At 71.8% G+C, this 230,686-nt stretch carries 209 protein-coding genes and 1 tRNA gene (2 of these 210 running past the window's edge); 79 read left to right on the top strand and 131 right to left on the bottom strand.

The features are described from left to right. A protein-coding gene (locus H8838_RS08730) for a bifunctional acetate--CoA ligase family protein/GNAT family N-acetyltransferase (protein ID WP_185994847.1) crosses the window boundary here: on the bottom strand, positions 1-2,068 show its 5' portion. 641 nt of this gene lie to the left of the window's left edge; only the first 2,068 of its 2,709 coding nucleotides appear in the window; the start codon lies at positions 2,066-2,068; its stop codon lies off the left edge, out of view. Between the two features lie 77 nt (positions 2,069-2,145). On the opposite strand from H8838_RS08730, the gene H8838_RS08725 reads away from it, so the two are divergent. From H8838_RS08725 to H8838_RS08710, 4 genes are read left to right on the top strand one after another with little or no spacing between them, the layout of a single operon-like run. Beyond that, positions 2,146-4,617, top strand: a complete 2,472-nt coding sequence (locus H8838_RS08725) for a DNA gyrase/topoisomerase IV subunit A (RefSeq protein WP_181310715.1) — start codon at positions 2,146-2,148, stop codon at positions 4,615-4,617. 31 nt (positions 4,618-4,648) lie between these two features. Next, a complete protein-coding gene (locus H8838_RS08720) occupies positions 4,649-5,377 on the top strand; it encodes an LppX_LprAFG lipoprotein (protein ID WP_181310714.1) in 729 nt (242 codons plus the stop codon). Continuing rightward, positions 5,374-7,170 (top strand): MFS transporter, encoded by a 1,797-nt coding sequence (locus H8838_RS08715; RefSeq protein WP_181310713.1) that lies wholly within the window; start codon positions 5,374-5,376, stop codon positions 7,168-7,170. Before H8838_RS08720 ends, H8838_RS08715 begins: the two co-directional genes overlap by 4 nt. Further along, entirely contained in the window at positions 7,163-7,657 is a 495-nt protein-coding gene (locus H8838_RS08710) for a beta-class carbonic anhydrase (RefSeq protein ID WP_185994848.1), read from the top strand. Before H8838_RS08715 ends, H8838_RS08710 begins: the two co-directional genes overlap by 8 nt. 14 nt (positions 7,658-7,671) lie before the next feature. Here the strand turns inward: H8838_RS08710 and H8838_RS08705 are convergent, their stop codons facing one another. Then, a complete protein-coding gene (locus tag H8838_RS08705; RefSeq protein WP_224766485.1) occupies positions 7,672-9,744 on the bottom strand; it encodes a DNA gyrase/topoisomerase IV subunit B in 2,073 nt (690 codons plus the stop codon). Between the two features lie 192 nt (positions 9,745-9,936). Between H8838_RS08705 and H8838_RS08700 the strand changes: the two genes are divergently transcribed. Both H8838_RS08700 and H8838_RS08695 read left to right on the top strand, forming a co-directional pair. Further along, the gene (locus H8838_RS08700) at positions 9,937-10,179 is read left to right on the top strand and encodes a DUF7455 domain-containing protein (protein ID WP_373562881.1); all 243 of its coding nucleotides are present in this window, start codon (positions 9,937-9,939) and stop codon (positions 10,177-10,179) included. Between the two features lie 109 nt (positions 10,180-10,288). Further along, positions 10,289-10,780, top strand: coding sequence for a DUF456 domain-containing protein (locus tag H8838_RS08695; RefSeq protein ID WP_181310709.1), 492 nt, complete (start codon positions 10,289-10,291; stop codon positions 10,778-10,780). Positions 10,781-10,804: 24 nt separating this feature from the next. Here H8838_RS08695 and H8838_RS08690 read toward each other — a convergent pair whose 3' ends face one another. From H8838_RS08690 to H8838_RS08680, 3 genes are all read right to left on the bottom strand, one after another. Further along, positions 10,805-12,040: an SGNH/GDSL hydrolase family protein gene (locus H8838_RS08690; RefSeq protein ID WP_185994850.1), complete on the bottom strand. Its 1,236-nt coding sequence runs from the start codon at positions 12,038-12,040 to the stop codon at positions 10,805-10,807. A gap of 170 nt (positions 12,041-12,210) precedes the next feature. Next, the gene (locus H8838_RS08685) at positions 12,211-12,774 is read right to left on the bottom strand and encodes a hypothetical protein (protein ID WP_185994851.1); all 564 of its coding nucleotides are present in this window, start codon (positions 12,772-12,774) and stop codon (positions 12,211-12,213) included. Positions 12,775-13,045: 271 nt separating this feature from the next. After that, entirely contained in the window at positions 13,046-14,143 is a 1,098-nt protein-coding gene (locus H8838_RS08680) for a phage major capsid protein (protein ID WP_185994852.1), read from the bottom strand. A gap of 332 nt (positions 14,144-14,475) precedes the next feature. Between H8838_RS08680 and H8838_RS08675 the strand changes: the two genes are divergently transcribed. After that, positions 14,476-15,666 (top strand): hypothetical protein, encoded by a 1,191-nt coding sequence (locus tag H8838_RS08675; protein ID WP_185994853.1) that lies wholly within the window; start codon positions 14,476-14,478, stop codon positions 15,664-15,666. A 461-nt stretch (positions 15,667-16,127) separates the two neighbouring features. Here H8838_RS08675 and H8838_RS08670 read toward each other — a convergent pair whose 3' ends face one another. From H8838_RS08670 to H8838_RS08650, 5 genes are all read right to left on the bottom strand, one after another. Continuing rightward, positions 16,128-17,504 (bottom strand): ArsR family transcriptional regulator, encoded by a 1,377-nt coding sequence (locus H8838_RS08670; RefSeq protein ID WP_185994854.1) that lies wholly within the window; start codon positions 17,502-17,504, stop codon positions 16,128-16,130. Between the two features lie 669 nt (positions 17,505-18,173). Further along, positions 18,174-19,082 carry a tyrosine-type recombinase/integrase gene (locus H8838_RS08665; protein WP_185994855.1) on the bottom strand — a complete coding sequence of 303 codons (909 nt, stop codon included), beginning with the start codon at positions 19,080-19,082 and terminating at the stop codon, positions 18,174-18,176. Between the two features lie 116 nt (positions 19,083-19,198). Continuing rightward, complete coding sequence (locus H8838_RS08660; RefSeq protein ID WP_397182170.1) at positions 19,199-20,599, bottom strand: RNA polymerase sigma factor; 1,401 nt, start codon at positions 20,597-20,599, stop codon at positions 19,199-19,201. Positions 20,600-20,787: 188 nt separating this feature from the next. Further along, positions 20,788-21,357 carry an HhH-GPD-type base excision DNA repair protein gene (locus tag H8838_RS08655; RefSeq protein ID WP_181310707.1) on the bottom strand — a complete coding sequence of 190 codons (570 nt, stop codon included), beginning with the start codon at positions 21,355-21,357 and terminating at the stop codon, positions 20,788-20,790. Positions 21,358-21,415: 58 nt separating this feature from the next. Further along, a complete protein-coding gene (locus H8838_RS08650) occupies positions 21,416-21,814 on the bottom strand; it encodes a universal stress protein (protein WP_181310706.1) in 399 nt (132 codons plus the stop codon). 144 nt (positions 21,815-21,958) lie between these two features. Here H8838_RS08650 and H8838_RS08645 point away from each other — a divergent pair, with 144 nt between their 5' ends. Further along, positions 21,959-22,453, top strand: a complete 495-nt coding sequence (locus tag H8838_RS08645; protein WP_185994857.1) for a hypothetical protein — start codon at positions 21,959-21,961, stop codon at positions 22,451-22,453. A gap of 44 nt (positions 22,454-22,497) precedes the next feature. On the opposite strand, the gene H8838_RS08640 is transcribed toward H8838_RS08645, so the two are convergent. Then, positions 22,498-23,961: a glutamate-cysteine ligase family protein gene (locus H8838_RS08640; RefSeq protein WP_185994858.1), complete on the bottom strand. Its 1,464-nt coding sequence runs from the start codon at positions 23,959-23,961 to the stop codon at positions 22,498-22,500. Between the two features lie 36 nt (positions 23,962-23,997). Next, positions 23,998-24,954: a DUF4192 domain-containing protein gene (locus H8838_RS08635; protein WP_185994859.1), complete on the bottom strand. Its 957-nt coding sequence runs from the start codon at positions 24,952-24,954 to the stop codon at positions 23,998-24,000. A gap of 200 nt (positions 24,955-25,154) precedes the next feature. Between H8838_RS08635 and H8838_RS08630 the strand changes: the two genes are divergently transcribed. From H8838_RS08630 to H8838_RS08620, 3 genes are all read left to right on the top strand, one after another. Then, positions 25,155-26,489 carry a DNA polymerase IV gene (locus H8838_RS08630; RefSeq protein ID WP_181310702.1) on the top strand — a complete coding sequence of 445 codons (1,335 nt, stop codon included), beginning with the start codon at positions 25,155-25,157 and terminating at the stop codon, positions 26,487-26,489. Between the two features lie 47 nt (positions 26,490-26,536). Beyond that, positions 26,537-28,711 (top strand): S9 family peptidase, encoded by a 2,175-nt coding sequence (locus H8838_RS08625; protein WP_185994860.1) that lies wholly within the window; start codon positions 26,537-26,539, stop codon positions 28,709-28,711. 252 nt (positions 28,712-28,963) lie between these two features. Then, positions 28,964-29,929 (top strand): sigma-70 family RNA polymerase sigma factor, encoded by a 966-nt coding sequence (locus tag H8838_RS08620; protein ID WP_181310700.1) that lies wholly within the window; start codon positions 28,964-28,966, stop codon positions 29,927-29,929. Between the two features lie 39 nt (positions 29,930-29,968). On the opposite strand, the gene H8838_RS08615 is transcribed toward H8838_RS08620, so the two are convergent. The 4 genes from H8838_RS08615 to rpsA form a co-directional block, all read right to left on the bottom strand. Further along, complete coding sequence (locus H8838_RS08615) at positions 29,969-31,282, bottom strand: glycoside hydrolase family 3 N-terminal domain-containing protein (protein ID WP_224766484.1); 1,314 nt, start codon at positions 31,280-31,282, stop codon at positions 29,969-29,971. After that, complete coding sequence (coaE, locus tag H8838_RS08610; protein WP_185994861.1) at positions 31,279-31,902, bottom strand: dephospho-CoA kinase; 624 nt, start codon at positions 31,900-31,902, stop codon at positions 31,279-31,281. Before coaE ends, H8838_RS08615 begins: the two co-directional genes overlap by 4 nt. 67 nt (positions 31,903-31,969) lie before the next feature. Continuing rightward, positions 31,970-32,863, bottom strand: coding sequence for a sulfotransferase domain-containing protein (locus H8838_RS08605; protein ID WP_185994862.1), 894 nt, complete (start codon positions 32,861-32,863; stop codon positions 31,970-31,972). Between the two features lie 238 nt (positions 32,864-33,101). Further along, entirely contained in the window at positions 33,102-34,577 is a 1,476-nt protein-coding gene (rpsA, locus tag H8838_RS08600; RefSeq protein WP_181310697.1) for a 30S ribosomal protein S1, read from the bottom strand. Between the two features lie 214 nt (positions 34,578-34,791). Here rpsA and H8838_RS08595 point away from each other — a divergent pair, with 214 nt between their 5' ends. After that, entirely contained in the window at positions 34,792-35,631 is an 840-nt protein-coding gene (locus tag H8838_RS08595; RefSeq protein ID WP_224766483.1) for a class I SAM-dependent methyltransferase, read from the top strand. A gap of 83 nt (positions 35,632-35,714) precedes the next feature. Here H8838_RS08595 and H8838_RS08590 read toward each other — a convergent pair whose 3' ends face one another. Together H8838_RS08590 and H8838_RS08585 are read right to left on the bottom strand one after the other, a co-directional pair. Beyond that, positions 35,715-36,695 (bottom strand): DUF3068 domain-containing protein, encoded by a 981-nt coding sequence (locus H8838_RS08590; protein WP_224766482.1) that lies wholly within the window; start codon positions 36,693-36,695, stop codon positions 35,715-35,717. A 138-nt stretch (positions 36,696-36,833) separates the two neighbouring features. Then, the gene (locus H8838_RS08585) at positions 36,834-37,601 is read right to left on the bottom strand and encodes a class I SAM-dependent methyltransferase (RefSeq protein ID WP_224766481.1); all 768 of its coding nucleotides are present in this window, start codon (positions 37,599-37,601) and stop codon (positions 36,834-36,836) included. A gap of 122 nt (positions 37,602-37,723) precedes the next feature. Between H8838_RS08585 and H8838_RS08580 the strand changes: the two genes are divergently transcribed. Next, positions 37,724-38,830, top strand: coding sequence for a glycosyltransferase family 4 protein (locus H8838_RS08580; RefSeq protein WP_224766480.1), 1,107 nt, complete (start codon positions 37,724-37,726; stop codon positions 38,828-38,830). Between the two features lie 158 nt (positions 38,831-38,988). On the opposite strand, the gene H8838_RS08575 is transcribed toward H8838_RS08580, so the two are convergent. Genes H8838_RS08575 through H8838_RS08560 form a run of 4 tightly spaced genes read right to left on the bottom strand, consistent with a single transcriptional unit; the run spans position 38,989 to position 46,681 of the window. Then, complete coding sequence (locus tag H8838_RS08575; RefSeq protein WP_181310694.1) at positions 38,989-39,132, bottom strand: hypothetical protein; 144 nt, start codon at positions 39,130-39,132, stop codon at positions 38,989-38,991. Positions 39,133-39,168: 36 nt separating this feature from the next. Then, positions 39,169-40,893 carry a hypothetical protein gene (locus tag H8838_RS08570; RefSeq protein ID WP_185994865.1) on the bottom strand — a complete coding sequence of 575 codons (1,725 nt, stop codon included), beginning with the start codon at positions 40,891-40,893 and terminating at the stop codon, positions 39,169-39,171. Beyond that, entirely contained in the window at positions 40,890-42,650 is a 1,761-nt protein-coding gene (locus H8838_RS08565; RefSeq protein WP_185994866.1) for a hypothetical protein, read from the bottom strand. The genes H8838_RS08570 and H8838_RS08565 overlap by 4 nt, the downstream gene beginning before the upstream one ends. Further along, on the bottom strand, positions 42,647-46,681 hold the full coding sequence (locus H8838_RS08560; RefSeq protein ID WP_185994867.1) for an alpha-(1->3)-arabinofuranosyltransferase domain-containing protein: 4,035 nt from the start codon (positions 46,679-46,681) through the stop codon (positions 42,647-42,649). Before H8838_RS08560 ends, H8838_RS08565 begins: the two co-directional genes overlap by 4 nt. 151 nt (positions 46,682-46,832) lie before the next feature. Between H8838_RS08560 and H8838_RS08555 the strand changes: the two genes are divergently transcribed. Further along, positions 46,833-47,585 (top strand): class I SAM-dependent methyltransferase, encoded by a 753-nt coding sequence (locus H8838_RS08555; protein ID WP_185994868.1) that lies wholly within the window; start codon positions 46,833-46,835, stop codon positions 47,583-47,585. 26 nt (positions 47,586-47,611) lie between these two features. Here the strand turns inward: H8838_RS08555 and H8838_RS08550 are convergent, their stop codons facing one another. The 3 genes from H8838_RS08550 to H8838_RS08540 all read right to left on the bottom strand — a co-directional run bounded on the left by H8838_RS08550 (position 47,612) and on the right by H8838_RS08540 (position 52,064). After that, entirely contained in the window at positions 47,612-48,700 is a 1,089-nt protein-coding gene (locus tag H8838_RS08550) for a hypothetical protein (protein WP_181310689.1), read from the bottom strand. An 80-nt stretch (positions 48,701-48,780) separates the two neighbouring features. Beyond that, a complete protein-coding gene (locus tag H8838_RS08545) occupies positions 48,781-50,616 on the bottom strand; it encodes a hypothetical protein (RefSeq protein ID WP_181310688.1) in 1,836 nt (611 codons plus the stop codon). 86 nt (positions 50,617-50,702) lie between these two features. Next, positions 50,703-52,064, bottom strand: coding sequence for an acyltransferase family protein (locus H8838_RS08540; RefSeq protein ID WP_181310687.1), 1,362 nt, complete (start codon positions 52,062-52,064; stop codon positions 50,703-50,705). Between the two features lie 142 nt (positions 52,065-52,206). Here H8838_RS08540 and H8838_RS08535 point away from each other — a divergent pair, with 142 nt between their 5' ends. Then, positions 52,207-53,445 (top strand): polysaccharide biosynthesis protein, encoded by a 1,239-nt coding sequence (locus H8838_RS08535; protein WP_185994869.1) that lies wholly within the window; start codon positions 52,207-52,209, stop codon positions 53,443-53,445. 64 nt (positions 53,446-53,509) lie between these two features. On the opposite strand, the gene polA is transcribed toward H8838_RS08535, so the two are convergent. Next, positions 53,510-56,182: a DNA polymerase I gene (polA, locus tag H8838_RS08530; RefSeq protein WP_185994870.1), complete on the bottom strand. Its 2,673-nt coding sequence runs from the start codon at positions 56,180-56,182 to the stop codon at positions 53,510-53,512. A 53-nt stretch (positions 56,183-56,235) separates the two neighbouring features. Between polA and H8838_RS08525 the strand changes: the two genes are divergently transcribed. After that, entirely contained in the window at positions 56,236-56,697 is a 462-nt protein-coding gene (locus tag H8838_RS08525; RefSeq protein WP_181310684.1) for a hotdog fold thioesterase, read from the top strand. A 15-nt stretch (positions 56,698-56,712) separates the two neighbouring features. Here the strand turns inward: H8838_RS08525 and H8838_RS08520 are convergent, their stop codons facing one another. After that, positions 56,713-57,282, bottom strand: coding sequence for a GNAT family N-acetyltransferase (locus H8838_RS08520; RefSeq protein ID WP_181310683.1), 570 nt, complete (start codon positions 57,280-57,282; stop codon positions 56,713-56,715). A gap of 265 nt (positions 57,283-57,547) precedes the next feature. On the opposite strand from H8838_RS08520, the gene H8838_RS08515 reads away from it, so the two are divergent. Next, positions 57,548-58,894 (top strand): ABC transporter substrate-binding protein, encoded by a 1,347-nt coding sequence (locus H8838_RS08515; RefSeq protein WP_219924003.1) that lies wholly within the window; start codon positions 57,548-57,550, stop codon positions 58,892-58,894. A gap of 123 nt (positions 58,895-59,017) precedes the next feature. On the opposite strand, the gene H8838_RS08510 is transcribed toward H8838_RS08515, so the two are convergent. The 5 genes from H8838_RS08510 to H8838_RS08490 form a co-directional block, all read right to left on the bottom strand. Beyond that, positions 59,018-59,842: an ABC transporter ATP-binding protein gene (locus H8838_RS08510; RefSeq protein ID WP_181310682.1), complete on the bottom strand. Its 825-nt coding sequence runs from the start codon at positions 59,840-59,842 to the stop codon at positions 59,018-59,020. Further along, positions 59,839-60,867 (bottom strand): ABC transporter ATP-binding protein, encoded by a 1,029-nt coding sequence (locus tag H8838_RS08505; protein WP_181310681.1) that lies wholly within the window; start codon positions 60,865-60,867, stop codon positions 59,839-59,841. The genes H8838_RS08510 and H8838_RS08505 overlap by 4 nt, the downstream gene beginning before the upstream one ends. Further along, on the bottom strand, positions 60,860-61,987 hold the full coding sequence (locus tag H8838_RS08500) for a branched-chain amino acid ABC transporter permease (RefSeq protein ID WP_219924002.1): 1,128 nt from the start codon (positions 61,985-61,987) through the stop codon (positions 60,860-60,862). The genes H8838_RS08505 and H8838_RS08500 overlap by 8 nt, the downstream gene beginning before the upstream one ends. Before the next feature lie 12 nt (positions 61,988-61,999). Beyond that, complete coding sequence (locus H8838_RS08495; protein WP_219924001.1) at positions 62,000-63,262, bottom strand: branched-chain amino acid ABC transporter permease; 1,263 nt, start codon at positions 63,260-63,262, stop codon at positions 62,000-62,002. A gap of 193 nt (positions 63,263-63,455) precedes the next feature. Continuing rightward, positions 63,456-64,064: an ANTAR domain-containing response regulator gene (locus H8838_RS08490; protein ID WP_224766479.1), complete on the bottom strand. Its 609-nt coding sequence runs from the start codon at positions 64,062-64,064 to the stop codon at positions 63,456-63,458. 68 nt (positions 64,065-64,132) lie between these two features. Between H8838_RS08490 and H8838_RS08485 the strand changes: the two genes are divergently transcribed. Further along, positions 64,133-64,206, top strand: a tRNA-Leu gene (locus H8838_RS08485). A gap of 1 nt (position 64,207) precedes the next feature. Here H8838_RS08485 and pyk read toward each other — a convergent pair. From pyk to H8838_RS08420, 13 genes are all read right to left on the bottom strand, one after another. Next, positions 64,208-65,662, bottom strand: coding sequence for a pyruvate kinase (gene pyk, locus H8838_RS08480; RefSeq protein WP_181310680.1), 1,455 nt, complete (start codon positions 65,660-65,662; stop codon positions 64,208-64,210). A gap of 126 nt (positions 65,663-65,788) precedes the next feature. Beyond that, on the bottom strand, positions 65,789-67,249 hold the full coding sequence (locus H8838_RS08475) for a glutamate synthase subunit beta (protein WP_185994871.1): 1,461 nt from the start codon (positions 67,247-67,249) through the stop codon (positions 65,789-65,791). A gap of 80 nt (positions 67,250-67,329) precedes the next feature. Next, positions 67,330-71,859 carry a glutamate synthase large subunit gene (gene gltB / locus H8838_RS08470; RefSeq protein WP_397182044.1) on the bottom strand — a complete coding sequence of 1,510 codons (4,530 nt, stop codon included), beginning with the start codon at positions 71,857-71,859 and terminating at the stop codon, positions 67,330-67,332. Between the two features lie 130 nt (positions 71,860-71,989). Then, positions 71,990-72,895, bottom strand: a complete 906-nt coding sequence (lgt, locus tag H8838_RS08465; protein ID WP_185994873.1) for a prolipoprotein diacylglyceryl transferase — start codon at positions 72,893-72,895, stop codon at positions 71,990-71,992. A gap of 22 nt (positions 72,896-72,917) precedes the next feature. Then, the gene (locus H8838_RS08460; protein WP_185994874.1) at positions 72,918-73,544 is read right to left on the bottom strand and encodes an SCO family protein; all 627 of its coding nucleotides are present in this window, start codon (positions 73,542-73,544) and stop codon (positions 72,918-72,920) included. Next, a complete protein-coding gene (gene trpA / locus H8838_RS08455; protein ID WP_181310675.1) occupies positions 73,541-74,335 on the bottom strand; it encodes a tryptophan synthase subunit alpha in 795 nt (264 codons plus the stop codon). Before trpA ends, H8838_RS08460 begins: the two co-directional genes overlap by 4 nt. Then, the gene (gene trpB, locus H8838_RS08450; RefSeq protein WP_185994875.1) at positions 74,332-75,564 is read right to left on the bottom strand and encodes a tryptophan synthase subunit beta; all 1,233 of its coding nucleotides are present in this window, start codon (positions 75,562-75,564) and stop codon (positions 74,332-74,334) included. The genes trpA and trpB overlap by 4 nt, the downstream gene beginning before the upstream one ends. Beyond that, a complete protein-coding gene (gene trpC, locus H8838_RS08445; protein ID WP_185994876.1) occupies positions 75,561-76,343 on the bottom strand; it encodes an indole-3-glycerol phosphate synthase TrpC in 783 nt (260 codons plus the stop codon). The genes trpB and trpC overlap by 4 nt, the downstream gene beginning before the upstream one ends. A 101-nt stretch (positions 76,344-76,444) precedes the next feature. Beyond that, positions 76,445-76,645 carry an HGxxPAAW family protein gene (locus tag H8838_RS08440; RefSeq protein ID WP_181310672.1) on the bottom strand — a complete coding sequence of 67 codons (201 nt, stop codon included), beginning with the start codon at positions 76,643-76,645 and terminating at the stop codon, positions 76,445-76,447. Positions 76,646-76,693: 48 nt separating this feature from the next. Further along, entirely contained in the window at positions 76,694-77,296 is a 603-nt protein-coding gene (locus H8838_RS08435; RefSeq protein WP_185994877.1) for a Trp biosynthesis-associated membrane protein, read from the bottom strand. Further along, positions 77,289-77,645 (bottom strand): phosphoribosyl-AMP cyclohydrolase, encoded by a 357-nt coding sequence (hisI, locus tag H8838_RS08430; protein WP_181310670.1) that lies wholly within the window; start codon positions 77,643-77,645, stop codon positions 77,289-77,291. Before hisI ends, H8838_RS08435 begins: the two co-directional genes overlap by 8 nt. Before the next feature lie 34 nt (positions 77,646-77,679). Next, complete coding sequence (locus H8838_RS08425) at positions 77,680-79,494, bottom strand: ABC transporter ATP-binding protein (RefSeq protein WP_181310669.1); 1,815 nt, start codon at positions 79,492-79,494, stop codon at positions 77,680-77,682. Continuing rightward, entirely contained in the window at positions 79,491-81,329 is a 1,839-nt protein-coding gene (locus H8838_RS08420) for an ABC transporter ATP-binding protein (protein ID WP_224766478.1), read from the bottom strand. The genes H8838_RS08425 and H8838_RS08420 overlap by 4 nt, the downstream gene beginning before the upstream one ends. Positions 81,330-81,475: 146 nt before the next feature. Between H8838_RS08420 and H8838_RS08415 the strand changes: the two genes are divergently transcribed. Beyond that, the gene (locus H8838_RS08415) at positions 81,476-82,099 is read left to right on the top strand and encodes a TIGR03085 family metal-binding protein (RefSeq protein WP_185994878.1); all 624 of its coding nucleotides are present in this window, start codon (positions 81,476-81,478) and stop codon (positions 82,097-82,099) included. A 12-nt stretch (positions 82,100-82,111) separates the two neighbouring features. Here the strand turns inward: H8838_RS08415 and hisF are convergent, their stop codons facing one another. The 6 genes from hisF to hisD all read right to left on the bottom strand — a co-directional run bounded on the left by hisF (position 82,112) and on the right by hisD (position 87,497). Next, a complete protein-coding gene (gene hisF / locus H8838_RS08410) occupies positions 82,112-82,891 on the bottom strand; it encodes an imidazole glycerol phosphate synthase subunit HisF (RefSeq protein WP_181310667.1) in 780 nt (259 codons plus the stop codon). After that, positions 82,888-83,658, bottom strand: a complete 771-nt coding sequence (priA, locus tag H8838_RS08405) for a bifunctional 1-(5-phosphoribosyl)-5-((5-phosphoribosylamino)methylideneamino)imidazole-4-carboxamide isomerase/phosphoribosylanthranilate isomerase PriA (RefSeq protein WP_224766477.1) — start codon at positions 83,656-83,658, stop codon at positions 82,888-82,890. Before priA ends, hisF begins: the two co-directional genes overlap by 4 nt. Before the next feature lie 131 nt (positions 83,659-83,789). After that, on the bottom strand, positions 83,790-84,422 hold the full coding sequence (hisH, locus tag H8838_RS08400; protein WP_185995151.1) for an imidazole glycerol phosphate synthase subunit HisH: 633 nt from the start codon (positions 84,420-84,422) through the stop codon (positions 83,790-83,792). A gap of 47 nt (positions 84,423-84,469) precedes the next feature. Continuing rightward, positions 84,470-85,102: an imidazoleglycerol-phosphate dehydratase HisB gene (hisB, locus tag H8838_RS08395; RefSeq protein WP_185994880.1), complete on the bottom strand. Its 633-nt coding sequence runs from the start codon at positions 85,100-85,102 to the stop codon at positions 84,470-84,472. After that, a complete protein-coding gene (locus tag H8838_RS08390) occupies positions 85,099-86,205 on the bottom strand; it encodes a histidinol-phosphate transaminase (RefSeq protein WP_185994881.1) in 1,107 nt (368 codons plus the stop codon). The genes hisB and H8838_RS08390 overlap by 4 nt, the downstream gene beginning before the upstream one ends. Next, entirely contained in the window at positions 86,202-87,497 is a 1,296-nt protein-coding gene (gene hisD / locus H8838_RS08385) for a histidinol dehydrogenase (protein WP_185994882.1), read from the bottom strand. The genes H8838_RS08390 and hisD overlap by 4 nt, the downstream gene beginning before the upstream one ends. 72 nt (positions 87,498-87,569) lie before the next feature. Here hisD and H8838_RS08380 point away from each other — a divergent pair, with 72 nt between their 5' ends. Then, a complete protein-coding gene (locus tag H8838_RS08380) occupies positions 87,570-88,247 on the top strand; it encodes an LON peptidase substrate-binding domain-containing protein (RefSeq protein ID WP_224766476.1) in 678 nt (225 codons plus the stop codon). A gap of 13 nt (positions 88,248-88,260) precedes the next feature. Here H8838_RS08380 and H8838_RS08375 read toward each other — a convergent pair whose 3' ends face one another. From H8838_RS08375 to mraZ, 25 genes are all read right to left on the bottom strand, one after another. Continuing rightward, the gene (locus tag H8838_RS08375; protein ID WP_185994883.1) at positions 88,261-88,866 is read right to left on the bottom strand and encodes a hypothetical protein; all 606 of its coding nucleotides are present in this window, start codon (positions 88,864-88,866) and stop codon (positions 88,261-88,263) included. Further along, complete coding sequence (gene dnaE, locus H8838_RS08370; protein WP_181310661.1) at positions 88,851-92,408, bottom strand: DNA polymerase III subunit alpha; 3,558 nt, start codon at positions 92,406-92,408, stop codon at positions 88,851-88,853. The genes H8838_RS08375 and dnaE overlap by 16 nt, the downstream gene beginning before the upstream one ends. A gap of 257 nt (positions 92,409-92,665) precedes the next feature. Further along, positions 92,666-93,094, bottom strand: a complete 429-nt coding sequence (locus H8838_RS08365; RefSeq protein WP_224766475.1) for a GNAT family N-acetyltransferase — start codon at positions 93,092-93,094, stop codon at positions 92,666-92,668. A 53-nt stretch (positions 93,095-93,147) separates the two neighbouring features. After that, positions 93,148-94,086, bottom strand: a complete 939-nt coding sequence (locus H8838_RS08360; protein ID WP_181310660.1) for an RluA family pseudouridine synthase — start codon at positions 94,084-94,086, stop codon at positions 93,148-93,150. After that, on the bottom strand, positions 94,083-94,649 hold the full coding sequence (gene lspA, locus H8838_RS08355; RefSeq protein WP_185994884.1) for a signal peptidase II: 567 nt from the start codon (positions 94,647-94,649) through the stop codon (positions 94,083-94,085). Before lspA ends, H8838_RS08360 begins: the two co-directional genes overlap by 4 nt. Next, positions 94,622-95,374 (bottom strand): TraR/DksA C4-type zinc finger protein, encoded by a 753-nt coding sequence (locus H8838_RS08350; RefSeq protein ID WP_181310658.1) that lies wholly within the window; start codon positions 95,372-95,374, stop codon positions 94,622-94,624. Before H8838_RS08350 ends, lspA begins: the two co-directional genes overlap by 28 nt. A gap of 183 nt (positions 95,375-95,557) precedes the next feature. Beyond that, positions 95,558-96,316, bottom strand: a complete 759-nt coding sequence (locus H8838_RS08345; protein WP_185994885.1) for a DivIVA domain-containing protein — start codon at positions 96,314-96,316, stop codon at positions 95,558-95,560. A 118-nt stretch (positions 96,317-96,434) separates the two neighbouring features. Further along, entirely contained in the window at positions 96,435-96,728 is a 294-nt protein-coding gene (locus H8838_RS08340) for a YggT family protein (RefSeq protein WP_181310656.1), read from the bottom strand. Positions 96,729-96,738: 10 nt separating this feature from the next. Continuing rightward, on the bottom strand, positions 96,739-97,239 hold the full coding sequence (locus H8838_RS08335; protein WP_181310655.1) for a cell division protein SepF: 501 nt from the start codon (positions 97,237-97,239) through the stop codon (positions 96,739-96,741). A gap of 58 nt (positions 97,240-97,297) precedes the next feature. Further along, on the bottom strand, positions 97,298-97,996 hold the full coding sequence (locus H8838_RS08330; RefSeq protein WP_185994886.1) for a YggS family pyridoxal phosphate-dependent enzyme: 699 nt from the start codon (positions 97,994-97,996) through the stop codon (positions 97,298-97,300). After that, positions 97,993-98,682, bottom strand: a complete 690-nt coding sequence (gene pgeF / locus H8838_RS08325) for a peptidoglycan editing factor PgeF (RefSeq protein WP_185994887.1) — start codon at positions 98,680-98,682, stop codon at positions 97,993-97,995. The genes H8838_RS08330 and pgeF overlap by 4 nt, the downstream gene beginning before the upstream one ends. Before the next feature lie 3 nt (positions 98,683-98,685). Then, entirely contained in the window at positions 98,686-99,939 is a 1,254-nt protein-coding gene (gene ftsZ, locus H8838_RS08320; protein WP_181310652.1) for a cell division protein FtsZ, read from the bottom strand. Positions 99,940-100,168: 229 nt separating this feature from the next. After that, positions 100,169-100,924: a cell division protein FtsQ/DivIB gene (locus H8838_RS08315; protein ID WP_224766474.1), complete on the bottom strand. Its 756-nt coding sequence runs from the start codon at positions 100,922-100,924 to the stop codon at positions 100,169-100,171. Next, positions 100,924-102,342 carry a UDP-N-acetylmuramate--L-alanine ligase gene (murC, locus tag H8838_RS08310; protein WP_181310651.1) on the bottom strand — a complete coding sequence of 473 codons (1,419 nt, stop codon included), beginning with the start codon at positions 102,340-102,342 and terminating at the stop codon, positions 100,924-100,926. The genes H8838_RS08315 and murC overlap by 1 nt, the downstream gene beginning before the upstream one ends. After that, positions 102,339-103,409 carry an undecaprenyldiphospho-muramoylpentapeptide beta-N-acetylglucosaminyltransferase gene (gene murG, locus H8838_RS08305; RefSeq protein ID WP_181310650.1) on the bottom strand — a complete coding sequence of 357 codons (1,071 nt, stop codon included), beginning with the start codon at positions 103,407-103,409 and terminating at the stop codon, positions 102,339-102,341. Before murG ends, murC begins: the two co-directional genes overlap by 4 nt. Positions 103,410-103,422: 13 nt before the next feature. Beyond that, the gene (gene ftsW, locus H8838_RS08300; protein WP_181310649.1) at positions 103,423-104,703 is read right to left on the bottom strand and encodes a putative lipid II flippase FtsW; all 1,281 of its coding nucleotides are present in this window, start codon (positions 104,701-104,703) and stop codon (positions 103,423-103,425) included. Positions 104,704-104,740: 37 nt separating this feature from the next. Further along, entirely contained in the window at positions 104,741-106,201 is a 1,461-nt protein-coding gene (murD, locus tag H8838_RS08295) for a UDP-N-acetylmuramoyl-L-alanine--D-glutamate ligase (RefSeq protein WP_181310648.1), read from the bottom strand. Next, positions 106,198-107,271 (bottom strand): phospho-N-acetylmuramoyl-pentapeptide-transferase, encoded by a 1,074-nt coding sequence (gene mraY / locus H8838_RS08290; RefSeq protein WP_181310647.1) that lies wholly within the window; start codon positions 107,269-107,271, stop codon positions 106,198-106,200. The genes murD and mraY overlap by 4 nt, the downstream gene beginning before the upstream one ends. Beyond that, entirely contained in the window at positions 107,268-108,662 is a 1,395-nt protein-coding gene (locus tag H8838_RS08285) for a UDP-N-acetylmuramoyl-tripeptide--D-alanyl-D-alanine ligase (protein ID WP_224766518.1), read from the bottom strand. Before H8838_RS08285 ends, mraY begins: the two co-directional genes overlap by 4 nt. A gap of 5 nt (positions 108,663-108,667) precedes the next feature. Further along, positions 108,668-110,188, bottom strand: a complete 1,521-nt coding sequence (locus H8838_RS08280; protein ID WP_224766473.1) for a UDP-N-acetylmuramoyl-L-alanyl-D-glutamate--2,6-diaminopimelate ligase — start codon at positions 110,186-110,188, stop codon at positions 108,668-108,670. Between the two features lie 35 nt (positions 110,189-110,223). Next, positions 110,224-111,939: a peptidoglycan D,D-transpeptidase FtsI family protein gene (locus H8838_RS08275; protein ID WP_185994890.1), complete on the bottom strand. Its 1,716-nt coding sequence runs from the start codon at positions 111,937-111,939 to the stop codon at positions 110,224-110,226. 272 nt (positions 111,940-112,211) lie between these two features. Next, complete coding sequence (locus H8838_RS08270; protein ID WP_181310643.1) at positions 112,212-112,697, bottom strand: hypothetical protein; 486 nt, start codon at positions 112,695-112,697, stop codon at positions 112,212-112,214. Further along, positions 112,694-113,659 carry a 16S rRNA (cytosine(1402)-N(4))-methyltransferase RsmH gene (rsmH, locus tag H8838_RS08265; protein ID WP_185994891.1) on the bottom strand — a complete coding sequence of 322 codons (966 nt, stop codon included), beginning with the start codon at positions 113,657-113,659 and terminating at the stop codon, positions 112,694-112,696. The genes H8838_RS08270 and rsmH overlap by 4 nt, the downstream gene beginning before the upstream one ends. A gap of 8 nt (positions 113,660-113,667) precedes the next feature. Further along, positions 113,668-113,826: a hypothetical protein gene (locus tag H8838_RS08260; RefSeq protein ID WP_181310641.1), complete on the bottom strand. Its 159-nt coding sequence runs from the start codon at positions 113,824-113,826 to the stop codon at positions 113,668-113,670. Between the two features lie 226 nt (positions 113,827-114,052). Beyond that, positions 114,053-114,481, bottom strand: coding sequence for a division/cell wall cluster transcriptional repressor MraZ (gene mraZ / locus H8838_RS08255; RefSeq protein ID WP_185994892.1), 429 nt, complete (start codon positions 114,479-114,481; stop codon positions 114,053-114,055). A 392-nt stretch (positions 114,482-114,873) separates the two neighbouring features. Between mraZ and H8838_RS08250 the strand changes: the two genes are divergently transcribed. Genes H8838_RS08250 through H8838_RS08240 form a run of 3 tightly spaced genes read left to right on the top strand, consistent with a single transcriptional unit; the run spans position 114,874 to position 119,484 of the window. Further along, a complete protein-coding gene (locus H8838_RS08250; protein WP_185994893.1) occupies positions 114,874-115,857 on the top strand; it encodes an AAA family ATPase in 984 nt (327 codons plus the stop codon). Next, positions 115,850-117,130, top strand: coding sequence for a DUF58 domain-containing protein (locus H8838_RS08245; RefSeq protein WP_185994894.1), 1,281 nt, complete (start codon positions 115,850-115,852; stop codon positions 117,128-117,130). Before H8838_RS08250 ends, H8838_RS08245 begins: the two co-directional genes overlap by 8 nt. Next, positions 117,127-119,484, top strand: a complete 2,358-nt coding sequence (locus H8838_RS08240; RefSeq protein WP_185994895.1) for a transglutaminase family protein — start codon at positions 117,127-117,129, stop codon at positions 119,482-119,484. The genes H8838_RS08245 and H8838_RS08240 overlap by 4 nt, the downstream gene beginning before the upstream one ends. A gap of 10 nt (positions 119,485-119,494) precedes the next feature. Here H8838_RS08240 and H8838_RS08235 read toward each other — a convergent pair whose 3' ends face one another. The 7 genes from H8838_RS08235 to H8838_RS08205 form a co-directional block, all read right to left on the bottom strand. Next, positions 119,495-119,938, bottom strand: a complete 444-nt coding sequence (locus tag H8838_RS08235; RefSeq protein WP_181310636.1) for a DUF3040 domain-containing protein — start codon at positions 119,936-119,938, stop codon at positions 119,495-119,497. Positions 119,939-120,040: 102 nt separating this feature from the next. Next, positions 120,041-121,222, bottom strand: coding sequence for a DNA polymerase IV (gene dinB, locus H8838_RS08230; protein ID WP_224766472.1), 1,182 nt, complete (start codon positions 121,220-121,222; stop codon positions 120,041-120,043). A 24-nt stretch (positions 121,223-121,246) separates the two neighbouring features. Further along, positions 121,247-121,993, bottom strand: a complete 747-nt coding sequence (locus H8838_RS08225; RefSeq protein WP_181310635.1) for a class I SAM-dependent methyltransferase — start codon at positions 121,991-121,993, stop codon at positions 121,247-121,249. 31 nt (positions 121,994-122,024) lie between these two features. Continuing rightward, on the bottom strand, positions 122,025-125,831 hold the full coding sequence (locus H8838_RS08220) for a DNA polymerase III subunit alpha (protein ID WP_185994896.1): 3,807 nt from the start codon (positions 125,829-125,831) through the stop codon (positions 122,025-122,027). Continuing rightward, positions 125,821-126,294 carry an SAV_6107 family HEPN domain-containing protein gene (locus H8838_RS08215; RefSeq protein WP_181310633.1) on the bottom strand — a complete coding sequence of 158 codons (474 nt, stop codon included), beginning with the start codon at positions 126,292-126,294 and terminating at the stop codon, positions 125,821-125,823. Before H8838_RS08215 ends, H8838_RS08220 begins: the two co-directional genes overlap by 11 nt. Then, on the bottom strand, positions 126,294-126,635 hold the full coding sequence (locus H8838_RS08210; protein WP_181310632.1) for a DUF6504 family protein: 342 nt from the start codon (positions 126,633-126,635) through the stop codon (positions 126,294-126,296). The genes H8838_RS08215 and H8838_RS08210 overlap by 1 nt, the downstream gene beginning before the upstream one ends. 241 nt (positions 126,636-126,876) lie before the next feature. Next, on the bottom strand, positions 126,877-127,341 hold the full coding sequence (locus H8838_RS08205; protein ID WP_185994897.1) for a hypothetical protein: 465 nt from the start codon (positions 127,339-127,341) through the stop codon (positions 126,877-126,879). Between the two features lie 89 nt (positions 127,342-127,430). Between H8838_RS08205 and H8838_RS08200 the strand changes: the two genes are divergently transcribed. The 3 genes from H8838_RS08200 to H8838_RS08190 are packed head-to-tail and all read left to right on the top strand — an operon-like array spanning position 127,431 to position 129,602. Beyond that, a complete protein-coding gene (locus H8838_RS08200) occupies positions 127,431-127,904 on the top strand; it encodes a YbaK/EbsC family protein (protein WP_185994898.1) in 474 nt (157 codons plus the stop codon). Beyond that, positions 127,904-128,293, top strand: coding sequence for an ArsC/Spx/MgsR family protein (locus tag H8838_RS08195; RefSeq protein WP_185994899.1), 390 nt, complete (start codon positions 127,904-127,906; stop codon positions 128,291-128,293). Before H8838_RS08200 ends, H8838_RS08195 begins: the two co-directional genes overlap by 1 nt. Before the next feature lie 10 nt (positions 128,294-128,303). Then, positions 128,304-129,602, top strand: a complete 1,299-nt coding sequence (locus H8838_RS08190; RefSeq protein ID WP_185994900.1) for a phytoene desaturase family protein — start codon at positions 128,304-128,306, stop codon at positions 129,600-129,602. A 41-nt stretch (positions 129,603-129,643) separates the two neighbouring features. Here H8838_RS08190 and metF read toward each other — a convergent pair whose 3' ends face one another. Then, positions 129,644-130,537, bottom strand: coding sequence for a methylenetetrahydrofolate reductase [NAD(P)H] (gene metF, locus H8838_RS08185; RefSeq protein ID WP_181310627.1), 894 nt, complete (start codon positions 130,535-130,537; stop codon positions 129,644-129,646). Positions 130,538-130,600: 63 nt separating this feature from the next. On the opposite strand from metF, the gene H8838_RS08180 reads away from it, so the two are divergent. Further along, positions 130,601-131,704: a polyprenyl synthetase family protein gene (locus tag H8838_RS08180; RefSeq protein ID WP_185994901.1), complete on the top strand. Its 1,104-nt coding sequence runs from the start codon at positions 130,601-130,603 to the stop codon at positions 131,702-131,704. A 51-nt stretch (positions 131,705-131,755) separates the two neighbouring features. Here H8838_RS08180 and H8838_RS08175 read toward each other — a convergent pair whose 3' ends face one another. Beyond that, positions 131,756-132,127 (bottom strand): Rv2175c family DNA-binding protein, encoded by a 372-nt coding sequence (locus H8838_RS08175; RefSeq protein ID WP_181310625.1) that lies wholly within the window; start codon positions 132,125-132,127, stop codon positions 131,756-131,758. A gap of 116 nt (positions 132,128-132,243) precedes the next feature. On the opposite strand from H8838_RS08175, the gene pknB reads away from it, so the two are divergent. The 4 genes from pknB to aroF all read left to right on the top strand — a co-directional run bounded on the left by pknB (position 132,244) and on the right by aroF (position 137,378). After that, positions 132,244-134,343, top strand: a complete 2,100-nt coding sequence (gene pknB / locus H8838_RS08170) for a Stk1 family PASTA domain-containing Ser/Thr kinase (RefSeq protein WP_224766471.1) — start codon at positions 132,244-132,246, stop codon at positions 134,341-134,343. Positions 134,344-134,405: 62 nt separating this feature from the next. After that, positions 134,406-135,308: a deoxyribonuclease IV gene (locus H8838_RS08165; RefSeq protein ID WP_224766470.1), complete on the top strand. Its 903-nt coding sequence runs from the start codon at positions 134,406-134,408 to the stop codon at positions 135,306-135,308. Next, the gene (locus tag H8838_RS08160; RefSeq protein WP_224766469.1) at positions 135,301-136,191 is read left to right on the top strand and encodes a DMT family transporter; all 891 of its coding nucleotides are present in this window, start codon (positions 135,301-135,303) and stop codon (positions 136,189-136,191) included. The genes H8838_RS08165 and H8838_RS08160 overlap by 8 nt, the downstream gene beginning before the upstream one ends. Before the next feature lie 140 nt (positions 136,192-136,331). Continuing rightward, positions 136,332-137,378: a 3-deoxy-7-phosphoheptulonate synthase gene (gene aroF, locus H8838_RS08155; RefSeq protein WP_185994902.1), complete on the top strand. Its 1,047-nt coding sequence runs from the start codon at positions 136,332-136,334 to the stop codon at positions 137,376-137,378. 5 nt (positions 137,379-137,383) lie between these two features. Here aroF and H8838_RS08150 read toward each other — a convergent pair whose 3' ends face one another. The 3 genes from H8838_RS08150 to H8838_RS08140 are packed head-to-tail and all read right to left on the bottom strand — an operon-like array spanning position 137,384 to position 141,246. Continuing rightward, positions 137,384-138,397 (bottom strand): threonine aldolase family protein, encoded by a 1,014-nt coding sequence (locus H8838_RS08150; protein WP_224766468.1) that lies wholly within the window; start codon positions 138,395-138,397, stop codon positions 137,384-137,386. 53 nt (positions 138,398-138,450) lie between these two features. Further along, positions 138,451-139,788 (bottom strand): class II 3-deoxy-7-phosphoheptulonate synthase, encoded by a 1,338-nt coding sequence (locus tag H8838_RS08145; RefSeq protein ID WP_397182015.1) that lies wholly within the window; start codon positions 139,786-139,788, stop codon positions 138,451-138,453. Between the two features lie 60 nt (positions 139,789-139,848). Beyond that, positions 139,849-141,246: an APC family permease gene (locus H8838_RS08140; RefSeq protein WP_224766467.1), complete on the bottom strand. Its 1,398-nt coding sequence runs from the start codon at positions 141,244-141,246 to the stop codon at positions 139,849-139,851. A 229-nt stretch (positions 141,247-141,475) separates the two neighbouring features. Here H8838_RS08140 and H8838_RS08135 point away from each other — a divergent pair, with 229 nt between their 5' ends. From H8838_RS08135 to glpK, 3 genes are all read left to right on the top strand, one after another. Next, complete coding sequence (locus H8838_RS08135) at positions 141,476-142,675, top strand: pyrophosphate--fructose-6-phosphate 1-phosphotransferase (RefSeq protein WP_181310622.1); 1,200 nt, start codon at positions 141,476-141,478, stop codon at positions 142,673-142,675. A 72-nt stretch (positions 142,676-142,747) separates the two neighbouring features. Further along, a complete protein-coding gene (locus tag H8838_RS08130) occupies positions 142,748-143,611 on the top strand; it encodes a DUF1028 domain-containing protein (protein WP_185994904.1) in 864 nt (287 codons plus the stop codon). After that, entirely contained in the window at positions 143,608-145,080 is a 1,473-nt protein-coding gene (gene glpK, locus H8838_RS08125) for a glycerol kinase GlpK (protein WP_185994905.1), read from the top strand. The genes H8838_RS08130 and glpK overlap by 4 nt, the downstream gene beginning before the upstream one ends. Before the next feature lie 33 nt (positions 145,081-145,113). Here the strand turns inward: glpK and H8838_RS08120 are convergent, their stop codons facing one another. After that, entirely contained in the window at positions 145,114-146,046 is a 933-nt protein-coding gene (locus H8838_RS08120; protein ID WP_224766466.1) for a coiled-coil domain-containing protein, read from the bottom strand. Between the two features lie 23 nt (positions 146,047-146,069). Between H8838_RS08120 and H8838_RS08115 the strand changes: the two genes are divergently transcribed. Next, positions 146,070-147,332, top strand: coding sequence for an oxygenase MpaB family protein (locus tag H8838_RS08115; protein ID WP_181310618.1), 1,263 nt, complete (start codon positions 146,070-146,072; stop codon positions 147,330-147,332). Between the two features lie 27 nt (positions 147,333-147,359). On the opposite strand, the gene H8838_RS08110 is transcribed toward H8838_RS08115, so the two are convergent. Genes H8838_RS08110 through H8838_RS08095 form a run of 4 tightly spaced genes read right to left on the bottom strand, consistent with a single transcriptional unit; the run spans position 147,360 to position 150,559 of the window. Beyond that, positions 147,360-147,998 (bottom strand): response regulator, encoded by a 639-nt coding sequence (locus H8838_RS08110; RefSeq protein WP_185995158.1) that lies wholly within the window; start codon positions 147,996-147,998, stop codon positions 147,360-147,362. 34 nt (positions 147,999-148,032) lie between these two features. Next, positions 148,033-148,575 carry a flavin reductase family protein gene (locus H8838_RS08105; protein WP_185994907.1) on the bottom strand — a complete coding sequence of 181 codons (543 nt, stop codon included), beginning with the start codon at positions 148,573-148,575 and terminating at the stop codon, positions 148,033-148,035. Beyond that, the gene (gene macS, locus H8838_RS08100; protein WP_224766465.1) at positions 148,572-149,786 is read right to left on the bottom strand and encodes a MacS family sensor histidine kinase; all 1,215 of its coding nucleotides are present in this window, start codon (positions 149,784-149,786) and stop codon (positions 148,572-148,574) included. Before macS ends, H8838_RS08105 begins: the two co-directional genes overlap by 4 nt. Positions 149,787-149,797: 11 nt before the next feature. Then, positions 149,798-150,559: a lysophospholipid acyltransferase family protein gene (locus tag H8838_RS08095; protein ID WP_185994908.1), complete on the bottom strand. Its 762-nt coding sequence runs from the start codon at positions 150,557-150,559 to the stop codon at positions 149,798-149,800. Positions 150,560-150,604: 45 nt separating this feature from the next. On the opposite strand from H8838_RS08095, the gene H8838_RS08090 reads away from it, so the two are divergent. The 3 genes from H8838_RS08090 to H8838_RS08080 are packed head-to-tail and all read left to right on the top strand — an operon-like array spanning position 150,605 to position 153,149. Then, entirely contained in the window at positions 150,605-151,411 is an 807-nt protein-coding gene (locus H8838_RS08090) for an alpha/beta hydrolase (protein ID WP_185994909.1), read from the top strand. After that, complete coding sequence (locus H8838_RS08085; RefSeq protein WP_185994910.1) at positions 151,408-151,854, top strand: hypothetical protein; 447 nt, start codon at positions 151,408-151,410, stop codon at positions 151,852-151,854. The genes H8838_RS08090 and H8838_RS08085 overlap by 4 nt, the downstream gene beginning before the upstream one ends. 56 nt (positions 151,855-151,910) lie before the next feature. Beyond that, positions 151,911-153,149 (top strand): ornithine cyclodeaminase, encoded by a 1,239-nt coding sequence (locus H8838_RS08080; protein WP_185994911.1) that lies wholly within the window; start codon positions 151,911-151,913, stop codon positions 153,147-153,149. 13 nt (positions 153,150-153,162) lie between these two features. On the opposite strand, the gene H8838_RS08075 is transcribed toward H8838_RS08080, so the two are convergent. The 4 genes from H8838_RS08075 to H8838_RS08060 are packed head-to-tail and all read right to left on the bottom strand — an operon-like array spanning position 153,163 to position 156,177. Then, the gene (locus H8838_RS08075) at positions 153,163-154,122 is read right to left on the bottom strand and encodes an ROK family protein (RefSeq protein WP_185994912.1); all 960 of its coding nucleotides are present in this window, start codon (positions 154,120-154,122) and stop codon (positions 153,163-153,165) included. Beyond that, entirely contained in the window at positions 154,119-154,571 is a 453-nt protein-coding gene (locus tag H8838_RS08070; RefSeq protein WP_185994913.1) for a hypothetical protein, read from the bottom strand. The genes H8838_RS08075 and H8838_RS08070 overlap by 4 nt, the downstream gene beginning before the upstream one ends. Next, positions 154,568-155,737 carry an ArsA family ATPase gene (locus H8838_RS08065; protein WP_185994914.1) on the bottom strand — a complete coding sequence of 390 codons (1,170 nt, stop codon included), beginning with the start codon at positions 155,735-155,737 and terminating at the stop codon, positions 154,568-154,570. Before H8838_RS08065 ends, H8838_RS08070 begins: the two co-directional genes overlap by 4 nt. A gap of 2 nt (positions 155,738-155,739) precedes the next feature. Next, positions 155,740-156,177, bottom strand: a complete 438-nt coding sequence (locus H8838_RS08060; RefSeq protein ID WP_181310609.1) for an SRPBCC family protein — start codon at positions 156,175-156,177, stop codon at positions 155,740-155,742. A gap of 133 nt (positions 156,178-156,310) precedes the next feature. Between H8838_RS08060 and H8838_RS08055 the strand changes: the two genes are divergently transcribed. The 10 genes from H8838_RS08055 to H8838_RS08010 all read left to right on the top strand — a co-directional run bounded on the left by H8838_RS08055 (position 156,311) and on the right by H8838_RS08010 (position 167,536). Further along, complete coding sequence (locus tag H8838_RS08055) at positions 156,311-158,098, top strand: AMP-dependent synthetase/ligase (protein WP_185994915.1); 1,788 nt, start codon at positions 156,311-156,313, stop codon at positions 158,096-158,098. A gap of 156 nt (positions 158,099-158,254) precedes the next feature. Beyond that, positions 158,255-158,983, top strand: coding sequence for a Flp pilus assembly protein CpaB (gene cpaB, locus H8838_RS08050; protein WP_185994916.1), 729 nt, complete (start codon positions 158,255-158,257; stop codon positions 158,981-158,983). Positions 158,984-158,993: 10 nt separating this feature from the next. Further along, a complete protein-coding gene (locus H8838_RS08045; RefSeq protein WP_185994917.1) occupies positions 158,994-160,256 on the top strand; it encodes an AAA family ATPase in 1,263 nt (420 codons plus the stop codon). A 4-nt stretch (positions 160,257-160,260) separates the two neighbouring features. Continuing rightward, entirely contained in the window at positions 160,261-161,781 is a 1,521-nt protein-coding gene (locus H8838_RS08040) for a CpaF family protein (protein ID WP_181310605.1), read from the top strand. Beyond that, a complete protein-coding gene (locus tag H8838_RS08035; protein ID WP_185994918.1) occupies positions 161,781-163,682 on the top strand; it encodes a type II secretion system F family protein in 1,902 nt (633 codons plus the stop codon). Before H8838_RS08040 ends, H8838_RS08035 begins: the two co-directional genes overlap by 1 nt. Continuing rightward, positions 163,682-164,605 carry a type II secretion system F family protein gene (locus H8838_RS08030; protein WP_185994919.1) on the top strand — a complete coding sequence of 308 codons (924 nt, stop codon included), beginning with the start codon at positions 163,682-163,684 and terminating at the stop codon, positions 164,603-164,605. The genes H8838_RS08035 and H8838_RS08030 overlap by 1 nt, the downstream gene beginning before the upstream one ends. Beyond that, complete coding sequence (locus tag H8838_RS08025; RefSeq protein WP_185994920.1) at positions 164,605-166,203, top strand: sensor histidine kinase; 1,599 nt, start codon at positions 164,605-164,607, stop codon at positions 166,201-166,203. Before H8838_RS08030 ends, H8838_RS08025 begins: the two co-directional genes overlap by 1 nt. After that, the gene (locus H8838_RS08020; protein WP_185994921.1) at positions 166,200-166,868 is read left to right on the top strand and encodes a response regulator transcription factor; all 669 of its coding nucleotides are present in this window, start codon (positions 166,200-166,202) and stop codon (positions 166,866-166,868) included. Before H8838_RS08025 ends, H8838_RS08020 begins: the two co-directional genes overlap by 4 nt. Before the next feature lie 164 nt (positions 166,869-167,032). Beyond that, positions 167,033-167,233, top strand: a complete 201-nt coding sequence (locus H8838_RS08015; protein WP_185994922.1) for a Flp family type IVb pilin — start codon at positions 167,033-167,035, stop codon at positions 167,231-167,233. Between the two features lie 96 nt (positions 167,234-167,329). Next, on the top strand, positions 167,330-167,536 hold the full coding sequence (locus tag H8838_RS08010) for a Flp family type IVb pilin (RefSeq protein WP_224766464.1): 207 nt from the start codon (positions 167,330-167,332) through the stop codon (positions 167,534-167,536). Positions 167,537-167,552: 16 nt separating this feature from the next. On the opposite strand, the gene H8838_RS08005 is transcribed toward H8838_RS08010, so the two are convergent. The 3 genes from H8838_RS08005 to H8838_RS07995 form a co-directional block, all read right to left on the bottom strand. After that, positions 167,553-168,770: a M48 family metalloprotease gene (locus H8838_RS08005; protein ID WP_185994923.1), complete on the bottom strand. Its 1,218-nt coding sequence runs from the start codon at positions 168,768-168,770 to the stop codon at positions 167,553-167,555. A gap of 48 nt (positions 168,771-168,818) precedes the next feature. Further along, positions 168,819-169,808 carry a C40 family peptidase gene (locus tag H8838_RS08000; RefSeq protein WP_185994924.1) on the bottom strand — a complete coding sequence of 330 codons (990 nt, stop codon included), beginning with the start codon at positions 169,806-169,808 and terminating at the stop codon, positions 168,819-168,821. A 115-nt stretch (positions 169,809-169,923) separates the two neighbouring features. After that, a complete protein-coding gene (locus H8838_RS07995; protein WP_181310597.1) occupies positions 169,924-170,130 on the bottom strand; it encodes a hypothetical protein in 207 nt (68 codons plus the stop codon). 90 nt (positions 170,131-170,220) lie between these two features. Between H8838_RS07995 and H8838_RS07990 the strand changes: the two genes are divergently transcribed. From H8838_RS07990 to H8838_RS07970, 5 genes are all read left to right on the top strand, one after another. Continuing rightward, positions 170,221-172,002, top strand: coding sequence for a DEDD exonuclease domain-containing protein (locus tag H8838_RS07990; RefSeq protein ID WP_185994925.1), 1,782 nt, complete (start codon positions 170,221-170,223; stop codon positions 172,000-172,002). A 10-nt stretch (positions 172,003-172,012) separates the two neighbouring features. Next, positions 172,013-172,291 carry an Lrp/AsnC family transcriptional regulator gene (locus H8838_RS07985; RefSeq protein WP_185994926.1) on the top strand — a complete coding sequence of 93 codons (279 nt, stop codon included), beginning with the start codon at positions 172,013-172,015 and terminating at the stop codon, positions 172,289-172,291. Between the two features lie 81 nt (positions 172,292-172,372). Then, positions 172,373-173,422, top strand: coding sequence for a glycosyltransferase family 2 protein (locus H8838_RS07980; protein WP_224766463.1), 1,050 nt, complete (start codon positions 172,373-172,375; stop codon positions 173,420-173,422). Then, positions 173,419-174,348 carry an NAD-dependent epimerase/dehydratase family protein gene (locus H8838_RS07975; RefSeq protein WP_185994928.1) on the top strand — a complete coding sequence of 310 codons (930 nt, stop codon included), beginning with the start codon at positions 173,419-173,421 and terminating at the stop codon, positions 174,346-174,348. The genes H8838_RS07980 and H8838_RS07975 overlap by 4 nt, the downstream gene beginning before the upstream one ends. Continuing rightward, the gene (locus H8838_RS07970) at positions 174,345-175,178 is read left to right on the top strand and encodes a glycosyltransferase family 2 protein (RefSeq protein ID WP_185994929.1); all 834 of its coding nucleotides are present in this window, start codon (positions 174,345-174,347) and stop codon (positions 175,176-175,178) included. The genes H8838_RS07975 and H8838_RS07970 overlap by 4 nt, the downstream gene beginning before the upstream one ends. 32 nt (positions 175,179-175,210) lie before the next feature. Here H8838_RS07970 and H8838_RS07965 read toward each other — a convergent pair whose 3' ends face one another. After that, positions 175,211-176,479, bottom strand: coding sequence for a hypothetical protein (locus H8838_RS07965; RefSeq protein WP_185994930.1), 1,269 nt, complete (start codon positions 176,477-176,479; stop codon positions 175,211-175,213). Between the two features lie 158 nt (positions 176,480-176,637). On the opposite strand from H8838_RS07965, the gene H8838_RS07960 reads away from it, so the two are divergent. Continuing rightward, positions 176,638-178,131, top strand: a complete 1,494-nt coding sequence (locus H8838_RS07960) for a hypothetical protein (RefSeq protein ID WP_185994931.1) — start codon at positions 176,638-176,640, stop codon at positions 178,129-178,131. Positions 178,132-178,302: 171 nt separating this feature from the next. After that, a complete protein-coding gene (locus H8838_RS07955) occupies positions 178,303-182,757 on the top strand; it encodes a hypothetical protein (protein WP_185994932.1) in 4,455 nt (1,484 codons plus the stop codon). Between the two features lie 113 nt (positions 182,758-182,870). Here the strand turns inward: H8838_RS07955 and trpD are convergent, their stop codons facing one another. Genes trpD through H8838_RS07940 form a run of 3 tightly spaced genes read right to left on the bottom strand, consistent with a single transcriptional unit; the run spans position 182,871 to position 185,263 of the window. Next, a complete protein-coding gene (gene trpD, locus H8838_RS07950; RefSeq protein ID WP_185994933.1) occupies positions 182,871-183,902 on the bottom strand; it encodes an anthranilate phosphoribosyltransferase in 1,032 nt (343 codons plus the stop codon). Between the two features lie 4 nt (positions 183,903-183,906). Further along, positions 183,907-184,326: an Rv3143 family two-component system response regulator gene (locus tag H8838_RS07945; protein ID WP_181310864.1), complete on the bottom strand. Its 420-nt coding sequence runs from the start codon at positions 184,324-184,326 to the stop codon at positions 183,907-183,909. A 13-nt stretch (positions 184,327-184,339) separates the two neighbouring features. After that, positions 184,340-185,263, bottom strand: coding sequence for a cytochrome c oxidase assembly protein (locus tag H8838_RS07940; RefSeq protein ID WP_181310592.1), 924 nt, complete (start codon positions 185,261-185,263; stop codon positions 184,340-184,342). Positions 185,264-185,391: 128 nt separating this feature from the next. Here H8838_RS07940 and ctaE point away from each other — a divergent pair, with 128 nt between their 5' ends. The 6 genes from ctaE (at position 185,392) to H8838_RS07910 (ending at position 191,400) form a co-directional block, all read left to right on the top strand. Then, the gene (gene ctaE, locus H8838_RS07935; RefSeq protein ID WP_181310591.1) at positions 185,392-186,039 is read left to right on the top strand and encodes an aa3-type cytochrome oxidase subunit III; all 648 of its coding nucleotides are present in this window, start codon (positions 185,392-185,394) and stop codon (positions 186,037-186,039) included. Positions 186,040-186,088: 49 nt separating this feature from the next. Continuing rightward, the gene (gene qcrC, locus H8838_RS07930; protein ID WP_224766462.1) at positions 186,089-186,961 is read left to right on the top strand and encodes a cytochrome bc1 complex diheme cytochrome c subunit; all 873 of its coding nucleotides are present in this window, start codon (positions 186,089-186,091) and stop codon (positions 186,959-186,961) included. Continuing rightward, positions 186,958-188,031 (top strand): cytochrome bc1 complex Rieske iron-sulfur subunit, encoded by a 1,074-nt coding sequence (gene qcrA / locus H8838_RS07925; protein ID WP_181310590.1) that lies wholly within the window; start codon positions 186,958-186,960, stop codon positions 188,029-188,031. The genes qcrC and qcrA overlap by 4 nt, the downstream gene beginning before the upstream one ends. Beyond that, a complete protein-coding gene (qcrB, locus tag H8838_RS07920; protein WP_224766461.1) occupies positions 188,028-189,770 on the top strand; it encodes a cytochrome bc1 complex cytochrome b subunit in 1,743 nt (580 codons plus the stop codon). Before qcrA ends, qcrB begins: the two co-directional genes overlap by 4 nt. Positions 189,771-189,932: 162 nt before the next feature. Beyond that, positions 189,933-190,976 carry an LLM class flavin-dependent oxidoreductase gene (locus H8838_RS07915; RefSeq protein ID WP_224766460.1) on the top strand — a complete coding sequence of 348 codons (1,044 nt, stop codon included), beginning with the start codon at positions 189,933-189,935 and terminating at the stop codon, positions 190,974-190,976. Positions 190,977-191,055: 79 nt separating this feature from the next. Then, complete coding sequence (locus H8838_RS07910) at positions 191,056-191,400, top strand: hypothetical protein (RefSeq protein ID WP_191465656.1); 345 nt, start codon at positions 191,056-191,058, stop codon at positions 191,398-191,400. Between the two features lie 86 nt (positions 191,401-191,486). Here H8838_RS07910 and H8838_RS07905 read toward each other — a convergent pair whose 3' ends face one another. Genes H8838_RS07905 through ctaC form a run of 3 tightly spaced genes read right to left on the bottom strand, consistent with a single transcriptional unit; the run spans position 191,487 to position 194,574 of the window. Continuing rightward, positions 191,487-191,885, bottom strand: coding sequence for a cytochrome c oxidase subunit 4 (locus H8838_RS07905; RefSeq protein ID WP_181310588.1), 399 nt, complete (start codon positions 191,883-191,885; stop codon positions 191,487-191,489). Continuing rightward, positions 191,882-193,657, bottom strand: coding sequence for an aa3-type cytochrome oxidase subunit I (ctaD, locus tag H8838_RS07900; protein ID WP_181310587.1), 1,776 nt, complete (start codon positions 193,655-193,657; stop codon positions 191,882-191,884). Before ctaD ends, H8838_RS07905 begins: the two co-directional genes overlap by 4 nt. Next, on the bottom strand, positions 193,654-194,574 hold the full coding sequence (gene ctaC, locus H8838_RS07895) for an aa3-type cytochrome oxidase subunit II (protein ID WP_224766459.1): 921 nt from the start codon (positions 194,572-194,574) through the stop codon (positions 193,654-193,656). The genes ctaD and ctaC overlap by 4 nt, the downstream gene beginning before the upstream one ends. A gap of 120 nt (positions 194,575-194,694) precedes the next feature. On the opposite strand from ctaC, the gene H8838_RS07890 reads away from it, so the two are divergent. Both H8838_RS07890 and H8838_RS07885 read left to right on the top strand, forming a co-directional pair. Continuing rightward, positions 194,695-195,846 (top strand): cysteine desulfurase family protein, encoded by a 1,152-nt coding sequence (locus tag H8838_RS07890; RefSeq protein WP_185994936.1) that lies wholly within the window; start codon positions 194,695-194,697, stop codon positions 195,844-195,846. Further along, a complete protein-coding gene (locus tag H8838_RS07885; RefSeq protein WP_185994937.1) occupies positions 195,843-196,082 on the top strand; it encodes a sulfurtransferase TusA family protein in 240 nt (79 codons plus the stop codon). The genes H8838_RS07890 and H8838_RS07885 overlap by 4 nt, the downstream gene beginning before the upstream one ends. Before the next feature lie 56 nt (positions 196,083-196,138). Here the strand turns inward: H8838_RS07885 and H8838_RS07880 are convergent, their stop codons facing one another. Further along, complete coding sequence (locus H8838_RS07880; RefSeq protein ID WP_185994938.1) at positions 196,139-197,125, bottom strand: carbohydrate kinase family protein; 987 nt, start codon at positions 197,123-197,125, stop codon at positions 196,139-196,141. Between the two features lie 148 nt (positions 197,126-197,273). Here H8838_RS07880 and H8838_RS07875 point away from each other — a divergent pair, with 148 nt between their 5' ends. Then, on the top strand, positions 197,274-197,429 hold the full coding sequence (locus tag H8838_RS07875) for a hypothetical protein (protein ID WP_224766458.1): 156 nt from the start codon (positions 197,274-197,276) through the stop codon (positions 197,427-197,429). Positions 197,430-197,513: 84 nt separating this feature from the next. Here the strand turns inward: H8838_RS07875 and erpA are convergent, their stop codons facing one another. Together erpA and H8838_RS07865 are read right to left on the bottom strand one after the other, a co-directional pair. Continuing rightward, the gene (gene erpA, locus H8838_RS07870) at positions 197,514-197,876 is read right to left on the bottom strand and encodes an iron-sulfur cluster insertion protein ErpA (protein ID WP_181310584.1); all 363 of its coding nucleotides are present in this window, start codon (positions 197,874-197,876) and stop codon (positions 197,514-197,516) included. 121 nt (positions 197,877-197,997) lie between these two features. After that, positions 197,998-199,086: a glycerate kinase family protein gene (locus tag H8838_RS07865; RefSeq protein ID WP_185994940.1), complete on the bottom strand. Its 1,089-nt coding sequence runs from the start codon at positions 199,084-199,086 to the stop codon at positions 197,998-198,000. A gap of 51 nt (positions 199,087-199,137) precedes the next feature. Here H8838_RS07865 and H8838_RS07860 point away from each other — a divergent pair, with 51 nt between their 5' ends. Beyond that, positions 199,138-200,046 (top strand): GNAT family N-acetyltransferase, encoded by a 909-nt coding sequence (locus tag H8838_RS07860; RefSeq protein WP_224766457.1) that lies wholly within the window; start codon positions 199,138-199,140, stop codon positions 200,044-200,046. 45 nt (positions 200,047-200,091) lie between these two features. On the opposite strand, the gene nadA is transcribed toward H8838_RS07860, so the two are convergent. Genes nadA through H8838_RS07830 form a run of 6 tightly spaced genes read right to left on the bottom strand, consistent with a single transcriptional unit; the run spans position 200,092 to position 204,679 of the window. Then, a complete protein-coding gene (gene nadA, locus H8838_RS07855) occupies positions 200,092-201,273 on the bottom strand; it encodes a quinolinate synthase NadA (protein WP_185994941.1) in 1,182 nt (393 codons plus the stop codon). Positions 201,274-201,303: 30 nt separating this feature from the next. Then, positions 201,304-202,137, bottom strand: a complete 834-nt coding sequence (locus tag H8838_RS07850) for a sensor histidine kinase (RefSeq protein ID WP_185994942.1) — start codon at positions 202,135-202,137, stop codon at positions 201,304-201,306. After that, entirely contained in the window at positions 202,134-202,709 is a 576-nt protein-coding gene (pspAB, locus tag H8838_RS07845) for a PspA-associated protein PspAB (RefSeq protein ID WP_185994943.1), read from the bottom strand. Before pspAB ends, H8838_RS07850 begins: the two co-directional genes overlap by 4 nt. A 4-nt stretch (positions 202,710-202,713) precedes the next feature. Beyond that, complete coding sequence (htpX, locus tag H8838_RS07840) at positions 202,714-203,625, bottom strand: zinc metalloprotease HtpX (protein ID WP_181310578.1); 912 nt, start codon at positions 203,623-203,625, stop codon at positions 202,714-202,716. Positions 203,626-203,627: 2 nt separating this feature from the next. Further along, complete coding sequence (gene pspAA / locus H8838_RS07835) at positions 203,628-203,906, bottom strand: PspA-associated protein PspAA (RefSeq protein WP_181310577.1); 279 nt, start codon at positions 203,904-203,906, stop codon at positions 203,628-203,630. Next, positions 203,903-204,679, bottom strand: coding sequence for a PspA/IM30 family protein (locus H8838_RS07830; RefSeq protein WP_185994944.1), 777 nt, complete (start codon positions 204,677-204,679; stop codon positions 203,903-203,905). The genes pspAA and H8838_RS07830 overlap by 4 nt, the downstream gene beginning before the upstream one ends. A gap of 149 nt (positions 204,680-204,828) precedes the next feature. On the opposite strand from H8838_RS07830, the gene H8838_RS07825 reads away from it, so the two are divergent. Both H8838_RS07825 and H8838_RS07820 read left to right on the top strand, forming a co-directional pair. Continuing rightward, a complete protein-coding gene (locus H8838_RS07825) occupies positions 204,829-205,434 on the top strand; it encodes a DUF3043 domain-containing protein (protein ID WP_224766455.1) in 606 nt (201 codons plus the stop codon). 1 nt (position 205,435) lies between these two features. Beyond that, positions 205,436-206,293 carry a hypothetical protein gene (locus H8838_RS07820; protein WP_185994945.1) on the top strand — a complete coding sequence of 286 codons (858 nt, stop codon included), beginning with the start codon at positions 205,436-205,438 and terminating at the stop codon, positions 206,291-206,293. On the opposite strand, the gene H8838_RS07815 is transcribed toward H8838_RS07820, so the two are convergent. The 5 genes from H8838_RS07815 to paaA are packed head-to-tail and all read right to left on the bottom strand — an operon-like array spanning position 206,281 to position 209,909. After that, positions 206,281-207,402 carry a 2Fe-2S iron-sulfur cluster-binding protein gene (locus H8838_RS07815; protein WP_224766454.1) on the bottom strand — a complete coding sequence of 374 codons (1,122 nt, stop codon included), beginning with the start codon at positions 207,400-207,402 and terminating at the stop codon, positions 206,281-206,283. The genes H8838_RS07820 and H8838_RS07815 overlap by 13 nt on opposite strands. Next, positions 207,399-207,878: a 1,2-phenylacetyl-CoA epoxidase subunit PaaD gene (gene paaD, locus H8838_RS07810; RefSeq protein ID WP_224766453.1), complete on the bottom strand. Its 480-nt coding sequence runs from the start codon at positions 207,876-207,878 to the stop codon at positions 207,399-207,401. Before paaD ends, H8838_RS07815 begins: the two co-directional genes overlap by 4 nt. Before the next feature lie 41 nt (positions 207,879-207,919). Continuing rightward, positions 207,920-208,687 carry a 1,2-phenylacetyl-CoA epoxidase subunit PaaC gene (gene paaC, locus H8838_RS07805; RefSeq protein WP_185994947.1) on the bottom strand — a complete coding sequence of 256 codons (768 nt, stop codon included), beginning with the start codon at positions 208,685-208,687 and terminating at the stop codon, positions 207,920-207,922. Then, complete coding sequence (paaB, locus tag H8838_RS07800; protein WP_181310572.1) at positions 208,684-208,971, bottom strand: 1,2-phenylacetyl-CoA epoxidase subunit PaaB; 288 nt, start codon at positions 208,969-208,971, stop codon at positions 208,684-208,686. The genes paaC and paaB overlap by 4 nt, the downstream gene beginning before the upstream one ends. Next, the gene (gene paaA / locus H8838_RS07795; RefSeq protein WP_185994948.1) at positions 208,968-209,909 is read right to left on the bottom strand and encodes a 1,2-phenylacetyl-CoA epoxidase subunit PaaA; all 942 of its coding nucleotides are present in this window, start codon (positions 209,907-209,909) and stop codon (positions 208,968-208,970) included. The genes paaB and paaA overlap by 4 nt, the downstream gene beginning before the upstream one ends. A gap of 104 nt (positions 209,910-210,013) precedes the next feature. Between paaA and H8838_RS07790 the strand changes: the two genes are divergently transcribed. The 4 genes from H8838_RS07790 to H8838_RS07775 all read left to right on the top strand — a co-directional run bounded on the left by H8838_RS07790 (position 210,014) and on the right by H8838_RS07775 (position 211,938). Continuing rightward, positions 210,014-210,559 (top strand): GNAT family N-acetyltransferase, encoded by a 546-nt coding sequence (locus H8838_RS07790; protein ID WP_181310570.1) that lies wholly within the window; start codon positions 210,014-210,016, stop codon positions 210,557-210,559. Between the two features lie 138 nt (positions 210,560-210,697). After that, entirely contained in the window at positions 210,698-210,889 is a 192-nt protein-coding gene (locus H8838_RS07785) for a hypothetical protein (protein WP_185994949.1), read from the top strand. A gap of 21 nt (positions 210,890-210,910) precedes the next feature. Beyond that, on the top strand, positions 210,911-211,642 hold the full coding sequence (locus H8838_RS07780) for an AzlC family ABC transporter permease (protein ID WP_185994950.1): 732 nt from the start codon (positions 210,911-210,913) through the stop codon (positions 211,640-211,642). Beyond that, entirely contained in the window at positions 211,639-211,938 is a 300-nt protein-coding gene (locus H8838_RS07775; RefSeq protein ID WP_185994951.1) for an AzlD domain-containing protein, read from the top strand. Before H8838_RS07780 ends, H8838_RS07775 begins: the two co-directional genes overlap by 4 nt. Positions 211,939-211,953: 15 nt before the next feature. Here H8838_RS07775 and dapB read toward each other — a convergent pair whose 3' ends face one another. Continuing rightward, the gene (gene dapB / locus H8838_RS07770) at positions 211,954-212,721 is read right to left on the bottom strand and encodes a 4-hydroxy-tetrahydrodipicolinate reductase (protein WP_224766452.1); all 768 of its coding nucleotides are present in this window, start codon (positions 212,719-212,721) and stop codon (positions 211,954-211,956) included. A gap of 137 nt (positions 212,722-212,858) precedes the next feature. Here dapB and H8838_RS07765 point away from each other — a divergent pair, with 137 nt between their 5' ends. From H8838_RS07765 to H8838_RS07755, 3 genes are read left to right on the top strand one after another with little or no spacing between them, the layout of a single operon-like run. Next, positions 212,859-213,374, top strand: a complete 516-nt coding sequence (locus H8838_RS07765) for a class I SAM-dependent methyltransferase (protein WP_181310565.1) — start codon at positions 212,859-212,861, stop codon at positions 213,372-213,374. 52 nt (positions 213,375-213,426) lie between these two features. Then, on the top strand, positions 213,427-214,056 hold the full coding sequence (locus H8838_RS07760; protein ID WP_181310564.1) for a transposase: 630 nt from the start codon (positions 213,427-213,429) through the stop codon (positions 214,054-214,056). 5 nt (positions 214,057-214,061) lie between these two features. Continuing rightward, positions 214,062-214,622 carry a hypothetical protein gene (locus H8838_RS07755; protein WP_397181991.1) on the top strand — a complete coding sequence of 187 codons (561 nt, stop codon included), beginning with the start codon at positions 214,062-214,064 and terminating at the stop codon, positions 214,620-214,622. A 33-nt stretch (positions 214,623-214,655) separates the two neighbouring features. Here H8838_RS07755 and H8838_RS07750 read toward each other — a convergent pair whose 3' ends face one another. The 6 genes from H8838_RS07750 to H8838_RS07725 all read right to left on the bottom strand — a co-directional run bounded on the left by H8838_RS07750 (position 214,656) and on the right by H8838_RS07725 (position 220,843). Then, complete coding sequence (locus tag H8838_RS07750; RefSeq protein ID WP_185994954.1) at positions 214,656-216,047, bottom strand: M16 family metallopeptidase; 1,392 nt, start codon at positions 216,045-216,047, stop codon at positions 214,656-214,658. Beyond that, positions 216,044-218,272, bottom strand: a complete 2,229-nt coding sequence (locus tag H8838_RS07745) for a polyribonucleotide nucleotidyltransferase (protein ID WP_185994955.1) — start codon at positions 218,270-218,272, stop codon at positions 216,044-216,046. Before H8838_RS07745 ends, H8838_RS07750 begins: the two co-directional genes overlap by 4 nt. A gap of 267 nt (positions 218,273-218,539) precedes the next feature. Then, positions 218,540-218,815, bottom strand: a complete 276-nt coding sequence (gene rpsO / locus H8838_RS07740; protein WP_085871618.1) for a 30S ribosomal protein S15 — start codon at positions 218,813-218,815, stop codon at positions 218,540-218,542. Between the two features lie 126 nt (positions 218,816-218,941). Continuing rightward, on the bottom strand, positions 218,942-220,099 hold the full coding sequence (locus tag H8838_RS07735; protein ID WP_185994956.1) for a hypothetical protein: 1,158 nt from the start codon (positions 220,097-220,099) through the stop codon (positions 218,942-218,944). Further along, positions 220,096-220,440 carry a PadR family transcriptional regulator gene (locus H8838_RS07730; RefSeq protein WP_181310559.1) on the bottom strand — a complete coding sequence of 115 codons (345 nt, stop codon included), beginning with the start codon at positions 220,438-220,440 and terminating at the stop codon, positions 220,096-220,098. Before H8838_RS07730 ends, H8838_RS07735 begins: the two co-directional genes overlap by 4 nt. Before the next feature lie 127 nt (positions 220,441-220,567). Further along, the gene (locus H8838_RS07725; RefSeq protein ID WP_181310558.1) at positions 220,568-220,843 is read right to left on the bottom strand and encodes a DUF6458 family protein; all 276 of its coding nucleotides are present in this window, start codon (positions 220,841-220,843) and stop codon (positions 220,568-220,570) included. A 166-nt stretch (positions 220,844-221,009) separates the two neighbouring features. Here H8838_RS07725 and H8838_RS07720 point away from each other — a divergent pair, with 166 nt between their 5' ends. After that, on the top strand, positions 221,010-223,160 hold the full coding sequence (locus H8838_RS07720) for a molybdopterin-dependent oxidoreductase (RefSeq protein ID WP_185994957.1): 2,151 nt from the start codon (positions 221,010-221,012) through the stop codon (positions 223,158-223,160). Between the two features lie 27 nt (positions 223,161-223,187). Here the strand turns inward: H8838_RS07720 and H8838_RS07715 are convergent, their stop codons facing one another. Continuing rightward, positions 223,188-225,194: a PTS mannitol transporter subunit IICBA gene (locus tag H8838_RS07715; protein ID WP_185994958.1), complete on the bottom strand. Its 2,007-nt coding sequence runs from the start codon at positions 225,192-225,194 to the stop codon at positions 223,188-223,190. 180 nt (positions 225,195-225,374) lie between these two features. On the opposite strand from H8838_RS07715, the gene H8838_RS07710 reads away from it, so the two are divergent. Continuing rightward, complete coding sequence (locus H8838_RS07710; protein WP_181310555.1) at positions 225,375-226,433, top strand: zinc-dependent dehydrogenase; 1,059 nt, start codon at positions 225,375-225,377, stop codon at positions 226,431-226,433. A gap of 7 nt (positions 226,434-226,440) precedes the next feature. On the opposite strand, the gene H8838_RS07705 is transcribed toward H8838_RS07710, so the two are convergent. Then, positions 226,441-228,135 carry a phosphoenolpyruvate--protein phosphotransferase gene (locus H8838_RS07705; protein ID WP_185994959.1) on the bottom strand — a complete coding sequence of 565 codons (1,695 nt, stop codon included), beginning with the start codon at positions 228,133-228,135 and terminating at the stop codon, positions 226,441-226,443. A 97-nt stretch (positions 228,136-228,232) separates the two neighbouring features. Here H8838_RS07705 and H8838_RS07700 point away from each other — a divergent pair, with 97 nt between their 5' ends. The 3 genes from H8838_RS07700 to H8838_RS07690 all read left to right on the top strand — a co-directional run bounded on the left by H8838_RS07700 (position 228,233) and on the right by H8838_RS07690 (position 230,254). Beyond that, entirely contained in the window at positions 228,233-229,000 is a 768-nt protein-coding gene (locus H8838_RS07700) for a DeoR/GlpR family DNA-binding transcription regulator (RefSeq protein ID WP_185994960.1), read from the top strand. After that, positions 228,997-229,950, top strand: a complete 954-nt coding sequence (locus H8838_RS07695) for a 1-phosphofructokinase family hexose kinase (RefSeq protein WP_185994961.1) — start codon at positions 228,997-228,999, stop codon at positions 229,948-229,950. Before H8838_RS07700 ends, H8838_RS07695 begins: the two co-directional genes overlap by 4 nt. A gap of 61 nt (positions 229,951-230,011) precedes the next feature. Further along, positions 230,012-230,254, top strand: a complete 243-nt coding sequence (locus H8838_RS07690) for an HPr family phosphocarrier protein (protein ID WP_181310551.1) — start codon at positions 230,012-230,014, stop codon at positions 230,252-230,254. Between the two features lie 11 nt (positions 230,255-230,265). Here the strand turns inward: H8838_RS07690 and H8838_RS07685 are convergent, their stop codons facing one another. Then, positions 230,266-230,686: the 3' portion of a bifunctional riboflavin kinase/FAD synthetase gene (locus H8838_RS07685; protein WP_185994962.1), read on the bottom strand. Its footprint extends 518 nt past the window's final position; 421 of the gene's 939 nt are visible here — the last part of the coding sequence; its start codon lies beyond the right edge, outside the window — the gene reads right to left on this strand; the stop codon is at positions 230,266-230,268.

Genomic DNA, 230,686 nt, shown 5'->3' with positions numbered 1-230,686 from the left:
AGGTGCGCCACAGGTCGATGCCGTACGCCCCCAGCAGGGTGTGCAGGTCCTCGTCCCCGAGGTCGTGGCCGTCGGGGTGCTTGATCAGCAGCTGGCTGACCAGCTTCTTCGCAGCCGGCCGGTCGACCAGCTCGGCGTCCGAGGGCGGGGTGTCGGGGCTGCGCAGCCACATCGCGTACTCCACCACCCGGGCCAGCGCCCGGACCGCGGCCTCCACGGCCGGGTAGGAGGGGACCGAGCCGCGACCGGCGGTGGAGCCGGCGGCGTCGGGCACGCGCAGCAGCTCGGGCACGCCCTCGGCTCCCAGGAAGGTGGTGACCAGGGGCTTGTCCGACTGCTCCCCGATGGCGGCCAGCACGTTGGCCACGTCCTCGCCGGAGACGTTGAGCGGCGGGATGTAGATCGCGGCGACGGCGTCGACGTCGGGGTCGTCGATGGCCGCGTCCAGCGCGTCCTCGAAGTCCTCGGCCCCGGCCTCGGCGCCCAGGGCGACCTGCTTGTTGACCACCAGGCCGGCGCCCGCGGCCGCGTCGGCGGCCAGCAGCCCCAGCGCGTCGGAGTTGCCCACGACCGCGACCCGGCGACCTCGCGGCAACGGCTGGTGGGCCAGCAGCTGGGCGACGTCGAACATCTCCTCCAGGGCGTCGACCTGGATCACGCCCGCCTGCCGGAACATCGCGTCGACCGACTGCGAGGGCGCGGCGATCCGCCGGACCGCGTGCCCCATCGGCACACCCTGGGTGGTGCGGCCGGAGCGGACCGCGATGATCGGCTTGCGCCGGGAGACCCGGCGCGCGATCCGGGAGAACTTGCGGGGGTTTCCGATCGACTCCAGGTAGAGCAGGACCACCTCGGTGGACTCGTCCTCCTCCCAGTACTGGAGCAGGTCGTTGCCCGAGACGTCGGCGCGGTTGCCGGCGCTGACGAAGGTGGTCAGCCCCAGGCCCCGGTTGTTGACCTTCTCCAGGATCGCCGAGCCCAGCGCTCCGGACTGGCAGAAGAACCCGGCGCGGCCGCGCGGCGGCATCACCGAGGAGAGCGAGGCGTTGAGGGAGACCTCCGGGGCGGTGTTGATCACGCCCAGGCAGTTGGGGCCGATCAGCCGCAGGCCGTAGGAGCGCGAGAGCCCCACCAGCTGCCGCTGCCGGATCCGCCCTTCCTCGCCGGTCTCGGCGAAGCCCGAGGAGATCACCACCAGCCCGTGCACGCCCTTGGCGGCGCAGTCCAGGACGACGTCCTGCACGGCTTCGGCGGGGACCGCCACGATCGCGACGTCCACGTCGTCGGGGATCTCGGTGACCGACTTGTACGTCGGCAGTCCGGAGACGGCGTCCGCGGTCGGGTTGACCGCGTAGACCCGCCCGGTGAAGTCGCCCAGGACCAGGTTGCGGACCAGCGCCTGACCGATCGTCTCCTGGCGACGACTGGCACCGATGACCGCGATCGAGCGCGGGTTGAAGAACTTCTCGATGGAGGCGGACTCGGCGCGGTGCTCACGCTGCTCCATCACCCCGATGGCGGTGTCGGTCGGGTCGATCGAGAACTCGAGGCTGACCACGCCGTCGTCGTACTGGCTGGCCACCTGGTAGCCGGCGTCCTTGAAGGTGCGGATCATCGGGTGGTTGTCGGGCAGCACCTCGGCCACGAACCGCTCGATCCCGCACTCGCGGCCGGCCTGGGCCAGGTGCTCCAGCAGCAGCTGGCCGATGCCCCGGCCCTGGTGCTTGTCCTCCACCAGGAAGGCCACCTCCGCCTCACCGGGGGTCACCGAGTCGTAGCGGCCGACCGCGATCATCTGGCCGCCCACCAGGAGCACGAAGGCGACCCGGTCGCGGTAGTCCACCTGGGTGAAGCGCGCCACGTCGCGGTCCGAGAGCTTCGGCATGGGCGCGAAGAACCGGTAGTACTTCGACTCGTCCGAGACCCGGCTGTAGAACTCCACCAGCAGGTCGGCGTCGCTGGCGCGGATCGGCCGGATGTGCGCGGTCCGCCCGTCCCGCAGCAGCACGTCGGCCTCCCAGTGGTGAGGGGGCTCGTGCGTGGTGGCTACGGGCTGCTCGTCGGTCACACGCAGAATCTAACCGGTCGGGGCAGATCGGCGTGCCCTCCCGTCGCGAGCCGGGACCCTGGCGGGAGAATGCCGCCATGGCACGCCGTGGCACCAAGTCCCCACTTCCCGACGACTTCGAGGAGCACATCCTCGACATCGACGTCGGCGACGAGATCAAGACCTCGTTCCTGGAGTACGCCTACTCGGTGATCTACTCCCGCGCGCTGCCCGACGCCCGGGACGGCCTCAAGCCCGTGCAGCGGCGGATCCTCTACACGATGGACGACATGTCCCTGCGCCCCGACCGGGGGCACGTGAAGAGCGCCCGGGTGGTCGGCGAGGTCATGGGCAAGCTGCACCCGCACGGTGACAGCGCCATCTACGACGCGCTGGTGCGGCAGGCCCAGCCGTGGTCGATGCGGCTGCCGATGGTCGACGGGCACGGCAACTTCGGCTCGCCCGACGACTCCCCCGCCGCCATGCGCTACACCGAGTGCCGCATGGCCCCGGCCGCGGTCGCGATGACCGGCTCCCTCGACGAGGACACCGTCGACTTCAAGCCCAACTACGACTCCCGCGAGCTGGAGCCGTCGGTGCTGCCCGCGGCGATCCCGCACCTGCTGGTCAACGGGGCCACGGGCATCGCCGTCGGCATGGCCACCAACATCGCCCCGCACAACCTGGTCGAGGTGGTGCAGGCGCTGCGGCACCTGATCAAGAAGCCCAAGGCCGACCTGGACGACCTGATGCGCTTCATCCCGGGCCCCGACCTGCCCACCGGCGGCAAGATCGTCGGGCTCGACGGGGTGCGCGACGCCTACGCCACCGGGCGCGGGAGCTTCAAGATGCGGGCCACCGCCCGGATCGAGTCGGTCACCCCGCGCAGGAAGGGGATCGTGGTCACCGAGATGCCCTACGGCGTCGGCACCGAGCGGGTCGTGGAGCGGATCAAGGTCCTGGTCCAGTCCAAGAAGATCCAGGGCATCTCCGACATCAAGGACCTCACCGACCGGACCAACGGGCTGCGGCTGGTGATCGAGGTCAAGAACGGCTTCGTCCCCGAGGCCCTGCTCGAGCAGCTCTACAAGCTCACCCCCCTGGAGGAGTCCTTCGGCATCAACGCCGTCGCCCTGGTCGACGGCCAGCCCCGCACGCTGGGGCTCAAGGAGATGCTCGAGGTCTACCTGGCCCACCGGCTCGACGTCGTCCGCCGACGGTCGGCCTACCGGCGCGGCAAGGCCGCCGACCGGCTGCACCTGGTGGAGGGCCTGCTGCTGGCCATCCTCGACATCGACGAGGTGATCCAGCTGATCCGCACCAGCGACAACGCCGCCGCGGCCAAGGAGCGGCTGATGTCGGTCTTCGACCTCACCACCATCCAGGCCGAGTACATCCTGGACATGCCGCTGCGCCGGCTCACGAAGTTCTCCACGCTCGAGCTCGACAAGGAGAAGACCGAGCTGCAGGAGCAGATCGAGGCGCTGGACGCGATCCTCAACGACGAGCAGCGCCTGCGCGAGGTGGTCTCCGACGAGCTGGCCGAGGTCGCCAAGACCTTCGGCACCCCCCGACGGACGGTGCTGCTGGCCTCCGCCGGTACGTCGGTGAGCGCCGCGAGCGCCTCGGTGGAGATCCCCGACGACCCGTGCTTCGCCTTCCTCTCCTCCAGCGGCCTGCTGGCCCGCTCGCAGGACGCCGAGATCCCGGGGCAGGGCGGCGGCCGGGCCAACCACGACGCGGTGGTCTCCGCCGTGCGCACCACCGCGCGCGGTGAGATCGGGGTGCTGACCTCGCGGGGGCGCGTGCTGCGGACCCAGGTGCTGGACATGCCGGTCCTGCCGCCCTCGGCCAACGACCCCAACCTGCAGGGCGGGCTCCCGCTCGCCGAGGTGCTCCAGCTCGAGGCCGACGAGCGCCCGCTCGCGCTCACCACCCTGACCGACGACGGTCCCGGGCTCGCCCTGGGCACCCGGCACGGAGTGGTGAAGCGGGTCAACCCCGAGGTCCTCAACCGCGACGAGTGGGAGGTCATCTCCCTCAAGGACGGCGACGAGGTGGTCGGCGCCCTGCAGCTCGCCACCGGCACCGAGGAGCTGTGCTTCATCACCTCCGACGCCCAGCTGCTGCACTTCGGCGCCGACGGGGTCCGACCCCAGGGACGGGCCGGCGGCGGGATCGCGGGCATCCGGCTGAACGCCGGGGCGGAGGTCGTGTGGTTCGGCGCGCTCGAGGGCGAGGACGCGGTGGTGGTCACCGCCTCCGGCTCCTCGACCGCGCTCCCGGGCACCGAGCCCGGCTCGGTCAAGGTCACCCCGTTCACCGAGTACCCGGCCAAGGGCCGGGCGACCGGCGGGGTGCGCTGCCACCGGTTCCTGAGGGGCGAGGACGCCCTGGTCCTCGCCTGGGCCGGCCCCGCTCCCGCCCGGGCCGCCGCCGCCAGCGGAGCTCCGGTGGAGCTGCCCCCGGCCGACGGCCGACGCGACGGCTCCGGGACGCCCGGGAGCATCCCGGTGGTCGCCGTGGCCGCCCCGGTGGCCCGGCAGCCGGGAGTGGGCGCCGATGCCTGAGCGCGCTTCGGCCGTGTGCCACCCTGACCGCATGCCGACCCCTGCCCCCACCTCCACGACGCGCCGCGCCCAGCTCGCCAAGGGGCTGGGTGCCGCCCTGCTGGGGCTCGGCGTCCTGACCGGCTGCAGCTCCGAGGACGACCTGTCCGACCAGGACGTCGAGGAGGTGCTCGCCCAGGCGAGCGACACCCTGCTGGAGACCTCCGGCCTCCAGCTGCGCCTGGCCACCGACGACCTGCCCGACGGGGTCACCGGGATCACCAGCGCCGAGGGCGTCGCCACCGACGCGCCGGCCTTCGAGGGCGACCTCCGGGTCCGGCTCGCCGGCAACGACTTCACCGTGCCCGTGGTCGCGGTCGACGGGACCGTCTGGGCGCAGATCCCGCTGACTCCAGGCTGGTCCGACGTCGACCCGGCCGAGTACGGCGCCCCGGACCCCGCCCTGCTGATCAGCCCGGACCAGGGCTTCGCCACGCTGCTCCAGGAGGTCCAGGACCCCGAGGCGGTCGAGCAGGAGCGCGGCGGCGTGGACAACGCCGAGGTGCTCACCCGCTACGCGGGCACGGTCGACGGCGCGGTGATGGAGAACGTCATCCCCAGCAGCGCCGGTGACAGCTTCGACGTGGAGTTCCTGGTCACCGAGGACGGCGAGCTCCGGCGCGCTGAGCTCAGCGGCGTCTTCTACGCCGACAGCGACGAGATGACGTACACCGTGGACCTCACCGACTACGGCACGACCCAGCAGATCACCGCTCCGTGACCCGCTCGGCGGACCGCGCGCAGAAGTCGCTGCTCTGGCTCGCGGCGGCCGCGGTCGCCTTCGCCGCAGCGGACACCTACGTGGTCGTCCTCGCCCTGCCCGACATGATGGGCAGCGCCGGGATCCCCATCGACCAGCTCCAGCGGGCCGCGCCGATCGTCTCCGGGTTCCTGCTCGGCTACGTCGCCATGCTCCCGTTGATCGGCCGGATCGCTGACCTGCGCGGACGGGTGCCGGTGCTGGCGCTCTCGCTGGTGCTCTTCGCCGTGGGCTCGCTGGTGACCACGCTGGCCTACGACATGCCCTCGATGGTCGTGGGCCGGTTCCTCCAGGGGGTGGGCGGCGGCGGCCTGGTCCCGGCCACCCTGGCCCTGGTCGCCGACCTCTACCCCGAGGAGCGCCGGGGGGTGCCCCTGGGCGTGGTCTCGGCGGTCCAGGAGATCGGCTCCGTGCTCGGTCCCCTGCTGGGCGCGGTGGTGCTGGCCTTCGCCGACTGGCGGGCGATCTTCGCCCTGAACACCGCCGTCGGCCTGCTCCTGGCGGCCGCCATCCGCGCGCTGGCCCGCCGCTCCCCCGAGCTGCTGGACGAGCGGTCCCGTGTCCTGCTGGAGCGCGGCCGTCAGCAGCTGCCCCGCCCCGACCTGGTGGGCGGGGCCCTGCTGCTGCTCGTCCTGGCCGCGGGCACGCTCACGTTCCTGCGTCCCCCGCCGATCCTGCGCGACGTCACCTGGGGCGAGGCCTTCGTGCCCTTCGTGACCGGCAGCCGGTGGCTGACCCCGGTCGGCGTGCTCACGATGGTCGCGGCGGCGCTGCTGGTGCTGCGGCTGCTGACCGCGGCGCGCCCCCTGGTCGACCTGCGCGCCTGGGGCCGGGCGTTCGCGGAGGCCGACCTCATCGGCTCCCTGCTCCTCGCGGTGGCGCTCGGCGGGGTGGTGCTGGCCTTCGCCACCGCGGACCCGAAGGTCGAGGTCTTCTCCGACCAGGGCCTCTGGTACCTGCTGGGAGCCTTGCTCGGGGCGCTGGGCCTGCTGTGGCACGTACGCCGGGCCGAGGACCCGATCGTGCCCCGCGGCGCGCTGCGCCGTACCCCCGCCTGGGGCGCGCTGGTGGTGAGCTTCTTCGTCGGCGCGGCGCTGATCGCCGCGCTGATCGACATCCCGCTCTTCGCCCGCACCACCGTCTACGGCGACTCCCAGCTGCTGGCCGCCCTGGTGCTGGTGCGCTTCCTGGTCGCGCTCCCGATCGGCGCCGTCGCCGGCGGCTACCTCCTGCGCCGCTGGGGGCCGGGCCCGGTCACCGCGGTCGGGATGGCGCTGGCGGCCGTCGCCTTCGTCTGGCTCTCCACCTGGGGGATCGACGCGCTCGAGCAGTGGCACGCCACTCTTCCGCTGGTCCTGGGCGGCCTCGGCTTCGGCCTCGCGCTGGCACCGGTCAACGCCGCCGTCCTGGCCTTCACCGATGCCGGTGTGCACGGGCTCAGCAGCGCCCTGGTGGTAGTGGCCAGGATGGTCGGGATGCTGGTCGGCATCTCGGCGCTGACCACGGTCGGCCTGCGCCGCTACTACGCCGAGCAGGGCGACGTCCCCCCGGTGCGCGAGGTCTGCGGCGGCAGCTCGCGCTGCCCCGAGTTCACCCTGCTGCTCAAGGAGGCGGGCATCGCCCAGGAGCAGACCGTCTTCCTCGGCGCGGCCGGCTGCGCCCTGGTCGCGGCGGTGCTGGCGCTGGTGCTCTTCCGATCCGCAACCTCCGTGCGGAGCGCCGACCCCACTGCGTTAGGTTTCCCTCATGGCTGACTTCGACGACCTGATCTCCGCCAACCGCGCGTTCGCCGACGAGTTCACCCTGGGTGGCTTCGACGGCAAGGCACACGCGGGCGTGGCCATCGTGACCTGCATGGACTCCCGGATCGACCCGCTGGCGATGCTCGGGCTCAAGCACGGCGACGCCAAGATCTTCCGCAACCCGGGCGGGCGAGTGACCCCGCAGGCCCTGGAGGCGCTGGTGCTCGGCGTCCACCTGCTCGGCGTGGAGCGGGTGCTGGTGGTGCCGCACACCCGCTGCGCGATGACCGCCAACACCGAGACCGAGCTGCGCGAGAAGATCGGCGCCGCCACGGGCACCGACGCGTCCTGGCAGTCCTTCGGCGTGATCGACGACCAGGTGGCCCGGCTGCGCGAGGACGTGCGCAAGGTCCGCTCGCACCCGCTGATCCCGGACACCGTCAAGGTGGGCGGGTTCGTCTACGACGTCGACAGCGGGCTGCTCGAGCAGGTCGACTGACCCAGGGCCCCGACTCAGGCGTCGAGGGTCTCCAGGTCGACCTCGTAGGCGCCCTGGACGATGAACTCCTTGCGCGGTGCCACCTCCGAGCCCATGAGCAGCTCGAAGACCGTGGCAGCGTCCGCCGCGTCGTCGACGGTGAGCCGACGCAGGGTGCGCCGGCGGGGGTCCATCGTGGTCTCCTCGAGCTGGTCGGCGTCCATCTCGCCGAGGCCCTTGTAGCGCTGCACCGGGTCCTTCCAGCGCACGTTCTTCTTCTTCAGCTCCGCCAGCTTCCGCTGCAGCTCGTCGTCGGAGTACGTGTAGACGTACTTCTCCATCCCCTTCTTGGGGTTGGTCAGCTCGATCCGGTGCAGCGGCGGGACCGCCGTGTAGACGCGACCCGCGGTCAGCATGTCCGGCATGTACTTGAAGAACAGGGTCGCCAGCAGGCACCGGATGTGCGCACCGTCGGAGTCGGCGTCGGCCATGAAGATGATCCGCCCGTAGCGCGCGGCGTCGAGGTCGAAGGTCCTCCCCGAGCCGGCGCCCACCACCTGGATGATCGCGGCGCACTCGGTGTTCTTGAGCATGTCGCCCACCGAGGCCTTCTGCACGTTGAGGATCTTGCCCCGGATCGGCAGCAACGCCTGGAACTCGGAGTCGCGGGCCAGCTTGGCCGTGCCCAGCGCCGAGTCGCCCTCGACGATGAAGAGCTCGGATCGCTCGTTGTCGGTGGTGCGGCAGTCCACCAGCTTGGCCGGGAGCGCGGAGGACTCCAGCGCGTTCTTCCGGCGCTGGGTCTCCTTGTGCTGCCGGGCCGCGATCCGGGTCTTGGAGGCGTTGCCCACCTTCTCCATGACCAGCTTGGCCTGGGCCTTCTCCCCGCGCTTGGCGGAGGTGAGGAACTTCTTCAGCTCCGCGGAGACCACCTTGCGGACGATGGAGCGCGCCGCCGGCGTGCCGAGGATCTCCTTGGTCTGCCCCTCGAACTGGGGCTCGGCCAGCCGGACCGTGACGACGGCGGTCAGGCCCTCCAGGACGTCGTCCTTGATCACGTCCTGGTCGCCGACCTTGAGCACCTTGGCCTGACGCATCACGTCGTTGAACGTCTTGGTGACCGCCTGCTCGAAGCCGCTCACGTGGGTGCCGCCCTTGGGGGTGGCGATCACGTTGACGTAGGAGCGCACGGTGGTGTCGTAGTCCATGCTCCAGCGCAGGGCCACGTCGACGCCGAGCTCGCGCTCGATCTCCTGGGGGGTCATGTGGCCCTGCTCGTCGAGCAGCGGCACGGTCTCCTTGAAGCTGCCGGTCCCCTGGAGCCGCAGGACGTCGGTCACCGGCTCGCCCGAGGACAGGAACTCGGTGAACTCGGAGATGCCGCCGTCGTGCTTGAAGGTCTCCGTGCGCGGCTCCTCGCCCCGCAGGTCGGTGATGACCAGCTCGAGGCCGGGGACGATGTAGGAGGTCTGCCGGGCCCGCGTGACCAGCTCGTCGAAGACGAAGCGCGCCTCCTGGGTGAAGATCTGCCGGTCCGGCCAGAACCGGACCCGGGTGCCGCTGCGCCCCTTGGCCACGCGCCGCCCCTTGCGGCTCAGTCCGGACTGGGCGGTGAAGCCGGCATCGGGCGCCTCGGAGTCGAAGACCCCGGGGGTGCCGCGCCGGAAGCTGATGCCCTGCTGGGCCGGAGACCTGTCGACGTCGATGTCCATGCGTGCCGAGAGCGCGTTGACCACCGAGAGCCCGACGCCGTGCAGACCGCCGGTGGCCACGTAGGAGCCGCCGCCGAACTTGCCGCCCGCGTGCAGCTTGGTGGCGACCACCTCGACGCCGGGGAGCCCGGTCTTGGGCTCCTTGTCCGTGGGGATGCCGCGGCCGTCGTCGATCACCTCGGCCGAGCCGTCGGTGTGCAGGGTCACCTCTACCCGCGACGCAGCCCCGGCCAGCGCCTCGTCGACGCCGTTGTCGATCACCTCCCACAGGCAGTGCATCAGGCCCTTGGTGTCGGTGGACCCGATGTACATGCCGGGTCGCTTCCGCACCGCGTCGAGCCCCTCCAGGACCAGGAGGTGCGCTGCGTTGTACGAGGTGTCCGTCGGTGCTGCCACGAGGAGTGAATCTACCCGCGCCGGGCTGCCGGACCGCGCAGGGCTCGCCTGGACACGGCCGGACAAGACCCGACACTCGCCGAGGGTTGGGCATATCCCGAACCGGGTAGGAGGGCGCATGGTTGGATGAAGGACGCTGGTCGAACCGCTGCCACGGAATCTTTTCCCCAGGCGGTACGTTGGGCCTGACACCTGATGGAGAGAAATGAGGCCGATGTGACTACTGCAGTTGCCCCCACAGCCGCCCTCACGGCGGCGGACCGTTGCGACCGTTGTGGAGCACAGGCCTACCTCCGGGTGGAGCTCCAGAACGGCGGTGAGCTGCTCTTCTGCGCTCACCACGCTCGCGAGCACGGCGACAAGCTCCGTGAGGTCGCCGTCACCGTTGTCGACGAGACGCACAAGCTCGGCGCGACCCCGAGGTCCGAGGCCTGAGCCCCTCAGGCACCACGCGGCCCCGGACCACCTGGTCCGGGGCCGCGTCCGTCTCTGCCTGCAGCAAGGCCCACTCCCCCGCTGCCAGGCTCTCCCAGGGCGTGCTCCGGTGATCCTCGCGACGCTGCTCGCCGGCCTGGCGATCGCGGTGGGGCTGGTCGGGATCGTCGTCCCGGTGCTCCCCGGCACCGTCCTGGTCCTGGTCGCCATCGCCGGCTGGGCCTGGTACGTCGGCACCGGCCTGGCCTGGGGCGTGCTGGCGCTCGGGTTCCTGCTGGTCGCCGCGGGCCTGGTGGCCAAGTACGCCGTCCCCGGCCGTCGGCTGCGCACGGCCGGGGTGCCGACCTCCACCCTGTGGGCCGGAGGGGTGCTGGGCGTCGTGGGCTTCTTCGTCATCCCCGTCGTCGGCCTGCTCGTGGGGTTCGTGGCCGGCGTCCTGCTCGCCGAGCTCCGGCGCGTCGGCCCGGGGCGGGCCACGGCCTCGACCGGCCACGCGCTGCGCGCCGTGGCGCTCAGCGTCGGCCTGGAGCTCGCGGCCGCCCTCGCCGCGGCCCTGATCTGGGCGGCCGGCGCCGTGCTCGTGCACACCGGGGTCGGCTGACCCGTCCCTGCCACTGCCGGCAGATCACTCGGGCGGCGTCAGGACCTCGGCCAGCTCCTGGGCCATCCGGGCGTTCCCGGCCTCGGTCAGGTGCAAGGGCCCGGGCGACTCGAGCATCAGCCCCTCGTTGGTGGACCCGTCCTTGGCCAGCACCGGCCAGCGAGAGGCCAGGTCGAGCAGCCCCACCCGGTCCGGATCCAGCGCCACGGCGTCGCGTCGAGCCTGCTTGACCACTGCCCACGCGGCACTGTCCCAGGTGCCCGGCTCGTAGCCGTCGACCACGAGGACGACGGCGTGCGGTGCCGCCGCCAGGGCCAGGCGCACCACCCGCTCCAGGCTCTGCCGGTACGCGGGCTCCGGGTTGCTCCCGAGGTTGACGAGGACCAGCTGCGGGTCCAGCGCCGCGACCTCGGCCCAGTGCCCGTTCTCCATCTCCTCCCGGGCGAAGCTCTCCGCGGTGGCACCGGAGTGCGCCGCGTCGTAGACGTGGATGCCGGAGGTGCCGTCGGGGTCCAGGAACTCCACCCCGGTGTGGATGAACGCCCCCGCCGGCGAGGTGCTGACCACCTGGACCACATGGTCGCCCGGCCCCAGGTCCGCCGACTCCCACCAGAGGCCGGCACGACGCTCGGTCGAGGCCGAGCTGATGGTCGGCCCCGAGGGGGTGCCGTCGCTGAGCCGGCCCGCGGCCGTGACGTCCACGCCGTCGACCAGGACGACGGCCTCGCCCGCCAACGCCTCGATGCCCCCGTAGCCGACCCGGATCCGGCGCCCGGGCTGGGCCGGATAGGTCAGCGAGGAGGTCTGCGGCATCACCAGGGCACGCCCACCCAGGCCCCAGTCGCCGTAGACGACCTCCTGGGGAGGCGTACCGGCCCGGACCGTGTCGTCGGCCGTGAGGGGGTCGGCGTAGAACGCCGGAAAGTACCCGGCACCGCCCTCCGGCGCGTCGAGCCGACGCCGCAGCTCGTCCTCCAGCAGCCCGACCATCCGTCGGGGGTAGACCGGGTTCGGCAGCAGGACCCCCTCGGAGATGGAGTCGCCGACCACCACGGCGCGCACGGGAGCCTGCTCGTGGTCGCGCAGCGCGGCGTACCAGGGCTGCAACAGCTCCCGCACACGCGCGTCCGGGTCGTCGTCCGAGGACGATCCGGCGCCGGACGACCCTTCCCAGAGCATGGCCAGGCAGCCCACGAGCACCAGCAGGCCGGCCGTGAGGGCCACCAGCGCCGCACGCGACGGCCGCCGGGTGCGGATCACCGGGTCGTCCGCGCGCCGTCAGTCCAGGTAGTCGCGCATTAGAGCCGACTGTGCGCTGTGCGACTCCGCGTGGAGGGTGGCAAAGATCTGAGCGCTGTGCATCGCAATATTGTGGACTAATCCACGGTGCTAGTCCAACGTGGCCCGACGGCGTCTCACACCTCGTAGCGTCAGCGCCAGATCCGGCCGATGGTCTCACCGTTGAGGGTCAGATTCGCCTTATTCGGCCAGCGTGCTGGAAGGCCGAGATCCGCGCGAGCCGCCTCCACGAAGTCGTTCTGAAAGTCCGACACCTCTATGTCCAGGTCGTCGTCTTCGACGTCGGGGTTGCGTGTCTCATACACCTGGGTGCGCAGCACGTAGTAGAGGTCGCGCGCCTTCTGGGCGGCGTCAGTGCTGCCGTACAGGTCAACCTCGCTGACGACGCGCCAGAACTCCTCCATTGCGTCCTCAGGTGGCTCGGGCCGCTCACCTGCCCGAACGTCAACCGCGATCGCGCTCCAGCGGTGGAGTTGCTCGATCACTGCGAGGTAGGCGCTGCGGCGGTGATCGAAGAGTCGGGCATCATGCTCGCGCTCGGTGTCGTGAGCCAGGCGCTGCTCTTCGCGGCGCTCCTCGACGGCGAGCCGAATCCGTTCACGCACATCGGCACGCCACTGGGTGAAGACCACGCCGAGCAGAGTGCCGACTACGCCGATACTTCCCGTCAGCACTCCGACTGCGCCAGCGTCCATGCAGGCACCCTAGGGGAGGCGGTCCGGGAATGTGCTTCCAGTTGCGATCCTGCACCCGGTCGTACAACAGACGGCACCCCAGCCGCTGCTCATAGGGGCCGGGGTGCTGGCTGCCACCCGGTGCGGGGTGCATCACTCCCCATCACCTGCGCCTGGACTTGAAGGAGCGTTACCTCCAGGGCGGGCTAGCACCGGGTGACAGTTGGCTGCGTTCAGACGGCGGTGGGGCCTACACCCGGATACCGCCCCTTGGCAGCCGTCACGCTGCTGCCTATGTCAGCGTGAGCCTCGTGATCGAACTGGGGCGTACGACGGCGGTTGCCATGCGCTGCTCCGCGCGCATGGTGCGGGTGTTGTGCTCCCACCCGTCCTTGCCGTGGTCGATTTCCACCGTGATGGGTCCGCGTCGGTAGATCACGACGCCCTGCCCGCCGACGACCCACACAACACCCGTAGCGGTCGCTGGGGTGCTGATGAGCTGGACGCCGTGCAGCGCAGTGGGTGACGCCGACAGCGGGTCCACTGTGTAGCCGCCCGTGGAACCGTCCGCCCTTGCCTTGCGGATCGTCGCAATGGTGGCGGGGTGGGCAATGATCGCGGACGGCGTGACACCGCTGATCGCCTCCTGGCCCGCCACGGCATCGGCCACGAGGTCAACAACATTGCCAGCTGCGCCCGTGCCAGTAAGTAGCCCGGACACGGCGTTGAACGTGTCGAGAATGGCCTGGTTCTCACGGGTCACCACCGCGTTGGACAGTTCCGCCGCGAGATGCGCCACGAGGTACGGCGCGTCCTCGCTCATCTCATCGCTGAACGAGGTGAGCACCGCGATCTTGGCCAGCGCCACATCGACTGGCGTGATGGAAAGACCCGCGTCCGGCTTCAGCGCGCCCTCGGCCACGATGTCTGCTTCGGCACCGTCGAAGCGGTAGTACCGCGTGGTCGGGCCAGCGGCGGGCTCCTGCCGGAACAGGGAGGCAATCGGGAAGATATTGGGCCACAGCCCCGGCTCCACTCCCCTGCCAACTGTCGGCAGCAGGGTTCCCGAGGTCAGGGCCTTGCGATCCACCTCGGTGCGATACGTGGTGCGGGACTTGACCGCGTGGACGATCCCGGCCTTGGCAGTCTCGTTGAAGACACCCCTGGCGTCAGGGTCGTCCTCGGCGGTGCCGAGGCGTAGCACGCTGTCCACGAGGGCCTTGCCCTTGATCTGCTTATCGATGTTGGTGACGCGGCCCATGAGGCCGTCGAGGGTGTCTGCCTCGTGTGTGGTCAGGTCGCGGTTGGCCTTCGTGGCCCTGGCGACGATGGTCTTGGCTTCGGTGAGTACGGCGGCGCGCTGCTCTCGCAGCGGCGAGGAAGTAGACATCAGGATTGCTCCGTCTGCACGGCGCGTAGCGCAGCGTGCTCGAAGGGGAGCAACATCCACCGGGACGGACCCTGCGAACCGCTGAGGGGCAGGGCTGGCCTAGGGCGGCTCACACACGGGCGGGTGCCCGTGGTGCATGGCCTTCGGGTGGAACGTCGGTCGCCTTGCCCACCTCAGCTCCTCGACCTTGGCCCTGACGGGCTCCTCGGTCTTGGCATTGGTGACGGTCCTGGGCGACAAGACCATGATCGGGCTTCTGGCCTTGGTCGATCAAGATCCGGTATGCACCGGACTTCACGGTGGCAATCCGTGTTGGGCCGTAGCCTGCCCATGTGGTTACGCATCTCTCGGGACCTGCCTGGCTCCCCGACCATCAACTGCACGTCGCTTTCACGCTGGCGCATGCGGATGCCCTCGCCGAGGCAATGTGCGACGTGCTCTACCAATACCTGCAACCGCCGGGGCCCTTGACGCTCTCCAGCGTGTTCGAGCAGGACCTGTGCCACGTCACTGTCGCGGATATCGCGCCACTGCCACCCGCTGTGAGCCGGTATGCGGCGGACGTTCTGACACAGTTGCGGGCAGCCGTCGAACATGCTCTCTACGCCGAGGTCCAATTCGCGCTCGGTCGGGATCTGACGCCCGATGAGGCCCCGCGAATCGAAATGCCCGCGACGACGACGGCCAAGGCCTTCACCGAGTGGCTGAACGCTAAGAAACGCAGGCAATTGCCGCCGCTTCGTGATGGCTCGGAGCTCGTGAGACGGATGCGTGCCCTACAGCCGTATCGCCGGAGGGACACTGATGAGCATCCGATGCGGGTGCTTGCCCATCACACGAACCTCGCCAAGCATCGCACTCCTGCCGTCGCGGCCGTGAGACTCGGCCGCGTACACACGTGGCCGCTCGGCGATCCCGACATCGTGGTGGGGGCGGAGAATGCTCCCTTGGACGTAGGAACGGTGTTGGCGACCGGTCCAAAGTACAGACAAGTCCCTCTGAGTATTTGGCCTCAGGTAGCAATTCAGCGACCCCACACAGGTGAATGGAAGGTCATCGCCAAGGAAGTTGGAATGCTCGCCACCTGGGTGCGCACGGTTGCCATCCCCATTCTCGTCACGGGTGAGGCAGAAGCCGAGCCACCGCTGCCCCCGCAAGTGGACCTCAGCAAGGGGACGAAGGATCCTCGTGAGGTTATCCGTGCCGGAGGCGCGGTTCCCGCTCACCAGCGGCACCTGATCCGCATGCAGGCCCACACCGGTAGGGACGACCTAATAGACACGTTGCTCCTGCACCCAGCGAAGCCCGACGCCGCCACGATGCGCCGGTGGGTGTCGGGACTCAGTGACGAAATGGTCGTGACAAGGCTGGAAGAACTAGGCAACGCGGCGAAACGCGGCCCGCTACAAACAGCGGATGCGTGTCTCTCCATGATTCGACTGGCGGAGAAGGCTGGATCACCATCACGGGCGCGCGATGGGGGCGGGTGCCAAGGGGGGTACGGGTCGCTCCCGGGAGACTGACCCGCACGTCGAGGTCTCCCGTGACGCCAACGCCCCTCCGTCGTGCGCTCCAGCATCTCGTGCCGGGAACGGATCCACGTTCACTTCGGACCTCCGTTCCACCGCCGATCGGGCGACTCGCCGTTCCTAGGTGAAGGGTCTGCATAGCCCGGTCGGTTGTCTTCGTTACTCGGGCAGTGGTCCGCGTGGTGCACGTCGAGGCCCCAAGCTGTGCCGGTCATGGGCAGCATGCTCGTGGTGACGGCGCAATGAGGGCACGGCAGCACGGTGCTGTCGGCTGTGAGCCACGCGGTTTCTAGGGCGTTGAGGTAGCTGTGGGGTGTAGTCGTGGTCAGCCACGACGGGGCTTCCTTGCCTGGGCTCGGCTTGGGCTGGCTGCCAAGTGTTGTTGTTCCACGGATGCGTGGGACGAGGTGGAACGGGGCCCGGGGCGGCATCGGACTCGGTTGCGGTTCCAGTTCCTACGGGGCATGGGTGGCCTCCCACCCGCAGTTGGGGTGGGTGGTGTCGCCGGCCGAAGCAAGGGCGGGCCAAAGCGGCTCGGTGCACTCCGTGCACGTCGCCTCAAGGGTTGTCCCAGATTTGTCACTACACGTGCTGTTTGTGTGTGAAAGAGGTGTGTCCTCCTCCTGACATTTCTGGGACATCGTCAAGCGCGTAAGCGCGTCGATGTCCACGTCTCGCGCCAAGGAGTACCGCCACACAGTCCGCGTCGGCCCCTGCTCCAACTCCTGCAGGGTGGCCAGCCCGAGCATGTGGAGCGCCTGCAACGTGCGGTCCACCGTGGCCCGGGGCTTGTCGATCCGCCTCCGCACCTCCTGCGTTGTCGAGCCGGGGTTGGCGTGTAGGTCCACGAGCACGGCTAGCCGCAACGGCGGCATCGAGTCGGCTGCGCAACGGGCCACAATCTTCAGCATGTGCCCCCTGTCGATGCCCAGGGCGATGCCACCGCGCAGCACCTGCGTGAGCTGCTTGGCGAACCTCGTAGGCATCTCCGGAGCGTGGGCGTCAACCACGTCGCCTCGGTAGTCATGCTCAACGCCGGTCCTCGCCAAGGTCACCACGTTGGCCAACGCCAGGATCAGGGTGGCCTCCTCGGAGGTGGGAGCCAGGTCGACGGTGGTGTCCACCCCAGCTAGCACCCCGGCAACGGCCTGGCCCAGTTGCAGTCGCATCCTTTCCTCATCGCCGGTGTTGGCGATGGCCTGCCGACCGGACGCCACTCTGCCCTTGGAGGAGTCGAGCCGGATCAACACGAAACGGTCACCCATGGACGAAACGACTTCGTGGGCGCGGTCCCAGGCCGTGGTTACGGCACCGATGACCACGAGGCGGCCAAGCCATGCCAGTGACTGCCCCCCATCGGAGCCAAGGTTGCGTTCCCACTTGCCGTCGTACACCTCGCGGAGCGCCGCCAGCACCGCACCACGAGCGTCCCGGTTCATGGACAGGATGCTGGTGACGTCCTTGATGACGAGCACGCCACTAGGGCCGATCTTGCGCAGCAAGCCCCCGGTCGCGGTGGCCGTCCGCTCCTTCTTGCTGGTGCCCGACAACAACGCGCCCTCGCTGCTGATGGTGGAGGTGACGTGGGCACCAGCGAGGGCCAGCGGTGCCACCGTCTCGGTCTTCGCAGCACCCGAACCAGACACGACGAGCAGCCACGCGGGGTCGCCGCCGAGCCGTTCCACAGCAGCGCAGGCCAGTACGGCGTCTAGCACGTCAAGGTCGTAGTCCGCACCAAGCCACCGAGTGAAGACCTGATGTGCATGGCCGAGGGTTACGGGCTCGGGGTCATGGGCGCGATCGTCCCCGCCCACCTGACGCAGCGATCTCATCGGACGTGCCTCACAGGGGGAGTTCATTGGCCCGTGCTCGCGTTCCCGTCGCCGAGGGCGCGCAGCTCGGCCTCGGTGGCCTGAGAGACAGCGGTTGCCTCACGGGCACGGCGACGGGCCTGGGCGGACTTCAACGCCAAGCTGGCGAAGTGGGCCTTCCACAGGTGTCGGGCGCGAATCTGATCGCCGTCCACCTCATCGAGGAACTTCTGCCACAGGGCGGCACGGGCCGGTGCCGTGCGTCGGGACCTGTCGCTGGTGTTGGCCCAGGACATCTCGGCGGCGGCACGGGCAGCGATAGCCCTCTCGCTCGCGGGGGTTGGGGGCATGACGGATACCTCGCACGTGTGTGGTTAACGTGCACACATCCGCTGGAAGCGACCCACCCGAATCCGGTCGTCAGCGCGATTGTGCAAGGCATCAGCGCAAGCTGTCTGTCAGTACACCCGGCTGCGCCAGGTGTTCACCACCCCTTGGTCGGGTCCGCCAGCGGGAGTGGTGGTTCTGCGTAAGGACATCCTACGGGCGTTATGCGGCTCACCGGGGCACAGCGCAGCCCCTTGCCGTTCTGATGGAGTCCACGTGTATCCGGGTGGTAACACGTGGTACGGAAACCACGCTAAGACCCGGTATCTACCGGGCCTTGACGGGTCCGAGCCGTCGAACGACTCAGAAGTCCCCGAGGCCGAGGGCCCGGGCCTCCTGGGCAGCACGTGCTGACGCTTGGGCCTTGGTGTAGCGCAGCAGCATGTCTGGCCGGGTCCACCCAGCAACCGCCATGAGGCCACCTTCGGATCCCCCGGCGGCGAGCCATCGATGCGCCGCGGTGTGGCGCAGGAGGTGAGGACGAAAGCCCTCAATCCCAGCCAGCGCGGCACGGTGTGCCAAGGACTTGTGCAGGGCGTCATACGAGAAGCCTTTGCCACGGTCCCCCAGCCACAGCGCGTCCGTACGATCGGACAACGAGTGCCCACGTCTCGTCCGAAGATAGCGATCCAGCGCGAGTCCCGTCTGAGGCCCGAACGGGACGGTCCGGCCCTTACCCCCCTTCCCTCGTCGGATGATGGCGGTGCCGTTCCTCACGTCCACGTCATGAACCGCGAGCCCCACGACCTCCCCCGCTCGCGCACCCGTCTCCGCCATGAACCGGACGATGGCCTCGTCGCGACGCTCCCGGAGGTCCTTACCCGCGCACGCCTTAATCAGCGCCTTGATCTGCTCCTCGACGAGAGGCTCGATGACCTTGGTATCGATCTTGGGAGACTTGACGCCCAGAAGCGGGTCAGCGTCCAGCTCCCCTTCTTCCACCAGCCAAGCGGAGAAGCGGCGCACGCCCAGTTGGCGTGAGGTAGCGGTTGACGCCTGCAACCCCTTCGAGAGCAGGTCGTCAACGAACAGCGCCAACGTGCGGCGGTCCAGCACGGCGGGACGCCCGTGCGCGGCGCAGTAGGCGAGGTACTGCGTCACCCCGGTGGTGTAGGACTTCACCGTCTGTGGGGACTTGCGCTCAGCGCGTAGGCCCACCTCCCAGGAGGAGAGCAGGCTGGGCAAGTCGAGGCGCTTGGGGCTCGGGGGCATGCCCCGAACCTACCTTCAATATCTGGACTAGGAGCGCTGTGCGGCGACAGAATCTCACTCCTCGTCAGGTAAAACCGCCTCTGACCTGCGGTTTCACCTGACGAGCAGGCACACTCTCAGTCCAGGTAGTCGCGCAGGACCTGCGAGCGGCTGGGGTGCCGCAGCTTCGACATGGTCTTCGACTCGATCTGCCGGATCCGCTCACGCGTGACACCGTAGACCTTGCCGATCTCGTCGAGCGTCTTCGGCTGACCGTCGGTGAGACCGAACCGCATGCTCACCACGCCCGCCTCGCGCTCGGAGAGCGTGTCGAGCACGGCGTGCAGCTGCTCCTGCAGCAGGGTGAACGAGACCGCGTCCGCGGGCACGATGGCCTCGGAGTCCTCGATCAGGTCGCCGAACTCCGAGTCGCCGTCCTCACCCAGGGGCGTGTGCAGCGAGATCGGCTCGCGCCCGTACTTCTGGACCTCGATGACCTTCTCCGGGGTCATGTCGAGCTCCTTGGCCAGCTCCTCCGGCGTGGGCTCGCGGCCCAGGTCCTGGAGCATCTGGCGCTGCACCCGGGCGAGCTTGTTGATGACCTCGACCATGTGCACGGGGATGCGGATCGTGCGGGCCTGGTCGGCCATCGCCCGGGTGATCGCCTGGCGGATCCACCAGGTGGCGTAGGTGGAGAACTTGTAGCCCTTGGTGTAGTCGAACTTCTCGACCGCACGGATGAGACCGAGGTTGCCCTCCTGGATCAGGTCCAGGAAGAGCATGCCGCGGCCCGTGTAGCGCTTGGCCAGCGAGACGACGAGGCGGAGGTTGGCCTCCAGCAGGTGGTTCTTGGCGCGCTTACCGTCCTCCGCGATCCACTCGTACTCCTCCTGCGTCTTGGCGCTGAGCTTCCCGCCCTTGGCGAGCTTCTCCTCGGAGAAGAGGCCGGCCTCGATGCGCTTGGCCAGCTCGACCTCCATCTCCGCGTTGAGGAGGGGGACCTTGCCGATCTGCTTGAGGTAGTCCTTGACCGGGTCGGCGGTCGCGCCGGCGACCATGACCTGCTGCTCGGGCTCGTCGGTGTCGTCGGCGGAGGAGACGACGAAGGTGGCCTCCTTCTCGTCCTCCTTGATCGTGGGATCGACCGCGACGTCCTTCTCGAACTGCTCGTCGGGGATGTCCGGCAGGATCTTCTTGCCGTCCGGGCCCAGGGCGGCCTCGACGGAGGGGACCGCCTTCTTCGCCGCGGCCTTCTTCGCGGGAGCCGCTGCCTTCTTGGCCGCGGGCTCGCCGGTGGCCTTCTTGGCCGCGCGGGCGGTCGTGGCCTTGCGCGGGGAGCCCGCCGCTGCTGCGCGGGAGACCGGAGCCGCACTGATGTCCACCGTGATGCCCTGGGCGCTCAGATGGGTCAGCAGGGCCTTGAGGTGGCGTGGCTCGACGGAGGCCGCGTCGCTGGCCTGCCGGACCTGGTCAGGAGTCACCGTTCCACTCGTCGACCCGGAGTCGATGAGGGAGACGACTGCGGGGTGCGACAGCACCTCGGCGGGGAGCAGCTTGCGTGCGTTCGAAGACACGAACACCTCTCGTCACTGAAAAAGGGGCGCGGCAAGGCCCGGTTACGTCAAGGCCGCGAGTCACATTCTGCCACGGCCCTGGTGAAGCTCGTGCCATCCCCCGGACTCGGGCCCGGCGCGGGCCACTGCGACACGTCGCCCAGGACCGGTCATCAGCCCTTGCCGGCCTTCGCGGCAGCCTTGGCGGCCTGCTTGTACTCACGCACCTTCAGCAGGCTGTCGGCGTCGACCACGTCGGCGACCGAGCGATAGCCCTCCAAGGCGTAGTCGCCGGCCACGTCCTGCCACCCCGAGGGGCGCACGCCCATCTGCTTGGCGAGGAGCGCCACGAAGATCTGCGCCTTCTGCTTGCCGAAGCCGGGCAGGGCCATCACCCGCTTGAGCAGGTCCTTGCCGTCCTCCGCCTCGTTCCACAAGCGGGTGACGTCTCCGCCGTACTGCTCCTCCACGATGACCGCGATGCCCTGCAGCTTTCCGGCCATCGAGCCCGGGAACCGGTGGATCGCCGGGGTCTGGGCGCAGATCGCCTTGAACTCCTCGGGGTCCATCGCCGCGATCCGGGCCGGGTCGAGGTCACCGAGCCGGTCCAGCAGCTTCGCACCGCCGCGGAAGGCGTGCTCCATCCCGTACTGCTGGTCCAAGGCCATCCCGACGAGCACCGCGAAGGGGTGCTCGTCCAGCACGCTGTCGGCCTGCGGCTCGTTGGCGATGTGGAATCCCATGGACACATCATCGCGCAGCCCGCTCAGGTCGCGGTGGCGACCCGGGCAGGTGTGCGGTTCAGGCCTTGACCGCCATCACGGGGCAGGGCGCGTCCAGCAGGATCCGCTGCGCGTTGCTGCCCAGGATCAGCTTGCCGACGGGGGTCCGCTTGCGCAGCCCGATCACGATCAGGTCCGCGTCGTTGGCCTCGGCGAGGCTGATCAGGTCCTCCGACGGCTCGAAACCGCGAACCATCTGGCGCACGTCGTACTCGACACCCGACTCGTCGAGGCGCGCCTGGACCGATCCGATCTCGCGGCTGGTGCGCAGGGCAGCCTCCCCGTCGTACTCGGCGCCGCCCCGGTGGGAGTTGACCACGACGAGCTTCGCTCCGCGGAGCTTCGCCTCCTCGATGGCCTTGGCCAGAGCCGCGTCCCCCTCCGGCTTGGCGACGTAACCCACGACCACGGTTGCCATCAGTGTGTCTCCCTCCGCCCTTCCGGGCTTGCCCCGAACGCCGTCCGGCGCCCTTCCAGGTGGCACCGTACCCAATGCCTGCCCGCTTGGGCAGCCTGTGGACGGTCGCGCCGGGCGCGGCGACGGCTGCGGCAGTCTGGTCGGGTGCCACCGCAAGCGCCCTGCCCGCACCCGCTGCCTCCCCCGTCCGTGCCGGCGGCTGCTCCTCCGCGCGTCTCCTCGTCCGCGCCCTCGTCCGAGGTCGAGCAAGGGCTGCGCCGCGCGGTGCTCGCCCTCAAGCAGGCGTCCCCGCGCGGGCGCCTGGCCCCGGTCGTGTGGGCCGGCCTCCCGGGCGCGGAGGAGCCGGGGGCTGTGTGCAGCTTCCAGCCCGAGGAGCATCGCCTGGACCACGACACCCGGCTCGAGGCTGCCGTCGCCCTGGCCCACCGCGTCGTGCCGAAGGTCGAGGCACCGATGCTGTGGCTGACCCGCTCGGGCGACCTCGAACCCACCTCGTCCGACCTCCGGTGGCAGGCCGCCGCCGTGGCGGCGTGGCAGGAGGTGGGCCTGGCCCCCTCGTTCGCGGTGCTCACCCGGCACGGGTGGCGCCACCACCCCAGCGGGGCGGAGCGACGCTGGCGCAGACTGCGCCAGCGCTGACCGTCACCTGCTCCGGTCGGGCGGGCGGGCGGGCGGCGACACCCTCAGGACCAGGTGTGCACCGGCTCGTTGCTGTGCATCCGCTCGACGTACTCCAGCAGGGTGGACCGCAGCGCGTCCTCCCGGTTCCGCTCCCCGCGCGCGCGCACCTGGGTGACGAACCACTCGGCGCCGTTCGTGCGCTTCAGGCACCGCTGCTCGATCATCCCCAGGAAGCGGTCCCGCTCGGCCCGCTCCACCCCGCTCTCGGCCAGGCCCTGGTCTGCGAGCGGCAGCAACCGGCGCAGCACCAGCTCCGAGGCGCTCACCTGTCCCAGCCCCGGCCAGTAGACCTGGGCGGAGATGCCGTGCCGGGCCGCGACGTAGAAGTTCTCCTCCGCAGCGCTGAACGACATCTGGGACCACAGCGGCCGGTCGTCGGTGGCCAGCGCCCGGACCAGGCCGAAGTAGAACGCGGCGTTGGCGATCGTGTCCGCCACCGTGGGGCCGGCGGCCAGCAGCCGGTTCTCCACGCGCAGGTGCGGCCCCTCGGGCGTCACGTCGTAGACCGGCCGGTTCCAGCGGTAGATCGTCCCGTTGTGCAGCCGGAGCTCGTGCAACGAGGGGGTGCCGCCGTCCTCGAGCACCTGCAGCGGGTCCTCGTCCTCGGTCACCGGCAGCAGGGCCGGGAAGTACCGGACGTTCTCCTCGAAGAGGTCGAAGACGGAGGTGATCCAGCGCTCGCCGAACCAGACACGCGGGCGGACCCCCTGGGCCTTGAGCTCCTCGCTGCGGGTGTCGGTGGCCTGCTCGAACAGCGGGATCCGGGTCTCGCGCCACAGCTCGCGCCCCAGCAGGTACGGCGAGTTGGCCCCCACCGCGAGCTGCACGCCCGCGATCACCTGGCTGGCGTTCCAGTACGCGGCGAACTCGTCGGGCGAGGTCTGGACGTGCAGCTGGGTGCTGGTGCACGCCGCCTCGGGGACGATCGAGTCCGTGGTGCTCTCCAGCTGCTCGACCCCGGAGATCTCGACGGTGATGTCCTCCCCGCGCGCGTCGAGGATCTGCTCGCTGAGCAGGTGGTAGCGCGGGTTCGGGCTGAGCGACTCCGGCGTCATGTGCGCGTCGGTCAGGGTGGGCAGGATCCCGATCATCACCAGGTGCGCGCCCACCGTCGAGGACTTGCCCTCGGCGTCGTTGAGGCTGTTGCGCAACCCGGTCTCGAAGGCCTCCAGCCCACGCTCGCGCAGCCGGGCGGGCTGGCAGTTGATCTCCACGTTGAACTGGCCGAGCTCGGTCTGGAACGCGGGGTCGGCGATGGCGGCGAGCGCCTCCATGCTCCGCAGCGCCGGGTCACCCTCGGCGTCGATCAGGTTGAACTCGACCTCGAGGCCGGTCATCGGGTCGTCGGTGTCGAACCGCGACTCGCGCAGCATCCGGGCGAAGACGTCGAGTCCTCGCCGGACCTTCTCCCGGTGCCGCGTGCGGTCCGCCCGAGAGAACTCCTGTGCCTCCACCTCTTCTCCCATGGGCACACGATAGCCACGTGGACCCGTCCCGCTCGCTCATCGCGCCGGGCGTCTTCCCCTCAGGACGCGGACCTCGGAGGACTCCGGAGCCGGAGGCGGCCACGCGTCCGGGGAGATCGCCTGCTCGAGGAGCTCGACGACCAGCTCCGTGAGCGAGCAGGTGCCCGGGCCGCGGTGCGCGACCTCCACCGCGCACCAGGCCAGCGCCCCCTCCCCCGCCCGCCAGGCCAGGAAGGCGAGCACCGCGGCCGGCCCGGCCGCGTGCCCGGGCGGGCAGGAGCGCAGGACGGTGCGCCACACGTCGACGTGCGAGGGCGCCTCGGCCCGCGAGACCTCGCCCCACGCCTCGTCGCGCAACGCAGCCGTCGCCGTCGCGAGGACCAGCGTGGCGGTCTGCGCCGCGTTCGGCGCGGCCTGCTGCCGCACCAGCGCCGCGGTGGTCTCGCGCACCCAGCCCGGCGCAGGTCGTCGGGTCCGGGCCAGCGCCGCGGAGACGGCCGCCACCCGGACAGGCAGCGGGTCGAGGGACCGGGCCAGCTCCTCGCGCGAGGCCATGACCACCCGGCCGGCGACCACCGCCTCGGTGACGAACGGGTGGGTCAGCACCTCGAACGGGTGGCGGGTGGTGCCAGTCACCGGCGGGTCCGCCCAGCACCACACCCGGCCGTCGTAGGCCACCAGCGAGACGACCTCGATCCCTCGCGCACCGAAGGCCCGCAGCAGCCTGCGGGACGGACCGAGTGCCCGGTCCAGGTCGGTGAAGACGAACAGGGAGACCCGGCGCAGCCGGTGCCGGACGGCGGGCCCGACAAGGGCCCGGACGGCCCCGTCGAGCTCGTCGGGACTCCCCAGGTCGACCCGGGCGTGCGGGACGGCACCCGACCCCAGCCCGAGCATCACCACCGACTCCTGGGGGACGAATCCCAGCACCAGGGGGACGCAGGCGAGCAGGTCCTCGGCGGATCGGGCGGTCAGGTTCATCGGTCTCTCCATGCCCCGACCGTGCCGGGTGCGCGGCGTCCACATGGTTGAGCGCCGGCCCGGCCTGGGGAGAACCTCACGCGTCCTGTGCCTGTGCACGCGTCGGGGGCCGGGGCGGCAGGGACCGAGCCCCCCACACGACGCGAGCCCCAGCACGATCCCCAGCCCCAGGGCGACACAATGGGCGCCATGGCCCGACCGGAGGAGAGCTGATGCGCCGCACCGCCTCGGTGCTCCACCTGGACCTGGACGCCTTCTTCGCCTCCGTCGAGCAGCGCGACAAGCCCTCGCTGCGCGGCAAGCCCGTGATCGTCGGCGGGGTCGGCGGCCGCGGCGTGGTCTCCACCGCCTCCTACGAGGCCCGCGTGTTCGGGGTCCGCTCGGCGATGTCGACGCGCGAGGCCCGCGCGCGGTGCCCGCACGCCGCCTTCCTCTCCGGGCGGTTCCACGCCTACCGGCAGGCGAGCGCCGCGGTGATGGGCGTCCTGCGGTCGGTCTCGCCGCTGGTCGAGCCGCTCTCCCTGGACGAGGCGTTCGTCGACCTGGAGGCGGCCGGCCTCGACGACCTCGGGATCGACGCCGTGACGGCGACCGCGGAGCGGCTGCGGGCCGAGGTGCGCGAGGTGACCGGCGGCCTCACCGCCTCGGTGGGGATCGGCTCCTCGAAGTTCATCGCCAAGGTGGCCAGCGAGCTGGACAAGCCGGACGGCCTGACCGTAGTCCCGCCGGGCACCGAGCAGGAGCTGCTGCGCCCCCTGCCGGCCAGCGTCATCCCCGGCGTCGGGCCGGCCACCACCGAGCGGTTGCGCCGGGCCGGGATCCACACGGTGGCGCAGCTGGAGGCCGTGAGCGAGGACGAGCTGGTGCGGCTCCTGGGCCGGGCCCTGGGTACCGGCCTGTACGCGCTCGCGCGCGGCCGCGACGACCGCCCGGTGGTCGCCGAGCGCGAGACCAAGTCGGTGAGCATGGAGGACACCTACGACACCGACCTGACCGACCGCAGGCTGATGGAGGGGCTGATCACCCGCCAGGCCTCCGCGGTGGCGGCTCGGCTGGCCAAGCAGGGCCTGTCGGGACGCACCGTCACCTTGAAGGTGCGGTTGCACGACTTCACCACGCTCAGCCGTTCCACGACCCTCCCAGGGCCCACCGACTCCCCCCAGGTGATCGGCCGGCTGGCCCGCCGCCTGCTGGGCGACCTGGACACCTCCGGCGGCGTCCGCCTGCTCGGGGTGGGGGTCTCCGGCCTGGCGGACTGGATCCAGGACGGTCTCTTCGGTGACGAGCCGGAGGAGCCCGAGACTCCGGTGGAGGACGGCACCGAGTCCACGGAGCCCACCGAGATGGTGGAGCCACCCCGGCGCGGGACCGGCTGGCGCCCGGGCATGGACGTCGTGCACGCCGATCTGGGGCCCGGCTGGGTCTGGGGGTCAGGCCGCGGGGTGGTGACCGTCCGGTTCGAGACGGCGACGACGCCGCCCGGCCCGGTCCGCTCCTTCCGCGAGGACGACCCGCTGCTGACGCCCGGCCCGGTCCCCGCGGAGTGACCCGCCGGGCCGTCGGCCCCGTCGTACCGGCTGGCTACCCTCGGCCCATGACCCAGACCCCCGCCGGCCCCCTCTCCGCTCCCCCGGTGGCGCCCCGCCGCCCCGTCACCCACACGTGGCACGGGGTGGAACGGACCGACGACTACGACTGGCTGCGCGACAAGGAGTCGCCCGAGGTCCTGGCCCACCTGGAGGCCGAGAACGCCTGGACCGAGCAGCGGACCGCGCACCTGGCCCCGCTCCGGGAGCGGATCTTCGAGGAGATCAAGTCCCGCACCCAGGAGACGGACCTCTCGGTGCCCACGCGCAAGCGCGGCTGGTGGTTCTACTCGCGCTCCTTCGAGGGCCGGGAGTACGGCGCGACCTGCCGGGTGCCGGTCCAGGACGAGGACGACTGGACGCCTCCGCAGCCGGACGGCAAGGCCAGCCCCGATCAGCCCGCCCTCCCGGGCGAGGAGGTCCTGCTGGACCTGGACGCCTTGGCGGAGGGTCACGAGTTCTTCTCGCTGGGCGGCTCCGCACTCAGCCTGGACGGCCGCCTCCTCGCCTGGGCCGTCGACACCGAGGGCGACGAGCGCTACACCGTACGGGTCAAGGAGCTCGAGGGCGACCGGCTGCTCGACGACGTGGTCGAGGGGGTTCTCGGCGGGGTGACCTGGGACCCGGACGGCACCGGCTTCTACTACACGACCGTCGACGAGGCTTGGCGCTCCGACAAGGTGTGGCGCCACCGCCTGGGCACTGCGCAGGACGAGGACGAGCTCGTCTTCCACGAGGAGGACGCCCGGTTCTGGGTCGGCGTCGGCCGCAGCCGCGACGACCGGTTCCTCTTCGTGGTCAGCGGCTCGAAGACGACGACCGAGTGGCAGGTGAAGGACGCCCGCAGCCCCGAGCGCGGCTTCGTCGTCTGGTCCCCGCGCCGGGAGGGCCTGGAGTACAGCCTCGAGCCCGCGGTCGTCGGCGGACGCGAGGTCTTCCTGGTGCTGCACAACGGGTCGGGCCCGGACTTCGAGCTGGCGACGGCCGCGCCGACCCCCACGGACCCCGCCGACTGGGAGCCGCTGGTGCCGCACGACCCCGCGGTCCGGCTGGAGGACGTCGACGCGTTCGCCGGGCACCTCGTCGTGCACCAGCGCAGCCAGGGGCTGACCCAGCTGCGCATCATCGAGCTCGGTCCCGAGGGCCCCGGCGAGGACTACCTGGTCGAGTTCGACCAGGAGGTCTACACCATCGGCTCGGGCGCCAACCCGTCCTTCGACCAGCCGGTGGTCCGGCTCGGCTACACCTCGCTGACGGTCCCCTCCTCGGTCTACGACTACGACGTACGCACCCGAGAGCTCACCCTGCTGCGCCGTATGCCGGTGCTCGGCGGCTACGACCCCGAGCAGTACGAGGAGCACCGGATCTGGGCCCCGGCCCGGGACGGCGAGCTGGTCCCGGTCAGCCTGGTCTGCCGCCGCGGGGCCCGGGAGACGGGCCCGCTGCCCACCCTGCTCTACGGGTACGGCGCGTACGAGGCCTCCATCGACCCCTACTTCTCCCCCTCGCGGCTCTCCCTGCTGGACCGGGGCGCCGCGTTCGCCATCGCCCACGTGCGGGGCGGCGGCGAGATGGGGCGCCGGTGGTACGACCTGGGCAAGCTCGAGCACAAGGAGAACTCCTTCCACGACTTCGTCGACGCCGCCCGCCACCTGGTCGAGAGCGGCTGGTCCTCCCCCGACACCCTCGTCGCCGAGGGCGGCAGCGCCGGCGGCCTGCTCGTGGGCGCGGCGCTCAACGAGGCACCCGAGCTCTTCGCCGGTGTGGTCGCGGCCGTCCCGTTCGTCGACACCCTCACCACGATGCTCGACGCGAGCCTGCCGTTGACCGTCGGGGAGTACGACGAGTGGGGCAACCCCGAGGGCGACCCGGAGGCCTACGCCCGGATCGCCGGGTACGCGCCGTACGACAACGTGGCGGCCGTCGACTACCCGCCGGTGCTGGCCGAGACGTCGCTGAACGACACCCGGGTGCTGTTCGTGGAGCCGGCCAAGTGGGTGGCCCGGCTGCGCGCGACCGCGACCGGCCGGCGCGACTTCCTGCTGCGCACCGAGATGTCCGCCGGGCACGGCGGCGTCTCGGGTCGTTACAAGGCCTGGCACGACCGCGCGTTCTCCCTGGCCTGGATCCTGGACCGGATGGGCCTGGCGGAGGTGGCACCGCGTTCCGCGGTCGGTTCCTGACGCCGGGCTCCGCCGTGCATGCGCCTCGGAGGTCGGGGGTACCCGTGCGGCGACGACCCAGCCGGGGCGCGCCACCCCTGAGAAGTCCCTGAGAGTTGGCCTGAGCGGCAACTCTCGCCCGGTCTGGTACGTCGTTGCTTGTGAGAGGCACACAAGTAGGCGGCCCGCAGGGTTCCGGGGAATGAGCGGCTCCCCCGGGTCGTTGACCACGATGTGACCGATGCACGGCGGTCACGGAGCAGGAGGCGTCAGATGACAACTCGTACGGCAGCACGCACCCCCGGCACGACCCGGGAGATCGAGGGGCGGGACAGCGTCGGGCTCTACCTCGACGAGATCGCCCGCACCCCGCTGCTGGACGCCGCCCGCGAGGTCGAGCTCTCCAAGACCATCGAGGCCGGTCTCATGGCCGAGGCGCTCCTGCGCGAGGGGCGCGTCGGCCGCCGTAAGGGCGGCGCCCCGATGCGGGCCACCGAGGAGGAGCTGGAGTGGCTCGCCGAGGAGGGACGCAAGGCGGTGGACACGTTCATCACCGCGAACCTGCGGCTCGTGGTCTCCATCGCCCGCAAGTACGGCCGGGCCCAGATGCCCATGCTGGACCTGATCCAGGAGGGCAACACCGGCCTGATCCGAGCCGTGGAGAAGTTCGACTACACCAAGGGCTACAAGTTCTCGACGTACGCCACCTGGTGGGTCCGTCAGGCGATCACCCGCGGCATCGCCCAGCAGGCCCGCGTCGTGCGGCTGCCGGTGCACGTGGTCGAGGAGCTCAACCAGGTCGGCAGCGCCCGCCGCACGCTCGAGCGCCAACTGGGCCGCGAGCCAGACCCGCAGGAGATCGCCGACGAGCTCGGGATGGAGTTCGAGCGGGTCCTCGACCTGCTTGCCTGGGGCCGCGACCACGTCTCCCTGGACACCCCGATCGACGAGGACGGCGACACCTCCCTGGGCGACCTGATGGCCCAGGAGACCGCCCCCAGCCCCGACCTGAGCGTGCTCGACGTGGAGTCCCGCGACCGGCTGAACAGCCTCGTGGGCCAGCTCGACGAGCGCTCGGCCGACATCGTCCGCGCCCGGTACGGGCTGGTCGACGGTCGCCAGCACAAGCTCGCCGACATCGGCGCACGCCACGGCATCTCGGCCGAGCGGGTGCGTCAGCTCGAGCGGGAGGCGCTGCAGAAGCTGCGCCGGCTCGGCGACCCGGACCTCGCTGCCTGAGCGGCGTAGCACCCCCGCAGGGTCCTCACCCCGGCGTCCTCACCAGGCGGCAGCCTCCAGCTCGGAGGCTGCCGCCTGTGCCTGTTCCGTGGCGTCGATCGGGACCTCGACCTCGCCGGCCGTGCGCTGCTGCCACTGCTGGAGCGCCACCACCCGGCTGGCGGCGTCCTCGACGCGCTCCCGGGAGAGCCGACCCTCCTTGATCGCCTCCACCACGTGCGCGTGGGTCCGGCGGGTGTCCACCGGCATCAGCAGCAGGTCGGCCCCCGCCTCCAGGGCGCGTACGGCGGGCAGCTCCAGCTCGGCGACTGCGCCCATTCCGAGCGAGTCGGTGATGGCGACGCCACCGAAGCCCATCTCGTCGCGCAGGTGGGCATAGACCCGCGGTGCCAGGGTGGCCGGCAGGCCCGCCTCCAGCGCCGTCACCTCCAGGTGGCTCATCATCACCGAGGGTGCGCCCGCCCGGATGCTGGTCTTGAAGGGCAGCAGGTCGCGTGCGGTCAGCTCCGCCAGCGGCGTGTCCAGGGTGGGCAGCTCCAGGTGCGAGTCCGCGGTGGCGCTGCCGTGGCCGGGGTAGTGCTTGGTGGTCGACACGATGCCCGAGGCGTTGTACCCGCGAACCGCGGCCGCCGAGGCGATGCCTGCCGTCCGCGGGTCCGAGGACGGGGAGCGGCTGCCGATGGTCGGATCCGCGGTGCCGATGGTGACGTCGGCGACCGGAGCGAAGACCCAGGTGAAGCCGAAGGAGCGCAGCTCCAGGCCCGAGGCCCGGTAGGCCTTCCGTACCAGGGCGCGCCCCTGGCGGCCCGAGGTCGCCCGGTCCTCGTCGATGACGTCACCGGCCGCCCGGAACGCCGGGAAGGTGCTCGCGATCCCCCGCAGGTGGGCCACCGACCCGCCTTCCTCGTCCACCCCGATCACCGGCGGGAACGTGCGCCCGGACGCCGCGTGCGCCTCGGTGACCGCCCGGGTGGTCGCGCGCACCTGGTCGGCGTCCAGCACGTTGCCGGAGGTGACCGAGACGCCGGCGAGGTGGAGGTCGGAGACCATCTCCGCGGCCACCTGAGGGTCGGTGGAGTGGTAGCGGCCGACGATGACCTGACCGGCCAGCTGCTCGGGCGTCCATCCCCTGACCAGGGCACGCGCCTGCTCCAGCTCTGCCACCGTGGGACCCCAGGGCAGGGGCTCGTCCGTCCGGGCCTCCCCCGGCCCGGACGAGGCGGTGCCCCGGTCCCGGGTCGAGGTCGCGGGGGCTGCGTCGCCCGACCCGCCGCGGTCGCCGACGAGCCCGCACCCGGTCAGGGCCACGGCGAGACCCACCGTGACCGCCATCGATCGCAGGGAGCCGATCACCGCCCGCCTCCCGCAGCCCCCTGCTCGACGCCGGAGGGGTCGCGCAGCTGCGCCAGGACCGCCGTCACCCGCGCACGCAGCGCGTCCAGGTCGCCGGTGTTGTCGATGACGTACGTCGCCGCGGCGAGCCGCTGCTCGCGGGAGGCCTGCGCGTCGATCCGAGCCTGCGCCTCCTCGCGGGTGGCTCCACGCAGCTCGACCATCCGGTCCAGCTGCAGCTCGACCGGGACGTCGACCACGAGGACCGCGTCGAAGGCATCCGCCTGGCCTGTCTCGACCAGCAGCGGGATGTCGTGGACGACCACCGCGTCCGGGGACGCGGCGGCCTCCAGCTCGGCGGCCCGCTGGCGGACCCGGGGGTGGATGATCGCCTCGAGCGCCCGACGCCGCTCGGTGTCGGCGAAGACCAGGGCGCCCAGTGCCGGCCGGTCGAGCTCTCCGTCGGGGGTCAGCACCGCGGGGCCGAACTCCTCGACCACCAGCCGGAGCCCGTCCGACCCGGGGGCGACCACCTCACGAGCGAGCTGGTCGGCGTCGATCACGACGGCCCCGAGCTCGGCGAGAATCGTCGAGACCGTGCTCTTCCCCGACGCCACGCCTCCGGTCAGTCCGACTCGCACCGTGCTCCTCCACCCTCCTGCTGACTGCTGGGACTCGACGAGCGTACGGGGCTCCGCCTGATCCGGCTCAGCGGCGGCCCGAGGGCGTGAGCCCCGCCTTCGCGGCGTACCGGGCCGCCAGCTCGTCGGCGTCCATCCGGCCGTCGAGCAGCCGCACCGTGGTCCAGTGGTCCACGGGCAGGCCGGTGAGCGCTGCGTACTCGGCCACCTCGGGCTGGTAGAGCCGGGCCAGCTCGAGCAGCTCGTCCCCGGTGGGCGGCGTGCCGGAGATCTCGCCCGTCGCCTTCATCAGGTGACGCAGCTCGGGATGGGTCTCGAACCTCGGCAGGCCCAGGAAGTCGGTGCCCTGGTCCAGGTGTCGCCGGTGGTCGGCGAGGAACGAGGTGAAGTCCATGAAGAGCCACTGCTCGCGACCGAAGAGCGACAGTCCTCGTCGCACCTGGCTGCCGTAGTAGCCCCGCAGCACCCCGGAGGCGCGCTGGAAGCGCTCTGGGTCGGCCTTGCCCCGCAGGTCGGCCGGGACCCGGTCCGGCATGCCGTCGGGCCGCCAGGCCGTGAACTCCGCCCAGTCCGGCCCCGCCTCGCCGTGCCGCAGGCGAAGCATCGTCCAGTGCGAGAAGAGCCGGTCCAGCGGGTCACGGAAGATCGCCATCAGGAGCATGCCCGGGTCGTAGCGCTGCATCCGCTCCAGCGCCCCGGGCCATGCCAGGTACCGCGGGGTGGCGTCGCCCATGTGCTGGTGGACCCGGCGACGGCGTGGCACCCCGTAGTCGGCGTGGTCCGTCGCGCTCCAGTCGACGTGGTCCTTGTCGAAGTAGTGGATCTCCTTGCGCGGGGCCTTGGCGATGTTGACGTGCGCGTTGAAGAGCGCCGACAGGGTCGAGGTCCCGGACTTCTGCACACCCACGATGGAGAACGTGTACCGCTGCCAACCGAGCGGGGAGGAGGTCTCGGCGGCCATGGTGCGCGAGATTACCAGGGGCTGCGGCGGCAGGATCCACCCCCGTGGCCACCGTGCCTCTCCATGGGAGGGCCTGGTCATCACCGGCGGCGTCAACCGTCCACCCACGTGCCTTCTGCCGCACTGGGAAGCCCGGGGAACGCAGACAGTCCCGCCCACCCCGAAGGGTGGACGGGACTGTCAACGAGTGACCGGAGCGGCGCCGTCAGGCGCCGCCCGCGCTCAGCGGGAGCCTGACTCAGGCACCGCCACCGGTGAGCTTCTCGCGGAGCGCCTGCAGGGCCTCGTCGGAAGCCAGCGAGCCGCCGGTCTCCTGCGCCGCGGCGACCTCGCCACCGGAGCTGTACGAGGTGGCCTCGCCGGCCTCGGCCTCGGCCTGCTTGGCCTCGGCCTGCTGCTTGACGTGAGCCTCCCAGCGAGCGTGCGCCTTGGCGTACTGCTCCTCCCAGGTCGCGCGCTGCTCGTCGAAGCCCTCGAGCCACTCACCCGTCTCGGGGTCGAAGCCCTCGGGGTAGATGTAGTTGCCCTGCTCGTCGTAGGTGGCAGCCATGCCGTAGAGGGTCGGGTCGAACTCCTCGACGTCCGCCGCGGTCGCGGTCTCGTTGGCCTGCTTGAGCGACAGCGAGATCCGGCGACGCTCCAGGTCGATGTCGATGATCTTGACCATGACGTCGTCGTTGACCTGGACGACCTGCTCCGGGATCTCCACGTGGCGCTCGGCCAGCTCGGAGATGTGGACCAGGCCCTCGATGCCCTCCTCGACGCGGACGAAGGAGCCGAAGGGCACCAGCTTGGTGACCTTGCCCGGCACGATCTGGCCGATCTGGTGGGTCCGGGCGAAGTGCTGCCACGGGTCCTCCTGCGTCGCCTTGAGCGACAGGGAGACACGCTCGCGGTCCATGTCGACGTCCAGGACCTCGACGGTGACCTCGTCGCCCACGGTGACGACCTCGGAGGGGTGGTCGATGTGCTTCCAGGACAGCTCGGAGACGTGCACGAGGCCGTCCACGCCGCCCAGGTCCACGAACGCACCGAAGTTGACGATCGAGGAGACGACGCCCTTGCGGATCTGACCCTTCTGCAGCTGGGTCAGGAAGCCGTGGCGAACCTCGGACTGGGTCTGCTCGAGCCAGGCACGGCGCGACAGGACCACGTTGTTGCGGTTCTTGTCGAGCTCGATGATCTTGGCCTCGAGGGTCTGGCCGACGTAGGGCTGCAGGTCGCGCACGCGACGCATCTCCACCAGCGAGGCGGGCAGGAAGCCGCGCAGACCGATGTCGAGGATCAGGCCGCCCTTGACGACCTCGATGACGGTGCCCTCGACGACGCCGTCCTCCTCCTTGACCTGCTCGATCGTGCCCCAGGCGCGCTCGTACTGTGCGCGCTTCTTGGACAGGATCAGGCGGCCTTCCTTGTCCTCCTTCTGGAGCACCAGGGCCTCGACCTTGTCGCCCACGGCGACGACCTCGGACGGGTCGACGTCGTGCTTGATCGACAGCTCGCGCGAGGGGATGACGCCCTCGGTCTTGTAGCCGATGTCGAGGAGCACCTCGTCACGGTCCACCTTGACGATGGTGCCGTCGACGATGTCGCCGTCGTTGAAGTACTTGATGGTCGCGTCGATCGCGGCGAGGAAGTCCTCTTCGGACCCGATGTCGTTGATCGCCACCTGGGGGGCGTCGTAGTCCGGAAGAGCGGAGATGGTGCTCGTCATAAGGGAGTAGGTTCCTTGGAGTGGATGGGAGTCGTGCGGACACGCCCGAGGCCCTTGATCGCCCTCCGGAGGAGGACGAGCGAGGATCCGCTCCGTACGGGACCCAAGCAGGTCTCCGGCGCAATTGTTCAGTCTACGCGCGGCTCGCGGCCAGCGTCCAACCGACGTCTCCGGCACCGGACACCGGCCCCGGGCGGGGAGGTAGCCTCGGGGCGTGCCCACCTCGACTCCGGCCGCTCCTGACCACGAACCGCAGTCGGTGGCGGTCGAACGCCGCGACGTCGGCGAGCAGGAGTCCCGACGCGCCAACGGCGCGGACTGGGACCGCTACGCCGACGAGTACCAGTCCACCCACGGCAGCTTCCTGGGCGACGCGGGATTCGTCTGGGGACCCGAGGGACTGACCGAGGCGGAGGCCGGGGCGCTCGGCGAGGTCCGGGGCAAGGACGTGCTCGAGGTGGGCAGCGGCGCCGGCCAGTGCTCGCGTTGGGTGCGCACCCAGGGAGGGCGCAGCATCGGTCTCGACCTCTCGCACCGGCAGCTGCAGCACGGCCGACGCCTGGACGCCGAGTCCGGCGTGAGCGTGCCCTCCGTGCTGGGCACCGCCACCGCGCTGCCGTTCGCCGCAGGCTCGTTCGACGTGGTCTTCTCCTCGTTCGGGGCCCTGCAGTTCGTCAGCGAGATCGGGACGGCCCTCGACGAGGTCGTCCGGGTGCTGCGGCCGGGCGGCCGTCTCGCGTTCTCCATCACCCACCCCACGCGGTGGTCCTTCCCGGACGACCCCGGCGAAGGTGGCCTCACCGCGACCCAGTCGTACTGGGACCGCACGCCCTACGTCGAGGTCGACCCCGAGACCGACGAGGTGCGGTACGTCGAGCACCACCGCACCCTTGGCGACTGGGTCGCCCTGCTGGCCGACCGCGGCTTCGCGCTCACCCGTCTCCTGGAGCCCGAGTGGCCCGCCGGCCACGACCGGGTGTGGGGCGGCTGGTCGCGCACCCGGGGCCTGCTCACCCCCGGCACCGCGCTGTTCGTGGCGGACCTGCGCTCCTGACACCGGTCCGCCCACAAGGGCGGAAAAAGCCGACGGCCCGCCCGGATGATCCGGGCGGGCCGTCGTCATGACGGGTCGAGCGGTCAGGCGTTCGCCTTGGCCTTGGCCTGGGCCGGGCTCTCGGTCCGGGACGAGCCCTGCGAGCGGCGGTGCAGCACGAAGCCCAGCACCAGCAGCAGCGCGCCGAGGATGCCCAGCACCAGCGGCAGCGTGCTGCGGATCATCTTGAGCTGGGTCACCTTGGCGCCGTACTCGTCGACGTTGTTCGCGATGGTGTCGTCGGTGAAGGTCGTGGTGACCTCGGTCAGGGTGGCCCGGTCCTCGCCGTCGATCTGCAGGGTCGCGCCCTGCTGCTCCTGGCGCTTGATGACGACGCCGGTCTCCGGCTCCACCCAGAAGGTGCGGGTGTTGGAGTAGGAGCGGTCGGCCTCGATCGAGTCCTCGCCCTCCTCGCCCACGACGTCCGGCGGGACCTCCATCTGGGTCCAGACCTCGGGCTCGATGACCTGCTCGAAGACGTAGGTGTCGAGCCCCTCGAGCTTCTCCTCGCGGACGTACTCCGCGGGGAACGCACGCAGCAGCGTGCTGTCCCACCACTGGTAGGTCTTCTTCTCGGTCTGGAAGGGGAACTTGAAGATCTGACCCTCGAAGTCCACCGCCTCCGGCTGCCCCTGGACGGTCTCGGAGTAGGTGCCGCACTTCTCGCACTCCACGGCCTCGCCGGTGTGCGCGTCGAAGGCGACCCGCTCGATGCTGCGCGAGCGGACGACGTCGTCGTCGGACTTCGTGGAGGTCGCGTTCTCCCAGACCCGGATGTCGTCACCCGCGTCCTGCGAGGCCTTCACGTCTCCGGTGGTCTTGGCCGTGGTGGTCAGGTCGACCTGGATCTCGGAGAGGCTCGGGATGTCGAAGACCGTGGCCCCGGCTCCGCTCAGCTGCGAGACCGTGTCCTGCTCCACGGGCGCGACCGCCAGGTTCGGGTACGCGTAGAACTTGAGCAGCAGACCCACTACCAGCAGGAATCCGCCCACACCCGACAGGATCGGGCCCAACTTTCCTCGCACTTGCGTGCTCCCTCCACAGACAACAGCTCGATGAGACGTGCGGCACGCTACCAGTGAGTACGGGTTCTAGTGGCCTGCGCCACAAAGTTCCGCATGTCAGGACGCCGACGCGTGCCGCGGTGCGGACCTGCGCCCGCCTCAGGCGGGTTTGCGCAGCACCTGCCACAGGTTCCAGGTCAGCACCTCGCGGGCACCCGGGACCTTGAGCAGGTGCCGACCCGCCGGCGGGAAGTAGCGCGGACGCTCCTCCAGCAGCTCGAGGTCGGGCCGGCTGCGGGCCCAGTCCAGTCCCTGCTTGACCGTGGCGGCGTACATGCTCTCTCCGAAGACGTTCTTGGGAGGCTTGCCGTGGCGACGCTGGTAGCGCCGGGCCGCCCGGTGCCCGCCCAGGTAGTGCCACGGCGAGGTCTCGTGACCACCCCAGGGGCCGTACCACGCGGTGTAGGAGAGCACCACCAGGCCGCCGGGGCGCACCACCCGGACGATCTGGTCGGCCACTGCGGCCAGGTCCGGGACGTGCTCGAGCAGGTTGCTGGAGAAGGCGATGTCCACCGACTCGTCGGCAAGGGGCGCCTGCTCCGCGCGGGCCGCGACGGACCACGGGTGGCGGTCCCCGTGGGCCGTGATCTCACTCAGGTCGAGGTCGATCACCACCGAGCGCGCTCCCCGCTCGGCGAACGCACGGGAGTAGAACCCCCCGCCGCCGCCGAAGTCGGCGATCGTCCGGCCCGCCAGGTCGGTGTGCTGCTCCATCAGCGCCACCGTGTCCCCCGCGATGAGCCCGTAGAACCCCTCGGGGTCCGTCTGCTCGGTCAGGAAGGACCGGAACAGCCGCACGGAGCGCCGCCAGTCGTCCTTCTCCCGCTGGGTGGTTTTCGTGCTCGGCGAAGGTGTGGAGTGGGTCACATCGCGGATGCTACCCTCCGGTAATCAGCAACGGGGAGGGAGACCAGGTGGTGTACACGGAACGAACGGCAGAGCGAACGGACGAGGCCATGGCAGCGCGGGAGGGTACGGACACGCACGTCGTGTTCCTGAACTGGCGCGACCAGTGGCACCCGGAGGGCGGCGGTTCCGAGACCTACCTGCGCCAGGTCGCAGAGCGACTCGCCGCGTCGGGCCACCGGGTGACGACGTTCACCGCCCGCTACCCCGGCTCGCGCGCCGAGGAGACCGTCGAGGGCGTGCGCTACGTCCGTCGCGGACTGCACCTGTCGGTCTACCTGTGGGCGGCGCTCTATCTCGCCACCGGGCGACTGGGTCGGGTGGACAGCGTGGTGGAGGTGCAGAACGGAATGCCGTTCCTGGCCCGTCTCTTCACCCGGGCGCGGGTCGTGGTCCTCGTCCACCACGTGCACCGTGAGCAGTGGCCCGTGGTCGGCAAGGTGCTGGCCCGCATCGGCTGGTTCATGGAGTCGCGGGTCGCGCCCTTGGTCAACCGCCGCGCGCCGTACGTCGCGGTGAGCCAGATCACCGCCGCCGAGCTGGTCGAGCTGGGCGTGGACGCGAGCCACATCCGGGTCGCCTACAACGGCATGCCCCCGGTGCCCGAGTTCGTCACCCCACCGAAGGACGAGCACCCCAGCCTGGTCGCGCTGAGCCGCCTGGTCCCGCACAAGCAGCTGGAGCACGCCCTCCGGACGCTGCACGAGCTGCGCGACGAGATCCCGGACGCCACCCTGACCATCATGGGCAGCGGCTGGTGGCACGACGAGCTGACCGCGATGACGGCCGAGCTGGGACTGGTCGACCGAGTCCGGTTCCTCGGGCACGTGGACGACTCGGTGAAGTTCGCCGAGCTCTCCCGCGCCTGGGTGCACCTCCTGCCCTCGCTCAAGGAGGGCTGGGGCCTCTCCATCGTGGAGGCCGCCCACGTGGGCGTCCCGTCGATCGCCTACCGGTCGGCCGGCGGGGTGCAGGAGTCGATCCTCGACGGCGTCACCGGGCTGCTCGCCCAGGACGAGGACGACTTCACGCACTGCACCCGCCGACTCCTCCAGGACCACGAGCTCCGGCAGAGCATGGGCACCAAGGCACGGCTGCGCAGCGAGCAGTTCACCTGGGAGGCCACCACCGCCGTGGTCGAGTCCTGCCTCCACGACCGTGCAACAGTGGGAGCGACCTCAGCGCGCTGACCCGTCCGGCGATGACCCACCCGCGCGGTCCGTGCCGGTGCCACGCCCGTGGCGACTGGACGAGGGCATGACAAAAGGACGGATCCCCTGGGGGATCCGCCCTTCGTCTGGCGTCAGGAGCTCGGCGAGGCGAACCTCACCGAGCTTGCGATCCGGACTCAGCCGTCGGCGTACTGGCCGCTGCCCGGGTCGGTCGGCTCGTCCGAGCCCGCGTCCACTCCGGTCAGGGCAGACACCCCGATGAACACGGCGAGGACCGCGGGGACTACGCCCGCAGCGATCGACAGCAGCCAAGTCAGCATGTGTAAGTCCTCCCAGACCCAGAAGTGCAGTGGCTGTCAACTATACGCATCGGTAGCCTCCTGCGGGCAAGAACACGCCCGCTTTCTGGACACTCTCGCCGCGACGCCCAGCCCGGCCACGGTGGAGAGCAGGACGGCCAGGTCGATCCCGGCGTACCAGGCGGCGCGCGAGGAGTCCCCCACCGTCGTCCCGCCCGTCGCCTCCGCGGCTCCGGGCAGGCGGTACAGGGAGAGCTGCTCGCCCTCCACCACGGGCACGGCGCCGGCCGGCAGGACCACCTCCTCCGGCGTCTCGTGCACCAGCACCCACTCCACGCCGGCCCGGGCCAGCACCTCGGCAAGCTCCTCGGCGCCCTCGGCCGACCGGACCCGGGAGGCCAGGGCGGACTCTCCGCCCACGGTGCCGGACTCCACCGCCAGCGCGTCCTCGGTCACCATGCTGCCGGGGAAGAACCGCGGCGCCGGGTCCAGGATGGTGCGCGGGGTCCAGTCGAACCGGCGGTACGTGGAGAACGGCAGGACCAGCACCCGCTCCTCGTCCACACCCTCGTCCTCCATCACCCCGCGGATCTGCGCCCACTCGTCGGGGAAGTCGCTGGTGGTCAGGAACCCACTGAGGCCGGCGGCCAGGGACGGCAGGGCGACGGCGGGCAGCAGCACCACCGTGCCCAGCCACCAGCGCGCGTGGTCACCGAAGCGCGCCAGCCGTCCGTGCAGGGAGGCGAGCAGCGACGCGAACCCGGTCGCGCCCACCAGCACCCACGGCATGACGAGCTTCTGGGAGTCGCGCAGCAGGCCACCGCCCGGCACGTGCACCACCACCCACTCCAGCAGCGGGCGGGTCGCCTCGAAGGCCGAGAGGGAGGCCAGCAGGACCGGACCCACGCCCAGCAGCAACGCCGCCGGGAGAGGCAGCACGGGCCGTCGCCGGGCCAGCCAGAGTCCCAGCACCGAGAGCAGGACCACCGCCACGCCGACCCCGGCGAGCAGCGGCGTGCCCCGGTCGTCCGGGACGACGGCCTCCTTCCAGATGCCACCGAAGGTGGCCACCGAGACCAGGACTCCCCACGGCGTGTCGGCGCGGGAGGCGAACGCCTCGACCCCGAACGCGTCGGGAGGCAGCTGGTCGGCGCCGTTGAGCAGCGCCGGGAGGATCCACGGCAGGTTGACCCAGGCGCCCAGCAGGCCGACCAGCAGTCGAGTGCGCCACCCCTGGACCAGCGCCAGCGCGACCAGCACGGTGAGCACTCCGCCGGTGGGGCTGGCCCAGCCGGCGACGGCGAGTCCGGCGATCAGGCACACCGCGCCGGAGCGCCACGCGGTCTCGCGCAGGCGGAGCGCACCCGCCGCCACCCACGGCAGCGCTGCGTAGCCGACGAGCAGCGCCCAGTGCCCGATCCCCAGGCGCTCGTGGAGGAAGGGGTTCCAGCAGTAGAGCAGCATCCCCCCGGCGCGGGCCAGCGCCGGCAGGTCACGCAGCAGGTGGGCGACGCCCAGGCCGGCCCCCAGGACGATCCCCACCAGCACCAGCTTCTGGAGCAGGTCTCCCGGCACGACCTGGCCGAGCAGGGAGACCCACGCGTCGCTCGGCACCGCCCGAGGCACTCCCCCGTCCCCGCCCGTCCAGGCGTCCTTCCACGGCTGCTCGGGGACGAAGACCATGTCCCCCACCAGCACGAAGCCCGGAGCCAGCAGCGGACCGAGCACCACCAGCGCCACCAGGCCAGGCACCAGGGCGTCGACCCACCGGGCGTTCCTCACGACGACGGGAGCTGGGCGGGCACGGGCACCCCCGCCGCGAGACCGGTGACGCACAGGGTGTGCTCCCGCGACTCCAGCGCGATGCTCACGCTGGAGTAGCCACGGGTCACGGGAACGTAGAGCGAGTGCAGGCCGCTGCGGACCGGCAGGGTCGTCCGCTCGCCCGCGACGTCGAGGACCGCGTAGGTGTCGCCGTCGAGGAAGTAGTCGACACGGAGCACGTGCGCGCCGTCCTCCACGGGTCGGCGCATCGCGATCTCGCGCCGCTGGGCGGTGACCGGATACCCGCAGTCCCGGTTCGGGCCACGCACGGACCGCACGGGGGCGTAGACGTCGATGCCCCAGACGTATCCCTGCTCGGTGACCAGGGAGAGGAACTCGCTCGCGCTCCCGAACGACGGGCGGTCCCGCAGCGCCGAGGCCACGACCGAGAGCCGGGCCTCCTCCCCCAGGTCAGGCCCCATCACCCCCGCCGGGACCGGTCCATCGAGCAGCACCGCCTGTGGGTTGGAGGCCACGCCCTCGGCCAGGTTGGCCAGGTAGAGCCGGTCGTCGTCGCCGGTCAGGGTGGGGAGCAGCGCCTCGCGGGTGATCGCGGCAGAGGCCAGGACGGCGACCGCGACGGCGACCGCGAGGAACGCGGGGCTCGGCCCGGACCGCCGGACCAGCGCCCGGGGAACCGGCGTACCACGCAGCGCGACCGCCAGCAGCACCACCGCGACCACGGCGGCGTCCGTCAGGAACCGTCCTGATGCGCTCGCCCCGGCGGAGGAGGCGGACAGCACCAGGCCCGAGGCGAGGAGCAGCAGGGCACCCAGGCCCGCGACCACGCCCTGTGGCCTGCCGGAGCGACGCAGAGCATCGAGCAGCAGGAGCAGGAGAAGGCCGCCGACCAGGACGGCCGGACCCGCCGCCGTCAGGTGGGTCTCGACCACCTCGCCGGACCAGGGTCCGCCGGCCACGGCAGGCAGGCCGGACTGCAGCAGGGCGTCCAGGGCGCTCCGCCATGCCTCCGGGGACACCAGGGCGGTGCCGTGCTCACGCACGGAGACGAATGCCCGGACCACGCACGCCACGGCCATCCAGCCCCACAGGGCGGGCGAGGCGCTCCAGGCGGCGCGCACGCGTGCGCGCCAGCCCTCCTGGTCCCCGCCAAGGACCCCGGCCAGCACCAGCAGCACGACCCAGGGAAGGAGCAGGGTGCGGTCGTTGCCGAGCAGCAGCAGCGTCATCGCCGTCCCGGCGATCCAGGGTCCGTGCCGCCACCCCTCCTGGACGCGGAGGAGCAGGGCGAGCACCGCGGCCAGGAAGAGGATCTGCACCGGCAGGTGGAGCAGCGCGAGCGACCACCACACGATCGGGCCCAGGGTCAGTGGCGTGAGGACCGCGGCGACGAAGAGCGGCAACCGCAGCCAGCGCTCCTCGAGCAGCCGGGAGAGCACCAGCCACAGCAGCAGGGCCCCCAGCACGTGGAGCGCCAGCACCGCGTACGTCGGCCCCGCCCAGCTCAGCGGGGCGGCCCGTTCGACGGCCCAGGCCAGCAGCATCCCCACCGGGGAGAGCTCCCCTGCCAGCGGTTCGGTGAGCAGAGCACCGGAGAGGGCCTCGCCGTTCAGCCGGGCCAGGAGGACGAAGTCGTGCTGGGTGAAGTAGCCCTCCACCAGCACGCTTCGGAGCCAGACCGTGTGACCGACCAGCACCAGCATCGCAAGCAGGGCGGGGCGGCTGGCGAATGCCTGCCGGATCCAGTGCGTCACGAGGACCTCCGGGTGCCGGGGGGCCGAAGCAGCCCCAGGGTGAACACGCCGATCGCCGCGGCGGCGACCCAGTCCGCGGCCGCCACGTTGACGGTCCCCTCCTGCCAGGACGAGAACGACTGCATCCCCGCGGCGAGGGCGACCATCCCCGCCGGCACCAGCGACAGGGCCCGGCGACGCCGGCGAAGCAGGAAGCCCAACGCGACGCCGCTGAGCAGGGGGGCGCCGCCGAGGAGGAAGGCGCCCAGGCCCAGAGCCAGGAAGGTGACGGTGTCCATCTGGCCCAACCACCGGCGCTGCGGCACCACGGAGAGCCTGCGGCTCCCCCGGCCTCCTCGGCCACGTCGCAGCTCCAGGCCAATGGCGAGGGCGAGCAGGCCCAGCGCCGTCAGGGCGCCGATCCCGAGCTGGGTGGCGTAGGTGCGATCGGGGATGAACTCGAGCTGCACGAGGCCGCCCTCGCCGGCGTCGAGCTTGAAGCCCTGCTGCCAGCCGTCGAGCCGGAGCGGCTCCAGGACCTCTCCGTCGAGGGTGGCCTGCCAGCCGGCGTTCACGTTCTCCGGGATCCGCAGCACGCTCTCGGGGCCCGGACCCACCGTGACCGCCCGGTGGTTGGCGTCCCACCGCTCGATGCCGACCTCGCGACCGCGCACCTCCTCCTCGACCGGCGACCCGGCCACCGGCTCGAGGGTGAGCGAGGTGACCGCGAACTGGGGCGTGGAGGTGACCGTGAGCTGGTGGGTTCCCTCCCCGATCCGGACCGCTCGGCGGCCGCACAGCTCCAGCTCGAGGTCGGTCCCGCCGGCCACGTCACCCAGGGTGCCGGTCACCCGGGTCGGGTAGCGCCGGCCGTCCAGCACGAGGTCCGGGCCGAATCCGCACACCGCGCCCGTCTGCTGCTGCGGGTTCCACGGGGTCTTGAGCCTCTCCAGGCCTTCGAGGTGGAGCTCCCCGATGCCCAGGGGCGGGAGGTCGGCACCGGTCGGGCTCTTCCTGGGCATGGGGAAGGTGATGGTGACCGCGCTGGCCCGCATCGGCTCGAAGTAGCCCAGGGAGTCCGGGCCCAGCCGCACCTCTCGGCGTTCGCCGTCCTCGCTCTCGATCACCGCGGTCCGAGGCGCGGAGGAGTCGATGTGCGAGCTCTCGACCTGCAGCCGGGAGATGGTCCGCGGCGATCCCCACCGAAGGTCCAGCGAGGGCGACGCGTCCCCGCGGGCGGCGATCCACGGGGTCATCGGGTTGTCGTCGACAGCCCGCTGCCCGGCCACCGACGGATCGAGCGCCAGCGTCGAGGACGCGGACGCCGAGAGCCGGTTCTCGAAGGGGTGCAGGAGGTCGCCGGTGGCCGGAGCGCTCCGGGCGACCACCGTGGCTGAGACGCGGTAGCGGCCGCCGCTGGCCGTGCGGAAGGTGCGGTCGAGGCCGAACTCCTCCTCGCTGGCGCGTCCGGAGCCGGCGTCGCACTGGGGCCCCAGTCCCACGTCCACGCAGGCCCGACGGTGCGGCCGGGCACGGAAGACGAAGGCGGAGCTGCCGCTGGCACCCTGGTCGGGCAGCACGAGGGTGCGGGCGATCTCGACCCCCTCGAACGTGACGTCGCGCAGCGCCACGACGGCGTAGCGGGGCTCCCCCAGGACGTCGGTGACGGTGAGTCGGACGCGATCGACTGGCGTCCCGTCCAGCTGGACCCGCACCTCGCCCGTGATCGGGTCCACCTCGGCCGGGTAGCTCTTGCCCCCGGCGTCCACCCGCAGCCGGCGGATCGGCACGCCGCTCACCCCGTCGACGGAGGCGAGCACCCGCATCTGGGTCAGCGGGCGCTTCTCGAGGAACTCGATCTCCAGCCACTGCCCGACGGGGTCCTCCAGCGCGGCGGAGCGCCAGTAGGTCTCGGGCGACCCGTCGAGCGCGGCGTACGGGGCCATCTGCGCCTGGATGGCGCCCAGGTTGTCGACGTACCCCGAGGAGCTGGAGGCCGTCACCGTGCGCAGCGAGGTGTAGCGGGCGTGCACCCGCTGCTCCTCGGCCACGCCGGGGTAGTCGTGCACGGCACGCGAGGAGCGGTACTCCTCGTCCTGCGTCATCACGTGCCCGGTCGCGTCGACCAGGCGGCCGAACTGGCGCTCCCTGCGCCGGAAGCCGTCCGCGACGACGTCGGGCTCGGCCTCCCAGCCGGGTTCGGCGGAGTTGACCGTGACCTCGCCGGCCCTGAGCAGTCCCGCCTCCATCGCGGTGACCACGTCCTCGGGGCCGCCGGCCAGCGTCTTGACGGAGGTGACGTCGACCGCCTCGAGCAGCGGGATGTTCCGCTTCACCTCGAAGACGTCGATCATCGACTGGGAGCCGAACGAGGTGCTGCCGAACGAGGCGACCTTGTCGATCCCGGGGCTCCGGCTCAGGGCCAGGTCGACGCGGGCCGGGCTCGGGGCCTCGGTCGCCCACAGGTCGAGGTCGCGGCGGACCAGCACGTGCTTGATCCCGGCCCGGGCCAGCGCGTCGGCCAGCACCGGGGAGCCGAGCCCGTCCTGGATCCGCTCCTCGATCGCGTCGAGGTAGCGGATCGTCTGGCCGGGAGCCAGCGGCACCTGGCTGCGCGAGACCCAGGGCGACTCGGCCAGCGCCTGCATGGGCTCGTCGATGGTCCAGCCCCAGGTCTGCTGGCCGAACCCGGCCCCGGGCAGCACCAGGGTGCGCCGTCCGTCGTCATGGCGGCCGAGGTACTGGGCGGCCTCGACCCAGGCGCGCGGGATCTCCTTCCACCCCGGACGACGCAGGTCACCGGTGAAGAGCGGCTGGGCGGAGGCCGCGAGGAGCAGGAGCGCGGCGACGAGCACCACCGGCCGCACCACCCGGCGCGGCACCAGGCCCAGCCGGCCGCCCGACTCCTGGCGCGCCTTGAGCCCTGCCCGAAGGCGCGTCGCGAGCAGCCCCGCGGCGTGCGCGAAGCCGAGCGCCAGCGGCAGCCGGACGACGGGATCGAGCTTGTGGATGTTGCGGAAGGGCGACAGGGCGCCGTCCAGCAGGTCCCGGAACCCCCCGGACAGCGGGCTGCCGAAGCTGTCGACGTGGCCCAGGGTGAGCAGCACGAGCCCGGCCAGTGCGCTGAGGGCGAAGGGCAGCCGGTAGGGCATGTTGCGGTGGAACAGCCCCAGGAGGCTGATCGCGGCCACCATCCCGGTGAGCAGGACCAGCAGCGCGTCGGTCGCCAGCTGGTAGGAGCCCTCCCACCAGGGACGTCCGCCGACCCAGATGAAGGAGAGCCAGTGGTCGGCGCCGCGGGTGACGTTGGCCCAGCCCAACGGCTGGGTGGTGGCGCTCGCGGTCTCGATGTAGTCGAGGAAGGGCGGGATGTACCTGCCCTGGGTCAGGAGCCCGAAGACCCACCACAGGGTGGCTGCGATCACCGCGAGCGGCCACCACACCGCCATCCGCCGTCCCTCGGGAGAGCGCAGGCTGGTGGCGATCACCAGGGCGGGCAGCGGCAGTGCGAGCAGCACCTCGGTGGCGTTGACCCCGCCCATCATCAGCACGGCCACCCCGGACCAGACCGAGCCGTGCAGCGGGGTGAGGCGTCCCTGGAGGACCAGGATCAACGGCAGCACCACCCAGGGCAGCACCGCGGACGGGTGGATCTCGCCGGTCAGGACGCCGGAGAGACCGAGGAGGCGGGGAGAGAAGGCGTACGCCAGCCCCGCGACCATCGGCAGCCAGGGACGGTTGCGCGAGGAGTCGATGGCGCGGAAGAGCTGGCGGGCACCCTCGTAGGCGACCACGAGCAGCAGCCCGGACCACAGGCGCTGGACCACCCAGTCCGGCACCCGGGCGAGCTCGCCCAGCAGGAAGAACGTGCCCTGCGGGAAGAGGTAGCCGTAGGCCTGGTTCTGCAGCTCGCCGAAGGCGCTCATCGGGTTCCAGGCCGTCATCGTGCGCTCAAGGAACGCGCCGGGAGCGACGGTCAGGTCGAGCTTGGTGTCGAAGGTGGTCTCACCCGCGTACTGCCGGAACGAGAACCCGACCAGGACGATCCACACGAGGACGTTGGGCCAACGTCTTTCGTGCGCGTCGTCAAGAAGGTCTCGTCGACTGAACCACACAGTGAACCTCGTTTCGGACCAGCCGACTCTCAAGTAACGTGCGGGGCACTCTATCCGCCGAGCACCACTTCATCGACAGGTCCCGAGAATGTCCTACGCAGAGCGCCCGCCAGCCCCCGGCGACGTCGACACGTCCGCCGACCCCGACTTCGAACGGGCGTGGGGTCGAGCGCAGGACGTCCCTGGCTGGCTCAAGCGGGGACAGGCCCGGATCCTGTGGGACGAGGCCCGTGCCCTGGGTCCCGGCGCCACCGTGCTCGAGATCGGCAGCCACCAGGGTCGATCCACGGTGATCCTGGGCGAGGCGCTGCGCGACAAGGACGGCACCGTGCTGGCGGTCGACCCGTTCGTGGAGGGCAAGCTGTTCGGCGGTCTCTCCACGCGGGAGAAGTTCGAGCGCAACATCGCCGCGAACGACCTCGGACAGGTGGTCGAGCTGGTCGCGGACTACAGCACCTCGCTGCGGCCCACCTGGGACCGGCCGTTCGACCTGCTCTACATCGACGGCAAGCACGACTACTGGACCCTCTCCGACGACCTGCGCTGGAGCACCCACCTCCCCGAGGGGGGTGGCATCGTGATCCACGACTGCTTCTCCTCGATCGGGGTCACGCTCGGCATCCTGCGCCACGTGCTCCTCTCCGACCGGATCGTCTACGAGCGGCGCAGCGACTCCCAGGCGCTCTTCCGGGTGGGCAGGCCCACCCCGGCGGACCGGCTCCGGATCCTCGCCGAGATGCCCTGGTGGATCCGCAACGTCTTCCTCAAGGTGCTGCTGCGGCTGCGGCTGCGGCCGATCGCGCGGGTGCTGGGGCACGACTCCCCGTACGACCCTTACTGAGTCGGGCCCGTACGACCCGTCCTCGTTCAGGACCGCGCCGCGAGCTCTTCGACGATCAGTCGGAGCAGCTCGCGGTGCTGCTCCTCGGTGAACTCCGCCCGGCGGGTGCGCAGGGTGAGCGTGGTCGTCTGCGCGGTGGAGACCACGCCGACGCCCACCGCCTGCGGTCCGCTGAGCGCCGGGAAGATCCCGGCGTGCCGGAGACCCTCGCCGTGCAGGATGCCGAGGTTGCTCAGCGTGGCCGTGTTGCCGAGCCGGTTGCGCAACAGCCGGGTGACGAGCGGCCCCACCCCACCGGCGCGGGTCTCGGGGAAGTCCGGCTCGGGGTGCAGATCGGCCAGCAGCGCGCGGACCTCCTGCTCCGGGGCGCCCGGGGCGAGCGGGACCCGGAGGTAGCCGGTCTGCCGGTTGGCCGCCAGCTCGCCGGCTCGGCGCCGCGACACCCCGAGGACCAGGATGACCCGGCCTCGTCCGACCCGCCCGCGTGGCCGCCAGCGGCCGAAGACGGTCGCCACGACGCTGCACATCCTGGCCGTGTCCGCACGGGTCCGGGTCACCGGGAGCACGTCCATCCGGTCGGGCTCCTCGACGGAGCCGTGCCGCCCAGGGACCCCGGCGAACCGGGCCGGAGGATGCATCAGCGCCTCCCACAGCCGGAGCACGCTCGAGGTGAGGAACGAGCGGGACGACGCCCGGTCCGCGACGCCGCGTGCCTCGGACCGCAGGTCGCGCTGCGCGACGGCCTCGGCGATCGCCAGCATGCCCAGTCCGTCGGTGACCCCGTGGTGCGCGGCGATGAACAGCTCGGTCCGGTCCGGCGACACCAGCAGCCGGACGAGACGTCCGTCCTCCCCGAACTCGCGCGAGGCGGCGTCCTCGCGCCGTGCCGCCCATGCCTCGGCCGCCACCTCGTCGAGGGCCGGTGGAGCGCCCAGCTGGGGGAACTCCGCGCACAGCCGGGTCAGACGCTCCTCGACCCCGACGAGGTCGAGCGGCTCGTCGAAGACCAGCTCCAGGGCGATCCCCCAGGCGGAGTGCGGGTCACCGTAGAGACCCACCACGTCGCGGGCCTGCTGGACCACCGAGGCGTCGGCGGGTGCGTCGTTGCGGGACATGCTGACAGGACCCACCTTTCGTCTCGCGGTCCCAGGGCCGGTCGAGTATGTCACGCGTCGACACGCTGCGGGCGAAGGTCTCAGTCGGCCACCCAGGCAGGGCCGGCGGTCCACTCCAGGACGCAGAGACCCACTCCCCCGTCGAGCTGGGCGAGGAGCGATCCGGCCTCGTCACCCAGTGGGAAGTAGGCGTCGCCGGTCCCTGGCTGGACCGTCAGCGAGCTGCTCGCGTCGCCGTGCTGCAACGTCAGGACCGTCTCCATCGAGGCCTGGTACCGCAGACGGGCCACCCGGACGATGCCGTCCCCGGCCGGCACCGCACCCAACGGCGTCGCCTGGCTGTCGTCGAGGCGCCAGCCGCAGCCCGGCTCGGGGCCGGGCACCACCGGGGCGCCCGGCAGGATCGCGAGGGGACGCAGCTGCCCCAGCGAGTCCACCAGGTGCGGGGCGACCGTCGGCCGCCCAACCTCGACGTCCGCGCCCACCGCGTCCAGGAGCCCCGCCAGGTCGACCCGCGCCCCGATGTCGGTCGGCGCGGGCGTGTTCAGCACGTCCTTGGTCGGATCCTGCTCGAGCTGTCCCAGCAGGCTCTGCACGAACGTCTTCGGGTACTCGTGCTGCACCGCCGGCACCATGCCGCGGGTGGTGACGTAGCAGCTGATCAGGATCACCACGACCACCCTGAGGGTCCCGGCAAGCTCCAGCCGGGGGCGCAGCCTCTGGGCCGCCGGACGCGTCGAGTCGTCGAAGAGCCCGCGGAAGGCGGCCGCGAACCCGATGGCCACCAGGGGCAGCGCGTCGGCGACGTAGCGGGGGTCGCGGGCCAGGAGCGTGAGCCAGTCCGCGCGGCCCAGGGCGAGCAGCGTCAGGTCGGCCACCACGTAGCCGACCGGAAGGGCCCACCCGAGCAAGGCCAGCCGACCGGTCACGGCCACGCTCACCCAGACCAGCGCCAGCAGCGCGATCAGCGCCGCCGTGGCCTCGAACCCGCTGGCCAGCGGATAGAGGGTGAGCTCGGCCCCGTCGGCGTGCCACGGGCCGCCGAACAGACCGGGGATCAGCATCCGGAAGACGGTCTGGTCGGCCAGCAGGCTCAGGTCCGGCTCCGAGTCGCCCTCACCGAGCACCGAGGAGGCGATGGAGGTGTAGATGACCAGGTAGACGGCGAAGACCGCGACGTGCCCGGCCCAGAGCCGCCAGGCGCGGCGCAGGTCCACCAGCCGGTCCCGCAGGCCCCCGCGGGAGATCACCAGCACCTGCACGGCCAGCAGGGTCGGCAGGATGAAGACCGCCTTCTCCCAGAAGACCAGGCCGAGGGCGTGCGCGAGCACCGAGACCACCGCCCAGCGCCGGGAGCCGGACTGCTGGGCCTTCGCCAGTCCAAGGATCGCCAGCAGCATGAAGCTCTGGAGCGGCAGCGTCTGGAGTGCAGCCGCCCACCAGGCCGACCAGCCCAGGCCCAAGGGGGTGAACAGGTAGACCGCGAACGGCACCAGGACGGCGGGAGACGTGCCGAACAACGTGCGCAGCACGACGAGGAGCAGGAGCGAGGCGATCCCCTGGAGCACCAGCACCGAGATGGTCGGCACCAGGAAGGTGTCGTCGACCGCGTGGGAGAGCAGCCAGATCAGGAAGTACTGCCCGACCTCGAGGTGGCCACCGTAGTCGCGGACCAGGTAGTCCCGGCTCAGGCCGAGGCTCCGGGCCAGGTGCAGGTGGTGGAAGTCGTCCTGGAAGTAGTACGACCCGGAGGCCGCCCAGCCGCGGATGACCAGCTGGATCGCGATCATCACCACGCCGATGCGCACGACGACCGGGAAACGCGACCGAGGGACGCCCCGCCGTCCCGGGCCCGGATCACCGGGGGTTGCGCGCTCCTCCCGAGCGGGCGAGAGCGGCTCCTCGAGCTGGACCATGTTCCTTCGTTTCCTCGTCGTTCGTCCCTGACGGCATGCCCAGGGTCAGCGGCGGTCCCGCGGACGCGGTCCTGGTGGGCGGATGACTAGTGTGCGCGGTGCTTGCCGATCCGCGCGGCGGGTGCGGGCACGACCTCGACCGGCTCAGCGTCCGACGGGGCCGGGTCCCGCGGGACGGGATCCAGCGAGGCCGCGTCGACGGGCCCGGCTGGAGCGGCGGCCATGGCTTCGGCGGGGGCTTCGACGAGGGCTTCGGCGGGGGATTCGGAGGCTGTGGCGGGGGCTGTCACGGGGACATCGGAGGCGACGACGGCCTCCGGAGCGGGCGTGGGCAGGGACTGGCTGTGGGACCAGGCGATCGCGGGCTTCTCGACCCACACCCAGGTGGCCGCCCCCAGGGCGCAGGAGACGGAGCCCACGACCACCAGCCAGGTAACCAGGCCCAGCACGCCGGAAGGGAAGGTGACCTCCTGCCACAGCAGCACGATCAGGGGCACGTGCCAGAGGTAGATGCCGTAGGACCAGCGTCCGGTCGCCTGCATCCAGCGCGTGCTCAGCAGCCGCATGAGCAGGGCTCCCGGAGGCGAGAAGAGCCCGGCGGCCAGCAGCACGAGCGCGAGGCCGCAGGCGAAGAGGTTGCGGAGAACCTGCTCCTGGAAGGTGAGCGTCACCAGGCCGGGCGGTCCGGCCAGGGGCGAGCAGGTCAGGACGAGCATCAGCACCGTGGCGGTGAGCAGGAGCCCGGGCATCCCCAGCACCCGGCGGGTCCTGGTCAGGGTGATGATCCCCTCCCGCTCGGCCTCCAGGGCCAGGCCGACCAGCGCGCCGAGACAGAAGCAGTACAGGTAGGACGGCAGCCACATGGGAGCGTCCTGCCACTCCTGCTCCCGGGCGTAGGCCCGGAAGAGGTGGGCGATCGGGAGGGAGGAGACCAGCAGCAGCGCCTGGACCCGGAACGAGGTCCTCCCGCCGCGCTCACCCACCAGCGCGTGGATGAGGAGCGCGATCACCGGGACCGCGACGTACCAGGTCAGCTCGGTGCCCATGCTCCAGGTCTGTTCCAGCCCCGGTGTGAGCCCGAAGAACTCCAGGCTGGAGACGAGGGTCAGGGTCTTGATCCAGTCCGCCGCGCCGGTGGGGACGGCGGGCTCGTGCAGGAGCATCCACACCAGCAGCACCACCCAGAAGGCGGGGAAGATGCGGGCGCCGCGGCGCACCGAGTAGGACCAGAGCTCCGGTTGGGTGCCGCGGCCGAGCAGCCACCGGGCGAACGGGCGGTACAGCAGGAAGCCCGAGAGCACGAACAGGGCGATGGGTCCGAAGGCGTGCACCCCGAACCACTCGTACTCCGTCCTGGCCGCCACGTGGAGCTGGACCACCGAGAGCGCGGCCAGTCCGCGGAGCCCGGTCAGGGCCGACAGGTGCCTGGGCCCTCCCTCGAGGGGCACTGCCTCGGCGCGTGACGGAGGAGGCTCGGGCGCTGGCACCGGCTCATTAAAGCAACAAGCCCGACCCCTGACCAGCAGTTCGGAAGAAGCGCTCCTCCGGGCGGTCCCCCGGCTTTTGCGGCCCACCCTCTACAGTCGCGGGGTGACTGGACTGATGGGGCGGGTCTCGACCCTGATGCGCAGCGGCGCTGGCATCGCGATCGCGATGGGCATCATGAACGTGGGTTCGTTCGGCTTCAACTTCGTGGCGCTCGCGCTGCTCGGCGTCGCCGAGTACAGCGGCGTCGCGGTGATGATGGGCCTGCTGCTCGTGCTCAGTGTCGCCTCCCTGGGGCTGCAGGCGACCGCGGCGAGACGGATCTCCTCAGACCCGGAGCACGTGGCCCAGATCGAGGCCGGGATCCTGCGGATCACCTACCGGATGGCCTTCGGCCTGGGCGCCCTGCTGCTCCTGCTGACCCCCGTGATCAACCGCGTGCTCGCGCTCGACGACATGGCCCTGGCGGCGCTCGCCGGTGTCGCCATCGTGCCGATGACCCTGGTGGGCGGCTACGCCGGCATCCTCCAGGGCGAGCGGCGCTGGCTCCCGCTGGGCATGCTCTACGTGGCCAGCGGCGTGCCCCGGCTGCTCGTGGCCGGAGTGATGCTCGCGGTTGCCCCCAGTGAGTTCGTGGCCATCCTGGCCGTGGCCCTGGCCGCGATCACGCCGGTGCTGGTGGGCGTCTACGCGCTGCGCCACGACCGGGTGCCGCACCAGCACACGGGTACGCACGCAGGCCGCGCGATCGCCCGCGAGACGCTGCACAACTCCCAGGTGCTGCTGGCCTTCCTGGCCCTGTCGAACGTCGACCTGATCGTGGCGCGCAACGTCCTGGGCGCCCACGACTCCGGCCTCTACGCCGGCGGCCTGGTGGTCACCAAGGCGATGATGTTCCTGCCGCAGTTCGTCGTGGTGGTCGCCTTCCCCGCGATGGCCTCGGCCGCCGAGCGGACCCGCGCGCTGGTCCGGAGCCTGAGCCTGATCACGGCGCTCGGGCTCGTCTGCGCCGTCGGCGCCTGGGTCGTCTCCCCGTTGGCCGAGCCGACCAAGTACGCCGAGATCGGCGGCCAGCTGTGGGTCTTCGCCCTGCTGGGCACCACGCTGGCGATGATCCAGCTGCTGGTCTACTCGATCCTGGCCCGCCAGGGTGAGCGCTCGGCCTCGCTGGTCTGGATCGCCCTGGTCGTGCTCGTCGCCGGCGGGCTGACGACGTCGAGCCTGGAGACCCTGCGCAACTGGGTCCTGCTGGTCGACGGCGTCCTGCTCGTCGTGCTGGTCGGTCTGGCCTACCGGCTGCTGCGTCGGGACGCCCGGCAGCCGGAGTCCACCACCGTCGGCTGACCGACCGGCACATCAACCTGCCGCCCGAGCGGCGGACTGAGCCGGACGGGCACACCCCGCGACGTCAGTGCGCCGCCTCGTGCCAGCTGCGACCCGTGCCGACGGAGACGTCGAGCGGCACCGCCAGCTCGGCCGCCCGGCCCATCTCCTCGCGGACCAGCTGCTCGAGCTGCTCGTCCTCTCCGGGCGCCACCTCGAGCACCAGCTCGTCGTGCACCTGCAGGAGCATCCGCGAGCGCAGCCCCCGGTCCGCGAGCGCGGAGTCGACGCCGCGCATGGCGACCTTGACCAGGTCGGCGGCCGAGCCCTGGATCGGGGCGTTCAGCGCCATCCGCTCGGCCATGTCGCGTCGCTGCCGGTTGTCGCTGGTCAGGTCCGGCAGGTAGCGACGCCGACCCATGATCGTCTCGGTGAACCCCGAGCGTCGCGCCTCGTCCACGATCCCGCCCAGGTAGTCGCGCACGCCGCCGAAGGTCTCGAAGTAGTCGTCCATCAGCACCCGCGCCTCCGACGGCTCGATCCGCAGCTGCTGGGCCAGGCCGTAGGCCGAGAGCCCGTAGGCGAGTCCGTAGTTCATCGCCTTGATCTTGGCCCGCATGCCGCCGTCGACCTGCTCGGCCGGGACCCCGAAGACCCGGCTGGCGGTGATGGAGTGGAAGTCCTGGCCCGAACGGAACGCCTCGATCAAGAGCTCGTCCTCGGAGAGGTGGGCCATGATCCGCATCTCGATCTGGCTGTAGTCGGCGGTCATCAGCCGCTCGTAGCCCGGACCGACCACGAACGCCTCCCGGATCCGACGACCCTCCTCGGTGCGCACCGGGATGTTCTGCAGGTTCGGGTCGGTGCTGGAGAGCCGTCCGGTCGCGGCGATGATCTGGTTGAACGTGGTGTGGATGCGACCGTCCGGCTGGACGGTCTTGAGCAGCCCCTCGACGGTCTGGCGCAGCCGGCTCACGTCGCGGTGCCGCAGCAGGGCGAGCAGGAACGGGTGCTCGGTCTTGACGAAGAGCTGCTGGAGCGCGTCGGCGTCGGTGGTGTAGCCCGTCTTGGTCTTCTTGGTCTTGGGCATGTTCAGCTCGTCGAAGAGCACCACCTGCAGCTGCTTGGGCGAGCCGAGGTTGATCTCCTTGCCGATGACCGAGAACGCCTCCTCGGCTGCCTTCTTCACCTCGCCGCCGAACTCCGACTCCAGCTCCTGGAGCCGGTCGAGGTCGACGCCGATGCCGGTGCGCTCCATCCGGGCCAGGATGTGCACCAGGGGCAGCTCGACCTGCGCCAGCAGCTCGGTCCCGCCGTGCTCGTCGACCGCGGAGTCGAGGGCCTCGGCCAGGTCGACCACGGCCCGGGCGCGCAGCATCGCGACCTCCGCGACCGCCTCGTCCTGGTCGAACAGTGCGCCCTGGCCGTCGTCGACCTCTTCGCGCAGCTCGCGGCGCAGGTAGCGCAGGGTCAGGTCGGCCAGGTCGTAGGAGCGCTGGTCGGGGCGGACCAGGTAGGCGGCCAGCGCGGTGTCGCTGAGCAGGCCCGCGAGCTCCCAGCCGTGCGCGGCCAGCGCCAGCATCGGCCCCTTGGCGTCGTGCATCACCTTGGAGCGCGCCGGGTCGGCGAGCCAGGCAGCCAGCGCCTGCTCGTCCTCGGGCGTCAGCTCCTCGACCGAGACGTACGCCGCGTGGTCGCCCTCGGTGGCCAGGGCCAGGCCCTCCACCCGCCCGGTGCCGGCACCCCAGGTGCCCCGGACGTAGAGGCCGACCGTGCCGGCGGCGTGCTGGGTCAGCCAGGGCGCCAGGGCGCCGGGTGCGAGCACCTCGCCGGTGACCTCGAAGCCCGGCCCCTCGACCTCCTCCTCCGAGGTGAGGGACTCGAAGAGCCGGTCGCGCAGCACCCGGAACTCCAGGCCGTCGAAGAGGGTGTGCACCTCCTGGCGGTCCCAGGGTCGGCGCAGCAGGTCGTCGGGCTGGTAGTCGAGGGCGAGGTCGCAGACCAGGGCGTTGAGCCGGCGGTTGCGCAGCACGTCGCCGAGGTGCGCGCGCAGGTTGTCGCCGGCCTTGCCCTTGATCTCGTCCGCCCGGGCGATCACGTTGTCGAGGCCGTCGTACTGGGCGATCCACTTGGCCGCGGTCTTGGGGCCCACGCCCGGGACGCCCGGCAGGTTGTCGGAGTCCTCCCCCACCAGTGCGGCGAGCTCGGGGTAGCGGTGCGGCGGCACGCCGTACTTGGTCTCCACCGCGTCGGGGGTCATCCGGGCCAGCTCGGAGACGCCGCGCATCGGGTAGAGCACCGTGGAGGTCTCCCCCACCAGCTGGAGGGAGTCGCGGTCACCGGTGAGGATCAGCACCTCCATGTCCTGGGCGACCGCCTGGGTGGCCAGCGTGGCGATGATGTCGTCGGCCTCGAAGCCGTCGACCTCGAGGTGGATGATGTGCAGCGCGTCCAGGACCTCCTGGATCAGCGGCAGCTGGCTCTTGAACTCGTCGGGCGTCTTGTTGCGCTTGGCCTTGTACTCCGCGTACTCCGCGAGCCGGAACGTCTGCCGGGAGCGGTCGAAGGCCACCGCCACGTGGGTGGGCTCCTCGTCGCGCAGGACGTTGATGAGCATCGAGGTGAACCCGTAGACCGCGTTGGTCGGCTGGCCGGTGGTGGTGGAGAAGTTCTCCACCGGCAGCGCGAAGAAGGCGCGGTAGGCCAGCGAGTGGCCGTCGAGCAGGAGGAGCCGGGGTCGGGAGGGCGTCGCAGTCACGACTCGACCCTATCCGCCGTCGCCGACGGCGCCGCGTCGGACAGAATGTCGCCATGAGCGACCACACCGAGACCACCTCGCCCGCCCCCTCCCCCACGCCCGCCCCCGACGCCCTGCTGGCGATGATGACCGAGCGCAGGGGCGACCTGGGCGAGAAGATGGGCATCGAGGTGCTGGAGATCTCCGCCGAGCGCGCGGTGGCCACGATGCCGGTCGAGGGCAACACCCAGCCCTTCGGCCTGCTGCACGGCGGCGCCTCGGTGGTGCTCGCCGAGTCCCTCGGCTCGATGGCCTCCGCGGTCCACGCCCACCCCGACCGGATCCCGGTGGGGGTGGACATCAACGCCACCCACCACCGGTCCGCCACCTCCGGGACGGTCACGGGAGTGGCCACCGCGATCCACCTGGGCCGGACCTCGACCTGCTACGAGATCGTGATCACCGACGAGCAGGGGCGCCGGCTGTGCACGTCGCGGATCACCTGCGCGCTGATCCCGGCCGACCGCCGTCCCTGATCCGGGGACGAGGGGTCAGGAGACCCGCTCGGCCCGGCGGACGCGGCGGGCTGCCAGGATCCGGTCCCGCTGACGACTCCCGTGCGGCCCGGCACGCTCCGGGCGCAGCACCGTCAGCCGGTGGCGCACGCTCTGGGTCGAGGCGATCCGCAGCGTCGCCCGGGCGCCCAGGGAGAGCCGGGCGAAGAACCGGTTGGCCTCCCTGGAGGCGGTGACCACGGCGGCGCCCACCAGCGCGACCTGCCGCTCCTCGGCGAAGACCACCGCCGCCTCCATGAGCGCGGTGCCCACCCCGTGGCGGCGGTGCTGCGGGTGCACGTGCGGCGCCACCGCGTAGACGACCGGCTCCCGGTTGACGGGAGAGAGCGTGGTCACCTGCAGGTGCACCACCCCGGCGACCGTGCCGTCCACCTCGGCCACCAGGACACGCTCGTCGGGGGTGGACGCCGCGGCCGCCAGGATCTGCAGCACGTCCGAGCGTCGCTGCTCCGCCGACCCGCGGCGCAACGAGTCGGTCCACAGCACCACGAGCTGCTCGACGTCGTCGGTCTGCGCAGGACGGATCGTCACGTTCACTCGACCCATGTGGGTCACCTCCGGACACGATGACTGCCAGGCGCCTTGTCCCCCGTGCGCCGCAGAGCACCATACCGGCTCGGGTCCGCCACCGGCAGAGGGAACCCGACCCCGGGGCCCGGTCCGCATAGCGGATGCGGACGTAACGGTTCGGCAACGACCCGGGTCGTGCGAGTCACGTCACACTCTCTGAGCCCTACCTTGACAGGGCTGAGCCCTACCCGCGGCCAAGCGCCGGGGGAAGACCACTTCTTTCGAACGAAAGGTTCACGACGTGAATCGATCCACAACAGCCTCCTGGCTCAAGGTGATGGCGGGCGCGGCAACGCTCTCGCTGGCCCTGACGGCCTGCGGCAGTGACAGCGACGACGGCGACACGGACGCGGGCAGCGAGTCCAGCGAGTCCCCCACGTCGGAGACCGTCACGTACACCAACGACGAGTGCTCGGGTGACACCACCAGCGCGGACACGTTCAAGGTGGGTGGGATCCTGCCGCTGACCGGCAACCTGGCCTACCTCGGCCCGCCGGAGATCGCGGGCGTCGGCCTGGCCGTCTCGGAGATCAACGAGGCCGGCGGCGTCGGCGGCGCGGACGCCTGCCACTTCGTCGAGGACTCCGGTGACTCCACCGACATGTCGATCTCGACCGCAGCAGCCCAGACCATGGTGGCCGAGAAGCCGTCCGTGGTCGTCGGCGCCGCGTCCTCGAGCGTGTCCCTCAACTTCGTGGACACCCTGACCGACAACAAGATCGTCCAGATCTCGCCGGCCAACACCGCGCTCGACCTGTCGGGCTACTCCGACTTCTACTTCCGCACCGCCCCGCCGGACACCATCCAGGGCAACGCGCTGGGCAACCTGATCGCTCAGGACGGCCACCAGCGACTGGCCTTCCTGGTGTTCAACGACACCTACGGCACCGGCCTGCGGAACGCGGTCGAGCAGACCTTCACCGACGCGGGCGGCGAGGTCGTCTACGGCGGCAAGGGCGACGGCGACGAGTTCCCCGCCGGCCAGACCACCTTCTCCTCCGAGGTGACGGCTGCACTCAACTCCTCGCCCGACGCGATCGTCATCCTGGCCTTCGACGAGACCAAGGCGATCGTGCCCGAGCTCGCGCAGCAGGGCTGGGACATGTCGAAGATCTACATGACCGACGGCAACACCGCCGACTACACCAAGGACTTCGAGGCGGGCACGCTCGAGGGCGCGCAGGGCACGATCCCCGGTGGCGACACCGCGCAGGAGTTCAAGGACAAGCTCGTCGCCTGGTACGACCAGGCCGAGAACGAGACCCTGACCGACTTCGCCTACGGCGCCGAGTCCTACGACGCCGTGATGCTGGCCGCCCTGGCCGCCGTCAAGGGCGGGGACACCACCCCGACCACCATCCAGAAGAACCTGCCGGCCGTCTCCGGCGCCACCGACGGCGAGGAGTGCACCACGTACGCCGACTGCGTCGAGCTCCTGGACGCCGGCGAGGAGATCAAGTACACCGGTCCTTCGGGCATCGGGCCGATCAACAAGGACAACGACCCGTCGTCCGCGTTCGTCGGGATCTACTCGTTCAACGGTGACAACAAGAACGAGCGCACCGGCACGGTCGAGGGCAAGATCTGACCGTCCTCGGACGCAGCACGACGAGAAGGCCCCGGACAAGCTGGTCCGGGGCCTTCCTCGTGTCACGGTCTTCGTGTTGTTGCAGTCTTCCGCTTGCTGGGTCGGTGCCGCTGTGCGGGTGGCTCAGGCGGGCGACTGGGTGGGGTCGCTCGGCGCCCCGTCCTTCTCCACGTCAGCGGCCAGGGTGCCCAGGTAGAGCTCGATCACCTTGGGATCGTTGGCCAGGTCCCGGCCGGTGCCGGTGTGGGCGTCCCGACCCTGGTCGAGGACGTAGCCGCGGTCGCAGATCTGCAGGCAGCGACGGGCGTTCTGCTCGACCATCACCACGCACACGCCGGTCTTGTTGATCATCCGGGTCCGCAGGAACGTCTCGTCCTGGCGTACCGGGGAGAGACCGGCCGACGGCTCGTCGAGCAGCAGCACCGAGGGCTCCATCATCAGGGCCCGGGCCATCGCCAGGGACTGGCGCTCGCCGCCCGACAGCGCTCCCGCACTCTGGTTGCGTCGGTCGTGCAGCACCGGGAAGAGGTCCCACATGGCCCGCAGACGCTCACCCACCTTCTTGGGGCGCAGGTACAGCCCCATCCGGAGGTTCTCCTCGATGGTCAGGCTGGGGAAGACGTTGTTGGTCTGCGGGACGAACCCGACCCCCATCTCCACCAGGCGGTTGGTCCGCGCGTTGGTGATGTCCTCCCCGTGCAGGCGCACAGTGCCCTCGTGCACGTTGACCAGGCCGAACATCGCCTTGAGGAGCGTCGACTTGCCGGCCCCGTTGGGGCCGATGATGCCGATCATCTCGCCCGGGTAGGCGGTCAGGCTGCAGCCGTTGAGGATGTTGACCCCGGGCAGGTAGCCCGCGACGATGTCCTGGGCCTCGACCACCGGGACCGCGCCCTGCGCCGGACCCTGTGCTGCTCCCTGTGGTGATCCCTGTGCGGACTGGCTCATCGGCCCTCTCCCGTCGTGGTCCCGGAGCCGGGCCGCGGCGCCGTCCCGGGGGCGTTCTCCTGGTCCTGCCGGGTCTCCTCGTGCTCGACCTCCCGGGCGATCTGAGACATGGTCGCGTCCGTGAGCAGCGAGTCGTCACCGAGGTCGGTGTCGTGGTGCGCTCCCAGGTAGGCGTCGATCACGGCCGGGTTGCTCATCACCTCGCCGGCCGCCCCCTCGGCGACGATCCGGCCCTCGGCCATCACCACCACCCAGTCGGAGATGTGCCGGACCATGTGCATGTCGTGCTCGACGAACAGGACCGTCATCCCCTCGTCGCGAAGGCTCTGGATGTGCCCGAGCAGTGACTGGGTCAGGGCCGGGTTCACCCCGGCCATCGGCTCGTCGAGCATGATCATCTTCGGGTCCGTCATCAGCGCCCGAGCCATCTCCAGCAGCTTGCGCTGCCCGCCCGAGAGACTGCCGGCGTAGTCGTCCTTCTTGTCCAGCAGCTTGAACCGCTGGAGGAGGTCCTTGGCCTTGGACTCGACCTCGTTCTCCTGCTTGCGCCACAACGGGGAGAGCCACGCCTTGAGCAGGTTCTCCCCCGCCTGGCCGGTGGCCCCCAGCATCATGTTGTCCAGCACCGTCATCCGGTTCAGGGCCTTGGTGAGCTGGAAGGTCCGCACCATGCCGGCCTGGGCGACCTTGGCCGGCGACGTCTTGTCCAGGGTCGCCCCGTCGAAGGACCAGTGGGCGCCGTTGCGGGCCGAGGAGGGCTTGTCGAACCCGGTGATCAGGTTGAAGAACGTGGTCTTGCCGGCCCCGTTGGGGCCGATCAGGGCGGTGATCACCCCACGCTGCACCTCGAGGTGGTCCACGTCCACGGCGGTCATCCCGCCGAAGCTCCGCACGATCCGGTCGACCTTGAGGATCGGGTCCGGCTTGGCCGACCCCGGCGCGGCCTCGACCTGGGCCATCAGCGCGCGGCGCTGCTCCGGGTCCGCACTGTCGAACCGGGTGGTCCCGGCGGTCGTCTCAGACATTGAACCGCAACTCCCTCTTGTCGCCGAGGATCCCTTGTGGTCGGAAGATCACCAGCAGCATCAGCGCGACGCCGACCACGATCCAGGAGAACTGCTCGGTCTGCTGGCTGTTCATCAGGCTGTTGGGGACCAGCACGTCGGCGGTGCCCTTGATGAAGATGCGGACCACGAAGAACAGGATCGACCCGAGGACGGGCCCGAAGATCGTCGCGGCGCCGCCCAGCAGCAGGGCGGTCCAGGCGAAGAAGGTCAGGGCGCGGCCCATCGAGTCCGGCTGCACCGACGACGGCAGGACGTAGATGATCCCGCCCAGCGCGCCGAGCACGCCGCCGATCACCAGGGCCTGCATCTTCACCGCGAAGGCGTTCTTGCCCAGGCTGAGGATCGCCATCTCGTCCTCACGGATCCCGCGGAGCAGCCTCCCCCAGGGGCTGCGGACCAGCAGGTAGATCGCCAGCACGCACAGCCCCACCAGGGTCCAGGCCACGAACCTGACCCACCACCCGTTGACACCCGTCATCTGGTAGCTCAGGAAGCCGATGCTGGCGTCACCGGAGCCGAAGAACGACAGGTCGGTGAACGGGTCGCGGTAGGTCTTGCCCTGGATCCCCTGGGCGGCGCCGGTGAAGTCCGTCAGCAGCGCCGAGCGACCGACGTAGCGGATGATCTCCGCCGCCGAGATGGTCACGATGGCGAGGTAGTCACCGCGCAGCTTCAGGGTCGGCAGCCCGAGGATCAGGGCGAAGACGACCGCGGCCATCAGGCCGATGAGGACCGCCGGGACCAGAGGCACGTCGTACCGCACCGAGATCGCGAACCCGTAGGCGCCCAGCAGCATGAAGCCGGCCTGGCCGATGTTGAGCAGCCCGGTGAAGCCGAAGTGCACGTTGAGCCCGATGACGGCGATCGCCACCGCGGCGGTCTGCGGCGAGATCGCCTCGCGCATCATCGCCCGGGCGATGGAGCCTGCCTCCCCGGGAACGAACTGCCCGACCAGCCACAGCAGGACCAGCCCGCCGATCATGCCCAGCGCGATGACGACGCCCCGACGGAGCTTGGCGGACCCGGACTCGTCCGGCGGCGCCTCCGCCAGCGTGGCGGCTTCTGCATCCATGGTCATGGGGTTCCCCTTCTACCCGACCCGCTCAGCCTTGCCGAGCAGGCCCTGGGGCCGCACCAGCAGGAGCAGGATGAGGATGAGCATCGCGGTCGCGTACTTGAAGTCGCCCGGCATGCCGAAGACCGGCGAGAGCTCGACGACCATGCCGATGATGAGCGCGCCGAGGAGGGCACCGAAGGCGGTGCCGAGACCGCCCAGGGTGACCGCGGCGAAGAGCAGCAGGAGGATCTGCATCCCGGAGTCCCACTTGATGCCGTTGGTCACCAGCGCGTAGAGGATGCCGGAGAGGCCGGCCAGGCCGGTGGCCACGGTCCAGACCAGGCGCACCACCTTGTCCACGTCGATGCCCGAGGCCGCCGCGAGGGCGGGGTTGTCGGAGACCGCGCGCGTCGCCCGGCCCACCCGGGTGCGGAGCAGCGCGTAGCCCACCGCCGCCAGGACGATGACCGAGATCGCCATCGCGACCAGGGACTGGTAGGTGATGGTGATCGGGCCGAACTCGGCCACGTCCGGGTTGTCCTGCACGACCCGCACCGTGCGCGCCCCGACGAAGTACTGGAAGGCGTACTGAGCGGCGAGGGCCAGACCGATCGTGACGATCATCATCTGGGTGAGCCCGAGGCCGCGGCGGCGCAGGGGCTGCCACATCAGCCGGTCCTGGGTCCAGCCGGTCATCGCACAGATCACCACGGTGATCGCGCCACCGAGCCAGAGGTTCAGCCCCGCGACGTTGACCAGCCCGTAGGCGACCATGCCGCCCAGGGTCACCTGCTCGGCGTGGGAGAAGCTGGAGAGCCGGGTGGTGCCGTAGATCAGCGAGAGGCCGACCGCGGCGAGCGCCAGCAGCAGCCCCAGGCGCAGGCCGTTGACCGCGCTCTGGGCGAGGTACTCGGTGAAGCTGCGCTCGGAGCTGAAGCTGTCGGTCCGGACCGGGATCAGCCCCGGGATGGTGGCGCCGAAGCGGGCCTGGACGGTGACGACCTCCTCACCGGTGGTCGCCACGTCGTCCGGGAGCGTCTCGGGGTCGACCTGGAGCGTCCAGGGACCCTCCTCCTCCGCGGTCAGGTTCCACTTGCCCTGCTCGTTGGTGGTGAGGACGGTCTCCTCGCCCGACGGGCTGGTCACCTTGATGTCCACCTCGGGGACGACGCCCTCCTCGGTGCGCAGCGTCCCGCCGAGGCAGCCGGTGCTCTCGCTCGGCATGCACAGGACCGGCACCGAGGCCTGCACGGCCGGCGCGAGCATCCACATGATGCCCGCGACGAGCGCGACCATCAGCAGTTGCACGCTGCGCGGGGCACGACGGCGTTCCCCTGGCAGTTCTTGGCGAACCTTCACTCGGATCCTCCCACCCGTCTGCACGCCCGCCCGGACGCACACGGCAGTGTAGGTGTGACCTGCGTCGCTGGGGAGGGCGCCCGGTGTCCGAACGCCGAGTGATGCCAAACGGTGACCTTTCGGCCGGGTCTCAGGACCCCTGGGCGATTCCCGGTCCGTGGGTCACCACGCCGTCCGCCACCTGCCGCATGGAGAGCCTCAGGTCCATGGCGGTCTTCTGGATCCAGCGGAAGGCCTCCGGCTCGGTGATCCCGAGCTCGGACTGGAGCACGCCCTTGGCCCGGTCCATCGCCTTGCGGGTGGCCAGCCGTTCCGTCAGGTCCCCGACCTCGGCCTCCAGGCTGCGGACCTCGGCGAACCGGCTGACCGCCATCTCGATCGCCGGCACCAGGTCGGTCTTGCTGAACGGCTTGACCAGGTAGGCCATCGCCCCGGCGTCGCGGGCCCGCTCGACCAGGTCGCGCTGGGAGAAGGCGGTGAGGATGACCACGGGACAGATGCGCTGACCGGCGATCCGCTCGGCCGCCGCGATCCCGTCCAGGACGGGCATCTTCACGTCCAGGATGACCAGGTCGGGGCGCAGCTCCTCGGCCAGCTCGACCGCACGCTCGCCGTCGCCCGCCTGGCCGACCACCTCGTAGCCCTCCTCGGTGAGCATCTCAGCGAGGTCCATGCGGATGAGCGCCTCGTCCTCGGCGATCACGACGCGGGGCGTGGGGCGGGGCTGGGTGGCGTTCACGAGCAGAGATTAACCCCTCCCCCGACCCCCGGTGCGCACCCGTGGGTCCGGTACGTTGTCGCCCTGTCGCCCCGGTATCCCAACCGGTAGAGGAAGCGGTCTCAAACACCGTCCAGTGTGGGTTCGAATCCCACCCGGGGCACTCAGCGGTCGCGCATCCGCCGGTAGGCCGGAGCCACGCCGTTGATCGCGTCGCCGATGCGGTGGATCCGCAGGGCGTTGGTCGACCCGGGGATGCCGGGCGGGCTGCCGCCGATGATCACGACCTGCTCCCCCACCTCGAGGCGGCCGATGTCGAGCAGCGCCTCGTCGACCTGGCGCACCATCTCGTCGGTGTGCTCCACGTCCTCGGTCTTGAACGCCTCCACGCCCCAGGTCAGGGCCAGGCGCGAACGGGTGCTGGCGTGCGGGGTGAAGGCGAGCACCGGGATCTCCCCGCGCAGGCGCGCGAGACGGCGCGCGGAGTCCCCGCTCTGGGTGAAGGCGATCAGGTACGGCGCACCCACGCGCTCGGCGACCTCGGCCGCGGCCTTCGCGATGATCCCGCCCCGGGTGCGGGGGTGCCAGGTCATCGGCGCCATCCGCGCCATGCCGTGCTGCTCGGTGGTCTCCACGATCCTGGCCATGGTGCGCACGGTCTCCACCGCGTACTGCCCCACGCTCGTCTCGCCGGAGAGCATCACCGCGTCCGCGCCGTCCAGGACGGCGTTGGCCACGTCGGAGGCCTCGGCCCGGGTGGGGGCCGGCGCGCTGATCATCGACTCCAGCATCTGGGTGGCCACGATAACCGGCTTGGCGTGCCGTCGCGCACGCTCGACCAGGTCCTTCTGCAGCAGCGGCACCAGCTCCAGCGGGCACTCGACCCCAAGGTCGCCGCGGGCGACCATGAAGCCGTCGAAGGCGTCGACGATCGCCTCGAGGTTCTCGATGGCCTGCGGCTTCTCGATCTTGGCCAGCGTCGGCACGGTGCGACCCACTTCGTCCATCACCGCGCGGACGTCGTCGAAGTCCGCAGCGGAGCGAACGAAGGAGAGGGCGACGAAGTCCACGCCCTGGCGCAGGGCCCAGCGCAGGTCGTCGCGGTCCTTCTCGCTCAGCGCCGGCACCGAGACCGCGACGCCCGGCAGGTTGATCCCCTTGTGGTCCGAGACGCGGCCGCCGACCACGACCCGGGTGTGCACGTCGGGGCCGTCCACCTTCTCCACGACCAGCCGGACCTTGCCGTCGTTGATCAGGATCGGGTCGCCCTCGGCGACGTCCCCGGGCAGTCCCTTGTACGTCGTGCCGCACTCGTGGGCGTCACCCGGGACGTCCCGGGTGGTGATGACCCAGGGCTGCCCCTCCTCCAGCTCCACCGGGCCGCCCGCGAAGCGCTCCAGCCGGATCTTCGGTCCCTGCAGGTCGGCCAGGATGCCGACCCCGCGACCCGAGGCGTCGCTCGCGTCGCGGACCATCCGGTACATCCGCGCGTGGTCCTCGTAGGAGCCGTGACTCATGTTGAGCCGAGCGACGTCCATCCCCGCGTCCACCAGGGCGCGGATCTTCTCGGGAGAGGCCACGGCGGGCCCCAGGGTGCAGACGATCTTCGCTTTTCGCACGTCCCCGAGCCTACCCCTTGAACGATCCAAAACCAGGCCCGCACGCCGCCGCCCTGGTGAAGCGCGACACCCCGGGCGCCAGGGCGTCCGGGGTGTCGCGGGGGTTGCAGGTGCTGCCGGGCAGGCTCAGACCACGAGCGGGCGCGCCGTCGGCGGGATCGGCGACGGCAGAGCCGTCGACCCGGTGAGGTACTCGTCGACCGCCGCAGCGGCCGCCCGGCCCTCCGCGATCGCCCAGACGATCAGGGACTGACCGCGACCGGCGTCACCGGCCGCGAAGACCCCGGGGACGGAGGTGGCGTAGTGCTTGTCCCGCGCCACGTTGCCGCGCTCGTCGAGGTCCAGACCCAGCTGCTCGACCAGTCCCTCGCGCTGGGGGCCGGTGAAGCCCATGGCCAGCAGCACCAGGTCGGCCGGGATCTCCCGCTCCGTGCCCGGCACGGGGGCGAAGGAGGCGTCGACCTCGACCAGGCGCAGGGCCCGGACCCGGCCCTCCTCGTCGCCGACGAACTCCTGGGTGGAGACGGCGTACATCCGCTCCCCGCCCTCCTCGTGCGCCGAGGAGACCCGGAAGGTCATCGGGTACGTCGGCCACGGCTGGTTCTCGGGCCGCTCCACCGGAGGCTGGGCGAGGATCTCCAGCTGGGTGATGCTGGCCGCGCCGTGCCGGATCGAGGTGCCGAGGCAGTCCGCGCCCGTGTCGCCACCGCCGATGATCACCACGTGCTTGCCGTCGGCGCGGATCTGGTCCGGCACCTCGTCGCCGAGCGCCACCCGGTTGGCCTGGGGCAGGAACTCCATCGCCTGGTGGATCCCGGCCAGCTCCCGCCCCGGGACGGGCAGGTCGCGGGGCAGGGTCGACCCGGTGGCGATCACCACCGCGTCGTAGCGCTCGCGCAGCCGGGAGCCGGGCAGCGCGGAGCCGCCCACGTCGACGCCGGTGCGGAAGATGGTGCCCTCGCGGCGCATCTGGTCCAGCCTGCGGTCCAGGTGCTTCTTCTCCATCTTGAACTCGGGGATGCCGTAGCGCAGCAGTCCCCCGGCCCGGTCGTCACGCTCGTAGACCGCGACGGTGTGGCCGGCCCGGGTGAGCTGCTGGGCGGCGGCGAGCCCGGCGGGACCGGACCCGATCACCGCCACCGTGCGGCCCGAGAGCCACTCCGGCGGCTGGGGCCGGACGTAGCCGGACTCCCAGGCCCGGTCGATGATGGAGACCTCGACGTTCTTGATCGTCACCGCGTCCTGGTTGATCCCCAGCACGCAGGCGGTCTCGCACGGCGCCGGGCAGAGCCTCCCGGTGAACTCCGGGAAGTTGTTCGTCGCGTGCAGCCGGTCCATCGCGCCGTCCCAGTCGTCGCGCCAGACCAGGTCGTTCCACTCCGGGATGATGTTGCCCAGCGGGCAGCCCTGGTGGCAGAACGGGATGCCGCAGTCCATGCAGCGCCCGGCCTGGGTGTTGATGATCGGCAGCAGGGCGCGGCCGATGCCGTCGGGGTAGACCTCGTTCCAGTCCTTGACCCTCTCTTCCACGACCCGGCGGGTGGCGACCTGCCGTCCGTGCTTGAGGAATCCCTTGGGGTCAGCCATTGTGCGTCACCTCGTCCGTGGATGAGCGGCGGAGAGCGCCGCGGTCCGACCTGTCTGTGCCCTGCTTGCCGGTGGGGTGCTCAGCCATGGAGGACCTCCATGATCCGTGCCGCGGCCTCGTCGTCGTTCAGGCCTTCCTCGAGGGCCTCGGCCCGGGCCTCCATGACCCGCTTGAAGTCGCTGGGCATGACCTCGGTGAACCGGCCCACGGAGGTGGGCCAGTCGGCGAGCAGCTCCTGGGCCACGGTCGACCCCGTCTCCTCGAGGTGCTCGCGCACGATCGCCTCGAGCTCGCCCACGGCGTCGCCCGTCACCGGGGCCAGCTCCACGAGCTCCCGGTTGACCCGGTTCTCCTGGAGGTCGAGCACGAAGGCGTACCCGCCCGACATGCCGGCAGCGAAGTTGCGCCCGGTCGGCCCGAGCACCACCACGCGACCGCCGGTCATGTACTCGCAGCCGTGGTCACCCACGCCCTCGACCACCGCGGTGGCACCGGAGTTGCGCACGCAGAACCGCTCCCCCGCCTGACCGCGCAGGAAGATCGAGCCCGACGTGGCGCCGTAGCCGATCGTGTTGCCCGCGATGATCTGGGTGGAGGCGTCGAAGGTGGCCGCCCGGTCGGGACGGACCACGATCCGGCCGCCCGAGAGCCCCTTGCCGACGTAGTCGTTGGCGTCGCCCTCGAGCCGCAGGGTCATCCCCCGGGGGACGAAGGCACCGAAGGACTGGCCCGCCGACCCGGTGAACGTCAGGTCGATGGTGCCGTCGGGCAGACCCTCGCCGCGGTAGCGCTTGGTCACCTCGTGGCCGAGCATGGTGCCCACCGTGCGGTTGACGTTGCGCACCTCGACCTGGGCACGGACCGGCTCGCCGGACTCCAGCGCGGGCCGGGCGATCTCGATCAGCTCGTTGTCCAGAGCCTTCGCCAGTCCGTGGTCCTGCGACTTGGTGCACCGCAGGTCCTGGTCGGCGAACTGCTCCTGGGCCTGGACCTGGTGCAGGATCGGCCGCAGGTCGAGCCCGGAGGCCTTCCAGTGGTCGACCGCCTCGGCCACGTCCAGGGCCTGGACCTGGCCCACCGCCTCGTCGAGGGTGCGGAAGCCCAGCTCGGCCAGCAGCTCGCGCACCTCTTCGGCGATGTACTCGAAGAAGTTGACCACGAACTCGGGCTTGCCGCTGTAGCGCTCGCGCAGCACCGGGTTCTGGGTGGCGACCCCGACGGGACAGGTGTCCAGGTGGCACACGCGCATCATGATGCAGCCCGAGACCACCAGCGGGGCCGTCGCGAAGCCGTACTCCTCGGCACCGAGCAGCGCGGCGATCACCACGTCGCGACCGGTCTTGAGCTGCCCGTCGGCCTGCACCACGATGCGGTCCCGCAGCCCGTTGAGCAGCAGGGTCTGCTGGGTCTCGGCCAGGCCGAGCTCCCAGGGACCGCCCGCGTGCTTGAGCGAGGTCAGCGGCGAGGCACCCGTGCCGCCGTCGTGCCCGGAGACCAGCACCACGTCGGCGTGCGCCTTGGAGACACCCGCCGCGACCGTGCCGACCCCGACCTCCGCGACCAGCTTGACGTGCACCCGTGCGGACGGGTTCGCGTTCTTCAGGTCGTGGATCAGCTGGGCCAGGTCCTCGATCGAGTAGATGTCGTGGTGCGGCGGCGGCGAGATCAGGCCGACGCCGGGCGTCGAGTGCCGGGTCTTGGCCACCCACGGGTAGACCTTGTGACCGGGCAGCTGCCCGCCCTCGCCGGGCTTGGCGCCCTGGGCTATCTTGATCTGGATGTCGTCGGCGTTGGTCAGGTACTCCGAGGTGACGCCGAAGCGGCCGGAGGCGACCTGCTTGATCGAGCTGCGCCGCTCCGGGTCGTAGAGGCGGTCGGGGTCCTCCCCGCCCTCCCCGGTGTTGGACTTGCCGCCGAGGCGGTTCATCGCCACCGCCAGGGTCTCGTGCGCCTCCTGGCTGATCGACCCGTAGGACATGGCGCCGGTGGAGAAGCGCTTGACGATCTCGGAGACCGGCTCGACCTCGTCCAGCGGCACCGGTGTCCGGTCGGACTTGAACCGGAACAGCCCGCGCAGGGTCATCAGCCGCTCGGCCTGCTCGTCGACCCGCCGGGTGTACTGCTTGAACAGGTCGTAGCGACCGCTGCGGGTGGCGTGCTGGAGCCGGAAGACGGTCTCCGGGTCGAACAGGTGCGGCTCGCCGTCGCGACGCCACTGGTACTCGCCGCCGGTGCTCAGCTCGCGCCTGCTCGGCACGATCCCGCCCCGGGGGTAGGCCGTCGCGTGGCGCCGGGCGACCTCCTCGGCGATGGTGTCCAGGCCGATCCCGCCCAGCTTGGAGGTGGTGCCGGTGAAGTACTTGTCGACCACCTCCTGGGAGAGGCCGACGGCCTCGAAGATCTGCGCGCCGGTGTAGGAGGCCACGGTGGAGACGCCCATCTTGGACATCACCTTGAGCACGCCCTTGCCGAGCGCCTTGACCAGGTTCTTGACGGCGCGCTCGGGCTCCAGGGTCACGTAGTGACCCTCGCGGGCCAGGTCCTCGACCGACTCCATCGCCAGGTAGGGGTTGACCGCGGCCGCGCCGTATCCCATCAGCAGGGCGACGTGGTGCACCTCGCGGACGTCGGCAGCCTCGATCACCAGGCCGACCTGAGTGCGCGTCTTCTCGCGCACCAGGTGGTGGTGGACCGCGGCGGTCATCAGCAGCGACGGGATCGGCGCGAGCTCGGCGGTGGAGTGCCGGTCGGAGAGCACGATGATCCGCGCGCCCCGGGCGATCGCGTCGGAGACCTCGCGACAGATCTCGTCCAGGCGGCGCGCCAGCGCCTCCCCTCCCCCGTCGACCTCGTAGAGGCCGCGCGAGACGTGGGTGATGAAGCCCGGCATGTCGCCGTCGTGGTTGATGTGCCGCAGCTTGGCCAGGTCGTCGTTGGAGATCACCGGGAAGGGGATCACCACCTGCCGGCAGGAGGCCGGGGTGGGCTGCAGGAGGTTGGCCTCCGGCCCGACGGTGCCGTAGAGCGAGGTCACGAGCTCCTCGCGGATCGCGTCCAGCGGCGGGTTGGTGACCTGCGCGAACAGCTGGGCGAAGTAGTCGAAGAGCAGCCGCGGCTTCTCCGACAGCGCGGCGATGGGGGTGTCGGTGCCCATCGAGCCGATCGGCTCGGCCCCGGTGTTGGCCATCGGGGTGAGCAGGACCCGCAGCTCCTCCTGGGAGTAGCCGAAGACCTGCTGGCGCCGGGTCACCGAGGCGTGGGTGTGCACCACGTGCTCCCGCTCGGGGATGTCGTCGAGGTTGATCAGCCCGGCGTGCAGCCACTCGTCGTACGGCTGCTCCGAGGCGAGCTGGGCCTTGACCTCCTCGTCCTCGATGATCCGGTGCTCCTCGGTGTCGACCAGGAACATCCGCCCGGGCTTGAGCCGGCCCTTGCGGACCACCGTGGCCGGGTCGAGGTCGAGGACGCCGACCTCGGAGGCCAGGACGACCAGGCCGTCCTCGGTCACCCAGTAGCGCGAGGGACGCAGGCCGTTGCGGTCGAGGACCGCGCCGATCTGGGCGCCGTCGGTGAAGACCACGCAGGCCGGGCCGTCCCACGGCTCCATCAGCGTGGAGTGGAACTCGTAGAAGGCGCGCCGGGCCGAGTCCATCTCGGCGTGGTTCTCCCACGCCTCGGGGATCATCATCAGCACCGAGTGCGGCAGCGAGCGCCCGCCCATGTGCAGCAGCTCGAGCACCTCGTCGAACGAGGCGGAGTCCGAGGCGCCCGGTGTGCAGATCGGGAAGAGCCGCTCCAGGTCGCCGGGGATCAGGTCGGAGGAGAGCAGCGCCTCGCGGGCGCGCATCCAGTTCCGGTTGCCCATCACGGTGTTGATCTCGCCGTTGTGGGCGATGAACCGGAACGGGTGGGCCAGCGGCCAGCTCGGGAACGTGTTCGTGGAGAACCGCGAGTGCACGACCGCCATCGCCGAGGCGACCCGCTCGTCACGCAGGTCGGGGAAGAACTCGTCGAGCTGGTCGGTGGTCAGCATGCCCTTGTAGGCCAGCGTGCGGGACGAGAGCGAGGGGAAGTAGACACCCGTCTCGTGCTCGGCGCGCTTGCGCAGGCAGAACGCCAGGCGCTCCAGCGCCATGCCGGTCAGCCGGGCTCCGCTCGCGGCGACGAAGAGCTGGCTGAAGGTGGGCATCACGCTCAGGGCCGTGGCGCCCAGGATGCTGGGCTCGATCGGGACGTCGCGCCAGCCGAGGACGGTCAGCTTCTCCTCGGCGGCGAGCTCCTCGATCCGCTGGCGGGTCTTGGCGACCTCGTCGGCGTCACCGGGGATGAACGCGGTGCCCACGGCGTACCCGTGGCGGATGGGGAGGTCGAAGTCGACCACGTCGCGCAGGAAGGCGTCCGGCACCTGCATGAGGATGCCGGCGCCGTCACCGGAGTTGGTCTCGGCTCCCGCGGCACCGCGGTGGTCCAGGTTGCGCAGCGCGGTGAGCGCCTTGGCAACGATGTCGTGGCTGGCAACGCCGGTCAGGGTCGCCACGAAAGCCACACCGCACGCGTCGTGCTCGTGAGTGGGGTCGTAGAGCCCTTGGGGCGGAGGGAATGCGTGCATGGGCATCCTCCCGTCGTCTGCGTCCGGAGCCCCCCGCGCACGGGGAGACGAACTGGCTGGTCAGAGCATGGTGCAGCACGGGACGACGTTGGCCAGCGCGAGGTCTGACTTTACCATCCGGTCGGGCTGCTCACCCACGCCCTTCCACGCCGGACTCCTCGGACGCGGTCGCGGGGGTCCGGCCGTCGGTGTACACCTCGGTCTCGCGCCCCGGGTGCCGGCGGGCGGAGACGACGAACCAGACCAGGGCGGCGAGGAAGAGCACGATCGAGGTCCACACGTTGAGCCGCAGCCCGGCCACGTCGGCGAGCTGGACGTCGTCGATGCGCAGCATCTCGATCCACCCGCGTCCGACGGTGTAGGCCATCACGTAGAGCGCCACCACCCGTCCGTGACCCAGCCGGAACCGTCGGTCGGCCCAGATCACCACGAAGAACGCGGCCAGGGCCCAGAGGCTCTCGTAGAGGAAGGTCGGGTGGAAGAGCAGGTCGGCGTCCTCGGTGCCGCTGTACTGCGGGACCCGGTGGTCCATGTCGATCTCCAGCCCCCACGGGAGGTCGGTGGGCCGGCCGTAGAGCTCCTGGTTGAACCAGTTGCCCCAGCGGCCGATCGCCTGCGCCACGAGCACGCCGGGCGCCAGCGCGTCGAGCATCGGCGCGACCCGGATGTGGTGGAGCCGGGCGCCGATCATCACCCCGACGGCGCCCAGGGCGATCGCCCCCCAGATCCCCAGCCCGCCACGCCAGACCTGCAGCGCTGCGACCGGGTCCCCGTCGGGCCCGAAGTACCGCTGCCAGTCCGTCGCCACGTGGTAGAGCCGGCCGCCCACCAGGCCGAAGAGCACCGCCCACACCGCCAGGTCCTGCACCTCCCCCGGCTGGCCGCCGCGCGCGACCCAGCGACGCTCGCCGATCCAGACCGCGGCGACGATGCCGGCGATGATGGCCAGCGCGTAGCCGCGCAGCGGGACCGGGCCCAGGTACCAGACGCCCGTACCGGGACTCGGGATGGCGAGGACGGTCAGCTGGTCGAGCATGGTTCTCCCCTGGTCGGGCGGATCACCGGGAGAGGAGCTCCTCGATGTCTTCTGCGAGCTGCTGGGCGGAGGTGTCCTTGGACCACACGGTAGTGGCCTGGTCCTGGTCGTCGAGCCCGATGATCGGGTCGCTGTGCACGACCTCGTAGCCGCCGCCGGGCAGCTTCTCCCCCTGCTCCACGAAGACCGCGAGCTCGCGGGCGGTGGCGATGATCGTCTCCATCTCGCCGGTGGCCCCTTCGAACTCAGGGTCGTAGGAGTCGAGGTAGGCCCGCAGGCTCGCCGGGTCGTCGCGCGCGGGGTCGGTGGTGACGAAGACGACGTCGACCCGCTCCCGGTCCGCGTCGTCGAGCCGCACCAGCGCGCTCGCGATCGTGGACATCACGATCCCGCAGATGTCCGGGCAGTGGGTGTAGCCGAAGAAGACCAGCGTCAGGTCGGCGTCGGCGTCGGTCAGCGAGTAGTCCGCCCCGGCGGTGTCGATCAGGTCGGTCTCGGGCACCCGGTACGGCTCGTCCAGGGCGCTCCCGTGCAGCCCGTCGGTGTCCAGACCGGCGTCCGAGGCTGCCGGCTCGCCGCCCCCGCAGGCGGTGAGCAGGACGAGCAGGGCCAGCAGGGAGGCGAGGGCGCGGGAGACGCGACCGGTCACCGGCGCACCCCCCGGGCGAGGTCCTGGGTCAGGGAGTCGAGTGCCCGCAACCCGGCGGCCCGGTCGTCCCGGTGGTCCAGCAGGGTCCGGACGAAGGCCGAACCGACGATCACGCCGTCAGCGTACTCCGCGATCTCAGCGGCCTGGTCACCGTTGCTGACCCCCAGGCCCACACCGACCGGCAGCTCCGTGGCCGCCTTGGTGCGTGCCACCAACGGGGCGGCCAGGTCGCTGGTGGTGGCGCGCGCGCCGGTCACGCCCATCACCGCGGTGGCGTAGACGAAGCCGCGGCAGGCAGCGGTGGTCATCGCGATCCGCTCGTCGGTCGAGCTGGGCGCCACCAGGAAGACCTTGTCCAGGTCGTGCGCGTCGGCCGCGGCGATCCACTCCTGGCCGCTGTCGGGCGTCAGGTCCGGGGTGATCAGCCCGGCGCCGCCGGCGGAGGCCAGGTCGGCGGCGAACCGCTCCACGCCGTACCGCTCGACCGGGTTCCAGTAGGTCATCACCAGGGTCGGCACCCCGGTGGCGGCGATCTCCTCGACCACCTTGAGCACGTCCCGGGTGCGGGTCCCGCCGTCCAGCGCCTGCTGGGCCGCGGCCTGGATGGTAGGGCCGTCCATCACCGGGTCGCTGTAGGGCAGGCCGAGCTCGATCACGTCGCACCCGCTCTCGACGAGCACCCGGACGGCGTCGATGGAGCCGGCGAGGTCGGGGAAGCCGGCCGGCAGGTAGCCCACCAGCGCGGCCCGTCCCTCGCCCCGCGCGCGGTCGAAGGCCAGCCGGGCGCTCACTGCGCACCCGCCTCTCGGCCGAGGCCGAACCACTCGATCGCCGTGCCCATGTCCTTGTCGCCACGCCCCGAGAGGTTGACCAGGACGGTCGCCTCGGGGCCGTGTCGCTCGATCAGCGCCGGCACGGAGCGGAGCGCACCCGCGAGTGCGTGCGCGCTCTCGATCGCCGGGATGATCCCCTCGGTCCTGCTGAGCAGCGCCATCGCCTCCATCGCCTCGACGTCGGTGACCGGCTCGTAGACGGCGCGGCCCGCTCGGGCCAGGGCAGCGTGCTGCGGGCCCACGCCCGGGTAGTCCAGGCCGGCGGAGATCGAGTGCGACTCGATGGTCTGGCCGTCCTCGTCCTGCAGGACGTAGGTGCGGGCCCCGTGCAGGACGCCGCTCTCACCGGCGTGGATGGTCGCCGCGTGCCGGCCCGTCTCCACGCCGTCACCACCCGGCTCGAAGCCCCACACCTCGACGTCGTCGTCCTCCAGGAAGGCGGTGAACAGGCCGATGGCGTTGGACCCGCCGCCGACGCAGGCCGCGACGGCGTGCGGCAGCCGGCCGAACTGCTCCAGGCACTGGGCCCTGGCCTCGTCGCCGATGCCTCGGCAGAAGTCGCGCACCATGCTGGGGAACGGGTGCGGCCCCGCCGCGGTCCCGAAGAGGTACGCCGTGTGGTCGACGCTGGCGACCCAGTCGCGCAGCGCCTCGTTGATGGCGTCCTTGAGGGTCGCACTGCCCGCGTCGACCGGGATGACCGTCGCTCCGAGGAGCTGCATGCGCGCGACGTTGAGCGCCTGGCGCCGGACGTCGACCGCGCCCATGTAGACGGTGCAGTCGAGCCCGAAGTACGCCGCCGCGGTGGCGCTGGCGACCCCGTGCTGGCCGGCGCCGGTCTCGGCGATGACCCGCTTCTTGCCCATCCGCTTGGTCAGCAGCGCCTGGCCGAGGACGTTGCGGATCTTGTGCGCGCCGGTGTGGTTGAGGTCCTCGCGCTTGAGCAGCACGCGGGCGCCGACCTGGTCCGAGAGCCGCTCGGCGTGGTAGAGCCGGCTGGGGGTGCCGGCGTAGTCGCGCAGGATGGCCTCGAACTCGCCCACGAACTCCGGGTCGGCCATGGCGTCGCGCCAGGCGACCGTCAGCTCGTCCAGGGCGGCGACCAGCGCCTCGGGCATGAACCGCCCGCCGAAGTCGCCGAAGAAGCCGCGCTCGTCGGCGTCGTAGCGTCCCGGCTGCCCGGTCATCGGGTGATTCCCGTCATCCGGGCCACGGCGCCCGTGGGGTCGCCGTCGCGGACCAGTGCCTCGCCCACCAGGACGGCCCGCGCGCCCTGCGCGACGAAGGCTGCCACGTCGGCGGCGTCCCCGATGCCGGACTCGGCGACCTTCACCCGGTCCTCGGGCACCAGCGGGGCCAGCCGGCCGAAGGTGGCCGGGTCGACCGCGAGGGTCTTGAGGTTGCGCGCGTTGACCCCGATCAGCTCGGCGCCCAGCTCGACGGCCCGCTCGGTCTCCGCCTCGTCGTGCACCTCGACCAGGACGGTGAGGCCCAGCTCGCGGGCCTGGTCGTGCAGCGTCCGCAGGCGGTCGTCGTCCAGCGAGGCCACGATCAGCAGGACCAGGTCCGCGCCGGCGGCGCGCGCCTCGAGGACCTGGTAGGGCTCCACGATGAAGTCCTTGCGCAGCAGCGGCACGTCGACCGCCGCACGCACGGCCCGCAGGTCCGCCAGGGAGCCGCCGAAGCGTCGCTCCTCGGTCAGCACGGAGATCGCCGCCGCCCCGCCGCGGGCGTACGCCGTGGCGAGCGCCGCGGGGTCCGGGATGTCGGCCAGGTCGCCCTTGCTGGGGCTGCGCCGCTTGACCTCGGCGATCACGCTGGAGCCGGCACCACGGAAGTGCGGCATCGGGTCGCGGGGCGGGTCGACGTCGGCCAGGGCTGCCCGGAGGTCCGCGAGCGGAACCTCGGACTCCCGGCGGGCCAGGTCGATCCGCACGCCGGCGACGATGTCGTCGAGAACGGACACGGGTTCACTCACTTCTCTGCGCAGGGGTACGGGACCAGCCTCTCACCCCGGCGGGCGCGGTCCCTGGAGGTCTCACCCGGACGACGACCGGGCGAGGGGCCTCAGTGGTTGGACTCGTGCAGCCCCATCTTGGCCATCACCAGGAAGACCGGCAGCGCGACCGCGGCCAGCCCGATCCCGACCCAGAACAGGACCATGCTGACGGGGCTGAGCATCAGGGCGATGCTGCCGATCACGAAGCCCAGGAACGCCACGGACACCGCGGTCCATGCTGCAGGGGTGTTGCCGTGGTTGTCAGCCATTCAGGTGCGCTCCAGAAAGTTCCGCGTCGGTCGAGGGACGCGCACAGTCTAGGGGGCCGGGTCCCGGGTCGGATCGCGGCCCTCGTCGAGCGCCTTCCAGACCGCGGTGGGGTCCCGGTCCTGCACCGGGGTCTGGGCCGGGGACTCCGCGTCGGGGCGCCGGGTGGGCGCGTCGTACCGCGACCCCATGGCCGGCCACCGCGGCGCCCGCCGGACCGCCACCGCGAAGGTCGCCACCGCGAGCAGGGCGGCCGGGGCCGCCACCCAGAACCACGTGGTCCAGGTGGGGTCGCCGAAGGCGGCGCCGGAGGGATCGAGCCGCTCCACCACCCGGTCCTGGAGGTCGACCAGCGCGGTCACCCAGGTCGCGACCAGGCCGAGCGAGGCCACGGTCCCGGCGACGGCCACGACCCGGCGCCACCGGCCGCGGGTGACCAGCAGGACGCCCCAGCAGGCCAGGACGACCAGACCCAACGCCCCCGACAACGGCATCTGGGCGAGCCCGGGCGAGGCAGTCCACCAGGCCTGCAGCAGCGCCTCGTCGGGCCCCTGCGCCTCCACCTCGACCCAGTCGCGGCTGCCGGCCACGGCGGCCAGCGTCCCCGCCGCCAGCCCCAGGACGACGACAGGACCGAAGGACCGGTCACGCACGGCCGGGCCCCTGGTGCAGCAGGTCGGCGTCGAAGCAGGTGCGGTCGCCGGTGTGGCAGGCAGCGCCCTCCTGGTCCACCTTCACCAGCAGGGTGTCGCCGTCGCAGTCCAGGCGGATCTCGGTGACCCACTGGCGGTGGCCGGAGGTCTCCCCCTTGACCCAGTACTCGCTGCGGCTGCGCGACCAGTACGTGGCCCGGCCGGTGGCGATGGTGCGAGCGAGCGCCTCGTCGTCCATCCAGCCGAGCATCAGCACCTCGCCGGTGTCGTGCTGCTGAACGACCGCAGGCACGAGCCCGTCGGCGGTGCGCTTGAGGCGGTCGGAGACGGCGGGGTCCAGGGAGCTCACGAGTGCCAGTATCCCAGCCGACCCACGCCCTGCCTCATCGTCCCTGCTGGGCGACCCACGAGTCGTGCAGCCCGGCGTAGACCGAGCCGGTCTCGGCCACCAGCCGGGCGTGCGGCCCGCGCTGGACCACCCGGCCCCGGTCGACCACCACCACCTCGTCCGCCTGCTCGGCGGTGGAGAGGCGGTGCGCGATGGTCACCGACGTACGTCCGCTCATCAGCCGCTCCAGCGCCCGGCCGATCCGCATCTCCAGCTCCGGGTCCACCGCGCTGGTGGCCTCGTCCAGGACCAGCAGGTCCGGGTCGGCCAGGTGCGCCCGCAGCAGCGCGACCAGCTGCCGCTCCCCCGCTGACAGCGACTCCCCCCGCTGTCCGACCGAGGTCTGCAGCCCCGCCGGCAGACCGGCCAGCCAGTCCGCCAGGCCGAGCTCGCGGGCCGAGGCCAGGATCTGCTCCTCGGTCGCGTCCAGCCGGCCGTAGCGGACGTTGGCGGCGATCGTGTCGTCGAACAGGAAGCCCTCCTGGGGCACCAGCACCACGCTGCGACGCAGGCTCTCGTTGCCGACCTCGCGGACGTCGGTGCCGTCCAGCAGGACCGACCCGCTGGTGGGGTCCATCAACCGGGTGAGCAGCTTGGCGACGGTGGACTTGCCCGAGCCGGTCTCCCCGACCACGGCCACCCGGGTGCCTGCCTCGATGTGCAGGTCGACGTCGTGCAGCACCGGCGCCCCACCCGGGTAGGCGAAGGTCACGGCGCGCAGCTGGACGTCGATCGGTCCCCGCGGCAGCACCTGACCCTGCTCTCCGGGATCGACCAGGTCGGCCGGGGTCTCCAGGATCCCGATCACCCGACGCCAGCTGGCGATCGCGTTCTGGGCGTCGGTGAGGATCTGGGTGCCCATCTGGACCGGACCCACGAAGAGCGTGACCAGGAACGCGAAGGCAAGCACCTGGCCGGCGGTGAGGTCGCCGGTGAACCCCAGGAGCACGCCGACCACCAGCACGCCGGCGTTTGCCAGCCCGGCCGAGAGCCCGCCGAGGGAGAACGAGACGACCGTGTAGGTCTGCGCCCTGGTGCTGGCGGTCTTGAAGTCGTCGATCGCCCGGTCGATGCGCTCCTGGGTCCGCTCCTCCACCGCGTAGGAGCGGACGACCGGCGCTCCCACCACCGGCTCGGAGATCGCGGAGAGCAGCGTGCCGACGTGACGGCGCACCACGCCGTACGCCTCGGAGAGCTTGCGCTGGAAGTACCGGATGGAGATGAACAACGGCGCGAAGCAGATCCAGACCACCAGGGCCAGCTGCCAGCTGTAGATCGCCATCACCACGGTCGCGACCAGCACCTGCCCCACGCTGACCACCAGGAGCAGGCCGCCGAAGACCAGGAACTGGCTGACCTGGTCGACGTCGGTGGTCACCCGGGAGACCAGGGAGCCACGCCGCTCGGTGCTCTGGGTGAGCAGCGGCAGGTCGTGCACGTGCCGGAACGCCTTGACCCGCAACGTCGCCAGCCCGCGCTCGGCCGCACCGAAGAGCCGGCTGGTCATCAGCGCGGACGCCACCCCGGTGACCAGGACGCCCAGCGCGCAGACCAGGCCGATCCGGACCACCAGCGCGACGTCGGGACCGCCCGGGCCGTCGAGGCCGCGGTCCAGGGTCTGCTGGACCGCCACCGGCACGATCACCTGGCCCGCCGAGGCCAGCACGGCGAGCAGGAAGGTCACCCGGATGCCCTGGAGCATCTCCGGGGAGTGGGCGAGGCCCCGACGGATGGTCGCGATCGCGCCGATCTCCTCGCCGCTGGTCACCCGGGTGCCGGAACGGCCCGCGGGCCGGCTCTGCTCGCTCATGCCCGCTCCCCCACCGTCTCCGGCTGGTCCGTGCCGGGGTGTCCCGGGTCGTGCTCGTGCTCGTAGGCGTTGACCAGGCGGGCGTAGTCGAGGTCGCGCGCCAGCAGCTCGGCGTGCGTACCGCGGTCGACCACCCGCCCCTCGTCGAGGTGGATGACCTCGTCGGCCAGGGCGATGGTGGCCTTGCGGTAGGCCACGACCACCAGCGTCGCCTCGCGGGCCACGCCCCCGGCGCCCTCGCGCAGCGCCGCCAGGATCCGCGCCTCCACCTCGGGGTCGACCGCGGAGGTCGCGTCGTCCAGCACCAGCAGGCGCGGCCGGCGGACCAGTGCCCGCGCCAGCGAGATCCGCTGCCGCTGACCGCCGGAGAGCGACGTGCCGCGCTCTCCCAGCTGCGTGTCCAGACCCTCGGGCAGGGCAGCCACGAAGCCGTCCGCCTGTGCCGCCCGGAGGGCGTCCCAGACCTGCTCGTCGCTGTAGTCCGCGCCGAGGGTGACGTTGCCCCGCACGGTGTCGTCGAAGAGGAAGGCGGTCTGGGGCACGACCGCCATCACCCGGGACAGCTCGCCGCGGGCCAGCTCGCGCAGATCGGTCCCGTCGACCAGCACGCGGCCGCGGTCGGGGTCCAGCAGCCGGGCGAGCAGCGCGGTGAGCGTGCTCTTGCCGGACGCGGTCGGCCCCACCAGGGCGACCGTGCGGCCGGCGGGGACGTCGAAGGTGACCTCGCGCAGCACGGGCGCCGCCGGATCGTAGGCGTACCCGACCCCCTCGACGCTCAGCGTCGCCCCGCCCTCGGAGACGGGCAGCGCCGAGTCGCCGAAGGGCATCGACCCGGTCGCCTCCAGGACCGCGGTCGTGCGCCGGAAGCCCACCACGCTGCGTGGGAACTCACCCAGCAGCCAGCCGATCGCCCGGATCGGGAAGGCCACGATGGTCAGCAGGTAGGCGACGGTGACCACGTCGCCGGGCTCGGTGGCGCCCGACAGCACCCGGGAGACGCCGACGGCGAGCACCACGAGCACCCCCAGGCTGGGCAGCGCCGCCAGCACCGGGTCGAAGACGGCCCGGATCCGGCCGGCCCGGATCAGCACGTCGCGCAGCTGGTGCGCCTTCGCCTCGAACCTGCGGGTCTCCTCGGGCTCCCGGCCCAGCGTCTTGACCACCATCGCGCCGTCGAAGGACTCGTGGGCCACCGCGCTCAGCTCGGCCCGCAGCCCCTGGGCCTGCGTCATCAGCGGGGAGGAGAGGCGCTGGTAGACCAGGTTGGCCAGCACGACGGCGGGGAAGACCAGCATCCCGACGGCGGCCATCACCACGTCCGCAGCGAGCATCTGGGCGACCGCGATGACCATCATCACCACGGTGCCCAGCGCCATCGGCAACGGGGCGATCGGTCCCCAGGCCGCCTCGACGTCGGAGTAGGCGTTGGAGAGCAGCTGGCCCGTCGGGTGGCGCTGGTGCCACGACATCGGCAGCGAGAGGTACTGCCGGGTCACCGCCCGCCGGGTGTGCGCCTGCATCCGGTACTGCATCAGGCCCGCGCCGAGCCGGCGGGCCACGATGCCCACAGCCCTGAGCACCGCGACGCCGAGGAAGAGGCCGACCACGGCCCACAGCAGCCCGGTGCCGATCTCGCCGTTCTCGAAGGCGGGGAGGACCACGTGGTCGGTGGCCCAGCCGAGCACCCACGCGTCCGCGACCGTCAGCACCGCGAAGAGCACGCTGCCCAGGGTGGAGACGGCGAAGATGACCGGTTCGCGGCGGATGCCGACGCCCAGGACCGCGAAGCCCTCCCGGGTGGTCGACGCCCGCGACGTGTCCTGCTCCTGCACCACGCGCGCTGCGCCTCCTCATCGGTTCTCGTCCGGGCCGTCCGGCCCGACAGCCACCGGGACCCGGGGGCGCTTCCTGAGGCAACCCCCGCGGACGCTCAGGCTATTCCCGGGCGTCCTCCTGCCCGCACTGTGCCTAGGGTGGGGACATGAGCGACACACTGGCCCGCCGGGAACGCCAGGCGCTGTGCGACACCGCGCTGCAGCTGGGCCCGGCCGCGCCGACCTGCTGCGAGGGCTGGGACGCCCGCCGCCTGGTGGCCCACCTGCTGGTGCGCGAGCGCTCGCCGTGGGCGGTCGGGCTGGCCGTGCCGCCGCTCTCGAGCCGCACCGAGCGCGCGATGGACGCGTGGAGCAGGCAGGAGCTGGCCACACTGGTGGACAGGCTTCGTACGCCGGCCCCCTGGCTCCTCGGCCCGGTCGACTCCGCGATCAACACCACCGAGTTCTTCGTGCACCACGAGGACCTGCGCCGGGCGCAGCCCGGCTGGGAGCCCCGCGCGCTCGCCGCCGCGGACGAGGAGACCCTCTGGCGCCACCTCACCCTCGCCGGACGCGCGATGGTCCGGCCGGCAGGCGTGCCGGTGGTCGCAGTGCGCGACGACGGAAGGCGCGCCGTGCTGCGGCGCGGGGAGGACCCGGTGGTGCTCACCGGGCGTGCCTCGGAGCTGGTGCTGCTCCTCTTCGACCGGCCCAGCGTCGACGTCGCCCTGGAGGGGATGGATGAGCCGGTACGCCGGTTCCGGGCGACCTTCGACCGGCTCCGGCCCTAGACCCCCAGCGACCTAGCCGGCCGAGCCCACCCGGCGCACCGGGTACCCGGCCTCGGCCAGGGCGTCCTTGACCTCGGGCACCGTCAGCGTGCCGAAGTGGAAGACCGACGCCGCCAGGACGGCGTCCGCGCCCGCTGCCACTGCGGGTGCGAAGTGCTCGCGACGACCCGCCCCGCCGCTGGCGATCACGGGCACGGAGACCTCGCGGCGGACCGCGGCGATCAGGTCGAGGTCGAACCCGTCCCGGGTGCCGTCGGCGTCCATGGCGTTGAGCAGGATCTCCCCCGCACCCAGCTCGGCGGCCCGGGACGCCCACTCCAGGGCGTCCAGCCCCGCCGAGCGCCGGCCTCCGTGGGTGGTGACCTCGAAGCCCGAGTCGGTGCCCTCGGCACGCCGGGCGTCGACGGAGAGGACCAGCACCTGGTTGCCGAACCGGTCCGCGATCTCCGCCACCAGCTCGGGCCGGCGGATCGCAGCGGTGTTGACCGCCACCTTGTCCGCGCCGGCCCGGAGCAGCTGGTCGACGTCGGAGACCGCACCCACGCCGCCGCCCACGGTGAGCGGGATGAAGACCTCCTCGGCGGTGCGCGAGACGACCTCCAGGGTCGTGGCCCGGCCCTGGTGGGAGGCGGAGATGTCGAGGAAGGTCAGCTCGTCGGCCCCCTGGGCGTCGTAGGCGCGGGCCAGCTCGACCGGGTCGCCCGCGTCGCGCAGACCCTCGAAGTTGACGCCCTTGACCACCCGGCCGCCGTCCACGTCCAGGCAGGGGATCACCCTGATCGCGAGGCTCATGCCGGTGAGGGCAGGGTCAGCGCGAGCGCCTCCTCGAGGGTGAACCGACCCTCGTAGAGCGCGGTCCCGATGATGGCCCCCTCCACCCCCACGGGGACGAGGCTCTGCAGGGCCTCCAGGTCCGCCAGCTCGGTCACGCCGCCGGAGGCGACCACCGGGCGGTCGGTGCGCGAGCAGACCGAGCGCAGCAGCTCGAGGTTCGGGCCCTGGAGCATCCCGTCCTTGTCGACGTCGGTGACGACGTACCGGGCGCACCCCTCGGCGTCCAGGCGGGCCAGCACCTCGTAGAGGTCGCCACCCTCCTGGGTCCAGCCGCGGGCCGCGAGGGTGGTGCCGCGCACGTCCAGGCCGATGGCCACCCGGTCCCCGTAGGTGGCGATCGCCCGGGCGCACCACTCGGGCTGCTCGAGCGCCGCGGTGCCGATGTTGACCCGCCGGCAGCCGGTCGCCATCGCCGCGGCCAGCGACTCGTCGTCCCGGATGCCGCCGCTCATCTCCACCTTGATGTCGAGCCGACCGACGATCTCTGCCTGCAGCTCGCGGTTGTGGCCCCGGCCGAACGCCGCGTCGAGGTCGACCAGGTGGAGCCACTCGGCGCCGGCCTCCTGCCAGCGCAGGGCGGCCTCGACCGGGTCGCCGAACCGCTTCTCCGAGCCGGCCACGCCCTGCACCAGCTGGACCGCCTGGCCGCCGGCGATGTCGACAGCGGGGAGCAGCTCGAGGTAGCGGGGAGCGGCGGAGTCGGTGCTGGGGGTGGGGTCGGACACGGGGGTGCTCCTCGGGGAGGTGGTCGGGGACGGCGGCGGCAGCTCGCCGACCGGGGGGATCTCAGGCATGCGGAGGGAGCGCAGGAAGGTGTCGCGGCGCTGGATCGCGGCCCGCCGACGCTCCAGCCGGGTCACAACGTCGCGACCCAGTTGCGCAGCAGCGCGGCTCCCGCGTCGCCGGACTTCTCGGGGTGGAACTGGGTGGCGCTCAGCGGACCGTTCTCCACGGCGGCCACGAACCGGTCGCCCCCGTGCTCGGCCCAGGTCACGATCGGAGCGCGGGTCCGGTCGTTGGTCACCAGGTCCCACGACCGCACGCCGTAGGAGTGGACGAAGTAGAACCGCTCGTCGCGCAGCCCCTCGAAGAGCACGCTCTCCCCCGGGACCTCGACCGTGTTCCAGCCCATGTGCGGGACCACGTCGGCCTGGAGCCGCTCGACGACGCCGGGCCACTCGTCGCAGCCCTCGGCCTCCACGCCGTGCTCCACCCCGCGGGCGAAGAGGATCTGCATGCCCACGCAGATGCCCAGCACCGGGCGGCCACCGGCCAGCCGCCGACCGATCACCTCGTGGCCGCGCACGGCCCGCAGGCCCTGCATGCAGGCGGCGAACGCGCCCACTCCGGGCACGACGAGTCCGTCGGCGTCCTCGGCGGCGCGCCGGTCCGAGGTCAGCGTCACCCGGGCGCCCGTGCGCTCCATCGCCCGCACGACCGAGCGCAGGTTGCCGGAGCCGTAGTCGAACACCACGACGTCCTTGTCCACGGCCTCGGGCGCCGCCCCGGCGGGGGCGCCCGCCTCCGGGGCCCCGGTCACAGGGCACCCTTGGTCGAGGGCACCCCGGTCTCGCGGGGGTCGAGGGCGACCGCGTCGCGCAGCGCGCGGGCGAACGCCTTGAACTGGGTCTCCACGATGTGGTGCGGGTCCCGGCCGCCGAGCACCCGCACGTGGATCGCCATCTGCGCGTGGTGGGCGACGGACTCGAAGACGTGCCGGGTCAGCGACCCGATGTACGCCGCGCCGGTACCGCCGATCAGCACGTACTGCTGGCCCTCGGGCTCGCCGTCGTGCACGCAGTAGGGGCGCCCGGAGACGTCGACGACGGCCTGGACGAGGGCCTCGTCGAGCGGCACGGTCGCGTCGCCGAAGCGGCGGATCCCGACCTTGTCGCCCAGGGCCGTGCGGATCGCCTCGCCCAGCGCGATCGCGGTGTCCTCGACCGTGTGGTGGGCGTCGATGTGGGTGTCCCCCTCGACGTGCGCCACCAGGTCGACCAGGGCGTGCCGGCCGAAGGCGGTGAGCATGTGGTCGTAGAAGCCGACGCCGGTGCTGATGTCGGTGCGGCCGGTGCCGTCGAGGTCGAGCTCGAGGTGGACCTTGGTCTCCCTGGTCTGGCGGTCGACCACCGCGGTACGCCGGGGCCGAAGGTCCTGCTGCTCGCTCATGCCTGCTCCTCGCTCGCGCCCTGGGTGGTGACGTCCACCAGGGCCTGCCTGAATGCTGCCATCTCCTCCGGTGTCCCCACCGAGACCCGCAGCCACCCGTCGGGGCCGACCTCGCGGATCAGCACCCCACGGTCCAGCAGACCCTGCCAGACGGCGTGCCGGTCGGCGAACCGGCCGAAGTAGACGAAGTTCGCGTCGCTGTCGGCCACCTCGTGCCCCCGGCCGCGCAGCCAGTCGACGAGCTCGTCCCGCTCACGTCGCAGGTCGTCGACCCGGCCCAGCAGCTCGTCCGCGTGCCGGAGCGCGGCCAGCGCGGTGGCCTGGGTGACGGCCGAGAGGTGGTACGGCAGGCGCACGACCCGGATGGCGTCGCAGATCGCCGTGTCCGCGGCGAGGTAGCCCAGCCGGGCTCCCGCCAGGGCGAACGCCTTGCTCATGGTGCGGGTGACCACCAGGTTGCGGTGCCGCGGCAGGAGCTCCAGCGCGCTGGGGGTGCCGGTACGCCGGAACTCGCCGTACGCCTCGTCCACCACCACCACGCCGTCCCCGGCCGCCTCGCAGAGGGTGGTGATCGCCTCGGGGGGCAGCGCCGTCCCGGTGGGGTTGTTGGGCGAGGGCAGCAGGATCACGCTGGGCCGGTGCTCGAGCACCAGCTCGCGGGCGGCCGGCAGGTCGAGGGAGAAGTCCTCGGCGCGCCGGCCCTGGACCCAGGTCGTCATGGTGTCGCGGGCGTACTCCGGGTACATCGCGTACGTGGGCGCGAAGCTCAGAGCGGACCGCCCGGGACCACCGAAGGCCTGGAGCAGCTGGAGCATGACCTCGTTGGAGCCGTTCGCCGCCCACACCTGCGCCGGGGTGATCCCCGAGCCCCCCGACGAGTTCAGGTAGTCGGCGAGCCGGGCGCGCAGCTCGACCAGCTCGCGGTCGGGGTAGCGGTTGAGGGTCGCGGCGGCCGCGGCCACCGAGGCCGCGATGTCGGCGACGACCTCGGCGGAGGGAGGGTAGGGGTTCTCGTTGACGTTGAGCTGGACGGGCACGTCGAGCTGGGGCGCGCCGTAGGGCTCGAGGCCCACCAGCTCCTCGCGCAGGGGAGGGAAGGTCACGTCAGACGAACCTTCACCGCAGCGCCGTGGCCCGGCAGGTCCTCCGCCTCGGCGAGGGCGACGACGTGGTCGGCCACCTGCTCGAGCGCCGCGCGCGAGTAGTCGATCACGTGCACGGAGCGGGTGAAGGCCCGCACCGAGAGCCCCGAGGAGTGGCAGGCGCAGCCGGCGGTCGGCAGCACGTGGTTGGAGCCGGCGCAGTAGTCGCCCAGCGAGACCGGCGCCCAGGTGCCGACGAAGACGGCCCCGGCGTTGCGGACCCGGGCGGCCACCGCGGAGGCGTCGACGGTGTGGATCTCCAGGTGCTCGGCGGCGTAGGCGTTGACCACCGCGAGGCCCTGCTCGAGGTCGCGTACCAGCACGATCCCGGACTGCTCGCCGGACAGCGCGGTGCGCACCCGCTCGACGTGCCGGGTGACCGCGACCTGCTTGTCCAGCTCGGCCTCCACGTCGGCGGCCAGCCGCAGCGAGTCGGTGACCAGGACCGAGGCAGCCATCGGGTCGTGCTCGGCCTGGGAGATCAGGTCGGCCGCCACGTGCGCGGCGTCCGCGGAGTCGTCGGCCAGGATCGCGATCTCGGTCGGGCCGGCCTCCGAGTCGATCCCCACGACACCCTTGAGCAGGCGCTTCGCCGCGACCGTGTAGATGTTGCCCGGACCGGTCACCAGGTCGACCCGCGCGCACGGACCGGCGCCGTAGGCCAGCATCGCGATCGCCTGGGCGCCGCCCACGGCGTACACCTCGTCGACGCCGAGCAGCGCGCACGCCGCCAGGATCGTCGCCTCGGGCAGGCCGCCGTTGTGCTTCTGCGGCGGGCTGGTCAGGGCGATCGAGCCCACCCCCGCGACCTGCGCGGGCACCACGTTCATCACCACCGAGGAGACCAGGGGCGCCAGGCCGCCGGGCACGTAGAGGCCGACGCGGTCCACCGGCACCTTGCGGTGGGTGACCACCGCGCCCGGGGCCAGCTCGGTGACCACGTCGTGCTCGAGCTCGGCCTCGCAGGTGGCCCGGAGTCGGCGGATCGACTCCTCCAGCCCGGCGCGCACCGCCGGGTCGAGCTTCTCCAGGGCCTCGCCGAGCGCCTCGGTGGGCACCCGGATGTCGTCCTGGCGGACGCCGTCGAAGCGCTCGGAGAGCTCGCGCACCGCTTCCACGCCGCGGGTGCGCACGTCCTCGCAGATCGGCTGAACGACATGGACCGCGGACTCGACGTCGAACTTGGCGCGCGGCACGGCAGCGCGGTAGTCGACGGACGCGTCTGCGTCCCGGAGGTCGAGGCGGCGGATCATGGCTCAATTGTAGGTGCGGGGGGCTGCGTGCCCGCTGTCCGGACCCGGGGTGGACAAACTACGTTGGGTCGCGTGACCCAACCCCCTCCCGGTGTCCTGCCGATGTTCCCGCTCAGCACCGTGCTCTTCCCCGGGGTCTCGATCCCGCTGCACGTCTTCGAGGAGCGCTACCGGGCCCTGGTGCAGCACCTCGCGGCCGAGCCCGACCCGGCGCGCAGGCTCTTCGGCTCCGTCGCGATCCGTGAGGGGTACGAGGTGGGAGACCACGGCGCCCAGTCGCTGTACCGGGTCGGCTGCGTGCTGCAGCTCTCGGAGATCGAGCCGTTGGACGACGGGGGCTACGACATCGTGGCCGTGGGGCGCGGACGCTTCCGGCTGGACCGGCTGCGCACCGACGGCGACTTCCCCCAGGCCGAGGTGACCGACCTCGGGGACGCCGAGGTGGAGGTGCCGGCGGAGCTGGTGGCCCGGTCCCGGGCGACCTTCACCGCCTACCGCGCCGCTGTCTCGCAGTTCCGTGCAGACCCGTTCGACGGCGCACTCCCCCGAGACCCGCAGTACCTCTCCTGGACGCTGGCCGCGCTGGTGCCGTTGCCGATGGCCGAGCGTCAGGAGCTGCTGGAGGCGCCGAACACCCGGGAACGGCTGGAGCTGGTCACCGGGATGCTGCGCGAGGAGCTGCGCGCGATGAACGTCATCCCGTCGCTCCCGGCCACGGAGGTCGCCCGCACCCGGTGGTCGCCCAACTGAGTCAGGCGCTGACTCAGGCGCTTTCCGGGGCCGCGGCGTCGTCCCGCTTGGCCCCGTCCCGGTCAGCGCCGTCCCGGTCGGCGTCGTCCCGGCGACGTCCGTGGCTGCCGAGGAAGACCCCCGCCAGGCCCAGCAGCGCACCGCCGGGCAGGGCGCAGAAGGCGCTGGACTCGAACCAGAACGGCCAGGGGTTCTCCCCCGCGCCGTCCAGCCGCAGGTCCCCGGGGACCGAGGCCATGTCCTCGGCGGTGGCCGCCACCGTCTGCGGGTCCGGCGGGCCGAGCGCGTGCCCGACCTGGTACATCAGCCAGGCGGCCAGGACAGCGCCCAGGAAGACCCCGACCAGCGTGGCCACCTCGCGGCCGCGGGCGAACCAGGCGGCCATCGCGCCGAAGAGGAGACCGGCGCCGACCCCGAGCACGGTGAACCAGCCGGTCGCCGAGACGGCCTGGTAGATCCCGTCCCGGTCCAGGAACCAGCGTCCCTGGTAGACCGTGCCGGCGGGAGCCTCCCAGACCCACTCCCACACGACGCCGAGCAGCGCGCCGAGCACCCCGCCGGCCACGACGAGGACGAGGACGCGGCGCAGGACGCCGCCCGAGTTCAGCTGGTCAGGCACCCGGGGCCCAGGAGCTGCTTGAGGTCGGCGAAGAGCGCCGGGCTGGCGGTCACCCGCAGCCGGTTGTCCAGCTTCATCACCTTGGTGGAGGTCCGCGTGAGCAGGCGCAGCTGCACCTCGGTCATGCCGGGATGGGTGGAGAGCACGTCCCGCAGCTGCTCGACCACCGGCGCCGTGCACCGGGTCGAGGGCAGGCTGATCACCACCGGCCCGCTCGGGCCGTCGGTGAGGTCGGGGACGGTGACCTCCTGGCCCCGGATCTCTGGCTGGTCCTTGTCCCGGGAGAGCTGGCCCTTCACCCGGATGATCGCGTCCTGGGAGAGGTAGGGCGCGGCGAGCTGGTAGGCGCTGGGGAAGAGCAGCACCTCGATGGCACCGTCCAGGTCCTCCAGCGTGATCGTCGCCCAGGCGTCCCCGCGCTTGGTGATCTTGCGGTTGACCGAGGTCACCAGACCGCTCACGGTCAGGGTGCTGCCGTGGGAGCGGTCCTCGTCGAGCATCAGCTGACCGATCGTGCAGTCGGTGCCGGACGAGAGCACGTGCTCGAGCCCCATCAAGGGGTGGTCGGAGACGTAGAGGCCGAGCATCTCGCGCTCGTGGCCGAGCAGCGTCATCTTGTCCCACTCGTCGATGTCGGGGACCGAGACCGAGATGCCGAAGCCCTGGTCGTCGTCGTCGAGCCCGCCGAAGAGGGAGTCCTGGCCGATCGCCTCGTTCTTCTTGATGTCGACGTACTGGTCGACCGCGTTCTCGTGGATCGTCACCAGCGCACGCCGCCGGTGCTTCATCTCGTCGAAGGCCCCGGCCTTGATCAGGGACTCGATCACCCGCTTGTTGCAGACCAGCAGCGGGACCTTGTCCATGAAGTCGTTGAAGTCGGTGAAGCGCCCCCGCTCGGTGCGGGCCGCGACGATGCCGTCGACCACGTTGGCGCCGACGTTGCGCACCGCGGTGAGCCCGAAGCGGATGTCGGTGCCGACCGGGGTGAAGTTGGCGGCCGACTCGTTGACGTCCGGCGGGAGCACCGAGATCTTCATCCGGCGACACTCGTTGAGGTAGATCGCCATCTTGTCCTTGTCGTCCTTGACCGAGGTCAGGAGCGCCGCCATGTACTCGGCGGGGAAGTTGGCCTTGAGGTAAGCGGTCCAGTAGGAGACGAGCCCGTACGCGGCGGAGTGCGCCTTGTTGAACGCGTAGTCGGAGAAGGGCAGCAGGATGTCCCACAGGGTCTTGATCGCGGCCATCGAGTAGCCGCGCTCCTGCATGCCGCCGGAGAAGGTGGCGAACTGCTTGTCCAGCTCCTCCTTCTTCTTCTTGCCCATGGCGCGCCGCAGCAGGTCGGCCTGGCCCAGCGTGTAGCCGGCCAGCTGCTGGGCGATCGCCATCACCTGCTCCTGGTAGACGATCAGCCCGTAGGTCTCGCCCAGGATGTCCTCAAGCGCCTCGGCGAGCTCGGGGTGGATCGGCTCGACCGGCTCGCGCCCGGTCTTGCGCCGCGCGTACTTGTTGTGGGAGTCGGCTCCCATCGGACCCGGTCGGTAGAGGGCGCCGACCGCGGAGATGTCCTCGAAGGTGTCGGGCCGCATCGAGCGCAGCAGCGCCCGCATCGGGCCGCCGTCGAGCTGGAAGACGCCGAGGGTGTCACCGCGCTGCAGCAGGCCGTAGGTGGCCGGGTCGTCGAGGGTCAGGTCCTCCAGGACGATGTCCTGGCCCCGGTTGGCCTTGATGTTCTTGACCGCGTCGTCGAGGACCGTGAGGTTGCGAAGCCCCAGGAAGTCCATCTTGATCAGGCCCAGCGACTCGCACGTCGGGTAGTCGAACTGGGTGATCATCGCGCCGTCGGAGGGGCGCTTGAGCAGCGGGATCACGTCGACCAGGGGCTCGCTCGACATGATGATGCCCGCGGCGTGCACACCCCACTGCCGCTTGAGGCCCTCGATCCCCATCGCGGTGTCGACGACCCGCCGGACGTCGGGCTCGGCCTCGTAGAGGGCCCGGAACTCCCCGCCCTCGCCGTACCGCTTGTGGTCGGGGTTGAAGATCTCCTTGAGCGGGACGTCCTTGCCCATCACCGCGGCCGGCATCGCCTTGGTGATCCGGTCGCCCATGGAGAAGGGGTAGGCCAGGATCCGCGAGGAGTCCTTGACGGCCTGCTTCGCCTTGATGGTGCCGTAGGTGATGATGTAGGACACGCGGTCGTCGCCGTACTTCTCGGTGACGTACTTGATCACCTCGCCGCGCCGGCGCTCGTCGAAGTCGATGTCGAAGTCGGGCATCGAGATGCGGTCGGGGTTGAGGAAGCGCTCGAAGATGAGCCCGTGCTCGAGCGGGTCGAGGTCGGTGATGCGCATCGCGTAGGCGACCATCGAGCCCGCACCGGAGCCACGGCCGGGGCCGACCCGGATGCCGTTGTCCTTGGCCCAGTTGATGAAGTCGGCGACGACGAGGAAGTAGCCCGGGAAGCCCATCTGGGTGATGACACCGACCTCGAAGTCTGCCTGCTTGCGCACCTTGTCGGGGATCCCGTCGGGGTAGCGCACCCGGAGACCGCGCTCGACCTCCTTGACCAGCCAGGAGTTCTCGTCCTCCCCCGGCGGGCAGGGGAAGCGGGGCATGTAGGTGCCGTTGCCCTCGGTGAACTGGACGTCGCACCGCTCCGCGATCCACAAGGTGTTGTCGCACGCCTCGCGCAGGTCGTACTTGTCGACCCACAGCGAGCGCATCTCGGCGGGGCTCTTGATGTAGTAGCCGTCACCGGAGAAGGCGAACCGCTGCCCCGGGCCGTCGCCGGCGGGGATGTCCATCGTCGAGCCGGAGTTGATGCACAGCAGGTGCTCCTGGCTGGCCGCGTCCTCCTGCCGCACGTAGTGGGAGTCGTTGGTGGCCAGCAGCGGGATCTTCAGGTCCTTGGCGAGACGGAGCAGCCCGTCGCGGACCCGGGTCTCGATCGAGAGGCCGTGGTCCATCAGCTCGAGGAAGTAGTTGTCCCGCCCCAGGATCTCCTGGAAGTCGCCGGCCGTCTGCCGGGCCGCCTCGTAGTTGCCGTGGCGCAGGTGGACCTGGATCTCGCCCGAGGGGCAGCCGGTGGTGCCGATCAGGCCCTTGCCGAACTGGCTGAGCAGCTCGCGGTCGGCGCGGGGGTGCTGGAAGAAGCCGTCGCGCCAGGCGCCGGTGGAGAGCCGGAAGAGGTTGTGCATCCCCTCGGTGGTCTCCGACAGCAGCGTCATGTGCGTGTAGGCGCCGCGGCTGGAGACGTCGTCCGGGCCGCCCTGGTAGAAGTTCACCCGCTTGCGCTCGAACCGGGAGATGTTGGGGGTGAAGTACGCCTCGATGCCGATGATCGGCTTGATCCCGGCGTTCTTGGCCTTCTTGTAGAACTCGTAGGCCCCGAACACGTTGCCGTGGTCGGTCATGGCGATCGCCGGCATGCCGAGCTCGGCCGTCCGCTCGGCCATGTCCTGCAGGCGCGCCGCGCCGTCGAGCATCGAGTACTCGGTGTGGACGTGCAGGTGCACGAAGTTGTCGTTGGAACCGGCCGACATGAGTGGTTCTTCCACACCTTCCGAGGGGGTTGCTGGAGCACGCGCGGCTGGCGCGTCCTGGGGAAGGAAGCCAGCCTACGACAGCCTCTCAGGCCCCTCCGACAGGACACGGCAGCGGCCGTCCGGGACGTGACCCGGCACGCTCACCACCAGCGGACGGCGCGCCCGTGGCCGTGCGCCCAGCCCCGCTCGGCCGCTCGAGCCCGAGCACCAGGTCACCTCGCAGCTCCAGTACGAGATCCTGCCCGGCGCCGAGATCAGGCCGGCCAGGCCAGGTGGATGTCCGGGGCGTGCTCCTCGTTCTCCGACCCGTCGGTGCGCTCCACCTCGACGAACCCGTGCCGGGCGTAGAAGCGCCGCGCCGCCAGGTTGGACTCGAAGACCCACAGACCCACCCCGTCGGGGCGCAACGCCTGGACGAGCTCGACCAGCGCCGAGCCGATCCCGTGACCTTGGTGGTCGGGATCGACGTAGAGGTGGTCCACCCAGGTGGGCGTGAGCAGCACGAACCCGAGAGGACGGGCCGCCGCGGGGCCGTCGGGAGCCCCGGCCTCCTCGGCGAGCCACAGCTCGTGGCTGGTCAGGTCCCAGCCCCGCACCCAGGCGCGCACCTGCGCGTCGCTGTGGACCGGGGCGGGCACGGAGGGGAAGGCGGCGTGCCGCGACCTCAGGTACAGCTCCCCCACGTCCGCCAGGTCCTCGACCGATCCCGGACGCACGACCAGGCCGCGGTCAGGCCTCAGCGCTCGTCCCGGATGGTCTCCAGGGCCTGGGTCAGGTCGTCGGGGTAGGTGGACTCGTACTCCACGTACTCACCGCTGTCCGGGTGCTCGAAGCCCAGCTTGACCGCGTGCAGCCACTGGCGCTCCAGGCCCACACGCTTGGCCAGCACCGGGTCGGCGCCGTAGGTGAGGTCACCGACGCACGGGTGCTTGAGCGCTGACATGTGGACGCGGATCTGGTGCGTCCGGCCGGTCTCGAGGTGGATCTCCAGCAGGCTCGCGAACCGGTGCGCCTCGAGGGTCTCGTAGTGCGTCACGCTGTGCCGACCGTCGGCCATCACCGCGAACTTGTAGTCGAACTTGGGGTGCCGGCCGATGGGGGCGTCGATCGTGCCCTCCAGCGGGTCCGGGTGTCCCTGCACCAGCGCGTGGTACGTCTTGTCGACCGTACGGTGACGGAAGGCGTTCTTGAGCAGCGAGTAGGCGTGCTCGGACTTGGTGATGACCATGACCCCCGAGGTGCCCACGTCGAGGCGCTGGACGATGCCCTGCCGCTCGGAGGCGCCCGAGGTGGCGATCCGGAACCCCGCGGCAGCCAGGTGGGACACGACCGTCGGCCCGTTCCACCCCGGACTCGGGTGGACCGCCACGCCCACCGGCTTGTCGATCACCACGATGGAGTCGTCGTCGTGGATGATCCGGATGCCCTCCACCACCTGCGGGACCACGGCCAGTGCGTCGGTCTGGGCCGGGATGGTGACCTCGAGCATCGATCCGGGGTGCACCCGCTGGCTCTTGGCGACTCCGGCGCCGTCGACCCGGACCAGGTCCTCGGCGATCAGCTCGGCCGCCCGGGTCCGGGAGAAGCCGAACATCCGCGCCATCGCGGCGTCGACCCGCTCACCGGCGAGTCCCTCGGGCACCAGCACGGTGCGCTGCTCGAAACGACCGGTCATGACTGCTCCTCGGCCTTCGCCGCAGCGGTGTCGCGGGACCCGTCCAGCGCGATCCCCCGGAAGCTCTGCACGATGATGATCGCCGCGGCCACGTTGATGAAGACGTCGGCGAAGTTGAAGACCGGCCAGTTGGGCAAGCGCAGGAAGTCGACCACGTGCCCACGCATCGGCGAGGGGTCCCGGAACACCCGGTCGATCAGGTTGCCCCCGACGCCGGCGAGCAGCAGCCCGAGCCCCCAGGCCCAGAAGATGCTGCCCAGCCGCCGGCTGAGGAACAGGATCACGCCCACGGCCACGATCGCCAGGCAGGTCAGCACCACGGTGTACTCGGTGCCGAGGCTGAACGCGGCACCCGGGTTGAAGACCAGGTGCAGGGTGAGCCAGTCGCCCAGCAGTGCCCGGTCGGAGTCCGCCAGGGCCGCCAGGGCCCAGACCTTGGAGCCCTGGTCGATCAGCAGGCCGGTCACGACCAGGATCACGAAGACCTGGCGCGCCCGGCGTCGTCGGTCAGGACTGGTGACGTGGTCGCTGGGGGTCAGCGACGCTCCTCGCGCTGCTTGCATGGCAGGCACAGTGTCGCACGGGGGAAGGCCATGACCCGCATCTTGCCGATCGCCTGTCCGCAGGACTCGCACATGCCGTAGGTCCCGTCGGCGATCCGGGTGAGCGCCTTGTCGATCTGGGCGAGCATCACCCGCTCGCTGTTCATCAGGGTCAGCTCGTGGTCACGCTCGAAGCTGGTCGCTCCCATGTCCGCCTGGTCCTGACCTGCCCCGTCACCTGCGTCGCGCATCAGGCCGTTGAGCTCGACCTCCTGGACCTCCATCATGTCCACCAGGCGCGCGCGGTGAGCGTGCAGGTCGTGCAGCACCGAGTCGAGCTCGCCCTTGGTCCAGGGGTCCTCCCCCTCCTTGACCACGAGCGCGCTCGGCGGCGCCTTCTTGGCGGTCTTCCTGGTGGCGGCCTTCTTCACCGCCGGGTCCTTCCGCGCCGCAGTCCTGCCCGCGGCCGGTGCGGCCTTCCTGGCTCCGGGCTGCCGAGTCCCCTCGGCGGGGACCGTGGCGCGCTCCAGGGTCTTGGGGGCCGGCACCTCCACGGCCCCGGTGGCCCCGCCCCGGGCAGCGGGCTCCTTCTGGGCCGGCACCCGGGGAGCCGTCCGGCGCGCCGGCGGGGACTCCGCGGACTCCTCGGGTGCGGGTTCCGACACCGCGGTCTGACCGCCGGCGATCACCCGCTTGGCGACTGCTGTTGCCGATCCGGCCAAGGACTTCCGAGCGCTCCGTGCCATGGCACAACTCCCCCTGAGAGCAGAAATATGTGGCCGCTGCCACACATTGCTCGGACAGTAGCCCTCCGGATCGTCCGACTCAACCGACCTTTGGCCCTAGCGGACGCCCTCTTTCCGCCGGACGCACACGACGGCCGGCCCCATGGTGGGACCGGCCGTCGTGAGCCGAACGAGACGTGGAGGTCAGCCCTCGTCGTCACCCAGGATCGAGCGCAGACGCTTGGGCGCGGGCGCACCCTCTCCGGGGGCCGGGTTCTCCAGGCTGCCGGTGCCCTCGAGGGCCTCCAGCTGCTGGGTGAAGTAGGTCTTGAGGCGGGAGCGGTACTCGCGCTCGAACGAGCGGAGGGTCTCCACCTCGCCGTTGAGCTTGTCCCGCTCCTTCTCCAGGTCCCCGAACATCTGCTGGCGACGCTCGGCGGTCTCGGAGTCCAGCATCTGGGCCCGCTGCCGCGCCTCGGCCTCCATCCGGTCGGAGTTGGTCTTCGACTCCGCCTGCAGGCGCTCGGCCTTGGTGCGTGCCTCCCCGACGATCCGGTCGGCCTCGTTCTTGGCGGCGTCGACGAGCTCGTCGGCGTTGCGGGTCGCGATCTCCAGCAGCCGGGCGGCGGCGTTGGACGCGTCGGGCACGGTCTCGACCTTGATGGTCTCCACGGCCGGGGCAGCAGCCACGGGGGCGGGCTCGGGGGCCCTGACCGGCTCGGGCGCCGGCTCGGCAGCCTTCGGCTCAGGCGTGAGCGAGAACGGCGCGGCAGCGGGCGCGGACGGACCGGCCTTCTGCGCGGCGGACAGCTTGGCCCGCAGGTCGTCGTTCTCCTTCGTCAACCGGGCAAGCTCGGCCTCGACCTCGTCCAGGAACTGGTCGACCTCCCCCATGTCGTACCCCTCGCGGAGGCGGACAGGAGTAAAGCGCTTGTTGCTCACGTCCTCAGGCGTCAGCGGCATGACCTCACCCAATCTCTTCGTCGGCAATCTGGTCGTTCTGCTGTGGGAACAATAGCGCCCCGGCCCGGGGCGTGGTCGGAGACCCGTGTGACTGCTGTGTCCACCTGGACGGGTCGCGTCAGGACAGGAAGACGATCTGCACCACCGTGAGCAGCAGCCACGCGGTGATGAGCACGATCATGAAGCTCAGGTCCAGGGCCACGGACCCGAGCCGGATCGACGGAACCCAGCGACGTACCGCCTTGATGGGCGGATCGGTCGCGGTGTAGACGCCCTCCAGCACCACCAGCAGCGGACCGCTGGGCGACCACTGGCGCGCGAAGACCTGCACCCAGTCGACGACGAAGCGCACGAACATCAGGGCGATGAAGATCCAGAGGACGGCATAGAGGATCGTTCCGACGAAGACCACGAGGCGAACTCTAGCTCTGGTTGAAGAAACCGCCCTCGACCAGGCGCTCCTTCTCCTCCGCGGCGACGGTCACGTTGGGCGGGGAGAGCAGGAACACCTTGTTGGTGATCCGCTCGATGCTGCCGCGCGTGGCGAAGACCAGTCCGGCGGCGAAGTCGACCAGCCGCTTGGCGTCGGAGTCGTCCATGTCGGAGAGGTTCATGATCACCGGGATGCCTTCCCGGAACTGCTCGCCGACGGTGCGCGCCTCGTTGTAGGTACGGGGGTGCAGGGTGGTGATCCGGCTCAACTCGTGCACCGTTCCGGGGTCGGGGACAGGCGCCGGACGGCGCCGCTCGGACAGGTCGGCGACCAGGGCCGGCTGCGCGCGCTCACGCGGAGCCCGCGCCTCGCTGCGCTCGCCCACCGTGGTGGGGGCGTCGTCGGCCTGGTCGCCCGGGTAGTCGTCGTACCGTCCCGTGTCCTCGAGCAGGCCGAGGTACTCGCCGATCCTGCGCATCGCGCCGCTCATGACCATTTCCTCCGGTACGTCGTGGTGCCGGCTGAGGGCACCGTGATCTTCTTGGACATTACAAGACCTCCGGCCTGGGACCGAGGATCGCGGAGCCGACACGCACGTGTGTCGCCCCGTGCTGGACAGCGGCCTCGAGGTCTCCGCTCATCCCTGCGGAGAGCACGGTCGCCTCCGGGTGGTCGGCGAGGAGCTCGGCGCGGACCTGCGCCAGCCGGGCGAACGCCGGCCCCGGCTCCTCCCCCAGCGGCGCGACGGCCATCAGGCCGGCCAGCCGCAGCGAGGGCTCGCCCGCGACCTGCTCCGCCAGCCCGCGCAGGGCGGCGGGCGCCACTCCTGCCCGGTGGGCGGCGCCGGGCGGGTCCAGGCTGACCTGGACCAGGACGTCGAGCCGCCGACCCGCGCTCTGCGCGCCGCGGGCCAGCGGTGCCACGAGCTTGGGCCGGTCGACCGACTCGACCACGTCGGAGTAGGCGGCGACGGCCGCGGCCTTGTTGCTCTGCAGTCCGCCGATGAAGTGCCACCGCAGTCCCGCGTCGGCACACTCCGCCGCCTTCGCCTGGGCCTCCTGGTGCCGGTTCTCCCCCACGTCGGTGACCCCCAGCCCGGCCAGCAGCCGGACGTCGGAGGCCGGGAAGAACTTGGTGACCACCACCAGGCCGACCTCGCCGGGGTCGCGCCCCGAGTCGACGCAGGCCTGGTCGATCCGGGCGCGTACGGCGTCCAGGTTGGCGGCAAGCTGCTCGCGCCGGGTCATGAGAGCCACACCAGCCCGGCCAGACGCCCGGCCGCTTCACCGTCACGGCGGTAGGAGTGCAGCCGCGCGTCCTCGCGGGTGCAGCGACCGATCTCCTCGACCTCGACCCCGGCGCGGACCAGCTGCGCGCGGACCCCCGCGGGGATGTCGAGCGCTGCGGTGCCCCAGGAGGTCTCGGCCCGGGACTCGGGCACCACCGCGGCCACCTCGTCGCGCATCTGCTCGGGCACCTCGTAGCACCGACCGCAGATGGCCGGGCCGATCCAGCCCACGATCTCGCGGGCGCCGAGCCGGCGCATCGACTCCACGGTCCTGGTGACGATGTCGAGCTCCAGTCCGCGCCGGCCGGCGTGCGCCCCGGCGACCACCCCTGCCTCGGGGTCGGCCAGGAGCACGGGCACGCAGTCGGCCACCCGGATCATCAGCCCGAGTCCCCGGGTGGTGCTGACCAGGGCGTCCCCGGCAGGCACCTCGTCCAGCCCCATCGGCCCGGTGGCGACGACGACCTCGTCGCCGTGCACCTGGGTCAGTCGGGCGAAGGGGACCCCTGCCTCCCCCTCCACCCGGGCGAGGGTGGAGAGGAAGTCCGCGCCGAGCCCCTGCAGGTCGAGGGTCGCGTCGGTGAAGGCGACGTCCACCCGGAGCTGGGAGACGTCCCCCTTCCGGGAGTCGCGGTAGGCGAACACGGACTACTTCAGGAAGTCGGGGATGTCGAGGTCGTCGTCGTCGAACTCGACCTGGCGGGAGGGACGCGGCCGCTCGGCGGGCGCCGCCTGCTGGGCGGCCACCGGACGGCTCTGGGCCGGAGCCTGCCGCTCCTGGGACGGACGCGCCTCGGGCGCACGCTCGGAGCCCCGCGACTGCGCGGCACCTGCCTGGCCACCCGACTGGGCGCGCACCGTCTCGCGCTCCGCGGACCCTTGCAGGGACGGCCGCTCCTTGGGCGCCTGCACGGTCGGCCGGTTGAAGCCCGAGCTGTTCTCGCGCCGCTTGGGCATGCCGCCGTCGAACCCGGCCGCGATCACGGTCACCCGCACCTCGTCGCCGAGAGCGTCGTCGATCGTCGCCCCGAAGATGATGTTGGCCTCGGCGTGCGCCGCCTCGGAGACCAGCGCGGCGGCCTCGTTGATCTCGAAGAGACCGAGGTCGGAGCCGCCGGCGATGGAGAGGAGCACGCCGTGGGCGCCCTCGATGGAAGCCTCCAGCAGCGGGCTGGAGACGGCCATCTCCGCGGCCGCGACGGCCCGGTCCTCGCCTCGCGCGGAGCCGATGCCCATCAGGGCGGAGCCGGCGTTGGCCATGACCGACTTCACGTCGGCGAAGTCGAGGTTGATCAGCCCGGGCGTGGTGATCAGGTCCGTGATGCCCGAGACACCCTGCAGGAGCACCTGGTCGGCCTGCTTGAAGGCGTCGAGGATCGAGACGTTGCGGTCGCTGATCGAGAGCAGCCGGTCGTTGGGGATGACGATGAGGGTGTCGACCTCCTCGCGGAGCTGGGCGATCCCCTCCTCCGCGGAGTTGGCGCGACGGCGTCCCTCGAAGGCGAACGGGCGCGTCACCACACCGATGGTCAGGGCACCGAGCGAGCGCGCGATCCGCGCCACCACGGGCGCGCCGCCGGTGCCGGTGCCGCCGCCTTCGCCGGCGGTCACGAAGACCATGTCGGCGCCCTTGATGACCTCTTCGATCTCGTCCGCGTGGTCCTCAGCGGCGCGCGCCCCCACGTCGGGGTTGGCGCCTGCGCCGAGGCCACGGGTGAGCTCGCGCCCGATGTCGAGCTTGACGTCGGCGTCGCTCATCAGCAACGCCTGGGCGTCGGTGTTGATCGCGATGAACTCGACACCCTTGAGGCCGACCTCGATCATCCGGTTGACGGCGTTGACGCCACCACCACCGATGCCCACGACCTTGATGATCGCCAGGTAGTTCTGGGCTGCTGCCACGGTCTACGCCTTCCTTGGTGTGGGCCGGATCGCGGCCCGCGCTGTCTGCGGTGAAAAAGAGGCGGGTTGCCACGCCTCGTCCCCCCTGGCCCGGCCGGAAACCCTAACCGTGAGCCTGAGGGTTATAGTTATGTCAACCTCGCGTTGTGAAAGACACTAGGCAGATCCGGACGCCGAAAATCGCAGGACACGCCGCAGACACGCGGCGCGTGCAAAGAAAAGCGGAGACTCAGCCCGAGGTGACGGGCTGGCCCGGCACGCTGACGTCGTAGCGCTTCGCCTCGCGGGCCTGGAGCAGCGCCCCCAGCACGGCCGCCTTCTCCTCCGACTGCTCCGCGCTCCCCCACACGACCACGCGCTCGTCGCGCAGGGCCAGGGAGATCCGGTCCACCGTCTCCACGTCGACGTGGTGCACCTGGGCGGCCAGGTCGGTGGGCAGCGAGGAGACCACCGCGGCGGCCTCCCGGAAGGCCTCGTTGTCGGGCGCGCCGACCACCCGGACCCGGGGCAGGTCCTCGGGCGGACGCTCGTAGCGGGTGAAGACCACGCCATCGCGGTCCATCCCCCGCAGGCTCGTCCCCAGGTCCACCACCGCGACGGCCACGCGCTCCTCGACGTCGACGACCACCGCGTCGGGCCAGGCCCGCCGCACCGAGGCACCGCGCACCTCGGCGAGGGTCTCCACCCGGCGCGCCACCCGGTCGAGGTCCACCCGGGCCAACGGCGTCCCCGGCTCGACCCCGGCGGCGGCCCGCACCTGCGCAGCCGAGAGCAGCTCGGTCCCCTCGACGGAGACCCGGTCGACGCCGAGCACCTCGGAGGACCAGACGACCCAGGCGCCGGTGGCGAGCAGGGCCGCCGCGAGCACGGCCACCAGCAGCGGCCGCCACAAGCCCCAGCGGCGGGCCCACTGGCGCCGGACGAACCGCTTACGGGTCCGCTCCCCGGGCTCCGGCTCGGCGGAGCGACCCGGCAGCCGGACCATCAGCGGCCGGTCCGCTCGAGGAGCTCCAGCACCTGGGGGCCGAGGGTGGTCACCGAGCCTGCCCCGAGGGTGAGCACCAGGTCGCCCGGACGGGCGCGCCGTACCAGCTCGGCCGGGACGTCGCCCATCTCCGGGACGAAGACGACCCGGTCGGGCGGCAGCGGGCAGGCATCGGCCACCAGCGCGCCGGTCACCTCGGGGTCCGGCTCCTCGCGCGCGACGTAGACGTCGAGCACGACCACCTCGTCGGCCGCCGCCAGGGCCTCCCCCATCTCGCGGCCGAAGATGCGGGTCCGCGAGACCAGGTGGGGCTGGAAGGCCACCAGCACCCGTCCCTCGCCGGCTACCGCGCGGGCGGCCTGCAGGTCGCCCGCGATCTCCACGGGGTGGTGGGCGTAGCTGTCGTAGACCCGGACACCGGCGGTCTCGCCCTTGGCCTCCATCCGCCGTCGGGTCCCGGTGAAGCCCGCCAGCCCGGTGACCAGCTCCTCGAAGCCGAACCCGAGGCGCAGACCCGCGCCCAGCGCCGCGGCGGCGTCGAGCAGGTAGTGACGACCCGGGATCCGCAGCCGGAGCCGGCCGAGCTCCTCGCCGGCGTGCAGCACGGTCGCCGAGGAGTCCGTGCCCTCGAAGCGCAGGTCCACCAGTCGCAGCTCCGCGCCCTCGGACTCCCCCACCCCGAGCACGTCCAGGCCTCGGGCCCGGGCCTCCTCGGCCAAGGTCGCGGCTCCCGGGTCGTCGACGACGCAGACCAGGAAGCCGTCGGGGTCGATCCGGTCCAGGAACGCCGAGAAGGCCGCCCGGTACGCCTCCGGCGTGCCGAAGTGGTCCAGGTGGTCGGCCTCGACGTTGGTCACCACCGCGCCGTGCGGGCGGTAGACCAGGAAGGCCCCGTCGCTCTCGTCCGCCTCGGCGACGAACAGGTCGCCCGACCCCAGGTGCGCGTTCGCCCCCGTGGCCGCGAGGTCGCCGCCCACCGCGTACGTCGGGTCCGCCCCGGCCGCCTGCAGCGCCACCGTGAGCAACGAGGTGGTGGTGGTCTTGCCGTGCGTGCCGGCCACCGCGACGGTCCGGTGCCCGGCCATCACCGAGGCGAGACCGGCCGACCTCGGCCAGACCCGCAGCCCGTGCTCCCGCGCCGCGACCACCTCCGGGTTGTCCTCGCGCACCGCGGTGGAGACCACCAGGGTGTCGGCGCCCTCGACGTGGGCCGCGGCGTGGCCCACGTGGACCGTGGCGCCGAGCTCGGCCAGCCGCGCCAGCGTCGGGGAGTCGGCGCCGTCACTGCCGGAGACCCGGACACCGCGCGCGAGCATCAGGCGGGCGATGGCCGACAGGCCGGCCCCGCCGATGCCGACGAAGTGCACGTGTCCGAGGTCCTCGGCCGGGAGCAGGACGTCGGGGACCGGGATCTTCACCGGGCAGCCTCCAGGATCATCGCCGCGAGGCGCTCGTCGGCGTCCAGGGGGACGGCGCCGGAAGCCGCGGCGCCCATCTCCGCGAGCCGGGCCGGGTCGGTCAGCAGGGGCAGCAGCTCGGCGGCCACCCAGGCCGGGGTCAGCGTCGCGTCCTCGACCAGCAGCCCGCCGCCGGCCTCGACGACCGGACGGGCGTTGAGGGCCTGCTCCCCGTTGCCGATCGGAAGCGGCACGTAGACGGCCGGCAGTCCCACCCCGGAGACCTCGGTGACGGTGTTGCTGCCTGCGCGGCACAGCACCGCGTCGGCGGCGGCGTAGGCCAGGTCCATCCGGTCCACGTAGTGGCGGACCACGTAGGCCACGTCGCCCATGGGAGCGACGACCTCCTGCTTGGGACCCACGACGTGCAGCACCTGGACGCCAGCCTCGGCCAGCGCGGGGGCAGCGCCCAGCACGGCCGCATTGATCCGCGCGGCTCCCTGCGAGCCGCCGGTCACCAGCAGCACCGGCCGGTCGGCCGCGAGCCCGAACTCGGCCAGCGCCTGCTCGCGCAGCGCCGACCGGTCCAGGGTGGAGATCATCCGTCGCACGGGCAGTCCGACGTAGGTGGCGTGCGGGAGCCGGGTGCCGGGAAAGCTGGTGGCCACGTGCTGGGTCATCCGCGCTCCCAGGCGGTTGGCGATCCCCGGCAGGGCGTTGCCCTCGTGCACGACCAGGGGGATCCGCCGCGCCCGGGCGGCCAGGTAGGCCGGCACCGAGACGTAGCCGCCGAACCCGACGACCACGTCGGGGCGCACCCGGTCCACCACCTCCAGGGCGGCGCGACGGGCGGCCAGCAGGCGACCCGGCGTACGCAGCAGGTCCACACCGGGGCGCCGCGGGAGCGGCACCCGCGGGACGACCTCCAGCGGGAGACCGGCCTCGGGGACCAGCCGGGCCTCCAGGCCCGTGCTGGTGCCCAGCGCGGTCACGTCCACGTCGGGGACGAGGCGACGCAGGGCGTCTGCCGTGGCGAGCAGGGGCGAGGTGTGCCCGGCGGTGCCACCGCCGGCAAGGAGGACGCGCATATCGCGGACCAGCCTAGGCGCTGCCGGGTCCGTGGACGGAGACGGTGGCCGGCTCGCGCGCGCCGCTGCGGCGCCGGCTGGCGAGCGCCTCGGCTGCCTCGGGCTCGCGCCGCGCGAAGCCGATCAGCAGTCCCAGCGCGACCAACGAGGGCAGCAGCGCCGAGCCGCCGTAGGAGATCAGCGGCAGCGGGATGCCGATCACCGGCAGCAGCGCCAGCACCATCCCGACGTTGATGATCATCTGGCCGAGCAGCCAGACCACGATGCCGAAGGTCATGTACCGCACGAACGGGTCCTGGGTCCGCAGCGCCACCTTGGTCGCGGCGTAGGCGATGGTGAGGAACAGCCCGATGACCAGCAGGGTCCCGACCAGTCCGAGCTCCTCGCCGAGCACCGCGAAGATGAAGTCGGTGTGCGCCTCGGGCAGGTCGCCCCACTTCTGCGTCGACCCCCCGATCCCCTGGCCGGTCCACCCGCCGGTGGACAGCGCGTACAGACCGTGGGCCGGCTGCCAGCCGGTGTCGTGGTAGTCCTTGAACGGGTCGACGAAGTTGGTCAACCGCTCGCGTCGCTCGGTGCTCGTGCTGGCCAGGTAGAGCGCCACCACCCCGACGACCGAGCTGGAGAAGACGAAGAGCCGGCTCGGCGCCCCGACGATCCACAGCATCGCGAGCAGGATCGCGAAGAGCACCAGGGCGGTGCCGAGGTCGCTGCCGAGCACGACGAGCATGATCGCCGCGAGCACTCCCGGCACCACCGGGACCATCACGTGGTGCAGCTGGTCGAGGCGACGCTCCTTGAGCGCGTAGACGTGGGCCGCCCAGAGCACGAGCGCCAGCTTGGCGACCTCCGAGGGCTGGATCGCCAGCGGCCCCACCCCGAGCCAGTTGGTGTTGCCGTTGACCGTGATGCCCAGACCGGGCACCTGGACCAGGGCCAGCAGCACCAGCGAGACGGCCAGCCCGGGCCAGGCGAGCCGGCGCAGGGCGGCGTACGGCAGGCGCGAGGCGATCCAGGCGGCCGGGATGCCCAGGGCCACCCACATCAGCTGGCGCCGCACGATGGCGTAGGAGTCGTCGTAGATCCGGAAGGAGCGGACGCTCGAGGCGCTCAGCACCATGATCAGGCCGATGGTGAGCAGCAGCGCCGAGGCGCCCAGCAGGAGGTAGTACGGCGTGAGCGGCCGGTCCATGGCCGAGCGCAGGGTGGTCCACCAGGAGGGGGCGAAGCGCGAGACCCGTGCCTGGTCGTGGCCAGGCTGACGAGCGGGGTGGTCGGGGTGCAGGGTGGTCATCGGCTCACCTCCTGGATCCGCTCGTCGTGCGATGGTGCTACTCCGTCCCGCCGCCCGCCCGGCGCCGGACCGCGGCGGCGAAGGCCTCACCCCGGGCGGCGTAGCTGGCGAACATGTCCATCGAGGCGCACCCCGGCGCGAGCAGCACGGTGTCGCCGGGGAGGGCGAGCCCCGCTGCCGCGTCGACGACGCGTTCCATGGGATCTTCAGTCTCCCCGTCCCCGATCTGGATGACCGGAACATCGGGCGCGTGTCGCGAAAGGGCGTCCGCGATCACATGCCGGTCCCGCCCGAGCAGGACCACGCCGCGCAGCCGCCCGGCGACCATCCGGACCAGGTCGTCGAAGCGCGCGCCCTTGGCCAGACCGCCCGCCACCCAGACCACCGGGTCGTAGGCCTGCAGGGAGGACTGCGCCGCGTGCGGGTTGGTCGCCTTCGAGTCGTCGATCCAGGTGACACCGTCGGTGATCGCCACGTGCTCGATCCGGTGCCCGTCCGGCCGGAACGCGCGCAGCCCGTCCCGCACCGCCTCCTGGGAGACGCCGTGGGCGCGGGCCAGGGCGGCGGCGGCCAGGGCGTTGGCCACGAAGTGCGGAGCCGGCGAGGCGAGGTCGGCCAGGGTGCACAGCTCGGCCGCACTGGTCTCCCGCTCGGCCACGAAGGCGCGGTCGGCGAGGATGTCGTCGACCAGCCCCACCATGCCCACCCCAGGCATCCCGAGGGTGAAGCCGATGGCCCGGGCCCCCTCGACGACGTCGGCCTCCTCGACCAGTCGCCGGGTGCGCTCGTCCGCGACGTTGTAGACGCAGGCGCGCTGGGCCCGCTCGTAGATCCGTCCCTTGTCGGCGAGGTAGTCGTCGAACGAGGAGTACCAGTCGAGGTGGTCCTCGGCGACGTTGAGGACCACGGCCGACTCCGGGCTCATCGAGTCGGTGTAGTGCAGCTGGAAGCTGGAGAGCTCGACCGCGATCACGTCGTACGGGTCGGGGTCCATCACCGCCTCCACGATCGGCAGCCCGACGTTCCCGGCGGCGACCGAGCGGAGCCCGGCGGCCCGGAGGATGGAGTCGAGCATCTGCACGGTGGTCGTCTTGCCGTTGGTGCCGGTGACCGTCAGCCAGGGCGCGGGGGCGTCCGGGTGCCGCAGCCGCCAGGCGAGCTCCACCTCGCCCCACACCGGGATGCCGCGGGCGCGGGCCTGGGCGATCAGCGGGGCGTCGGGGCGCCAGCCGGGAGAGGTGACCAGCAGGTCGGTCTCGTCGGGGAGCACCGCGGTGCTGCCCTGCCCGAGCCTGATCTCGGCGCCCAGCACCTCGAGCAGCTCGGCCTTCTCGGCCTTGTCGACCGAGGTGGCCTCGTCCAGGGCCAGGACCTGGGCACCCAGGTGGTTGAGGTTGTCGGCGGCCGCGAACCCGGAGACGCCGAAGCCGGCGACCACGGCGCGCACGCCGTCCCAGGAGTCGGTCCGCCCCAGTGCGGTGGGATCAGGACGGCTCATCCGACGCCCGCCACCCACTCGGCGTAGAAGATCCCCAGACCGGTGGCGACCGCGAGGCCGGTGATGATCCAGAACCGGACCACCACGGTGACCTGCTCCCAGCCGAGCATCTCGAAGTGGTGGTGCAGCGGCGCCATCCGGAAGATCCGCTTGCCCTTGGTCGCCTTGAAGTAGCCCACCTGGAGCATCACCGACAGGGTCTCGATCACGAACAGGCCGCCGATCACCAGCAGCAGCAGCTCGGTGCGGGTCAGGATGGCCAGCCCGGCGAGCGCGCCGCCGAGGGCGAGCGAGCCGGTGTCGCCCATGAAGATCTGCGCCGGGGAGGCGTTCCACCACAGGAAGCCGAAGCAGGCGCCCGCGATCGCGGCGGAGACCACCGCCAGGTCGAGGGGGTCACGTACCTCGTAGCAGGCCCCGCCCGGCTGGATGGTGCAGGACTGGTTGTTCTGCCAGATGTTCACCAGCGTGTAGGCACAGAAGACCATCGTGCAGGCACCGGCGGCCAGGCCGTCGAGTCCGTCGGTCAGGTTGACCGCGTTGCTGAAGCCGGTGATCAGGAACCAGGTGAAGAGCAGCAGCAGGACGGTCGGGACCACCCAGGAGTCGAAGTCCCGGATGAACGAGAGGTGCCGCGAGGCCGGGGTCTCCCCCCGCTCGTCCTCGAGCAGCGGGGAGAGCGCCAGCCAGCCGAAGACCAGGGCGATGACCGTCTGCCCGATCATCTTCGCCTTGCTCCGCAGCCCCAGGCTGCGTTGCTTGACGATCTTGATGAAGTCGTCGAGGAAGCCCACGGCCCCCAGCCCCACGAAGAGGAAGAGCAGCAGCAGCGCGGACGCGGTGGGCACCTGTCCGGTGATCAGCTTGGCCAGGAGGTAGGCCACCACCGAGGCGCCGATGATCACGATGCCGCCCATGGTGGGCGTGCCGCGCTTGGTGTGGTGGGTGGTGGGTCCGTCGTCGCGGATCTCCTGCCCGTAGCCGCGGCGGGACAGCACGGTGATCGCCACCCGGGTGCCGAGCAGCGAGAACAGCAGCGCGAGTCCGCCTGCGAACAGGATTGCTCTCATCGAGCAGGATCCCCTTCCTCGAGAAGTCCGTCCGCGATGTGCTCGAGTGCCGCACCACGAGATGCCTTGACCAGGACCGCGTCGGCGGCCGAGACATTCTCTCGTACCCACTGCAGCGCCTCGTCGCGGGTGTCGATGATCACCGCGGTGCCCCGCCATGCGGGGTCCCGGGTCGCGCACGCCGCGATCTCGGCAGCCGCCGTACCCACGGTGACCAGCACGTCGACCTGGGCGGTCGCGGCCGCGGCGCCGACCCGGCAGTGCTGGGCGGCCGAGTCGTCGCCGAGCTCGCGCATCTCCCCCAGCACCGCGACGGTACGGCGTCCGCCGGCCCGGCCGATGTGCCCCAGGGTGTCCAGGGCGGCCTCCATCGACTCGGGGTTGGCGTTGTAGGAGTCGTTGATCACCAGCAGGCCGTCGGCCCGCTCGTGCAGCTCCATGCGCCAGCGGGAGGCCGGCTCGGCGGTCGTGAGCCGGCTGGCCACCCGGTCGGCGGGCACCCCGACCGCGAGGGCCATCGCGGCAGCCGCGAGCGCGTTCGGGACCTGGTGCGAGCCGAGCTGGGCAAGCCGGACCGGGTACCACCGGCCCTCGGCACCGAGCTCGAAGCTGCGCCGGCCCAGGTCGTCGGAGGCGAGGGCGCGCAGGGTGACGTCCCCGTCGGCGCCGAAGGTGAGCACCCGGGCCCGGGTGCGCGGAGCCATCGCGCGGACCAGCGCGTCGTCGGCGTTGAGCACCGCGGTCCCCGACGGGGGCAGGGCCTCGACGATCTCGCCCTTGCCCTGCGCGATCGCGGCCCGGCTGCCGAACTCGCCCAGGTGCGAGGTGCCGACGTTGAGCACGGCGGCGACCTGCGGCGGGGCGGTCCGGCACAGCTCGGCCACGTGGCCGATCCCGCGCGCCCCCATCTCCACGACCAGGAACCTGGTCTCCTCGGTGGCGCGCAGCACGGTCAGCGGCACCCCGAGCTCGTTGTTGTAGTTGCCCAGGGTCGCCACGGTCGGCCCCTCGCCGGCCAGCACGTGCGCCAGGTAGTCCTTGGTGCCGGTCTTGCCCTGGGAGCCGGTCAGGGCCAGCACGGTCAGCCCGGGCAACGAGTCGACGACGTGCCGGCCCAGACGACCCAGGGCAGCGACCACGTCGGGCACGACCACGCCCGGGGCGCCCACGTTCCGGCTCCCCAGGTAGGCCACCGCACCGGCGGAGAGGGCGGCCTGCACGTGCTCGTGCCCGTCGGTGCGTTCTCCGGCCAGGGCGACGAAGAGTCCTCCGGGCACCACGGCCCGGCTGTCCAGGGTCGCCTCGGCGACCACCTGCACCCGGTCGGCGTCCAGGTCGCCGGGTCCGACGACCCGGCCTCCCAGCAGGTCGGCCAGGGCGGTCAACGTCATGGCGATCACAGCCGCCTCAGCTCCTCGCGCACCACGTCCCGGTCGTCGAAGGGATGGACCACGCCCGCGACCTCCTGCCCGCTCTCGTGCCCCTTGCCGGCGACCAGCACGATGTCGCCCGGTCCCGCCAGCTCCAGGGCGGTGCGGATCGCCGTACGCCGTTCGCCCACCTCGAGCACCTCGGCTCCCCCGTCGCCGGCCCCGGCCAGGACAGCCGCGCGGATCGCCGCGGGCTCCTCGCTGCGGGGGTTGTCGTCGGTCACCACGAGCACGTCGGCCAGGCGCGCGGCGATCTCCCCCATCAGCGGGCGCTTGCCGGGGTCGCGGTCCCCGCCGGCCCCGATCACCACGAGCAGCCGGCCCTCGGTGAGCGGGCGCAGCGTGCGCAGTGCGGCCTCGACCGCGTCGGGCTTGTGGGCGTAGTCCACCACCACGGCGAAGGACTGGCCCTCGTCGATGTCCTCCAGCCGGCCGGGGACCCCCGGCCCCTCCGAGATCCCCGCCGCCACGGCCGCGGGGTCGAAGCCCGCCTCCGCGCAGGAGGCGATCGCGGCGAGGGCGTTGGAGACGTTGAAGTCGCCGGCCAGCGGCACGCCGGCGGGCAGCCGCAGGCCACCGGGGCCCTCGACCACGAAGGTCGAGCCGTGGGCGGTGGTGGTGACCTCGACCGCACGCCAGTCCGCCTCGGCGCCGGCGGCGGAGAAGGTGCGCAGCGGGATCGTCACCGACTCCGCGAGGCGCCGACCGTGGCCGTCGTCGAGGTTGACCAGGGCCAGCCGCGCCCGCTCCGGGGTGAACAGGGAGGCCTTCGCGGCGAAGTACTCCTCGACGTCGGCGTGGAAGTCCAGGTGGTCGCGGCCCAGGTTGAGGAAGGTGGCCACGTCGAAGACCGTGCCGTCGACGCGGCCCAGCACCAGCGCGTGGCTGGAGACCTCCATCGCGCACACCGCGACCTCGCGCTCGCGCATCACCGCGAACAGCGCCTGCAGGTCCGGGGCCTCCGGGGTGGTCAGGGAGGTCGGCACGTCCTCGCCGACCATCCGGGTGCCCACGGTGCCCACGACGGCAGCCCGCGTGCCCGAGGCCTGCAGCCCGGCCTCGGCCAGGCGGGTGGTCGTGGTCTTGCCCTGGGTGCCGGTCACGCCGATCATCGCCATCGAGGTGGCCGGGTCGCCGTAGACGTGGGCCGAGAGGCCGCCCAGCAGCCGTCGGGGCTCCGGCACCACCAGCACCGGCACGTCCGGCACCTGCTGCTGCACCCGGAGCGCGCCCGCCTCGTCGGTGAGCACCGCGACCGCGCCGGACGCCACGGCGTCGGCGGCGTAGTCGGCGCCGTGGGCACGGGCTCCCGGGAGGGCCACGTACAGGTCGCCCGGCCGGACCCGCTGGGAGCTGAGCGTGAGGCCGGTGACGACGGTGCGCGGCTCCCCGGTCAGACGGGGCGCGGAGTGCGTCGCCAGCCAGTCCGCAAGGTCACCGACGGCCGACCTCGGAGGTCGGGAAGGTCTTGTCGTCGCGCTGCCCACCACTGTCTGGACACTATCTCGGCGCGAGCCGGGGGTCACCATTCCACCGGGAGCCGCGAGGGCTTGCTGCCGGTGGGCGGGACCCGGTACTTCGAGAGCGCGTGGCCCATGATCCGGGAGAACACGGGACCGGCGACCGAGCCGCCGCCGCCGTCGACGCCCGGGTTGTGGACCACGACGTAGACGGTGAACCGGGGGTCGTCGGCGGGGGCGAACCCGCCGAAGGAGAGCGAGAAGGAGCCGTCGTAGCACCGGCAGTCGGGGTCCACCCGCTGGGCCGTGCCGGTCTTGCCGGCGACCCGGTAGCCGGGCACCTGGGCGCGCGGCGCGACGCCGGCCTCGGGGTCGACCACCCGCTCCATCATCAGCGCCGTCTGCCGCGCGGCCCGACGGCTCACGACCCGCTCCTTGGTGGCGACCTCGGTGCCCACCACCGTGCCGTCGTCAGTGGTCGCCTGACCGAGCACGAGGCTGGGCGAGACCCGCACCCCGCCGTTGGCGATCGTGTTGACCGCCGCGGTCATCTGCACGGCGTTGACCGACAGCGACTGGCCGAAGGCGATCCGGTCCTTGTCCTGGGAGGTCATCGACTCCCCCGAGTGCAGCAGTCCGCGGCTCTCGCCGCGCACCCCCACGTTCGTCTTGCGCCCCAGGCCGAACCGGCTCAGGTAGTCGGCGAGCTGGGGGGCGGTGAGCTGGTCGGCGGCCAGCACGGTGCCGATGTTGGACGACTTGGCGATCACCCCGGCCATGGTCAGCCGGATCGTGCCGTGGTCGAACCAGTCGTTGATCACCCTGTCCTGGCGCGCCAGGTTGCTGGGCACCTTGATCCGGGTCCTGGCCGTCACCTTGCCGGCGTCGACCAGGGCGGCGGCGGTGAGCACCTTCTGCACCGAGCCGGGCTCGTAGACGTCGCTCAGCGCCCGTGAGCCCAGGTCGCTCTCCGGGCTGGCCGTCGGGTCGTTGGCGTCGAAGGTCGGCGCGTCCGCGACCGCGAGCAGGTCGCCGGTGCGGGTGTCCATCACCACGGCGGCGGCACTCTCGGCGCGGTAGTCCTCCCGGGTCTCCTCCGTGACCTTCTGCACGAACCACTGCAGGTCGCGGTCGATCGTGGTGCGCAGCGGCTGGCCGTCGACCGCCTTGGTCACCGAGCGCTCGCCCAGCGGCACCCGGTGGCCGTTGCCGATGGTGAACCGAGCCCGGCCGTCGGTGCCGGAGAGCTGGGCGTCGAAGGTGCGCTCGAAGCCCGCGAGGGGCTCGTCGATGCCCATGAAGCCCACCAGGTTGGCCGCCACCTCGCCGGCCGGGTAGTCGCGCACCGGGTCGTCGCGGAGCGAGATGCCTCGGAAACCCCGCTCGCGGACCAGGGCGAGCACCCGGTCGGCCTCGGTCGCTGGCACCCGCCGGGCGATGTACTCGAAGTGGCTGTTCTCCGCGCGGAGCCGGTCGAGCACCGTGAAGTAGTCCACCCCCAGCTCGTTGCTGAGCAGGGTGGCCAGCGCCGGGGCGTCGTCGTGCGTCATGTCGGGGTCGGCGACCACCATCCTGCCCGCGACCGAGCCGGCCAGCGGCTCGCCGTTGCGGTCCAGGATCTCGCCACGGCTCGCGGGCAGCACCACGTCCTCGACGCCCTCCGCCGCGGCCATCTCGGCGTACGAGCGGGGGTCGATGCCCTGCAGCTGGATCAGCCGGCCGCCGAAGAGCGAGAGGACCATCGCGATCAGGATGAAGCCGAAGCGCAGGCGCACCATCGGTGAGCCGCGACGTCCGAGCCGTCCTGGCCGGGCGGGCCCGCTCCCGGGCCGCCGTGGCGGCGGCTGGGGGCGACTGCTGCTGGGCACGAGCGGGGCACTCCTCTGGCGGACGGGGCTGGCGACGGGGCTGACGACGACGGGGCAGGTGACGGTCGACTCCGGACGCCCGTCCCTCATTGATACCTGCCGGAGACCGGCGTACGGGTCAACCGGCCGCCGTGTCGGGCGACGGGTTGTCAGGCAGGGAGCCGGTCAGGGCGCGGGGTCCGTCAGGGCGCGGGGGCCTCGACGAACTGGACCTGGGGCCGCAGCCCGGCCGGCAGGCTCGGCGGTCGGGGGTTGAGCCGTACGCCGTCCTCCGGCGTGGCCGGGGCGGGCGTCCCGATCACCTGACCGTCGAGGGTGAGGAAGACCGGGGTGCTGGGCACCACCATGCCCATCCGCTGGGCCTGCGCGGCGACCCGCTGCGGGTCGCGCAGGTCGTCGAGCTGCATCTTCAGCGCCTCCTCGCGGGCGGCCATCGTCGCCGCCTGCTCGTCCAGCCTGCTGGCGGTGAACGAGGCCTGCTGCATGGAGGTGTTGAACATCAGCAGCCCGATCACCCCGGTGAGCAGCACCACGGAGACGAGGAAGACGAACGGCACCCGGGCCGCGCGCCGCCGGGTGTGCGGCACCACGGTGAGCCTGGCGCGGGTGGCGGCATCCCCCAGGGAGGCGACGCGGGAGCGGATCTGGACGGCGGGACTGCTGCTCATCGGGCTGCTCCTCGGTCGGGCCGGACTCGTTCGACGGCACGCAGGCGCACCGAGGCCGCGCGGGGGTTCTCGGCGATCTCCCGCTCGTCGGCCACCTCGGCGCCGCGGGTGACCATCCGCATGGGGGGCTCGTGACCCTCGGGCACGAAGGGCAGGTCCTCGGGGACGTCGAGGCGGGTGACGTCGACGAAGGCCCGCTTGACCATCCGGTCCTCCAGCGAGTGGTAGGCCTCCACCACGACGCGGCCGCCGACGCCGATCACACCCAGCGCGGCGGGGAGGGCGCGCCGCAGCACGCCCAGCTCGTCGTTGACCTCCATCCGCAGCGCCTGGAAGGTCCGCTTGGCGGGGTGCCCTCCGGTACGCCGGGCCGGCGCCGGGATCACGTCGTAGAGCAGCTCGACCAGCCGGCCCGAGCGGGTGAACGGCTCGGTCTCGCGCACCCGCACCACGGTGTCGGCGATCCGCTTGGCGAACTTCTCCTCGCCGTACTCGCGCAGCACCCGGGTCAGCTCGGCGGACGAGTAGGTGTTGAGGACGTCGGCGGCGGTGATCCCCTCGCTGCCGTCCATCCGCATGTCCAGCGGGGCGTCCTCGGCGTAGGCGAAGCCGCGCTCGCGCACGTCCAGCTGCATCGAGGAGACGCCCAGGTCGAAGAGGACCGCGTCCACGTGGTCCAGGCCCTGGTCGCGCACCACGTCGGCGATCTCGTCGTAGACCGCGTGCACCCCGACGAACCGGTCACCGAACGGAGCCAGCCGCTCGCCGGAGAGCCGGAGCGCCTCGAGGTCGCGGTCGATCCCGATCACCCGGGCTTGCGGGAGGCGGGTCAGGACCGCCTCGGTGTGGCCACCGAGTCCGAGGGTGCAGTCGACGAGCACCGAGCCCGGGCTCTCCAGCGCCGGGGCGAGCAGATCGACGACCCGGTCGAGCATGACCGGGACGTGGCGGGAGCCCTCCATCGTCGCCCCTACCGGCCCAGCGAACCGAGCACGAGGAGCCCGAGGACGAGGGCACCCGAGGCGAGAGCCGAGAAGGCCATCACCGCGAGCGCCTCACGCGCCTGCTCACGCACCCGGAGCGGCTGGGCCGTCCCCGCGGTGGTGACGCCTGCGTGCGTCCTGTCCATGTGTCTCGACCCCTGTCGGTTGCTGATGCCGGTTGCTGCTGCTGGGACGCCACGCACCCCCGGCCGGGGGTGGTGACTCCGGTGCCGCAGTGGTCAGGTCCCTGCCCGCTCCATCGATGGGAAGACCGTCTGGTGCCGGGGAAGTGACCCCAGAAGGTTCGAAGGAGCGGGCACGAGACCTGGCCCTGCGCCGCCGGTGTGTAGTTGTGGTGTGTGGTGAGGCCCCTCAGATGCCCGGGAAGACCTCGTCGCTGAGCTCGGAGAACACCTGCTCCTGCTCAGAGCTGTAGGAGGCCCACGACTCCGGGTCCCAGATCTCGATCCGGTTCATCGACCCGATGACGACCACGTCCTTGGTCAGCGACGCGTACTCCCTCAGCACCGGGGGGATCGAGATCCGCCCCTGCTTGTCCGGGACCTCCTGGCTGGCGGCCGCGAACAGCATCCGCACGTAGTCCCGGGTGCCCTTGTTGGTCACCGGCGCCTGGGCCAGGCGTTCGGTGAGCCGGGTGAAGTCCTCGATGGACCAGATCGTCAAGCAGCGCTCCTGCCCTCTGGTCACGACGAGTCCTTCCGCCAGCTGGTCCCTGAACTTCGCGGGGAGGAAGAGCCGGCCCTTGTCGTCGAGCTTGGGCGTGTAGGTCCCGAAGAACACTCGGGCACCCCCATCAAGTCGACCCTTCCACCACTTTCCACCACACTACCCCACGATGCTCCACTCTCAACCCTTTCTTGCCACTTCCTCCCCCCTTTTTCCCGTTCCCGCCGCCGACGCCCCCTCCCCCGCCCACCTCCGCGCCCAGACCGTGCTGGAGCGCCAGGTGGAGGGAAACCCCAGGTCAGAGCCGTGCGGGGACCGGGAAGCGTGCCGTTCCGTCAGTCGGGTGGAGCGCCGGTGGAGCACAGAAGCCCGTGGTGGAGCACCGGTGGAGGGAAAGGGCGGGCGGAGGACCAGAGCCCCTGCCGCTCCTTCGGAGGTGGACTACGGTGGAAGGCTCAGGGACATCGGCGCGCTGGCGTCACGACGAGGGGAAGACGAGCGTGACCGTGTCTGAGACGACGTCTGAGGCAACCGGGGCCGACCTGGAGACCCTGCACCGGGTCACCCAGCGCATCCGGACCAACGTCGAGCGGGTGATCGAGGGCAAGCCGGACGTCGTCTCCGCCGCCCTGGTCGTGCTGCTGGCGGAGGGCCACCTGCTGATCGAGGACGTGCCGGGCGTCGGCAAGACGATGCTCAGCAAGGCCCTCGCGCGCAGCATCGACTGCACGGTGCGCCGGATCCAGTTCACCCCCGACCTGCTCCCCTCCGACGTCACCGGGGTCTCGGTCTTCAACCAGGACTCCCGGGAGTTCGAGTTCCGACCGGGCGGCGTGTTCGCCAACATCGTGGTCGGCGACGAGATCAACCGGGCCTCCCCCAAGACCCAGTCGGCCCTCCTGGAGTGCATGGAGGAGCGGCAGGTGACGGTGGACAACACGACGTACCACCTGGAGTCGCCGTTCATGGTGATCGCGACCCAGAACCCGGTCGAGATGGAGGGCACCTACGCCCTCCCCGAGGCCCAGCGGGACCGCTTCATGGCCCGGGTCTCGGTCGGCTACCCCGTCGAGTCGGCGGAGATCGCCATGCTCGACTCCCACACGTCGCGAAACCCGCTCGACGACCTCGAGCCCGTGACCGACGCCGGCGAGGTGCGCAAGCTGGTCGAGATCGTCGCCCGGGTCCACGTCTCCGACGCCGTCAGGCACTACGCGGTCGCCATCTCCACCGCCACCCGGCTCTCCCGCGAGCTCAGCCTGGGCGCGTCGCCCCGGGCCACCCTCCACCTGGTCCGGGCGGGCAAGGCGGTCGCCGCGCTCGCCGGACGTGACTACGTGCTCCCCGACGACCTGCACCGGCTCGCGGAGCCCGTGCTCTCCCACCGTCTGCTGCCGACCGTCGAGGCGGCGATGACCGGCCGGACCAGCCAGAGCGTGCTGGCGGGCCTCCTGGAGACCGTGCCGGTACCGGACGTCGGTCGTGCGTGAGGCTCTCGCCGCCCTGACCCTGCGCGGCCGGTCGTTCCTGGCCGGTGGCATGGCCGCCGTGGCCTGCGCGGTCCTGCTCGGCCAGCAGGGCCTGGTCCGCGTCGGCGTCCTGGCCCTGCTGCTCCCGCTCTTCTCGGCGGCCTTCCTCGCCCGCTCGCGCTACCGCCTGGCGCTGCAGCGCGAGGTCTCGCCCCGGCTGGTGGCCGCCGGGCAGCCGGCGACCGTGACCCTGACCCTGACCAACGAGGGACGTACCCCGACCGGGATCCTGCTGCTGGAGGACCGGGTCCCCTACCTGCTGGGATCCCAGCCGCGGTTCGTGCTCGAGGGGATCTCCCACGGGTGGCGCCGGCAGGTCACCTACCGGCTCCGCTCGGAGGTACGCGGGCACTACGAGGTCGGCCCGATGACGGTGCGGGTCACCGACCCGTTCGGCCTGGTCGAGCTCGGCCGGTCCTTCCACACCACGGCTCCCCTGACCGTGACGCCCCGGACCACCGAGCTGCCTCCGGTCCCGTTGGGCGGCGCCTGGACCGGGTCGGGTGACAACCGCCCCCGGTCGTTCGCCACCGGCAGCGCCGAGGACGTGACCGTGCGCGAGTACCGGCGAGGCGACGACCTGAGACGGGTGCACTGGCGCAGCTCGGCCCGGGTGGGCGAGCTGATGGTCCGGCGCGAGGAGCAGCCGTGGCAGTCGCGGGCGATCGTGGTGCTGGACAACCGCCGGGTCGCACACCGGGGCGAGGGGCCGGCGTCGTCGCTGGAGGCCGCCGTCTCCGCCGCTGCCTCGGTCGCAGTGCACCTCGCCCAGCGCGGCTACCTGGTGCGGCTGATCACCGCCTCGGGCGACGACCCCTCCCACACCTGGCACGCCCGGGACCCCAAGGCCAACATCGGACCCCTCCTGGAGAGGCTCGCCGTCGTGGACTTCGACTCCCGCCACACCATGGACACGGCCTGGCTCGCCGAGCCCGGACAGGGGCTGACCGTGGCCGTGCTCGGCGCGGGGAGCCCGGCGGACCGCCAGTTCCTCACCCGGGTGCAGCACCAGGCCGGCACCCCCCTGGCGATCGTCCTCGACGTCGACGCCTGGGCCGCGGGCCGAGACATCGCTCGGGGCACCGACGCCGCCCACCCCACCGCCATGCTCGCCGCCACCGGTTGGCGCGCAGTCAGCCTGGGCCCCGGCGACCGGCTCGACTCGGCCTGGCAGGAGCTCGGCCGGACCGGCAGCCGAGCTGCGCAGCAAGCGACGACGGCGACCGGCTCGTGACCCGGCCGCGCAGCCCCTGGGGACGCGGGCTCCTGGTCTCGCTGGTCGCCGCCCTCATGGTCTGGCTGACCATGACCACCTGGCAGCCGCTCACCCGGGAGTCCAGCGACTTCCTGGGACCCCTGTTCCTCCTCGGCGTCGCCACGGCGCTGACCGGGTCCCTGCTGCGACGCGCCGGAACGCCGACGTGGCTGGTATACGCCGTCCAGGTGGTGGTGGCGGGAGGGTGCGTGCTCGGCACCACGACCGGGTCCGTGCTGCCGACGTCGGAAGCCTGGCAGGGCATGAGCACCGCGTTGCGCGACGCCGTGACCTCGGCCAACCAGTACCAGGCGCCGGTGCCGGCGGATGCTCCGTCCCTGGCCCCGCTCTTCATCCTCGTCGGCGCCGTCGGCCTGGTGCTGGTGGACCTGGTGGCCGTCTCCCTGCGCCTGGCCGCCGCGTCCGGCCTGGTGGTGCTGGCGCTCTACGCGCTGCCGATCGCCTTCGTGGAGTCGAGCACCGCCTGGTGGTCCTTCGCGGTGCTCGCCCTCACCTTCCTTCTCCTCCTCTTCCTGCAGCAGGAGGAGGAGGTGGGCCGGTGGGGCCACGGCACGGGCGACCGGCCGGACCCGGATCCGGCCGGCACTCGGCTCGGGGTCCGGCGGGGTCACGTGCGGCGCGCGGCGCTGACCGTCGGGGCGGGCACGGTGGCCCTGGCGGTGCTGCTGCCCAGCCTGGTCCCGACCTTCGACCTGGCGGTCTGGGACGGGCCCGGCGCCGGGAGCGGCGGCGACGGCATCTCGATCGACAACCCGCTCGTGGACATGCGCCGCGACCTCTCCCGTGGGGACGACGTCCCGTTGCTCCAGGTGGCGTCGGACGGTCCTCGCCCCAGCTACGTACGACTCTCGGTGCTGACCCGGTTCAACGGCGAGGAGTGGACCAGCGGAAACCGCGAGGTGCCCTCGGACCAATTGGCTGCGGGGTGGATGCCGCCCCTGGTGGGCGTGGGCTCGGGTGTCCCCCGGACCGAGACGCGGTACCGCTTCGAGGCGTACGACACCTTCGAGTCCCAGTGGCTGCCGACGACCTCGCAGATCTCCCGGATCGACGCGCCGGGCGACTGGCGCTACGACCGTTCGACCATGGACTTCATCGCCGGCGACGACGAGGTCACGACCGCCGGCCTGTCCTGGTCCCTGCACGCCGTCGACCTGCAGTACGACCTGGACTCCCTGGACGACGCGTCCTCCGGCGCCTCCCAGGTGGGCAGCGCCATGGTCCAGCTCCCCGCCGACCTGCCCGAGAGCGTCGAGTCACTGGCCGAGAGCGTCGCCGGTGACGAGCCGAGCCGGTTCCGCCAGGCCCGAGCGCTCCAGGAGTGGTTCCGCACCGAGTTCACCTACAACCTCGACCAGGTCGACACCGTGGGCAACGACGAGCTGGCGGCCTTCCTCGACGAGGACGGCCGGGAGGGCTACTGCGAGCAGTTCGCCGCCGCGATGGCGGTGATGGCGCGGGTGCACGACATCCCGTCCCGGGTCGCCGTCGGGTTCCTCGAGCCCACCGAGGTCGGTCCCGGCGTCTGGGAGTTCTCCTCCCACGACCTGCACGCCTGGCCCGAGCTCTACTTCCCCGGCTCTGGCTGGGTGCGGTTCGAGCCCACCCCGTCGGGCCGGGCGGACCAGGCTCCGTCGTACACGGTGGATGCCCTGCCCGCCGTCGAGGAGACCGCTCGCCCCACCCTCCCCCGTGCGGAGGAGCGGGCACCGGCCCGCGACCGCGGCCGGGAGGCGGGTCAGGAGGAGGCCGCACCGGAGCAGCAGACCGAGAGCTCCGTGCCCTGGGGCACGGTGCTGACCTGGGTCCTGCTGCTGATGCTCGCGGGCGTCGTGGTGCTCGGTCCCCGGTCGGTACGGAGCCGCCGGCGGGATGCGCGGCTCGAGGACGGGGACATCGAGAGCCTGTGGGCCGAGCTGCGGGACCACAGCGTCGACCACGGACGGACCTGGCCCACGGGCCGCTCGCCACGGGAGACCGCCGAGCAGGTCGCCGACTGGTTCGGGACCTCCTCGCCCGAGGAGCACGTGGGCTCGGCCCCGTCGCTCAACCCCTACGCCTCCAGCGCGTTGGAGAGGCTCGTGCAGGTGCTCGAGCGCTCCCGCTACGGCCGACCGGAGTCGGCGCCCGCGCCGGAGACGAGCTGGCAGCGGGACCTGGCCAAGTGCACCGAGGCGATCACGGCGGGGGTCGGACCGCATCGGGCCCGAGTGGCCAGATGGTGGCCGGCCTCGCTGGTGCGCCGTCCTGCCGACCGTCCGGTGGGGCTGACCGCCGCCGGGCGTCCGGGGTCCACCGACCGGGTGGACTGAACGGGCTGGGTCAGAACCCGCCGGTCTCCCGCCGACGCCGCCACCGCTGCTCCATCCGCTCCATGAAGGAGTGGTCCGCGCGGGAGGCGCCGCGACCGCGCGGCTTGCGGCCGGCACGGCCGCCCTGGATCACGCTGAAGCCTTGAGGGCTGTCAGTGAAGGGGGCGGGCTGGGCCGCCGCCTTGCCGGGGCTGCGCAACGAGGTGACCACGATCGTGGCCGACGCCAGCATGACCACGAAGCCCACGACTCCGACGATCGGCATCGGTGCGATGGCGCCGGTCATCATGATGGCCACGCCCAGGGCGAAGACGCAGCCTCCGATCACGGCACGTCGTCGGGCGGCGCGGTGGAAGGCGGTTCCCCGCAACGTGTGCGCGAACTTGGGGTCCTCTTCGACGAGAGCTCGCTCCATCTGCTCGAGCAGTCGCAGCTCTTCTTCCGAGAGCGGCACGTTTCCTCCCGACCGGTGTGATGCGCGGCACATCCGCATTTGAAGTCTAGGCAGCGCTTGCCCACCACGGTAGCCGCTGGCGAAAAAATGATCACCACCGCCTCACCCGATCAGGGTCGCCGGCCGCACCGCCCCGGAGCCGAAGCGTCTGGACGCGGCATCGACCGCCCGGTCGGCCGCCTCCCAGCCCTGGTCCCGCTCGCCCAGGACCAGCTGTCGCTGCACGCGCTCCCGGGGCAGCAGACCCTCCACCCGGACGCCGACCAGCCGCAGCCGGGCACGCTGCAGGCCGAGCGCGTCGAAGAGCCGCACGGCCGTCCGGTAGACCTCGACGGTGACGTCCGTGGCCTCCGGCAGCGTCCGGGACCTGGTGATCGTGGTGAAGTCCGCGAACCTCACCCGCAGCGTCACCGTCCGGCCGGCCACTCCCGCGGTCCTCATCCGCCCGGTCACCCGCGCCGAGAGCCGCAGCAGCTCGCGCAGCACCTGCTCCCGGTCGTCGGTGTCCCGGGCGAAGGTCTCGTCCGCCCCCATCGAGCGGTCGGGCTCGTCCGGGCCGCGGCGGGCCACCACCTCCCGCCGGTCCACCCCCCACGCCATCTCGTGGAGGTGGGCGCCGAGGCGAGGCCCCAGCGCCCGCTGCAGGGTCCGGACCGGGGTGTGCGCCAGGTCAGCCACGGTGTGCAGCCCCAGCCGGTGCAGCAGCGCCTGGGTCTTCTCCCCCACCCCCCACAGCTCACCCACGTCGAGCGGGTGCAGGAAGGAGACGACCTCCTCGGGGGCGACCACGAGCACACCGTCCGGCTTCGCCGCCCGGCTGGCCAGCTTGGCCACCACCGGCGTGGCCGCGATCCCCACCGAGCAGGTGATGCGCTGCTCGTCGTGGATCCGGGCGCGCAGCCGCTCCGCGATCTCACGCGGCGTCCCCAGACGACGGGCCGCTCCGGAGACGTCGAGGAACGCCTCGTCCAGGGAGACCACCTCGACCAGCGGGGTGACGCTGCGGAAGTTCTCCATCACCGCGGCCGAGACCCGGGCGAAGGTGTCGAAGTCCGGGGCGATCACCACGGCGTCCGGGCACATCCGCCGTGCCCGCGTCATCGGCAGGGCAGACCGCACCCCGTACCGACGGGCGAGGTAGTTGGCCGAGAGCACCACGCCTCGGCTCCCCCCACCCACGATCACCGGCACCCGTGCCAGCTCCGGCCGGTCCCGCACTGCCACGGAGGCGTAGAACGCGTCCATGTCCACGTGCAGGATCGGGGTTGCCGACCGCCCCGTCACCGGGACACCCCCAGGGGGGTCGGGTCAGCGCGACGCCAGGGCGTGCAGCTGCGTGGCGAGCGGCCGGTACTCCGGGCGCCCGGCCACTGCTCGCTCCAGCTCGACCAGGGCGGCCGTGGCCCCCGGCTCGAGGTCGAGCAGCGATCCCGGAACCAGGTCGGCGAAGACCCGGACGGCTTGCACCTGCGTGGGTCCGAACCCGGCGGAGCCGAGGAGGGCGAGCAGCTCGTCGTAGGTGAAGCGACGTCCTCCGCGGCCCTGCCCGGCCTCGTCCAGCAGGTCGCGGGCCTGCTGGAAGTGGCCTGCCATCGCCCGGGCCACCACCGCGGCGTGCCGCTGGGCGACCAGCAGGCTGAGCGTGCCTCCGGGGCGAAGCACCTCGGCGAGGACCGAGAGCGCCGCGGAGGAGTCCTCCACGACCTCCAGCACCCCGTGGCAGAGCACCACGTCGGCGCTGGCGGAGCCGAAGGTCTCCACCAGGGACGAGAGCTCACCCTGGCGGCCGGTGACGGAGACCTCCCGCTCGCGGGCCCGCCGATCCAGGGCAGCGAGCGCGTCGGGGCTGGGGTCGACCACCGTGACCCGGTGACCGAGCTCGGCGACCCGGACCGCGAAACCGCCGGTCCCGCCCCCGATGTCGAGGACCTCCAGCCCGTCCGCGCCGGCGAAGACCGGCTGCAGCGCATCCCAGACCACCGAGCGGCGCGCAGCACTGCGGCGCTCGCTGGGTCGGTCGCTGGATCGTTCCTCGGGCCGCTCGTTCGCTGGCATGGGACACACCCTAGGGCGTGCCCTTCCACGGTCATCCCGGACTCCCGGGGCTCCGGTGCCACAAGGCACGGGAGGGGACCTGGGGTCCTGCGCCCAGGGCCCGGCTGAGCGCCCCGGCGCTCGAGGCCTCCTCGCCGGCCGGCTTGATGTCGGCGTAGGGCGACATCTGGAAGCCGCTGCTGTGCACCAGCACCCGGCGGTGCTCGGGCTGGTCTCCGGTCTCCGGGCGCTGGTCCAGCACGGCCCGCACACGGGCGAGCCCTTCCTCCGGCGAGCCCGCCGACTCCCAGAGCGGGAGCAGAGCAGGCAACGACCAGGCGCCGGTGGCGCGCACCGAGACCCCGCGCCGGCCGGTCCGCCGCAGCTCGCCCCGGACCAGCAGCAGCCAGGACCCGAAGACCGTCGAGGCGTAGGAGCTCTGGGCGTCCTCGAAGAACGTCGCGTCCACCGGTCCGGTGGCGTCGTCGAGGGTCAGGAAGATCACCCGGCGCCCCGATCGCACGGGAGGGGTCTGGGTGGCGACCTTGACCCCCGCCACCCAGATCTCCGACCGGCTGCGACGGGCCAGGAGGTCCTGGCTGCGGGTCACTCCCAGCGCCTCGAGCAGTCCGGCGTAGTCGTCGACGACGTGCCGGCTGACGTCCAGCCCGAGGATCTCCAGCTCGGCGGCCACCCGCTCGGCGGGGGTCAGCTCCGGGAGCCCGGAGGCCTGGTCCGCGCCGGGCTCATCGCCCAGCGAGAGGGCCAGCTGGACCGACTCCACCGGTGCCGTCCGCACGACCCGGGACTGGGCGGAGGCCTGCTGCCACACTCCCGTCCGGGTCAGTGGGTCACTGCTGTTGCGGGTGGCCGCCCCCGCGACCCGGCTGGCCGCGCGGTCGGGTGCCGAGCGTGCGGCGAGTCCTCGCCCGCGCCCCGAGCGCTGGGAGACCCGGGCGTGCCGGTCGAGGTCGGCCACCTGCAGCAGCAGGTCGCGCCTGGTCGGCCGTCCGTGCGAGCGCACGTCCTGTCCGGCGTCGGTGATCCGATGGAGCTCGTCGAAGGCTCCGGCCAGCACCAGCCTCTCGGCCACGGGCCGGGAGACCGCGGCGCGGTGCCAGAGGTCGGTCAGCGAGGAGAACGGCCGGGCCGCGACGATGCGGGCGGTCTCGACCTCGCTGATCCCCTTCACCTCGCTCAGCGCCAGCCGGATCGCGTAGCCGGCCGGGTCCTGCGGGGACGGCTCCACGGTGTAGGCGGGACCGGAACGGTTCACGTCCAGCCCCCGGATCCCGATGCCGAACTGCCGGGCGTCGTCGAGGATGAACCGCTTGGGATACATCCCCGGGTCGTGGGTGAGCACGCCGGCGAGGAAGTGGGCCGGCCAGTGCGCCTTGAGCCAGGCGGACTGGAAGGTGGGCAGGGCGAACGCCGCGGCGTGGGCCTTGCAGAACCCGAAGGAGGCGAAGGCCTCCAGGACCTTCCAGACCCGGGCGACCACGTCCTCGGAGTAGCCCCGGGCCGCCGCCCGCGGGCAGAACCACTCCTTGGTCGACGCCATCCCCTCGACGTCGCCCAGCGCCCTGCGCTTCTCGTCGGCCTCGGCGAAGGAGACCCCGGCGAAGCAGGAGATGATCTCGATGACCTGCTCGTGGAAGACGACCACGCCATGGGTGGAGGAGAGGATCGGCACCAGGTCCGGGTGCAGGTAGGTGGGCGATCGCCAGCCCTGCTTCACCTCCAGGTACGGGGTGATCATGTCGCTCTTGACCGGCCCCGGCCGGAAGAGCGAGATGTCGGTGATGATCTCCTCCAGCGACTCGATCCCCGACTTGCCCACCAGCTCCCGCTGCCCCGGGGACTCGATCTGGAAGACGCCCAGGGTCCGCGCCGAGCTGACCAGGTCGAAGGTCCGGGGGTCCTCGAAGGGGACCTGCTCCCGGTCGTCGAGGTCCAGCTCGACCCCGTCGACCCGGGCGATCTCGCCCACCGCGTGGGCCATCGCCGACTGCATCCTGATGCCCAGCACGTCTAGCTTGAGCAGGCCCAGGTCCTCCACGTCGTCCTTGTCGAACTGGCTCATCGGGAACCCACCGTGGCTGGCCTCTACCGGCGTGCGGTCGAGCAGCGTGGTGTCGGAGAGCAGCACGCCGCAGGGGTGCACCGCGATGTGCCGAGGCAGGCCGTCGAGCCGCTCGACCAGGCCGAAGAAGAGGTCCAGCCGCTCCTCCCCCAGACCGCTGGCCCGCAGCTCGGGCAGGTCCCGCAGGGCCAGCCGGGCATCCCGGGCACGCACGTGCGGGAACGCCTTGGCCATCGCGTCGACCTCGCCCGGCGGCATCCCCAGCGCGGCGCCCACGTCCCTGACCGCGTGCCGGACCCGGTAGGTCTCCATCATCGAGACGCAGACGCACCGCTCCGCCCCGTACCGGTCCAGGATCGCCTCGTAGACCTCCAGGCGGCGGGCCGACTCGACGTCGATGTCGATGTCCGGCAGCGACTGCCGCAGCGGGGAGAGGAAACGCTCCATCAGCAGGTCGTGCCGCAGCGGGTCCACTCCCGAGATGCCGAGCAGGTAGTTGACCAGGCTGCCGGCGCCCGAGCCCCGGGCAGCGCACCGCACCCCCATCTCGCGGACCAGGTCGGTGACGTCGCCGACGGTGAGGAAGTAGGAGGCGTAGCCGAGCGAGGCGATGACCCGGAGCTCGTCGTCGAGCCGCTTCCAGATCCGCTGCCGTGGGGCGTTGCCGTAGCGGGCCCCGATGCCCGCCTCGCACCGCCCGCGCAGGATCGCGTCCGCCTGGGACTCGCCCGCCAGCCGGGCCACCGGCACGCCGAGGCCACCCGTCACCTCCAGCTCGGGGAAGTGCACCTCCCCGATCCCGAGGTCCGCGCGAGGGTCCAGGGCACACCGCTCGGCCACGGCCCGGGTGCCGGCCAGCAGCCGGTCGACCTCGCGCTCCCCCAGCCCGGCCAGCCGACAGACGTCGTCGGCGATCTCGCGCATCTGCCGACCGGACTTGAGGAACCCCTCCGCGTTGCCCCGGTCGACGTGCCGGGGGTCCAGCGGCACCAGCCGGCGCGAGGCGTCCAGGACGTCCACGGTCGGGGCGTCGCGGCGGTCGGCGTAGCGCACCGCGTTCGTGAGGACCGCACCCAGCCCCATCTCCCGGGAGAGGGAGGCCATCCGGGCCGCGTGCGGGGTGGACCCCGGCCCCCAGCCGTGCGCCGAGCCCCCGAGGCGGTGGGAGACCAGCTCGACGAGCAGGTTCTGCCGGGGCACCAGCTCACGCCAGGACTCCACCACGGCGTGCGCGAGGTCGTCGCGGCGCCGGGTCACCATCGCGCCCAGCTCGGAGCCCGGCCCGAGCAGGACCAGCACGTCGCCCTCGGCGAGGTGAGGAGCGAGCAGCGCCCGGGTGGCCACCGGACGGCCCCGCTCGCCGGCGAGGTGGACGGCCGAGACGAGGCGGCACAGGCTGCGCCACCCGGAGCGCCCCTGAGCCAGCAGGGTGACCCGGGGGTGGTGCTCCTCCCGGAACGCGCCACCACGGACCGGGGTGCGCCGACGCGGGCCACGGGGCGGCGCACCCTGCTCCCAGGACCCGGAGTCCCAGGACGCCGGGTCCCAGGATCCTGGGGCCACGGCGAGGTCCACGCCCAGCACCGGGCTGAGGCCGGCCGAGGCGCACGCCTTGGCGAACTTCACCGCCCCGTACGTGCCGTCCCGGTCCGTGAGCGCGAGGAGGTCCATCCCGTGCTCGGCGGCGCGTTCTACCAGGGCCTCGGGATGCGACGCTCCGTACTGGAGGGAGTAGCCCGAGGCCACGTGCAGATGGGTGAAGGGATCAGGCGACACCGGTCCGACCACCCGGTCCCGTCATGGCCAGCAGCCGACCCGGGCTGCTGGTGTGCGGCATCAGGCCGAGCGCCGACTCGACGACGGCCAGGAACCGGTCCGCGTCCCGGACCAGGTCGTCGGCCTCCCGCTCGCTCACCGCCCGGGAGGAGCCGGCCTGGGCCGCGGCACGCTTGCCCGCACCCGCCGCGAAGAAGGTCGCCCACTCGGTCAGCTCGGGCGCCACCTCGGCCAGCAGCACCCAGGCGTTCTTCTGCCGGCGGCGCGCCCCGGGCGCCGGGTGCGCCCGGGCCGCCAGCAGGGCGGCAGCGGACTGGAGCGCCGCGACATGGGCGCAGGCGTAGCGTCCCGGGACGTCTCGCGAGGTCATCGCCTCCTGCAGGGACTCCGCGGCGCGCGCCAGGTAGGAGTGGGTGGTCGCGGGCAGCAGGTAGGGGTTGGTTGCCTCGGTCCTGTCCGTCATCAGTCCACGCACCCGACGAGCTGCCACCGACCGCTGCTTCCGTCGAAGGAGAGGTCGAAGACGCCGGCACCGGCAGCACCCGGCGCAGCGCCTCGGCCTGCCTCCACCCGCCAGACCTCCCGCTCCACCAGGAGGTCGTCCTGCTCGCGCGTCGGGACGGCCTCGCCCCGGACCGCCACGGCACCGACGGACTGCCACCACGGGGCCGTCTCCACCCAGTGGGCCACCACGGCCCGCACCTTCCACAGCCGGCCCCGCCACAGGAACTGCTCCGGCCCTTCCGGACCGGGTCCGGGCACCGGGCCCCTCCGCACCTCCACGGGATCGTCGTACCGCCGCATGGCTCCTCCTCAGAAGCATCGCTCGACCCCACCGCCGACCTCGGTGACAATGGGATCGAGCCGCTGCCACCGAGGTCGCTTCGAACATTTGTTCGAACGAGACCAAGGTACACCCGCCCCCCGACAGCGGGTCAAGAACGAGGACGGCGCCTGCTGCGGACTCCCTCGCCCCCTCGTCCGGGCAGGCTCACGCCGCCCCGGCCGGACACGGCACCGGGACGGACGGAGGCGGGGAGGAGGCTCAGGACTCCCGGACGAAGCGGTGGGTGTCCTTGTGGAACAGGAGCACCAGCAGGGCCAGGCAGAGCACGACGATCAGCACCGCCATCACCACGAACAGCGTCGGGATGCCGCTGGCCACGCACACCACTGCCAGGAAGACGCCGAACAGGGCGATCACCGCCAGGGAGATCCGGGCCCACTCGAAACCCTCCACGAAGAACGCGAGCAGCACGCCCACCAGCATCGTGAAGACGACGAACGAGGTCACCGCCACCGGCACGAAGGCCGGCACCGCCAGGCTCGCCTCGACCGCCTCCAGGCCGCCGTCGCGCAGGATCCGCCGGGCGCCGGCGTTGCCCTCGGCCCACGAGTTGAGCAGGTCCTGCTCACGCCACCAGGTCAGCACGGTGGTCACCCCCGCCACCACCACCAGGGCGAGTGCGACACGGGTGGCGAGGATCACCGAGAGCGGGCGGACGGTCATGGGACTCCTGGGGTCGTGACCTGGCAGGTCGATGACTTCGCCCCACCCGCAGGTCGGCGTCGGGCAGGGCACGTGGCTAGGGTCGCACCATGGCGACCGAGCACGCATCGATCACGGCGTTCCGCGACGAGCACGCGCGGCGCAACGGTACCGGCGAGGTGGTCGTGCTCCCCGACTCGGCCCACACCGCAGCACTCGCCGCGGCCGCCCTGGGCTGCGTGGTGGGAGCGATCGCCAACAGCCTGCTCTTCGACGCCGACGGCGAGCCCGTCCTCGTCCTGACCTCCGGCGCGCACCGGGTCGACGTGGACGCCACCGCCGCCCGGATCGGCGTGCCCCGCCTGGTCCGCGCCACCCCCGACTTCGTCCGGCGGCACACGGGCCAGGTGATCGGCGGCGTCTCGCCGCTGGGCCACCCGGCCCCGGTACCCACCTTCGTGGACACCTGGATGCGCCGCCACGACACGCTCTGGGCGGCCGCGGGCCACCCCTCCGCCGTCTACTCCACCACCTACGAGGAGCTGGTCGCGATGACCGGTGCCCGGGAGATCGAGGTCGACTGATGGAGATCTGGCTCAACCCCGCCTGCAGCAAGTGCCGGACGGCGGCGGCGACGCTCGACGAGGCCGGCGTCGGCTACATCGTGCGCCGCTACCTGGAGCAGCCGCCCACCCCCGAGGAGCTCGGAGAGGTGGTGACCAGGCTCGGCGTCGAGCCGTGGGACCTGGCCCGCCCGAAGGAGGCCCGCGAGGACGGCCTGGACCTCCCCCGGGACCCCGAGCACCGGCACGAGTGGCTGGTCGCGCTCGCCACCCACCCCCGGGCGATCCAGCGACCGATCCTCACGGCCGCGGACGGCACCACCGTGGTGGGCCGCGACCCGGAGTCCCTGGCCCAGGTGGTCACGGCCCAGGCCCGGGCTGACGCACGGTCGGCGCACCCGGAGAGCTAGCCTCCCACCCATGCGCGTCGTGGTGGTCGGAGGCGGTCTCGGCGGCATGGCCAGCGCGGCCAGGCTCGCCAAGCTCGGTCACGAGGTGGTCCTGGTCGAGCGGTCCGCGGACCTCGGCGGCGCCCTCGGCACGGTCCGCGCCGGCGACCACACCTGGGACGCCGGCCCCACCAAGACGCTGCTGCCCGCCGTGCTCCGGGACCTGTTCCGCAAGTCGGGGCGTCCGCTGGAGCGCGAGCTCGAGCTCGTCCCGCTCGCGGCGATCCGTGAGCACCGCTTCGCCGACGGCAGCACGCTGCGGCTTCCCGCGGGGTCGCGAGCGGCCCAGCGATCAGCCTTCGAGGAGCTGGCCCCCGGCCTCGGCGACCGCTGGACGTCGTACGTCGACGCCCTGGGCCAGGACTGGGAGCTGCTGCGCCGCGACTACCTCGAGCGGCCCTGGGACCCGGGCCTGGCCGACCCCGGCGCCGTCCGGCGGCTGGCCAGCCGGCAGACCCTGCGCTCGCGCCTGCGCGAGGCGCTGGGCGAGCAGCGGCTCCAGCAGGTCGCCGCCCACCCCTTCACCGTCGACGGCCACGACCCGGCCCGCGTCCCGGCCTGGCTCGGCACCGTCTCCTACGTGGAGCAGAAGTTCGGCGCCTGGACCGTCCCCGGGGGGATGGCCCAGGTCGGGGAGGCCCTGGCCCGACGGCTGGCCACCCGCAAGGTCGAGGTGCTCACCGGCACCTCCGCGCACGACGTGGTGGTCCGCTCCGGACGGGCCGCGGCACTCTCCACCTCCGCCGGGGAGCTGGACGCCGACGCCGTGGTGTGCGCCGTCGACCCGACCAGGCTCCCGACCCTGGCCAGGCACGTGCGCCGGACCCGGAGCACCACCCCGCCGTCCCTGGTGCACCTCGGACTGCGCGGCGAGGTGCCCACGCTCGACTGCGAGGTGGTGCTGCACGGGGCACCCGACCTCTCGGTGCACCCGGGCGGGACCGCCCCCGACGGTGGGGCGTCCTGGACGGTGGCGTACCGGGGCAGGACGTCCGAGGACGTGCTGGAGACGATGGCGCGGCGCGGTCTCGACGTCCGCGCGTGCGTGGTGGAGCGGGTGGAGCGCACCCCGGCCCAGCTGAGCGCGCAGTGGGGCGGCTCGCCGCTCGGCGTGCGGTGGCATGGCCGCGGCACCGTCCGCCGCCGCCTGGGCCCGACGACACCGGTGCCCGGTGTCTACGCAGCCGGCTCGCACGCGACCCCCGGCTCGGGGATCCCCTTCGTGGGGCTCTCCGCCGCGCTCGTGGCGCAGGCGATCGGCCGGGCCTGACGCAGGCCAGACGCAGGGCCAGACGCAGGCCTGACGCTGGGTCAGACCCGCAGGCTCAGGGCCTCCCAGATCTCCCGCGTCGCCCGCGACCGGTTCAGCGTGTAGAAGTGCAGGCCGGGCGCCCCGCCGGCGAGCAGCTCCTCGCACAGCTCGGTGGCGATCCGGACCCCTTCGGCGCGGACCGCGGCCGGGTCGTCGGCGAGCGGGCGGATCCGCTCCTCCACCTCCGCCGGCATGTCCCGACCCGACATCTCCACCATCCGTCGCATGGAGGCGAGGTTCAGGATCGGCATGATGCCGGGGATGATCGGGAAGTCGACGCCCAGGTCACGGGCGCGCTGCACGAGACCGAAGTAGTCCGAGGCGCGCAGCACCATGTCCGTGACGGCGAACTCCGCGCCCGCGTCGTACTTGGCGCGGAGCACCCGCGCGTCGGCCTCGAGGCTCTCCGCGTCGCGGTGCCCCTCGGGGAACGCGGCCACGCCGACGCACAGGTCCTCGTGCTCGGCGCGGACCTGCGCCACGAGCTCGCTGGCGTAGCGCAGACCGCCCTCGGTCTGGACCCACGCCGTCCCGGGGCCGGTGGGCGGGTCGCCGCGCAGGGCGAGCACGTTGCGCACGCCCGCGTCGCCCAGCTCCTCGAGGATGGCGGTGATCTCGGCCCGGGTGTGACCCACGCAGGTCAGGTGCGCCATCGGCAGCAGCGAGGTCTCCCGAGCGATCCGGCCGGTGATCGCCACCGTGCGGTCGCGGGTGGAGCCGCCGGCGCCGTAGGTGACCGAGACGAACGTCGGGTGCAACGGCTCGAGCTCGCTGATCGAGCGCCACAGCACCCGCTCCCCCTCCCCGTCCTTGGGCGGGAAGAACTCGAAGGAGAAGCTCCGGCGGCCGTCGCCCAGGAGCTCACCGATCCGGGCCGGGCGCGCAGGGCTCATGCCGGCGATCCTAGGCTCGGGCCACGCGCCCGGGACCGACCGTCCACTGGCTAGTCTGGCCAGGTGCCTGCCCCCTCCGCCTCGTCCCGTCCCTCGGATCCCAGCGCCACGACCTGGGACGGCTCCGCGTTCCGCGCCGCCGTGCAGAGCGAGCTCGACGAGTTCCTCTCCGGCCAGGAGACCCGGCTGCGCCCGCTGGGCCCGGACGCCGTCCGGTTGCTCACCGAGGCGCGGGCCGCGACCCAGGGCGGCAAGCGGTTCCGGGCGGCCTTCTGCTGGTGGGGCTACCGCGCGGTGCGCCCCGACGGGGTGGACGAGCGTGCGCTCGCCCGGGCCTGTGCCTCGCTCGAGCTGCTGCACGCCAGCGCGCTGGTGCACGACGACCTGATGGACGCCTCCGACACCCGTCGGGGCCGGCCGTCCACGCACCGCGGGTTCGAGGCCGAGCACCGGGCGCAGGGCTGGCGCGGCGACCCCGAGCAGTACGGCGAGGCCGCGGCCGTGCTCCTCGGCGACCTGCTGCTGTCCTGGTCGGACGAGCTGCTGCGCCGCTGCGGACTGCCGCTGGCCGAGGTGGCGCCCGCCCTGGACGTGCTCGACCTGTGCCGCTCGGAGGTGATCGCGGGTCAGTTCCTCGACGTCTCGGTCCAGGCGCGCGCGCACGCCGACGAGGCGACGGCGATGACGGTGCTGCGCTACAAGTCGGCCAAGTACTCCGTGGAGCGGCCGCTGCACGTGGGTGCGGCGCTGGCCGGAGGGAGCCCGGGCGTGCTGGCCCAGCTCACCTCGTTCGGGCTCCCGCTGGGCGAGGCGTTCCAGCTCCGCGACGACCTGCTCGGCGTCTACGGCGACCCCGAGGTGACCGGCAAGCCTGCGGGCGACGACCTGGTGGAGGGCAAGCGCACGGTGCTGGTCGCGCTGGCCCTGGCCGCCGGCGGCCCGGGAGCCGAGGAGCTCGACCGGGCGCTCGGCACCCCGCTGGAGGAGGCGGACGTCCGCCACCTGCGGTCGCTGATGGACGCCGCCGGGGCGAGGGAGCGGGTCGAGTCGCTGATCGAGGAGCTGGTGACCCAGGCCCTGACCGCACTCGACGGCGCGGCCCTCGACGACCACGCGCGCGAGGTGCTGCGCGGGCTGGCGACCGCGGTCACCCAGCGCACCGTCTAGCGGGCACCGCCTCACGCGCTCCCTCGAGCGGCACCGTCTGGCGGGTGTCCCTCAGAACGCCATCGCCTGGGCGCGGCGCTTGACCTCCGAGCCCCGGTTCTCCCGCAGCGCGTCGATCGGCCGGCCCGGGAGGTCGAGGTCGGTGAAGAGCCAGGCGATGCACTCGCGGTCGTCGTACCCGCCGTCGTGCAGCACGGTCAGCAGGCCGGGCAGGCCCTTGACCACGAGGCCGTCCTGGAAGAAGGCGGCCGGCAGCTGCTGACCCGCACCCGGACGGGGCACCGCCGCAGCCAGCTCGTGCTCGCGGATCATCGTCCGGATCCTGCTCACCGTGACCCCCAGGGCCTTGGCCGCGCCGGCCCAGTCCACCCACTCCGGGACGAGTGCGTCGAGGTCGGCGTCAGCGAGCGGTACGTCGTTCATGGGGTCCATGCTGCCACCCGTCGCCACGCCGGTAGGTGGCCCACCCACCCCCGCAGGCGTCGGCTCCGTACGATGGCGCCACGCACTCTTCCCCAGCAGTGACGTCGGAGGTCCCCGTGGAGCCAGACGAGCGAGCCTCGCGGCGCGCCCCGCAGGCGACCGCCGACCCCCTGGTCGGCCGCCTGCTGGAGGGCCGCTACCGGCTCCACCGCAGGATCGCGCGCGGCGGGATGGCCGGCGTCTACGAGGCCCTCGACACCCGGCTGGACCGGACCGTGGCGATCAAGGTCATGCACGCCGGGATGGGCGACGACGACGCGTTCGCCGCCCGCTTCGTGCGGGAGGCCCGGGCCGCGGCGCAGCTCTCCCACCCGCACGTGGTGTCGGTCTACGACCAGGGCGACGACGACGGGACCCTCTACCTGGCGATGGAGTACGTCCCGGGGCGCACCCTGCGGGACGTGATCCGGTCCGAGGCACCGCTGAAGCCCGCGCGGGCGCTCGCCCTGGTCGAGCCCGTCCTGGCGGCCCTGGCCACCGCCCACCGCGCCGGCCTCGTGCACCGCGACATCAAGCCGGAGAACGTGCTGATCGGCGACCAGGAGTCCGGGGAGCAGGTCATCAAGGTGGCCGACTTCGGGCTCGCCAAGGCGGTCAGCGCGGACACCCAGCACACCGCCACCGGCGTGCTCATCGGCACCGTCTCCTACCTCGCCCCCGAGCTGGTCGTCCAGGGGCAGGCGGACCCCCGCGCGGACGTCTACGCCACGGGCGTCGTCCTCTACGAGCTGCTGACCGGCCACAAGCCGCACGAGGGCGAGTCCCCGATCCAGGTGGCCTACAAGCACGTGCACGAGGACGTCCCGGCGCCCTCGGCACGAGTCCCGTCGATCCCGTCGTACGTCGACGCGCTGGTCGCCCGGGCCACGGCCCGCGACCGCGGGCAGCGGCCCGCGGACGCCTCGGTCCTGCTGCACCAGGTGCACCGGGTGGCCCAGGCGCTGCGCGACGGCGTGACCGAGGACCCCGAGCTCGAGTCCGACCTGCGTCCGGTGCCGGTCGTCACCCCGCTGGACGTGGAGGTAGAGGCGGACCGCGAGGGCTTCGTCGACCTCGTCGACGAGGACGAGGTCAACCAGACCCGGCAGATCCAGACGCTGCCCCCGACGGCGCTGGTCGCGGCCGGCGGCACGGCCACGGTGCCGGCGGTGGCCGCCTCCGCCCTGTCGTCGACCGAGGACGGCGCCGAGCGTGCCGAGCCGCCCGCGATCCCCCGGCTGCCCAGCCCCCGGGCCGACGTGCCCGCCGGCGGCTCGTCGGGTCGGACCAGGCGCTCCTGGCGTGGTCCCCTGCTGCTGGTGCTCGCCCTGCTGCTGGTGGCCGGGATCGGCGGAGGCGCCTGGTGGTTCGGCTACGCCCGCTGGACCAGCACCCCCGGGGTGCTGGGGATGAGCCAGGCCGAGGCCGTGGCCGCCTTGGAGGCGGCCGGACTCGAGGGCGAGGTGGGTGACCCCGCCTTCTCCGAGACCGTGCCTCCCGGGCAGGTCGTCTCCACCGACCCCGCCCCGGGCGACCGGGTCCTGGACGGCGGCACCGTCACCCTGGCCATCTCCCAGGGGCCGGAGCGCTACGAGGTGCCGGCCGTCGCCGGCGCCACCCTGGACGAGGCACAGGACACCCTGCTGAGCACCAACCTGGACTACGGGGACCGGGTCGACCGGTGGAGCGAGACCGTGCCCGAGGGCACGGTGATCGCCACCGACCCGCCCGCCGGCACGGTGCTCAAGCCGGGCGCCGCCGTCGACGTCGTGGTGAGCAAGGGCCGCAAGCCCCGCGAGGTGTCGGACTGGACCGGCCGCAGCGCCGACAAGGCCCAGCAGGCGCTGGAGCGCAAGAAGCTGGTCGTGTCCCGCGAGGAGGTCCACAGCGACACGGTGCCCGAGGGCGCGGTGATCAGCCAGGACCCCGCGAGCGGGACGCTCTACGCCGGCGACACCGTGACGCTGACGGTCTCGCTCGGACCCGAGCTGGTGGAGATGCCCCGGGTGGTGGCCAAGGGCGTCGAGGCGGCGACCGAGGAGCTCGAGGCACTGGGCTTCGAGGTGGTGGTCGAGGAGTCCGGGCAGTACATCGGGCTGGGGTTCGTGCTCAACAGCGACCCGGACACCGGCGACATGGTGCCCAAGGGCTCCACCGTCACGCTCTACCTGATCTGACTCCCGGCTCCCCTGCCTCCCGGCCGTCGGACCAGGCGGCACCCGGCACTAGGCTGCTGCCCGTGACGCCCGAGCTCCGCAACCCGATCGGCACCCATCTCCAGGTCGGCAAGGGGCTCGCCAGCGGCGCCCTGGCCAGCGCCCGCGAGCTCGGCTGCGAGACCCTGCAGGTCTTCGTCGGCAACCCCCGCGGCTGGGCGCTCTCGGCCGGCAACCCCACCGAGGACGGGCGCTTCCGGGAAGGGTGCGCGGCCGCCGGCATCCGGAGCTTCATCCACGCCCCGTACCTGGTCAACCTCGGCTCCCCCACGCCCGCGACGTACGAGCGCTCCGTGGCGGTGGTGGCGCACAACCTGCGCCGCGCGGCGCAGATCGGCGCCGAGGGGGTGGTCGTGCACACCGGGTCCTTCGTCGACCCGGCTGGCGACCCCGCCGGCGCTGCCGAGCGGTACGCCGCCGCCATGCGTCAGGTCCGCGAGGGACTGCTCCCGGTCCTGGAGACCCTGGACGGCGACGACGCGCCCTGGCTGCTGCTGGAGCCGACCGCCGGACAGGGTCGCTCGCTGTGCGCGGGTGTCGAGGACCTCCAGCCCTACCTGGCCGCGCTCGACTTTCACCCGCGGGCCGGCATCTGCCTCGACACCTGCCACGTCTTCGCCGCCGGTGCGCCGCTCGACGAGCCCGGAGGCGCCAGCGCGACCCTGGACCGGATCGTGGAGATCGGCGGACCCGGCCGGCTCCGGCTGGTGCACGCCAACGACTCCATGGACGTCCGCGGCGCCTTCAAGGACCGGCACCAGAAGATCGGCGAGGGGCACATCGGCCTCGGCGCCTTCCGCGAGCTCTTCGCGCACCCGGCGACCGCCGGTGTCCCGTTCGTCCTGGAGACCCCCGGCTCCCGCACCCCCGGGGACCCCGACCTGGCCGTGCTACGAGAGCTGCGAGAGGCCGTGCCGGTTGGCTGAGCGGCGGACGGCGCTGATCGCCAGCGTCGCCCTGCTCGCGATGACGGCGAGCTGGGGAAGCACTTTCTACCTCATCAAGGACCTCCTCGACCGGGTCCCCACCCTGGACTTCCTCGCGGTCCGGTTCGCGATCGCCAGCCTGGCCATGCTGCTGGTCGCGCCGCGGGCCCTGGCCAGGCTCTCCCCGCAGTCCCGGCGGCATGCCCTGGTGCTGGGGCTGCTCTACGGGTGCGCCCAGATCCTCCAGACCGCCGGCCTGGCGCACACGGCCGCGAGCGTCTCCGGGTTCATCACCGGGATGTACGTCGTCTGCACGCCCCTGCTGGCCGCGCTGCTGCTCGGCACCCGGATCACCCGGATCACCTGGGGCGCGGTGCTGCTGGCCACGGCCGGACTGGCCGTGCTGACGCTCCAGGGCCTCGCCGTCGGCTACGGGGAGGCGATCACGCTCGTGGCTGCGGTGATCTACGCGCTGCACATCGTCGGCCTGGGCGCGTGGTCCCGGCCCGGGGAGGCCTTCGGCATGTCGATCCTCCAGCTGCTGGTGATCACGCTGGTCTGCCTGCTGGCCACCGCGCCGGACGGGATCGTGCTGCCCTCGGGTACGGGCGACTGGCTCTCGGTGCTCTACATGGCGCTGGTCGCCGGCGCCGCCGCACTCTTCGTCCAGACCTGGGCCCAGGGGCACCTGCCGCCGACCCGGGCCGCGATCATCATGAGCATGGAGCCGGTCTTCGCCGCGGGCTTCGCCGTGCTGCTGGGCGGCGAAGCCGTGACCGGCCGGCTCGTGCTCGGGGGCCTGATGGTCCTCTCCGCGATGCTCCTGGTCGAGCTGCTGCCGCGGCGTCGGGTGATCGACGAGGTGCCCACCCTGCCGGTGTGAGGGCGGGTCCACATCGTGACGAGCCGGGGCGGGGGCCGCACGGGTCGACTAGCGTCGGGAGCATCAGCCCCACCGCCCTCGGCCCGGCCGAGGGCGGACCTGCGTCCGGTGGCCGTGCCGGTCACCCGAAGGAGCAGACCATGGTCGTCGTCATGTCCCCCGGAGCCACCGACGAGCAGATCGCGCACGTGGTGTCGCGGGTCGAGGGCGTGGGCGGGGATGCCTTCGTCTCCAAGGGCGTGGAGCGCGCGATCATCGGGCTTGTCGGCGACATCGAGTCCTTCCACCACCTCAACCTCCGTGCCCTTCCCGGGGTAGCCGACGTCTACCGGATCTCCGATCCCTACAAGCTGGTCAGCCGCCAGCACCACCCTCAGCGCTCGACCGTGTGGGTCGGTCCCGCCGACCAGCAGGTGCCGATCGGCCCGGGCACCTTCACCTTCATCGCCGGCCCGTGCGCCGTGGAGTCCGCGGAGCAGACACTGGCGGCGGCGCGGATGGCCAAGTCGGCGGGTGCGACCCTGCTGCGCGGCGGCGCCTACAAGCCGCGGACCTCGCCGTACGCCTTCCAGGGCCTGGGCGAGGAGGGCCTGGAGATCCTCTCCTCGGTGCGCGCGGCCACCGGGCTCCCGCTCGTCACCGAGGTGGTCGACGCCCGGGACGTCGACGTGGTGGCCGAGCACGCCGACATGCTCCAGGTGGGCACCCGCAACATGGCCAACTTCGGCCTCCTGCAGGCCGTCGGCTCCGCCGGCAAGCCGGTGCTGCTCAAGCGTGGCATGACCGCCACCATCGAGGAGTGGCTGATGGCCGCCGAGTACATCGCGCAGCGGGGCAACCTGCACATCGTGCTGTGCGAGCGCGGCATCCGTACCTTCGAGCCCGCCACCCGCAACACCCTGGACATCTCCGCGATCCCGGTGGTCCAGGCCGCCAGCCACCTGCCGGTGATCGTCGACCCGTCGCACGCGGGCGGCCGCAAGGACCTCGTGGTGCCGCTCACCCGGGCAGCCATCGGCGTCGGCGCGGACGGGGTGATCGTGGACGTCCACCCCAACCCCGAGGTCGCGCTGTGCGACGGCCCGCAGGCGCTGCTCGGCAACGACCTGCGTGAGCTCGCCCAGGTGGTACGCCGGCTGCCCGCGGCCGTGGACCGCTCGCCGGCCGTGCCTGCGAACCGCGCCTGAGAAGCTCAGCCCTCGCGGCAGAGCCGTCCGAGGACGACGGCTGCCCGCTCCACCGCCTCGTCGTCGACGTCGAGGTGGGTGACCAGCCGGACCGTCCGCGGTCCGACCCGGCTGACCCGGACGCCCTCGGCCTCCGCGGCGGCCACGAAGTCCGCGGCGTCCTCGCGCTCCACCAGCACGATGTTGGTCTCGACCCCCTCGGAGTCGAGACCGCAGGCCTCGGCGAGCCGGCGGGCGCGCCGGTGGTCGTCCGCCAGCCGCTCGACGTGGTGGTCCAGGGCGTGCAGGCCGGCGGCGGCCAGGATGCCGACCTGCCGCATGCCGCCACCCATCCGCTTGCGCCAGACCCGCGTCTCGGCGATCGCGTCCGCGGGCCCCACCACCAGCGAGCCGACGGGCGCGCCGAGCCCCTTGGACAGGCACACGGCCAGCACGTCGGCCCGGGCTCCGTACTCGGCCAGCGGCGTGCCGGTGGCCACCGAGGCGTGCCAGATCCGCGCTCCGTCCAGGTGCACCCCGACCCCCTGCTCGGTGGCGAACCGGCGCAGGGCGTCCAGGTCGGCCAGCGGCAGCACGGTGCCGCCGGCGAAGTTGTGCGTGTTCTCCACCGAGATCGCCCGGGTACGCACGAAGTACGGCCCCAGGTCGGGGGCGAACATCCGTGCCACCGCCTCGAGGTCGACCCCGCCTCGCGGGTGCCGCCAGGTGCGCATCGTCAGGCCGGTGAAGGCGCCGTGCGCCCCCAGCTCGGCCCGGGCGATGTGGGCGGACTCCTCGCAGAGCACCTCCTCGCCGGGACCGACCAGGGCGCGCACCGCGAGCACGTTCGCCATCGAGCCGGTCGGGGTGAACAGCGCGGCCTCGTGCCCCAGCAGGTCGGCCACCCGCTCCTGCAGGGTGAGCACCGTGGGGTCCTCGCCGAAGACGTCGTCCCCCACCTCGGCCCGGGACATCGCCCGGCGCATCGCCTCGGTGGGCCGGGTCAGGGTGTCGGAGCGCAGGTCGACGAGCGTGGTCACGGCTCGATCCTAGGCGGCGGTGGGCTGCCTCGGCGCGGTGCGTTTCCTGCGGCTCACGCCTTGCGCAGCATCTCCGCGACCAGGAAGGAGAGCTCGAGGGACTGCACCCGGTTGAGCCGCGGGTCGCAGACCGACTCGTAGCGGTCAGCCAGGCCTGCCTCGTCGAGCAGCTCGCCGCCGCCGACGCACTCGGTCACGTCGTCGCCGGTCAGCTCGACGTGCACGCCGCCCGGCCAGGTCCCGGCCGCACGGTGCACGTCGAAGAAGCCCTGGACCTCCTCGATCACGTCGTCGAAACGCCGGGTCTTGTAGCCCGAGGACGCCTCGAAGGTGTTGCCGTGCATCGGGTCGCAGACCCACGCGACCTGCACGCCGGCGGCGGTGACCTTCTCCACCAGCTCGGGCAGCGACTCGCGGATGCGGTGCGCGCCGAAGCGGGTAATGAAGGTCAGGCGCCCCGGCTCGTTGTCGGGGTTGAGCCGGGCGGCGAGCGCCAGGGCGTCGTCGGCCGTGGTGGTCGGGCCGAGCTTGACGCCGACGGGGTTGCGCACGTGGCTGAGCAGCTCCACGTGGGCGCCGTCGAGCTGGCGGGTGCGCTCGCCGATCCACAGGAAGTGCGCCGAGACGTCGTACGGCGACTGGGTGCGGCTGTCGATCCGGGTCATCGCGTGCTCGTACTCCAGGAGCAGGGCCTCGTGGCTGGAGTGGAAGTCGACCCGGTGGAACTCGTCGGGGTCCGCGCCGATCGCGCGCATGAAGGTCAGCGCCCGGTCGATCTCCGCGGCCACGGTCTCGTACCGCTGACCGGCCAGCGAGTCGCGGACGAAGTCGGTGTTCCAGGCGTGCACCTGACGCAGGTCGGCGTACCCGCCGGTGACGAACGCCCGGACCAGGTTGAGGGTGGCGGCCGAGGCGTTGTAGACCTCCACCAGCCGCTGCGGGTCGGGCTGGCGGGACTCGGCGGTGAAGTCGAAGCCGTTGACCGCGTCGCCGCGGTAGGCCGGCAGCGTCAGGTCGCCGCGGGTCTCGGTGTCCGAGGACCGGGGCTTGGCGTACTGGCCGGCCAGCCGGCCGAGCTTGACCACCGGGACCGAGGCGGCGTACGTCAGGACGACCGCCATCTGCAGGAGCACGCGCAGCTTGTTGCGCACGTTGTCGGCCGTCACCCCGTCGAACGTCTCGGCGCAGTCGCCGCCCTGGAGGAGGAACGCCTCGCCGCGGGCGACCGCGGCGAGCTTCTCCTTCAGGTCGTCGCACTCGCCGGCGAAGACCAGCGGCGGGGACTTGCGCAGCCGGGCGACGGCGCGCTCCAGCTCGCGGGGGTCGGCGTAGGTGGGCTGCTGGGCGGCGCCCATGGCGTGCAGCTGCTCGAGGGTGGGGACGTTGCTCACCCGATCAGCCTACGTCCGGTCCGAGGACACCCCGGACGCACGGTCCGGGGCTGGGACCGCTCAGTCCCGGTCCTCGAGGTGCTCGATGTCGCGGAAGCCGGTCTTCTTGGCCCGCCCGCCGCGGTTGACCAGCCAGGTGATGACCCACAGCACCAGGCCGATGCCGAGCAGACCGGCCGCGACCTCGTAGACGATCGCCTCCCGCTCGCCCCACGGGATGACGATCAGGGCCACCGAGAGCACCGCCGCCAGCGCCGGGGTCGGGCCGGGCGAGCGGAAGAACCCGCCATCGGGGTCCCGTCGCAGCACCAGGCAGGCGACGTTGACCACGGTGAAGACGGCCAGCAGCAGGAGCGCGGTGGTGGTGGACAGGTTCGTCACCACCGGGGAGTCGGACTGGCGCGCGACGTACCAGAGCAGCCCGAGCGCCAGCACGGTGGAGAAGAGGATCCCCACCCAGGGGGCGCGGGAGCCCGGCGAGACCTTGCCCAGCACCCGGGGCAGCACGTCCTGCCGGGCCAGGCCGTAGAGCAGCCGGCTGGCCATCAGCATGTTGATCAGCGCCGTGTTGGCCACCGCGAAGACGGCCAGGAACGGGAAGACCCGGTCGATCGGGAAGTCCGGGGCCCCCTTGCTCACCACGTCGAGCAGCGCCCTGCCCTCGGACTCGTTGATGGAGTCGAGCTCGCCGGGGGTCAGCACCGAGACCACCGCGACGGCGACCAGGACGTAGATCAGCACGGCGATGCCCAGGCCGGTCAGCATCACCCGGGGGAAGATCCGCTCCGGGTCGCGCGTCTCCTCGACCATGTTGACCGAGTCCTCGAAGCCCACCATCGCGAAGAAGGCGATCGACGTGGCCAGGGTGATGGCCATGAACATGCCCTTGTCGCCCGCGTCGCGGAAGGTGAAGACCTGGCTCACGTCGCCCTCGCCCTGGGCCATCGCCCAGAACCCGACGGCGATGACGATGGCCAGCGCGGTCATCTCCACCAGGGTGAGGACGACGTTGAACTTGACCGACTCCCCCACCCCGCGCAGGTTGATCAGCGCCAGCAGGACCATGAACGCCATCGCGGTCACCATGATCACGCCGGTCCCCGGCGCCTCGTCGAGCCACCCGTTGACCACCAGGCCGCCGGTGAGGTTCTGGGCCAGGACGTTGGCCGAGGTGGACGCGCTGGTGATGCCGGAGCAGACCACGGCGAAGGCCACCAGGAAGGTGACGAAGTGGATGCCGAACGCCTTGTGGGTATAGAGCGCGGCCCCCGCGGCCTGCGGGTACTTCGTCACCAGCTCGAGGTAGGACATCGCGGTGAGGGCCGCGACGATGAACGCGAGCACGAAGGGCACCCAGACCAGGCCGCCCACCAAGCCGGCCATCTGTCCGGTGACCGCGTAGACGCCTGCGCCCAGGATGTCGCCGACGATGAAGAGCAGGAGGAGCCTGGGCCCCATCACCCGCCGAAGCTCGGGCTCCTGGGGCGTCGACGTGCCGCCCGCGTCGCCCGGCTCTGCGGCCGGTGCCGCGTGACCCTGCGACTCCGAACCCCGTGACTCCGAACCCTGTGAGTCCGACATCGATTCTCCCCACCCCTGCGCCCGAGCTGTCGGCACCACTCTGGTCCCAACCGTGAGGACTGGCAAGGAACTGCCCGCAGGGCGCGCGACGACCTAGGATGGGGCGATGGCACCCCAACGCGTCGCTGTCCTGACCGCCGGCGGATACGCCCCCTGCCTGTCTGCTGCGGTGGGCGCGCTCATCCGGACCTGGAGCCGGGAGTCCCCCGAGACCGAGATCCTCGGCTACCGCCACGGCTACCAGGGGCTGCTCACCGGCGACAGCGTGCTGGTCGACGACGCCGCCCGCAGCGGCGCCGACGTGCTGGACCGGTTCGGCGGGAGCCCCCTGGGCAACAGCCGGGTCAAGCTGACCAACGACGAGGACTGCCGCAAGCGGGGGCTGATCGGTCCCGACCAGACCGCGCTGCAGGTCGCAGCCGACCGTCTCGTCGCCGACGGAGTCTCGGTGCTGCACACCATCGGCGGCGACGACACCAACACCGCCGCCGCGGACCTGGCCGCCTACCTCGCGGAGCGCGAGATCGAGCTGACCGTGGTCGGGCTCCCCAAGACCATCGACAACGACATCGTGCCGGTGCGGCAGAGCCTGGGCGCCCTGACCGCCGCCGAGCAGGCGTCGCTGTTCGCGCGCAACGTGCTGGCCGAGCACGGCTCGAACCCGCGGATGCTGATCGTGCACGAGGTCATGGGCCGCAACTGCGGATGGCTGACCGCGGCCGCGGCGCGCGACTACATGGCCTGGCACGCCGAGCAGGAGTGGCTGCCGAGCCTGGGGCTGACGCCGGAGCGGTGGGCCGTGCACGCCGTCTACCTGCCCGAGCTGCACGTCGACCTGGAGGCCGAGGGCCGGCGGTTGCGGAAGGTGATGGACGAGATCGGCTGCGTCAACATCTTCCTGGCCGAGGGGGCCGGGGTCGCCGACATCGTCGAGGAGCTGGAGCGCTCCGGCACGCCGGTGGACCGGGACGCCTTCGGCCACGTCAAGCTCGACACCATCAACCCCGGCAAGTACTTCGCCCAGGAGTTCGCCCAGCGGATCGGGGCGGAGAAGAAGATGGTGCAGAAGTCGGGGTACTTCTCCCGCTCGGCGGCGGCCAACGAGACCGACCTGGCGATGATCGCCGAGTTCGCCGAGCTCGCGGTCGCCTCCGCCCTGCGCGGCGAGTCCGGCGTGATCGGTCACGACGAGGACCGCGGCGACGAGCTGCGGGCCATCGAGCTGGACCGGATCGCTGGCCACAAGGCCTTCGACGTCGACCAGCCGTGGTTCACCGACGTGCTGCGCTGGACCGGCCAGCGCTGAGCCTGGCCGCGCCCCACCCGGACCCGCACACCGGACCGCTGAAGGACCCCGAGGGACCACTAGGGTCTGGCCATGACGTTCTCGCTGGTGGCGCGCAGCGACGACGGCCTCTCCTGGGGGGTCGTCGTCGCCTCGAAGTTCCTGTCGGTGGGCAGTGCCGTGCCGGCCGCCGTCGCCGGCCTGGGCGCCATCGCCACCCAGGCGGACGCCAACGTCGCCTGGAAGGGCGAGGCGCTGGCCCTGCTGGACGAGGGTGCCACCGCCGAGGTGGCGCTGGCTCGGCTGCTCGAGGACGACCCCGGGCGCGACGACCGGCAGGTCGGCCTGGTCGACGCCGAGGGAGGGGTCGCGGCCTTCACCGGGGACCGCTGCTTCGACTGGGCCGGGCACCGCACCGGTGAGGCCTACTGCGCGCAGGGCAACATCCTGGCCGGGCCGCAGGTGCTGGACGCCATGGTCGAGACGTGGGAGACGAGCGGCTCCCTGCCCTTCGCCCGACGGCTGCTGGCCGCGCTGGCCGCGGGCGACGCCGCCGGCGGTGACCGTCGGGGCCGACAGTCCGCGGCGCTCTTCGTGGTCCGCGAAGGCGCCGGCTACGGCGGCCGGGACGACGTGGCCGTCGACCTGCGCGTCGACGACCACCCGGACCCCGTCGTCGAGCTGACCCGGCTGCTCGACCTCAACGACTTCTACCTCACCGCCTCCACCCCCGAGGAGCGGGAGCCGGTGGGACCAGAGCTCTTCGCGGAGCTCGAGCGACGGGTCCGGACCCTGGGGCACGAGCACGTCGCGGAGTGGGTCGGCTCGCAGAACTTCGAGATGCGCGTCGCCCCCGGGCTCAAGCCGGAGTGGATCGACCGCCGGGTGCTGCAGATCCTCCGTGACACCACCGACGACCCGGACAGCACGAACCACGAGGGAGGAGCACGGGCATGAGCATCCTGGCCATCGACGCCGGCACCACGGGGGTCACCGCGGTGGTGATCTCGCCCGAGGGTGCGATCACCACCCGGGGATACCAGGAGTTCGGCCAGCACTTCCCTCGCCCGGGCTGGGTGGAGCACTCACCCGAGGAGATCTGGCAGGCCACGCTGGAGGCCACCCGTCAGGTCCTCGACCAGGTCGACGCCTCCGAGCTCACCGCTCTGGGCATCACCAACCAGCGCGAGACCGTGCTCCTGTGGGACCGCGAGACCCTCGGCTCCCCGCGCCGCGCCATCGTCTGGCAGGACCGCCGGACCGCCGACCTCTGCGCGCGCCTGCGCAAGGAGGGGCACGAGGGCCGGGTCGCGGAGCTCACCGGGCTGCGTCTCGACCCGTACTTCTCGGCCACCAAGCTCGCCTGGATGCGGGAGCACGAACCGCACACCTGGGCGCTGGTGGAGTCGGGACGCTACGCGGTGGGCACCGTCGACTCCTACCTCATCGCCCGGATGACCCGGGGCACGTGGCACGTCACCGACGTCTCGAACGCCTCCCGCACCCTGCTCTTCGACCTGCAGACCGGCGACTGGTCCGACGAGCTCTGCACGCTCTTCGGGGTCCCGCGGGACGCGCTGCCCGAGATCGTGCCGAGCTGGGGCGAGGTCGGGGTCACCGACCCCGCCGCCTTCTGCGGTCTCTCCCTCCCGGTGGCCGGGATCGCCGGCGACCAGCAGGCGGCCCTGTTCGGGCAGACCTGCTTCGAGGAGGGTGACACCAAGTGCACCTACGGCACCGGCTCGTTCATCCTGACCAACGCCGGGACCACGCTCCCCCGCTCCGACACGGGGCTGCTCTCCACCGCTGCCTGGCGCAGCCCCGACGGGACCCTGACCTATGCGCTGGAGGGCTCGATCTTCGTCACCGGCGCCGCGGTCCAGTGGCTGCGTGACGGCCTGGGGATCATCGGTTCCGCGGCCGAGACGGAGGGGATCGCCGCGACCGTCCCGGACTCGGGCGGGCTGGTGTTCGTCCCCGCGCTGACCGGGCTGGGGGCTCCGCACTGGGACCCGCACGCGCGCGGGCTGATGATCGGCATCACCCGCGGCACCAGCCGGGCGCAGGTGGTGCGGGCCACGCTGGAGGCGATCGCGTTCGAGGTCCAGGACGTGCTGGCGACCATGCCCGCGCTCTCCTCCCTGCGGGTGGACGGCGGGGCGGCCGCCAACAGCCTGCTCTGCCAGATCCAGGCCGACCAGGTGCGCCTCCCGGTCGAGCGGCCCCGGATCGTCGAGACCACCGCGCTCGGCGCCGCCTTCCTGGCCGGTCTCGGGACCGGGGTCTGGGACTCCACCGACCAGCTGCGCGACACCTGGCAGCTCGACCGGCGCTTCGAGCCCACGGGCGACCCCGACGTCGCGGAGGCGGCGTACGGGCGCTGGACCCGGGCCGTCGAGCGCGCCAAGGGCTGGGACCAGGACTGACCGGGCTGGACGACCGACCTGCCGACCGGACCGTCAGCGGCGCCCACGTCGAGGGCCGAGGGCGTCCAGCGCCTCCTGGGCCCGCGCCACCTCGGCCTCGGCCTCGGCCACGCTCGCGCGCGCCTCGCCCGCCTCCTCCTCGGCCTCCTCGAGCTCCTGGTCCACCTCCTCGGCGGTGGACTCCAGCTCGGCCAGGCGTCGGCGCAGCTCCTCGGCCTCCGCGACCAGCTGCAGGCTGCGCGCCTCCAGCTCCGCGACCGTCTTCCCGGCCTCCCGCTCCTCCTCCTGCACGCGTGCGAGGTGCGCCCGGGCCGTGTCCAGCGCCTCGGTGGCTGCCCGTCTCCGCTTCAGGTCCGCCTCGGGATCGGGGACCACCCGCAGGTCCGGCCTCGGCGAGGCCTGCTCGACCTCGGACCCGGCCTCCGGACCGCGTGGACTCGCCACCTGCCCCAGAGCCTCGGGCAGCGCCACCGCCGCAGCCACGTCCGCCGCCTCCACCCCCGTCGCGTGCAGAGCGGCGACCAGCAGGCCGGAGCGCAGCGCGGCCGCAGCCCCCTCGTCCAGGAGCGCCGCGGTCAGGCTCGCCTCCAGCTGCTCGGCGACCGCCTCGGTCACCCGCACCCCCTCCTCGCGCGCCCGTGCCCGCGCGGAGGTGGCCAGGGCCGCGGTGACCTGCCGTCGCTGCCTGGTCAGCGCCCGGAGCTGCTCCGCGTCCAAGGTCGCCTGCGCCTCGCGCAGCGCCTCGCCGACAGCCAGCACCTGATCGACCTGCTCGGGCTCGCGGCGCACCAGCAGGTTGAGCACCCAGGCGGCCAACGACGGCTTGCGCAGCCTCTTGACCCGGTCCGACAGCGGGCGGTCCTCGGCTCGGAGCTCGCGGGCCCGGGCGTCGCGGACCGGCGTGAACTGAGCCAGTGGCAAGGCGTAGAGCTCGTCGGCGAGCGCGATGAGGGGGTCCGTCGGCACGCGGTTGAGCATAGGCTGCCCACGTGACCCAGAGCACACCACGCCGGCAGAGCCCGCGCATGCCCAGCAGCGTGCGCTGCGCCGACGAGGCAGCCGCGAGGTTCCCCCGGCTCGCGCCGAGGTACTTCGAGGCGATGTGGGAGGGCGACCTCCTGGCCGACGCGTTCGTCGCCGACTTCGCCACGGTCGGGCACGGCCGGGCGATGAAGATGCTGCGCACCGCCTGCCGCAGCGGCATCGCCGCGGTGCCGGACGCCCCTGACTCCCTGGTCGCGCTCTTCGCCGAGCTCGACGACGTGCCGTCCTGGGTCGACCTGGCCGCGATCGACAGCTCCGCCCAGTACCTGGGTCGGTACACCCGCCAGGCCGGCATCGTGCTGGGAGCCGCCTCCCTGGTCAGCGGCTACGCCAACTCTGCGGCGTCGCGCCCGCTGGAGATGACCGGCCGCTACATCGACAGCGCCGGCGCCCGCACCATCGAGGTGGCCTCGTGGCTGGTCGAGTCCACCGCCGCGGGCGGACTACACCGCCACGGCCGGGGCTTCGAGCTCACGGTCCGGGTGCGGATCATCCACGCGCTGGTCCGCCACGCGCTGAGCCACGACGAGCGCTGGGACGCACCCGCCTGGGGGGTACCGATCAGCCAGGCCTTCCTCGCCTACACGCTGATCGAGTTCTGCCTCATCCCGCTGCGTGGGATGCGCGCGATCGGCGCCCCCTACCTGCCCCACGAGGTGGCCGGCTACTACGCCCGGTGGCGCTACATCGGGCACCTGCTGGGCATTGACCCCGACCTGCTGCCGCAGGGGCGTGCGGACCAGGAGGCGCTCGAGGAGATCTACCTGCTCACCCGGCCGGAGGTGGAGGACTACTGCCGACGCCTGGTCGGCTCGATCAACTCCGACTTCCTGGTGCCCGAGATCGAGGAGCTCCTCCCGTACCCCCGGCTGCACGTCCTCGCCCCGCCCACGGTGCACGGACTCGAGCGGGTCTTCCTGGGCGACCAGGTGGCCGACGAGCTGGGCATCCCGGAGAGCCGGGTCAAGCTCCTGGTCCGCGCCCTCGGCCCGGTGCTCGGCACCCTCAACGCGGCGGTCGATCGGGTCCCCGGCACGCTCGCCCGCCGAACCGCACGCGGCGAGCGGTACCGGCTCAGGCAGGACGCCCGGCTACGCGCGCGGTACTCGGTCCAGCACGACCTGGTCGACGCGGCACCAGGCGGCCAGCCACATCCGGCCAGGGTCCCGGCCGGCGACGACGGGCAGGCCCCGGCGTCGGGCCGGTGAGGGCCGCGACCCGGCGGCGCCGGCTGCTCACTCGGCGTCGAGGCCCTGCTCGATGGCGTAGCGGGTGAGCTGCACCCGGTTGTGCATCTGCAGCTTGCGCAGGGTGTTCTGGACGTGGTTCTGCACGGTGCGGTGCGAGATGACCAGCCGCTCGGCGATCTGCTTGTAGCCCAGTCCCTTGGCCACCATCCGCAGCACCTCCGTCTCCCGCTCGGTGAGCGACTCCGGCCCGGACAGCGGGCCCGGCCCCGCGGGGTCCTCCATCCGCCGGAACTCCCCCAGCACCAACCCGGCCAGGCCGGGGGTGAAGACCGAGTCGCCGGCCGCCACCCGACGTACGGCGTCGAGCAGCTCGGCCCGGGAGGCGGACTTGACCAGGTAGCCGGTCGCCCCCGCCTTGACCGCCTCCAGCACGTCGGCCTGCTCGCCGGAGGCCGAGAGGATCAGCACCCGGGCCGACGGATCCGTCGTGAGCACCTGGCGGGTGACCTCCACCCCGTTCGGCTCCGGGATCTGCAGGTCCAGCACGACGACCTGGGGGCGGGCCGCGGGGAACCGGGCCAGCGCCTGCCGACCGTCCGCAGCGACCGCGACCACGTCGAAACCGGCCTGCTGCAGGTCGCGCTCGACGGCGTCGCGCCACATCGGGTGGTCGTCGACCACCATCACCCGCACCGGCTGCTCCCCCACGGCAGGGACCCTACTGGCCGGAGCCGGTGGCGCGCACGCGCCGGTAGCGACCGCGCCGGTGCAGCAGCGGATCCTCCTCGCGGCCCTCCGGGGCGTCGAGGTCCACCTCGTCCAGGACGCAGGTGACCAGCGTGGACCAGCCGGCCTCGGTGGTCTCCTGCACCGAGACCGCGGCCCAGCCGTCGGCCGTGGTGAGCCGGGGGCCGGCGGGGTGCTCGACGAAGTCGCCGGTCCGGAACGGACCGCCCGGGGCCGGGGCGACCCCGGCGAACACCTCGGCGAGGTCCCGGTGCTCCCACCTCAGCAGGTGGACCAGACCACGTCCGGTCGCGAGCAGCTCCTCGGTCAGGTCGGCGTCGGGGTCCAGCAGCCCCAGCACCCGCCCCGGTTCGCCGTCGGCCACCAGCAGGGAGGAGACGGTCAGGCCCGCTCGCCGGTCGCCCTGCCCGGCGGTCCACAGGCTCACCGCGCCCCCGAGCCGCCCCCGCAGGCGGCGGGCCGCGCTCCGCTCGGGCTCGGGGGTGGCGAACGGGTGGCTGGTGTGGATGGTCATCGGTGCACCTGCCCGACTGCGGATGCCGAGCGGTCCCTCACCGGGACGCTCAGCTCCCACTCCGTACCGCCGCTCCCCGTGCTCAGGACGCAGGACCCACCCAGCTCCTCGATCCGCCCGCGGATCGAGGAGGCGACACCGAGCCGGCCCTCCCGCTCGGCCTCGGCCAGCCGCTCGGCCCCGATGCCCGGTCCCTCGTCGCGCACGCTCACCGTCACCTGCTCCCCCACCTGCTCGAGGAAGACCCACGCGGGAGCGGTCAGGCCGACGTGCATCCGCACGTTGTCCAGACAGGCAGCCACGGCCGCCACGAGCTCGGCCGCCCGGGCCGCCGGCATCGGCACCTCGGTCCCCGGCGTGACCACCGTGACGGTGGGGGTGGCCAGCGTCTCGAGCGCGGCCGAGAGGTCCACCGGCGCACCGCTCGCCGGCGCCTCTCCCGCCGGCACCGTGGCGGGGGCGGACTGCACGCTGTCCTGTGCGCGGATCAGCGAGCGCAGCCGGGTCTCCTGCTCGGCCGCCAGGGTTCCGAGCGTGCCCAGCACCTGGGCCGGGTCGCGGGTCACCGAGGCGTCGCGGCCGGCGCGCTGCACCAGGCTCAGCACCTGCAGCACGCCGTCGTGCACCGCCCGGGAGAGCCGGGCACGCTCCTGCGCAGCGGCTGCCTCGCGCTCGGCGCGCGCCCGCTCGGCCGCCATCTGCTGAAGCGACTGGCACAGGTAGCCCACCACGCACCCGCCCAGCAGGAGCAGGAAGACGTGGCCGTAGTTGGTCTGGGTCAGCTGCTCCCGGATGAGCACGTCGGTGAGCGCCAGCACCGCCCCGGCGAGCAGGCCGCCGCGCCAGCGCCAGGAGATGGACCAGGCCAGGAGGGCGCCCATCACCCAGTAGCCGGGCACCGTGGCGCGGAACCCCTCGCCCTTGAGCCACGGGGTCACGGCCAGGGCGGCGACCGCCACGGCGAGGTCGGCGGCCAGCAGCCAGGCGGTACGCCGCCACGGCATCCGGTAGGCGTACAGCGCGAACACCGTCCAGGCCGTGAGCCCGGCCAGCACCAGGAGGGTGGCCCCCGGGCGCACGTGGTTGTCCCAGCGCCAGGCGGCCATCGCCAGCATGTTGACCGTGACCACGACCCTCAGCACTGCGAGGGCGGCGTGCAGCCGGTCCTCGACCGCGACCACCGCCGGGTCGGAGCGAGGGGACGACGCCACCGCGGCCGCGGTCAGGACGCCTTCTTCGACCGGTCCCGGTCGACCGACGGGTCGGGCGCGCCGCCGCGCTCGAGGCGCCGGGTGTCGTCGGAGGCCTTCCGGGACTCCTCCTTGGCGCGGACCGCATACATGTCGACGTACTCCTGGCCGGAGAGCCGCATGATCTCGTACATGATCTCGTCGGTGATCGACCGCAGGATGTAGCGGTCGTTCTCCATCCCCTCGTAGCGGGAGAAGTCCAGCGGCTTGCCGAAGCGCACCAACGGACGGGTGATCGTGCCGAACTTCTTGCCGGGGGGCGCCACCACGTCGGTTCCGACGACCGCCACCGGGATCACCGGCGCGCCGGACTCCAGGGCGAGCCGGGCCACCCCGGTCTTGCCCCGGTAGAGGCGCCCGTCGTGGGACCGCGTCCCCTCGGGGTAGATCCCGAAGAGGTCGCCCTGGGCGAGGATCCTCTTGGCCGACTTCAGCGCACCCTCCGCGGCGTTCGCTCCGCTGCGGTCGATCGGGACCTGGCCGGACCCGCTGAAGAACTGCTTCTGGAACCAGCCCTTGATGCCCGGTGAGTTGAAGTACTCCGCCTTGGCCACGAAGGTCACGCGACGCGGCAGCGTCAGCGGCATGAACAGCCAGTCGGCGTAGGAGAGGTGGTTGCTGGCCAGGATCGCCGGCCCCTCGGACGGGACGTTCTCCAGCCCCGAGACCTCCGGGCGGAAGACGACACGGAGGAGGGGGCCGAGGGCGATCCGCTTCAGGAACCAGTAGAGCACGACGCGAGCCTAGCCCCTGGAAAACCCCTGGTGCAGAATGCGCCCATGTCGATCGACCCGCGGGCCCGTCCGCTCTCGCTGCCGGCCCGCCCCGAGGCCACCGGCGGGCGTCGGGTGGGGGTCCTGCTGAGCCACGGCTTCACCGGCTCCCCGGCCTCGATCAGGCCCTGGGGCGAGGCGCTGGCCCAGCACGGGTACGCCGTCGAGGTGCCGCGGCTGCCCGGTCACGGGACGTCGTGGCGGGATCTCGACGCCACCGGCTGGGACGACTGGTACGGCGAGATCGAGCGCACGTTCCTCCGGCTCTCACGCACCTGCGACGCCGTGGTGGTCGGCGGGCTCTCGATGGGCGGGACCCTGGCGCTGCGGCTCGCGGCGGAGCACGGCGACGCGGTGGCGGGACTGGTGCTGGTCAACCCGGCGGTGCACTCCACCCGCAAGGACCTGCTCGCCCTGCCCCTGCTCAAGCACCTGGTCGGCTCGGTGCCGGGGCTGGCCGACGACATCCGCAAGCCCGGCGTCACCGAGCACGGCTACGTCCGCACCCCGCTCGGGGCGCTGCACTCCCTCACCCGGCAGTGGCGAGCGCTGAGGGCCGACCTTCCGCGGGTGACGAGCCCGCTGCTCCTGCTCCGGTCCGCGGAGGACCACGTGGTCGACCCGTCGTCGGCGCGGATCATCGCCCGCGAGGTCTCCAGCCGGGAGCTGACCGAGCGGGTGCTGCCCGACAGCTACCACGTCGCCACGCTCGACCACGACGCCGAGACGATCTGCGCGGAGTCCGCGGCATTCGTCTCCCGGGTCACCGCCGAGGGCCTCCCGCAGGGGTCACGGGCTAGCCTCGAGACGTGAGCGGACGGGACGACGACGAGCGCTGGCGCTCCATCGTCGACAACTACGGGGAGCGTGCCCGGCTGGACGACGACGGCTCCGTCGCGCCGCCGTACGTCGAGGAGCCCGAGCAGCTCGAGCAGCCCACCCCGTTCCAGGAGCACGACCACGTCCCGGAGCCGGACCCGGACATGGAGGAGCGCGAGGCCGCGAGCGAGGCCGAGGACCGGTTCGTCCCCCCGCCGCCCGCTCCCCTGCCCCGGACCACCCCGCTGCGCCTCGCTGCCTGGACCGGCGTGCTCGGAGCCCCGCTGGCGATGCTCGTGCTCGCCGTCCTCGGGCTGGGCCCGCCGACCTGGCTGGTCCTGACGATCTGCTTCGCATTCGTGACCGGATTCGTCTACCTGATCTCGACCATGGGCCGCGAGCCGCGGGACCCGTGGGACGACGGCGCGGTGGTCTGAGGCACGGCACGCTCCGGGTCCCTCGATCCTCGCCGGCGTTCACTAGAGTCGGCACGGTGAGCGTGAGTGAGAACGTGGAAGTGACCGGGCACCTGATGGACAGCGGGGTGCTCTCCGAGATCCTGGACGACATCCGGGAGTACGAGGGCGACTGGGTGATCAACGGCATCGACGTGGGCCGGGAGGCGACGGACACCTCCACCGCGACCATCACGGTGACCGCCGAGGACGACGAGGCCCTGCAGCGCCTGCTCATGCGCCTGCAGACGCGGGGCGTCAACATGGTCGACCCGGGCGAGGCGTCGGTCTCCGAGTGCCGCCGTGACGGCGTGTTCCCCGACGGCTTCTACTCCACCACCAACCTGCCCACCCGGGTCCGCCTCGAGGGGGTCTGGCACGAGGTGGAGAACCCGGAGATGGACTGCGGGCTGGTGGTGCTCGGCGGCACGGAGAAGACCCGCCTGGTGACCATGCCGATGTCCGACGTCCGCAGCGGGATGCAGGTCGTCTGCGGCGCGGCCGGCATCCGGGTGACGGTGCCGGTGGTGACCAAGGACGACGAGCACTTCGGCTTCATGGAGTCCGACGTCTCGTCCGAGAAGCCCCAGGCCGTCCTGGTCCGCCAGGTGGCCGACGGGATGCGCGAGGCCAAGGCAGCCGGGAAGAAGGTGCTCTGGGTGGGCGGCCCGGGCGTCGTGCACACCGGTGCGGCGCCGGCCATGGTGGCGATGGTGCAGGCCGGCTTCGTGGACGTGCTCTTCGCCGGGAACGCCCTGGCCACCCACGACATCGAGGCCAGCCTCTACGGGACCAGCCTCGGCGTCGACCTGGCGCACGGCCGAGGGGTCAAGCACGGCCACGAGCACCACATCCGGGCCCTGAACACCATCCGCAAGGAGGGGTCGATCGCCGCCGCGGTCGAGAACGGGGTGGTCACCGGAGGGATCATGCACGCGCTGGTCACCACCGGGAAGAGCTTCGTGCTGGTCGGGTCCGTGCGCGACGACGGACCCCTGCCCGACGTCTACACCGACGTGCTGGAGGGCCAGCGCGCCATGCGGGCCGAGCTGCCGGACGTGGGCTTCTGCCTGATGGTCGCCACCATGCTGCACTCCGTGGCGACCGGGAACATCCTGCCCGCCTCCATCCCCCTGGTCTGCGTCGACATCAACCCCGCCACGGTGACCAAGCTGGCCGACCGCGGCTCCTCCCAGGCCCGGGGCATCGTGACCGACGTGGGGCTCTTCCTGGAGCAGCTGGCGCTCGAGCTGGTGCCTGGGTACCGCCGGGACTGAAGAGCGCGTCCGGTCAGGCGCCGGAGGCGGCAGCACGGGCCAGCAGCGCCGCGCCGACCAGTCCGGCCTCCGGCCCGAGCAGGGCCGTGACGACCGGAGGCGCCGTCCGGTGGCCGCGACCCACCAGCTGCGCTCCCAGCTCGCGCCGGGCCGGTGCGAGCACGGCCTCCCCGGCCGCCGCCAGCCCCCCGCCGACCACCACGCACTCGGGGTCGAGCGCCGCGACCAGGTTGGACAGGCCCAGGCCCAGCCAGCGCCCGACCTCCTCGAGCACCTCCTGGGCGAGGGGGTCGCCGCGGTCGGCCGCCTCGGTCACCATCGGCCCGGTCAGCTGGTCGGGGTCACCGCCGGTGCGCTCCTGGAGCACGGGGCCCCGGCGCTCCCAGGAGGCCCTGACCCCGCGGAGCAGGGCCGGGCCGGAGGCGTACTGCTCCCAGCACCCCCGACCACCGCACTCGCAGACCGCGCCACCGGGCTGGACCTTCATGTGTCCTACCTCGCCGGCCATGCCGCCGGCACCGCGCAGCACCGTGCCACCGACCGCGATGCCGCCACCGATGCCGGTGCCGAGGGTGACCAGCACAGCGGAGCCGGCCCCGTGGGCCGCCCCCAGCTCGGACTCGGCCACCGCCGCGCACGTCGCGTCGTTCTCCAGCAGGACCGACGTACCCCAGCGTTCCGTGAGCCGGCTCCGCACCGGGTCGTCCCGCCACGGCAGGTGCGGAGCGAACCGGACCCGCTCGCCGTCGGCGTCCACGAAGCCCGCGGCGGCGATGCCCACCCCGGCGACCGGGGCGCCCGCCGCCACCGCGGCCACCGCGTCGCTCAGCGCGTCCTCGACCTCGGCCACCGTGGCCTGCCGCCCCGGTGAGGCCAGCCGCGCCGTGCGCAGGACCGTCCCCTCGGGTCCGACCACGCCCGCGAGCACCTTGGTCCCCCCGATGTCCACCCCGATCCACACCGGCGAGCTCACGAGGTGCCGGTGTCCTTGTCCTCGGGCCGGTCCTCGGGCCGGTCCTCGGGCCAGTCCTCCCCCAGGTCGATGTGCTCGACCCGGCTCGGTCCGGTCGCCGGTCCGGTCGACGGCCCGGCCTGCTGCGCGGCGAGCAGCGAGGTGGCGGCGGAGAGCAGGTGGGTGGCGGCAGAGGCGAGGTGGCCCTTCACCTCGGGACTGACGCTGCGCGCCGCCTGGACGGCGCGGCAGACCGGGCAGACCTGGCACTCGGGCGCGCCCGTAGCCAGGTGCTCGTCGGCCTCGCGCCAGGAGTCGGCCACGTGCTCGGCGGCATCCTCGAGTCCGTGTCCCAGGTCGGCGCCGTGCTCACGGACCCACCCCGCCAGCGACCCCAGGAGCCGTACCGTCTCCTCCCCCAGGGTGCCGACCTCCTCGGCACCGCCCTCGTCCTGCCCGGTGTGGTTCATGTGACCTTCTCCTCGAAGCGGACCTGCAGGTTGCCACCCTCCACCCTGGCGCCGGCCAGCGGCAGGGCGTGCACGGCGCTGGGCAGCGACAGCACCCGGCGGTAGGAGCCGACGGTGACCAGGAGGTCGTCCCCTCGTCTGGCCAGCTCGACCTCCTTTGGCCCCACCAGCGGGAGCCGCACGGTCATCACCAGGTGGGCTCCGGAGCGCTCGACCCGGAAGGGCGCCCTCCCGGCGGGTGGTGCCACCGGATCCTGCCCGGCATAGAGGTCGAGCGCCATCGCGGCGACCGCCTGCTCCCCCACCGGCTCCTCGGCCCGGTACGCCGCGCGCCAGACCGGGAGCCCGTCGAACGAGCGCTCCAGGTCCCGGAGCACCTCGGCCTGGGCCCGCACCCACCCCTCGCGCCACTCATCACCCTCGGCGCCCGGGAAGACCCGGTTGGCCACGACGCCGTCCACGGCGTAGCCGAGCAGGGAGAGCGTCGTCCAGGAGCGGCGGGCCTCCGCGAGCACGACGCGCTCGGGGGTCAGCACGAGCCGCACGCTGGCGCCGGGACCGGTCAGCAGCTCCCGGACCTCTCCCAGCTCGCGCAGCAGGTCCTCCACGGCTCCGAAGACGGGGTCGCCTGGCATCGGGACCCCCGCGGCCCGGCCGAGCACCGGACCCAGGGTCCGCACCATCCGTCGCTGCACCGGGAAGACCCGGGTCATGTACCACCCCAGCGCCTCGGGCAGTGCGAGCAGTCGCAGGGTCTCCGCCGTGGGCGCGCAGTCCACGACGATCACGTCCCACTGCCCCTGCCGGGCCTGGGCCCGCAGCTCGAGCAGCGCGAGCACCTCCTCCGCGCCGGGCAGGACGGTGAGCTCCTCGGCGGCGACCGGGTCCACCCCGGCCACGTCCAGCACCCCCCGGAGGTACTCCTGGATCTGGGCCCACGACTGCTCGAAGCGCCGCTGGGCGTCGACCTGCGCGACGAAGAGCCGCTCCGCGACCTCGGTAGGCTCCGGTCCCGCCGGTACGCCGTACACGTCACCGAGGGAGTGGGCGGCGTCCGTGGAGAGCACCAGGGTGCGGCGCCCGGACCGGGCAGCCGCCGCGGCCGTCCCGGCCGCGACCGTGGACTTGCCGACGCCGCCCTTGCCGGTGAAGAGCAGGACTCTCAAGGTCAGAGCGACTCGACGCGCTTCTTGAGCCCCTTCAGCGCGGTGTCGATGAGGATCTTCTCGCCCTTGCGCTTGAGCATGCCGATGACCGGGATGGAGACGTCCAGGGCCAGGCGGTACGTCACCTCGGTGGTGCCGTCGCCACGGTCCTTGAGCAGGTAGGCGCCGTCGAGGGCGCGCAGCATCTTCCCCTCCACGAGCGTCCAGGTGACGGCCTCGTCGCCGTCCCACTCGTACGCCAGGGTGTACTCGTCCTTGATCGGCGAGACGTCGAGGGAGAAGAAGACCTTGTCCGCCCGCCCCTGGGAGCCGGCGTCCAGGACCTCGACCTTGCGCATCCCCTTGGCCCACGCGGGGTAGGCCTCGAAGTCGGCGATGACGTCCATCACGGCGCGCGGCTCGGCGTCGATGACGATCGAGGACGTGGTCTGCTCGGCCATCCCTGCCTCCACTGGGTCTTCGCCGGTCGGCACGACCGACTCACGGGTCAAGGCTGCGACCCTACCGGATCATCCGGCCGCCGGACCCGGCGGTAACCTGCGCTCTGAATCCCCGATCCAGGAGGCACCTGACTTGCGTGAGTTCTCCTCGCCGCTGACCACCGATCTGCCGACCAGCGGCAACCTCACCGACGACATCGTCCGCAACGCCCGAGAAGCCGGGGACTCGGTGGCGTTCCGGCGCAACACCCCCGAGGGATGGGTCGACGTCACCGCGGGGGAGTTCCTCGCCCAGGTGCGCGGCGTCGCGAAAGGACTCGTCGCCGCGGGGATCGAGATCGGCGACCGCGTCGCCCTGATCTCCAAGACCCGCTACGAGTGGACGCTCCTGGACTACGCGATCTGGTTCGCCGGTGCCGTCACGGTGCCGGTCTACGAGACCTCCTCGGCCGACCAGGTTCGCCAGATCCTCGGCGACTCCGGCGCCCGCGCCGTGGTCGGCGAGGGCCCCGAGCACGTGGCGAAGGTCAGCAGCGCCCGCGCGGGACTCGAGGAGCTCCACCACGTGTGGTCGATCGAGGACCGCGCGATCGAGGTGCTGACCGGGCTGGGCCACGACGTCGACGACGACGAGCTGGAGCGGCGTCGTACGAACGCGGGACCGGACACCGTCGCGACCCTGATCTACACCTCCGGCACCACCGGCGTGCCCAAGGGCTGCATGCTCACGCACGGCAACTTCATGTTCGAGCTGGGGGTGGCCACCGACGAGCTCGACGAGCTCTTCGCCGAGGGCGCCTCGACGCTGCTCTTCCTCCCGCTGGCCCACGTCTTCGCGCGGATCATCCAGATCGGGTCCGTGAAGCGCCGCGTGGTGCTCGGCCACAGCGCCGACATCAAGAACCTCGTGGCCGACCTCCAGGTCTTCCGCCCCACCTTCATCCTCGCCGTTCCCCGGGTCTTCGAGAAGGTCTTCAACACCGCCTCGCAGAACGCCGCGGTGGACGGCAAGGGCAAGATCTTCAACCGGGCGGCCGAGGTGGCCATCGCCTGGTCGCGCGCCCGCGACCGCGGTCGCATCCCGGTGGCTCTGCGACTCCAGCACGCGCTCTTCTCCAAGCTGGTCTACCGCAAGCTGGAGGCCGCGCTGGGCGGACAGTGCCGGCACGCCGTCTCCGGCGGTGCACCCCTGGGAGAGCGGCTCGGCCACTTCTACCGGGGCATCGGCCTGACCATCCTGGAGGGCTACGGGCTCACCGAGACCACCGCCGCGCTGACGGTCAACGTGCCGCAGGCGCACAAGGTCGGCTCGGTCGGCCGTCCGTTCGGTGGCACCACCGTGCGGGTCGCCGACGACGGCGAGCTGATCTTCAAGGGCGGGCAGGTCTTCAGCGGCTACTGGAACAACCCGGAGGCGACGGCCGAGGTGCTCGACGCCGAGGGCTGGTTCCACACCGGCGACGTCGGGGAGATCGACGACGAGGGATTCGTCCGGATCACCGGCCGCAAGAAGGAGATCCTGGTGACCGCCGGCGGCAAGAACGTGGCCCCCGCGGTGCTCGAGGACCGGCTCCGCGCGCACCTGCTGATCGACCAGTGCATCGTGGTCGGCGACGGCCAGCCCTACATCGGCGCCCTGGTCACCCTGGACCCCGAGACGGTGCCCGGCTGGGCGGAGGCTCGCGGCAAGAAGGGGACGCTCGAGCAGCTCGCCTCGGACGAGGACCTGCACGCCGAGATCGACGCCGCCATCGAGGAGGCCAACAAGGCCGTCTCCCGCGCCGAGTCCATCCGCAAGTACCGCATCCTGACGGCCTCCTGGACCGAGGAGGGCGGGCAGCTGACCCCCAGTCTGAAGCTGAAGCGGAGCGTGGTCATGCGGGAGTTCCGTGACGAGGTCGAGGCCCTCTACCTTCCTTGACCAAAACGCGAACAAGACCCGGTACAGACCACTAGCGTTCGATCCGAAGTTCTCGCCACGCCCGTCTTGCGACTTGGGCATGGTGTGACGCATTGGACAGGAACGCAGTACCGGGGGCGATGAGCCTCGGTCTGCTCAAGACCGGAGGCTCAACCCATGGATCGACGCAAGCTCCTGCTCGTCGTGGCCGTCGTCGTGGCGCTGTTCGGCACCGCCCTCGTCTACCTCTACGTGGAGAGCGCGGACAACCGGGCGGCGGAGCAGTACGACACGGTCGAGGTGCTGACCGCGGTCAGCCCGATCGTGACCGGCGAGACGATCGCTGACGCCGCCAACGGCGGCAAGATCCAGCGTCAGAGCCTGCCCCGCAACACCGTCCTCCCCTCGGCGGTGACCACGATCGACTCACTCGAGGGGCTGGCGGCCAACACCAACATCTACCCGGGCGAGCAGATCGTGCCGGAGAAGTTCGGCGGCGTGGGCGAGTCCTCGGCCCTCCCGATCCCCAACGGCAAGCTCGCGGTCTCGGTGCAGCTCACCGACACCGCCCGGGTCTCCGGCTTCGTCTCGGCCGGCTCGGACGTGGCGGTCTGGCTGAACGGGACCGGGCCGGAGGGCCAGCCCTTCACCCGGCTGCTGCTGCCCGAGGTGAAGGTGCTCGCGGCCGGATCGACCACCCTGGTCTCCACCACCTCCACCGACCAGACGGGGGCGGAGACGACCGAGCAGCTCCCCCGGACCCTGCTGACGCTCGCGGTCGACCAGCCCCAGGCCGAGAAGCTCATGTTCGCCGCCACCAACGGCGAGCTCTCCTTCGGGCTCCGCACCGGCACGACCAAGATCGCGCCCAACCCGGGCACGAACCTCCAGAACCTCTTCAGCTAGGCGACCCACGATGCCGATCCTTCTCGACGCGGACCCAGCCAAGGCTGCGGCGCTGCTGACCGTGCTCCCGGCGGGCACGCAGGTGGCGGACAGCCAGGAACGGCTCTTCGGCTGGCTGCAGCTGCACACCGACGAGTACGCCGTGGTGCTCGGACCCAGCCTCGGAGTCCCCGAGGCGATGGCGATCGCGGACCGGATGCGGACCGCCCTGCCCACCGCGAGCGTCGTCCTGGTGCGCGACTCGGTGGACACCGACGTCCTGACCCAGGCCATGCACGCCGGTGTGCGCGAGGTGGTCACGGCCTCCGACCTCCCCCAGGTCAACGCCGCCCTGCAGCGGGCGCACGCCCTGTGGGCGGCCCTGCGCGGCAACGCCGCTCCGTCCTCGCGCCTGGGCCGGGTGATCACGATCTTCTCCCCCAAGGGCGGGGTCGGGAAGACCACCATGTCGGTGAACCTCGGCATCGCGCTGATGCGCGGCGGGGAGAACAAGGTGTGCGTGGTCGACCTCGACCTCGCCTTCGGCGACATCGCGATCACCCTGCAGCTCTTCCCGACGCACTCCATCGAGCACGCCATCGGCGGCGAGCAGTCGATGGACTACGCGTTCATCGAGGAGCTCATGACCCCCCACGAGAGCGGCCTGATGGTGCTGGCCGCTCCCAGCCAGCCCGACGCCCGCGAGCGGGTCACGGGCGCGCTGGTCACCCGGCTGCTGCGTACCCTCCAGGACCACTTCGACTACCTGGTGCTGGACACGGCACCCGCCTTCGACGAGCAGACGCTGACCGCGCTCGACGAGACCGACGACTGCATCATCGTCGCGACCCTGGACGTCCCCACCCTGAAGAACGTCAAGGTGGCGCTGGAGACCCTCGACGTGCTGGGCGTAGCCGAGGGTCACCGGCACCTGCTGCTCAACCGGGCCGACGAGCAGGTCGGCATCGGGGCGGACAAGGTCGAGGGCATCCTCGGCATGGACGTCGCGGCCCAGGTGGCCACCTCGCTGGACATCGCCAAGGCCACCAACGCGGGCCGGCCGTTGATGCTCTCCTCCCCCTCGCACCCCTCCTCGAGGGCGGTCCGCGCCCTGGCCGAGAAGCTGATGGGCCACGAGACCCCGATGTCCTCGCCGCTCGCCGCACCCAAGGGCAAGTCCTCCAAGGCGTCCAGGGCTCCCAAGCTCGAGATGCCCGCCCCCGTGGCTCCCACCCCCGCACCCACCGAGAAGCGCGAAGAGGGCCAGAAGCGCTTCCGCATCAGCAGGAGATGACGAGATGAGCAACCTCTCCGAGCGCCTGGCCGCCCGGCGTCGCGCCGAGGAGGCCGCCGCCGCCGCCGGCCTGCTCACCCCCGACCTCACCGCCCAGGTGCCGGTCGAGGCACCCACCCAGCAGATCCGGACCGAGGAGCCGCCGCTGGCTCCCGCTTCCCCTGCGGCGGGTGCCTCCGACTCCCCGCTCAACGACCGCCGTACCCCCGGACCCGACGTGGCCGTGGGACGGCGGGCCCAGCCCACCAACACCGATCGCATCGAGGAGCTCAAGGCCTCGGTGCACGCCGAGCTGCTGCGGCAGCTCGGGCCGCAGCTCTACGACTCCAACCTGGAGCAGAGCGAGCTGGACCAGAAGGTCCGTGGCGCTCTCGCGGACGTGCTCAAGCGGAGCGACCGGCCGATCAGCGCGGCAGACCGCCAGCAGATCACCAGCGAGATCAGCGACGACATCCTCGGGTACGGGCCGATCGAGCCCTACCTGCGCGACCCGGAGGTCTCCGAGGTCATGGTCAACGGCGCGCACAGCATCTGGCTGGAGCGCAAGGGCCGGCTGGTCGCGGCGGACGCGATCTTCCAGGACGAGGCGCACCTGCGCCGGACCATCGACAAGATCGTCTCCCGGATCGGCCGACGCGTCGACGAGTCCAGCCCGATGGTGGACGCGCGGCTGCCCGACGGCAGCCGCGTCAACGCCGTGGTCCCGCCGCTGGCGATCGACGGCTCCGCGCTCACGATCCGCAAGTTCTCCACCGACCCGCTGACCGCCGACGACCTCGTCCGGTTCGGCTCGATCAGCCAGCGGACCAAGGAGTTCCTCGACGCCTGCGTCAAGGGGCGCCTCAACATCATCGTCTCCGGCAGCACGGGCGCCGGGAAGACCACCACCCTGAACGTCCTGTCGTCGTTCATCCCGACCGACGAGCGGATCGTGACGATCGAGGACGCCGCCGAGCTCCAGCTGAAGCAGGAGCACGTGGTGCGGCTGGAGTCCCGGCCGTCCAACATCGAGGGCAAGGGTGCGGTGACAATCCGCGACCTGGTGAAGAACAGCCTGCGCATGCGTCCCGACCGGATCATCGTCGGTGAGGTCCGTGACGCCTCGGCCCTCGACATGCTCCAGGCGATGAACACCGGTCACGACGGCTCCATCTGCACCGTCCACTCCAACGGCCCCCGCGACACGCTCTCCCGCATGGAGACCCTGGTGCTGATGGCCGGGATGGACCTGCCGATCCGGGCGATCCGGGAGCAGGTGGCCTCCGCCGTGGACTTGATCGTGCACCAGACCCGGTTCAAGGACGGTTCCCGGCACATCACCCATGTCACCGAGGTGGAGCGGATGGAGGGCGACATCATCACCCTGCAGGACGTCTTCCTCTACGACCACTCCGCCGGCTTCGACGCCGAGGGACGCACCCTCGGCGGCCTCAAGGCCACGGGCCTGCGACCGAAGTTCCTGGAGAAGATGGCCTACAACAACGTGCAGGTCGACCCGCTGATCTTCGCCCCGGAGCGGTTCTGATGCGCCGCCTGACCCGGCTGGCCGCCGCACTCGGCGTCGCCGGCCTGCTGTCGCTGCCCGTCGCCGCCCACGCCCAGGACGACGCCGCCATCACCCACGTCCAGACCACCGAGACCGGGGTGCAGGTGCTCGTCACCGTCCCTCCGGGCGCGGAGGTCGACCTGGCGGGGGTGCAGCTGAGCGTCGACGGCACAGCCACGACCGCCACGGCCGAGCCGGCCGGCGGCACGTCCGTCGAGCGCACCACGGTGCTGGTCATCGACACCAGCAAGTCGATGGACGGCGAACGGTTCGTAGCAGCCAAGGCCGCGGCCGACGCCTACCTCACCTCGGTGCCCGCCGACGTCAAGGTCGGCCTGGTCACCTTCGACCGCGAGGTGGTCACCGCCGTCGAGCCGACCACCGACCGGGAGAGCGCCCGGGCCGCGCTGGAGTCGCTGACCCTGGCGCGCCAGACCCGGTTGTACGAGGGCGTGATGGGTGCCGCCGAGCTCGCCGGGACCTCCGGGCAGCGCAGCCTGCTCGTGCTCTCCGACGGAGCGGACACCAGCAAGACCCCGCTCAGCGACGCGATCGGCGCGATCTCCACCTCCGGCGTCCTGGTCGACGTCGTCGCCCTCGAGCAGGACGGGGACCTCGGTCCCCTCACCCAGCTGAGCACCGCGGGGAACGGCGAGGTGATCAGCGCCGAGATCGACGCGCTCACCGCAGCGTTCTCCGAGGAGGCGGAGATCCTCGCCCGGCAGGTGCTGATCAGCGCCGACCTGCCCGACGAGGTCGGCGCCGAGGGCACCGTCGCGGTGACCCTGCCCACCGACGCCGGGAGCCTCAGTGCCGAGGTCTTCGCCCCCGTACGCAAGGCCGGCATGCAGGCCGCCGAGGTCACCCTGCCGTCGGCCGACCGCGGGCTGCTCCTCCCCTCGTGGGGCAAGTGGGCGGCCGTCGCGCTGATCGGCGTGGGCTTGCTGGTCTTCCTCGGCGCACTGCTCACCGGCATGGCCAAGCGCGAGCTGACCGCCGAGGAGCGGGTCGCCATGTACGCCGGCCTGGCCACCGGCCCGGCCCCCCAGCAGGCCAAGGGCGCTCGCGGCTCCGACGAGACCTTCGCCCAGTTCCGCGGCGCGGCCGACTCGGTGTTGAAGCGGAACAAGTCGCTCGAGGAGCGGATCGCCGGCAAGCTCGAGGCTGCCGACAGCGGGTTCCGGTCCTCGGAGTGGCTGCTGCTGCACGTGGGCATCATCGTGGGCGCCGGTCTGGTGGGTGCCCTCCTCAGCGGAGGCAACCTCGTCGTCGGCCTGCTCTTCATCGCCCTCGGCACCGTGGTCCCGTGGCTCTACCTGGGGAGGGCGCGGAAGAAGCGGGTGAAGAAGTTCAACGCTGCTCTTCCCGACACCCTGCAGCTGATGTCCGGCTCCTTGTCCGCCGGCCTCTCCCTGGCGCAGTCGGTCGACACCATCGTCCGCGAGGGCACCGAGCCGATCGCCAGCGAGTTCAAGCGGGTGCTGGTCGAGACGCGGCTCGGCGTCTCGCTCGAAGATGCCATGCAGGGCATCGCCGACCGGTTCGACAGCAAGGACTTCGACTGGGTCGTCATGGCCATCAAGATCCAGCGTCAGGTCGGCGGAAACCTGGCGGAGCTGCTGGACACCGTCGCCGGCACGATCCGCGAGCGCGAGTACATGCGCCGCCAGGTGCAGGCACTCGCCGCCGAGGGCAAGATCTCGGCGTACGTCCTCGGCGGTCTGCCGCCGGTCTTCCTGCTCTACCTCGTGCTGACCAGCTACGACTACGTGAGCGTCCTCTTCGCCGAGCCCCTGGGCTGGCTGATGCTGGGCGGCGCCGCCGTGATGCTCGGAGTCGGCGCCTTCTGGATGAGTCGACTCGTGAAGGTGGAAGTCTGATGACGATCTATCTCTTGCTCGGCCTGCTGATGGTCACGCTGTCCATCGTCCTGGTCGCCATGGCCACCGCGGCCCCCACCAAGGAAGCCGGGCTGAGCCGCTCGCTGGCCGCCCTGCAGTCCATGGGCGACGTGCCGAAAGAGCTCACGGCCGAGCTTGACCGCCCGTTCGCGGAGCGAGTGCTGGCTCCCTTCCAGGGGCGGGCCCTGACCATCGGTCGCCGCTTCACGGGCGCGGACAGCACCGAGCGGACCTACCGCAAGCTCGAGCTGGCGGGGAACCCGACCGGATGGACCGTGGACCGGGTCGTCGCCCTGAAGGTCATCGGGGCCGTGGCCGGGCTGGGCGCGGCGTTCCTCTTCTCGTTCATGCTCAGCCTCGGGCTCATGGGCAAGGTCGTCTTCGTGGCACTGGGAGCCGTCGCCGGCTACTTCGGGCCGAACATGTTCCTCTACCAGAAGGCCCACGACCGGCAGAACGAGATCGGCCGGGGGTTGGCCGACGCGATCGACCTGCTCACCATCAGCGTCGAGTCGGGACTCGCCTTCGACGCCGCCGTCCAGCAGGTGGCCAGGAACACCGACGGACCGCTCGCCGAGGAGTTCTCCCGCGTCCTGAGGGAGATGCAGATCGGCACTGGTCGGGGCGACGCCCTGCGGGCGTTGGCGGACCGGACGAACCTCGACGACCTGCGCAGCTTCGTCAGCGCCCTGGTGCAGGCGGACGCGTTCGGCATCCCGATCGCCCAGGTGCTGCGGGTCCAGTCCTCGGAGATGCGGACCAAGCGTCGGCAGAAGGCCGAGGAGAAGGCGCAGCAGGTCCCGGTGAAGATGACGGTGCCGCTCATCTTCTGCATCCTGCCGACCCTCTTCATCGTGGTGATCGGTCCCGCCGTGATCAGCATCATGGACTCCTTCGCCTGATGCGTGCGAGAGCCGAGCGCCTCCAGCACGCCGGCCTCATCGAGGGTGGTCGGGCCTTCGTCCTGCTCACCATCGCCGTGTCGGTCGCTTGGAGCCGCAGCACCAGTGGGCTGGGAGCGCTCTTCTGCCTCGCGACGCTGTGGGTGCTCGCCAGCTGGCTGCTCCGCTCCCCGATCCCGCTGTGGCTCCTGTGCCTGGTCGAAGCAGTCCTGGTCGCCACCATCGCCGCCGGGTTCACCTTCAGCGCGCCGGGCATCCTCGCGGCCCTGGCCGTGCCCCCCTTCACGCACGCGCTGCTGCGCGGGTTCCGAGGGGTGGCTGAGGCGCTGGGCGTCCAGATCACCACGTTCGCGCTCGTCGTCCTCGCCTCGGGTCCCGTCCTCAGCTCGTCCCAGATCGCTGACGTCTTCACCTGGTTGGTCACCGGACTCGGGATCGGCCTGGTGACGAGCTTCTTCGTCGGAGCCGCCGCCCAGGACGAAGGGACCGCGGCGTACCGCGAGGCCCGGGTGCTGATCGCGGACCTGAACGAGCTTTCCTCCAAGCTCGAAGGAGGACTCGACCCCACGAGCATGGGCGGGGCCATCCTGGAAGAGGTCACCCAGGAGATCCCGGCGGAGACAGTGGTCCTGCACGTGCGCCGGAACGGCGTGCTCCTCCCCCTGGTGAGCCGGTCGTCCCAGGAGGAGCCCGACCCCGCGGAGATCGACGAGCTGGCGCAGGCGATCTGGGAGGACGAGAAGCCCCGGGTCCTGGCCCGGGACTTCGGCTTCCCGGTGTACACGTCCGGCTCGGTCATCGCGGTAGTGACCGGCCGGCTCGCACCCGACTCCAGCGCGAGCCCCGCCACGGTCCTGGGCCAGCTGGAGAAGCTCGCCGACCGGTTGACTCCGGCCGCTCTGCGCCTGGACACCGCGCAGCTGTTCACCGCTTTCCGGGACGCGGCGATGTCCGACGAGAGGCGTCGGCTGGCACGGGAGATGCACGACGGAGTCGCCCAGGACATCGCCTCGATGGGCTACGTGGTGGACGCGTTGCTCTCCACGGCCCCGGGACCCGCCGAGGAGAAGGCGCTGCTCCAGCTGCGCCGGATGATCACCACGGTGGTCGCCGAGGTACGCCGCTCGGTGATGACCTTGCGCACCCAGGCGGGCTCGAGCGAGAGCCTGGGCGCGGCGATCGCGACCCTGGCCCGGCACCTGAGCGACGTCTCCGGCATCCCGATCAAGGTGACGGTGGACGAACGGACCAGCCGCCTGCGGCACGAGGTGGAGGCCGAGCTCCTGCGGATCGCGCAGGAGGCGATGAACAACGCGGTCAAGCACTCCCGGGCCACGCTGATCGACGTGCACTGCCGGGTCCAGGCGCCGAGCGCGCAGATCGTGGTCAGCGACGACGGTGGCGGGCTGCAGGGCGGGCGTCGTGACTCGCACGGCCTCTCGATCATGAAGGAGCGGGCCGCCCTGATCGGCGGCGTGCTCGAGGTGCGTTCCAGTCCGGCCCGCGGCACTGTCGTCTCGGTCCGGGTCGGGGCGCCGCTGGAGAGCTCCACCATCCAACCCGCGTTCACCGACCACAGGAGTGCGAAGGTCTCATGACCAGCGACGTCGACGACCCCACCCCCACCCCGGTCCTGCTCGTGGACGACCACGAGCTCATCCGAGCCGGGCTGGCCACTGCCTTCTCGCTGGACCCGAGCACCGAGGTGATCGACCAGGCCGGGTCCGTGGCCCAGGCGCTGCAGCTCTTCGCGCAGCACCGCCCCAAGGTCGTGGTCACCGACCTGCAGCTGCCTGACGGCACAGGTCTGGACATCGTGCGGGCGGTGCGCAAGGAGGCTCCGGAGACCGGTCTGGTGGTGCTGACCATGCACTCGGGTGACGAGCAGATCTTCGCCGCCATGGAGGCCGGCGCCTCCGCCTTCGTCGGCAAGGACGCGCCGTCGACGGAGGTGGTCAAGGCGGCCAAGCACGCAGCCGTCTCCCCGAGGACCTTCCTGTGTGCCAGCCTCTCCGCCGCGATGATCCGGCGGATGAGCGGGGAGACCTCGCGACTGTCGGACCGCGAGCAGGAGGTCCTGGTCCTGCTCGCGGACGGCCTGGGGGCCGGGCAGATCGCCAGCCGGCTCTACATGAGCGAGTCCACGGCGAAGTCGCACATCGCCCGGATCTACCAGAAGCTGGGCGCCACCAACCGGGCGCAGGCGCTGGTCACGGCGATGCGCAGCGGGCTGCTGTCGACCATGAACCCCACGGGTATCTGATCCCTCCCCCGGACACGCGTCCGAGTAGTCCTTTGTGACTACGAGAGCGTGCCCGGTCCGCCGATCTCGCGCGGCCGCGAACTCGCAGAGGATGAGGTCAACCGATCAGGCGGAATGCCTGCCGGACCAACACTCCCAGAGCATTCTCCGAAAGGATCACCACCATGATTCAGTACCTCACCATCCTGCTCGAGGCCAAGAAGTCCAAGATGGACGAGCGCGGCGCCTCCGCCGTCGAGTACGGCCTGCTGGTCGCCGGCATCGCCGCCATCATCGTGATCGCCGTCTTCGCGTTCGGTGGCCTGGTGTCGGGCATCTTCAATGACACCTCCAAGGCCATCAGCAACAAGGGTGGCACCAACTGATCTCGTGCTCGTGACGACGGCGCGGCCCTGGTGAACGGGGCCGCGCCGTTGTCGTCAGGGGAACCAGTCAGCAAGAGGCTCAGTCAAGGAGACTTCATGTACCTGCTCATGCTCCTCCGCCCTCTCCTCCGTGCCCGCTCGGAGCGCGGCGCCTCCTCCGTCGAGTACGGCCTGCTGGTCGCTGGCATCGCGGCTCTCATGGTCGCCGCGGTCTTCCTCTTCGGCGGCTCTGTTCTGGCACTCTTCGACGACTCGTGCGAGAGCCTGAAGACCGTCATCCTCCAGGCGGAGTGCACCCCCTAACGCCCCCCGCGCCCGGCTACCGGGCCAGCGCGACCCGCACCAGCACGCCTGGGTGGCTGCCCCACCACCACGACGACCAGACCGGCGGCGTCGGATCGCTCAGCGACCTGACCGCGAGTTGGCGCTGCAGCTCCACGAAGCTCTCCGGGTCACCGGTCGAGGCCAGAGCCTCCACGTCCGCCCGCAGCTCGAGCCGGCGGCTGATCGCGTTCTGCGCCGGCGCCACCAGCTGCATGCCCAGCACCAGCACCACGACCAACGCCGGCACGGCCCGCACGTCGCTGATCCGCAGCCTGCCGCGTGCCGGCCACAGCAGTCCGAGCAGCCCGACGCCGGCACCCACCCCGGCCACTCCCAGCGCCGTCCCCGTGAGGACGTCACCGTGCCGCGCGTGCGCCAGCTCGTGCGCCACGACCGCCATCACCTGATCCTGGGGCACCTGGTCGACGAGGTTGTCGTAGAGGACCACGCGACGGGTGCCGCCCAGACCCGAGACCCAGGCGTTCAGCGTGGTGGTCCGCCGGGAGGCGTCGGCCACCACGACGTCGTCGATCGAGACGCCCTGCTCCGCCGCGACCTCCGTGACCGCCGAGCGCAGCTCGCCCTCCGGCAGCGGCTCGAACGTGTTGAAGAGCGGCTCCACGACCACGGGGTAGATCAGCGAGGCACCCGCCACCAGAGCGCCGAGCGTCGTGGCCGCGAGCGCGGGCCACCACACGGGCCACCGGCGGGCGAACGCGACGACCAGCAGGACCACGAGCGCGACCGTGCCCGTCTCGACCGCCTCGGACCTGCCCAGGTCGATCAGCCACGTCGACCAGTCCTGCGTGGAGAGGCCGTTCTCGCGTCGCAACCGCCAGGCACCCACCGCGAAGGGCAGGGTCAGCAGCCGAACCGCGAGCAGCACCAGGCACACGCCCAGGTAGGTCTGGCACCACCACGGCCCGGGCAGGCGAGCGACGCCGCGACGTACGGCGGGGACCAACGCGGCACCCACCAGGAGGATCAGCGTGAGGGCGAGCGAGCTCCAGCTCCAGGCGCGGGCCCGAGCAGAGTACGCCTCGGCACGGTCGATCTCCGCGGCCGAGAAGAGAGTGCTCGGATCGACCGGGTCAGGAACCCCTCCCGGCACCGGCTGCCACGGGACCAGCTGCCAGGCCAGGACGTCGAACGCGATCCCGGAGACGACCAGGACGCACCCCGCGACGAGGCGGGAGGAGGACGGCGAGGGCACGCCTCGATCCTGTCAGGCCCTTGAGGGGCTGGCGATCAGCCCCGCTGGTCAGCCCGGCCGGACGGCGCCGACGTAAGGCATCGAGAACACGCTGTCCACCTTGACCCCGGCCCCTGGGTTGGCGGCGTGCACGATCAGTCCGTTGCCGATGTACATCCCGACGTGGCTGATCGGGCTGTAGTAGAAGACCAGGTCGCCAGGCTGCAAGTCGTCCTGCGAGACGCGCGTGCCCGAGCTGAACTGGGCGCTGGAAGAGTGCGGAAGACCGACGCCGGCGGCACCCCAGGCCACCATGGTCAGGCCGGAGCAGTCCCAGGCGCTCGGACCGGCCGCGCCGTAGACGTAGGCGTCACCGACCTGGGCCATCGCGGTCTTGACGGCGATCGCTGCGCGGCCGGAGGCGGGGACGCTTGCCGGCAGGCGCGTGCTGCCCGCGCTGCGGGAGGCCAGCAGACGCTCGCGCTCCTCGGCCTCGAGCCGACCCAGCAGGCGCTTGGCCTCGGCGAGCTTGGCCTCGACCTCGTCCTTGCGCTCGGAGAGCTCCTCGGTGGTCTCCTGGATCTCCGCGTGACGTTCGCGGGTGGCCTCCCGGCGGATGTCCAGGGCCTCGGCCTCGGTGCTGAACGTGTCGAACAGGTCGCTCTGCAGGTCGTTGAAGGCCGACATCGTGGAGAGCTGGCCCAGGAAGGCACTCGGGTCCTCGGAGACGACGACCTGGCCGACGGTCGAGATCCCCTCGCCCTGGTACTGCCGGACGATCGACTCCTGGACCTGCTCGCGCACGGTCTCCAGGCGTGCGTCCTGGCGCTTCTCGTCAGCCTTGAGCGACGACAGGTCCTCCGTCAGCGCCTCGAGCTTGAGGTTGGCCTCGTGGTAGCTCTCCTGAGCCTGCTCCGCCTCGTGGTAGAGCCGGTCGACCTTGGCCTGGACGTCGTCGATGTCCGGCTCGGCCTGCACCGGCGCGGCCACGAACCCGGTCACGGCGATCGCCGTCAGGGCGACGCCGATCCTGCTGAGTCGCTTACGGTCGAGGCTCACGAGCCGCGGGTCTCCTCTGCTCGGGGGTACTGAGAAGGCCCCCCGCCGGAGGCCCTGCGACAGGCTAGTCGCGATCGAGGAGGGCGTCCAAAACTCCGGTGGATCGGGACCGGAATTACGCAGATTCGATGACGGGCGCGGAGACCGGGTGCACCATCCGCAACGGGGGCACCAGCCCGCCGGCGGCCAGCGCCTCGAGCGCAGCCGTCTCGTCGTCCTCGAAGGTCAGCTCCGGCGGCGGTCCCAGCAGCACCGTCACCACGCAGTCGTGGCAGGCCAGCCCGCGCACCACGCAGGTGTCGCAATCGATTCTCGTGGTCATGGCGCAGAGCCAAGCACCGGCCTCCGACAGGACCCGTCCACACGCGCCCAGCGAGCGTGTTGTCGGAGGCCGCGTCTACCGTTCCCGGTCATGAGCAGCCCCGCCCTCGACCGGACCGCCCGATGGGAGACCCAGCGGGGCTTCGACGAGCTGGGCCGACCGCTGCGCGACCTGACCTTCACGGTGGTCGACCTCGAGACCACCGGAGGGTCCGCCGCCGGGGGGTCCATGATCACCGAGATCGGGGCGGTCAAGGTCCGCGGGGGCGAGGTGATCGGCGAGTTCCAGACCCTGGTCAACCCGCACGCCGAGATCCCACCCTTCATCGCGGTCCTGACCGGGATCACCAACTCGATGGTGGCCGACTCCCCCTCGATCGACTCCGCTCTGCCTGCGTTCCTCGAGTTCGCCGCGGGGTCGGTGCTGGTAGCCCACAACGCGCCGTTCGACGTCGGGTTCCTCCAGCACTTCGCCAGGCTCCAGGACCGGCCCTGGCCACGGTTCGAGGTCCTCGACACCGCCAAGATCGCGCGCCGGGTCGTCACCCGCGACGAGACCCCCAACTGCAAGCTGTCCAGCCTCGCCCGGCTCTTCGGCTCCGCCACGACGCCCAACCACCGCGCTCTGGCCGATGCCCGGGCGACCGTCGACGTGCTGCACGGGCTGCTCGAGCGGCTGGGGAGCCTGGGCGTGCACACCCTGGAGGAGCTGCAGACGTTCAGCGCCAAGGTCAGCTCGGCCCAGCGCCGCAAGCGACACCTGGCCGAGTCCCTGCCCCGCTCCCCCGGTGTCTACCTCTTCCGCGACGACAGCGCCCGGGTGCTCTACATCGGTACCTCGCGCGACCTGCGTACCCGGGTGCGCACCTACTTCACCGCCTCCGAGACCCGGTCCCGGATGGGTGAGATGGTGGCGCTGGCGACCAGCGTCACCGGCATCGAGTGCGCCACCCCACTCGAGGCGGAGGTCCGCGAGCTCCGCCTGATCGCGGAGCACAAGCCGCGTTACAACCGGCGCTCCCGCTTCCCCGAGAAGGCACACTTCCTCAAGCTCACCCGCGAGCCCTGGCCGCGCCTCTCCCTGGTCCGCAAGGTGCTCGACGACCAGGCTGACTACGTGGGCCCGTTCTCCTCCCGCCGGGTTGCCGAGAAGTGCCTGGAGGCGCTGCACGATGTCTTCCCCGTCAGGCAGTGCAGCGGCCGGCTGCCCGCAGCCCCGTCCCGCTCGGCCTGCGCGCTGGCGGAGATGAAGCGCTGTCTCGCGCCGTGCGACGGCTCCGTCGACTCCCCCACCTACGCCGTCCTCGTCGACCAGTTGCGCGAGACCCTGGTCCGCCGTCCCGACCCCGTGGTCTCACGGATCACCGAACGGATGGAGGCGCTGGCCGCCGACGAACGGTTCGAGGAAGCGGCGGCCCACCGGGACCGGTTGGCCGCGTTCGTCCGTTCCGCTGCCCGCACCCAGCGGCTCTCGGCCCTGACCCGGTGCCCGGAGGTGGTGGCGGGTCGCCGGGAGGACGACGGCCGCTGGGCGGTCCACGTCGTGCGGCACGGCCGACTCGCGGCCGCTGGTGTGATCCCAGCCAGCGCGAATGCTCACCAGTTTGTCGACGAGCTGCGCTCGAGCGCCGAGACCGTGGTCGGAGGGCCCGGACCGGTGCCGGCTGCCAGCGCCGAGGAGACCGAGCGCATCCTGCGGTGGCTGGAGAAGCCGGGGGTCCGCCTGATCGACGTGCAGGGTGAATGGTCCTGTCCGCTGGCCGGCGCCGGTCGGCACATGGCCCTGCACGACGCGGTCGCCCACTCACGACTCTCGCTGGTCCCCTTCGACGAGCAGCGTCTCCCCTCGCCGGTGCACCAGCCGGCTCGATAGTCTCGGACCCATGATCACCGCCATCGTCTTCGTCAAGGCCGACGTGGCCCGCATCCCCGAGGTCGCTGAGGCGATCGCCGCCCTCAACGGGGTGAGCGAGGTCTACTCGGTCACCGGGCAGATCGACCTGATCGCCCTGGTCCGGGTGAGCCGGCACGAGGACGTGGCCTCCGTGGTCGCCGACCAGCTCAACAAGGTGCCAGGGGTGCAGGCGACCGAGACGCACATCGCGTTCCGCGCCTACTCCCAGCACGACTTGGAGGCGGCGTTCTCGATCGGTCTGGACTAGGCCGCGGCACCCCCCTCGGGTTTCCGGCGAGATCGGCCGTTTCCCGGTCACCGGGAGTGCCCGGGCCCTATGGTTCCAGGCGTGTCTTCCCGATGGCCTCTCCATCACGTCTCGGTGGTGATCCCCGTCCACCAGGGCGAGGAGACGCTGCCGTCCCTGGTGTCCGAGCTGGCCCCGCTGACCCAGGAGTTCAGCACGCCTGACGGCCACCTGGCGCGGGTCACCGAGGTCCTGCTGGTGCACGACTGCGGACCCGACCGGTCGGACAGCTGCATCCGTCGGCTCAGCGAGGAGCTCCCGTGGGTCCGCCCCGTGTGGCTGAGCCGTAACTTCGGCCAGCACGCCGCGACCTTGGCGGGGATCTCCTCATCGGGGGGCGACTGGGTGGTCACCCTGGACGAGGACGGTCAGCACGACCCCCGGGACATCGGCCGCATGCTGGACGTGGCTCTGGCGGCCCAGGCCGACCTTGTCTACGCGAGCCCCACGAACGAGCCCCCGCACGGCTGGGCGCGGAACACCGCGTCGCGCAGCGCGAAGAGGCTCGCCCGGGCCCTGAGCAGCCACGGGAACCCCGAGCACTTCCACTCCTACCGGTTGATCCTCGGGGACGTGGCCCGATCGGTCGCGGCCTACGCCGGATCGGGCGTCTACCTCGACGTCGCGCTCAGCTGGGTGGCCCGGCGGGTGACGACGGCCGACGTCGAGGTGCGCACCGAGGGCCGGGCGTCGTCCGGGTACCGCACCCGCTCGCTGCTGTCCCACTACTGGCGTCTCATCCTCACCGCGGGCGTACGACCGCTGCGCATCGTGAGCCTGTCCGGCTTCGTCGTCGCGGTCACCGGCGTGCTGCTGTCGATGTACATCGTCGTCGGCCGCATCATGGGGAACATCCCGATCGCGGGATGGGCGTCCGTCGTGGTCATCCTGCTCGTCACCTCTGGCATCACCATGCTCGCACTGGGGGTGGTGGCCGAGTACGTCGGCATCGCGGTGAACATGGCAATGGGGCGACCGTTGTACCTCATCGTCTCCGACCGGCACACCGGCCCGCTCCAGGGGCGGTCAGCGGTCCTGGGCGTCGCCGCCCCGGTCGAGGGAGCGCCGCCGTCCCTGCGGACCGTCCCGTGACCACGCTCCTGGTGGGGCGAGGACTGCTCGGGTCGGCCGTCGCTCGCCGCCTGCTCGCAGACCGGGTCGACCTCCGCACGGTGGAGGTGCCGTGGGCCGATGCGGACGCGGCCCTCGAGGCACTGCACGCCGTTGCCGCCGCCGTGGCGGCGGAGGCGCCGGACTGGCGCCTCGTGTGGTGTGCCGGCAGCGGGACCGTCGGCGCAGGTGCTGAGCACCTGGCGGGCGAGGTGGAGCTCTTCCGGCGCTTCTGTGCCGACCTGACCCCGGCTCCTGGCCTGATGTTCCTCGCGTCCTCGGCTGGCGGTGCGTACGGCGGCTCCCCGGACGAAGCGCCGTACGACGAGCACTCCCGAGCGGTGGCGGGGTCCGCCTACGGGGCGGCGAAGCTGGCGATGGAGGAGATCGCCCTGGGACTGCGCAACGCGGGCACCCGAGTGCTGGTCGGGCGCTTCTCGAACCTGTACGGCCCCGGGCAGAACCTCGAGAAGCCCCAAGGTCTCATCTCCCAGATCTGTCGCGCCCAGGCCCGTCGGGAGGCCTTGGGCGTCTTCGTCTCCTTCGACACGCTGCGCGACTACCTCTACGTGGACGATGCAGCCGCCATGGTCAGCGCCGCGATGGACCGCTCGGCCGCCGAGCCGGCGGGTACCACCCGGTTGAAGGTGTTCGCATCTGGTCGCAGCTCGACCATCGGGATGGTCGTGCACGAGGCCAACCGGGCGTTCCGGCGTCCGTGCCGCGTCGTCCAGCGGCAGGCCCACGACCACGGACAGGGGCGCGACCTGCGGCTCCGCTCCGCGGTGTGGACCGACCTGGACACGCTCGCGCGGACCCCCTTGGCCCTCGGCATCAGGCTGACCTGGGAGGACGTCTCCACGAGACGGAACCACCGGGACTTGGCTCGCGAAGCGGCCCTGCGATGACCGTCGACGGGCGACCGCTGGTCTCCCTCGTCATCCCCACCTACCAGAGCGTCGGGCAACTCTCGACCACCCTGGAGTCGGCGCTCTCCCAGACCTATCCGCGGATCGAGATCTGCGTGAGCGACCACGCCTCGACGGACGGCACCTGGCAGCTCCTGCAGTCCTACCGCGATCGGGTGGCGCTGCGACGGATCACGGCTGGTGGCGGAGCCCAGCGGAACTGGAACGCGGCCACGGAGATGGCCTCCGGCGAGCTCGTCAAGCTCCTGTGCGCCGACGACCTCGTCACCCCCGACTGCGTCGAGCGACAGGTGGCGGCCCTGGAGGAGCACCCCAGCGCGGCGCTCGTCTCGGCCAAGCGCCGGCTGATCGGTCGGTCCGGCGTCGTGCTGCTGGAGCAGCGCGGGCTCGGGCCCCTCACCGGCCTCCAGGACGGTCTGACCGCCGTCGGGACCCTGGTGCGGTCCGGCTCCAACCTGCTCGGGGAGCCAGGCACCGTGCTGTTCAGACGCGCGGCTCTGGTCGAGGCGGGGGCCTGGAGCACTCACTACCCGTACCTGATCGATCAGCACGCCTACATGCGGGTGCTGGAGGGGCACGACATGGTGGGGGTCGACGAGGTGCTGGCCTCCTTCCGGGTGACGCGCGGTCAGTGGAGCGTGCGCCTGGCCTCGGTGCAGGCGGCCCAGGCGCGGGCGCTCCACCGTGAGTACCGCGACCGCCATCCCGGAACTGTGCGGAGACGGGACCTGGCGTGCGGTGACGTGCGCGCAACGACCGCGTCGGCGGTCCGCCGGATGGCTTACGTCGCGTGGCGCCGGCACATGTGAGCGCATCCCCCAGCCCGGTCCGGGTGACCTGTCTAGGGGAAGGGCTGGTAGTCGGTGTGCATGATGTACACCTCCTTGACCCAGAACACCTGCCCCACCACGCACGCCGCCACCAGCAGCAGCAGCACGACGAACCGCATCGTCCGGTCCGCTCGGGTCTCCAGGGCGCTTACGGGCGAGAGCAGACAGAGCGGCGCGATGGCCAGGACCAGGTAGCGGAAGATCCCTGCACCCGGGGCGGTGGCCCCCATCATGTACAGCGGGTAGAGCCATCCCCAGTCCCGCAGCTCCGGGACCAGCACACGCCCCCTCACCACGCGGTAGATCACGACCACCGCGATCGCACCGGCCACCAGCAGGGCCCCTGGGTCGACGAACACCTGGCCGATCCAGTTCTCGTGCAGGCCGAGCTCCTCCCCGACCTGGGCCCATGCGGACATGGTGAGCAGGTAGGCGGACGGCTCGCCGGTCCTGATCGCGGCGATGGCGGGCCACAGCCCGGTGAGGCTCACGGACAGCGCGCCGAGGCCCAGCAGCCCCATCACTTCTCTGCGACTGGGCGCGTCCTCGGGGCGGCCTCGCAGCCGGCGCAGGAGGTGCAGGCCGAGCAGTGCGGCCACCACCAGCGTCAGGGGCCGGGTCAGCGACAGGGCCACGATCAGCGGGACGAGGAGAACGTAGCGCTGCCGGTGCAGCGCCACCAGGATGCAGACGACCAGCAGGAGCACGAGGCCCTCGGTGTAGGCGACCTGGAAGATCGGCGACGAGGGAAAGAAGTTGACGAGGACGACGGCGGCGAAGGCGAAGAACCGGCCGCCCCGCACCAACATCAGCCGGTAGATCAGGACGGTGGCCGTCGCCGCGCACGCCATGCTGGTCAGGCTGGCGGCGGGGACGAAGTCCAGTCGGGTGAGGAACATGACGGCGCGAACCAGGGACGGGTACCCCGGAAGGAACGCCCAGTTGTTTCCGAGGACCTCTCCGTCCAAGGTCGGGAGGACCGAGGGATACCCCTCCTCGACGACAGCGCGGTACCACTGACCGTCCCAGTTCGAGAGGACACCCCAGTACCCGGGGGCGGCCTCCTCCGGGTGGGTGACCTTGGAAATGCTCCCTGGCCCCAGAGCCATCTGCCGGGCCGAGCCCCACGCCAGGATGAGCCCGGAGACGACGCGGGCCAGGACGAAGACACCTAGCGGGATCCAGACCGAGTGCTGCAGGAGCCGCCGTTGGCGTGGGGCTCCGTCCTCGCTCTGGCCGGCATCCGGGCGCTCGGCGACGCCTTCGGAACGCAGGTGCACTGTGCTCTCCTTCGCTGTGCCCTGGCCCCGCTGCTCCGAGGCGTGTGGCGATTGTCGCCGATCGCCGCCCGCCTGTCGGGCGTTCCGTCAGATCCAGTGGCTCTCCCGGGACAGCGAAAACGGGCCCGTGGGAAGCGCCTGCGTGACAAGGTGTCTCGGTGTCCGCCGCTCCCCCGGTCCCTCGTGCCTCCGGCGTCTTCGTGTGGGTCCCCCTGCTCGTCGTCGCCGGCGCGCTCGTCGTCATGGTCAAGCGTCTTGCCGAGCCCCTGACCAACCCCGACACGTACTTCCACCTTCGGTTGGGTGAGGAGTTCCTCGGTGGGTGGTCGCCCTGGGCCCCAGGCAGCGTGACCGTCTATGCCACCGCCGACTGGGCGCCTACCCAGTGGCTGAGTCAGGTCCTGTATGCAGTGGCCGAGGACTGGTTCGGTCTGCCGGGCGTCGTCTGGCTTTCCGGAACCGTCGTCATCGCGTTCATCGTCACGGCGGCGGTCGTCGCTCAGCGGTTCGGTGGTGCGGTGGCCGGTGCCCTGGTGACTGCGCTCGCCGTCTTCGGATGCTTGTCCTTCCTCTCCGCCCGTCCTCAGGTCGCGAGCTACCTCTTGGTCCTCCTGTTCACCGCGAGCTGGCTGAGGAGCGGACGCGGAAGTCGCCTTCCCTGGTGGACGGTGCCCGCTACCTGGATCTGGGCCATGCTCCACGGGATGTGGGTGTCGGGGATCCTGGTCGGCCTCGCCGCGGCCCTGGGACTGACCTTGGACCGTCGCGGGGCCCCCGCACCTGAAGGCGCGGCCCCTCGTCCCGCTCTCTGGAAGGTGTGGTCGGTGCCACTGCTGGGGCTGGCGGCCGCTGGCCTCACGGTGGTCGGACCCTCGCTCTACCCGGCCACCTCACGGGTCGGCGGGATCTCCCAGTACTTCGCTGAGTGGCGCGCACCGGAGTTCACCAGCCCCACGACGGCGACCGCGGCCCTGATGCTCGCCCTGGTCGTGCTGATCGCCCTGCGCAGTGAGGGGCGCCAGTCCTGGCTGTGGCTGATGATGCTCTCGCTCGCTGCGGCGTGGATGCTCTACGCTCACCGCTCCGTCCCCGTCGCCGTGTCCATGCTCGTGCCACTCCTGGCCGCCAGCCTGGGGTCGTTGACGCCGGCCCGCCCGGTGCTGTCCTGGCACACCCGAGCGCTCGTGGCCCTCGGAGTCGCGGCATCGGCCGGGCTCGCCTGCTTGGTGCCGTTCACGTCGGCTGAGCAGCCCCGGCACGACAGCCCGGCGTCCGCAGCAGCAGGTCGCCTCCCCGCGGGCACAGGTCTGCTCACCGACTGGGGACTCGGAGGCACAGACATGTGGCTCTTCCCCGACCTCGACATCGTGATGCACGGGTACGGGGACATGTTCACCGACGCCGAGCTGGCCAGGAACTCCGACATCGTCGACCTGATGCCCGGATGGGACCGTGACCTACGCGAGCTCAAGACCACCCACGCCCTGATCCCCGGGGAGACACCGTTGGCCTATGCCTTGGTCACGGACCACGGCTGGCAGGTGGTGGCTCAGGACCCCTCGCGGCGTGACGACGAGTCCGGCGACGGACCGCTGACCTTCCTGGTCGCACCGGACGGCTGGCTCGCGGACGCGGCGGGGTCACGGGACTGACCGCGTGGAACACCCGAGTCTTGGCGCCGTCCTCGGCCAGTCTCGAAGGGTCCCGTCCGTTAGGTCACAATCGCCCGGTTCTCCTGACAGCGACCGCATCCCCTGCTTAGCGTTCGCCTCAGCATCGTCTAGATCGGCGGACGCAGGTCCGCCGATGCTTGAGGGGGACCCATGCGCGCCACCACCGCGCCCGCGGCATCGATCCGCCGCGCGCTGGCCGTTCTGGTCGCCGTCGCGCTCGCTCTCGGGCTCGGGACTCTGGCACCAGGTCAGTGGCAGGTCGCCACGGCCTCCACCATGCCCAACAGCCTGCAGCCCAGCGGGGGCAAGGTAGCGGGCATCCCCACCTTCTCCTGGGGGTGGATCGACAACGCCTCCTCCTACGAGATCGAGGTCTACACCGATCCCGAGTACAAGAGCCGGGTCTGGGGCGCCTCGACCTCCAACCGCCAGATCGTCCCCGAGGTCCAGCTCCCGACCTCCACCCTGTATTGGCAGGTCCGCGCCCACACCCCCGCCGGTCCCAGTGACTGGGGTCGCGCCTCGGTGAGCCGGAGCAACATCGACGGTCCTGTCCTGAGCAGCCCCGCGCCGGGTGCGACGCTGGCCCAGCCCGGCGACCCGGTCCTCCTGGAGTGGGCGCCTCTCCCCCGGGACGCCGCGACCTCCTACGAGGTCGCCATCGGTCCGGATCCCGACTTCGTCGACCCCAGCCGAGTGACGACGTACTCGACGAAGACCTCCTCCTATGTGGTGCCCAACCCCCAGGTCGCGACCGCCTACTTCTGGCGGGTGCGCGGAGTCCTCGGCTCCCAGGTCTTCACGGACTGGTCGAGCACCCGGTCCTACCGGGTAACCAGCCTGCCCCCCGCCGTCTCGACCATGCCGACCGCGCCGGTGAACGCCCAGGACCAGCTGATCCAGGACGGGGACATGCACGTGGACTGGGCGCCGGTTCCCGGCGCCACGACGTACGACGTGCAGTTCGACGACGACGAGGACTTCAGCTCGCTCGCCCACCACGTGGAGGGCCTCCCCTCGACCCGTTACTCCCCTCCAGCCACCCTCAACCACGACCAGTACTACTGGCGGGTCCGCTCCAGGAACTCGCTGGGGCACGTCCAGCCGTGGCCGTCCCGCCCCACCGGCGAGTTCGAGCGTCGGTGGAGCGACCGGATCCGGCTTCTCCACCCGATCGACCGATCGGGACCGACGCCCTCCGACCTCGTCTTCACGACACCGGCGGTGGTCACGGACCCGGTGTACTTCGAGTGGGAGCCGGTGAAGCTCGCGAGCCGGTACGTCCTGGAGGTCAGCCGGAACCGGACGTTCACTCCGGCCGGCGAGGTCAGCCGGTGCAGCACCGTGCACACCACCTTCACCCCGTCCTGGGGCAGCGACGGCGCTGGGAACGGCGAGTGCATGCCGAGCGCCGGAGGGGACTACTACTGGCGCGTCATCGGCTACGACGAGTTCGGCGGCCCGGCGCCCCAGACCGACATCACCCTCGGAAAGATCGAGGTGGGACGCTTCCGCTACGAGCCTCCCCGCGTCCAGGTTCTCTCCCCCACCGAAGGAGCCCGGGTCGAGGTCCCCACCCTCACCTGGCGAGCACTGCCGGGCGCCGCCCGGTACCAGGTCATCGTCCGCACCCAGGACGGCCGCGACGTGGTCAACGACAGCACCGCGGGAACCTCGTACACCCCGCGCCGCGTGCTCGAGCCCGGCCGCTACGAGTGGGACGTCATCAGCATCACCGAGGACGGGCGTCGAGGCACCAGCCTGATCGGTCGCCTCCCCGGCTTCGAGGTGGTCACACAAGACCCGCCGACCGCCTCCGCCATCTCCGACATCTCACCCACCACCGGCTCGTTCGGCCGGTTCCCGACGCTGCGCTGGAACCCCGTGGCCGGGGCGACCGACTACCGGTTGTTCGTCCGGAAGGCGGGCGGGGTGGCGTGGACCGCCGTCCCGGGGAGCTTCCCGTACCCGGCGGGCGAGGACACCTCGATCACCTTCCTCTCCCCGGACACCTACGAGTGGCAGGTCGAGGCGCGCGGCGCGAGCGGCGCCCGGATCGCAGTCGGTCCGGTCGGCGAGTTCACCATCGTCGCGCCGCAACGGGTCGTCGGGCCACGGGCGAGCCTGAGCGGCCAGTCCCTCGCGCGCGGCGAGGCCTGCCGGACCGACGTCGAGCAGGGCTGCCAGAACCTGCGCAAGACCCCGCTGCTGACGTGGGACCGCGAGATCCCTGGCAGCATCCAGGCCGGCTACTGGGAGATCTACCTCTCCAAGAACGCCAATCTCACCAACCTGGTCGGGAGCGGGGACGGCTACCCGATCCAGTTCCCAGTGAGGACCAGCACCAACTCCTGGACGCCGACGGTGGCACTCCCGTCCGGACAGTCCGGCGTGGCGTACTGGTGGTCCGTACGCCCATGCACCTCCGCCGGAGTCTGCGGCGAGCTGCTCGGCGCCACCGAGTCGTTCAACATCAAGGCCCTGCCGGTCTCCCTGGCGGGTCCTGGCGACCCGCTCGGCACGTCCGAGGCCGACACCGTGAAGGTGCGCGACGACGTCACCCTGTCCTGGCAGGACTACCTCGCCACGTCGCGGAACACCGCGGCACGAGGCCCCGGGGTGCCCGAGGGCTACGAGTCTGCGCTCGGCACCCCGGGGAGCACCGAGGCACGGCAGTACCAGGTGCAGGTCTCTGGCGACCCCACCTTCAACAGCGACGTGTGGGACGACCGCCAGGTCGACCAGACGAGCTACACCTCGATCTCTCAGACCTACCCGGAGGGGATCAACTACTGGCGGGTCAGGGCCTTCGACGGGTCGGGCAACGGCCTGCCGTGGAGCGAGCCGCGGCAGTTCGTGAAGTCCTCCGGCAGCCCTCGGCCCATCTCTCCGGCCACCGACGGGAGCACCGCCGCCGGTACCCTTACCGACGGCCTCGCTCCCCTTCGCTGGGCGCCCATGGACCATGCGGCGAGCTACAACGTCGAGGTCTACCGGGCCGGCGACGTGAACGCCAGCGCCGACAACCTGGTGCTGAGCCGGACCGAGGTCCGGCAGGTCGCACTCAGTCCGGAGAACCCGTTTCCGGCCAGCAGCGAGCCTTACGTCTGGCGTGTCCAGCGCGTGGATGCGCGGGGACGGAAGGGCGCCTGGAGCGCGACGGCTCGGCAGGCGGCCGGCTGGTCCTCCTTCATCGTCCGGGGCTCGACCCCACGCACGGTGACCCCCGTCGAGGGTGCCCGGGTCGCGCCCCTGGAGACCCAGTTCACCTGGGCCCCGGTCCCCGGCGCCACGGCCTACCGTTTCCAACGCCGCCGCCCCGGCACCAGCGGGATCGACGAGGACCGGAAGACTCCGGCGCTCGCCTGGACCCCGCGCCAGCCCCTTGCCGGCGGACAGTGGGAGTGGCGCGTGGTGGCCCTGGACGCGAACGAGCGCGACCTCAGCTCCTCGGCCTGGGTCGGCTTCTCCGTCGCGACGGCCCCCCAGGCGACCACGCCCCCCCGGATCGAGGGCCCGGGTCTGGTCGGCACGCTGCTGACCGGCACCGCGCCCGTGTGGGACCTCCCGGGCGTGACCACCCTCTACCAGTGGCTCCGCGACGGGTCACCGATCCCGGGCGCCAGCGGCCTCGCATACACCATGCTCTCCGACGACGAGGGGCGCCAGATCACCCTGCGCGCTACCGGACGGCTACCGGGATACTCCGACGGCGAGATCCGGAGCAACCCGCTGACCGCCACCACCGGCGCCGCGCCCCGGGCCACGGCCGTGCCCGCAGTGGCCGGCTCGGGACGCGTCGGGGAGGTCCTGACCCGCAACGACGTCGTGTGGGACCTCCCGGACGTCCGGACCGAGTACCGCTGGACCGTCGACGGACGGGTCCAGGGAGCCGACGGACCGAGCTTCGCCGTCACAGCCGATCACCTGGGCAAGGCGCTGGCGGTGCAGGTGGTGGGCACCAAGAGGGGGCACACCACGGCCACCATCACGAGCAACGCTGTGACAGCGGTGTCTGGTCCGGCACTCCAGGCCTCGGCGTCCCCGCACGTCACCGGTGACGCCCGGGTGGGCGGCCGGCTGGACGTCTCCGGCGGCACCTGGCCCGCCGGTGCGCGGCTCACCTACCAGTGGCTGCGCAACGGGACAGCGATCCCCGATGCCCGGGGGAACGGCTATCAGGTCGGCCCCAAGGACGCCGCCCAGGACCTCTCGGTCGTCGTGGTGGCCTCGCTCGGCGGGTACGCCGACGGCACCTCCACCTCGTCCCCGGTCAAGATCCCCAAGATGGTGTCGACCGCCCATGCGGTCCTCTCGGCGAAGAAGATCACGCGCAAGGACCGGGCGACGATCACGGTGTCCGTGAGCGTCGACGGACTGGGTGGCCCTGTGGGCCCGGTGATGGTGAAAGCCGGACGCAAGCTCCTGGTCAAGACGGTTCTCAAGGAGAGCCAGTCGGGCTCGGTCACTCTCACCCTCCCTCGGCTGAAGAAGCCGAAGAACAAGATCAAGGTCTACTACGTCGGCACCCAGCAGATCTCCGGCTCGACCTCGCGCGCGGTCAAGCTGGTGGTCAATAAGGGCGGTAAGCGCAAGAAGCGCTGACGAGGGCAAACCGGCCGGACCGCGGTGCGCCTCGCGGCACCGCGGTCACGGTCGACCGTAGGGGGGCCACGGATCGTTCACCTGCTCGTGGCGCCAGCGGCCCGCCTCGCCGCTCAGCGAGCTGAGGCCGCCACCCAGCGCTCGAGCAGGTCCGCCGCAGCACCCGAGTCCACGGCCTCCGCAGCCTTGGCCAGGCCCGCGGCGAGCCGCTCCTGCGGGGTTCCGGGCTCCGCGTCGTACACGGCGAGCGCCGCCCCGGCGTTGAGCAGCACCGCTTCGCGCACGGCCCCCTGCTCCCCCGCCACCAGGCTGCGGACCACGCCCGCGTTGTACGCCGGGTCCCCGCCGCGCAGCGCGTCGAGCGGGCTGAGCGACAGTCCCAGTGACGTGGGGTCGACCTGCCACTCCTCGACCTGCCCGTCGCGGACGCTCCACACGGTCGAGGTGGTGGTGATGGTGAGCTCGTCGAGGCCGTCGTCCCCGCGGAAGACCCAGGCGTCCAGCCCTCGGCGGGCGAACACCTCGGCCATCACCGGCGCCATCCGGGGGTCGGCGCAGCCGATCGCCTGAGCCGCGGGCCGCGCCGGGTTGGACAGCGGTCCGAGCAGGTTGAAGCTGGTCGCGATCCCGAGCTCGCGGCGCGGGGCGGCGGCGTGGCGCATCGCGGGGTGGAAGGCGGCGGCGAAGCAGAAGGTGATCCCCACCTCCTCGGCGATCGCCGAGACCCGGTCGAGCGTCAGGTCGAGCCGGATGCCGAGCGCCTCCAGGACGTCCGCGGAGCCTGACGCGGAGGACGCAGAGCGGCTGCCGTGCTTGACCACGCGCGCACCGGCCGCGGCGGCGACGATCGCGGCCATCGTGGAGATGTTCACCGACATCGAGCGGTCGCCGCCGGTGCCCACCACGTCGAGCAGTCGGCCGGGCACCGAGATCGGGTTCCCCGCCGCGAGCATGGCGTCGGAGAGCCCCTGGATCTCGTCGACGGACTCGCCCTTGGCCCGCAGTGCCACCGCGAAGCCCGCGATCTGGGCCGGGGTCGCCTCACCGGCGAGCACCTGGCCCATGGCCCACTGGGCCTGCTCCAGGGTCAGGTCTCGCCCGGCCACGAGGCCGGAGAGGACCTCGGGCCAGCTGCTGGCAGCCATCCGATCAGGCGGTGGCGGGCAGCCGCGAGCGCAGGAGCGCGACCGCCGACTCGGCCAGCTGGATCGGGTCGAGCGGGTGCGGCACGGCGGCCTCCGCGCGGGACCAGGTGGCCAGCCAGGCGTCCTGAGGACGCCCGGTGAGCACCAGGACCGGCGGGCAGTCGTAGATCTCGTCCTTGAGCTGCTTGGCGATCCCCATGCCGCCGGCCGGGACGGCCTCGCCGTCCAGCACGAGGAGGTCGATCCCCCCGGCGTCCATGGTGGCGATCACCACCGGCTCCGTGGCCACCTCGACGTACTCCAGCTCGGGGAGGTCGGGGTGGGGTCGACGCCCGAGGGCGAGGATGACCTGCTGGCGGGTGTTGACGTCGTCGGAGTAGACGAGCACCTTCAGCGGGGTGGTCTTCGAGGCGTTCGAGTCCATCACGCGCCCGATGCTACCCGGCGCGACGGCTGACCTGTTCCCGCGCCTCCAGGCGGTCCAGCCGGCGGTCCTCGCGCACGGCCTCCTTCATCGACGAACGCGCCCACTGGGCGAACAGGACGATGAGGAAGATGATGCCGATCAGGTCGCCCGACGCCCACAGGATGCCGCCGGCGCGGTGCTGGTCGTCCATCGCGTCCGGCAGCCAGGAGCCCATCGGACCCTCCCGCAGCGCGAGGTACCAGTCGCCGGCGATGAGCGTGCTCTGTCCCATGATCGTGACGCCCAGGAACGCGTGGAAGGGCAGCGTCATGAAGGTCAGCAGCAGGCGGAACGGCCAGACCACCCGGCCCGGCACCGGGTCCACGCCCATCAGCGGCCAGAAGAAGATCGCCCCGACCGCCACCAGGTGGATGTGCATCATCTCGTGCACGTACGACGACGTCAGGCTCGCGTCGTACCAGGAGGTGAAGTAGAGCGCCCACGGCGAGAGGATGTAGAGCCCGAACGCCAGTGGCGGGAAGGACAGCACCTTGGCCACCCGGGAGTGCAGCACCGCCAGGAGCCAGCGTCGCGGAGTGCCCGGGAGCGTCCGCAGTGCCAGCGTGACCGGGGCCCCGAGCGCCAGGCACAGCGGCACGACCATCGACAGGATCATGTGCTGGACCATGTGCGCCGAGAGCAGCGTCGTGTCGTAGCGGGCCAGACCGGAGGCGGTGGCGAAGAAGAAGGCGCCCATGCCCAGCCCGACGAACGCGACCGTGCGTCCCACCGGCCACCGGTCGCCACGACGGCGCAGCGTCCAGACTCCCAGCAGGTAGAGGCCGGCCACCCAGACGGTCAGGATGAACGGCAGCGGGTCGATGCCCCAGTCGGTGAACACGCGCCCCACGGTGAACTCAGGCAGCGTCGGGGATCCCACGGACTGGACGAGCATTACTCCAGAGTACGCGGCGCCCGGAACGGGTAATCAGGTGCCGGGCCCCGGGCCCGCAGCGGCGCGGGCATGACGGGAAACGCTCAAACGAGGGGGCAGAGGCAACCCTCACAGGAAGTACCCCCATAATGTCTCCCGTGGCGACTGCAACAGCTATTCCGGCATCCCGACTTCACGGGCACCACGACCGACCGAGCATGGTCAGCGTGGGGACGATCATCTGGCTCGCAAGCGAGCTGATGTTCTTCGCAGCCCTCTTCGCGTCCTACTTCACGATCCGCGCGGTGAGCCCGGACCTGTGGGCGCAGGAGACCCAGCACCTGACGGTGGGCTTCGCCACGGCGAACACCACGATCCTGGTGCTCTCCTCGGTCACCTGCCAGCTCGGCGTCTTCGCCGCCGAGCGCGGCCAGGTCGGCCGCAAGGGATCGCTCTTCGACGTCAAGGGCTGGGGACTGCGCGAGTGGTTCGTCCTGACCTACATCATGGGCGCCATCTTCGTCGCCGGTCAGGCCTTCGAGTACGCCGAGCTGGTGCACGCCGGCCTCACGATCCAGGACTCCGCCTACGGCTCGGTGTTCTACCTGACCACCGGGTTCCACGGCATCCACGTCGCGGGCGGGCTCCTCGCCTTCCTCTTCGTCCTGGGCCGCACCTACATGGCCCGACGCTTCACCCACGAGCAGGCGGTCAGCGCGATCGTCGTGTCCTACTACTGGCACTTCGTCGACGTCGTGTGGATCGCCCTGTTCTCTGCCATCTACCTCATTCAATGAGTCCTCGTCCCCCTGAGTCTCCGAACCGGATCTGAAGAGGAATTTTCACGTGCGTTTCCTGAACCGAACCGCTGGACGGTTGTCCCGGCACCGCCGGGGCCCGCTCGCGGGACTGGCCGTGCTGCTGCTCGGTCTTGTGATGACCGGCGGGCTGTACGCCGCTTTCGCGCCTGCCACGGCGTCGGAGACCAAGGCAGACCAGGAGCTGATCGACCAGGGTCGAGAGCTCTTCCTGGTGGGCTGCTCCTCCTGCCACGGCCTGAACGGCGAGGGCATCCGCACCGCCCGTGACGGCTACAACCTCGGCCCGTCGCTGGTCGGCGTGGGCGCCGCCGCTGTCGACTTCCAGGTCGGCACCGGCCGGATGCCCATGTCCAACCCGGGCCAGCAGGCTCCCCGCAAGGAGCGGCTCTACAACGAGGAGGAGACCAAGGCGATGGCTGCCTTCGTCGCCTCGCTGGGCCCCGGCCCGGCGATCCCCTCCTCGGAGGACTACAGCATCGACGGTCTCTCCGACGAGGAGCGCCAGGAGGCGATCTCCCGCGGCGGGCAGATCTTCCTGACCAACTGCACCGCCTGCCACAACTTCAACGGCTCGGGCGGAGCCATGCCCCGAGGTGGCTACGCCCCCTCGCTCAAGGGCGTCGACGAGAAGCACATCTACGAGGCCATGCTGACCGGCCCGCAGAGCATGGACGTCTTCTCCAACGGCAACATCCCGCCCGACGCCAAGCGCGACGTCATCGCCTACCTGAAGTCCCTGGAGGACGAGCCGGAGTACGGCGGCTTCGGCCTCGGTGGCCTCGGCCCCGTCTCGGAGGGCGTCTTCGCCTGGGTCGTCGGCATCGGCAGCCTGGTCGGGTTCGCGATCTGGATCGCGGCGCACTCGACCCGCTCGAAGAAGGACAAGGTGGAAGCGTGAGCGAGCACGACCAGAACCTCCCCGCGGTCGAGGGCGACCCGATCGCGGACCCGGGGCTCCCGGCACACACCTGGCGCCCGACCGACGTCGACGAGCGCGCCGAGAAGCGCGCCGAGCGGCAGGTGGCGACCTTCTTCGGCCTGTCCACCCTGTTCGCCGTCCTCTTCGTGGTGGCGTACTTCACCTTCCAGGTGGGCGAGGACGCTGACACCCTGATGGGCTTCGGCGCCTCCACGGTGACGCTCGGCGCCACCCTGGGCCTGGCGCTGCTGCTCCTGGGCGTCGGCATCATCCAGTGGGCCCGCAAGCTGATGGCGGACCACGAGCTGGTCGAGTACCGGCACCCGGCGCGCTCCTCCGACGAGGACCGTGCCGCCACCGTCGACGCGCTGCAGACCGGCCTCGCCGAGTCCGGCATTGGTCGTCGTCCCCTGGTGCGCAACTCCCTCCTGGGTGCCGTCGCCGCGCTCGGCCTGCCGGCCGTCGTGCTGCTCCGCGACCTGGGCCCCCTCCCCTTCTCCGACGAGGTCGTCGACCCGGAGAACGGTGGCGGCCTGGAGCACACCATCTGGAAGGCCGGCGAGCGCGTCGTCCGCGACGTCCTCGGCACCCCGATCAAGGTCTCCGACCTGGAGGTCGGCGACCTGGTCAACGCCCAGCCCGCCGCGATCTTCGAGGTCGACGAGAACGGTCACCACGTGCTGGAGGGTGCTCCCCTCCAGGTGGCCAAGTCCAAGGCCTCGCTGATCCTGCTGCGCATGGAGCCCGACGACATCACTCCGGGCAAGGGCCGGGAGAACTGGACCGTCGACGGCATCGTGGCGTACTCCAAGATCTGCACCCACGTGGGCTGCCCGATCTCGCTCAACGAGCGCACCACCCACCACCTGCTCTGCCCCTGCCACCAGTCGACGTTCGACCTGGCGGACAGCGCCCGGGTCGTCTTCGGCCCGGCCGCCCGGCCCCTCCCCCAGCTCCCGCTGGCTGTGGACTCCGAGGGTTACCTGATCGCGCAGAGCGACTTCACCGAACCCGTCGGTCCGAGCTACTGGGAGCGTGACTCGAAGTGAGCGTCGACACCACCAAGGTGGCTACCACCAACGCTTCCGCGGCCGCGACCGCGAAGAAGCCCTCGAAGGCCGGAGGCCTCGCGACGTGGGCTGACGAGCGCCTCGGCCTCGGCAGCGCCATGAAGAAGAACCTCCGCAAGGTCTTCCCCGACCACTGGTCCTTCATGCTCGGCGAGATCGCTCTGTGGAGCTTCGTCGTCCTGCTGCTGACCGGTGTCTTCCTGACGCTGTGGTTCAACCCCAGCATGTCCGAGGTGCAGTACCAGGGCTCCTACGACCAGCTGCGCGGCATCTACATGTCCGAGGCCATGGTCTCGGCGCTGGACATCTCGTTCGACGTCCGCGGCGGTCTGCTCATGCGGCAGATGCACCACTGGGCGGCGATGATCTTCATCGGCTCGATGATGGTCCACCTGATGCGCGTCTACTTCACCGGCGCGTTCCGCAAGCCGCGCGAGCTCAACTGGGTGATCGGCATGCTGCTGCTCATCCTGGGCACGCTCGAGGGCTTCACCGGCTACTCGCTCCCCGACGACCTGCTCTCGGGCACCGGCGTCCGGGCCGCGGACGGCTTCATGAAGTCGGCCCCGGTGGTCGGCACCTACATGTCGTTCTTCCTCTTCGGCGGCGAGTTCCCCGGCGACGCGATCATCCCGCGCCTCTACATCGTGCACGTGCTGCTCATCCCGGGCATCCTGCTGGCCCTGATCGCCGCCCACATGCTGCTGCTCGTCTACCACAAGCACACGCAGTGGCCTGGACCCGGTCGTACCGAGGAGAACGTCGTCGGCTACCCGATGCTCCCCGTGTACGCGGCCAAGGCCGGCGGCTTCTTCTTCATCGTCTTCGGTGTCACCGCCCTGATGGGTGGGTTCATGACCATCAACCCGGTCTGGAAGTACGGCCCGTACGACCCGTCGAAGGTGACCGCGGGCTCCCAGCCCGACTGGTACATGGGCTGGCCGGACGGTGCGCTGCGCATCATGCCCGGCTGGGAGTCTGAGTTCCTGGGCGTCACGCTCTCCTGGAACGTCTTCCTGCCGATCCTGGTGCTGCCGATCCTGCTGTTCGTGGTGGTCCTCCTGCTGCCGTTCATCGAGGCCTGGATCACCGGCGACAAGCGTGAGCACCACCTGCTGCAGCGTCCGCGCAACGCACCGACCCGTACGGCGGTGATGGTCGCCCTGATGACCTTCTACGGTCTGATGTGGGCGGCCGGCGGAAACGACCTGATCGCGATCAAGTTCGACCTGAGCATCAACCAGATCACCTACTTCATGCGGGTGGCTGTGTTCGTCGGTCCGCTGATCGCCTTCTGGATCACCCGCCGCTGGTGCCTCTCGCTGCAGCGTCACGACAACGAGAAGCTCCTGCACGGCTACGAGACGGGCATCATCATGCGCTCGCCCGAGGGCTCCTACAGCGAGCGGCACCTGCCGCTCGACCCGGAGACGCAGTACACCCTCACCGCGCGGGACCGGGACGAGGTCTACACGCTGGAGAGCGACGTCGACGCCAACGGCGTCCCGGCACCCGGCACCCGGGCCAACCGGCTCCGGGCGCGCCTCTCGGCCTGGTTCAACGGGCACAACGTGCAGAAGCCCACGCGGGCCGAGCTCGAGGCGGCGCACCACCACGCCGACGAGGAGCACGAGCTCCAGTCCGGCCTGGAGCACCCGGCCGACGGTCACGAGTTCGACGGCCATGACGACGTCGAGGGCGCGGAGCTGCGCCACTGACCGCCTGACGTAGCGCGGCGAACGCCCGGTCCCTTCGGGGGCCGGGCGTTCGTCATGTCCGGGACCTCCCCGGCCCACCTCCCCGGCCCACCTGAGACGATGGGCGCATCCCCCTGGCGTCGCCTCGGGAAACGCGTACAGGTGAGGAGAGGTGACCCGAGGGTGAGCCAGGAGCAGAGCAGGGACATCGCACTGGGAGTCGACACGTTCGGGGACGTCACCGCTGACGCTGACGGCGAGCTCCTCTCGCACGCGCAGGTGCTCCGCAACGTCGTCGAGGAGGCGGTGCTGGCCGACCGGGTCGGCCTGGACGCCTTCAGCGTGGGCGAGCACCACCGGGACGACTACGCGATCTCGGCGCCGGACGTCGTCCTGGCCGCCGCAGCCGCCCGCACCGAGCGGATCACCCTCGGCACCGCGGTCACCGTGCTGAGCTCCGATGACCCGATCCGGGTGTACGAGCGGTTCGCCACCCTCGACGCCCTCTCCTCCGGCCGCGCCGAGGTGACGTTGGGCCGCGGCTCGTTCACCGAGTCGTTCCCCCTGTTCGGGCTGGACCTCTCCGACTACGAGGTGCTCTTCGAGGAGAAGCTGCGGCTGTTCTCCAGCCTGCGCTCCGAGCAGGAAGTCTCCTTCGAGGGCCGCACCCGGCGGTCGCTGCCGCCCACGCACGTCTACCCCAAGACCGCGAGGGGCTCACTGCCCACCTGGGTCGGCGTGGGTGGCTCGCCGGAGTCCGTGGTGCGGGCAGCACGCCACGGTCTGCCCCTGATGCTCGCGATCATCGGCGGGCCGCCGGCCCGGTTCGCGCCGTTCACCGATCTCTACCGGCGCGCCCTCAGCGAGTTCGGCGGCACCCCGCAGCCTGTGGGCGTGCACTCCCCCGGCTTCGTCGCAGCCACGGACCAGGAGGCACGCGACGTGCTCTTCCCGCACTTCAAGGCCAACCGGGACCGCATCGGTGCCGAGCGCGGGTGGGGGCCGGCCACCCGTGACCAGTTCGAGGCCGAGGTGGACCAGGGGGCGCTCTTCGTCGGCTCCCCGGAGACGGTGGCGCGGAAGATCGCGGCGACGGTGCAGGCGCTCGGCATCGACCGCTTCGACCTCAAGTACTCCAACGGCCCACTGCCGCACGAGCACCTGATGGAGTGCATCAGGCTCTACGGCACCGAGGTGGCGCCACGGGTCCGCGAGCTGCTCGCCTGAATCAGCACTCGCGCCCGATGTGGTGGAATCGGCCATGGTCGACTTGATGGCACTTCCTCCAGGGCTCTACCGCGGAACCGTGACCGGGGAGGAGAGCGGTGCATGTCAGTGCCGGATCGAAGTCCGGAGGTTGACCGGGCACGCACTGAGCCTCGACTACGAAGCCGTTGGCTCGGACGGCCTGCAGCACGTCGAGCACACCATCGCGACGCGATCGGCTCTGCACGTGGCTGCCAGCGAGCTTCCGGACGTCACCACCTTCCGGATGACCGCGCCCGGACGCTACGTGTCTGACGGGTCCCCGATGCCCATGGAGATCCACGCCTCCTGGGACGGTGACTCTCTGACCTGGGCGTGGCACTGGTCGCACCCCGGTGGCTCCTTGCGGGAGCAGTCGCGTGCGACTGCCCAGCCGGTGCGCTGAGCACCGACCGCACGCACCTGTCCCACCACGCAGCACGGCCCCGGACTCGAAGGTCCGGGGCCGTGCCGATCAGCAGGAAAGGGTGCTCAGTGAGCGTGCTCCCCGCGGTAGTACTCGAAGATCCACCCGCACAGGGCGATCATGCCCAGCCCGGCGCCGATGATGGCGAGCCACCACGCGCCCAGCGCGATCGCGTAGACGATCAGGGCGGCGGTCATGCCGCACCACAGCGGCCACCACGAGTAGGGCGGGAAGAAGCCCAGCTCGCCCGCGCCGTCGGCGATCTCGCCGTCCTTGCGGTCCTCGGGACGGGGGTCCATCCGCGAGGCGTGGAAGCCCAGGTAGAGGGCGATCATCCAGGCCAGGAAGGTGGTCATCACCAGGGCCGAGGTGCCGGTCCAGTCGTTCGTGATGACCCAGTAGGCAGGCGAGACCAGGGTGAAGAAGACACCCGTGACCACGAAGATCCATGCTTCAGCCTTCATCGGGCGTCACCGTCCTTCTTCTCGTCGTCGTGCCGGGGAGCGGCGCCGCGCTCACGCAGCAGCTCCTCGCGACCCTCCACGTCCGGCGCGTCCGCGAACTTGCCCTGACGCTCCGCCTCGTTCTGCTCCAGCTCCAGCGCCGCGATCTCCGGGTGGTGGAGGTCGAAGGCCGGGGACTCCGAGCGGATCCGGGGCAGGTGGGTGAAGTTGTGCCGCGGCGGCGGGGACGAGGTGGCCCACTCCAGCGAGCGGCCCCAGCCCCACGGGTCGTCCACACCGACCAGCGGCGCGTTGCGGGACTTGTAGACGTTCCACAGGAACGGCAGCGTCGAGGCGGCCAGCAGGAAGGCACCCACGGTGGAGATCTGGTTGAGCGTGGTGAAGCCGTCCTCGGGCAGGTAGTCGGCGTACCGACGCGGCATGCCCTCGACACCCAGCCAGTGCTGGACCAGGAACGTGGTGTGGAAGCCGATGAAGAGCAGCCAGAAGTGCAGCTTGCCCAGGCGCTCGTCGAGCATCCGACCGGTGAACTTCGGCCACCAGTAGTAGAAGCCGGCGAACATCGCGAACACCACGGTGCCGAAGACCACATAGTGGAAGTGCGCCACCACGAAGTACGAGTCCGAGACGTGGAAGTCCAGCGGCGGGCTGGCCAGGATCACACCGGTGAGGCCACCGAAGAGGAAGGTGGTCAGGAAGCCGATCGACCAGAGCATCGGGGTGTCGAACGATATGGACCCACCCCACATCGTGCCGATCCAGTTGAAGAACTTCACTCCGGTTGGCACCGCGATCAGGAACGTCATGCCGGAGAAGAACGGCAGGTCGACTGCCCCGGTGACGAACATGTGGTGCGCCCAGACCGCCACCGAGAGGACGGCGATCGCCATGGTCGCGCCCACCAGGCCGACGTAGCCGAAGATCGGCTTGCGGCTGAAGACGGGCAGGATCTCGGAGACGATGCCGAAGAACGGCAGCGCGATGATGTAGACCTCGGGGTGCCCGAAGAACCAGAACAGGTGCTGCCACAGGATCGGGCCGCCGTGCGCCGGGTCGAAGACGTGCGCACCGAGCAGTCGGTCCGCCTCCAGGGAGAGCAGCGCGCCACCCAGGATCGGGAATGCCATCAGCACCAGCATGCTGGTGATCAGCGCGTTCCAGACGAAGATCGGCATCCGGAACATGGTCATGCCCGGCGCCCGCATCGTGATGATGGTGGTGATGAAGTTGACCGCACCGAGGATCGTGCCCAGACCGGCCAGGTAGAGACCCATGACCCACAGGTCGCCACCCACGCCCGGCGAACGGACGGCGTCCGAGAGCGGCGTGTACGCGAACCAGCCGAAGGAGGCGGCGCCGTCACGGGTCAGGAAGCCCGAGGCGGCGATCAGGCCACCGAAGAGGAACAGCCAGTAGCTGAACATGTTCAGCCGAGGGAACGCCACGTCGGGGGCGCCGATCTGGATCGGCATGATGATGTTGGCGAACCCGAAGAACAGCGGGGTGGCGAAGAGCAGCAGCATGATCGTGCCGTGCATGGTGAAGAGCTGGTTGTACAGCTCGTCGTTGACCACCTGCTGGCCGGGGAAGGCCAGCTCGGAGCGGATCACCATGGCCATCAGACCACCGAGGATGAACCACATGAACGAGGTGACCAGGTACATCTTCCCGATCAGCTTGTGGTCGGTGGTGGTGAGCAGGCGCACGACCTGCTGACCCATCGACCTCTTCTGCACGCCCGTGAGCTGCGGGGCGTCCGCGACCGCGGTCATTCCTGGTCTCCTTCTTCGTCGTCGTCCTCAGCCAGTCCGGCTTCCTCGACCTCGTCCTTCGACGGGTCGTCCAGCCCGGCCTGGGTGAGCGCGTCCGACCCGCCGAGCAGCGGGGCGTCGGCCACGGAGCCCTCCGCCTCGAGGTCCGCCAGGTAGGCGTCGTAGTCCGCCTGGCTGACGACCTCGACGTTGAACAGCATCCGGGAGTGGTACGTGCCGCAGAGCTCGAAGCACTTGCCGGCGTAGGTGCCGATCTCGTTCGGGGTGACCTGGAACTTGTTCACCCGGCCGGGGATCACGTCGAGCTTGGTGAGGAACGCCGGCACGCCGAAGGAGTGGATGACGTCGGGCGAGTGCAGGTTGAACTGCACGCGCTGGTCGACGGGGAGCACGAGCGTGGGCAGGAGGTCGGTGGTGCCGACGGTGTACGGCGTGGTGCCGTCCTCGCCCTGCTCGGTGTAGTTGAAGGTCCAGGACCACTGCTGACCGACCACGTCGACGGTGACGTCGGGGTCGTCCACCAGCTCGGTGACCTTGTTCTGGACGTCGACGGTCCAGTAGAAGAAGACGACGACCATCATGATCGGAGCGATGGTGTAGAAGATCTCGAGGGGCAGGTTGTAGCGCACCTGGACCGGGACCTCGTCGGCGCGGCGGCGGCGGAAGCGCCAGGCGGCGTAGAAGATCAAGCCCCAGGTCAGGACGCCCACGGCCATCGCGGCGACCCAGGCCCAGCGCCAGAGGTCGAAAGTGGCCGGCCCCTGCTCGGTGATCGGGGACGGCATCGCCAAGTTGGCGATCTGATCTTTGTCCTCAGCCGAGCACGCACCCAGCAACAACAGGGTGAGACCCAGCACGGTGGCGGTCGCGACCCTCTTGACGGGTGCGACTGCGCGCGAGGGGAGTTGCAGACCCACGAACGAGCCTCTCTCTTGGCAGTCACGTAACGCGCGAACACTATCGGAGCAAGATGTGAGTCGGCGGATCGGGTCGCCCCTCGTACGCCTCTGAAGCCGTCAGCGGCTACCGTTCGAGCGGTGAGCAACCCGGCCCGAGCCTATCTGGACTCCGCCTCCGCCGAGCCCCTGCACCCCGCCGCGCACGCGACGCTGGCGGCCGCGCTCGACCAGGGCTGGGCAGACCCTCGGCGACTGCACCACGAGGGACGGCGCGCCCGCCTGCTGCTGGACAACGCCCGCGAGGTCGTCGCCGAGGCACTCGCCGTGCGCCCCGACGAGGTCACGTTCACCTCCTCCGGGACCGACGCCGTGCACCGGGGTCTCCTCGGCCTCCACCGAGGGCGCCGCACGGGCACCAGCACCGCCGGGCCCCTCGTGCACTCGGCGGTCGAGCACTCCTCCGTGCTCCACGCTGCCCGCTGGACCCAGGACCCCGTGGTCGAGGTCCCGGTCACCCGCACCGGCGTCGTGACGCCCCAGGCGCTCCGGGAGCGGCTCGAGCAGCTCACGGAGGCCGGGACGCGGGCGAGCGTCGCCGCGATCCAGCACGCCAACCACGAGGTGGCCACGATCCAGCCGGTCGCCGAGCTGCTCGAGGAGCTCGGGGACGTCCCCCTCTTCCTCGACGCCTGCGCCAGCGCGGGCAGGGTGGCCCTTCCCGACGGCTGGGCCGCGGCTGCGGCGTCGGCCCACAAGTGGGGAGGCCCCGCCGGGGTGGGGGTGCTCCTGGTGCGCAAGGGCGCGCGCTGGCGCAACCCGTTCCCCGGCGACGACCGGGTCGACGAGCGCGGCTCGGGGTTCGAGAACGTCCCGGCGGCGCTGGCAGCCGCCGCCGCGCTGCAGGCCGTGACGGCCGAGCGGGCCGACCTGGCTGCCCGGCAGACGGCTCTGGTGGACCGGGTCCGCAGCACGGTCGCCGCCCTGCCCGACGTGGAGGTCGCCGGCGAGGCCGTGCAGCGACTGCCGCACCTGGTCACCTTCTCCTGCCTCTACGTCGACGGCGAGGCCCTGGTCACCGAGCTGGACCGCCGCGGGGTCGCGATCTCCAGCGGCTCGGCCTGCACGGCGTCCACGCTGGAGCCCTCGCACGTGCTGGCCGCCATGGGCGTGCTGACCCACGGCAACGTCCGGCTCTCCCTGACCCGGGACAGCGGCGACGCCGAGGTCGACCACCTGCTCGACGTGCTCCCCGAGGTCGTGCGCGACCTGCGCGCCCAGGTGGGCCTGTGAGCCCCGAGATCGCCCTGGAGCTGGACTGCCGGGAGATGCTCTGCCCGATGCCGGTCATCGAGCTGGCACGGCGACTGGCGGACGTGCGACCGGGTCAGTGCCTGGCCGTGGTCGCCCGCGACCCGGCCGCCCGGGTCGACGTGCCCGCGTGGTGCCGGATGCGTGGACAGGAGTACCTGGGCGAGGACCGGGCGGACGACGGCACGCCCCGCTACCTCGTACGCCGGGCCTCCTAAGCCCCTCAGAGGTGCTCAGAAGTCCTCAGGGGACCCACGGGGGCCCTCCGGGACCCTCAGGGGTGCAGCGCCCGCAGGTGCGGCGCGATGTCGGTCGCCGCGTCGCTGCCGTACGCCGAGGCGCACCGCTCCAGGAAGGCCGCCTGCGAGAGCGTGTACTCCTGGGTCCCGATCTGCTCCACCACGTGCACCGCGAGCAGGCAGCCCAGCTGGCAGGCGCGCTCGTGGTCCAGACCCCAGGCCAGGGCGGCGAGGAAGCCCGCGCGGAACGCGTCTCCCACTCCCGTGGGCTCGACCGGCGAGACGTCCGGGACGGCACTCACCTCGATGGTCTCGGCGTCACGGGACAGCACCCGCACCCCGCGGGCACCGAGGGTGATCACCCAGGTGCCCACCCGCTCGAGCACCTCGGACTCGGTCCACCCGGTCTTCTGGGTGATCAGCGAGGCTTCGTACTCGTTGGAGAACAGGATGTGCGCGCCCTCGACCAGCTGGCGGATCAGGTCGCCGTCACCGAAGGCGAGCTGCTGGGAGGGGTCGGCGACGAAGCGGTAGCCGCGCTGGCGGCACTCGTCGGTGTGCCGGAGCATCCCGTCGGGGTCGTCGGGCCCGATCAGCACGTACTCCGGCTCGCCGACCCGGTCGACGATCGGCTTGAGCTCGATCTCGCGCGACTCGCTCATCGCCCCGGGGTAGAAGGAGGCGATCTGCGCCATCGCGGTGTCGCTGGTGCACACGAAGCGGGCCGTGTGCCGGGTTGCGGACACGTGCACCGAGTCGCAGTCGACCCGGTGGCGCTCCAGCCACGCGCGGTAGTCGGCGAAGTCCTCGCCCACCGCGCCGACCAGCACCGGCCGCAGTCCGAGGTTGCCCAGGCCGAAGCAGATGTTGGCGGCTACTCCCCCGCGTCGGACGTCGAGGTCGTCGACCAGGAAGGAGACTGAGATCTTGTCGAGCTGGTCCACCACCAGCGAGTCGGAGAACTTCCCTCCGAAGGACATCAGGTGATCGGTGGCGACAGACCCGGCGATGAGCAGCGACATGTGTCCGCACACTACTAGCGAGTTCCGCTGGGAGTACCAATCGGTAACGTCTAGCGTCCCTGACATGGCCACTCACACCCCAGGTTCACACTTGACCCACGCCGAGCTCTCGACGCCCACGGAGATGTGCGCCGACGCTCGCAGGGTCGTGTCCTCCCTCCGCCTGGATCGGGTCGCCAGGGCGGCGGTCCGGCCGGCACCGAGCATCCACTTCGAGGACTACCCTCGAGAGGTGCACAAGAGCGAGGTCCGGGTCAGCGCGGCAGCGGCCCGGCTCGCCGGGGCTCTGTACCAGCTGGACTGACCGCGGTCGTCCGCTCCCCGGACGACGAAGAAGCCCCCGCCGAGGCGGGGGCTTCTTGCGGTTCCGGGCGGGCCCGGAGCGTGCTCAGTGGAACGAGTCGCCGCAGGCGCACGAGCCCGTCGCGTTGGGGTTGTCGATCGTGAACCCCTGCTTCTCGATGGAGTCGACGAAGTCGATCATCGCGCCGTTGAGGTACGGGACGCTCATCCGGTCGACCACGACCGTGACGCCGTCGAAGTCCGTGGTGACGTCGCCGTCCAGGGTCCGCTCGTCGAAGAAGAGCTGGTAGCGAAGGCCCGAGCAGCCACCAGGCTGCACGGAGATCCGCAGCGCCAGGTCGTCACGACCCTCCTGCTCCAGGAGGCTCCTGACCTTGGCCGCGGCCACCGCACTCAGGTTGATCTGGTCGGTGCGGCGCTCTTCGTTGGTCTCGACCTGCTCGGTCATCTCGATCTCCCGTGGGTTAGGTCGTGGTTGTCAACTGCTCAATCGTCTCACAGGGACGGTTATTCCGGACCCCACGCCGGACGCCTGTCTTGCCCAGCCCTGCTCGGGCCGGCTCACCCGCTCAGGCCGGCGACCAGCTGCGCGCCACCCGGGCGGCGAGGTCGGCCAGGGCGTCCGCGGGCTCCGTGAGCGCACGGTCCTCGCCGTAGGCCTCGGCGACCGAGTACGCCGACTCGATCCCCAGGGCGCGCATCTCGCGCGACCCGACCAGCACCTGTCCCGCCAGCGCCACGCACGGGCGGAGCTGCTCGCCGGCGATCTGGGCCACCCCGTAGGGGACCTTCCCGGCCCGGCTGGAGAAGTCGAAGGCACCCTCCCCGGTGAGCACCAGGTCGGCCTGACGGGCACGCTGCGGCAGTCCGACGACGGCGGAGACCAGGTCGATCCCCGGCTCCCGACCGGCCCCGAGGAGGAGCAGCGCGAAGCCGACCCCACCGGCCGCGCCGGCCCCGGGCTCCAGGGAGGTACGCCGGTCGCAGGCCACCGCCCAGGACTCCAGCGCCACGTCGACGGCGACCATGGCCTCCTCGGCCAGCCCCTTCTGCGGCCCGTAGGTCCGCGCCGCTCCGAAGAGCCCGGTCAGGGGGTTGTCCACGTCCGAGGCGGCCACGAGCGAGAGGCCGGACAGCGCTCGCCTGGCCGGCTCCAGGTCGACCGCCGAGACCCCGCTCAGCCCTCGCGGCCCCGCGTCGAGCGGCGCGTCGGCGGTGGCTCCCAGGGCCGCCAGCAGGCCGGCGCCCCCGTCGGTGGTGCCCGAGCCCCCCAGACCCACCACCACCTCGCGGGCACCGCAGTCGCGGGCCGCCAGCAGCAGCTCCCCCACCCCGGCGCTGCTCCTGGTCTCCGGGTCGGAGCCCTCGCACAGGTGCAGCCCGCACGCCTGGGCCGACTCGACGTAGACGCGCTCCCCGACCTTGAGCACCGTCGCCGGTACCGGCTGCCCGTGCGGCCCCGAGACCGAGGTGGCGAGCAGCTCGCCACCCAGGGAGGCGTGCAGCACGTCGACGAACCCGGGTCCCCCGTCGGCCATCGGAGCCAGGTCCAGCTGGTCGCCCGGCGCCTGCCGGGCCCAGCCCCGCGCCATCGCCTCAGCGGCCTGAGGGGCGGTCAGGGTGCCAGCGAACTTGTCCGGGGCGATCAGCACACGCATGTGCACATACTGCCGTGCCCTCCGGCGCGACCCACGTACGATGCCCGGGACATGACTTCCGTGGCGGCGTTCGACCCCCAGGACCTCCGGATCCGTCCGATGCACGCCGACGACCTCAGGCTCGTCGAGCGTCTCTCGTCCTCGGCGTTCGTCGACCTCGAGGCCCGCCTCGCCCCGGCCGGGCAGGAGGCGCCGTCGGGTCGCTCCGTGCAGGCCGCGCAGATCTGGATCGCCCGTACGGCGCGGTTCCTGGACAGCGATCCGGGCGGCTGCTGGGTGGCCGAGGTCGGCGACGCGGTGGTCGGCTTCGCGACCTCCTTCCGGCGCGAGACCACCTGGTTCCTGGCGACGTACGCCGTGGCCACGCCGTGGCAGGGCCGCGGCGTCGGCAAGGCCCTCCTGGACGCCGCACTGCAGCACTCCCGGGGCTGCGTGCGGGGCATGCTCAGCGCCTCCTCCGACCCCCGCGCCGCGCGCCGGTACAAGCTGGCGGGCTTCGACCTGCACCCGCAGATGACGCTGTCCGGGACCGTGGACCGCACCGCCGTCCCGGAGCTGCGGAACCTGCGCGACGGCACCCCCGGGGACCAGGAGTGGATGGACTCCCTGGACCGCGGCAACCGCGGGGCCGGGCGCGGACGCGACCACGAGTTCCTGCGCTCGGTCCACCGGCTGCGGGTGATCGACCACCGCACCGGGCGGGGCTACGCCTACAGCAACCTCGACGGCGTGCAGCTGCTCGCCGCGGACAACCGACGTACGGCGGCCCGGCTGCTGTGGGACGCCCTGGCCGCCGTGCCGCCCGGGCGCAGCACCCGGGTCGCGCACGTCACCGGGGCCAACCAGTGGGCCCTGGAGACGGGCATGGAGGCCGGCCTCAGCGTCCGGCTCGACGGCTTCCTCGGGCTCCGGGGACTCAAGCCGCCCGCGCCGTACCTGCACCACGGCGCCCTGCTCTGAGCGCCGGCTCCGGGGCGGCCCGCGCCGCCTCCGGAGCCTCCGGTCTCAGTCCCGCGAGGACCGGCCGGGCAGGTCGAGCATCCGCTGCAGCGCCACCTGGGCCCACTCCTGGGTGTCGCGGTCCACGTCGATCCGGTTGACCACGGTGCCGCCCGCCAGGGACTCCAGGGCCCAGACCAGGTGCGGCAGGTCGATCCGGTTCATCGTGGAGCAGTAGCAGACGTTGCGGTCGAGGAAGACGATGTTCTTGTCCGGGTGCGCGTCGGCCAGCCGCTTGACCAGGTTGAGCTCGGTGCCGATCGCCCAGGTCGAGCCGGCCGGCGCCGCCTCGATCGTCTTGATGATGAACTCGGTGGAGCCCACCAGGTCGGCCTTGAGCACGACCTCGTGCCGGCACTCGGGGTGCACCAGGACCTTGAGGTCCGCGTGCTTGGCGCGCAGCTCGTCGACGACGTCCTCGGTGAAGCGGCCGTGCACCGAGCAGTGGCCGCGCCACAGGATCATCCGGGCGTCGCGCAGCTGCTCGACGCTCAGCCCTCCGTTGGGGAGGAACGGGTTCCAGACCACGCAGTCCTCCAGCGACATGCCCAGCTCGAGCACCGCCGTGTTGCGGCCCAGGTGCTGGTCGGGGAGGAAGAGCACCTTCGCGTCCGAGTCCAGGCCGCCCTTCTGGGAGAACGCCCACTCCAGCGCGACGTCGGCGTTGGAGGAGGTGCAGACCGCTCCCCCGTGCCGCCCGCAGAACGCCTTGATGTCGGCCGAGGAGTTCATGTAGGTCACGGGGACCACCGAGTCGGCCACGCCGGCCTCGACCAGGGCGTCCCACGCGTCCTCGACCTGCGGCAGCCGGGCCATGTCGGCCATCGAGCAGCCGGCGGCCAGGTCCGGGAGGACGACCTGCTGGCTGTCCGAGGTCAGGATGTCGGCCGACTCGGCCATGAAGTGGACGCCGCAGAAGACGATGAACTCCGCGTCCGGCCGGGCGGCCGCCTCACGGGCGAGCTTGAAGCTGTCGCCGGTGACGTCGGCGAACTGGATGACCTCGTCGCGCTGGTAGTGGTGGCCCAGCACGAAGACCCGGTCGCCCAGCGCCTCCTTGGCCGCCCGGGCCCGCGCCACCAGTGCGGGGTCTGAGGCCAGCGGCAGCTCACCGGGGCACTCGACTCCCCGCTCGGCGTCCAGGTCACGTCCCTTGCCCAGGGGCAGCAGCGGCAGGTCGATCGTCATGCGGTCATCCTAGGCTGCCTCAGCGGACGCTCAGACGGCGGCGACCTGCGGCAGGACGAGCCAGACCGTCGTGCCGCCGTCGGGGGCCGCCTCGACGCCCGCACGACCCCCGTGCGACTCCACCACCCGCCGCACGGTGCTCAGCCCGAGCCCCAGCCCGGGGACGCGCTTGTCCAGCCGCACCATCGGCTCGAGCACCCGCTCCCGGTCCTCCTCGGCGATGCCGCGTCCGTGGTCGGTGACGGTGATCCGCCAGGCGCCGTCCTGCGTCTGCGCGTCGACCTCGACCCGCACCGGCTCCCCGGGGACGGCGAACTTCACGGCGTTCTCCAGGAGGTTGACCAGCAGCACCCGGTAGTCACCGGGGGCCCCGGGCACGCGAGGCAGCGGCGTACGCACGCTCACCTCCGCCGGGAGGAGGTCGCCGAGGCCGGCGAGCACCGTCTCGAGCTCGGCCTGCAGGTCGGTGGTCCCCTCGCTGGGCGTGTGCGCGTAGTCGAGCAGGTCGGCCGTCATCCGCTTCATCCGCGCCGCGCTGCCGCCGGCCCGCTCGAGCAGCGAGACCAGCAGCTGCTGGGAGTCCTCGACCTGGTCGCGGGCGATCTCCAGCGACATGGCGACGGCCGCGAGGGGGTTGTTGAGGTCGTGGGCGACCTGACCGGCGACGCGGGCCAGCTCCTCCTCGGCGCGAGCAGCGGCCTCCTGGGCGTCGAACGCCCGGGCCGCGTGCTCCTCGGCCGCCGCGCAGACCTCCGCCACCCGGCTCAGGGCGGCGAGGTCGCCGGGGTCGGTGAGGGCGGCCGCCAGCCGGCGCAGGTCCTCGGTGACGTCGGGCAGGAGGGTGATCTGGGTCTCGTCGCTCACAGTCCCGGAGCATCCCACACGGCAAGCCACCTCCGGAGGTCTTTCTCCATCGGTAGCTCACCGGCGAGCTGGTCGCGCACGCTCAGCTCCAACAGGTTGTCGCGACGCTTCTCCCCCGGCACCGGGGCGAACGGGTAGAACGTGCCCTGCTTGTAGAGGTAGACCAGGCCGACCCGGCGGCCGGACGGGTCCTGGAACGGGACCAGGGTGCACAGCAGCCCTCCGTCGAACCCCTGGGCCGCGAGACTCGTGTTCACCGCGTGCAGGTCGGTGCAGAGCCCGGCCACGTCGTCGGGGTCCCCCTCGACCACCAGCCAGGTGAAGCCGTACGGGTCCTGCGTCAGGGTGGCGGGCGGCGCCTGCGGGTCGTCGCGCAGCAGGGCGATCACGTCGTCCTGCGTCTGGCTGAAGGCCGCGCCGGCAGCCGCGCGGTAGCAGACCGAGCCACTGCCCGTCGGGGTCAGTCCGGCAGCGGTCTGCAGGGTGATCGCAGCGCTCGGCACCAGGAAGAGCGAGTCGAGGTTCGGCGCCTTGGGGCGCGAGCGCCCCATGAGGGAGTCCCAGAGACCCACCGCGTCAGCCCGCCGGACGGGAGAGCTCGGCCTGGATCCGGGCGAGCTGCTCGAGCCGCTGCTCCAGGGACGGGTGGGTCGCGGTGAGGGTCTTCAGGGACGCTCCGCTGACCGCGGGGGCGATGAAGAAGGCGTTCATCGCCTGGGTGCCGCGCAGGTCCTTCTCCGGGATCATCGCCATCTCGCCGGTGATCTTCTGCAGCGCCGAGGCCAGGGCCGCGGGCTTCATCGTCAGGTAGGCGCCGGCCCGGTCGGCCGCCATCTCCCGGTAGCGCGAGAGCAGCCGGGTGAGGAAGAAGCTGACCGCGTAGACGATCAGGCTGACCACCAGCGCGATCGCGAAGGCGGCCGCGGCACCGCCCTGGTTGTTGTTGCGCCCGCGAGTCATCCCGCCGAACTGTGCCCCGCGGGTGAGCATGCCGGCCACGATGCCCGCCGAGGAGGCGAGCGTCATCACCAGCACGTCGCGGTGGGCGACATGGGACAGCTCGTGGGCCAGCACGCCCTCGAGCTCCTCGGCGTCGAGCTTGCCCAGGATGCCGGTGGTCACGCAGACCACGGACCGGTTCGGCGAACGACCGGTGGCGAACGCGTTGGGGATCGCCAGGTCGGCGATGCCCACGCGCGGCTTGGGCATGTCCGCCATCGTGCAGAGCCGGTCGATCATCGCGTGCAGCTCGGGCGCCTCCTGCGGGCTGACCTCGCGGGCCCGCATGGCCCGCATGGCGACCTTGTCCGAGCTCCACCACTGGTAGAACGCGATCCCGATCCCGATCACCGCGATGATCGGCGCGTACCCAGGGAACAGGTACATCATCACGACGACCAGCCCCACCAGCAGGGCCCCGAGCAGGAACATCACCAGGGTCATCCGAGCAGCGAGCCCGGAGTCCTTGATGAAGCGAGAGTGCGCCATCGTCAGCCCGGGATCAGTCCGTCGTCGTTGAGCATCGCCCGGACCTCGCCGATCTCGGCGTCGGGCATCGGCAGGATGAGGTCGGACTCGTCCAGGCTGTCCACCTCGTGCGGGCTCGCGACCGCACGGACACCGTCCAGCAGGGCCGCGAGAGCGGAGCGGAAGGCCTGCTCGTCGTCGGCCTCCACCGCGGCCTCGACCGCGGCGTCCAGCGCGTTGAGCTGGTCCAGGGAGGAGTCGGGGACGTCGAACTGGCCCTCGCCGAGGATCCGGACGATCATCGGGTCTCCCCCTCGGCCGAGCGCTGGGCGTCGGTGCCCAGCACGTCGCCCTGCGAGGACTCCAGCGCCTCGGGCGCCTTGCTCGCCTTGAGCCTGGCCAGCTCGGCCTCGACGTCGGAGGTCGAGCTCATCGCGTCGAGCTCGCGGGCGATGTCGTCGCCGCCCCCCACCTGGGTGACGTCGTCGAGCGCGCCGGAGGCGAGCAGCTCGTCGATGGCACCGGCCCGGGCCTGCATCTGCGCGGTCTTGTCCTCCGCGCGCTGGATCGCCAGGCCGACGTCGCCCATCTCCTCGCCGATGCCCGACATCGCCTCGTTGATCCGGGTCTGCGCCTGGGCCGCGGTGTAGGTGGCCTTGATGGTCTCCTTGCGGGTCCGGAAGGACTCGACCTTGGCCTGCAGCCGCTGCTGGGCGAGGGTGAGCTTCTCCTCCTCGGCCTGGAGCTGCGCGTGCTGCGTCTGGAGGTCCTGGATCTGCTGGGCCAGTCCCGACTTGCGGGTCAGGGCCTCGCGGGCGAGGTCCTCACGACCCACCTCGATCGCCTTCTGGGCCTGGCCGGTGAGCTTGTCGGCCTGCTGGGTCAGCTGGTTGACCTGGAGCTCGACCCGCTTGCGACTGGTCGCCACGTCGGCGACGCCGCGGCGTACCTTGGAGAGGAGCTCGAGCTGCCGCTGGTAGCTGTAGTCCAGCGTCTGGCGGGGGTCCTCGGCACGGTCCAGGGCCTCGTTGGCCTTGGACCGGAAGATCAGGCTGATGCGCTTCATGAGACTCATGGGGGCGGACCCCTCCCTCGTGCTCGTCACTGGTGCTGTGAGTCTCACCCTATGGCCACGGGCAAGAGGCTGCGAAGCGCCCCGGGCGTCCTGTCCGCTCAACGGTAGGATCGAAGTGCCTCAACCCGCCCCCTCACGAAGGTCCACCGTTGTCCCGACGCGACAAGTCCCCCGAGTCCTCCACGACGCACCCGATGGTGGAGACCACCCCCGACCCCCGCCGCCCCGAGGGCAAGGGGCGCCCCACCCCCACCCGCAAGGAGGCGGAGGCGGCCGCCCGCGCCCGGGCCAAGGTGCCGAGGACCCGCAAGGAGATGGCCGCCGCGAAGCGCGCCGCCCGCGCCGAGGCCAACCAGCGGCTGCGTGAGGCGATGAAGACCGGCGACGACAGGAACCTCCCCGCGCGCGACCGTGGTCCGGTCAAGCGGTTCATCCGGGACTTCGTCGACTCGCGGTTCTCCTTCATCGAGCTGCTGATCCCGCTGATGCTGGTGACGCTCATCCTCGGCTGGACCGGGAACGCCTACCTCGCCGGCGTCGGCAACACGATGCTGCTCGGCGGCATGGTGATCATCATCTTCAACGCGATCTTCCTCCGCTTCCAGGTGCGCCGCGAGCTGACCCGCCGGTTCCCCGAGGCCCCGCTCAAGGGCACCACGTACTACGCGGTGATGCGCTCCTTCCAGATGAAGTTCATGCGCCTGCCCAAGGCTCAGGTCAAGATCGGCGAGAAGCTTCCCGAGCACTACCGCTGACGTGCCCCTGAGTGCGTGGGGGCTGGCTGCGGGGGTGCTCTCGGCCGTCCTGTTCGGGCTGGCCGCCGTGGCGCAGGCCCGCGCCTCACGACGCCATCCCGACCCCGCGCGCCTCGTCGACTTCGTCCGTCACGGACTGCGGGACCCGCTCCTGATGCTGGTGGTGGCGGCGTACCTGGTCGGCTTCGTGCTCCATGCGGTGGCGATCTGGTGGCTGCCGCTCTACCTCGCCCAGGCCACCGTCGCGCTCTCGCTGCCGGTGACCGCCCTGGCCGCCCACCGGGTCGACGGACGCGCAGCCGGCGGGGCATGGCTCGGCGTGGCCGCCGTGACCGCGGGCCTGGCCCTGCTGGCCTACGCCTCGGGCGCCGCCGGGCAGGTGCGCACCGACTGGTGGCTGCCCGGGGCCCTGGCGCTGCTGCTCGTCCTGCTGGTGCTGACAGGTCGCTCCGCCGGCCGCCGTGGCCCCGCCCTGGGCTGGCTCGCCGGTCTCGGGTACGCCGGCTCCGCCCTGGCCGTACGCGGGGTCGGGTGGCCCCCGAGCCCTGCGGTGCTGGCGGCCGCGGCGCTGGTGCCCGCCCTGGGCCTGGTCGCCTTCTGGCTCTACTCGCGGGGGCTCGGCCGCAGCCTGGTCACCTCCGCCACCGCGCCGATGATCACCGCCCAGACCTTCGTGCCCGCCCTGGTCGGACTGGCGCTGCTGGGCGACCAGACGCGTCCGGGATGGTGGCCGGCCGTCGTCGTGGGCTTCGGACTGGCCCTCGCCGGAGCCCTGGCGGTCCGTCCGCCCGCGTCCGTGCCGGCAGTCTCCGGGCCGAGACCGTCCGGGCCGGGAGCGTCCGGCCCTCAGGCGTCGTAGTCGAGCACGACCGGCCCACCGGTGGGCCGGGACTGACAGGTCAGCACGTAGCCCTCGGCGACCTCGTCGGGCTCCAGCGCGTAGTTGGCCGCCATCTCCACCGCACCCGAGACGACCCGCGCCCGGCAGGTGCCGCAGACGCCGCCCTTGCAGGCGTACGGCACGTCGCGGCGCACCACCGCCGCGGCATCCAGCACGCTCTCGCCACCCGGAGCGAGCAGCAGCTCGCTGCTGCGCCCGCCCAGACGCACGGTGACCCGGCAGGCCCGGTCGCCGGACGCGGGCCCGGTGCCGAGTGTCGAGGGGGCCGGGCCGGAGTCCGGGGCGACCTCCGCATGGAAGAGCTCGGAGCGGACCGCCGCCGCCCCCCGCCGGCGCAGGTGCTCCCCCAGGTCGGTCACCATCGCCTGCGGGCCGCACAGGAACCACTCGTCGACCTCGGCGCGGTCCACGAAGACGTCGAGCAGGGCGTCCAGCCGGGCGGTGTCCAGCCGCCCCGAGAGGAGCGGCACCTCCCCCTGCTCCCGGGAGAGCACGTGCACCAGCTGGAGCCGGGACAGGAACCGGTCCTTGAGGTCGTGCAGCTCGTCGAGGAACATCGCGCTCGCCGCAGTCCGGTCGGCGCAGATCAGGGTGACCTGCGAGCCCGGCTCCTCCTCCAGCAGAGCGGTGGCGATGGAGAGCACCGGCGTGATCCCCGAGCCGGCGGCGAGAGCGACGTAGCGGGCGGAGCGCCCCGGGTCCGGGACCGCCACGAACCGGCCGGAGGGAGTCAGCACCTCCAGCCGGTCGCCGGGGCGCAGCCGGGACACCTCCGCGTCGCTGAACGCCCCGCCGGGCAGTCGCTTCACGCCGATCTGCCAGCGGCCGGAGGCGGGCGAGCTGCACAGGGAGAACGGTCGCCGAGTCCCGTCCGCGCCCACCACGGCCACGTGCTGCCCGGCCTCGAAGGCGTAGTCGGCGCGCAGGTGCTCGGGCACCGTGAAGGTGATGGCCACCGCCTCGGCCGTCAGGCGACGCACCTCCTCGACCTCGAGCAGGTGCGCGACCGCCGGCCGGGCGGCGCTCCGCCCGGTCCGCGCGCCGGAGCGGGACGTCTGGGTGCTCACAGCGGCTTGAACCGGTCGAAGGGCTCGCGGCAGTCCCGGCAGACCCACAGGGCCTTGCACGCGGTGGAGCCGAACCGGCTGAGCTCGCGGGTGCTGACGCTGCCGCACTGGGGGCACCGCACCCCCCAGGCGAGCGGCACCGGCCCACTGCTCGACCCACTACCAGGCCTACTACCCGGCGCCGGACCGGGCGGCGCGATCCCGTGCTCGGCGAGCCGGCTCAGCCCCTGCGGAGTGATCCAGTCCGTGGTCCAGGCCGGCGCCAGCACGAGCTCGACCACGACCTGCTGGTAGCCGGCGCCGGTGAGCACCGCCACCAGGTCCTCGCGGATCGTCTCGACCGCGGGACATCCGGAGTACGTCGGGGTGATCCGGACGTGCACCCGGCCCCGGTCGTCCTCGGTGACCTCGCGGAGGATCCCCAGGTCCTCGAGCGTGAGCACCGGCAGCTCGGGATCCGGCACCTGGGCTGCCACCTGCCAGGCCCTCGGAGGCCGGTTCCGGAGGTCTCCCGGGGTCACCACGACGCCCCCGGGTGGGACCGGGCCAGGTGCTGCATCTGGGCCAGCAGCGGACCGAGCTCCTCGGTGTGTAGCCCCGAACGACCGCGGGCGAGCGTCGCGGGGCCGTCGGGCAGCTCCAGGGTCGCCTCCTCGAGCACGGTCGTGAGCCCGGCGAGGACCGGTGCCCGCAGGGTGGCGGGATCCGGCGCGACGCCCGAGGCCACCACCTGGGGATCGAGCCAGGAGGAGTCGAAGAGCTCCTCGACCCACGGCCACTCCTGCGCCAGCGCGCGCTGGACCCGCTCGTGCGAGTGCTCGGTGCCGTCCCCGAGCCGGAGCACCCACAGCCGCGCGTGGTCCTGGTGGTAGGCGACCTCCTTGACGGCCTTGGCCGCCACGCCCGCGAGCACCGGCTCCGTGCTCGCGCACAGCGCCTCGTAGAGGTGACGCTGCCAGGTGCTGAGCACCAGGAGTCGGACCACGGTGACGCCGAAGTCACGCTGGTCCCGCTCGACCAGGCAGACGTTGCGCAGCTCCCGGGCGTCGCGCCAGTAGGCCAGGTCGTCCTCGTCGCGGCCACGCCCCTCCAGCTCCCCGGCCCGGCTCAGCAGGGCCCGCGCCTGGCCGAGCAGGTCGAGCGCGATGTTGGCCAGGGCCAGGTCCTCCTCCAGCTCCGGCGCCCGGCTGATCCACCAGCCCAGCCGCTGGCTCGCCACCAGCGCGTCGTCGCCGAGCGCGAGCAGCAGATCGACGACGCCGGTGGTCCGCGACGGGGCGCTCACAGGTGCTCCACCCCGTCGGGCACGTCGTAGAACGTGGGGTGCCGGTAGATCTTGTCGGCCGCCGGGTCGAAGAACGCGTCGCGCTCCGACGGCAGGCTGGCGGTGATCTGCGCGGAGGGGACCACCCACAGGGAGACCCCTTCCTGCCGCCGGGTGAAGACGTCGCGGGCGTGCCGCAGCGCCAGCTCCGCGTCCGGGGCGTGCAGCGAGCCCACGTGGGCGTGCGCGAGACCTCGACGGGGGCGGACGAAGACCTCCCACAACGGGTCGGAGCGTGCGGTCATCGGACCGGCTCCCGGGCAGCCCGCTTGGCGGCGTAAGCCGCGGCCGCCTCACGCACCCAGGCCCCCTCCTCGTGGGCCCGCACCTTGTGGGCCAAGCGCTGCTGGTTGCACGGTCCGCGACCCGCGACGACCTCGGCCAGCTCGCTGAAGTCGATGGGGCCGTGGTCGTGGTGGCCGCGCTCCGCGTTCCAGCGCAGCTCCGGGTCCGGCAGCGTCAGACCCAGCGCCTCGGCCTGCGGGACGGCCTGGTCGATGAACCGCTGGCGCAGCTCGTCGTTGCCGAAGCGCTTGATCCCCCACGCCATCGACCTCGCCCCGTGCTCGGAGTCCGCGTCCGGCGGGCCGAACATCATCAGGCTGGGCCACCAGTACCGGTCGACCGCGTCCTGGGCCATCGCGTGCTGGGCGGGAGTGCCGGAGGAGAGCGTGCGAAGGATCTCGAACCCCTGGCGCTGGTGGAACGACTCCTCCTTGCAGATGCGCACCATCGCTCGGGCGTACGGCCCGTAGGAGCAGCGGCACAGCGGCACCTGGTTGACGATCGCGGCCCCGTCCACGAGCCAGCCGATGGCTCCGACGTCGGCCCAGGTGAGCGCGGGGTAGTTGAAGATCGAGGAGTACTTCTGCCGTCCCGCGTGCAGGGCGTCAACCAGGTCCGCCCGCTCCACGCCGAGGGTCTCGGCGGCGGCGTAGAGGTAGAGGCCGTGCCCCGCCTCGTCCTGCACCTTGGCCATCAGGATGGCCTTGCGCCGCAGGCTGGGCGCCCGGTCGATCCAGCCGCCCTCGGGCTGCATGCCGATGATCTCGGAGTGCGCGTGCTGGGAGATCTGCCGCACCAGGGTGCGGCGGTAGTCCTCGGGCATCGGGTCTCGGGGCTCGATCCGCCCCTCGGAGCCGAGCAGCTGCTCGAACTCGCCCTCCGCCACGGTCGCCGTCATGTGACGACGGTAACACTTTGTGACACTCCACAGTAGAGGCTGCAACTGGTTGTAACGCCGCCCGGAAGGGTAGGCCTCTGCGGGCGCACGGCAGGATGGGCCTCATGAGCACCCCCTCCGCCGACGTCTCGGTCCGCGTGGCCTGGGCCGACGACGCCCCCGCGATCGCCGCGCTGCAGGTCCGCGCCTGGCCCGAGCTGTACGCCGACCTGGTCCCCGCCGAGGCGCTGCCCCAGGACCCGGACGCACTGACCCCGGTCTGGCGGGAGTCGTTGGCCCGCCCCAGCGACGCGCGCAACCGGGTGCTGGTGGCGCTCGAGCGCAACCGGGTCGTCGGCTTCGCCCTCACCTCCCCCGCCGCCGACCCGGACTGCGACCCGGTGCGCGACGGCGAGCTCTCCGAGCTCACCCTGGACCCCGCCGAGCGTCGCCGGGGGCACGGCTCCCGCCTGCTCCAGGCGTGCGTGGACACCCTGGTGGCCGACCACTTCACCCGGGCCGTCACCTGGGTGGAGGCCGGCAACGACGCGCTGCGCACCTTCCTCACCGAGGCAGGCTGGGCCCCCGACGGCGCGCACCGCGAGCTCGACCTCGACGGCACCGGGAAGCACCGGCTCAAGCAGGTGCGGCTGCACACCGCGCTGGTCTGAGGATCGACTTCCGACGCTCCGCGGCCGGGACCTCTTGACTTGTCACGCCGACGGGCCACCATGGGATGACTCCCGGCAACGACGCTGGGACGGCAGCAGGAGGTCGACGTGCTGGGGCCACTTCCACTCCTCCACCGCATGGTGGTCGTCGCCGCCGTGCTCGCCGTCTTCGTCGGCCTCGGTCTGTGGATGGGGCTCGAGGCCTCGATCCCGGTGATGGTGCTCAGCGGCACCACGTTCGGCATTCTGACCGGGGGTCTCGTCTCGTGGCTGGTGGTGCACGACTCCCACGGACGCGGAGGACCCCACCTCGGCGGCCCCCGCACCTGATCCCGGGACTACCCTCAGCGGGTGCTCGACCCTGACACCCCCGACGGGCTCGCTGCCGCCGAGCGGTCGCAGATCCTCCGGGACTCGCTCGGCGTTTCCCTCGCCACCGGCCTCTACGGCGTCTCGTTCGGGGCGATCTCGGTCGCCAGCGGACTGAGCGTGCTGCAGACCTGCGCCCTGTCGGCCCTGATGTTCACCGGCGCCTCCCAGTTCGCCATGGTCGGGGTGCTGGCCGGCGGCGGCAGCGCCTGGTCCGGCGCCGCGACCGCCGCCCTGCTCGGCACCCGGAACACGCTGTACGGCCTGCGTCTGGCACCCCTGCTGGGGTTGCGTGGCTGGCGCCGTCTGCTCGGCGCCCACGTGCTGATCGACGAGTCCACGGCGATGTCGGTCACGCGCGGCTCCCGCGCGGCCGCCCGGACCGGGTTCTGGGCCACCGGCGTGGGCATCTTCGTGCTGTGGAACCTGGCGACCCTGGTCGGAGCCGTGGCCGGCAACGCCCTGGGCGACCCCCGGACCTACGGCCTCGACGCGGCGGTCGGGGCAGCCTTCCTGGCGCTGCTGTGGCCCCGGCTCGACAACACCCGCAACCGCGTGGTGGCAGTGCTGGCCGCCGCGGTCGCCCTGGGCATGGTCCCGCTGACGCCGGCCGGCGTCCCGGTGCTGGCGGCCGCGGGCGTGGCGCTCCTGGTCGGCGCCCTCACGTCGTCGCCGGGCGACTCCCCGGCCATCCCGGACGAGGAGCGGTCATGACGTGGGCCGCGCTGATGGCCGGCTGCCTGGCCTGCTACCTGCTTAAGCTCGGAGGCCTCTCCTTCCCGCCGGCCGTGCTGGAGCACCCGGTGGTCGCCCGCACCGCCGACCTGATCCCGGTCGCCCTGCTGGCGGCCCTGGTCGCGGTGCAGGTGTTCGCCCAGGACGGCGAGCTGACGGTGGACGCCCGGGTGGCGGGTCTGGGCTTCGCGGTGGTGGCCCTGCTCCTGCGGGCGCCCTTCCTGGTGGTCGTCTTCGGGGCGGCCGTGGTCGCCGCCCTGGTCCGGCTCGCCTGAGCCCGTCGTCCGGCCTCAGCGAGGCAGGTCGAGGAAGTGCTCCAGCCCCACGGTGAGCCCAGGCCGGCCGCCGATCGCGCGCAGCCCGGCGAGCACGCCCGGGGTGAAGGAGGCGCGGTCCATCGAGTCGTGGCGGATCGTCAGGGTCTCGCCCAGCTCACCCAGGACCACCTCCTGGTGGGCGACCATGCCCCGGATCCTCAGCGCGTGCACCGGGACCCCGGCCACCACCGCGCCCCGGGCGCCCTCGAGAGACTGGCTGGTGGCGTCCGGCATCGGCGCCGACCCAGCGGCCTCGCGGGCCGCGGCGACCAGCTCAGCGGTACGACGTGCGGTGCCCGAGGGTGCGTCCGCCTTGTCCGGGTGGTGCAGCTCGACGATCTCCACCGAGTCGAAGAACGGCGCGGCCAGCGCGGCGAACCGCATCATCAAGATGGCCCCGATGGAGAAGTTGGGGGCCACCAGCACGCCTGAGCGCGGGCTCTCCCCCAGCCAGTCGCGCAGCGTGTCGAGCCGCTCCTGGTCGAAGCCGGTGGTGCCGACGACCGCGTCGATCCCGTGGTCGATGCAGAACCTCAGGTTCTCCATCACCACGTCGGGGTGGGTGAAGTCGACGACCGCGCGGGCCCCGCCGTCCACCAGGCCCTGGAGCGGGTCCCCGGCGTCGACCTCGGCCACCAGGGTGGTGTCCGGAGCCTCGGTCACCGCTCGGCACACCTCTCGGCCGACCTTCCCCCTGGCCCCGAGGACGCCGACGGGGATGGACTCTCGCTGCTCGCTCACGACGCCCAATCTAGCGGTCGAGCGGGCTCCTCCGGACGGGAGGGACGAGGCGTGGCTGACCGGGCTGGAGCCCCGGCTGGGACCGGGAGAGGGTGGCGGTGGCTGACGCGCTCGGCCGGGGGTGGCAGGCTGTTCCCATGGCATTGCAGACGATCCCGCCCCGTATCCGGTGGGCGGTGGACCTGATGGACGTCCAGCCGCACGACCAGGTGCTGGAGATCGGGTGCGGTCCCGGCGCGGGGGCGGAGCTGATCTGCGCGCGCCTGGAGACCGGCAAGCTGTTCGCGATCGACCGCTCCGAGTCCGGCGTCGACCGGACCAAGCGCCGCAACGCCAAGTACGTGGAGTCCGGGCGCCTCACCGTGCGCCAGATCGACCTCGCCACGCTGCGCGTCCCGGTCAAGCGCCTGACCAAGGTCTTCGCGTTCAACGTCAACCTGTTCTGGGTGCGGCCCTGCGAGGACGAGATCGCCCTGCTCCACGAGCGGGTCGTCCCGGGCGGGTCGGTCTTCCTGTTCTACGAGGCCAACCGCCCCGAGCTGGTGCCCAACATCGTCGAGAAGACCTCGGCGGCCCTGGCCGGCGGTGGGTTCCGGGTCTCGATCGTGGAGCAGAAGGCGCCGCCGGTGATCGGCATCATCGGGCGACGTTAGATCATCACCTGATGTCTTCCGTTCATCAGGTTATTACCTGATACTGGGAGACATGAGTGCTGACCCCGATGCCCAGGATCCCCGGGCCAGCCGACGCGCGCTCGTCCTGACCGTCGACCAGCGGGACAGCCGGACGAACCCCGACGCCGTCGGCCCGGTCCTACGACTCCTGGGCGAGGTGCCGGTGCTCCTCCCCTTCCAGCGCACGGCCGGCGACGAGTTCCAGGGGGTGCTCGAGGATCCGGCTGCCCTCCCCCGCGCCCTGGAGATCCTGCTGCGCGACGGGCGCTGGCACGTGGGCCTGGGTCTCGGCGACGTGGAGACCCCCCTCCCCGACGACACCCGGGAGGCGCGTGGCTCCGCCTTCCTGGCCGCCCGAGAGGCCGTCTCCTCGACCCGGACCGCTCCGTGGGCCCTGCGGGTGGTCGGCGAGTCACCGCTGGCCAGGCACCTGGAGTCCGCCTGCTGGCTCTGGGCCGCGGTCCTGGGCCGCAGGACCGCCAAGGGCTGGGAGGTCGCCGACCTGGTGGACGAGGGGAACTCCTACGAGGCCGCAGGGCGGCTCCTGGGCGTCTCCCAGTCGGCGGTCAGCCAGCGCGCCGCCGCGGCCGGCCTGGTGGAGTCGCGACGCGCCCGCGAGCTGGTCGGGTACCTCGCCGGCGCCTGGCTGGGTTCAGAATGACGACCGTGCCCCTGATCAGCTCGGTGACCACGAGCGGCTCCGTCGCCCTCCTGGCCCTCGTCGCAGCCCTCCTGGTGGCCGGCCTCGGCTGGCGGCTCCGCGGCAGTCCCTGGCTGGCCGGCGGACAGCTCGTGCTGCTGCTGGGCGTGGGCACGATCGCGGCGCTGCGTGAGCCCTTCGCCTCGTCGCCCACGGGCCTCCAGACGCTCGCGATCGCCCTGAGCGCCGTGCTCGCGGTGGGCGGTGGCGGTCCCGCGACCACCGCCGTCTTCCGGCTGGTCGACGGACCGGGCGCGGATCGCACCGGCTCCATGCGCCGCGCCGCCGAGGTGCTGCGCGGAGGCGCCTGGATCGGCGTCCTCGAACGCACGGCGATCTTCTCCGCGGTCGTGTCCGGCTGGCCCGAGGGGATCGCGATCAGCCTGGCCCTCAAGGGCCTCGGTCGCTATCCCGAGCTGCGCAACCAGGAACGCACCGGCATCGCGGAGCGCTTCCTGATCGGCACCTTCGTGAGCGTGCTCTGGGCGGCCGGCTGCGCCGGCACCGCCCTGCTGCTGATCGGCTGACCCCGGGCCTGGGCCCGGGCTCAGGCCCGGCCCTCAGGGGCCGACGACCGCGAGCACCTCGGGCTGGGTGAACAGCTCGGCGGCCAGCGCCCTGACCTCCGCCAGGGTGACCGCCTCGACCCGGGCCAGCACCTCGTCGATGCTCAGCAGCTCGCCGTAGACCAGCTCGGCCTTGCCCAGCCGGGACATCCGCGCGCCGCTGTCCTCGAGCCCCAGCACCAGCCCACCACGCAGCTGGCCCTTGCCACGGGCCAGCTCCTCGGCGGTGATCCCCTCGGCGGCCACCCGGGCCAGCTCGGCCCGCACCACCTCGAGGACCTCTTCGACCTTGGCCGGCAGGCAGCCGACCGAGACCCCGACCAGACCGGCGTCGTCGTGGTGGCTGCCGAAGGAGTAGACCGAGTAGGCCAGCCCTCGGCGTTCGCGCACCTCCTGGAAGAGCCGCGAGGACGTCCCTCCGCCCAGGGTGGTGTTGAGGATCCCCAGGACGTAGCGCCGGGGGTCGTTGCGGGTCAGCCCGCGCATCCCCAGGACCAGGTTGACCTGCTCCAGCTGCCGGTGCGCGGAGGCCGTGCCCGCCCGGACCCGGCGTGCCTTGGCGCCGGTGCGGGGGCGGGTCGGCGGCTCGTCCCCGACCAGGAAGTTGTTGCGCCCGAACGCGCGCCGGACCTGGCGGACCACCGAGGCGTGGTCGACGTTGCCGGCGACCGAGACGACCATGGTGGCCGGACGGTAGTGGCGCCTGTGGAAGCGGGCGATCTGCTCCCGGGTCAGGGCCGTGATCGACTCGACCGTGCCCGCGATGGGCCGGCCCAGGGGCGAGTCGCCCCAGGCCTGCTCGGCGAAGAGGTTGTGCACCACGTCGTCGGGGTCGTCGTCGTGCATCGCGATCTCGTCGAGGATCACCTCGCGCTCCGCCTCGACGTCCTCGGCGCTCAGCAGCGAGTTGGTGATCATGTCGCCCAGCACGTCGACGGCCAGCGGCAGGTCCTCGTCGAGGACCCGGGCGTGGAAGCAGGTGTACTCCTTGGCGGTGAAGGCGTTGAACTCCCCGCCGACCTCGTCCAGGGCCACCGAGATCTCCATCGCGGAGCGCTCCCGGGTGCCCTTGAAGAGCAGGTGCTCGAGGAAGTGCGAGCAGCCGTGCAGCGCCGGGGACTCGTCCCGGGAGCCGACCGCCACCCACACGCCGATGCTCGCCGACCGGACGCCGGCCATCTGCTCGGTGATCACGCGCAGGCCGCCCGGGAGCAGCGTACGGCGCACGCGGGAGGTCACCTGGCCCTCGGCGTCCTTGACGGTCTGCAGCGTGCGGGTCGAGCCGACCGGCTGAACCGGCAGCGACCAGGTGGTGGAGTGCTGGCCAACGACCGACCGGCCAGCAGAAACCTGCTGGCCGGTCGTCGTGGAGCTGGGTGAGGTCACTCGGACTCGGAGTCCTCGCCTGCCGTCTCGGAGCCGCTCTCGGCGCCCTCCTCGACGACGGGGATCAGCGACAGCTTGCCGCGGTCGTCGATCTCGGCGATCTGGACCTGGACCTTCTGGCCCACGCTGACCACGTCGTCGACGTTGTCGACCCGCTTGCCGCCGGCCAGGCCGCGCAGCTTGCTGATGTGCAGCAGGCCGTCCTTGCCGGGCATCAGCGAGACGAACGCACCGAAGTTGGTCGTCTTCACCACGGTGCCCAGGTAGCGCTCGCCGACCTCGGGCATCGTCGGGTTCGCGATCGCGTTGACCGCGGCCTTGGCAGCCTCGGCCGCCTCGCCGTTGGTCGCCCCGATGTACACGGTCCCGTCGTCCTCGATCGACAGGGTCGCGCCCGTGTCGTCCTGGATCTGGTTGATGACCTTGCCCTTCGGGCCGATGACCTCGCCGATCTTGTCGACCGGGACGCGGACGGTGATGATGCGCGGCGCGTGCACCGACATCTCCTCCGGAGCGTCGATGGCCTCGGCCATCACGTCGAGGATCGCGTGGCGGGCATCGCGCGCCTGCTTGAGCGCCGACCCGAGGACCTCGGCGGGGATGCCGTCGAGCTTGGTGTCGAGCTGGAGCGCGGTGACGAACTCCCGCGTGCCGGCGACCTTGAAGTCCATGTCGCCCATGGCGTCCTCGGCACCGAGGATGTCGGTCAGCGCGACGTACTCCGTCTTGCCGTCGACCTCACCGGAGATGAGACCCATCGCGATGCCCGCGACGGACGCCTTCAGCGGCACACCGGCCTGCAGCAGCGACAGGGTCGAGGCGCAGACCGAGCCCATCGAGGTGGAGCCGTTGGAGCCCATCGCCTCGGAGAGCTGCCGGATCGCGTAGGGGAACTCCTCGCGGGTGGGCAGCACCGGCAGGAGGGCACGGCGCGCGAGCGCACCGTGGCCGACCTCGCGCCGCTTGGGCGAGCCGACCCGACCGGTCTCACCGGTGGAGAACGGCGGGAAGACGTACTTGTGCATGTAGCGACGGTGCTTCTCCGGGGAGAGCGTGTCGAGCTGCTGCTCCATCTTGAGCATGTCCAGCGTGGTGACACCCATGATCTGGGTCTCGCCGCGCTCGAAGAGCGAGGAGCCGTGCACCCGGGGGATCAGGCCGACCTCGGCGTGCAGCGGGCGGATGTCGGCCAGGCCGCGTCCGTCCATGCGCACCTTGTCGCGCAGCACGCGCTCGCGCATGAGCGACTTGCTCAGCGAGCGGAAGGCTGCGCCGATCTCCTTCTCGCGACCCTCGAAGTCGCCGGCGATCTTCTCGAGCAGGGAGGCCTTGACGGCGTCGAGCCGCTCCTCGCGCTCCTGCTTGCCCGGGATCACCAGCGCGGCGGCGGTCTCGTCCTTGACCGCGGCCTCGACGGCGGCGTAGACGTCGTCCTCGTAGTCGAGGAAGACCGGGAAGTCCTGGACCGGCTTGGCGGCGGCCTTGGCCAGCTCGGCCTGGGCCTCGCACAGCTGCTTGATGAAGGGCTTCGCGGCGTCGAGGCCCTCGGCCACGACCTCCTCGGTCGGCGCCTGGGCGCCACCGGAGACCAGCGAGATGACCGACTCGGTCGCCTCGGCCTCGACCATCATGATCGCGACGTCACCGGTCTCGGTGACCCGGCCGGCCACGACCATGTCGAAGACGGCGTTCTCGAGCTGGCTGTGGCTGGGGAAGGCCACCCACTGGCCGTCGATCAGCGCCACGCGCACGCCACCGACCGGGCCGGAGAACGGCAGGCCGGAGAGCTGGGTGGAGATCGAGGCGGCGTTGATCGCCAGCACGTCGTAGGGCATGTCGGGGTCGAGCGACAGCACGGTGATGACGACCTGGACCTCGTTGCGCAGACCCTTCTTGAAGGTCGGGCGCAGCGGGCGGTCGATCAGGCGGCAGGTGAGGATCGCGTCCTCGCCGGGGCGTCCCTCGCTGCGGAAGAACGAGCCGGGGATCTGGCCCACGGCGTACATCCGCTCCTCGACGTCGATCGTCAGGGGGAAGAAGTCGAAGTGGTCCTTGGGCTGCTTGGACGCGGTGGTGGCCGAGAGCAGCATGGTCTCGTCGTCGAGGTAGGCCGTGACGGAGCCGGCGGCCTGACGGGCCAGCAGGCCGGTCTCGAACTTGACGGTGCGCTTGCCGAACTTGCCGTTGTCGAGAACGGTCTCGACTGCGGAGATGGTGGGTTCCACGTAGTGGTCCCTTCTGTTCGCGGAGCGCACCCGCGGACGACCAGCCCCGTGCGGGGCATGGGCCGGTCTTCGATCGAGGTCCGCAGGCCTGCGACCGGCTGGTCGCCTCCTGCGGGCCACTACCGAGGACCGAGCCTTGTCGGCGGGTCGCTCCTGAGTGGTGGGTGTTCAGTTGTGTCGTGGACGGCGTCCACGGGTTGCTACATCTTCAAATGTAGCGAGAAACGGCGAGAGGGCCCACTCGACACGAGTGGACCCTCCCCCACGTCAGCGACGGAGGCCGAGGCGCTCGACGATCGAGCGGTAACGGGCGATCTCCGTCTTCTGCAGGTAGTTGAGCAGCCGGCGACGCTGGCCGACGAGCAGCAGCAGACCACGACGGCTGTGGTGGTCGTGCTTGTGCGTCTTGAGGTGGTCGGTGAGGTGCGCGATGCGGTGCGAGAGCAGCGCGATCTGCACCTCGGGCGAACCGGTGTCGCCCTCGGTCGTGGCGTACTCGGCGATGATCTTCTTCTTGGTCTCCGCGTCAGTTCCGATCGACATGCGGGGCTCCCTTCGGTTCGTTGCGCGGCGCGCCGGGGCCTGTTCACCCGGGCACTACATGTCCGCGGCCGTTTCACGGCAACCGCAGCAGATTACCAAGGCCGGCACCGGGCACCCAATCGGCACTCAGCAGCCGCGCTCGACCGGGTTGAACGGCCCGGTGAGCAGCGCGCGCCGGTCGTAGGCGCCCTTCGGCGTCCTGGTGCGGCTGGCCTCGAGCCCGGGGAGCTGCGCCGCCGGCACCCTGGCCATCGGGAATCCTCCGACCGAGGGCCGGTCCTGGCCCAGGAAGGCCCGCGGGTCGGCCTGCGCCCGACCGTCGTCCTGGATCCGGCTGGGGACCGGGAAGACGTTGTCACCGGCGCCGATGGGCGTGCTCCAGGGGTAGTAGACCCGGAGGCTGTCCTGGGGCGTCCCGCCCTCGTCGTAGACGCACTCGGTCTGGCTGATCACCGAGATCGGCTGGCCTGTCTGGTCGAAGAGCTGGATCCCGACCAGAGGCTCGCCCTGCGCGTCATACGGGTAGACGTTGGAGACCCAACGACCGTTGGCGTACAGACCCGCCCTGTCGTGGATCTGGCCCTGTTCCGCGACGGCGTCCTGGTAACCCTGGGAGTACTCGTCCTCGGCCCACCCGTAGCCCCAGGTATCGAGGTCGTGCGGGGTCAGCACGCTGTCCACGGTCATCGGGACGCAGGCCAGGGCCAGCGTGTTCAGGCCCAGCAGGACCACGCGGCCGAGCAGCCCCGCGCGGCCCGGCCACAACCGCCCGCGGCCGATCTGAACGCTCACCAGCACCGCGACCGCGAGCAACGGCCAGCCCCAGCCCAGCAACGAGGGCACCGGGGAGAGGCCGAGGTTGTAGGACCCGCTCCCCCAGACCAGATCGACCAGCTGCAGTGCCACCCAGGCCCGTAGCACCCACCAGACCGGCCGCAGGGAGACCGCGAACGACCAGGGGTCGCCGGGGAGCCCATCGACCAGCGCCACCCACCGGGCCTGCGCGGAGTCGAGCAGCTGCTCGGCCCGCGGGGCCAGCGAGCGCGGCGACCTGGCCACACGCATCTCCGGGTCGAAGCCCGCGGCCGTGCGCAGCTCTCGCGCATACGCGCCAGGATCGTCGAGGGCACCCCCGTGCCCCTCGGCGAGCTGGTCGCTGAGGTCGGACTCCAGGCCCTCGGTCAGGTCCTGCTGGACGTCGTGCGGGAGGTCGGCGAGCAGGGCTCGCACCTGGGTGACGAACTGCGCCACGTCGGGGCGGGCCGGAAGCCTGGTCGTGTTCATGCGCTCACTCCGTGTGCCGGGGCGGACCCGTCCAGGATCCGGCCGAGGGTGGTGGCGAAGGTCCGCCAGTCGGTGCGCTCGCGCGCCAGCTGGTCACGCCCGGCGGGCGTGATCCCGTAGTACTTGCGGTGCGGTCCCTCGTCACTGGGGACGACGTAGGAGGTGAGGGCACCGGCGGCGTAGAGACGACGCAGCGTGCCGTAGACGGAGGCGTCGCCCACGTCCTCGAGCCCACCGGCGCGCAGTCGCCGCACGACGTCGTACCCGTAGCCGTCCTCGTCGTGGACCACGGCCAGCACGGCCAGGTCGAGCACTCCCTTGAGGAGCTGGGTGGTATCCATGGCCGCACAGTAGTGCGGATTGCGCACTACTGCGCAGAATGCTGGAACCTCCGCGTGTCGTACACACACGTCTGAGCCCGGACCGATGAACGGTCCGGGCTCAGCGTCGGGCTCTCAAGCAGTCGGCTCAGACGGCCGGGGGCGGCGGGTCCGCCTCCACGGTGCGCTGGGTGGTCGCCTGGCGTCCCTGGGCGTCGGTGGTGGTGGCCACCGTCGACTGGCGACGCCGGGTGTTCTGCTGGACCAGGCTCAGGATCAGCAGGCCCACTCCCGCCAGGGTGAGGATCCACCCCACCGTGCCGAGGTTGACCGGTCCTACCTGCTCCTCGCTGACCGCGAGGGAGAGAATCAGTCCCACCACGATCAGTCCGACGGCGCCTCCGTAGCCCATGACGTCCTCCATCTGGTTGTCCTCCGGGCACGCAACCGCGCCCTCACGGGGGCCGCGTACCCCTCCCCCGTGGCGACCATGCACCCCGGCGCCGGACCAGGTCCTGCGTCCGGTCCTGTGCCCGGTTCTGTGCGCGGCGCCCATGTCCCCGCCGACCCCGGGGTGTCACGATGCCCGGATGCTGCTCCCCTCCCGTTCCGCGACCCAGCCCCGGGACGGGATCCACCACGTCTCCTGCAATCTCTGCGAGGCGATCTGCGGCCTCCGGCTGACCATCGCCGACGGCGCGGTGACGGGCGTGCGCGGCGACCCCGCCGACCCGCTCTCCCGGGGTCACGTCTGCCCCAAGGGCGTCGCCATCGCCGACGTGCTCACCGACCCCGAGCGGCTCCGGCGGCCGGTGCGCCGTCGCGGGCCGGCGGACGACCCGCAGTGGGAGGAGCTGGGCTGGGACGAGGCGCTCGACCTGGTCGCCGACCGGCTGGCGGAGACCGTCGAGCGGCACGGACGGGACTCGCTCGCGGTCTATCTCGGCAACCCCAACGTGCACAGCCTGGGCTCGATGACCCACGGCACCGAGCTGGCCAAGGCGCTGCCCACCCGCAACCGGTTCAGCGCCACCTCGGTCGACCAGCTGCCCGCCCAGCTGGTGGCCTCCCTGATGTACGGCCACCAGCTGCTGCTCCCGGTGCCCGACCTCGACCGCACCGACCTCCTCCTGGCCTTCGGCTACAACCCGATGGCCTCGAACGGGTCGCTGATGACCGTCCCCGACTTCCCGGCCAGGCTCCGCGAGCTGCAGGGGCGCGGCGGGCGGCTCGTCGTCCTCGACCCGCGTCGCACCGAGACCGCGAAGGTGGCCGACCAGCACCTCTTCGTCCGCCCCGGCACCGACGTGCACGTGCTGCTGGCCATGGTGCACGTCCTGCTCGCCGAGGACCTGGCCACGCCGCCGCCGTACGTCGCCGGGCTGGACAAGGTGCGCGCGGCGGTGGCGGACCGGACGCCGGAGGCGGCCGAGGCGGCCAGCGGCGTGCCCGCCGAGACCATCCGCGCGCTGGTGCGCGAGCTCGCCGGCGCCGAGCGGGCCGCGGTGCACGGCCGGATCGGCGTCTCCACCACGGAGTTCGGCACCCTGGCGCAGTGGGCGATCCAGCTGCTCAACCTGCTCACCGGCAACCTGGACCGGGTCGGCGGGACGATGCTGACCAGTCCCGCGATCGACGTGGTGGGGCGCGGCCTGATCGGTCCCGGCCACCGCGGGGTGTGGCACAGCCGCGTCCGTGGGCTGCCCGAGACGGCCGGCGAGCTGCCCGTGGCCGCGTTGCGCGAGGAGATCGAGACCCCGGGCGAGGGGCAGGTGCGCGCACTGCTCACCATGAGCGGCAACCCGGTGCTCTCCACGCCGGACGGCGCAGGGCTGGACCGGGTGCTGCCGAGCCTGGACTTCATGGCCGCCATCGACTTCTACGTCAACGAGACGACCCGGCACGCGGACGTGATCCTGCCCCCGACCTCCCACCTCGAGCGGGACCACTACGACCTGGTCTTCCACGCCCTCGCCGTGCGCAACACCGCCCGCTTCTCCCCCGCCGTCTTCCGCAAGTCCTCCGACCAGCGCCACGACTGGCAGATCTACGCCGGCCTCGTCCGCCGCCTGGCCGCGCGCTCGCCGCGTCGGCTGCCGTGGCGGCGCCGTGCGGTCCGCTGGGCCCGGATGCGCACCTCACCGGCTCGGGTGGTCTCGATGCTGCTGCGCACGAGCAGGACAGGAGTGACCCTGCGTGCGCTGCGCCGGGCGCCCTCGGGGGTGGACCTGGGTCCGCTGCAGCCCGATCAGCTGCCGGGTCGGCTCCGGACCGGCGACGGTCTGGTGCAGGCGGCGCCCGAGCTGGTGCTGGCGGACCTGGACCGCCTGGGGTCCGCGAGGGCTCCCGAGCCCGGCACGCTGCTCCTGATCGGACGGCGTCACCAGCGCGACAACAACTCGTGGATGCACAACGCCCCTCGGCTGACCAAGGGACGAGCCCGGCACCACCTCCTCATGCACCCAGACGACCTGGCGAGCCGCGGGCTGACCGACCAGTCGCTGGTGCGGGTGACCTCCCGGGTCGGCGAGGTGGTGGTCGAGGTCAGCGCCTCGACCGACATGATGCCGGGCGTGGTCTCCCTCCCCCACGGCTACGGCCACGGCCGGCCCGGCACCGCGATGTCCACCGCCGCCCAGGTCCCGGGAGTCTCGGTCAACGACCTCACCGACCCGCTGCTGCTCGACGTCTCGGGCAACGCCGCCCTGAGCGGGGTACCGGTCACGGTGACCTGCCCCTGAGCCGGGCTCGGTACCCGGCTGTGCGGCTCAGGCGGCGACGCCCTCCAGCACGTCCAGCACCTCCGCGGGCGAGGCTGCGGCCCGGAGCCGCTCCACCTGCGCGGCGTCGACGAAGATCTCCGCGATCCGTGAGAGCAGCGCCAGGTGGTCGTCCCCGGCTCCGGCGATGGCGACCACGAACTCCGCCCGCTTCCCGTTCCAGTCCACGCCCTCGGGGTAGCGGACGAACGAGATCGCGGTGCGCCGGATCGCGGCCTTGGCCTCGTTGGTGCCGTGCGGGATGGCCAGTCCGTTGCCCATGTGGGTGGAGACCGACTCCTCCCGCTCGTGCATCGACTCGACGTACGACGGCTCCACCGCGCCGACCTCCACCAGGAGCTCGCCGGCCTCGGTGATCGCCTCGTCCCGGGTGGAGGCCCTGCCGCTGAGCACGATCGCGTCCTCGGAGAGGACCAGACCACCCGCCGGCTCCGGCGCCCCGCCCGACCCGGCACCAGCACCGGAATCAGCACCGGAATCAGCACCGGAATCAGCACCGGCAGCGGCGGACCCGGCACCGTTGCCCCGGGCGACCAGCTCGACGATCTCGTCGTAGCGCGGACTCGCCATGAAGCTGTCGACGGAGACGTGGATGGCGCTCGGTGACTTCTGGACCGCACGCTCGGTGAGGTCCTGGTGGGTGACAACGAGGTCCGGCTCGTCGGTCAGGTTGGCGATCGCCTGGTTCACCACGGTCACGTCGGTGAAGCCGGCGCCATGGATCTTGCGGCGCAGCACCGAGGCACCCATCGCCGAGGAGCCCATCCCGGCGTCGCAGGCGAAGACGATCGATCGGATCCGGCCCGCGGCATCGCCGGTCAGCACCGAGGAGGCGATCGACTGTCTGCCCTTCATCGACTCCATGCTGGCCGTCGCGGCGACCAGGTCGTCCTCGGCGGCGGCACGGTCGGTCTTCAGCAGCAGCGCGGCGACCAGGAACGTCATGGTCGCGGCGCCGACCACCGAGAGCGTGACGCCCAGGTAGCTGCCACTCGCGGCCACGGCGTACACCGCGAAGATCGATCCGGGAGCGGCCGGGGCACGCAGGCCCACGTCGAACAGGACGTTGATGAAGACGCCGGTCATGCCACCGGCGATCATCGCCAGGATCAGCTTCGGCTTCATCAGCACGTACGGGAAGTAGATCTCGTGGATGCCGCCGAAGAACTGGATGATCGCCGCGCCGGGCGCCGACGCCTTCGCCATCCCCCGTCCGAAGACCGAGTAGGCCAGCAGCAGGCCGAGACCGGGGCCGGGGTTGGCCTCGAGCAGGAAGAGGACCGACTTGCCCGTCTCGACGGCCTCGGCGGTGCCCAGAGGGGTGAGCACCCCGTGGTTGATCGCGTTGTTGAGGAACAGCACCTTGGCCGGCTCGATGATCACCGAGGTGAGCGGCAGCAGGTCGTTCTCGACCAGGAAGTCGACGCCCTTGCCGAGCTGATCGCTGATCCAGGTGACGATCGGACTCATCACGAAGAACCCGAAGGTGGCCAGCACTCCGCCCCAGATACCGGCGGCGAAGTTGTTGACCAGCATCTCGAACCCGGGCCGGATCCTGCCGTCCCAGAGGGCGTCGATCCGCTTCATGCTCCAGGCGCCCAGCGGGCCCATGATCATCGCGCCCATGAACATCGGGATGTCGGTGCCGGTGATCACGCCCATCGTGGCGATGGCACCCACCACGCCGCCGCGGGTGTCGTAGACCATGCGGCCGCCGGTGTAGCCGACGAGGACCGGCAGCAGGTAGGTGATCATCGGCCCGACGATCCCGCCGCCCGCGTAGTCGCCCCACCCGCCGATCTCGGCCACCCAGCTGTCGTTCGAGGTGCCGAGGCCCGCCTTGGTGAGCCAGCCGACGTCGATGAAGAGCGCAGTGATCAGTCCCCACGCGATGAAGGCGCCGATGTTCGGCATCACCATGTTGGACAGGAAGGTGCCGAACTTCTGCACCTGCACCCGGGCACCTGTGCCCGGCGTAGTGGTGGTCGTGGCCATCTGATCCTCCGACGATGACGTGGGCATGGTGACCTGAGTCACATCTTGGATCAGTAATACCGCAGACTCGGGCCTATTGCCAAGCATTCGGGCAGGTATTTGCGCCCGTTGGTGTGGCATTCCCCGCTTTGGGGGACTAGCGTGACGAAACCCGACCACCCCAGCAGGAGGAACACAGCGATGAAGGCACTGCGGTTCTACGCCCCCGAGGACGTCCGTCTCGAGGAGGTGCCCGAGCCCGTGTGCGGGCCTGCCCAGGTCAAGATCCGGGTGCGCAACTGCTCCACCTGCGGCACCGACGTGAAGATCCTCCACAACGGCCACCAGAACCTGACCCCGCCGCGGACCACCGGTCACGAGGTGGCCGGCGAGGTCGTCGAGGTGGGCTCCGAGGTCAACGCGACCTACGGCAGCTCCTGGCAGGCGGGCGACCGGGTGCAGGTCATCGCCGCGGTGCCCTGCGGGGAGTGCCACGAGTGCCGGAAGGGATGGATGGCGGTCTGCCAGAACCAGACCTCGGTCGGCTACCAGTACGACGGAGGCTTCGCGGAGTACATGATCGTGCCCGAGCAGGTGCTCAAGGTGGACGGGCTCAACCGGATCCCCGAGAACGTCGACTTCGACGAGGCCTCGGCCGCCGAGCCGTTCGCCTGCGCGATCAACGCCCAGGAGCTGATGGGGATCGAGGAGGGGGACACCGTCGTCGTCTTCGGTGCCGGCCCGATCGGCTGCATGCACATCCGGATCGCTCGCGGCGTGCACAAGGTGGGCCCGGTCTACCTGGTCGACGTGAACGCCGAGCGGCTGCGGATGTCGGCCGAGGCGGTCGCCCCGGACGAGGTCATCGACGCCTCCCAGGTCGACGTGGTCGAGCGGGTGATGGAGCTGACCGGCGGCCGCGGAGCCGACGTGGTGATCACCGCCACCGCCGCGAACGTCACCCAGGAGCAGGCCATCGCCATGGCCGCCCGCAACGGACGGATCTCCTTCTTCGGCGGACTGCCCAAGAGCAACCCGGTGATCAGCTGCGACTCCAACCTCGTGCACTACCGGCAGCTGCACATCCACGGCGCCAACGGCTCGGCGCCCGAGCACAACAAGCGAGCCCTCGAGTACATCTCCACCGGCCAGGTCCCGGTGAAGGACCTGATCACCCGCCGCCTCCCCCTGACCGACGTGCTCGAGGCGTTCAAGATCGTCGAGAACGGCGAGGCGATCAAGGTGACCGTCGAGCCCTGAGCCTCGCTCAGGCTTCCGCCAGCAGGTCCCGGACCGCCTGACGGGCCGCCATCGGGTCACTGGCCGCCAGCGCGACCTCGGCGGCGTGCTCGCAGGTCTCCATGTGGACCCGCGCCAGCTGCGCCCCCACCGGTCGCACCGCCCGGGCCGCCATGGAGAGCGAGGTGACCCCCATGCCCACCAGGCAGACGGCCAGCAGCGGGTCCGCGGCGGCCTCGCCGCAGACGCCCACCGGCTTGCGGGCGTTGCGGCCGGCCTCGGCGGTGATCGCGATCAGCTGCAGCACCGCGGGCTGCCACGGGTCGGTCAGGTGCGCCAGGTCGGTGGCCATCCGGTCCGCGGCCATCGCGTACTGGGTCAGGTCGTTGGTGCCGATGGAGAGGAAGTCGACGACCTCCAGCATCCGGTAGGCCAGCAGGGCCGCGCTCGGGATCTCGACCATCACCCCCGGCTTCAGGCCCCGAGGTCGGACCTTCGCGGCGAAGTCGGCGGCCTCGGCGACGGTGGCGACCATCGGCGCCATCACCCAGGTCTCCGTCCCGGTGCTCTCGGCGGCGAGCTGGATGCCGTCGAGCTGGTGATCCATCAGCCCGGGATTGTCGAAGGAGAGCCGGAGCCCGCGCACCCCGAGCGCCGGGTTCTCCTCCCCCTCGTGGGTGGCGAAGGCGATCGGCTTGTCCGACCCTGCGTCCAGGGTGCGCACGACGACGTGCCGACCGTCGGCGTAGGGGCGCAGCACCTCGGCGTAGATGGCCGCCTGCTCCTCGGCGTCCGGCTCGTCGCGCCGGTCCAGGAAGCACAGCTCGGTCCTGAACAGCCCGACGCCCTGCACCGGCTCCCCCGCCGCACTCTCGGCCGTGGTCCCGTCCGCCACGTTGGCGAGCAGCTTGACCGGCGTGCCGTCGGCGGTCTGTGCCGGCCCGCGCCACGCAGCCAGCGCCTCGCGGGCCACCCGGCTCGCCTCGACCCGGTCGGCGGCCGCCTGCTCGTCCACCCCGAGCTCGACCCGACCGCCCTCCCCGTCGACCACGACGAAGGCCCCGGCCGCCACCTCCAGTGCGCCGCGGCACCCGACCACGCAGGGGATGCCGAGCTGGCGGGCGATGATGGCGGTGTGGCTCGTCGGGCCGCCGCGCTCGGTGACGATCGCCAGCACGAGTGCGGGATCGAGCCCGGCGGTGTCGCTCGGCGCGAGGTCGGCAGCCAGCAGGACCGACGGGACCGAGGGCGTCGGGACGCCCGGCTCCGGCTCGCCGACCAGGTGGGCGACCAGTCGCCGTTCGATGTCGCGGAGGTCGGTGGCTCGTTCGGCCATCAGCCCGCCCATGCCGGTGAAGACCGACACGAACTGCTCGACGGCGGCACGCACCGCGGTGACCACGTCGCTGCCCTGGCCCAGTGCCTTGGCGACGGCGACGCGCAGGCCCTTGTCCCGGGTCAGCCCGGCGCTGGCCGCGAGCACCTCGGCCGCGGCCCCGTGCGCCGCGGCCGCCTTGCGGGCGAAGCCGTCGGCCACCTCGAGCACCGAGGCGTCGTACGCCGCCAGCGCGGCGTCCTCGTCGGCGAGGCCTCCGTCGCCGTACCGGGCGACGGCTTCCTCGGAGACCTCGTCGACCACCCTCAGCACGGGTCCGGCCACCACGCCAGGCACGACCGGTGTCCCTTGGAGGATGCGTGTGGCACGTGCTTCGACTGTGACCATGGTCACACGCTATTCCACAGGCTCCTTGACTTTCAACACATACGGTTATAAACCAACAGATACGCAGATCTACTGCGTGCCACGAGCAAGGAGCTGCATGTACGCCGAGGAACGCCAGCAGGCGATGGCCCAGCTGATCACCCAGGAGGGACGGCTCTCGGTCGTCCAGCTGGCTGACAAGTTCTCCGTCACCACCGAGACGGTACGCCGCGACCTCTCGGCCCTGGAGCGGATGGGGCTGGTACGTCGCGTGCACGGCGGGGCGGTGCCGTCGAGCTCGTTGGCGGTCATCGAGTCCGGCCTGGGCGAGCGCGACCTGGCCAACACCGCGGCCAAGGAGGCGATCGGCGCTGCCGCGCTCTCCCTGCTCCCCCCGCCCGGCTCCACCATCGTGCTGGATGCCGGCTCCACCACCGGGCGCTTCGCCGCCGTGCTGCCGCGCGAGCACCAGCTCCACGTCGTCACCCACGCCGTGCCGATCGCGGCACGACTCGCCGGCATGCCGCAGATCGACCTGCACCTGCTGCCCGGCCACGTCCGGCCGACCACCCAGGCGGCGGTCGGCACCGCGACCGTGGCGGCGCTCGAGGACCTGCGCGCCGACGTGGTCTTCCTCGCCACCAACGGCCTGACCCCCGAGCACGGCCTGACCACCCCGGACCGGGACGAGGCGGCCACCAAGCGCGCCATCGTCGCGGCCGGGCGCCGCAGCGTGCTGCTCGCCGACTCCAGCAAGATCGGGGTGGAGTCCACCATCCGGTTCGCCAGGCTCGACCAGCTCGACGTCCTGGTCACCGACGCCGACATCTCCCGGACCGCACGCGACGAGATCGAGGCAGCAGGCGTCGAGGTCGTGGTGGCGTGATCCTGACCCTGACCCCCAACCCGAGCGTGGACCGCACGGTCACGCTCGCGGGCGAGCTGGCTCGCGGTCAGGTGCAGCGCGTCGAGTCCATCATCGACCAGGGCGGCGGGAAGGGCGTGAACATCTCCCGCGCCTCCATCAGCGCCCTGATCCCCAGCATCGCGGTGGTCCCGGCCGAGCGTGACGACCCGTTCGTGATCGAGCTGCTCTCCGCGGGGATCGACTGTCGTCCGGTGCGGCCGGCGGGTCCGATCCGGATGAACATCGCCGTCACCGAGCCCGACGGCACCACCACCAAGCTCAACTCCCCCGGCGCCACCGTGGGGCCCGAGCACCTGGCGGCGATGGCTGACGCGGTCCTGGTCCGGGCCGGCTCGAGCGCCTGGACGGTGCTCGCCGGGTCTCTGCCCACCGGTGCGCCGGCCGGCTTCTACGCCGATCTGGTCGCCCGGCTGCGCGGGTCCGGGACGAAGGTCGCGGTCGACACCAGCGACGAGCCGCTCGCGGCCCTGGTCGCCGCGCTGCCCGACTCGGCACCGGACCTGATGAAGCCGAACGGACACGAGCTCGCCTCCCTCACCGGCGGCGACGGCGACCTGATCGAGTCGGATCCGTGCGAGGCGGCCGCGCTCGCCGCGACGCTGGTCAAGCAGGGCGTCGCAGCCGTCCTGGTCACCCTGGGCGCCAACGGAGCGGTGCTGGTGACCCCCGCGGGCGCCTGGCACGCCGTGCCGCCGCCCACCACCGTCGTCAGCACCGTGGGGGCAGGCGACTCCAGTCTCTTCGGCTACGTCCTGGGCGAGGTGCGCGGCCTGGGCGAGCCCGAGCGGCTGGCGCTCGCGGTCGCGTACGGCAGCGCCGCGGCCGGTCTGCCCGGCACCACGATCCCGGCGCCCGACCAGGTGCGGCCGGACCTCGTCCGGGTGACCGCGCTCGAAGGCCTGCCCTGACGAGGAGCTCACCACCGCCGGGACCTCCCCCGCACATCCGCCCACCACCTCGAGGAGCGCCATGCCCAGCAAGTCCGTAGCCGTCGGTTCCTCCGTCGGCCTGCACGCCCGTCCTGCCGCCATCATCGCCGCGGCAGCCGAGGACCTCGGCTCGGCCGTCACGATCAACGGCGTCGACTCCAGCTCGTCCCTGATGCTGATGACCCTGGGGGCGAAGCTCGGCGACACCGTCGAGGTGGCCGGGGACGACCAGTCGGCCGTCGACAAGATCGCCTCGCTGGTCGAGCAGGACCTCGACGCCTGAGGCCCGGAGGGTCAGACGCCCAGGACCTCGTGGGCCCGGCGTACGTCGTCGTGCATCGTCGCGATCAGGGCCTCGATCCCCTCGAAGGCGACCATCCCCCGGAGCCGCTCGACGAACGCCACCTCGACCTCGACGCCGTAGAGCTCCAGGTCGTCACGGTCCAGCACGTAGGACTCCACCCGCCGGGCGCGCTCGCCGGCGAACGTGGGGTTCGTGCCGACCGAGATCGCCGCCGGGAACCGCTCGCCGGTGTCCTGCCGGGTGAGCCAACCGGCGTACACCCCGTCGGCGGGGGCGGCCTCCTCGGCGCGGGTCGGCACGTTCGCGGTCGGGAAGCCCAGCTCACGACCACGCTGATCGCCGCGGACGACGGTGCCGCGCACGGTGTGCAGCCGGCCCAGCGCCTCGGCCGCGCCGGCCACGTCGCCGGTC

This window comes from Nocardioides campestrisoli (assembly GCF_013624435.2).
GTDB classification, from domain to species: Bacteria; Actinomycetota; Actinomycetes; order Propionibacteriales; family Nocardioidaceae; genus Nocardioides; species Nocardioides campestrisoli.
Note: the sequence above shows the minus strand (reverse complement) of the source record. Positions and strands in the feature narration are given on the sequence as shown.

Bases quoted from the DNA above. Each gene is read 5' to 3' on its own strand.
- cpaB (WP_185994916.1), top strand. From the start codon at position 158,255: ATGGATCGACGCAAGCTCCTGCTCGTCGTGGCCGTCGTCGTGGCGCTG.
- H8838_RS08415 (WP_185994878.1), top strand. From the start codon at position 81,476: ATGAGCGACACACTGGCCCGCCGGGAACGCCAGGCGCTGTGCGACACC.
- H8838_RS08670 (WP_185994854.1), bottom strand. From the start codon at position 17,504: ATGAGATCGCTGCGTCAGGTGGGCGGGGACGATCGCGCCCATGACCCC.
- H8838_RS08605 (WP_185994862.1), bottom strand. From the start codon at position 32,863: ATGGCCGCCGAGACCTCCTCCCCGCTCGGTTGGCAGCGGTACACGTTC.
- H8838_RS08015 (WP_185994922.1), top strand. From the start codon at position 167,033: ATGATTCAGTACCTCACCATCCTGCTCGAGGCCAAGAAGTCCAAGATG.
- hisB (WP_185994880.1), bottom strand. From the start codon at position 85,102: ATGAGCGAGCAGCAGGACCTTCGGCCCCGGCGTACCGCGGTGGTCGAC.
- H8838_RS08635 (WP_185994859.1), bottom strand. From the start codon at position 24,954: ATGGAGAGACCGATGAACCTGACCGCCCGATCCGCCGAGGACCTGCTC.
- H8838_RS07905 (WP_181310588.1), bottom strand. From the start codon at position 191,885: ATGAAGGCTGAAGCATGGATCTTCGTGGTCACGGGTGTCTTCTTCACC.
- H8838_RS08130 (WP_185994904.1), top strand. From the start codon at position 142,748: ATGACGTTCTCGCTGGTGGCGCGCAGCGACGACGGCCTCTCCTGGGGG.
- murD (WP_181310648.1), bottom strand. From the start codon at position 106,201: ATGAGCCGTCCTGATCCCACCGCACTGGGGCGGACCGACTCCTGGGAC.
- rsmH (WP_185994891.1), bottom strand. From the start codon at position 113,659: ATGGAGGGCTCCCGCCACGTCCCGGTCATGCTCGACCGGGTCGTCGAT.
- H8838_RS08425 (WP_181310669.1), bottom strand. From the start codon at position 79,494: ATGAGCGAGCAGAGCCGGCCCGCGGGCCGTTCCGGCACCCGGGTGACC.
- H8838_RS08275 (WP_185994890.1), bottom strand. From the start codon at position 111,939: ATGGTGCGCCTGCGCTTCGGCTTCATCCTGATCGCGATGGTCCTCTCG.
- H8838_RS07725 (WP_181310558.1), bottom strand. From the start codon at position 220,843: ATGGAGGACGTCATGGGCTACGGAGGCGCCGTCGGACTGATCGTGGTG.
- erpA (WP_181310584.1), bottom strand. From the start codon at position 197,876: ATGACCGAGCAGGTCGAGACCAACGAAGAGCGCCGCACCGACCAGATC.
- H8838_RS07830 (WP_185994944.1), bottom strand. From the start codon at position 204,679: ATGAGTCTCATGAAGCGCATCAGCCTGATCTTCCGGTCCAAGGCCAAC.
- lgt (WP_185994873.1), bottom strand. From the start codon at position 72,895: ATGCTCGACCAGCTGACCGTCCTCGCCATCCCGAGTCCCGGTACGGGC.
- H8838_RS07760 (WP_181310564.1), top strand. From the start codon at position 213,427: ATGAGTGCTGACCCCGATGCCCAGGATCCCCGGGCCAGCCGACGCGCG.
- H8838_RS08350 (WP_181310658.1), bottom strand. From the start codon at position 95,374: ATGGCACGGAGCGCTCGGAAGTCCTTGGCCGGATCGGCAACAGCAGTC.
- H8838_RS08025 (WP_185994920.1), top strand. From the start codon at position 164,605: ATGCGTGCGAGAGCCGAGCGCCTCCAGCACGCCGGCCTCATCGAGGGT.
- H8838_RS07730 (WP_181310559.1), bottom strand. From the start codon at position 220,440: ATGGATACCACCCAGCTCCTCAAGGGAGTGCTCGACCTGGCCGTGCTG.
- H8838_RS07735 (WP_185994956.1), bottom strand. From the start codon at position 220,099: ATGAACACGACCAGGCTTCCGGCCCGCCCCGACGTGGCGCAGTTCGTC.
- H8838_RS07700 (WP_185994960.1), top strand. From the start codon at position 228,233: ATGTACGCCGAGGAACGCCAGCAGGCGATGGCCCAGCTGATCACCCAG.
- H8838_RS08045 (WP_185994917.1), top strand. From the start codon at position 158,994: ATGCCGATCCTTCTCGACGCGGACCCAGCCAAGGCTGCGGCGCTGCTG.
- H8838_RS08650 (WP_181310706.1), bottom strand. From the start codon at position 21,814: ATGGCAACCGTGGTCGTGGGTTACGTCGCCAAGCCGGAGGGGGACGCG.
- H8838_RS08040 (WP_181310605.1), top strand. From the start codon at position 160,261: ATGAGCAACCTCTCCGAGCGCCTGGCCGCCCGGCGTCGCGCCGAGGAG.
- H8838_RS08505 (WP_181310681.1), bottom strand. From the start codon at position 60,867: ATGTCTGAGACGACCGCCGGGACCACCCGGTTCGACAGTGCGGACCCG.
- H8838_RS08550 (WP_181310689.1), bottom strand. From the start codon at position 48,700: ATGTCCCGCAACGACGCACCCGCCGACGCCTCGGTGGTCCAGCAGGCC.
- H8838_RS08140 (WP_224766467.1), bottom strand. From the start codon at position 141,246: ATGGGGCCCAGGCTCCTCCTGCTCTTCATCGTCGGCGACATCCTGGGC.
- H8838_RS08500 (WP_219924002.1), bottom strand. From the start codon at position 61,987: ATGACCATGGATGCAGAAGCCGCCACGCTGGCGGAGGCGCCGCCGGAC.
- murG (WP_181310650.1), bottom strand. From the start codon at position 103,409: ATGCGCGTCCTCCTTGCCGGCGGTGGCACCGCCGGGCACACCTCGCCC.
- H8838_RS07990 (WP_185994925.1), top strand. From the start codon at position 170,221: ATGAGCAGCCCCGCCCTCGACCGGACCGCCCGATGGGAGACCCAGCGG.
- H8838_RS08555 (WP_185994868.1), top strand. From the start codon at position 46,833: ATGTCCTACGCAGAGCGCCCGCCAGCCCCCGGCGACGTCGACACGTCC.
- H8838_RS07940 (WP_181310592.1), bottom strand. From the start codon at position 185,263: ATGCTCGTCCAGTCCGTGGGATCCCCGACGCTGCCTGAGTTCACCGTG.
- ctaD (WP_181310587.1), bottom strand. From the start codon at position 193,657: ATGACCGCGGTCGCGGACGCCCCGCAGCTCACGGGCGTGCAGAAGAGG.
- htpX (WP_181310578.1), bottom strand. From the start codon at position 203,625: ATGGCGCACTCTCGCTTCATCAAGGACTCCGGGCTCGCTGCTCGGATG.
- H8838_RS07865 (WP_185994940.1), bottom strand. From the start codon at position 199,086: ATGCGTGTGCTGATCGCCCCGGACAAGTTCGCTGGCACCCTGACCGCC.
- H8838_RS08360 (WP_181310660.1), bottom strand. From the start codon at position 94,086: ATGACCGGTCGTTTCGAGCAGCGCACCGTGCTGGTGCCCGAGGGACTC.
- H8838_RS07715 (WP_185994958.1), bottom strand. From the start codon at position 225,194: ATGGCCACGACCACCACTACGCCGGGCACAGGTGCCCGGGTGCAGGTG.
- H8838_RS07705 (WP_185994959.1), bottom strand. From the start codon at position 228,135: ATGGTCACAGTCGAAGCACGTGCCACACGCATCCTCCAAGGGACACCG.
- H8838_RS08200 (WP_185994898.1), top strand. From the start codon at position 127,431: ATGGCGACCGAGCACGCATCGATCACGGCGTTCCGCGACGAGCACGCG.
- H8838_RS07995 (WP_181310597.1), bottom strand. From the start codon at position 170,130: ATGACCACGAGAATCGATTGCGACACCTGCGTGGTGCGCGGGCTGGCC.
- H8838_RS08225 (WP_181310635.1), bottom strand. From the start codon at position 121,993: ATGCCAGCGAACGAGCGGCCCGAGGAACGATCCAGCGACCGACCCAGC.
- H8838_RS07860 (WP_224766457.1), top strand. From the start codon at position 199,138: ATGACTTCCGTGGCGGCGTTCGACCCCCAGGACCTCCGGATCCGTCCG.
- H8838_RS08210 (WP_181310632.1), bottom strand. From the start codon at position 126,635: ATGCGGCGGTACGACGATCCCGTGGAGGTGCGGAGGGGCCCGGTGCCC.
- H8838_RS08680 (WP_185994852.1), bottom strand. From the start codon at position 14,143: ATGTCTACTTCCTCGCCGCTGCGAGAGCAGCGCGCCGCCGTACTCACC.
- H8838_RS08345 (WP_185994885.1), bottom strand. From the start codon at position 96,316: ATGCCGCTGACGCCTGAGGACGTGAGCAACAAGCGCTTTACTCCTGTC.
- H8838_RS08655 (WP_181310707.1), bottom strand. From the start codon at position 21,357: ATGGGATTCCACATCGCCAACGAGCCGCAGGCCGACAGCGTGCTGGAC.
- H8838_RS07720 (WP_185994957.1), top strand. From the start codon at position 221,010: ATGCTGCTCCCCTCCCGTTCCGCGACCCAGCCCCGGGACGGGATCCAC.
- trpB (WP_185994875.1), bottom strand. From the start codon at position 75,564: ATGACCGGGCAGCCGGGACGCTACGACGCCGACGAGCGCGGCTTCTTC.
- H8838_RS08725 (WP_181310715.1), top strand. From the start codon at position 2,146: ATGGCACGCCGTGGCACCAAGTCCCCACTTCCCGACGACTTCGAGGAG.
- paaB (WP_181310572.1), bottom strand. From the start codon at position 208,971: ATGACCGCACGCTCCGACCCGTTGTGGGAGGTCTTCGTCCGCCCCCGT.
- H8838_RS07955 (WP_185994932.1), top strand. From the start codon at position 178,303: ATGCGCGCCACCACCGCGCCCGCGGCATCGATCCGCCGCGCGCTGGCC.
- H8838_RS07945 (WP_181310864.1), bottom strand. From the start codon at position 184,326: ATGGACTCGAACGCCTCGAAGACCACCCCGCTGAAGGTGCTCGTCTAC.
- H8838_RS08620 (WP_181310700.1), top strand. From the start codon at position 28,964: ATGACAACTCGTACGGCAGCACGCACCCCCGGCACGACCCGGGAGATC.
- H8838_RS08020 (WP_185994921.1), top strand. From the start codon at position 166,200: ATGACCAGCGACGTCGACGACCCCACCCCCACCCCGGTCCTGCTCGTG.
- H8838_RS08710 (WP_185994848.1), top strand. From the start codon at position 7,163: ATGGCTGACTTCGACGACCTGATCTCCGCCAACCGCGCGTTCGCCGAC.
- H8838_RS07690 (WP_181310551.1), top strand. From the start codon at position 230,012: ATGCCCAGCAAGTCCGTAGCCGTCGGTTCCTCCGTCGGCCTGCACGCC.
- dnaE (WP_181310661.1), bottom strand. From the start codon at position 92,408: ATGTCGGCCGGTTCCAACGACAACTTCGTGCACCTGCACGTCCACACC.
- trpD (WP_185994933.1), bottom strand. From the start codon at position 183,902: ATGGCTGCCAGCAGCTGGCCCGAGGTCCTCTCCGGCCTCGTGGCCGGG.
- H8838_RS08110 (WP_185995158.1), bottom strand. From the start codon at position 147,998: ATGGTGGTCGACGACCACCCGATGTGGCGCGACGCCGTCGAGCGCGAC.
- H8838_RS07880 (WP_185994938.1), bottom strand. From the start codon at position 197,125: ATGTCGCTGCTCATCGCCGGGTCTGTCGCCACCGATCACCTGATGTCC.
- pspAA (WP_181310577.1), bottom strand. From the start codon at position 203,906: ATGATCGTCCGGATCCTCGGCGAGGGCCAGTTCGACGTCCCCGACTCC.
- ftsW (WP_181310649.1), bottom strand. From the start codon at position 104,703: ATGACCACCCTGCACCCCGACCACCCCGCTCGTCAGCCTGGCCACGAC.
- H8838_RS08525 (WP_181310684.1), top strand. From the start codon at position 56,236: ATGAGCGACCACACCGAGACCACCTCGCCCGCCCCCTCCCCCACGCCC.
- H8838_RS08205 (WP_185994897.1), bottom strand. From the start codon at position 127,341: ATGACCGTCCGCCCGCTCTCGGTGATCCTCGCCACCCGTGTCGCACTC.
- mraY (WP_181310647.1), bottom strand. From the start codon at position 107,271: ATGAGAGCAATCCTGTTCGCAGGCGGACTCGCGCTGCTGTTCTCGCTG.
- metF (WP_181310627.1), bottom strand. From the start codon at position 130,537: ATGAGCCCTGCGCGCCCGGCCCGGATCGGTGAGCTCCTGGGCGACGGC.
- H8838_RS08285 (WP_224766518.1), bottom strand. From the start codon at position 108,662: ATGACGTTGACCGCCCTGGCCGACCTGCTGGGAGGCCGGGTCGTCGGA.
- H8838_RS08195 (WP_185994899.1), top strand. From the start codon at position 127,904: ATGGAGATCTGGCTCAACCCCGCCTGCAGCAAGTGCCGGACGGCGGCG.
- H8838_RS07985 (WP_185994926.1), top strand. From the start codon at position 172,013: ATGATCACCGCCATCGTCTTCGTCAAGGCCGACGTGGCCCGCATCCCC.
- H8838_RS08665 (WP_185994855.1), bottom strand. From the start codon at position 19,082: ATGCCCCCGAGCCCCAAGCGCCTCGACTTGCCCAGCCTGCTCTCCTCC.
- H8838_RS08260 (WP_181310641.1), bottom strand. From the start codon at position 113,826: ATGGACAGGACGCACGCAGGCGTCACCACCGCGGGGACGGCCCAGCCG.
- lspA (WP_185994884.1), bottom strand. From the start codon at position 94,649: ATGCAAGCAGCGCGAGGAGCGTCGCTGACCCCCAGCGACCACGTCACC.
- H8838_RS08685 (WP_185994851.1), bottom strand. From the start codon at position 12,774: ATGGACGCTGGCGCAGTCGGAGTGCTGACGGGAAGTATCGGCGTAGTC.
- H8838_RS08510 (WP_181310682.1), bottom strand. From the start codon at position 59,842: ATGAGCCAGTCCGCACAGGGATCACCACAGGGAGCAGCACAGGGTCCG.
- H8838_RS08175 (WP_181310625.1), bottom strand. From the start codon at position 132,127: ATGAACGACGTACCGCTCGCTGACGCCGACCTCGACGCACTCGTCCCG.
- nadA (WP_185994941.1), bottom strand. From the start codon at position 201,273: ATGACGATCGACCTGCCGCTGCTGCCCCTGGGCAAGGGACGTGACCTG.
- H8838_RS07710 (WP_181310555.1), top strand. From the start codon at position 225,375: ATGAAGGCACTGCGGTTCTACGCCCCCGAGGACGTCCGTCTCGAGGAG.
- H8838_RS08630 (WP_181310702.1), top strand. From the start codon at position 25,155: ATGCGCCGCACCGCCTCGGTGCTCCACCTGGACCTGGACGCCTTCTTC.
- aroF (WP_185994902.1), top strand. From the start codon at position 136,332: ATGGTCGTCGTCATGTCCCCCGGAGCCACCGACGAGCAGATCGCGCAC.
- H8838_RS08520 (WP_181310683.1), bottom strand. From the start codon at position 57,282: ATGGGTCGAGTGAACGTGACGATCCGTCCTGCGCAGACCGACGACGTC.
- ctaE (WP_181310591.1), top strand. From the start codon at position 185,392: ATGTCTCCCGTGGCGACTGCAACAGCTATTCCGGCATCCCGACTTCAC.
- H8838_RS08030 (WP_185994919.1), top strand. From the start codon at position 163,682: ATGACGATCTATCTCTTGCTCGGCCTGCTGATGGTCACGCTGTCCATC.
- H8838_RS08640 (WP_185994858.1), bottom strand. From the start codon at position 23,961: ATGGGAGAAGAGGTGGAGGCACAGGAGTTCTCTCGGGCGGACCGCACG.
- H8838_RS08330 (WP_185994886.1), bottom strand. From the start codon at position 97,996: ATGACCCGGCGCGAGCAGCTTGCCGCCAACCTGGACGCCGTACGCGCC.
- gltB (WP_397182044.1), bottom strand. From the start codon at position 71,859: ATGCACGCATTCCCTCCGCCCCAAGGGCTCTACGACCCCACTCACGAG.
- H8838_RS08010 (WP_224766464.1), top strand. From the start codon at position 167,330: ATGTACCTGCTCATGCTCCTCCGCCCTCTCCTCCGTGCCCGCTCGGAG.
- H8838_RS08035 (WP_185994918.1), top strand. From the start codon at position 161,781: ATGCGCCGCCTGACCCGGCTGGCCGCCGCACTCGGCGTCGCCGGCCTG.
- H8838_RS08495 (WP_219924001.1), bottom strand. From the start codon at position 63,262: ATGGTCGCGCTCGTCGCGGGCATCATGTGGATGCTCGCGCCGGCCGTG.
- H8838_RS08135 (WP_181310622.1), top strand. From the start codon at position 141,476: ATGGCACCCCAACGCGTCGCTGTCCTGACCGCCGGCGGATACGCCCCC.
- hisD (WP_185994882.1), bottom strand. From the start codon at position 87,497: ATGATCCGCCGCCTCGACCTCCGGGACGCAGACGCGTCCGTCGACTAC.
- paaA (WP_185994948.1), bottom strand. From the start codon at position 209,909: ATGACGGCGACCGTGGCGGAGGGCGAGTTCGAGCAGCTGCTCGGCTCC.
- H8838_RS08575 (WP_181310694.1), bottom strand. From the start codon at position 39,132: ATGCTGACTTGGCTGCTGTCGATCGCTGCGGGCGTAGTCCCCGCGGTC.
- H8838_RS08720 (WP_181310714.1), top strand. From the start codon at position 4,649: ATGCCGACCCCTGCCCCCACCTCCACGACGCGCCGCGCCCAGCTCGCC.
- rpsA (WP_181310697.1), bottom strand. From the start codon at position 34,577: ATGACGAGCACCATCTCCGCTCTTCCGGACTACGACGCCCCCCAGGTG.
- H8838_RS08105 (WP_185994907.1), bottom strand. From the start codon at position 148,575: ATGACCATCCACACCAGCCACCCGTTCGCCACCCCCGAGCCCGAGCGG.
- glpK (WP_185994905.1), top strand. From the start codon at position 143,608: ATGAGCATCCTGGCCATCGACGCCGGCACCACGGGGGTCACCGCGGTG.
- H8838_RS08545 (WP_181310688.1), bottom strand. From the start codon at position 50,616: ATGGTCCAGCTCGAGGAGCCGCTCTCGCCCGCTCGGGAGGAGCGCGCA.
- H8838_RS08475 (WP_185994871.1), bottom strand. From the start codon at position 67,249: ATGGCTGACCCCAAGGGATTCCTCAAGCACGGACGGCAGGTCGCCACC.
- H8838_RS08270 (WP_181310643.1), bottom strand. From the start codon at position 112,697: ATGAGCAGCAGTCCCGCCGTCCAGATCCGCTCCCGCGTCGCCTCCCTG.
- H8838_RS08625 (WP_185994860.1), top strand. From the start codon at position 26,537: ATGACCCAGACCCCCGCCGGCCCCCTCTCCGCTCCCCCGGTGGCGCCC.
- H8838_RS08090 (WP_185994909.1), top strand. From the start codon at position 150,605: ATGTCGATCGACCCGCGGGCCCGTCCGCTCTCGCTGCCGGCCCGCCCC.
- H8838_RS07970 (WP_185994929.1), top strand. From the start codon at position 174,345: ATGACCGTCGACGGGCGACCGCTGGTCTCCCTCGTCATCCCCACCTAC.
- H8838_RS07790 (WP_181310570.1), top strand. From the start codon at position 210,014: ATGAGCACCCCCTCCGCCGACGTCTCGGTCCGCGTGGCCTGGGCCGAC.
- H8838_RS08215 (WP_181310633.1), bottom strand. From the start codon at position 126,294: ATGACGGACAGGACCGAGGCAACCAACCCCTACCTGCTGCCCGCGACC.
- rpsO (WP_085871618.1), bottom strand. From the start codon at position 218,815: ATGTCGATCGGAACTGACGCGGAGACCAAGAAGAAGATCATCGCCGAG.
- H8838_RS07785 (WP_185994949.1), top strand. From the start codon at position 210,698: ATGGTGGTCGTCGCCGCCGTGCTCGCCGTCTTCGTCGGCCTCGGTCTG.
- H8838_RS08315 (WP_224766474.1), bottom strand. From the start codon at position 100,924: ATGGTCCGGCTGCCGGGTCGCTCCGCCGAGCCGGAGCCCGGGGAGCGG.
- hisF (WP_181310667.1), bottom strand. From the start codon at position 82,891: ATGAGCCTCGCGATCAGGGTGATCCCCTGCCTGGACGTGGACGGCGGC.
- H8838_RS08190 (WP_185994900.1), top strand. From the start codon at position 128,304: ATGCGCGTCGTGGTGGTCGGAGGCGGTCTCGGCGGCATGGCCAGCGCG.
- H8838_RS07775 (WP_185994951.1), top strand. From the start codon at position 211,639: ATGACGTGGGCCGCGCTGATGGCCGGCTGCCTGGCCTGCTACCTGCTT.
- H8838_RS08070 (WP_185994913.1), bottom strand. From the start codon at position 154,571: ATGAACCACACCGGGCAGGACGAGGGCGGTGCCGAGGAGGTCGGCACC.
- H8838_RS07765 (WP_181310565.1), top strand. From the start codon at position 212,859: ATGGCATTGCAGACGATCCCGCCCCGTATCCGGTGGGCGGTGGACCTG.
- H8838_RS08440 (WP_181310672.1), bottom strand. From the start codon at position 76,645: ATGGCTGACAACCACGGCAACACCCCTGCAGCATGGACCGCGGTGTCC.
- H8838_RS08060 (WP_181310609.1), bottom strand. From the start codon at position 156,177: ATGGCCGAGCAGACCACGTCCTCGATCGTCATCGACGCCGAGCCGCGC.
- H8838_RS08335 (WP_181310655.1), bottom strand. From the start codon at position 97,239: ATGAGCGGCGCGATGCGCAGGATCGGCGAGTACCTCGGCCTGCTCGAG.